The following is a 230,686-nucleotide window of genomic DNA, read 5'->3' as shown; positions in this document are numbered from 1 at the left end:
GGTTGTCGACGTACTTGAACATGTTTGCCAGCGGGACGTTTGCGTTGATGACAACAGCGATACCGCGGCTTTCCTGGCCCTGGATCTGGCCACGACGCGAGTTCAAGTCGCCGATGACGTCGCCGACGTAGTCTTCCGGCGTTACGACTTCGACCTTCATCATCGGCTCGAGGAGCTGAGCACCGGCTTCGCGAGCTGCTTCACGGAAGCAAGCGCGGGAAGCGATTTCGAAGGCCAGAACCGACGAGTCAACATCGTGGAAGGCACCGTCGATGAGCGTCGCCTTGACGCCGAGCATCGGGAAGCCAGCCAGCGGGCCCGAAGACAGAACGCTTTCGATACCCTTCTGAACGCCCGGAATGTATTCCTTCGGAACAGAACCGCCGACGATCTTGGACTCGAACTTGAAGTCGTCGCCGTCCGGGTTTGGTTCGAACACGATCTTGACGCGAGCGAACTGACCGGTACCGCCAGACTGCTTCTTGTGGGTGTAGTCCTTTTCCGTCTGACGCGTGATGGTTTCGCGGTAAGCAACCTGCGGCGCGCCGACGCTTGCTTCAACCTTGAATTCACGACGCATACGGTCGACGATGATGTCGAGGTGGAGTTCACCCATGCCTGCGATGATGGTCTGGCCCGATTCCTGGTCCGTCTTGACGCGGAAGGACGGGTCTTCTGCAGCCAGGCGGTTGAGCGCGAGGCCCATCTTTTCCTGGTCGCCCTTGGTCTTCGGCTCGATCGCGATCTGAATGACCGGCTCGGGGAATTCCATGCGCTCGAGGATAACCGGCTTCAGCGGATCGCAGAGCGTATCGCCAGTGGTGGTTTCCTTGAGGCCGGCCAAAGCAACGATGTCGCCAGCGAAGGCTTCTTCGATGTCTTCACGCGAGTTCGAGTGCATCTGCAGCATACGGCCGACGCGCTCGCGCTTGTCCTTGACCGTGTTGATGACCGATGCGCCCTTTTCGAGCTTGCCGGAATAGATGCGAGCGAAGGTGAGCGAACCGACGAAGGGATCGTTCATGATCTTGAATGCCAGCATGGACAACGGCTCGCTGTCGTCAGCGTGACGTTCGATCTCGGCGTCGGTCTTGAAATCGATGCCCTTGATCGCCGGGATGTCGAGCGGCGACGGCAGGTAATCGACAACGGCGTCGAGCAGCGGCTGAACACCCTTGTTCTTGAAGGCGGTGCCGCAGAACATCGGATGGAACTTGACGTCGATCGTGCCGCGACGGACGAGCGCACGGATCTGATCGTTGTCAGGCAGGTTGCCTTCGAGGTAGGCCTCAGTCGCGGCTTCGTCGATCTCGACAACGGTCTCGATCAGCTTTTCGCGGTATTCGGCAGCCTTTGCCTTCATGTCTTCCGGAATTTCGACGACGTCCCACTGAGCGCCGAGCGATTCGTCACGCCAGATGAGAGCGTTCATCTCGATCAGGTCGATAACGCCCTTGAAGTCGCTTTCAGCGCCGATCGGCAGCTGCATGACGACGGCGGTAGCGCCGAGGCGGGTCTTGATCATCTCAACCGAGCGATAGAAGTCAGCGCCGGTCTTGTCCATCTTGTTGCAGAAGATCATGCGCGGAACATGATACTTCTCAGCCTGACGCCAGACGGTTTCCGTCTGCGGCTCTACGCCGGCGTTGGCGTCGAGCAGAGCGATAGCACCGTCGAGAACGCGCAGCGAACGTTCCACTTCGATGGTGAAGTCAACGTGGCCGGGGGTGTCGATGATGTTGAAGCGGCGGGTCTTGCCGTCGCGGCCCTTCCAGAAGGTGGTCGTAGCAGCGGAGGTGATCGTGATGCCACGCTCCTGCTCCTGCTCCATCCAGTCCATCGTGGCTGCGCCGTCGTGCACTTCGCCGATCTTGTGCGACTTGCCGGTGTAGTAAAGAATACGCTCGGTGGTCGTGGTCTTGCCGGCGTCGATGTGCGCCATGATACCGAAATTGCGGTAGTCTTCGATTTTATATTCGCGAGCCATAATGGACTGCCTTTCCGAAACCGTTCGGGATTACCAGCGATAATGCGAGAACGCACGGTTGGCATCAGCCATCTTGTGCGTGTCTTCGCGCTTCTTAACGGCAGCGCCGCGGTTGTTGGAGGCATCGAGAAGTTCGCCGCTGAGGCGATCGACCATAGTCGTTTCGTTACGCTTACGGGCAGCAGTGATCAGCCAACGAATAGCGAGAGCCTGACGGCGCTCCGGACGAACATCAACTGGAACCTGGTACGTAGCACCACCAACGCGACGCGAACGAACTTCAACGTGCGGAGCGATGTTATCCAAAGCCTGATGGAACACGCCGAGCGGCTCCTGCTTTGCCTTGCCCTGCACGGCGTCGAATGCGCCGTATACGATGCTTTCAGCGACGGACTTCTTGCCGTCAAGCATGATAGCATTCATGAACTTGGTGACGACCAGATCGCCGAACTTCGGGTCCGGATTGATCTCGCGCTTTTCTGCCTTATGACGTCTGGACATGTACTTCTCGTCTCTCAACTGTTAGCGGCGCCTCACCACGCGGAGAACCTCGCGCAGCGCCGGATTATCTGAAACCGAATTACTTCGGACGCTTCGCACCGTACTTCGAACGGCGCTGCTTGCGGTTCTTGACACCCTGGGTATCGAGAACGCCGCGGATGATGTGATAACGGACACCCGGAAGGTCCTTTACGCGGCCGCCACGGATCATGACGACGGAGTGTTCCTGAAGGTTATGACCTTCGCCGGGAATGTAACCAATGACTTCGAAGCCGTTGGTCAGACGGATCTTTGCGACCTTACGCAGAGCCGAGTTCGGCTTCTTCGGCGTGGTCGTGTAGACGCGGGTGCAAACGCCGCGCTTCTGCGGGTTCTCCTGGAGAGCGGGAACCTTGTTACGCTTTACCTGCGCCTGGCGAGGCTTGCGGATCAGCTGGTTTACGGTAGGCATTCAACCATCCCTTGTAAATCTATCTCGACACCCTTGCGGGCATGATTATCGCCGTCACCGGCAACGACACACGATCGTCTCAATGCGCAAAACGTGGCCCGATCCGCTTTCGCAGATGGACCACAAAAAAGCAGAGGACACCTAGAGTGGCGTCTTGCGTGCAGCATTCGTGTCTTCAACGTGCGTTTTAGAACCTTGTTTGAGGTGAACTTCAGGGCGCGTCGCCCCGAACGACCATGCCTCACATGGGTTCCGATGGCGGCGGTACTACTGGTTTCACGCCGGTTCGTCAAGGCCGGTTAAGAAATTATCTTTGTCACAAAGGCCCGGAAGCCCGGGAAAACCAGCCATTTGGCGCTTTCAATAGGGAAATGCCGTCCCTTCGGCAAGATGGACTTTGGTATTTCGCCAAAATCCCTATAAGGAATCACCGAAAGGCATTTTCATCCGACGCCCTGCCCTAACAAAGGAATCGCCGGGTCGATTCGATACTCCCGAAGGAAGATTCATGATTACTGCGCCAGACAACGACAATAATTCCGATGGTCCCATGGTCTTCATCATCATCGGCAAAGGCTATGAGACCGATGGCGGCGAAGGCATCGACCTGCATGTGATGTTGAAGGCGCCGGATGACGACACTGCCGTGCGCGAAGCGCTCAATGCACTTGCAGAGGAAGGCTTCATAGAGGCAGACCTGGATCAGATCGGCCTGCTGACGGATATTCCGGACGAAGAGCCGCACGCCTCGGCCTACCAGGGCGCGCTCGAAGGCGAAGTCGCGATCATCCGCTTCCGCTGAGCGCAAGCGGCATCGCGGCAAGGCGACCACCAGACCGCCCTCACCTTTCACGTATGAGCTTTAGACAAAAAGAAACCGCCCGGATCGCTCCGGGCGGTTTTTGATTTTCTATGTCCAAAACCGCTTATTCAGCGACCGGAACAGTCTCACTGGCCATGTCCTGCAGCATCGGCGTTGCGACGGCTGCACCCGTGCCCTTGCGACGTTCCTCGAGGATGAGTTCGTCGCGAGCCGTAGCGATACGGCGGATCTGCGTCATGGTACCGCCGGTACCGGCCGGAATCAGACGGCCGACGATGACGTTTTCCTTCAGGCCCTGCAGACCATCGGTCTTGCCGGCGATCGCAGCTTCCGTGAGCACCTTGGTCGTTTCCTGGAAGGAAGCGGCCGAGATGAACGACGGCGTCTGCAGCGAGGCCTTGGTGATGCCGAGCAGCACCGGATCGCCGTAAGCTGGCTTCTTGCCTTCTTCAATCAGCGCGTCGTTGGCATCGTCCAGCTCGATACGGTCGACGTTGTCGCCGACGATATACTGGCTGTCGCCCGCATCGGTGATTTCCACCTTCTGCAGCATCTGACGGACAATCACTTCGATGTGCTTGTCGTTGATGACAACGCCCTGCAAGCGGTAGACTTCCTGGATTTCGTTGACCAGGTAGGAAGCCAGAGCCTCCACGCCCTTGATCGCCAAGATGTCGTGCGGAGCCGGGTTACCGTCGAGGATGTAATCACCCTTCTCGATATAGTCGCCTTCCTGAAGGTGGAAGGGCTTGCCCTTCGGGATCAGGTATTCGACCGGCTCTACACCGTCTTCCGCCGGCTCGATGATGACGCGGCGCTTGTTCTTGTAGTCGCGGCCGAGGCGGATCGTACCATCGATCTCTGCGATGATGGCGTGGTCCTTCGGACGACGAGCTTCGAACAGTTCGGCAACGCGCGGCAGACCACCGGTGATGTCCTTGGTCTTGGCGCTTTCCAGCGGCGAACGAGCGAGAACGTCACCCTGCGACACCTTCGTGCCCGGCTCGACCGACAGGATCGCGTCGACCGAGAGCAGGAAGCGGGCTTCGCCACCACGCGACAGCTTCGCGACATTGCCGCTGGCGTCCTTGATGACGATCGCCGGCTTCAGGTCGGAACCGCGCGGCGTCGAGCGCCAGTCGATAACCTGACGCTTGGTGATGCCGGTGGACTCGTCGGTCGCTTCGAGAACCGAAAGGCCGTCGACGACGTCTTCGAAGTGAACCGTACCGGCCACTTCCGTCATCATCGGACGGGTGTACGGATCCCACTCCGCCAGACGCTGACCGCGCTTCACCTTGTCGCCTTCGTCGACATACAGCTTCGAGCCGTAAGCAACGCGCTGCGAAGAGCGTTCGACGCCACGTTCGTCCAGGATCTGGACGGTCATGTTGCGGCCCATGGCAACCAGGTTGCCATCGGAGTTGCGCAGCATGTTGCGGTTCTTGATCTGAACCGTACCCTCGTAGGAGGCTTCCAGGAACGACTGGTCGACCACGGTCGCCGTGCCGCCCAAGTGGAAGGTACGCATGGTCAGCTGCGTGCCCGGCTCACCGATCGACTGCGCGGCGATAACGCCGACAGCTTCACCGAGGTTGACAGGCGTACCGCGAGCAAGGTCGCGACCGTAGCAGACGCCGCAGACGCCGGTCTGGATTTCGCAGGTCAGTGCCGAACGGATGCGGATCGACTGGATACCAGCCTTTTCGATCTCGATGACATCCGGCTCGAGGATCATCTTGCCGGCATCGACGATGCGCTCACCCGTGACCGGGTGGTCGATATCGTCAAGCGCCGTACGGCCGAGGATGCGGGCGCCGAGCGAAGCAACGACCTGACCGGCATCGACGATGGCGGTCATGGTGAGGCCCTTGTCGGTACCGCAATCGACGTGCGTGACGATGCAGTCCTGAGCGACGTCGACGAGACGGCGGGTCAGGTAACCGGAGTTTGCCGTCTTCAACGCGGTGTCTGCCAGACCCTTACGGGCACCGTGCGTCGAGTTGAAGTACTCGTTAACGGTCAGACCTTCCTTGAAGTTCGAGATGATCGGCGTCTCGATGATTTCGCCCGACGGCTTGGCCATGAGGCCGCGCATGCCGCCCAGCTGACGCATCTGGTTCGGAGAACCACGAGCACCAGAGTGGCTCATCATGTAGATCGAGTTCATCGGCTTCTGGCGACCGGTCTTCTCGTCGAATTCGACGGCCTTAATACGGGCCATCATTTCTTCGGCGACCTTTTCCGTAGCCTTGCCCCAGGCGTCGACAACCTTGTTGTACTTCTCGCCCTGAGTGATCAGACCGTCGTTGTACTGCTGTTCGTATTCCTTCACCAGGGCTTCGGTATCACCAACGATCTTAACCTTGGTGTCCGGAATGACCATGTCGTCCTTGCCGAACGAAATGCCGGCGCGGCAGGCATGGGCAAAGCCGAGCTGCATGATGCGGTCGCAGAAAATGACCGTGTCCTTCTGGCCGCAATGGCGGTAGACCGTGTCGATCATCTTGGAGATGTTCTTCTTGGTCATTTCCTGGTTGCAGATATCGAAGGTCACCTTGCCATGCTTCGGCAGCAATTCGCCGATGAGCAGACGGCCAGGCGTGGTTTCGTAGATCTTCGAATAGGACTTGCCCTCTTCGTCGACCGACTTGAAGCGGCCGCGGATCTTCGAATGCAGCGTGACGACCTTGTTTTCGAGCGCGTGATGCAGCTCTCCGAGGTCGGAGAAGGCCATGCCTTCGCCCGGCTCGTTCTGGTTCAGGATCGACAGGTAGTACAGGCCGAGAACCATGTCCTGCGAGGGAACGATGATCGGCGCTCCGTTTGCCGGGTGCAGGATGTTGTTGGTCGACATCATCAGCACGCGGGCTTCAAGCTGGGCTTCCAGCGAGAGCGGCACGTGAACGGCCATCTGGTCGCCGTCGAAGTCGGCGTTGAAGGCCGTGCAGACGAGCGGATGCAGCTGGATTGCCTTGCCTTCGACCAGCATGGGTTCGAAGGCTTGGATGCCCAGGCGGTGCAGCGTCGGTGCGCGGTTCAGCAGAACCGGATGCTCGCGGATGACCTCGTCGAGGATATCCCAGACTTCCGGCTTTTCCTTTTCGACCAGCTTCTTGGCCTGCTTGACGGTGGAGGAATAACCCTTCGCGTCGAGGCGGGCGTAGATGAACGGCTTGAACAGTTCGAGCGCCATCTTCTTCGGCAGGCCGCACTGGTGCAGCTTCAGTTCCGGACCGGTCACGATGACCGAACGGCCGGAATAGTCGACGCGCTTGCCGAGCAGGTTCTGACGGAAGCGGCCCTGCTTGCCCTTGAGCATGTCGGACAGCGACTTCAGCGGACGCTTGTTGGCGCCGGTGATGACGCGGCCACGGCGGCCGTTATCGAACAGCGCATCGACAGATTCCTGCAGCATGCGCTTTTCGTTGCGGATGATGATGCCCGGAGCGCGCAGTTCGATGAGGCGCTTCAGACGGTTGTTACGGTTGATGACGCGGCGGTACAGATCGTTCAGATCCGACGTCGCGAAACGGCCGCCATCGAGCGGAACCAGCGGACGCAGGTCCGGCGGGATGACCGGGACGACCTTCATGATCATCCATTCCGGGCGGTTGCCGGACTCCATGAAGTTCTCGACGATCTTCAGGCGCTTCATCAGCTTCTTCTGCTTGAGATCCGACGTGGTGTCGGCAAGCTCGGAGCGCAGGTCGCCGGCGATCTTTTCGAGGTTCATGCTGGCCAGCATCTCGTAGATCGCTTCAGCGCCGATCATTGCGGTGAACTGGTCTTCGCCATACTCGTCGACAGCAAGCATGTACTCTTCTTCAGAGAGCAGCTGATGCTCCTTCAGAGCAGTCAGACCCGGCTCGGTGACGATGTAGTTTTCGAAGTAGAGAACGCGCTCTACATCCTTCAGCGTCATGTCGAGCAGCGTCGAAATGCGCGATGGCAGCGACTTCAGGAACCAGATATGGGCAACGGGAGCAGCGAGCTCGATATGGCCCATGCGCTCACGGCGAACGCGCGACAGCGTGACTTCGACGCCGCACTTTTCGCAGATGATGCCCTTGTACTTCATGCGCTTGTACTTGCCGCACAGGCACTCGTAGTCCTTGATCGGTCCGAAGATGCGTGCGCAGAAAAGACCATCGCGTTCCGGCTTGAACGTACGATAGTTGATCGTTTCCGGCTTCTTGATCTCGCCATAAGACCAGGAAAGAATCTTCTCCGGCGATGCGATCGATATCCGGATGGAATCGAAATTCTGTGCAGGCACCTGCGGGTTGAAAAGATTCATGACCTCTTGGTTCATGCCTATCTCCTTTTGGGGCGAAGCGCCCTCGAACTGCAATCAGTGCCGGCAAATTCCCGGGAACCGGACTGACGCACTAAAACGACAATAACCGCAAAATGCGGCGAAACCGTCCCTGCCTGGCGCTACCCGAAACCGGGCGCCGGCTGGAACGGTGCGCGCTGCCTCGCAGCGCGCACCCTATCGATTGTTACTCAGCCGCGTCTGAAAGCTGGCTTGCCGTCTGCAGATCGTCGACCTTGGAATTTTCCAGTTCGACGCTGAGGCCCAGCGAGCGCATTTCCTTGACGAGAACGTTGAAGCTTTCCGGAATGCCCGCTTCGAAAGTATCGTCGCCACGAACGATGGCTTCGTAGACCTTCGTACGGCCGGCCACGTCGTCCGACTTGACCGTGAGCATTTCCTGCAGCGTGTAGGCTGCACCGTAAGCTTCAAGCGCCCAGACTTCCATTTCGCCGAAGCGCTGACCGCCGAACTGCGCCTTACCGCCCAGCGGCTGCTGGGTGACGAGCGAGTACGGACCGATCGAACGGGCGTGGATCTTGTCGTCGACAAGGTGGTTCAGCTTCAGCATGTAGATGTAGCCAACCGTGACCTGGCGGTCGAACTGCTCGCCGGTACGACCGTCGTACAGCGTCGACTGACCGGTCTGCTTGAGACCTGCCATTGCCAGCATCTCGTTGACATCCGCTTCGCCGGCACCGTCGAAGACCGGGGTCGCGATGGACACACCACGCTTCCACTGGTCGGCCAGACGCAGGACCGACGCATCGTCATACTCGTGCACGTCGTCGCTCTTCGGGCCGTCGCCGACGACCAGGTCGATCGTCTTGCGCAGCGGCTCGATGTTGCCGCTCGCCTTGTAGGCTTCGATCAGTTCGCCGATCTGACGACCCATGCCGGCGCAAGCCCAACCAAGGTGCGTTTCGAGAATCTGACCGACGTTCATGCGCGAGGGCACGCCGAGCGGGTTCAGCACGATATCGACATGCGTACCGTCTTCGAGGAACGGCATGTCCTCAACCGGAACGATGCGCGAGACCACGCCCTTGTTCCCGTGACGGCCTGCCATCTTGTCGCCCGGCTGGATCTTGCGCTTAACAGCGACGAAGACCTTGACCATCTTCATGACGCCCGGAGGCATTTCGTCGCCGCGCTGGACCTTTTCGACCTTGTCCATGAAGCGCTGTTCGAGGCGCGACTTGGATTCGTCGTACTGGCCGCGCAAAGCTTCCAGCTCGCCCTGGACCTTTTCGTCCTCTACGGCGAACATCCACCACTGCGAACGCGGATACTCCGAAACGACAGCGTTCGACAGTTCCGTGCCCTTCTTGAAGCCCTTCGGACCAGCAAGAGCAACCTGACCGCGCAGCATCTCGACCAGACGGCCGTAGACGTTGCGGTCGAGGATCGCCTGCTCGTCGTCGCGGTCCTTTGCGAGACGCTCGATCTCTTCGCGCTCGATCGCCATGGCGCGTTCGTCCTTCTCAACGCCGTGGCGGTTGAAGACGCGAACTTCGACGACCGTACCGTAGGTACCGGGCGGCATGCGCATGGAGGTATCGCGAACGTCCGATGCCTTTTCACCAAAGATGGCGCGCAGGAGCTTTTCTTCCGGCGTCATCGGGCTTTCGCCCTTCGGCGTGATCTTGCCGACGAGGATATCGCCCGGCTGAACTTCGGCGCCGATGTAAACGATGCCGGCTTCGTCCAGGTTCTTCAGCGCTTCTTCCGAAACGTTCGGAATGTCGCGGGTGATTTCTTCCGGACCGAGCTTGGTGTCACGCGCCATCACTTCGAATTCTTCGATGTGGATGGAGGTGAACACGTCGTCGGCAACGATACGCTCGGAGAGCAGGATCGAGTCTTCGTAGTTGTAGCCGTTCCACGGCATGAACGCGACGAGCACGTTCCGGCCGAGAGCCAGATCGCCGAGGTCGGTCGACGGACCGTCTGCCAGGATGTCGCCCTTGTTGACCACGTCACCGACGGTGACCAGCGGGCGCTGGTTGACGCAGGTGTTCTGGTTGGAACGCTGGAACTTCATCAGGCGGTAGATATCGACGCCGGACTTCGACGGATCGAGGTCTTCGGTGGCGCGGATAACGATACGCGTCGCGTCGACCTGGTCGACCACGCCGCCGCGGCGGGCGCCGATAGCAGCACCGGAGTCACGCGCGACGACCGGCTCCATACCGGTACCGACGAACGGAGCTTCGGCACGCAGAAGCGGCACGGCCTGACGCTGCATGTTCGAGCCCATGAGAGCGCGGTTGGCGTCGTCGTTTTCCAGGAACGGGATCAGAGCGGCAGCAACCGAAACCAGCTGCTTCGGCGAGACGTCCATCAGGTTGATGTTGTCGCGCGGAGCGAGCATGACTTCGCCGGCATGACGGCAAACGACGAATTCCTCGATGAAGGAGCCGTCGGCGTCGAGCTCGGCATTGGCCTGAGCAACGTAGTACTTCGCCTCTTCCATGGCGGAGAGGTAGAGCACGTCGTTGGTCACCTTACCGTCAATGATGCGGCGATAAGGGCTTTCGATGAAGCCGTACTTGTTGACGCGGGCAAAGGTCGCCAGCGAGTTGATGAGGCCGATGTTCGGACCTTCCGGCGTTTCGATCGGGCAAATACGGCCGTAGTGCGTCGGATGAACGTCGCGGACTTCGAAGCCGGCGCGCTCGCGGGTCAGACCGCCCGGGCCGAGAGCCGAAAGACGACGCTTGTGGGTGATTTCCGAAAGCGGGTTCACCTGGTCCATGAACTGCGACAGCTGCGAGGAGCCGAAGAATTCGCGGACAGCAGCAGCAGCCGGCTTTGCGTTGATCAGATCCTGCGGCATGACCGTGTCGATTTCGATCGAGGACATACGTTCCTTGATCGCACGCTCCATACGCAGCAGGCCCAGACGATACTGATTTTCCATCAGCTCGCCGACCGAACGGACGCGGCGGTTGCCGAGGTTGTCGATGTCGTCGATCTCGCCCTTGCCGTCACGCAGTTCGACAAGCATCTTGACCACGGCCAGGATGTCGTCCTTGCGCAGGATGCGGACAGTGTCCTCGACGTCGAGGTCGAGACGCATGTTCATCTTCACGCGGCCAACGGCAGAGAGGTCGTAACGCTCCGCATCGAAGAACAGCGAGTTGAACATGGCTTCGGCCGATTCCATGGTCGGCGGTTCACCCGGACGCATGACGCGGTAGATGTCGAACAGAGCGTCCTGACGGTTCTCGTTCTTGTCGGCCGACAGCGTGTTGCGGATGTAGGCGCCGACGTTGATGTGGTCGATGCCGAGAACCGGGATTTCGTCGAAGCCGGCCTTCAGGATAACAGGCAGAGTCTTCTCGTCGATTTCATCGCCGGCTTCGAGATAGATCTCACCGGTCTGGAAGTTGACGATGTCCTCCGCCAGGAAGAGGCCGTACAGTTCTTCGTCGGTAGCCTTGAGAGCCTTGAGGCCCTTGTCCTGCAACTGACGCAGCAGACGCGGGGTCAGCTTCTTGCCGCCTTCGACCACGACTTCGCCGGTGTCGGCGTCGATCATGTCAGAAACGGTCTTGGCACCCTTCAGCGTTTCGGCCTTGAACGGGATGCGCCAGCCGTCGCCGGAGCGCTCATAGAGCGACTTCGTGTAGAAGGTCGACAGAATTTCTTCGCCATCCATGCCGAGCGCCATCAGCAGCGACGTCACCGGAATCTTGCGGCGGCGGTCGATACGGGCGTAGACGATGTCCTTGGCGTCGAATTCGATATCGAGCCAGGAGCCACGATACGGGATGACGCGAGCAGCAAAGAGCAGCTTGCCGGAAGAATGGCTCTTGCCCTTGTCGTGATCGAAGAAGACGCCCGGCGAACGGTGCATCTGAGACACGATAACGCGCTCGGTGCCGTTCACGATGAACGTACCGTTGTTCGTCATGAGCGGCATGTCGCCCATGTAAACGCTCTGTTCCTTGATGTCCTTGATGGACTTCGCGCCGGTATCCTCGTCGATATCGAACACGATCAGACGGAGGGTCACCTTCAGCGGCGCGGCATAGGTCAGGTCGCGCTGGCGGCACTCGTCGACGTCGAACTTCGGCGGTTCGAATTCATAGGAAACAAATTCCAGCATGGAAGCGCCGGAAAAATCGGTGATCGGGAAAACCGACTTGAAGACGGTCTGAAGACCTTCGTCCGGGCGGCCGCCCTTGGGTTCTTCGACCATGAGAAACTGATCGTAGGATGCCTTCTGAACCTCGATGAGGTTCGGCATCTCCGCGACTTCGGGAATCTTACCAAAAAACTTGCGTACGCGCCTGCGACCGTTGAACGAAAGGGTCTGAGCCATCGTCGCTCCTTTAAAATCCTGCACCCGGGCCTGCAACGGATGGGAAACGCTGGCCAGGCGGCCCCATCAATCAATGAGTAGTTCAATCTCGTCTATCTAACCGAAAACCGCTCAGCCGGATTGCGTCGCGGTTCGGTTTGAGACCATCCTCTTGAAGAACCCATTACCCAAAAGCCGTTTTTCCCGCGGCTTTTGGGTAATTCGTTCAGAAAAACGGCAAATGGGAGATGGCAAGAAGCCACCTCCCAAAGCAGTTTCAAGCTTACTTAACGTCGACCTTAGCGCCGGCGTCTTCGAGCTTCTTCTTGATGTCAGCGGCTTCAGCCTTGGAAACGCCTTCCTTGACAGCCTTCGGTGCGGCTTCAACGAGGTCCTTGGCTTCCTTGAGGCCGAGGCCGGTGATGCCGCGGACTTCCTTGATGACGTTGATCTTGTTCGCGCCGGCATCAGCGAGGATGACGTCGAACTCGGTCTTTTCTTCTTCAACTGCAGCAGCAGCGCCAGCACCACCGGCAACGGCAGCAACAGCTACCGGAGCAGCGGCGGAAACGCCCCACTTTTCTTCGAGAAGCTTGGACAGTTCTGCGGCTTCGAGAACGGTCAGCGCGGAGAGGTCGTCTACGATCTTTGCGAGATCAGCCATTTTAGTAGTTCCTTTTGTTCGGTTCGAACTGGTTGATTATGAACAGCGAAAAACCGCCTTACGCGGCTTCGTCCTTCTTGGCGTAGGCCGAGAACACGCGAGCAAGCTGACTTGCCGGCGCTGCAACAACACCTGCGATGCGGGTAGCCGGAGTCTGGATCATGCCCAGCAGCTTCGCGCGCAGCTCGTCCAGCGAAGGCAGGGTCGCGAGCGACTTTACACCTTCGGCGTTGAGCGTTGTTGTTCCCATGGCACCGCCGAGTACAACGATCTTGTCGTTGCCCTTGGCGAATTCCACTACGACCTTCGGAGCGGTGATCGGGTCAGTGCTGTATGCAATCAGCGTCTGACCGGTGAAGAGATTGGAAATCCCTTCCGCGTCCGTGCCCTGAAGAGCAATTTTGGCCAGGCGGTTCTTCGCGACTTTGACGGTGCCGCCAGCAGCGCGCATCTTCGAACGGAAATCGTTCATCTGAGCGACTGTAGCACCAGCATAGTGGGCCACGACAACCGAACCCGAAGCCTTGAAGACTTCGTTCAGTTCCGTGACGAATTCGCGTTTTTCCGCTCTTTCCACTGCTTTTCTCCAGTTGACAGGACCGGGTTAACGGGCCTGCCGGGTTGCCTTTTGCCTCCTGGGATCAAAAGAGATCCCAAGCGACGCTTGAGGATCCTGTCCCCTCGCGCTCGAGCCTGACGGCTCCGAGGCACAAGGCATCCAAGGCTCGAACCGAGTTCATCGAAGCAAAGCTTCTTCAAAATTCGGGTCTTACCCGTCTCATGCAGGCTTGAGTGATTAAGGGATAACCACCTGCAATCTCGGACAGGAATTCCGGATTTCTCCGGAAATCCCGGCCCCGAAAGGCCGGGAATTCTTAAACGCCGGGCATAATGCCCGGCATGATCATTAGGCGCTTGGCGCCGTAACCGTCGACGGCTCGATCTTGACGCCCGGACCCATGGTCGAGGAGATCGCTACGCGCTTGACGTAGTTGCCCTTGGCGCCAGCCGGCTTTGCCTTGATGACGGCATCAGCGAAAGCGCGGATGTTTTCTTCCAGAGCCTTGGCGTCGAACGAAGCCTTGCCGATACCGGCATGGATGATACCAGCCTTCTCGACGCGGAACTCGACAGCGCCGCCCTTGGAAGCTTCAACAGCACCCTTGACGTCCATCGTAACGGTGCCAACCTTCGGGTTCGGCATCATGCCACGCGGGCCGAGAACCTTACCGAGGCGGCCGACGAGCGGCATCATGTCCGGCGTGGCGATGCAACGATCAAAGTCGATCTTGCCGCCCTGAACGATTTCGACGAGGTCTTCAGCACCGACGATATCGGCGCCGGCAGCCTTGGCTTCGTCAGCCTTGGCGCCACGAGCGAAGACGGCAACACGAACCGTACGGCCGGTGCCGTTCGGCAGGTTGACGACGCCGCGAACCATCTGGTCGGCGTGACGCGGGTCAACACCGAGGTTCATCGAGATTTCAACCGTTTCGTCGAACTTGGCGACGGCACGTTCCTTGACCATGTTGATGGCCAGATCCAGAGCATAAAGCTTGGTCGGATCGACGCCTTCACGAATCTTCTGAATACGCTTTGCTACCATGGTCTTAGCCCACCACTTCCAGGCCCATCGCGCGGGCAGAGCCCTCGATCATGGCCATTGCGCCTTCGATATCGGCGGCGTTCAGATCCTTCATCTTGGCTTCGGCGATAGACTTCACCTGAGCCTTGGTGAGGGTGCCAGCCTTGGCGCCCTTGCCCGGGGTCTTCGAGCCGGACTGAATCTTCGCTTCCTTCTTCAGGAAGTAGCTGACCGGCGGCTGCTTCATGATGAAGGTGAAGGACTTGTCCTGGTAGTAGGTGATGACGACCGGAATCGGCATACCCTTTTCCATTTCCTGCGTGGCGGCATTGAACGCCTTGCAGAATTCCATGATGTTAATGCCACGCTGACCAAGCGCAGGACCGATCGGCGGCGACGGATTCGCCGAGCCGGCCTTTACCTGCAGCTTGAGCTGGCCTGCAACTTTCTTAGCCATTTCTCTCTGCCTTTCTACATGGCCGGTTGCCCGACCTACTATGCCGGATCGCTCCGGCGGCTGCGGTTGCGTGGTGCGGATTAACAGGTCCGGCTAAGACCCTACCCTTCCACGCGAGCTGCGGCTACGCCGCGGAATATGAACAAAATTCGCTCATATCCAAATTCGAAAGAAAGGTCGGCAGCCGAGCCAACCCTTCATAAAGACGACAATCAGACCTTCTCGACCTGGCCGTATTCCAGCTCAACCGGCGTAGCGCGACCAAAGATCGACACCTCAACCTTCAGGCGCGAACGCTCTTCATCCACATCCTGAACCGTGCCGTTGAACGAAGCGAACGGACCATCGGAAACGCGAACCTGCTCGCCGATCTCGAAGGATACAGAAGCCTTCGGCCGCTCGACACCTTCCTGGACCTGACCAAGAATGCGCTCGGCTTCATAATCCGGAATCGGAACCGGCTTATTGTCCGAACCAAGAAAGCCGGTGACCTTCGGCGTATTCTTGATCAGATGGTAAGCCTCATCCGTCAGGTTGGCGCGAACCAGCACATAACCTGGGAAAAACTTACGCTCGCTATCGACCTTGCGGCCACGACGAACTTCGACAACCTTTTCAGTAGGAACCAGGATCTTTTCGAACAGATGCTCAAGGCCCTTTTGCCGAGCTTTCTCTTCGATGGATTCAGCCACCTTCTTTTCGAAATTTGAATAAGCGTGGACGATGTACCAACGCGCAGCCATGTTCATCTCCACCCGATATTAGTTGCCGGTATTCAGCACATAGCCGAGAACCCAGCCAATGAGCTGGTCAGCAGCAAAGAAAAACAGCGAGGCGAAAATAACCATAACAAGAACCATCACCGTCGAGATCATCGTCTCACGGCGTGAGGGCCAAGTAACTTTCGACGTCTCGGAGCGCACCTGCTGCAGAAACGCTAGTGGATTCGATTTGGATGCCATTGACTGCCCACGCAATTACGGCGCGTAAAGCTGAACATATCAGCCCCACGCACCGCGTGTCTGTTGAACCCTTACATAAACACCGATTCCCAATTTAACAAGAGGCAATCCAGCGTTTTCGAAAATTTGCCGGTAAACCGGCATTGTCCCAAACCCAAGAAGCAGCGATATTGACGCGCCAGTCAAGTCCAGAAAAATGGCAGGGGCAGCAGGGCTCGAACCTACGACCTGCGGTTTTGGAGACCGCCGCTCTACCAACTGAGCTATACCCCTTCTTTCTTCGAGTATTCGCTTCAAGCGGTGGACCGCCCGAGCAGTTCGAAGACATGGCGCTCCCTTTAAGGCGGGATGAAACGATTGGCAAGAGCGTTTTTTGTTTTTTCCCAATCGAACCCGCAACTTCACACAGCACGGAGCTGCACGGTCAATCCGCCGTGAGGCGCAATCAGCGCCGAACCAATGCGCGAGCAAGCGTTTCCGCCACTATGGCCCCCTCCCCGACCCGCCTGTCTGTCGGGCGCCGCTGGCAAGCGGCACCCGAGATATTTCCGCGGGCTTCGTGCCTCAGATCTCGACGTAGCGCCGCCAATCGTGCTCTTCCTTGAACCCCAGAACCTCGCGGATCCGACGGTTGGACAGGAGGCCCTCGTATTCACCGATCTCCCGCGTGAAAGGGACATTCGGATAATGCCTGGCGGCAAGCTCGCGTGACGGCGTGTTGGCCGAAACTGTGTCGTTTGCCGCGTTGAAGATCTGGAAGCCGAGACCGTTCTTTTCGATGCAGAGATGGACAATCTGGCCGAGGTCACGGGCGTCGATATAGCTCCAGGCGATGCGCTTGCGGATTTCGCTATCGGCGAAATATTCCGGGAAGCGCTCGTATTCATACGGCTCTATGACGTTGCCGATGCGCAGCGCGTAGATGTCGATGCCGAATCGCTCGGCAAAAGCGCGAGCAGTCTTCTCGTTGACGACCTTTGACAATCCGTAGGAATCCATCGGATTGACGTCGTAGTCTTCTTCCAGCGGGAACTGATGAAAATCGCGATGGCCTTCGGCGAAGCAGACCCCGTAAGTCGTCTCGCTCGAGGCGATGATGATCTTCTTCACGCCGAGCTTGGCCGCCGCCTCGATGACGTTGTAGGTGCTCATCGTGTTGATGCGGAAGGTCTCGTTGTCGGGTTTGATCAGAATGCGCGGAATTGCGGCGAAATGCACGACCGCATCGAAGGGCTGCACGCCCTTGCCTCGATCGAGATCGGGAAAATCGCGATGCATAGTCAGGGCATTGTAGACCTGTCCCGCATCGGTGACATCGGCCTGCAGATTGGTGACGCCAGGACTGTTCAGCGGCACGAGATCGACGTTGTGAACTTCATAGCCGGCTTCGACCAGCCACGGTACGGTATGGCGCCCCGCCTTGCCGCTGCCGCCGGTGAACAATATGCGCTTCTTCATGAAAATCTCCTCCAGATAAAATCGAGCGGTAGATAGGCCCTTGCACCCGTTTCACAAGACACGCCTTGGCGACCCGGCGCTTTGCCGGCAGAATCAGCCGATCGACTCGGAAGAGCATATGCGCGTGGCGGAAACGGCGAAAGGAAATGGAACGGATGCGGCCAATCATGCTCGTCGACTACGATCCGCAATGGCCGGCTCTATTCGAACAGCGGAGCGAGGCGATCGGCCCGCTGCTTGGCCATCCCGCCGAGTTCCATCACATCGGCAGCACCGCCGTCCCCGGCCTGTGTGCGAAACCCAAGCTCGATATCGACGGGGTTCTTGCCTCCAACAATGCAAGGCTCGATGCAACGGAATACCTGAAGGAAGCAGATTATCGCCTTCATGGCAATCTGCACGGCGCCGACCGATGGACGTTCACCAAGGATGAGAAGCCATACGGCACGCGGCTCTATCTCTGTCTGCCTGATAACGAAGCGCACGAGCAACGCCTCCTCTTCCGCGACTATCTCCGGGCTCACCCTGAATTTGCGGCAGGCTATGCGATATTGAAACGGCGCCTGGCAAAGGAGGCCAAAGGCAACTGGGATCACTATGCCGGAGGCAAGAGCGATTTCGTTGCCGATATCTTATGTCGGGCAAAGGCCGATCGCAGGCAGATCAATGAGGTCATTCAGTACTGATGCCTATAAATCGCGCCGGGCGCGGCAGAACGAGTGCGACACTCTGTTCGATCGAGAGCCGGCCGGTATCGAGGATCTGCCAGCCGTTTGTCCGGGCTTCATCGCGTAGATAGGCGGCCCAGTTCATCATCTTCGCATCTGCGAGCAAGGAATGGCCCTGCCCGTCTATACCTGGGGCGTAAGCTGCACCAGCCATTCAACAGTCTTGTCGCGCTGCCATGCTTCGGGCGAACCATGATCCCTGATCATGACATCAAGCGATGGCACGCCGATGCTGTCGAAATGATAGACCGCGAAAGTTGCCGCATGGTTCCTGGCAATCGCTGTCGCGATCGCCGTCTTCCCCGATCCCGAGGCACCAGTCAGCATGATCAAGCTCATAGATGCTCCCAATGCGAAAAGGCCCCGCTGTTTCCAGCGGGGCCTCTTTATAAAGGAATAATCCGAAGATTACTCGACGATGGATGCAACGATGCCAGCGCCGACGGTACGGCCGCCTTCGCGGATAGCGAAGCGAAGCTTTTCTTCCATCGCGATCGGAACGATCAGCTCAACAGCAACCGTGACGTTGTCGCCTGGCATAACCATTTCCGTGCCTTCCGGAAGCGTCACGATGCCCGTCACGTCCGTCGTGCGGAAGTAGAACTGCGGGCGGTAGTTCGTGAAGAACGGCGTATGACGGCCGCCTTCTTCCTTCGTCAGGATGTAGGCTTCGGCCATGAACTTCTTGTGCGGCTTGACAGAGCCCGGCTTGCACAGGATCTGACCACGCTCAACGCCGTCACGGTTAACACCGCGAACCAGGGCGCCGATGTTGTCGCCAGCCTGGCCCTGATCGAGCAGCTTGCGGAACATTTCAACGCCGGTAACCGTCGTCTTCGACGTCGGACGAATGCCGACGATTTCGACTTCTTCACCAACCTTGACGATACCACGCTCAACGCGGCCCGTCACAACCGTACCACGGCCCGAGATCGAGAACACGTCTTCGATCGGCATCAGGAACGGCTGGTCGATCGGACGCTCCGGCGTCGGGATGTAGGCGTCAACCTGAGCCATCAGCTCGCGGATCGCGTCTTCGCCGATCTTCTTGTCGCTGTCTTCAAGAGCAGCAAGTGCCGAACCCTTGACAACCGGGATGTCGTCGCCCGGGAAGTCGTAGGACGACAGAAGTTCGCGAACTTCAAGCTCGACCAGCTCGAGAAGTTCAGCGTCGTCAACCTGGTCGACCTTGTTCAGGAACACGACGATGGCCGGAACGCCAACCTGACGAGCAAGCAGGATGTGCTCGCGGGTCTGCGGCATCGGGCCGTCGGCTGCCGAGCAAACCAGGATCGCGCCGTCCATCTGTGCCGCACCCGTGATCATGTTCTTGACATAGTCAGCGTGGCCGGGGCAGTCGACGTGAGCGTAGTGACGGTTCGGCGTCTCATACTCAACGTGCGCCGTCGAGATCGTGATACCACGAGCCTTCTCTTCCGGAGCAGCGTCGATCTGGTCGTACGCCTTGAACTCGCCGAAGTACTTCGTGATCGCTGCCGTCAATGACGTCTTGCCGTGGTCAACGTGCCCAATCGTACCAATGTTGACGTGCGGCTTATTGCGCTCAAACTTACTCTTTGCCATTTGAATGCTTCCTATGAACGTAATGAGTGACCCCGGCGAACCGGTTTAGTGCCGCCGTTTAAGGCTTTCGTCGCGTTTGCGCAAGACTTAATTACAGGGGCAATTGCGGGCGAAGCTTTGTCGCCGGCCAAGGATCCCCAGCCCTAGACATTCCTTCGCCGCGTAACGTTCGCCGACCGATCCGGAAAGACGCAAAAGCACTTGCCGGTTCAAACGCTTAGATAGGAACCTGCACCGGGCAATTCCAATGGCCAAAACGGGAAAGCATCATTCCCCGGTTAGGAATATCCCGAAATGCAAAACGCCCTCTCCAGGTAGGAAAGGGCGCAGAACTGTCGAGAGACTACAAATCGTCTCCATCGCGATCGTATTGTTAGATGTCGCTCGCGAATGTGCTTCGTCAAAACCCAGCGCTTCTCAGTCGAGAAGATCGGCCGGCACCTTGCCGCCGTTGTCGGAGAGCTTCTTCAGAAGCGCCTTGTGGAGAAACATGTTCATCTTGGCGGAATCGCCAGCATCGCCGGTATAACCCAGCTCCTGCGCCAGTTCCTTGCGTTCGGAAAGGCTGGCGTCCATGCCGAGCGCCTTCATCAAATCGACAATCGAGTGCTTCCAATCCAGCTTCTGACCGTTGCTCTTGACGGCGGCGTCGAGGATCGCGGCAATATCCACCGGCGCGGATGGCGCGCTCGTCGCTGGTGAAGTTGCCGCTGTCGTTGCGGAAGGTGCGGGCGTTGCCGCAGGTTCCGGATTGGCGGTTGTAGCAGCGGTCGTCGGCGCCGGAGCGGCCTCCGCAGCCTTTGCTTGTCCCCAGATTGCACCCTTGATCTTGTCGAAGATACCCATTTGCGCTCTCCCGTTTCAGTTGCCTGAGCAATATCTATCGCTCGCAGGGATTTAAGCAACCCTTCGTGTCAATTATGCAAAGACGGGATGGAGCAAGACATTCGCGACGAGGGTAATCGCTAAATCCGCTGCGATCGCTTGAACATGAAGTAATTAGATATAGAAATTCGAGCGAAAAATACTGAAGACGCCAGCATCTACGTAGCCAGGCAAAAGCATGGAAATTAAAAGAAGCTTCTTTGAAATCTTGGAGCGGGTAGCGGGAATCGAACCCGCGTATTCAGCTTGGAAGGCTGCTGCTCTACCATTGAGCTATACCCGCGGGATGGTCAAGATCCGGCACGGAATGGTGGAGGGAGTTGGATTTGAACCAACGTAGGCTGAGCCAACGGATTTACAGTCCGTCCCCTTTAACCACTCGGGCATCCCTCCAGTATTCCGACTGGATCTTGCGACCAAGCTTGCTAGATGTTGGCGTCGCCGCCGTCGTCTGCGCCGCGTATATGACCGGACGATTTCCTTCTGTCAACACAAGGAATTCGCAAAAATGACGAAAAAATTTCAGCCTGTGGGAAAAGTCCGTTGCCGAAAGAGGACTATGCGCCCTGAAAGGCGCTGGTTATAAAGCCGCATGAGCAAAGATAAGACACCAGGCCGCTTCGGCCCCGACAACACCGCCGGCGACAAGTCCGCCAAGGACACGCACTACGCCACCCTGCGCCGCGCGCATCGCGACGCCAAACGCGAGCGTGGCGAAATTCCGACGCCGGCACCCCAGAAGCGCAAGCGGCCCGGCGCAGACGATTGGAAGCCGCCCGCACTCGCACCCGATCAAGTCTTCCTTTATGGCCTGCACACGGTTCGGGCCGCACTTAACAATCCCGAGCGCAAGAATATCAAGCTGTCGACGACGCAGAATGCGCTGGTGCGCCTGGAAGTTGGCCCCGTCGACGCACTCGGCATCCCGGTCGAGATCGTCTCGCCGCAGGATATCGACAAGATACTGGGACCTGAAGCCATCCATCAGGGCGTGATGCTGGAGACGCGTCCCCTGCCCGTTCGCCGCCTCGAAGCGCTGAAGGGCAGCCCGCTGCTACTCGTTCTCGATCAGGTAACGGATCCGCACAATGTCGGCGCGATCATGCGCTCGGCTGTGGCCTTCGATGCCGGAGCCGTCATCACCACGCAGCGGCATAGCCCGACCGAATCAGGCGTGCTGGCCAAGTCCGCATCCGGTGCGCTCGAACTGATACCATATATACAGATCACCAATCTTGCCGACGCGTTGAATGAGCTGCATCGGCTCGGCTTCACCACGATCGGACTTGATTCGGAGGGACCGGCGCCATTGGAAGGCACGTTCAGCGGCGACAAGGTCGCTCTCGTGCTCGGCTCCGAAGGCAAGGGCCTCCGCCAGAAGACGCGGGAAACCGTCAATGCGCTGGCGCGACTAGACATGCCAGGCGCCATCAAGTCACTCAATGTGTCGAACGCAGCTGCGATCGCGCTTTATGCGGCGCGATCCTATCTGAAAATCTAGCGGCGCCGAAGCTGCCGTTATCAGCTGGGGGAATTTCCTTTGATCCGTATTCCTGGTCTAGCGGCGGCTTCCGTCGCCTTCGCTCTTGCCGTGGGTCAACCGGCACACGCTGCCGATGACGAGCTTATAAAGGCTCAGGCCGGCGTATGGCTGCTGGCGCCGGAAAGCGGCGCCAAGGGATGCCGGTTGACCTTCAATACCACCCCCGCCACTGGCGGCTACGGCATTACCGGCGCGGACACCTGTACAACGCCCCTGCCCGCTCTCTCCAAGGCCAGCGCGTGGAACTTCGCCGACGATGGCTCGCTTGCGATCATGGATGGCGCGGGTCAGACGCTTGTTCGGTTTCAGCAGGAAGAGGGCTCGCCATGGGTCAGCGAGAGCGGCGATCCGACGTGGCTCCTGCCCGCCTTGGGGGACGTCGATCACGTGCCGACCGTCGCGAGCCTAGCCGGAGCTTGGCGTATCCAGCGCACCGACGGCAAGGCCGTCTGCGACGTCACTTTGACCACCGACAAGGATTCGGACGGCACGGCCAAAATGTCACTGGCCAGTGACTGCGCCAAAGAGATCGGCGATCTCAAGCTCTCGCTCTGGGCTGAGGAAGGTTTCGGGCTGGTCATGCTGGGCAGCGACGGCTCATCGCTCTCCTTCGATATGAAGCCAGACGGCAGCTTCCAGAAATCCGACGAGGAAGAAGGCGAGCCACTGTTGTTGGTTCGCAAATAGCAGATTGCTGATTTGCAGAGCCGCCGAAGATTTGCTCCCTGGGGCACGATTGGCGTCGGCTTCACCCATTTCAGGGGCAATGGTCTTCTTGGCAACCTTTCCAGTCCCGCGCCGCGGCTCTTCGGACGCGCCTGCCGTTACGGACCAGCCACCGTTAGTCATCTGACCGCGATCGGCGCCGAGCGCCAGACCGATTGGCGCAAAGCCGACCTCTCGGTGATCGGGCATCCGTCCTGCAGTTTCGACCATGAGGTGACGTTGAGGTTCATCTCGCATTGCGCGAGATAGCTCTTGCCGCCAACGGTCATGCAGACGACTTCGCCAACCGAGTGCTGTTTTCCATCCGCATTCTTGCAGTAACAATTTTCGCCGGCCAGGGCCGATGCGTTTGCAGCAAAGGCTGCAACCACAAGCGACAATCCCCAGACCAGATATCCGACCGTCTCGCGCATGAACCCACCCTCACCCGCTTTCGACGGGAGAAGTGTATGCCTATTTCACGCTGTGTAAATCGTCTTGGGTAAATGCGCCGATTTCGCACGAGGGCAGACAGACGTTCGACAGTGCAAGGAAGACGCAAGTCCGCCTCCCTGAAACTCATCGACACTGAGGAAACAGCGACCCGGGCTCAGTGAACCGCAGGATCCGCGTCATCGAAGAACGACCGGATGCCGTCGCGCGCAATCGTTGCCAGGAACTCGTCGAAAGCCTCGCGGTCCGTCGTGAAAGGCTCTTCCCATTCGATGAGGTCCTCTTCCGGCGTGATGACCTCCATCCGCCAATCGCCATTGGTGCCGGCGGGGCGAAAGATGTCGACCAGAACGGTCACATCGTCATCGGTGAACTCGCCCGAGAGTTCTGAGTGCTCGAGCTTAGGCTTCTTCGGCTTGCTGGTCATGTGTTTCCAAGGGCACGATAATGTTGAAGATCGTCACGAGCGCCCAAACGGGCGTCGGCAGCACATATTAGCCAGCCACCGCATGTTTTCCATAGCGGAGACGGCACGACGATCAAGTTCCTGGGAAAAAAGTGGTGCCCCCGGCAGGGTTCGAACCCGCGACCCCCTGATTACAAATCAGGTGCTCTACCAACTGAGCTACAAGGGCACACTGGCATGCCAAGTAGCAGATTTTGATTTCCTGTAAAGAGAAAATGCGTCGCCATCGTCGGTATCCCCGTTCAACAGTCGGGCGGGATTTACCAGTCTTTACAAAACGTCTTGTCGCATAGGGGGAATATCATTACCTAGTACGATCATTAAAAGGACATGGCATGTCGCGTCATTTTCACTCCGTCTGCTTTCTCGCCTCGCCTACCCCTGAAGCACAGGAGGCTCAGGAGGAGCTGATTCGCCTCTATGGCCAGACGGACCAGGAGGCAGCCGATATCGTGGTGGCCCTGGGTGGCGACGGCTTCATGCTCCAGACGCTGCATAAAACCATGAACACCGGCAAGCGCGTCTATGGCATGAACCGCGGCTCCATCGGCTTCCTGATGAACGACTATCGTACGGACGGCCTGGCGGAGCGCATCGAAGCCGCCGTCGAAAATGCGTTCCACCCGCTGCAGATGACCACGCGCAATGCTGATGGCAGCAGCTGCGTTGCGCTCGCCATCAACGAAGTGTCACTATTTCGCCAGTCCTACCAGACCGCGAAACTGAAAGTGGAGATCGACGGTCGCGTTCGCCTGCCGGAGCTCATCTGCGATGGGCTGATGGTGACGACCCCCGCGGGTTCCACAGCCTACAATCTTTCCGCCCATGGTCCGATCCTGCCGCTGGAAGCGCCGCTGCTTGCCATGACGCCTGTCAGTGCCTTCCGCCCTCGCCGCTGGCGCGGCGCTCTGCTGCCGAACAAGGTGACGGTCGATATCACCGTGCTCGAAGCGGAAAAGCGCCCCGTCAATGCGGCCGCCGACAATACGGAGGTCAAGTCGGTGCTCGGTGTCCAGATCATGCAGAGCGAAGACACGACGGCGCGCATCCTGTCCGATCCGGACGGGTCCTGGTCCGACAGAATTCTCGCAGAGCAGTTTTCGGATTGAAGACTGAGCCATGCCGCACTTGCGGCGCCAATAAAAAAGCCCCGTCTCCGGGGCTCTCTTATCTAATTTGCTTCGATCTTAATCAACGTCATCGACAACGGCATCGGCCGCGCCGCTGATGCGGTGCGCAAGAGCGGCTTCCATGAACTCGTTGAGATCGCCATCGAGCACATCGCCCGGAGCGGTGCTGGCAACGCCGGTCCGCAGATCCTTGACCAGCTGGTAAGGCTGCAGGACGTAGGAGCGGATCTGGTGCCCCCAGCCGATATCCGTCTTGGAAGCGGCTTCGGCATTGGCAGCCTCTTCGCGCTTCATCAGCTCAGCCTCGTACATGCGAGCGCGCAGCATATCCCACGCCTTGGCGCGGTTCTTGTGCTGCGAACGCTCCTGCTGGCACTGCACGACGATGCCGGTCGGGATATGCGTGATACGCACGGCCGAATCGGTCGTGTTGACGTGCTGGCCGCCGGCGCCCGACGAGCGATAAGTATCGATTCGGCAATCGCTTTCGTTGATCTCGATCTGGATCGAGTCGTCGACGACCGGATAGACCCAGATCGACGAGAAAGACGTGTGACGACGCGCATTGCTGTCATAGGGCGAAATACGCACCAGGCGATGCACACCCGATTCGGTTTTCAGCCAGCCATAGGCATTGTGTCCCTTGACGAGCAATGTCGCGGACTTGATGCCGGCTTCTTCGCCGTCATGCACTTCGAGGAGTTCCACCTTGAAGCGCTGGCGTTCGGCCCAGCGGGTGTACATGCGCAGAAGCATGTTCGCCCAATCCTGGCTCTCCGTGCCGCCGGCGCCGGAATGAACTTCGAGGTAGGTATCGTTGGAATCGGCTTCGCCCGAAAGCATCGCCTCCACCTGCCTGCGCGCTGCTTCCGCCTTCAAGCCCTTCAGGGCATCTTCGGCTTCACGCACGACATCGGCATCGCCTTCTTCCTCGCCAAGCTCGATCAGCTCGACATTATCGGCAAGCTGCTGCTCGAGAGCGCGCACACCGCTGATGCCATCGTCAAGCTGCTGGCGTTCGCGCATCAGTTTCTGCGCTTCGGAAGCATCGTTCCAGAGAGTCGGGTCCTCTGACTTGTTATTCAACCAGTCCAGTCGTCTTACGGCCTGATCCCAGTCAAAGATGCCTCCTCAGCAGGGTGATAGCCTGCTTGGTTTCATCAACTACTTTCTCGATTTCGGCTCTCATGATCCTGTTTCTTCTTCTCGCCGCCCGATGTGAGCAGCCATCCAATTCAAAGAGTGCTGGTGACATAGATATACATGCCGCTGGTGTAAAGCCCCGCGGCATGTCGTTCAGGTAAATAGGAAGAGGTCAGAAGAGACCGCCGCTTCCGGAAGAGACCGCCTGGTTCGCCTGCGGCGAGGTCCTCAGGATTTCCTCCGGCGCGACCTGGGGAGCTGCTTCACCGCCGCCAATGACCTGCAAGCTGGTGGCCGGTCCGGTACCGGGCTTGAAGGCTTCCATGATGGCGCCCTGATCACCCGGCTGCGCGGCCATGCCGGTGGCGCGATTGACGGCCACCATCGTCATACCGGCCGGAACCTGGAACTTCTCGGGCGGCTGATCCTTGGTGGCGGCCTGCATGAACTCATTGAAAACGGGCGCGGCGAGTCCGCTACCGGTGCCGCCGCGTCCAAGCGGGGTCGGCGAATCGTAACCGACATAGAGACCGGCAACGAGGCTCGGAGTGAAGCCGACGAACCAGGCGTCCTTCTCGTCATTGGTGGTGCCCGTCTTGCCGGCGATATCGGTGTTGAGCTTGATCTTGCCCGCGGCCGTGCCGCGGATGATGACGCCCTGCATCATCGACGTGACCTGATAGGCAGTCATCGGATCGAGAACCTGCTCGCGATTGTCGCCGATGACGGGTTCATCCTGATTTTGCCAGGAGCTGACGTTGCAGGTGTCGCAGACGCGCTCCTCATGCTTAAAGATGGTCTTGCCGTAACGGTCCTGAATACGGTCGATCAGCGTCGGCTTGATCTGCTTGCCGCCATTGGCGATGACCGAATAGGCCGAGACCATGCGCAGGACAGTCGTTTCACCGGCACCGAGCGACATGGCGAGAACCGGGTTCATATGATCGTAGATCCCGAAGCGCTCGGCATATTCGGCAACCAGCGGCATGCCCATATCGGAAGCGAGACGAACCGTCATCAGGTTGCGGGATTTTTCGATGGCGAAGCGCAGCGTATGGACGCCGCCGCCCTCGCCTTCATAGTTGGTCGGCTTCCAGACATCGCCATTGCTGAGGGTGATCTGCAGCGGATCGTCGAGAATGACCGAAGCCGGCGTATAGCCGTTGTCCATTGCTGCCGCGTAGACAAAGGGCTTGAAGGAAGAGCCCGGCTGACGCTTGGCCTGCGTAGCACGATTGAATTCGGACTGCGCATAAGAGAAGCCGCCAACCATGGCAAGCACACGGCCCGTATGTGGGTCCATGGCAACCAGGCCGCCCTGCACCTTCGGCGGTTGGCGCAGACGATAGGTGGTGGAGTCGGCGTTGCCGGTTCGTTGCACGAAAACCACGTCCCCGGCACTCAGCACGCCGCTCGGAGACTTTGCAACCTTGCCGCTGGCCGCACGGAAAGCCCAGCGCATGTCGGCAGCGGCTATCGTGCCGCGCTTGCGCTCTGTCTGAACCTTGCCGCCGGCGTCGACACGCGGCTGCAATCCAATATCGGCCTCCTGGTCGGAGACGGACAGGACGACGGCCACCTGCCACTCGGGAACGTCACTCAATCCAGGGATCTTGGCGAGTTCGATACCCCAGTCCTGCGAAGTCGCGATCTGCTTGATCGGGCCACGATAGCCGCGCCGCTGGTCGTAATCGACCAAAGCGTTCTGCAATGCCTTGCGGGCTTCGAGCTGCATCTGCGGATCAAGCGAAGTGCGCACGGAGAGACCGCCCTCATAGAGGGTCTTTTCACCATATTGATCGATCAGCTGGCGACGGACTTCTTCGGCGAAGTAGTCAGAAGCGAAAAGCGACGGGCCGCTCTTGGGCGGAACTACGCCGAGCGGCTGCTTCTTGGCTTCTTCGCCATCGCTCTGGCTCACATAGCCATTCTCGACCATGCGGTCGATCACCCAGTTGCGGCGCGTAAGCGCAGCCTCGGCACGGCGGAATGGGTTATAGTTCGCGGGGCCTTTCGGCAGCGATGCCAGATAGGCCGATTCGGCGATGGTCAGCTCGTTGACCGACTTGTCGAAATAGGTCAGCGCCGCGCCGGCGATACCGTAAGAATTGAGGCCGAAATAGATCTCGTTGAGATACAGTTCAAGGATCTTGTCCTTGCTATAGGCCTGCTCGATGCGGAAGGACAGAATCGCTTCCTTGATCTTGCGGTCGAAAGTCTGGTCGGCGGAAAGCAGGAAGTTTTTTGCAACCTGCTGCGTGATCGTCGACGCACCGACGAAGCGGCGACCGGAGCCGATATTCTGCAGGTTCACCGCTACTGCGCGGATGAGGCCGCCGACATCGACGCCGGGATGGTTGTAGAAATTCTTGTCTTCAGCCGACAGGAAAGCTGCCTTGACGCGATCGGGAATAGCCTGGATCGGCACGAAAAGCCGGTTCTCGCGCGAATATTCCTTCATCAGCGCGCCGTTGCCGGCGTGGATGCGCGTCGTCACGGGCGGCGCGTATTTCGCCAGCACTTCATAATCCGGAAGCTCCTTGGAGACGACGCTCAGATAGATCGCAGCGGCGGCAGCCACGCCCAGAAACAGGAGGCAGCCTAGCCCAAAGAAATATCCAATCAGTCTGATCATCTGATACTACCGGTGCTTGTTCTTCATGCGCCATATATGCGAGATATCCGCATAATGACGGGCGTTTTGCACGCTCACGGTGTTAATGCAAGACGGCAAAGAGAAGCCGTGCGTCACTCGTGAGCGAATGATACTTCGCTGTAAAGGCGGGAATGTGAGCAAAATAGGGCTTGGCCCCTCTATTCCCAACTTCATGCCATTCTAAAGTTCGCCGCTGTTACACGGAAGCCACGTCTAGTGCCGCTAGCCGCCATTGGCTATGATGGAGACGCGGTATTGCTTCACGGCCTCCGTCAGCCGGTCCGCCACCTTCTGCCGCCAATCGGCGTCGAGCAGAAGCTTTTCATCTTCCTTGTTGGAGAGAAAGCCGAGTTCAAGCAGGATCGAAGGCACATCCGGCGCCGTCAACACCTGGAAACCTGCGTGGCGATGCGGATTGTTGATCATCGAGATCTGGCCGTTGAACGAGGACAGCACGTCTTGCGCCAACGAAATGGAGAAGGCCTGCGTCTCGCGGCGGGTCAAATCCAGCAGAATGTCGGCGACGGCGGCTGGCTGCGCCTGAGCCTCGGTTCCCGCGATCCGGTCGGAGTCGTTTTCGCGGTCGGCCACCTCGCCGGCGAGACGGTCCGAGGCCTTATCCGAGATCGTATAGACGGTCGCGCCACGGATATCCTTTTGCTTCAGCGTATCGGCGTGCAGCGAGATGAAGAGCGAGGCGTGATTCTGCCGGGCGATCGTCACGCGTTCGGAAAGGGAGAGATACTGATCCTTGTCGCGGGTCAGAAACGCCTTGATCCCGGGCTGTGCATTCAGCTTGTCCGCGAAAATCTTCGCGAAGGCCAGCGTGATATCCTTTTCCTGGGTGGCACCATCAGTGCCGGTCGCACCAGCATCGATGCCACCATGACCAGCGTCAACCGCCACCAGGAACGTATTCGGGTCGGTCTTCTGCGTCGGATCGACGGGACCGACGTCCTTCGCGGTATCGGCAGCCGTCCAGCTCTGCTGCTTTACCAGCTCGGCAAACTGCTCCGGCGGCAGCATCTCGGCATCGAGCACGAGCCGATACCCCTTCCCGCCTTCATCGGCCTGGGCCTTCGCCGCGACCAGCTTCACGGGCTTCTTGGCCGTCAGCACGATGCGGGCGCTGTTAGCGTCCATCGTGCCGTAACGGATATCCTTGAAGAGGCCGCTTGGCTTGAGATCGGCAGCCGGAAAACCAAATGCAGTTGCCGGAAGGTCGACGACCACTCGCACGGGATTGTTGAGATAGTGCACGGTGAAGGTCGGTTCGCGATCCATGTCGACGACGATGCGCGTGCGGGCTTCATCACCCGCGATACGCGCCCCGTAGGCGAGCAAAGGATCGGCAGAAGCCATGGCGGAATTGAATGGCATGAATGCCACTAACATCGTCAGGGCGAAGGCCGCCATCGCAAATCGCAAAGCCCTCACGCCAATCTCCACCGCATGCAGCAATCCCTTTAACAAGTGTCCAACGCGCCCCATATTGGTTTCGACGTTGTTTTTGAAGTCCCAATAACGGGAACCAGGTCTGACGTGATGGGCGCCGGCTGACGATCCGCCTGGGAGAGAATCGCAACATATCCTCCCTCGTCCTCCTCATCCGAGGAATCCATCAATATTATGGCATACTTGGCTTTTCCCTTGCTATTGTGACAGATAAAACATACAACGCATATTAGGGTAGAAGTGTTGACGGGATAGAGTCGTCGCAACGGCAGCCGCCTCGAGTACCAGGCGCCATAAGCGGCATTCATCCGACGTCTGCAGTGCTTCTATTCGAAACAGTGGATATCTGAATTTCCGGTTTCCAACGGGAAGTTCATCGGTGGAGAGTCACCAAACGCTCTTTAGAGAGCACATTCATCGGGCCCGGTCTTATGGGTCTTAGGCATAGTCGATCTCGCTTGGTTACGGATGTCACCGCAGCAGCTTTTTCAAAAAGTGAACAGACCCCAGGGAACTGATGCCCCGGCTGCCGTCTGGATGCTGTCATCTCCGAATAAGCCATCGCGACTTTCATTATCCGGTGCAGCAACTGCGGAACACATCCGGCCTGTCCAAGCGACAGGCAGGCCCCCCTCCGCTTGCCGGCGCCGAGGAGCACAGCTTTCATGGCAGACAAAATGCTTATCGATGCGTCTCACGAGGAAGAGACGCGCGTCGTTGTCGTACGCGGGAACCGCATAGAAGAATTTGACTTCGAGTCCGAGCACAAGAAGCAGATACGCGGCAACATCTATCTTGCAAAAGTAACGAGGGTCGAGCCCTCGCTTCAGGCCGCTTTCGTTGACTACGGCGGCAACCGGCATGGCTTTCTGGCCTTTGCCGAAATCCATCCGGATTACTATCAGATCCCACTCGCCGACCGGCAGGCACTCCTGAAGGCGGAAGCTGAAGAGCATCGCCGCGACGACGATGTCGAGCATGTGGAGACCGCGCTCGATCTCTCCCAACAGGAACAGCCTGATATCGGCATCGTTGCCAAGGAGAGCGAAGAAGCCGAAGCGCCGGCTGCGATTGCTGAAGAGGCCCCTGCTGTTGAGGCAGTTGCCACGGCCGAAGAAGCAGCGCCAGCAAAGAAGGCCAAGCCGCGCCGCAGCCGCAAGAAGGTCGTGGCGGAAGCTCCTGCAGAGGAAGCTGCCCCTGAGGCGACCGCTACCGTCGATGCGCCGAGCGAAGACGAAGAAGGTTCTTCCGGCTCAATGGCTGCGATGGTGGAAACCGATTCGATCTCCGAAGATGTCTCGACCTCCAAGCGCCGTCATGACGACGACGATGATGACGATCACGACCATGAAGAAGAAGTGATCGAATCCGTCGGCGCCGAAGACGCGATGGAAGAAGTTCCGGATCGCACCCAGCGCAAGCCGCGCAAGCAGTATCGCATTCAGGAAGTCATCAAGCGTCGCCAGATCCTGCTGGTGCAGGTTGCCAAGGAAGAGCGCGGCAACAAGGGTGCAGCGCTCACCACCTATCTGTCGCTTGCAGGCCGCTACTCGGTCCTGATGCCGAACACTGCACGCGGCGGCGGCATTTCCCGCAAGATCACCAATCCGCAGGACCGCAAGCGCCTGAAGGAAATCGCCAAGATGCTCGAAGTACCGCAAGGCATGGGCGTTATCCTGCGCACCGCCGGTGCCAACCGCACCAAGGTCGAGGTCAAGCGCGATTTCGAATACCTGATGCGCCTGTGGGAAAACGTCCGTACCCTGACGCTCGCCTCGACCGCGCCTTGCCTGGTCTATGAAGAAGGCAGCCTGATCAAGCGCTCGATCCGCGACCTCTACAACAAGGATATCGGCGAAATCATCGTTGCCGGCGAAGAAGGCTATCGTGAAGCGAAGGACTTCATGAAGATGCTGATGCCGAGCCACGCCAAGGTGGTTCAGCCCTATCGCGACATTCACCCGATATTCTCGCGCTCGGGCATCGAGGCGCAGCTCGACCGCATGCTGCAGCCGCAGGTAACGCTGCGTTCCGGCGGCTACCTGATCATGAACCAGACGGAAGCGCTGGTTTCGATCGATGTCAACTCCGGCCGTTCGACCCGCGAACATTCGATCGAGGACACCGCGCTCCAGACAAACCTGGAAGCAGCCGAGGAAATCGCACGTCAGCTTCGTCTGCGCGACCTTGCCGGCCTGATCGTCATCGACTTCATCGACATGGAAGAGAAGCGCAACAACCGCGCTGTCGAGAAGAAGCTGAAGGAATGCCTGAAGAACGACCGAGCCCGCATCCAGGTCGGCCGCATCTCGCATTTCGGCCTTCTGGAAATGTCGCGCCAGCGTATCCGCGCATCGGTTCTCGAAAGCACCACGCAGATCTGCTCGCATTGCGGCGGCACCGGCCATGTGCGCTCGCAGTCTTCCGTTGCGTTGCACGTTCTGCGTGGGATCGAAGAATATCTGCTCAAGAACACGACGCACGACATCACCGTTCGCACGACGCCGGATATCGCGCTGTATCTGCTCAACCATAAGCGCCAGACGATCATCGACTACGAGAACCGCTTTGGCGTCGCTATCGTCATCGATGCCGACACGGCTGTCGGCACGCAGCATTTTGCGATCGATCGTGGCGAGCCGGTTGCCAATCCGGTGAAGATCGAAAGCCTGTTCAACTTCGCGGCCATCCCGGACGACGATGATGACGATATTGTCATCGAGGCGGACGAGGAAGAAGACGAAGAGCTGGAAGAAAAGGCTGCAAGCAGCGAGCAGCAGCCTGCCGCCCGCTCCGAAAACAATGAAGGTGGCCGCAAGCGCAAGCGCCGTCGTCGTCGCCGCGGCCGCGGCAATGAAGGTCAGGCCGGCGCCTCCTCCGATGACGCATCCACTGCCGACGCGTCCGAAGATGGCGACGAAGGTGACGATGATGCCGACACCGACACCAATGCATCCGGCAACGACGATGACGCGCAGCAGAAGCGTAAGCGCCGTCGTCGCGGCAAGCGGGGCGGTCGTCGCAATCGTGAAAACGAGGGCAGCGAACAGGATGCCGGCAGCGAAGACGAATCAGAAACCGGTGAAGCCGTCGAAGCTAGTGCAGAGGATGGAGATGACGTCGCCGTCACGGTAGCGGAAATCGCCGTTTCCGAAGGCGAAGCTGCCGTCGAGGCCCAGTCGGCCATGGCAGCAGTCGAGACCGCAGCCACCGTTACGGAAGATGTGAAGCCTGCCAAGGGCCGCAGCCGCCGGAAGCCGAAGGCTGCCGCTGTCGAAACCTCTCCGGTTGAGACGCCGGCTGCGGAAGTAGCAGCCGTGGCTGATGTCGAAACCGAGACTGTTGCCGAGATCGTGCAGGCGCTGGACACCACCAGCGAGTCGGCTGCTCCTGAAGCTGCCGAGGAGGCAGCCAAGCCGGCACGTGCTAACCGGGAGTCGAACGTTGCTTCCTCTGCGCCGGTCGTCACGTCCAATCGCACCAATGAGGGTGGCGACACCGACGGAGAACCCAACAAGCCCAAGAAGGCTGGCTGGTGGCAGCGCCGCGGCTTCTTCTGAGAGCAGCAGATAGAGACTGATTGATTGTAATCCGGCCGTGGCGACGCGGCCGGATTTTCGTTTCGGCAGATCGGTGAGAGCAATTCCGGGAGAAAGCGCCCAGCAGCCTCCCGTCCAGAAACGCGCAAAGCAGCGGCATGGAGCGCTAAGCGCGTCCACGAACGCCTGGCGGCTCCAGTCTAGAGATCACGCGGGAAACGATGTTCGCAGCCTGCGAAATCACTTTCGCAGGCAGGCGCAACCCATTGATCGGAGATTCTATTTCAGCCAGTTGGCCATACGCGCGGTGGCTTCTTCAATCTCGGCATTCGAGCCGGCATAGGAAATCCGCATCACCCGATGCCCTTCAACGGGATCGAAATCGAGGCCAGGCGTCGCGGCCACATTGATTTCCGCGAGCATCTTGCGCGCAAAGACCATGCTGTCATTGGTAAAGCGGCTGACGTCGACGTAGGCGTAGAAAGCGCCATCCATCGGCGATGCGATGTGAAAGCCGATTTCCGGCAGGCGACGCATGAGGAAATCGCGGTTGCGGCCATAGCTCTCACGATAGACATCGAGTTCGGCTTCGGCTCCGAGCGCGGCCTCGGCAGCGATCTGGGAAAGTTCCGGCGCGGAAATATAATGGCTCTGGGCAACGCGTTCGACGGGCCGCACCAGCCGCTCCGGCAACACCATCCAGCCGATACGCCAGCCGGTCATGCAGAAGTATTTCGAGAAGGAGTTGATGACGATGGCTTCATCCGTCAGCTCCAGCGCGCTCGTCTCTTCGCCGACAAAGGTGAGCCCGTGATAGATTTCATCGGAGATAAAGGCGATCGAGCGTTCATCGCAGTAATCCGCGAGAGCTTTGAGCGCCGCCCTGCCCGTCACGGTGCCCGTGGGGTTGGCCGGGCTTGCCAGCAGCACGCCCTTCAGCCGCTTGCCACTGGCGCTCTGCGCAGCCTCGAGGCTTTCCGGCGTCAGCGTGAACTGCGTCTCCTCCGTCACCGGCACTTCCACGACATCGAGGCCCAGTGCGCCAAGTATATTGCGATAGGCAGGATAGCCGGGGCGAGCGATGGCAACGCTGTCGCCGACGTCGAACAGGGTCAGGAACGCGAGATTGAAGCCGGCCGACGATCCGGTCGTGACCGCGATGCGTTTGGGATCGATCGATAGTCCGTGACGCGTCTTGTAGTGTGTGGAAAGCGCTTGACGCAGCGCCAATGTGCCAAGGGAATCCGTATAACCTATCCTGCCATGATCAAGGGCTGCACGCGCCGCCTCCAGGGCCGCCTGTGGCGCCGGATAGGAAGGCTGACCGACCGCCATCGAAATGACAGGATGTCCGGCCTGGCGCCGCCGGGTCGCCTCGGCAAGCACATCCATGGCGTGGAAGGGTTCGACATCACTGCGCTTGGATAGGGAAAACAAGATCAATTCTCTCTTCGGTCTGATCGTCATGCGACATTTGCCGCAATATTGGAGCGTTCACAATCCTGCGACTGCGGCTTTGCCGTGAAAATTCCTGTTTCTGGAAATAAGCATGCGCCGTAGATTGCGATCCATATTTGCCGATGTTAACCCGGCGATGGTATGCCGCATCCGAGAATGACCTCTCCGCATGAATCAAACGAGGACCCAATGACCTTTTCTTTCAAGAGCCTGCTGACGGTTTCGGCGATTGCCCTCACAGCATCCTTCGCCGCGATCCAGCCCGCCGCCGCGCTGGACGAGCAGCAGAAGAAGGAAATCGGCGAATTCATCAAGCAATACCTCGTCGAACATCCGGAAGTGCTGCTGGACGCGCAGGCCTCGCTCGAAAAGAAGCAGGATGAAGCCCGCCTCGCCCAATCGGCTCAGATCATCACCCAGAACAAGGACGCCATCTTCAACTCTAAGGACGATGTCGCGATCGGCAACCCACAGGGCAGCATCACGGTCGTCGAGTTCTTCGACTATAACTGCACCTACTGCCGTCATGCGCTCGGCGACATGGACAAGCTGCTGAAGCAGGACAAGGATGTGCGCTTCGTTCTGAAGGAGCTTCCGATCCTCGGTGCGGATTCGGTCGCCGCATCGCGGGTTTCCGATGCCTTCCGCAAGCTCGCTCCGGAAAAATATGCGCAGTTCCATCACAAACTGCTGAGCAGCGACGGCCGTGCGTCGGAAGACAGCGCCATCGAAGTAGGGACATCTCTCGGCGTCACCGAAGCGGCGCTCCGCGGGGAAATGGCGAAGAGCCCGAACAACGACATGATCAAGGCGACCTACCAGCTCGCCACGGATCTCAACGTAACCGGCACCCCGGCCTATGTCATTGGCAACGAAACCATTTCCGGCGCCATCGGGCTTGAGGCCATAAAGCAGAAGATCGCCAATGTCCGCAGCTGCGGCAAGACCTCCTGCTGACGCTCCTATCCCAGCGTCTGGCGCCGCATTCGAGGTACAGCAGCAGCTCCGCCTGTTTTGGCAGGGCTCAAAAATGCCAAAATCGCGGCGTTTCCACATCTAGAGACGCGCAACCTACGATCCGGGGCTTTCCTACAAGGCCTCGGGAGTCTATAGGTTGCGCTGTACTTTGACGGAACCACTGATGGCGCAAACTATTTTTGTCCTCAACGGACCCAATTTGAATGCTCTCGGCAAGCGCGAGCCGGGCATCTATGGCGGCAAGACGCTCAAGGATATCGAGGCAGATTGCAAAGCGGCGGGCGAAAGCCTGGGCTTCATCATCGATTTCCGCCAGAGCAATCACGAAGGTGTGCTGGTCGACTGGATGCACGAGGCGGGCGACAAGGCTGCCGGCGTTGCCATCAACCCGGGCGCTTATGGCCATACGTCGATCGCATTGCACGATGCTATTCGTGCCATTTCCATTCCCGTGGTAGAGGTGCACATCTCCAATATCCACGCACGCGAAGAGTTCCGGCATAAATCGATGATCGCGCCTGCTGCAAAGGGCATGATCTGCGGTTTCGGACCTCACAGTTACATCCTGGCGCTTCAAGCGCTGAAATCCATCACCCAATAACAAAAATACAGGGCAAGAAATCCAATGGCTGAAAAGAAATCGGGTATCGACCAGGCGCTGATTCGCGATCTCGCCAACATCCTCAACGATACGGATCTGACCGAGATCGAAGTCGAACAGGAAGATCTGCGCATTCGTGTGTCTCGCGCAGGCAACACGCAGTATGTTCAGGCGCCGATCGCAGCTCCCGTTGCATATGCGGCTCCAGCAGCTGCTGCCGCGGTGCCGGCTGCTGCGGCTCCGGCAGGCAAGACCCGCAATCCGGATAACGTCGTCAGCGCGCCGATGGTCGGCACGGCTTACCTCGCGCCGGCTCCCGGTGCAGCTTCGTTCGTTCAGGTCGGCGCAACCGTCAAGGAAGGCCAGACGCTTCTGATCATCGAAGCCATGAAGACGATGAACCAGATCCCTGCGCCGAAGTCCGGCACGGTAACCGAGATCGTCGTTCAGGACGGAAGCCCTGTCGAGTACGGCGAAGCCCTCGTAGTCATCGAGTAAGCCCATGCCAATGATTTCGAAGATTCTCATAGCCAATCGCGGAGAGATCGCTCTGCGCGTGCTGCGCGCCTGCAAGGAGCTCGGCATTGCGAGCGTCGCGGTGCACTCCACCGCCGATGCCGACGCGATGCATGTACGGCTTGCGGATGAGAGCGTTTGCATCGGCCCGCCGCCGTCGCGCGAAAGCTATCTCAACATCCACCAGATCGTTGCCGCCTGCGAGATCACCGGCGCCGATGCCGTGCATCCCGGCTATGGTTTCCTTTCGGAAAATGCAAAGTTCGCCGACATTCTCGAGGCGCACGGCATTACCTTCATCGGCCCGACGGCAGAACATATCCGCCTGATGGGTGACAAGATCACCGCCAAGACCACGGCGCAGCAGCTCGGCATTCCGGTCGTTCCGGGTTCCGACGGCGAAGTGAAGACGGAAGCGGAAGCGCTGAAGACGGCGCGCGAGATCGGCTATCCCGTTCTCATCAAGGCAACCGCCGGCGGCGGCGGCCGCGGCATGAAGGTCGCCCGCAAGGAAGAGGATCTGATCGAGGCCTGGTCGACGGCACGTACGGAGGCTGCTGCCGCCTTTGGCAACGAATCCGTCTACATGGAAAAATACCTCGGCAAGCCGCGCCACATCGAGATCCAAGTGTTCGGCGACGGCGAAGGCAATGCCGTCCATCTCGGCGAACGTGATTGCTCGCTGCAGCGCCGTCACCAGAAGGTATGGGAAGAAGCAAACTCCCCAGCTCTCAATGTCGAACAGCGCATGAAGATCGGCCAGATCTGCGCCAACGCCATGAAGAAGCTGAAGTATCGCGGCGCCGGTACCATCGAGTTCCTCTATGAGAATGGCGAGTTCTATTTCATCGAAATGAACACCCGACTGCAGGTCGAGCATCCGGTCACGGAGGCCATTACCGGTATCGACCTCGTGCACGAGCAGATCCGCGTCGCCTCCGGTGGCGGTCTTTCCGTGACGCAGGATGAAGTGCATTTCCAAGGCCACGCCATCGAATGCCGCATCAATGCCGAAGATGCCCGCACCTTCGTCCCCTCGCCCGGCACGATAACGCACTTCCATGCGCCTGGCGGCCTTGGCGTTCGTATCGATTCCGGCGCCTATCAGGGTTACCGGATCCCGCCCTACTACGACAGCTTGATCGGCAAGCTGATCGTGCATGGCCGGACCCGCGTTGAGTGCATGATGCGTCTGCGCCGTGCGCTTGATGAGTTCGTCGTCGACGGCATCAAGACGACCTTGCCGCTGTTCCAGGATCTGGTTTCCAACCAGGATATCGCCAATGGCGATTACGATATCCATTGGCTGGAAAACTACCTAGCCAAGACTTCGGCCTAGCCTGTGCCAGGAGCGCGCGGCAGACGTCCCGGCATTACCCCGGAGATTTTGCTGCGCGCCTATTCCATCGGGCTTTTCCCGATGGCGGAATCGGCGGACGATCCGGAGATCTTCTGGGTTGAGCCGGAGCTGCGGGGCATCATCCCGCTCGATACATTCCACATATCCAAAAGTCTGGCGAAGAAGATTCGTCAGAAGCCCTTTGACATCCGCTTCAATACGGATTTCGACGGTGTTATCGCGGCTTGCGCGGAACAGACGATCGGCCGGCCGAGCACATGGATCAACGACACGATCCGCTCGCTATACGGTATTCTACATCAGCTTGGCCATGCGCATTCCGTCGAGGCCTGGGAAGGCAATGAGCTGGTCGGAGGGCTTTACGGCGTCTCGCTGGGTTCTGCCTTCTTCGGCGAGAGCATGTTCTCGCGCCGCACGGACGCTTCCAAGATCTGCCTCGTCTATCTGGTGGAGCGGCTGCGGCAACGCGGCTTTACACTACTCGACACTCAGTTCACGACCGAACATCTGAAGACGTTCGGCGCTATCGACATGCCGAAGGACGACTACGCAAAAATCCTCGAAAGGGCGATGGAATCGCCCAATCTGAGCTTTTAAACGGTTGATATTTCTGCGAGCGAATTGATTCCGATCGAGATCGCTCTAAGTTCGCCTCGACAGCCGGAGGTAGAATATTGAAGAAACATCTTGCAATCTCCGTTCTCGCCGCGTGGGCGGCCACAACACAGGCCAATGCCAAGTCCTTTCACGACATGTTCGGCGCCGAGCCACCGGCCGGACCGCGGGGCACGGTGCTGAAGCAGTTGAATTTCCAGCAAGGCGCGATCAAGCTTTCCTCGGCAAATGCAACGCTGAACGTTTCGGATCAATTCTACTATCTTAATCCGGATGACGCGAGAAAGGTGCTCGTACAGCTCTGGGGCAATCCCGAGAGTGCCGCAAGCTCCATTCTTGGCATGATCTTTCCGGCAAAATACTCGCCTGTCGACCAGCAATCCTGGGGCGCTGATCGATTATGAATCCAGCGGCCACGTCTCCGACGACGATGCAGCTTCGACGGACTACAATGAGCTGCTGAAGCAGATCCAGGATGCCATCAAGGAGGAAAATCCGGAGCGCGAACAGCAGGGTTACGATCCGATCACGCTTGTCGGCTGGGCCGAGCCGCCACATTACGACAAAGCGAGCCATGCCCTGCATTGGGCTCGCGACCTGATCTTCGGCAAGGATCAGAACGGTGAGCATACGCTGAACTACTCGGTACGTATTCTCGGGCGTGAGGGTGTCACGGAGCTCGAATTCATTGCCGGGCTCAATCAGCTGCAGCAGATCAACACCGCCATTCCGAACGTCATAAACACCGTTCAATACGACAGCGGCAAACGCTATGCGGACTTCGTCAATGGCGACAAGATCGCAGCCTATAGCATGGCGGGGATGATCGCCGCCGGCGCTGGCGTGAAGGTGGCTGCCAAGCTTGGATTGCTTGCCGTCGTTCTCGGCTTTTTCAAGAGTTTTGGCGTCGCCCTCCTCGCGTTGAAGAAAGGCCTGATCGTCATCCTGATCGGCTTGGCAGCAGTCGGTCGCAAGATTCTCGGCCTGTTTCGCCGCAAGGACAAAACCGACATCGAAAACAATCCCTGACTGAAGCTTCAGGGGCTTCAAACTCAGGTTGTTATTTGCTATCGCTCTCCGCGAAGAGCGTTGGCACGTAGAGGTTCCACTTTGCCTTTGTAAATACCGGTCTCATCCAGTTTCACCCAGTGCGTCGAGGCGACGATTCGCCCGGCGTATGCTTATGTCCATCGGGTGGTGGCCTGAGACCGGTTTGGCATTGTCACAACGCGCCTTGCGCAGCCATTGCTGTCTCAGCTCTTCAGCCGTCCCGCAACATCGCCATACCGTGCCCTGATGGGCTTATCTCGCTGCCAGCTTGGTGGACTTCCAGACGGAAGACCAAGACGGTATGTGCAATATTCTTCGGGTCCGATGGACCATTTCTCCCCAGACGGCGCCGCAGCCGTGGATCGCCTGCAGCACCTGCGGCAGCTTCAAGCCCTTCAGATCGAGCGGCAAGGTCAGGCTCAACGCCAATGGCAGGAAGCTCGACGCCTGGCTCATCTACAAATGCATGGATTGCGGCAAGACCTGGAACCGAACACTCTTCGAGCGGCGAAACCTTCGCGACCTTGACCCCGACACGCTGGAGGCACTGCAGCACAGCCACCCCGAATGGGTGCGTGTTCAGGAATTCGATCTCGACGGGCTGAAGCGAAAGGCAAAACGCATCGACGAACCGCCGGATGCGATCATCTCGAAGGAAAGAATGAGCGAAACGAGCGGCTGGACAGTCCTGGAAATCGAGATGGTCACTGAACTCTCTGTGAATCTCCGGCTCGACCGGCTGCTTGCGGCAGAGTTGGCAATCTCCCGCTCCAGGCTCCAGACACTTCACGAAAGAGGCAGCCTGAGGGCCTATCCGGGTCACAACGGCTTCCTGCGCAACAGGGCCAAAGACGGCACAAGGATTATCCTCGATCTCTCCGATGCCAGCGATCGGCACGCGATCGGAAGCGCGGCGACCAATCCCGAGAGATCGTAAAAAATCGCCTGCAGGAGCAAGGCTTCTGCAGGCGATCATTTCTTACAGGGAAATCCTGAAACCGATCACTTGGCGCCGGCAGAATCCGGCGCCGGGACGTCAGACTTCTGCTTGCACTCTTTCAGCCAGACGTCATAGATCGGGTGCTCGACGGCGTTGAGGCCGGGGCTGTCGGCAAACATCCAGCCGGTGAAGATACGCCGGATGCGGCGATCAAGGGTAATTTCGTCGACTTCGACGAAGCCATCAACCTTCTGCTGCTCGGTATCGTCTCGCGAATAACAAGCGCGCGGTGTCACCTGAAGCGCTCCGAACTGCACGGTTTCATTGACATAAACATCGAAAGTTGTGATCCGGCCGGTGATCTTGTCGAGGCCTGAGAATACGGCGACGGGATTGGCGATGCGGGCCGCTTCGGCTGAGGGGGCAGACATGATGCCGGCAAGAAGGACTATGCCCGCTCCTGCCATCGCACGCAAAGAAGCGCTCCGCGTGAAAAACGTCATATCCGCCAATCTCCGCTTGGTCTCGGTCAAAGCGCCGAGCAAGAGCCGGCTATTGTCGCGCCTAAAGCCAAATTGTGGCCAAAGGACGAGCCGGCCCCCTCGTGCTTAGTTGCCCGGGGTCCAGGCGTCATAGTCGCCGGTAACGCGCGGACGCTCGCCAGCAACGGCCAAAGAGCCCGGCGGACGGTAAGCCTGCGGCGTGCCGGTCTGATTGGCGCGGTGCTGCTTCTGCCATTCCTTGGCAACGTAGTTGTCCTTGGTCGGCGGAACGTCGGTGCGGTGATGCATCCAGCCGTGCCAGCCCGGAGGAATGGCCGAAGCTTCGGCATAGCCCTTGTAGATTACCCAGCGCTTCGGAAGCCCATAGGAAGACATGCCGCCTTCGTAATAGACATTGCCGAATTCATCCTCGCCAACGCGCTTGCCAAAACGCCAGGTCGCAAAGCGCGTACCCATTGTCTGACCGTTCCACCAGGTGAAGGTTTGCAGGATGAAATTCCACATGTCTTTTCCTCGATACCCGCTGAGGGGCGAGCGATACCAGAATTCGATAGTTTGCTTATGCCGCCACCGGACCGGCTTGTCCAGTGATTCCAGCACGCAAACCGGTTCATTTCAATGTCATCTTGAAGCCGAGATGGGTCGGCTTGAAGCCCAGTCTCTCATAGAAGCGGTGTGCATCCTTGCGTACCGCATTCGAGGTCAATTGCACCATCTTCATGCCGCGGCCTTTTGCCTCGTCGATGCAGAAATTGATCATGGCGGCGCCAATCCCCTGCCCGCGCAGATCCGTGCGCGTCTGGACCGACTCGATAATCATCGCGGATGAACCGCGCCCATGCAGCGAGGTAACGATGATCGTCTGGAACGTACCGACGATCTCCCCGCCAAGCTCGGCGGCATAGAGCGTCTGATCCGACGATGCCGTGATGGCTCGGAAGGCACGCAGATAATCGTCATAGGCGGAAGGATCGGTCGTATCGCCATGGCCACCCATAGCGTCCGCAGCGAAAAGGCCGATCAGGGAGGTAAGATCGGATTCTTTCGCTTCGCGGATAAGTAGTCCTTGTGAGGGCAATGTATCGTACCTACGTCATTATTCCGTGGAGGAACTTAAAGGCAATCATGTCGACCAGCGAAACGTATAGGATCGAATACGACAATTCTGCGTTGGGGTCCGAGGCAGCAACGTATATCTTTTTCACGGTAGGGCTTGTCTTTATAGCCTTTCTTTCAAGAAGCCACATCGTCACAAGCATCGCGTGGATATCAGTTGCGCTGATGACCGCGTACGTCGCCGTCAAGGCATTGCTAAAGCTTATCTTTCAGGCGCGAAAGGCAATTTTGATCATATCGCCGAAAGGTATAAAGGATGCTCGATTGGGCTCAGATTTTGTCCCTTGGGACGACATCGAGAAAATTGACGTCCCCGCGCCACGCCGAAGCCTGGGCAAGATGTTGGGCATCATACTCCTGGGCTTTTTCTTGCTCGTCGTTGCGATAATCCTGTCCGAAGGTGGGGTTATCCCTGTCGAGGCGCTCGATTGGAGCCGACCAGACCACCATGTTTGGTTGTTATTGGCCCCAGGGCGTCGCGTTACGGGGCAACTGCGCAGCTCAAAGCACCTCGTCCGCCAAGTGACTGGGGATATGCAGCACGTTTGCATCGCGGATTCAGACCTGACCTACCAAAAGCCAGAGCTTCTCGAGCTGATGGTCAAATTCCATGCACGCTATAAAAAAGCAGAGAAAACTGAAGCGTTGGCCTAACCGATAAGAGCAGCGCCAATGAGCCAAAAGACCGGCAACGCGGGCCAAAGGCAGCCGGCTGTCACATAGCCAGCGGCTTCTCGAATATCAGCGCCGGAATGCCCGATTGCCCGTCGCCGCAATTTTCCGTTCTGCCGACCTCGACAAAGCCATGCGCCTTGTAGAAGGCGATGGCCGCCTCGTTCTGCGGTTCGACCTCCAGACGCATGATCTCGGCGTCCGGGAAGCAGGTTTCCAGCTCGGAGAAGATATCGCGGCCAATACCCTGCCGTTGATGGCGTGGGCTGACATAGAGCATATGGAGCATGACCGTCTTGGTCATCTCCTTGGACATGGCGGCATAGCCCATGCCGCCGATCGTCCGGCCGTCATCGGCAACCAGAAATTCGGAGTTCTTGTTCGCCAGCCGTGCTTTCAGCGAAGCCTGCGAGTGCCATGAGGCGTGCAGCTCGCTCACCTTGTCTGGACCGTAGATCCAGTCGTAGGTTGCATGCCAGGTCTCGCCCAGCAGAGCACGGACCTTTTCCAGGTCCTGCTCGCTGGCGGTGCGCACGAAGAACACCGACTATTCCTCTTCGATGCCGAGCTTGGCCTTGACCAGCGCCTGCACGGCCTGCGGGTTGGCCTTGCCGCCCGTCGACTTCATGACCTGGCCGACGAACCAGCCGGCAAGCGTCGGCTTGGCCTTGACCTTGGCGACCTGGTCCGGATTGGCGGCGATGATCTCATCGACGGCCTTTTCGATCGCGCCGGTGTCGGTGACCTGCTTCATGCCGCGGGCTTCGACGATTTCGGCGGGGTCGCCGCCCTCTGCGAGGATGATCTCAAACAGATCCTTGGCGATCTTGCCTGAGATGGTTTCGGCCTTGATGAGATCGATGATCGCGCCGAGCTGAGCGGGAGAAACCGGAGTCTCTTCAATATCTTTGCCCGATTTGTTCAAGGCGCCTAGCAGGTCGTTGATGACCCAGTTGGCAGCCATCTTGCCATCGCGCCCGGCGGCAACTGATTCGAAATAGTCGGCGATCGCCTTTTCCGACACCAGAACGGAAGCGTCGTAGATCGAGAGGCCAAGCTCGCGGACGAAACGCTCCTTCTTGTCGTCGGGCAATTCCGGCAGATGCTGGGCAAGTTCCGCAACGAAAGCATCATCGAACTCGAGCGGCAGCAGATCCGGATCGGGGAAATAGCGATAGTCATGCGCATCTTCCTTGGTGCGCAGCGAACGCGTCTCGCCCTTGTTCGGATCGAACAGGCGGGTTTCCTGGTCGATCGTGCCGCCGTCTTCCAGAATGCCGATCTGACGGCGCGCTTCATATTCGATCGCCTGACCGATGAAGCGGATGGAGTTGACGTTCTTGATTTCGCAGCGCGTGCCGAATTCGCCGCCCGGACGGCGGACCGAAACGTTGACGTCGGCACGCATCGAGCCTTCATCCATGTTGCCATCGCAGGTGCCCAAGTAGCGCACGATCGAGCGCAGCTTGGTCATGTAGGCCTTGGCCTCGTCAGCCGAGCGGATATCCGGCTTGGAAACGATTTCCATCAGCGCGACGCCGGAGCGGTTGAGGTCGACATAGGACATGGTGGTGTGCTGGTCGTGCAACGACTTGCCGGCATCCTGCTCCAGATGCAGGCGCTCGATGCCGATTTCGATGTCTTCAAACTGGCCCTGACGGTCCGGGCCAAGGGATATAACGATCTTGCCTTCGCCGATAATCGGATCCTTGAACTGCGAGATCTGGTAGCCCTGCGGCAGGTCGGGATAGAAATAGTTCTTGCGGTCGAAGATCGAACGATTGTTGATCTGCGCCTTCAGGCCGAGGCCGGTGCGCACAGCCTGCTTGACGCATTCCTCATTGATGACGGGCAGCATGCCGGGCATGGCGGCATCGATGAGCGAGACGTTGGAATTCTGCGGCTTGCCGAACTCGGTCGAGGCGCCGGAGAAGAGCTTGGAATTGCTCAGCACCTGGGCATGGACTTCCATGCCGATAACGATTTCCCAATCGCCGGTGGCACCGGGGATGAAGCGTTTCGGATCTGGCGTACGGACGTCGACAAGGGTCATTGGAAGCTCTTGAAATGCTGTTCTTCTGAACTTTGTGAGGTAGAGCAATTGGCGAGGCGGCGCAAGGCTTTCGGCGTCACCGGCGCGCTATATGCCCGGTCCGTAAGCGCCGTCGCCCTCCTCGACCAGCCATTTCGAAAGCCCGACCGTCGGGACATCGCTATCAAGCTTCGGGGAATAGACGATGGACAGCCAGTGGATGCCATAACCACGCGCCTTGAAGAAGGCGATGGCATCCGCATTTCCGGCATGGCTCTGCAGGGAAACTTTTTCCAGCCCCTGCTCGCGCACATCCTGCTCAATCCGCGCCAGAAGCGCAGAGCCAAGGCCGCGCCTTTCGAAATCCGGATCGATCCAGAAATCGGAAATTGCCTCGTCCAGTGCCTCGCGAGCGGCCCATCCTGCCGCCTCGCCATTTAGCTCGATGACAGTGATCGTCAGCCAGAGATTGCGGGTGAAATTCGAAAAGGCCTCGCTTGCGCTTTCCAGCAGTTCGCCCGTGCCGCCAATCGCGCCCATGGCCTTCTGCCAAGAGCGCAGGCCTATACTCGCCAACACATCGGTTTCACCCTCATGGGCATTGCGAATGTGGATCATCAACCCCTCGCCATTTCGAGTAGTAAAGCACCTGGACGCCGCTTTTTCCAGCGACGAGATTCCGGGGCCTGCGCCACGGCACCACCGATCGACATGGTTGAAGCTTGACTGTCAGGCGCAACCTGTTTTACACACGGCGCCTCAACGGAGTTTTTATGTCCACCTCTTGTCTGTCCCGGTAAAGGCCTCGCCCGCAAGTCTTCTTGCGTGCCGGGCCTGAAAAAACGAAGCCCCGACTTCCCTTAAGGGAAGCTTCGGATCGTTTTTATGCGTCCTTTCGGGCGCTTTACGGATTCAGACAACAATGGACATTTCCCGCGCTGAACAGCGCATCCTGCACTTGCTCGCTCAAGGCGGGCGCATCGAAATCGAACGTACCAAAAACAAGAAGATCGAAACCGTCTTTTGCTACACGCGGGACGGCTGGGTCTATCCCGGCTTCGACATCGAGCTCTTCCGCCGGCTGAAACGCCTCAAGGCAATTAGATCAACCGACGGCCACCCCTACCGCATCAGCGACAAGGGATTGCGGCTGGTGCGATCGCAGCTGGACAACAGGTAGCGAAAGCGTGAGAGCCGCCCGACCGGGCGGCTCTCATTTACTCCTACGGCTCTTGCAAAGGTGCGCTCGCGTCGATCAGAATGTCCGGATGATCTCTGTCACCCGATCGCCCCTGCGATCGCTTTCCTGTTGCACCGTATCGCGCCTTTCGTTCATCGAGGCGATCTGATCCTCGCTATCCGCCAGAGCTTTCAAATAGCGCTTCTGCAGATCGCTTTTGTCCGGTACGGCACCGAGATTGCGTCTTATCCGCTCCTGCTCGTTGACGGTTTTCTCGATTTCGCTGTCGAGGCTCGCCAGTTCGTTCTGGACAGTGACCTGCCTTTTGCGCGCGTCGGCTAGCTCCGTCAGCTTGTCCGTGAGCGCCTTGTCATTGGTCGAGGCCGACCATCCGAGCAGCATGTCCGGCTCGACATCGACCAGGGCGTAGCTGTTGCTCTGCAGCTGCTCGTCGACCGCCGTCAGCACTTTTTCCGCGCCGGCCGGCACGACCGCCTTGAGCCGCTGGTGCGTTGCCGTCTTGCCGAAGCTCTCAGCCGAGGAGAACGACCAGCCGTCTCTGATCGGGTGTTCGATGATGACGGTCCTTTCGCCGTCAAGCGCGCCTGACACGGTGTATGTCGTCGTCTGGCGATATTTGACGGTGGCATTCATCACGCCATCGGCAACTTTCAGGGAGGCGATCTCCTCCTTTGGCGTCTGCTGTTCGCTGATCGATACTTTGCGATCGGTCGCAAAACTGGCGAGGCGCGTATCGCCCGTCGGCAGCGCCGAGAGTTGGGAGTCGCCGATATAGCCGGCCTTGCTGTCGTATAGTGTCAGGATTCCCGCCGGCATGCTCACCCCGGTTGTGTTCTTCAACATGACTGCGGCGATGGGATTGCGCACGCTGCTGCCGGCTCGATACATGTCCACCATGTCCGCTTCCACATCCGCGTCCATGATCGGCACCGACAAGGTATCACCATTGGCGAGGTCGTATTTTCCCGGAAGTTCGAACGTCGCGGAGATATCGCTTTCCGTCGCGGCGGTTGGGGTTCCAGCGGCAACTTGCATTGGCTCTGCCGGCCGCGCCAATTCGTCGGCTGCGACGGTCGGCGCATCCGCAACTCTCTTCGCCGCATACATCGCTCCCGCGGCTGGCGCAGGCATTTCCATGCTCGAAGCCAGACGCCGCCTGTTGGACAGATCGCCACTATCGGGAGCGAGGACATTATTGGACGCCGTGTTGACGGGCACCTCCTGCCTCTCCCTCCAATAGAGCTGATGCAGCCCCTGCCTCAACGTCACCGGCTCGGCCGAGGTCAGCGTCAGCTTGATGCCCTTCCAATCCTCGCCGCTGGCATTTTCCAGCACCGTCCATGCCTGCAGGCGTGCCTTGTCTTTTCCGTCGATGACAACCTTATAGGCCGTTTTCCATATGGGGGACGGCACGACATAGGTGAGGCCTATGTCGCCGCTGTTCTTCGCTCCATTCACCCTGATATCGATGGCGCGGGTGCGGTCGTTCTTGCCGCGGGCAATGGCTGCCGTCGCCTTTGCGAGTTTTGCTCTTGTGTCCGGGTCGTCAAACCGGACTGATGCGTCCTCGCCGAGCAGCAGCGTCTCCACCGCGCCATTCTTGTCGATGACGGTCAGCAGGTAAGCCGTTGCCTTCTCGTCGACCTTCCTCGCCTCTATCCCGAGAACACTTCCTTCAACGGTCTTGCCATCGCTGGTGACCGATACTTTAGCACCCTGCATCGACGTCAGAAGCGACGGCACGGACGAGAGCGCTTCCAGACTGAACGGCAGGCCTTTGAAGGTTTCCTGCAAGGGCTGCGGACCCGCCAGCGCCATGCCGGCCACCGAGCCGACGGACCCGTTCACCACCAGGCTCTTCAGGATGTCATCGACTTGATCGAGCGGCACCTCGATCCGGATCACGCCGTCGCTGTTGACATCGGCCGATCGCGAAACCTGGGCCAGACCGCCCGAAGACAGGGTTATGGATCGAATAGCCCCATTGTCAGCCGCCAGCGAAATCGCTGGAAAAGACGCGCCAAGGAGCAGGATCGCCGTGACTTGCTTGAGCATGAAGAGACCTTCCGATTCGGTTGCAGGGGACGAGACCAAGCGGCTCGCTGCAATTTATGATCGTATTTCGGTCTAAAGTGTGATGGCGCCTGGGCGGAATATCGGCACTTGCAAAAAGGGCCGCCCGGATTTGCCCGAACGGCCCTTCTTAGAGTTGGTGTCAAACGTTGCGAAGCACTACGAGGTCGCTTGTCAAACCGCTCGTGCCGCCGTGGATCGTCAGCTTACCACCACTTCGCCGGCGTGAACTTGCCGGCGGCCTGTTCGATGACGTGGGCGGTCTTGAAGAGGGTTTCCTCTTCGAACGGCTTGCCGATGAGCTGCAGGCCGAGCGGCAGCCCCTTCGAGTCGAGGCCGGCGGGGACGGCGATGCCGGGCAAGCCGGCCATGTTGACCGTCACCGTGAAGATGTCGTTGAGGTACATCTTCACCGGATCGGAGGCGAGATCCTCGTCGGCAACGCCGAAGGCCGAAGACGGCGTGGCGGGTGTCAGGATCGCGTCGACGCCGGCATTGAAGGCAAGTTCGAAATCGCGCTTGATCAGCGTGCGAACCTTCTGGGCGCGCAGGTAGTAGGCATCGTAGTAGCCGGCCGACAGAACATAGGTGCCGATCATGATGCGGCGCTTTACTTCCTGGCCGAAGCCGGCAGCGCGCGTCTTCTCATACATGTCGACGATATTGTTGCCGTCGACGCGCAGGCCGTAACGAACGCCGTCATAGCGGGCAAGGTTCGAGGATGCTTCGGCGGGTGCGACGATATAATAGGCCGGCAGCGCATATTTCGTGTGCGGCAGCGAGATATTGATGATCTCGGCGCCGGCATCCTTCAACCAGGCGATGCCCTGCTGCCAGAGCGTTTCGATCTCTTCCGGCATGCCGTCGACGCGGTATTCGTTCGGAATGCCGATCTTCATGCCCTTCAGCGACTGGCCGAGCGAGGCTTCGTAATCCGGCACCGGCAGGTCGACCGAGGTCGTGTCCTTCACGTCGACGCTTGCCATCGACTTCAGCAGGATGGCGGCATCGCGAACGTCGCGAGCGATCGGGCCGGCCTGATCGAGCGACGAGGCGAAGGCGACGACACCCCAGCGCGAGCAGCGGCCATAGGTCGGCTTGATGCCGACAGTGCCGGTGAAGGCGGCCGGCTGGCGGATGGAGCCGCCGGTATCGGTGGCCGTCGCGCCGGCGCAGAGATGCGCGGCAACGGCAGCGGCCGAGCCGCCAGACGAACCGCCCGGAACGAGCTGCTGATTGGAGCCTTCGGCACGCCAGGGGTTGATCACAGGACCGTAATAGGAGGTCTCGTTGGAGGAGCCCATGGCGAACTCGTCCATGTTGAGCTTGCCCAGCATGACGGCGCCGTCGTTCCAGAGGTTCTGCGTGACGGTGGATTCATAACGCGGCTTGAAGCCATCGAGAATGTGGCTGCAGGCCTGGGTATGGATGCCTTCGGTGCCGAACAGGTCCTTGATCCCGAGCGGAATGCCTTCGAGCGCACCGGCATTGCCGGCGGCGAGGCGCGCATCCGAGGCCTTGGCCATCTCGCGCGCCTTGTCAGGCGTGACGGCGATATAGGCATTGATCTGACCGTTGGCCGTATCGATCGCCGAGATATAGGCTTCGGTCAGTTCGGTGGCAGTGATTTGCTTGGCGCGCAGCTTGTCGCGGGCTTCGGCAATGGTCAGGCTGGTCAGTTCGCTCATTTTGTTTCGCTTCAGATCTGGAATTGGGCAACGGGTCGGAAAGGCTCGAAGGAACCGTTATTCGACGACTTTGGGCACCAGGAAGAAATTCTGATCGGTAATCGGCGCGTTGGCGACGATGTCGACGGCCTTGTTGCCGTCGGTCACCTCGTCGGTGCGCTTCTTCATTGCCATCGGCGTGACCGAGGTCATGGCTTCGACGCCATCGACATTCACTTCGGAGAGTTGCTCGACGAAGCCCAGAATGCCGTTCAGCTCACCCATCATCCGCTGCGCTTCGTCTTCATTGACGGCGATGCGGGCAAGATGGGCGACGCGTTTGACAGTGGCGAGATCGACGGACATGGCATTCTCCGAGGTAGGTTTTACCTACATTGCGAGTAGGTATTTTTCACACTCGCTATAAAGGCCATGCCCGCCATACGCAACGGGTATCGTTAAGCAGAAACGCTCTCACCAGCCTTCGGCGCCGCAACCGCAGTTTTGGAGCCTTCCAGCCCGGCGATGAACTTTTCCGGCGTCGCATCGATGATCGGGAACGTGCCGTAGTGGCAGGGAATGGCGGTCTTGAAGTTGAAGAAGCGCTGGCAGGCGAGCGCAGCCACGGCGCCGCCCATGGTGAACCGGTCGCCGATCGGCACGATGCCGATATCGGGCTGATGCAGCTCGTTGATGAGAGCCATATCCAAGAAGATGTCGGTATCGCCCATATGGAACAGTGTCGGTTCATCGTCGAAATGCAGCATCAGGCCGTTCGCGTTGCCGAGCGCATGGGAAACGCCGTCCTCGGTGATCTGGGCTGAGGAATGCAGCGCATTGGTGAAGGTGGCCGAAAAGCTGCCAAGGCCGACGGTGCCGCCGGTATTGCCCATTTCCAACTTCTCGACACCCTTGGTGCTGAGCCAGGAAGCCAGATCGGCATTGGCGAGAACGACCGCGCCCGTATCCTTGGCGATCTGAACGGCGTCACCGACATGGTCGGCATGGCCGTGCGTCAGCAGAATATGAGTGATACCTTCGGTAACGTCCTTGTTGTTGAGACCAGCAGCCGCAAAGGAGGAATTGTAAGTCAGGAAAGGATCGATCAGTATTTTCGCCTTGGCGGTTTCGATGCGAAAAGCGGAATGGCCGAGCCAGGTGATCTTCATTGGATTTCTCCTTAGTACTTGATTTGAAATGGAATGCCGGTGTCCGGAGCATTTCCGGTGGAAACGCTCCTGATATTTGCTCTCCCGCATCTCCGGACGCAAAACCGCTGTGCGCTTTTGCTGGAAATGCTCTAGGAGATATCCCAAACCGCGACAAAGAAAAGCGGCTTTGACTTCAATTTGTTTTGACGAGAGCGAGACCCCCGATGACGACGCTGACCATCGAAGACCTAGCCGTGATGCTCCTGCCCGGTCAGCCGATAGCAGGCCTCGATCTCGGCACGAAGACGATCGGGCTTGCGATGTCCGATCTCGGGCGGCGTTTTGCAACACCTCGTCCGGTCATCAAGCGGGTAAAGTTCACGCAGGACGCCGAAACGCTGCTCGCCTTCGCCGAAAAGGAAAAGGTCGCGGCCTTCGTCATAGGGCTTCCGATGAACATGGATGGCTCCGCCGGACCGCGCGTGCAGGCAACGCGCGCCTTCGTGCGCAGCATGTCGGAAAAGACCGCCCTGCCCTTCGTCTTCTGGGACGAGCGGCTGTCGACCGTTGCGGCCGAGCGGGCGCTGCTGGAAATGGACGTTTCGCGGGCCAAGCGCGCCGAGCGCATCGACTCGGCGGCGGCGAGCTTCATTCTTCAAGGAGCGTTGGACAGGCTGTCGGCGCTCGGCAGAGCGACCTTGCTCGATCCCGACGCCTCCTGACGGCGCTTCCACCATGCGATGATGGCAGCGCGGCGGCGAAAACCGTAGATCGCGAAAACCAATACGCTGTCGAAAGCGATGGCGCGGGCAACGAGCGGCGGGATGGTCTCAGGTGGAATTCCGAGAATCTTGCCGTAGATGTCGAACACCAGATCGTGCCCCTGTCGCGTCAGCATGAAGATGCCGAAGCTCATGTCGTAATACGACAGGTAATACCATGCCCCGAGGAACGAGACCGGGGCGGCCCAGCAAATCAACAACCACTTCATGCGGTACCTCTTCGACGCTGAAATTGCGTCGTGCCAGTCGAAAGGACGAGCCAGTTCGACAGCGCCATAGCGCTCAACACCATTGCGGGCAGCGTTATATCTAGTGCGAGCACGGCGAAGAACATCATCGCCGTAACCAGAAACACTAATTTTGCGGGTTTCGACCCCATGGCTGCACGCTTGATGGTTAACTAATCGTCTCCTAACACTGACGAGTTAACCGCTAGGGCGCAACGTAAACCATTTGTTAAGGTTAACGGCGGAGCCGGCTTGTGGATATCCCTCCCCCAAGGGCGGCGTCAGCCGTAGACGCCGCGCACGATCCGCTTCAGGGCGATAGCCGCCTTTTCCCAGTCCTTGCTGTTTTTCAACGCCAGACCAGCGCATTGGTCGCTGACGGCCGAGGCGAGCACGATGTGCTGAATAGCTGCGAAAATCATGGCATTGACCGCCTGAGCATCGACGCCCTTGGGCGGCACCAGCGAGCCGCGCATGCGCTCGATCCAGCCGGCCAGCGCCTTGGAGCGCGCTTCCGACAGGCGACGCACCTGCTCGCTGCTTTCCGAGACCTCCCAGGCGACGATACGGCGCATCAGGGGATCGGCACGCAGGGCATCGAGAAACAGCATCGAAAGCCGCTCCATCAGGTCGCCGTAAGTCAGAAGGAACATGCCGCCGGTATCGTCGGGGATACGATCCGCCACCCAACTGCCAAGATCAGTGCCGATGGCCTCCACAAGACCGTTGAGGCCGCCGTAGTAGCGATAGATCAGCTGCTTGTCGCAGCCGGCGCCGCGGGCCACGGCATTGATGCCGAAATTCTGGAAGCCCTCCTCCGCCAGAAGCCGCTTGGCGGCATCGAGGATCGCCTGCTCGGTCGCGGCGCGGTTGCGCGCCCGCTTTTCCGGAGCAGGTGCCTCAAACGGGATTTTAACGGCTGCATTTGTAACGGCCATCGACTCGCCTCCAATCTGTCACCGATCGGTGATTAGCAAGTGGAGCCCGCCTGAACAACAAAGCGAAGGGTGGCGATATCGCCTAAACCGGCGAATCCACAGATTAGAGAAACTGACCAAACCATACGGTCGTTTCAGAAGCCACCCCTGGCGGCAGCTCGACGGGCACGAAACCACGCGACGACCAGAAGCGGATGCCGCCATGATTGCTGGTGTTGGCGCCAAGGTGAATGCCTTTTATGCCGTTGGCGCGGGCGTTTTCCATCCAGCGGTCCAGCAGCGCCGTTCCCACACCTTTGCCCTGGGCACGCGGCAGCAGATTCATATGTATATGGGCCGGATATCGCTCGACGAGGATCGCGGGCGTATGCTTCGGATGATGGATCGCCGATATCCGCTGTTGATCGGCATCCCAGAGCGCCGGATCGCCTGTCGCATCCTCATAGCGTCGGCGCAGAGCCGGCCACCATTCGCGCTCAAGCTGCTCATCGAACGCGATCGTGTCGAAAACGCCGGCGATATAGCCGAAAACACCCTGCTCATCCTCGGCAACGAAAACCAGCTCGGGAAGCAGCATGGCGTAAGGTGCGGAATAGATATGTCCGATCAGACGGCCGTCGCGATGGAGCGGCGTCGCATCCTTGCCGGCATCGCCGGTCGAAAGCGAGATGGCATAGAGCTGATCGATATCTTCGGGACGAACGTTTCGAATGGAAACCATGTTTATGTCGCCGGCGGATAAAGAAGATCGACGATGTAGCTGGCGTCGAAACGCGCATCGAGCATGCCGTAGGTCGCGCGCCAGCCACCGGCCAATCGGGTTTCTATAAACGCATCGGCGATCTTGCCGGCACCCAGGCGGTAAAGCTCGGCGGCACCGGCCGCGAGCGCCATCTGTTCGACCAGCAGGCGGGCAGCGCCCTCATCCTGTTCGCAAAGCGCCATAGCCGCGCGCAGGACTTCGATGGTCTTCTTGCCGGCCGGGCCGAGATCGCGGGCAAGACCGGCAAAGACGGTTTCGAAGAGATCCCGGCCCCGATTCAACACGCGCAGCACATCGAGCGCCATGACATTGCCGGAGCCCTCCCATATCGCGTTTACGGGAGCCTCGCGGTAATGACGGGCGATCGGACGCTCCTCGATATAGCCGCTGCCGCCGATGCATTCCATGGCTTCATAGATCAACGCTGGCGCGATCTTGCAGCACCAGTATTTGGCGACCGGCGTCATGACGCGGGCATAGGCGGCGTCTTCGCTGCTGCCGCTCGCCTTGTCGAATGCTTCGGCCAGGCGGAAGGCAAGCGCAGTTGCCGCCGCGACGTCGAGCGCCATATCGGCGAGCACGCGCGTCATGATCGGCTGGCTGACCAGCATCTTGCCGAAGACGCTGCGGCCGCGGGCATGATGAACGGCTTCGGCAAGCGAAGCGCGCATGATACCGGCAGAGGCCAGCGCGCAGTCGAGCCGCGTCAGCGTCACCATGTCGAGGATGGTGCGGATGCCGCCATCGGGCGCGCCGAGCAGGAAGCCGAACGTATCGGTGAACTCGACTTCCGAGGAAGCATTCGACCGGTTGCCGAGCTTGTCCTTCAGCCTCTGGAAATGCAGGCCGTTGGCGGAGCCATCCTCGAGCAGCCGCGGCACGAGGAAGCAGCCCATGCCGTCCTTGGTCTGGGCAAGCATGATGAAGGCATCGCTCATCGGCGCCGACATGAACCATTTATGGCCCGAAAGCCGGTAGATGCCGTCGCTGACCTTATCGGCGGTCGTCCGGTTGGCACGCACATCGGTGCCGCCCTGCTTTTCCGTCATGCCCATGCCGATGGTGACGGCAGTCTTCTGCATGGCCGGCTTGTTGGAGGAATCATATTTGCGCGAAAGAATTCTTGGCGCCCAATCCTTCTGCACAGCCGGCGACGCCATCATCGCCGCCACGGAGGCACTGGTCATTGTCAGCGGGCAAAGATGGCCGCATTCGAGCTGCGCCGTCAGATAGAAGCGTGCAGCGCGCACCTTGTGCGACTGTCCCTTCGCTTCGGGGTCCGCCTGCGCATCCCAGATCGAGGAATGCAGGCCGGACGCCATGGAGCGGCGCATCAGCGCATGCCAGGCCGGGTGAAACTCGACGACATCCAGACGCTCGCCGCGCGGGCCATGGGTGCGCAGTTGCGGGGCGCCCTGATTTGCCATGCGAGCCAGTTCCTGCGCCTCATGCGAGGTCACGAAACGCCCCATCTGCTCCAGGTCTTCCCGTATCGAACGCGGCAATGCGGAGGTCAGATCGACGATCAGCGGATCGGAACGATAGGCATTGATGCCGGACCAGAGGCTCGGCTGGTTCAGGTCGGCAAATGGGTCGTCAGTCCGGGTCTGTTGGGTCATGAATCGCTTGTAGAGCAAGTAGGTTGCAAAAGGAAACTGGAAGTTACGTCTCCTAACAGCATAGCTGCTGCCGCGGGATTCGGGCGAAATTGCATGGGGAACAAGCAAGCGCATCGCAAGCCCACGCTTGCTCCATGCGCACTCCCTCTTTATAGACCCCCTGACGACATCCAGAGGGCAGGTTCATGGTCTTCTTTCCCCACCGCCACCTCATCGGCATCAAGGGCCTCACCGAGCAGGATATCACCTATCTTCTCGACAAGGCCGACGAGGCCGTAAAGATCAGCCGCCAGCGCGAAAAAAAGACATCGACGCTTCGCGGGCTGACACAGATCAATCTTTTCTTCGAGGCTTCGACGCGCACGCAGTCTTCCTTCGAGCTGGCCGGCAAACGGCTTGGCGCCGATGTGATGAACATGTCGGTCGGCAACTCCTCGGTCAAAAAGGGCGAGACGCTGATCGATACGGCGATGACACTCAATGCCATGCGGCCTGACGTGCTTGTCATCCGCCATTCGAGTGCAGGCGCCGCCGCCCTGCTCGCACAGAAAGTCTCCTGCTCCGTGGTCAATGCCGGCGACGGGCAGCACGAGCATCCGACCCAAGCGCTCCTCGACGCGCTGACGATCCGCCGCGCCAAGGGCAAGCTTTCGCGCATCATCGTCGCGATCTGCGGTGACGTGCTGCACTCGCGCGTTGCCCGCTCCAACATCCTGCTTCTCAACGCCATGGGCGCACGCGTCCGCGTCGTCGCGCCCGCCACGCTGCTGCCGGCCGGCATCGCCGACATGGGCGTCGAAGTCTTCCATTCGATGCAGGAAGGGCTGAAGGATGCCGATGTCGTGATGATGCTGCGGCTGCAGCGCGAACGCATGTCCGGCGCCTTCGTGCCTTCGGTGCGGGAATACTATCACTTCTACGGACTCGACGCCGAGACCCTGAAGGCCGCCAAGGAGGATGCGCTCGTCATGCATCCCGGTCCGATGAACCGCGGCGTGGAAATCGCTTCCGAAGTGGCCGACGGCCCGCAAAGCGTTATCGCCGAACAGGTGGAAATGGGCGTCGCCGTCCGCATGGCTGTCATGGAGACCCTGCTCGTTTCACAGAACCAGGGACCGCGTACCGAGGTATCAGGCGTATGAGCAATTCGATCGTCTTCCAGAACGTCCGCATCATCGACCCTTCTCGCAATCTCGATGAGGTCGGCACGATCGTCGTCGAAGACGGCGTGATCGTCGCCTCTGGCAAGGATGCGAAAAACCACGGCGTTCCCAAGGGCGCGACCGTTCGCGATTGCAATGGCCTCTTCGCCATCCCGGGCCTGGTGGATGCCCGCGTGCATGTCGGCGAACCCGGCGGCGAGCATCGCGAAACCATCGCCTCCGCAAGCCGTGCGGCAGCGGCTGGTGGGGTCACCTCTTTCATCATGATGCCGGATACCGATCCGGTCATCGACGATATCGCCCTCGTCGAATTCGTCAAAAAGACGGCGCGCGACACGGCTATCGTCAATGTCTATCCGGCCGCAGCTCTGACGAAGGGTCTCGCCGGCGAAGAGATGACGGAGATCGGCCTGCTGCGCGAAGCCGGCGCCGTCTTGTTCACCGATGCGCATTCCAGCATCCACGATAGCCAGGTGCTGCGTCGTTTGATGACCTATGCGCGCGAATTCGGCGCCGTCATCTCCTGCGAGACGCGCGACAAATATCTCGGCGCCAACGGCGTCATGCATGAAGGCCTGCTCGCAAGCTGGCTCGGCCTTTCGGGTATTCCCAAGGAGGCCGAGCTGATCCCGCTGGAGCGAGACCTCCGCATCGCGACACTGACGCGCAGTCATTATCATGCGGCGATGATCTCGGTGCCGGAATCGGCCGAATCCATCCGCCTCGCCCGCTCGCGCGGTGCCAAAGTCACCTGCGGTATCTCGATCAACAATCTCGCGCTCAACGAGAACGACATCGGCGAGTACCGGACCTTCTTCAAGCTCTATCCACCGCTGCGCTCCGAGGATGATCGCACGGGCATGATCGAGGCGCTGGCCGACGGCACGATCGATATCATTGTCTCCTCGCATGATCCGCAGGACGTCGACACGAAACGCCTGCCGTTCAGCGAAGCGGAAGACGGTGCCGTCGGGCTCGAGACGCTGCTTCCGGCGGCGCTGCGCCTCTATCACAGCGGCGAGGTCAGCCTGATGCGGCTCATCGATGCGCTGTCGACTCGGCCGGCACAGATCTTCGGGCTCGACGCCGGCACGCTGAAGCCCGGCGCCAAGGCCGATGTTGCGCTCGTCGACATTGATGAGCCTTGGCTTGTCGCCAAAGACATGCTTCTGTCGCGCTCGAAGAATACACCCTTTGAAGATGCGAGAATGAGCGGCCGGGCGGTTGCAACCTATGTCGCCGGCAAGCTGGTTCATAGTCTCTAGGGCGGCCCCAAGGCTTTACGGAGAATAAGACGTGATGGCGGATTTCTGGACTTGGCAGCTTACACCGCAGACCGCGCTGGCCGCCCTCGTCATCGGCTACCTGCTCGGCTCGATCCCTTTCGGCCTGCTGCTGACGCGCATGGCCGGCCTCGGCGACGTGCGCAATATCGGCTCGGGAAATATCGGCGCGACCAATGTGCTGCGCACCGGCAACAAGGGCCTCGCTGCTGCCACGCTGCTGCTCGACGCCTTCAAGGGCACGGCTGCCGTTCTGATCGTCGGGCATTTCTTCGGTGAAGATGCTGCCGTTCTCGCCGGCTTTGCCGCCTTCATCGGCCACATCTTCCCGGTCTGGATCGGCTTCAAGGGCGGCAAGGGTGTGGCGACCTATCTCGGCATTCTGCTCGGCCTTGCACCGCTGATGGCTCTGATCTTCGCCATCATCTGGCTGGTCATTGCCTTTACCACCCGTTACTCCTCGCTTTCCGCACTGGTTGCAACCCTTGTCATCCCGGTTGTATTATGGATATTGGGCGTCGATAAGATCGCGGCCGCCATGGCGCTGATGACCATCATCTCCTGGTACAAGCACAGGGCCAACATCGCCCGGCTCACCACCGGGACAGAAAGCAAGATCGGAGCGAAGGGGTAATGGACACAGGCAGCGCAAAACGGAATGGAGTTGCGCTGACCGAAAAACAGAGGATCGCCTGGCTCAGGCTCATCCGCTCCGACAATGTCGGCCCGTCCACCTTTCGCGACCTCATCAATCACTACGGTTCCGCAGAGGCGGCACTTGCCATGCTGCCGGAGCTTTCGCAGCGCGGCGGTTCGACGCGCGCCGTCCGCATAGCCGACGAGCGGGATGCGTTGCGGGAGCTGGAAGCGGCACATCGCTTCGGCGCACGCTTCGTCGGCATCGGCGAACCGGACTATCCCCCTGCCCTTCGAGAGATAGACGGTGCGCCGCCGCTGCTTGCGGTCAAGGGCAGCATGTCAACCGCAACGAGACCGGCCATCGGTATAGTCGGCTCACGAAATGCCTCGATCAGCGGCGCGAAGTTCACCGCGATGATCGCACGCATCTGCGGCGAGGCCGGTTATGCCGTCGTCTCCGGTCTGGCGCGCGGCATCGATACGGCAGCGCATCGCGCCAGCCTTGCGACCGGCACGATCGCTGCCATGGCGGGCGGGCTCGATCAGCCCTACCCACCCGAAAATATCGGGCTGCTCAATGATATCTGGGATGGGAACGGGCTTGCCGTCAGCGAAATGCCATTCGGCTGGGAGCCGCGAGCTCGCGACTTTCCACGGCGTAATCGTCTTATCGCCGGCATCTCGCTCGGCGTCGTGGTCGTCGAGGCGGCAACGAGATCCGGTTCACTGATCACCGCGCGCCTTGCCGGCGAGTTCGGCAGGCTCGTCTTTGCCGTTCCCGGCTCGCCGCTCGATCCGCGCTGTGAAGGAACGAACGGGCTGCTCAAGGACGGAGCGATGATCGTGACGAGGCCTGACGACGTTGTCGAGGCGCTACGGCCGCTCGCCGAGCCGGACCTTTTTCGACCGCGCCCTGCCATACCGCCCGTTGAAAGGAGCAGGCCGCTTTCCGCGCCGCCCGACGATGCCGAACGTGACCACATTGTCCTGGCGCTCGGGCCGACACCGGTCGAGATCGACGACATCGTCCGCCATACCGGCCTGCCGATATCGGCCGTTCACTCAATCCTGCTCGAATTGGACATGGCCGGCCGGCTGCATCGTCATCCGGGCGGGCTGGTGTCGATCTCCATGCTGGATTGAAAATTGTGACACCCGTACCAATTCTAAGCATCGCATCGTCGCGCCAAGTGCAAAAATCGCCTTCGCCTCTTGACCGCGACGATTTCCCTGTCCATGTCGGAAGGCCGGGAAGACGGAAAACCCCGGTATCTCCCGCGCCTTATACCGGCGCGACCTCGTATTCAGAGACTTGATGATGAACGTTGTAGTGGTGGAATCGCCTGCCAAGGCCAAGACAATCAATAAATATCTGGGACCCGGATATAAGGTTCTTGCATCCTTCGGCCATGTGCGTGACCTGCCCGCCAAAGACGGTTCGGTGCTGCCGGACCAGGATTTCGAAATGCTTTGGGAAGTCGATGGTGCCTCCCAAAAGCGCATGAAGGACATCGCCGACGCGATGAAATCCTCCGACGCCCTGTTCCTCGCGACCGACCCGGATCGCGAAGGTGAAGCGATCTCCTGGCATGTGCTCGACCTCCTGAACAAGAAGCGCGTCATCAATGGCAAGCCGGTGAAGCGCGTCGTCTTCAACGCCATCACCAAGAAGGCCGTGCTCGACGCCATGGCCGATCCGCGCGATATCGATGTGCCGCTGGTCGATGCCTATCTCGCCCGCCGCGCGCTCGATTATCTCGTTGGCTTCAACCTGTCGCCGGTGCTGTGGCGCAAGCTGCCGGGCGCACGCTCGGCCGGCCGCGTGCAGTCCGTGGCACTGCGCCTCGTCTGCGACCGCGAATCCGAAATCGAACGCTTCATCTCGGAAGAATACTGGAACCTTTCGGCGATACTGAAGACGCCGCGCGGCGACGAATTCGAAGCACGCCTGGTATCCGCTGACGGCAAGCGCCTGCAGCCGCGCGCGATCGGCAACGGCGAAGAAGCCGGCCGCCTCAAGGCTCTGCTGGAAGGCGCCTCCTACGTCGTCGATACCGTCGAGGCAAAGCCGGTCAAGCGCAATCCGAGCCCACCCTTCACCACTTCGACGCTGCAGCAGGCCGCTTCCTCGAAGCTCGGCTTCTCGGCCTCGCGCACCATGCAAGTCGCGCAGAAGCTCTATGAAGGCGTCGACATCGGCGGCGAAACCGTCGGTCTCATCACCTATATGCGTACCGACGGCGTGCAGATGGCGCCGGAAGCGATCGATGCCGCACGCCGCGCCATCGCCAACCAGTTCGGCGATCGCTATCTGCCGGAAAAGGCCCGCTTCTATTCCACCAAGGCAAAGAATGCCCAGGAAGCGCACGAAGCGATCCGCCCCACCGATTTCGACCGCGTGCCGGACCGTATCCGCAAGTTCCTCGATGACGACCAGCTCAGGCTTTACGACCTGATCTGGAAGCGCGGCATCGCCAGCCAGATGGCGTCGGCCGAAATCGAGCGCACGACCGTTGAAATCCTCGCCGACAACGCCGGCAAGAAAGCTGGCCTGCGTGCCGTCGGCTCCGTTATCCGTTTCGACGGCTTCATCGCCGCCTATACCGACCAGAAGGAAGATGGCGAGCAGAGCGACGACAGCGAAGAAGGCGGCCGCCTGCCGGAGATCAATGTGCGCGAAAATCTCGCCAAGCAGAAGATCAACTCGACCCAGCATTTCACCGAGCCGCCGCCGCGCTATTCGGAAGCATCGCTGATCAAGAAGATGGAAGAGCTCGGCATCGGCCGCCCCTCCACCTATGCCGCGACGCTGGCCACGCTGCGCGACCGCGACTACGTGACCATCGACAAGCGCAAGCTGCTGCCGCAGGCCAAGGGCCGGCTGGTGACGGCCTTCCTCGAAAGCTTCTTCACCAAATACGTCGAATACGACTTCACTGCCGATCTGGAAGAGAAGCTCGACCGCATTTCGGCCGGCGAGCTGAACTGGAAGGACGTCCTGCGTGACTTCTGGCGCGATTTCTTCGCCCAGATCGAGGATACTAAAGAACTGCGCGTCACCAACGTGCTCGATGCGCTGAACGAGGCACTGGCGCCGCTCGTCTTCCCAAAGCGCGAAGACGGCAGCGATCCGCGCATCTGCCAGGTCTGCGGCACGGGCAACCTGTCGCTGAAACTCGGCAAATACGGCGCCTTCGTCGGTTGCTCGAACTATCCGGAATGCAACTACACCCGCCAGCTTTCCTCCGAAGGCGGCGCGGAAGCCGAATCCAACGGATTGAACGAGCCGAAGGCACTTGGCGCCGATCCGGTGACCGGCGAAGAGCTGACGCTGCGTTCCGGTCGCTTCGGGCCTTATATCCAGCGAGGTGACGGCAAGGATGCCAAACGCGCCTCGCTGCCAAAGGGATGGAAGCCCGAGGATATCGATTACGAGAAGGCGATGGCGCTGATCTCGCTGCCGCGAGACATCGGCAAGCATCCTGAAACCGGTAAGATGATCTCTTCCGGCATCGGCCGCTACGGACCTTTCCTGCTGCATGATGGCGGCTATGCCAACCTCGAAAGCGTCGAGGATGTCTTTACAGTCGGCCTGAACCGTGCCGTGACCCTGATCGCCGAGAAGCAAAACAAGGCAGCGGGCGGCAGAGCGCGCGGCACGCCGGCAGCGCTGAAGGATCTCGGTGAGCATCCGGATGGTGGCGGCTCCATCACCGTGCGCGACGGCAAGTATGGCCCCTATGTCAACTGGGGCAAGGTCAACGCGACCCTGCCGAAGGGCACGGACCCACAGGCGATCACGGTCGAAGAAGCCTTGGCTCTGATCGTCGCGAAGGCCGGCAAGAGCGGCGGCACCACTAAGAAGGCGCCCGCCAAGGCGAAGGCTGCGGCCGCCGGCGCAAAAGCGACGAAAACGACCGCCAGGCCGAAGGCTGCTGCGAAGAAGCCTGCGGCAAAGGCGGCAACAAAGAAGAAGAGTGCAGAGTGAGCAGAGAACCGCGCGGCAGGAATCCATCGTCGGAACGGCGTTCCGGCAAACCCGGCCGCGCCGGTAAGGCTGGCGGCGACGCCGAGCCGATGATGGCGATCATTCATGGCGAGTTGCCGCCGCGCGAAGTCATCCTACGCTTCATCGCCGATCATCCGCAGCAGGCGTCCAAACGCGAGCTGGCCAAGGCCTTCGGCTTGAAAGGCGAAAGCCGCGTCGCGCTGAAGGAACTGCTGCGCGAGCTGGAAGAAGAAGGCATGGTGCAGAAGAGCCGCAAGTCGCTCATCCGCCCCGGCGCACTGCCGCCGATCGCCGTTCTCGATATCACCACCCGCGACAAGGATGGCATGCTGATCGGCCGCCCAGCAGAATGGGCTGACGAAAACGGCGTCGCTCCGGCCGTGTTGATCAAGCAGTCCTCCTCGCCGGCTGGCCGTAACGGCAAGGGCAAGGCGCCTGTCGCCGGCATGGGCGACCGCATTCTCGCAAAAATCTTTTCAGCGGTGGATCGCGGCGGCCCGGCCTATACGGCCCGCATCATCAAGGTCATCGACAAGCGGCAGGGCGCCTCCATGGGCGTCTTCCGCGAAACGCCGGGCGGTGGCGGCCGTTTAATGCCGATCGAGCGACGCGGCGAGGAAATGGTGATCGACCCGGATTATACCGGCGGCGCCAAGGATGGCGATCTGGTCGAAGTGGAAGTGGCGCGTCTCGGCCGTTTCGGCCTGCAGCGCGCCAAGGTTCTGTCCGTCGTCGGTTCCGTCGCTTCGGAAAAAGCGATCTCGATGATCGCCATTCACGCGCACGGCATTCCGCATGTCTTCCCGGCCGCCGTCATTGCAGAAGCCGACGCGGCCAAGCCCGCGACCATGTCGCATCGCGAGGATTGGCGCAGCCTGCCGCTGATCACCATCGACCCGGCGGATGCCAAGGATCATGACGACGCCGTCTATGCGGAGATGGACCCCTCGCCCGAAAATCCGGACGGCGTCATCGTTACCGTCGCCATCGCCGACGTCTCCTGGTATGTGCGCCCGAATTCGCCGCTCGACCGCGAAGCCTTGAAGCGTGGCAACTCGGTCTATTTCCCCGACCGCGTCGTGCCGATGCTGCCCGAGCGTATCTCCAACGATCTCTGCTCGCTGAAGGAAGGCGTCGACCGCCCTGCCCTCGCCGTACGGATGATCTTCTCCAAGGAAGGACGCAAGGCAGGGCATACGTTCCATCGCATCATGATGAAGAGCGCGGCCAAGCTTTCCTACCAGCAGGCGCAGGCGGCAATCGACGGCCAGCCCGACGACAAGACGGGACCGATGCTGGAGCCGATCCTCAAGCCGCTCTGGCACGCCTATCACATCATGAAGAAGGGCCGCGACCGGCGACAGCCGCTCGAGCTCGACATGCCCGAGCGCAAGATCCTGCTGAAACCAGACGGCACGGTCGATCGCGTTTTCGTGCCGCCGCGCCTCGACGCGCACAAGCTCATCGAAGAGATGATGATCCAGGCGAATGTCGCCGCAGCCGAAACGCTGGAAAAGAAGAAGCAGGCGTTGATCTATCGTATCCACGATGGCCCGACGCTCGCCAAGCAGGAGATCCTGCGCGAATTCCTGGCAACCCTCGGCATATCGCTTGCCAAGGGCGGCAATGTCCGCGCCAACAGCTTCAACGGCATTCTCGCGAAAGCCGAGGGTACGGCGCATCAGACCATGGTCAATGAAATGGTGCTGCGCTCGCAGAGCCAGGCGATCTATAGCCCCGACAATATCGGCCATTTCGGCCTGAACCTGATGAAATACGCGCACTTCACCTCGCCGATTCGCCGCTATGCGGATCTGATCGTGCATCGTGCGCTCGTCGGCTCGCTCGGTCTTGGCGAAGGCGGCATTACGCCGGATGAAGAAGCTTCGCTCGACGATATCGCCGCCGAAATCTCGACCTTCGAGCGCCGGGCCATGGCGGCCGAGCGCGAGACGGTCGACCGGCTGATCGCCCATCACCTCGCCGGTCAGGTCGGTGCGGAATTCGAGGCACGCGTCGGCGGCGTCACCAAGTCGGGACTTTTTGTCACCCTGCCCGACTATGGCGCCGACGGTTTCATCCCTATATCTACGCTCGGCACCGACTACTTCATCTACGACGAGGCGCATCAGGCGCTGACCGGAGAGAAAACGGGGCTAGGTTTCCGTCTCGGCGACGATGTGACCGTAAAACTGGCAGAAGCCGTGCCGCTAGCGGGCGCGCTGCGCTTCGAAATGCTGAGCGACGGGCGGCCGATGCCGACGGCGGTGCGTTCCTTCCATAAGGCGACCCGTCGCAACAAAACACCCGCGCGCAAGGCGCCGGGAACCAGACCGCTGCGCGGCCGCCGCTAGAGGACGCCGCGGGCAAGAAGAAAGAGCATTCATGACGGGCAGCCCATCCGATTCTCCCACCCGCTATGGCGGTTCCGACGAAAGCGAGCGCCCGCTCGGTCGCTCCATTTCCCGCGGCATGCTCAATCGCTGTCCGCGCTGCGGAACGGGCAAGCTCTTCGGTTCCTTTCTGAAACCTGTCGATCATTGCGCGGTCTGCAACGAAGAGATCTTTCATCAGCGGGCGGACGACCTGCCGCCCTACCTGGTGATCTTCGTTCTCGGCCATCTTGTCGTGGGCGGCTACATGATGACGGACATGGCCTTCAGCCTGCCGATGTGGGCGCATCTCGCCATTTGGGCTCCCATCACAGTCATTGCGGCGCTCGCAATCATACAGCCCATCAAAGGCGGCGTGATCGGCCTGCAATGGGCGTTGCGCATGCATGGTTTCGGCGGCCATGACGACAGCCCGGACGAATGGGACCAGGGAAACGGCCGATCGTGAGCATGCCCATCAGCCTGCCCGCCCCGACCGCGCAAGAAATCGCGGCGACCGACTGCTGCTGCATGCTTTCGTCTCAAACCGCGATCGATTTGCCGCGGATTCGTGATTCGCAGGAATTGCTTTGCCCGCAACGACTTGACATCGGCAGCGTTTCTTGTCTGAACATGCCCGGCGTCGAAAGGATCATTCTGGGGGATATGTCCGATCTCATGAAAGCCGACCCGTCACCAGAATTTGGCCGAGCTGCGCCTTTCGATGTTTCAAATCTCGATCGACTCGCCTGCCATGCGCTCCAAGGATCCATTTATGCTTGAACCGACGAACGACAAGGCCGGCCATGTCGAAGAGATTCACTGGCCTTCGCTCGTCGCAGCCATTGCTTCCGTGTCTGCCGTGGGCATCGCCATCGGGCTAGGCCTGCCGCTTCTCAGCATCATCCTGGAAAAGCGCGGCATCCCCTCGACCCTGATCGGCCTCAACACGGCGATGATGGGTATTGCGGCCATGCTCGCCGCCGTCATCACCACGAAGCTCGCGCATCGTTTCGGCGTCGTGCAGACGATGATCTGGGCGGTCATACTCTCCGCGCTAAGCTCGCTGGGCTTTTATTATGCGGAGAATCTGCTTCTGTGGTTCCCGTTGCGCATCATCTTCCACGGGTCGACGACGACGCTGTTCATCCTGTCGGAATTCTGGATCAATGCAGCCTCGCCGCCATCCAAGCGCGGTTTCGTGCTCGGCCTTTATTCCACAGTCTTTTCGCTCGGCTTTGCCGCCGGCCCCCTGCTCTTCTCGCTTGTCGGCAGTGAAGGGCTCATGCCCTTTGTCATCGGCGCTTGCATCATTCTGGCCGCCGCCATCCCGATCTTCATCGCCCGCAACGAAAGCCCGCTTGTCGACGAGAAGCCTGAGCTGCATTTCGTCCGCTACATTTTCCTCGTGCCGACGGCCACGGCCGCGGTCTTCGTGTTCGGCGCCGTCACCGTCGGCGGCGGCTCGCTGTTCACCAGCTATGCGACCCGACTCGGCTTCAACGAATCACAGGCTGCGCTGCTGTTGACCGTCATGGGCGTCGGCAATTTCGTGTTTCAGATCCCTCTCGGCTTGCTCGCCGACAGAATGCGCGACAAGCGGCCCCTGCTCTCGATCATGGCCATCATCGGCTTTGTCGGCGCGCTGTTGTTGCCATCGCTCTCCTCGAACTGGATTATTCTTGCCACCATCCTGCTCTTCTGGGGCGGCTGCGTTTCGGGAATGTACACGGTTGGCCTCAGCCATCTCGGCACGCGGCTGACCGGCGTCGACCTCGTGGCAGCCAATGCCGCTTTCGTTTTCTGCTACGCCATCGGCATGGTTCTCGGGCCACCGACGATCGGTACGGCGATGGATCTGGCCAATCCGAGCGGCTTTGCCTGGGCTGTGGCGTTTTTCTTCGGCCTTTATGTCCTGCTTTCGGGGATACGACTGCTTTTCATGGGCAACAGAGGTTGACTTTTCAGGCGCGATTTGTATTTTCGCGCCAGAATTCGCCGTGGACCACCTCACTGGCCGTCCACGGCGTTCATTTTTATTAAAGGCAGGACGACTATGGCCAAGGCTACCACTATCAAGATCAAGCTGCTGTCGACGGCCGACACCGGTTTCTTCTACGTCACGACGAAGAACAGCCGTACGATGACGGACAAGATGACGAAGACGAAGTACGACCCGGTTGCTAAGAAGCACGTCGAGTTCAAGGAAACGAAGATCAAGTAAGTTTCCTAAACCTAGGGTTTCAAGAAGGCGCTGCCTGCGGGCCAGCGCCTTTTTTGTTTTGCGCTGGCGTCGCCCAGGCAAATAGGCTGCATCTCGCTATTCAAGGTGGATAGGAATGCCGGCGGCATGAACCACCCAAAGAAAAACGCCGCCTTCGAATGAACGAAGAGCGGCGTTTTAGATTTGGGGGCCGGCCAGCATGCAAAACGGCACGAGGAACCGTTATCTTTTGCCTGCCAGCCGACCGACCCCACGACCCAGGAGATGCGGCGGACCTGAGCATCATGGGGTATCTCTAAGCCCTGAGGGCTTGTCTCTGTACGGGACTAAATTCGCGCGAAATCGAAAGAAAATCAACTAATTCTTAATGATGAAAAATACCTGTCTGTTCGGATGGTTAAAATTCAAGCCCCAGACGGCAGGATGTTCTTACAGAATTGACAAATCAAACTTGAAACTCAATCGAGAATAAAAATCTTCATCCGGTATATTTTTTAAATCATAAATACTTATATTTAAGGAAGTACGCACAAACAAATAAAAATCCACTTATATATAGCCGTTATCTATGCCTAAATTTAAAAAACACCAAGTAAATCGGCTTTATATAGCAAAACAATCAGCCTGCACCGAAGCGGTTCGCTGAAGAACCGCAAGCTGCTCCGATAATCAACAAAACTACAAAGACTATCCTATTGGCAATGCCAAGGCACTTATAGCCAATGCGTGAAGTTCGGGATCACATCAAGGCTGTTCAAAACTTCGGGAATCCCCTCAATACTCATTGGGAAATTTACCTGCTTTGACCCATTATCGGTCAAGCGGCCGAAGCAACCACCCTGTTGCGCCCGGCCCTTTTCGCTTCATAAAGCGCAAGATCGGCCTGCTTCATCAGCTGCTCCGGCGTCTCCACAGTCGTCAAACGAGACGATATTCCGAAGGAAGCGGTGATGTTAAGCGCCACACCTGTATCTCGCAGCCGCACCGGCATGTTTTCTACCGCTGCGCGCAGGCGCTCTGCGACGACCGCGGCGATGTCTGCGGGTGTATCCGGCATGACAACAACGAATTCCTCGCCACCAAAGCGACAGGCCAGATCGGCGCCGCGCACGGTGGAACGGATGCGCGCGGCGAATTCCTTCAGCACTTCGTCGCCGGCATCGTGACCATAGGTGTCGTTGACCTGCTTGAAGCGATCGATATCGGCGATCAGGACTGAGAGCGGCCGCGCCCGCGCCAGCGAGCGATCGAAAAGAATCTTCAGATGATTGTCCAGATAGCGCCTGTTATTCAGGCCGGTAAGCGCGTCGGTAACGGCAAGCTCGATGGTGTGCTGTACGCTGGCGCGCAGACGATCATTGTAGCGCTTGCGCCTTATCTGGGTCAGGCAGCGCGCCACGAGCTCGTTCGGATCGATCGGCCGCACGATGTAATCATTGACGCCGAGATCGAGGGCGCGGACGATCATATCGTCGGCCCCCTGCTCGGTCACCAGCAGGACCGGAAGGAAGCGCGTGCGCTCCAGCGAGCGAAGCTGCGAGCAAAGCCGCAGCGGATCGTAGTCATCGAAGTTCGAATTGACGATGACGAGCTCGAAAGGCCGTTCGGCTGCCTCGAACAGGGCTGCCTGAGGGTCGGACATGGCCGTCACCTGGGCGATCGGCTTCAGTGCCCGAATGATGCGCTCCTGCGAATTGGCGCGGCCATCGACCAGGAGCACATGCCCGACGTCGTCAGCGCGGCCATCGCCGGCGCGAAGCAGATCGTCGATGCCGAAGTTGCGTGCGGTCTCGTTGCGCATGTGCAGTTCGTCGCTCAGCGTCTTCAGGCGAAGCAAGCTCTTGACGCGCGAGATCAGCTGAAGATCGTTGACCGGCTTAGTCAGGAAGTCGTCGGCGCCAGCTTTGAGACCACGGACGCGATCGGCCGGCTGATCGAGCGCCGTGACCATAACGACGGGGATGTGGGCAGTACGCGGATCGGATTTCAGACGTTCGCAAACCTCGAATCCGTCCATGCCCGGCATCATGATGTCGAGCAGGACAAGATCGACCTGGGTGCCGGCGCAGATGGCGAGCGCCTTCAAACCATCCTCGGCCGTCAGTACCTCGAAGTATTCGGCCAAAAGCCGCGCCTCCAGAAGCTTCACATTGGCGGGGATGTCATCAACTACCAGAATGCGTGCGGTCATCAGCTCTTTCCCATGCTCAGGCGTCGCCGAGATAGGTTTTGATCGTCTCGATAAATTTCGGCACCGAAATTGGCTTGGAAACATAGGCTTCGCATCCGCCCTGACGAATGCGCTCTTCGTCGCCCTTCATGGCAAAGGCCGTGACGGCAATCACGGGGATGACGTGAAGATCATCGTCTTCCTTGAGCCATTTCGTGACTTCCAGCCCGGAAACCTCCGGGAGCTGAATATCCATGAGGATAAGATCGGGGCGATGCTTGCGCGCCAGATCGAGCGCCTCCATACCGTTGCGGGTCTGGATCGTCGTATAGCCGGACGCCTCGATCAGATCGCGAAAGAGCTTCATATTCAGCTCATTGTCTTCTACAATCATTACCTGCTTAGGCATGGAAAGCTGTCCCTGCATCCGGTATTGCATCCATTCTCTCGAAATATAGGGTCGCGAGGAACCGATTCCACAAATACTTGAATCGCACATTACCGGGATTTGGTTGAAAAATAGGTAAATCACTCTTCAAAATGCAAAGTAACTTCAAGAACCCGAAGAAGAATGCAGCGGACCCGCAAGAGACGGCCATTGCCGTACTCGGATGGCTAGCCAACGAGCCGGACATGTTCGGCCGCTTTCTCGCGCTAACCGGCGTCGCACCGGCGCAAGTTCGCAATGCGATCAACGAGCCGGCGTTTCTCGCAGGCATGCTCGACTTCCTGATGAACCATGAGCCGACGCTGCTGGCCTTCTGCGAGGCAAGCGGCATCTCGCCGGAAGCCGTTGCTGCTGCGTCCGTGCATCTCTCGCCGCCGGGCCTCGCCTCCGGAGAATATTGATAATGGACGCTCCGCTCGAATTCGACGTATCCCATATCCGGCTGCAGGATCGCCCCCTGATTGTCTGCGATGTCGATGATGTCGTCTTGCATTTCTTTGCGCCTTTCCTGGCCTTCCTCGACGGCGAGGGCAGTGAATTCCTGCCGCGCTCCTTCCGGCTGACCGGGAACATCGTCTCCAAAACAAGTGGAACGGCACTTGAAGAGAAAGACGTGCATCGGCTCATCGATTCCTTCTTCGAAGCGCAGGAACAGTGGCAGACCCCTCTCGATCTCGCCGTCGACACGCTCGGCGAGGTTTCGAAGGAGGCCGATATCGTTTTCCTCACGGCCATGCCGCCGCAATTCTGGGAACAGCGACGCCGCCTGCTCGACCGGCTCGGGCTTGCCTATCCCCTGCTCGCGTCGCTGCAGCCGAAAGGACCGATCGTACGGTCGCTTCATGCGAGCCGCACCTTGCCGGTCGCCTTCATCGACGATATGGCGCACAATCTGCATTCGGTCAGCGAACATGTTCCGGATTGCCTCCTGATCAATCTCAAGCCGGATTCCATCGTTCATCGCATGGCACCAGCCGCGCCGGCGGGGATTCCCGAAGCAAACGAATGGAGCCAGGCCGCCGCCCTGCTTCGGGCTCATATCGTCAGCTGAAACGGACCCGTGTCAGAGCACCAGGCGCATCAGCGGACGTCCATCCTTTCGTTTAGCAACTTCCGAAAAGCCAGCTGCCTCGAATATGCGTAATGAGCCGACATAGAGGCCGACGGACTTCGACTGTTTGGTGCGCTCAATCGGACAGCCCTCCAGCAGGCGTGCGCCCGAAGCCTTGGCGAAATTCACGGCTTCCGACAGCATCCGGTGACTGTATCCTTTGCCGCGATCCCGGGAGTTCATGAAGAAGCAGCTCACGGCCCAGACAGCACTGTCCTCGGCATCGGCCGGATCGAGCGGACGCGACACCGTTTTCTCCGAATTCCATTGCGGCAGCTCCGAACGAGGGCCGACCTGCACCCAGGCAACCGGACGCTCGCCGATATAGCCAAGAAGACCGGGAGGCGGTCCGGCGGCAATGCGCTCCTGCATGAAGCGTTTCTTCGCATCTCCATCCATCGTCTTGCGCTCTGATGTCGGAATGCGGAAATGGGTGCACCAGCAGCCGTAACAGGCGCCAAGCGGCCCGAAGAGCGCCTCGAAATCGCTCCAGCGATCCAGCGTCAACTGGTGCACATCTAAATTCTCCACACCGTCCTCCTCCTCGTTTTCCAGCTTGAGACTCGCAAAATTAGAACATAAAGTGGCAATGTTCAATTTTTGTTCTCATTCAATGACCGATAGGCCCGACAAAATCTCCGGTTTTTGCCGCGATTGCTTGAGTGAGCAATCGGCTGTGAGGACTCGCTGCCGAGCCTGTGGCAGCCCCCGCCTCGTCTATCATCGCGAACTCTACGCATTAACACTGGCTCACATCGATTGTGACGCATTCTACGCCTCGATAGAAAAGCGGGACAATCCGGAACTGGCCGACAAGCCGGTCATCGTCGGTGGCGGCAAACGCGGTGTGGTCTCTACCGCCTGCTATATCGCCCGCATCCATGGCGTCCGATCGGCGATGCCGATGTTCAAGGCTTTGGAAGCATGTCCTCAAGCCGTGGTCGTCAGGCCGAACATGGAGAAATATGTTCGCGTCGGTCGGGAAATCCGGGGGATGATGCAGGATCTGACGCCGCTGGTGCAGCCGCTTTCGATTGACGAGGCCTTCCTGGAGCTCGACGGCACGCAACGGCTCCACCACGATCCCCCTGCTCGCATCCTCGCTAAATTCGCAAGGCGCGTGGAACAGGAGATCGGCATCACCATCTCCGTCGGCCTATCCTATTGCAAGTTCCTCGCCAAGGTCGCTTCCGACCTGCAGAAGCCACGCGGCTTTTCCGTCATCGGTCGCGAAGAGGCGCTCTCTTTCCTGGAGCCCCGATCGGTCACCACGATCTGGGGGGTTGGCAAGGCCTTTGCCGCGACGCTTGAGAGCGACGGCATCCGCACGATCGGCCAGCTGCAGGGCATGGAGGAAGGCGATCTCATGCGCCGCTATGGCGTCATTGGGCAGCGGCTTTTCCGCCTCTCGCGCGGCATAGACGACCGCACGGTTCACCCCAACGAGGCGGCCAAGAGCGTAACGTCCGAAACGACATTTTTCGAAGACATTTCAAAGTATGACGATCTCGTGCCCATCCTGCGCGATCTCGCAGAGAAGGTCTCGCGCCGGTTGAAGCGCAGCGGTATCGCGGGCCAGACCGTGGTGTTGAAGCTGAAGACGGCGGACTTCAAGATCCGAACGCGCAATCGGCGTCTCGAAGACCCGACGCAACTGGCGGACCGAATCTTCCGTACCGGCCTGCGGCTGCTCGAGCCGGAAACCGATGGAACGAAGTTCCGCCTGATCGGTATCGGCGTCTCCGATCTGGGCGACGCGGCGCGCGCCGACCCTCCGGATTTGATCGATGAACACGCCATGCGCCGCGCCGCGGCGGAAGCGGCCATGGATAAGTTGCGAGAAAAATTCGGAAACAAGACGGTCGAGACCGGCTACACATTCGGTGATAAACGCCATAAATAACAATATCTTAACTTTAAATCACCAATCGGAGACATATAGATTGAACCAAAAATCTCCGCGTGACGCGCGCGATTCTTTGGCTCGAAAAGCTCGGATTCAAACTTTCTTGGTAAATTTCTATTAGGACTCGAATTCTGTAACTTCCGAACGGCGCGGATTCGCCGTCGATTGTGTTTTGCGTACGGGTTCCTATGCGTCTATCGGCTGTATCGACCATTCTTCTCGCCTGCCTGACGATCTCAGGCTGTGCCGCTCGAGGTGAGCGCGAAGCCGCGCGAGCCACTCCTCCTTCGAATGAATTGACCAGCTCCATCGCAAAGACCGGCCGAGTGGTACCCTCGGTCGAGATCGGCGAAACGGTTTCACGCGTCGAGCGCCAACAGGCCCTCGCAGTGGCGATGCCGACCAATCTGCGTCCGGAAGGGCTCATGCCTTCACCTTCCGACCAGGGCGACAGCGATGCTCCCGTGCCGCTGCAGCGGCCCCTCGCCATGCTTGCGCCATCCAACCCAGTGCCGCGCTCCTTGCGGCAGCAACCGATGCAGATCTACAGCCATCGCTTCCGCGATGCCAAGCCGATCAACTTCGGCACCTCCACCTCGCCGCGGAAACTGGCGGTGCATGGCGTCGACGTTTCGCGCTGGCAGGGCGATATCGACTGGAACACGCTGCGCACCCAGGGCGCCAATTTCGTCTACATCAAAGCGACCGATGGCGGCGACCATCTCGACCCGATGTTCAAGAAAAACTGGCGAACCGCCCAGCAGGCCGGCCTGAAACACGGCGCCTATCATTTCTTCTACTGGTGCCGGACCGCGGGCGAGCAAGCCGACTGGTTCATTCGCAATGTACCGCGAGAAGCCGGTGCCCTGCCGCCCGTCATCGACGTTGAGTGGAATGGCGAGTCGAGCTGCAAGCGCCGCCCTTCGCGCGAACAAGTGCTCGCCAAGATGCAGGTGTTCATGGACAAGCTGGAAAAGCACTATGGCCAGCGTCCGATCGTCTACACCGCGCCGGATTTCTATCGCGACAATCTCAGCGGTGAGCTGCTCAACTACCCATTCTGGCTGCGCGCCGTCGCCCAGCATCCGTCCAAGGTCTATCCCGGCCGAAAGTGGCTGTTCTGGCAGTATTCCGGCTCGGGCGTTTCCCATGGCGTCGACGGCAAGATCGACCTCAACGCCTTCCATGGTAGCGAGCAGGACTGGCACAACTGGGTCGCATCCAGCGTGCGCTGATCACACGATATATTCACTGATAACCCCACGCCGAAGCAGGGAGCCCGCCTTGCTTCGGCGCTTCCGTATTCCGCCCGGCGAAACACGGCTCCAGGCTTTTTTCCGGAGCGACAAAGCACGTCCTTTGCGAAAGTCTTCCTTAAACTTCGAAGTCTAACGTTGGGCATTACGAGTATTGCGTTTGGTTGTGTCTATGAAGCCATTTTTCTTGCTTGGGCTTGCGCTGCTTTCAGCAACCGCCCTCTCGCAGCCCAGCTTTGCCGCTGCGTCGGATGCCCGCACCCTGCAAATCGTCGTCTCCAAGGACAGACAATCGCTTGCCGTTTATGACGGCGACCAGGTGGTGGCGACATCCAAGGTATCCACCGGCAAACGCGGTCACACGACACCGAGCGGGATCTTCTCCATTCTGGAAAAGAAGGTCTACCACGAGTCAAATCTCTATTCCGCCTCGCCCATGCCCTTCATGCAAAGGCTGACATGGTCCGGAATTGCTTTGCACGAATCCAACTCGGTTCCCAACTATCCGGCCTCGCATGGCTGCGTGCGCATGCCCAAGGCTTTCGCCAAGATGCTCTATCAGATGACCGAGCGTGGCGTGCACGTGGTCATCGCCAATCAGCCACTGGTACCGCAGCCTGTGGAAAACGCGATGCTGTTTCAGCCGCAGGCGGCGCCTCCGCCGGCGCTGTTTTCCGGTATAGAGCTGCGACCCTCGACAGCGAGCTTCCTGCCGCAGGCTCAGTCGCTGCAGGTGGCGACGAACGACGTCACCTCGATCAAGCTTCCACAGGCGACGGCAGTCGCCGCTCCACCCATCGATCTTGCACCACTTAGCATCCTGATCACCCGGCGCGGATTGCGCGAGAATGTTCGCGACCTTCAAGGCTTGCTGAACGATATCGGTTTCATAACCGGCACGCCGGACGGCATGCTCGGGCCGTCGACTGTTCAGGCAATCGAAGACTTCAGAAAGGCGCACAACATCAAGGCGACGGGCGGCCTGGTGAGCCCGGCTCTGATGAAAGCGGTCTATGCCGCCGCCGGCAAAGGCGAACCGCCGAACGGCGCGATCATGGTCCGCCAGAATTTCAAGCCGCTCTTCGAGGGGCCGGCCATCATTGCCGAGCCGCAAGAAGCTCTCGGCGTGCATTTCTTCACCGCCAATGCCATCGACCGCATCAGCGGCAAGGCCGACTGGTTCGGCATGACGCTGGAGGAAGATCTGAGCAGCAAGATGAAGAAGCGATACGGCATCACCAGCGAGGAACAATCGCAATCACTCGATGCCGCCGGACAAGCGCTTGGCCGCATCACCATTCCCGACGATATCAGGCATCGCATCGAGGACCTGCTGACATCCGGTTCGTCGCTGACAATCTCAGACACCGGCGTCGGGCCGGAAACCGGCAACGAGACCGATTTCATCACCATCACGAATAGCGGCGCGCTCGGTAAGAAGGGCTAAAGCCCTCCTCGCGGACCTGTGTCAGACAAGCTCGACATCGATCACGCCCGGTGCCGTGCGTAACGCGGCGGCGATTTCCGGCGTGATGCGATACTTCTCCGGCAATGCCACTTCCACCTCGCGCATACCTTCCTCCTTGATGACGATGAAGGAGACGAGGCCGTCGCCCTTGGCATTCAAATGTGCGGCGACTGCCTTCAGCGGCCCGGAATCGCGGATATAGACACGCAGCGCCTTCTGCATCTGCAGCGACTTTTCCTCCAGCGATTGCGCGGTCTGAAGGCGCAGGCTGATGCCTTCCGGCCGCTCATCCGCCTGGGCGGTGATGACGAAGGATTTGCCGACTTCCAGGACGTCACGATACTGGTTGAGCACTTCCGAGAAGAGCACGGCTTCGAACTGGCCGGAAGCGTCCGAGAAGACGAAGATGCCCATCTTGTTGCCGGTGCGCGTCTTGCGCTCCTGCTTCGAGATGACCGTGCCTGCCAGGCGGCCGTTACTGGCGCCCTGTTTCACCGCCGCGGAGAAATCGGCGAAGGGCTGTACACGCATCTTGTCGAGCACGCTCTTGTAGGTGTCGAGCGGATGGGCCGTCAGGTAGAAGCCGAGCACCTGGAATTCGCGCAGCAGGCGCTCAGAGGCCAGCCATGGCGTATAGGGCGGGAACGAGATTTTCTCCGGCCCGGAGGCGGCGCTGCCGAACATGTCGTGCTGGCCGCTGCGCTTGTTTTCCTGCGCGACCTGCGCGTAGCCCATGATGCGATCTAGGCCAGCGATCAGTTGGGCGCGGTCGATGTCGAAGCAATCGAAGGCGCCGGCGCAGATCAGGCTTTCGAGAACACGGCGGTTGATCTGCTTGGGATCGATGCGCAGGCAGAAATCCTCGATCCCGGCAAAGGGCTGGTCGCCGCGTACCTCGACGATATGCTCGACCGCAGATTCGCCGACGCCCTTAATGGCAGCCAGGGCATAATAAATGCGGTTCTCACCAGTCTGGAAATGACGGAAGGACGCCTGGACCGATGGCGCAATGACTTCAATTCCGAGGCGCTTGGCGTCCTGGCGGAAATCGTTGACCTTTTCAGTATTGGCCATATCGAGCGTCATCGACGCTGCCAGGAACTCAACCGGATAGTGGGCCTTCATATAGGCGGTCTGGTAGGAGACGATGGCGTAGGCGGCCGCGTGCGACTTGTTGAAGCCGTAGTTGGCGAATTTGGCGAGCAGATCGAAAATGACATCCGACTGCCCCTTCGACACACCATTCTTGATGGCGCCATCCACGAAGCGCTCGCGTTGCTGGTCCATCTCCGCCTTGATCTTCTTACCCATGGCGCGGCGCAGAAGGTCGGCTTCGCCGAGCGAATAGCCGGAGAGAACCTGGGCGACCTGCATCACCTGTTCCTGGTAGACGATGACGCCCTGCGTCTCTTTCAGCAGGTAATCGATCTTCGGGTGGATCGATTCGATCTCTTCCTCGCCATGCTTGCGGGCATTATAGACCGGAATGTTCTCCATCGGACCCGGACGGTAGAGCGCCACCAGGGCGATGATGTCCTCGATACAGTCCGGGCGCATGCCGATGAGTGCCTTGCGCATACCGGCACTTTCCACCTGGAACACGCCGACCGTTTCGCCGCGAGAGAGCATCTCATAGCTCGGCTTATCGTCGAGTGGAATGCTGGCGAGATCGATCGAGATGCCGCGCTTGGCGACGAAATCGACCGCCGTCTTCAGCACCGTCAGCGTTTTCAGGCCGAGGAAGTCGAACTTCACGAGGCCGGCCTGCTCCACCCATTTCATGTTGAACTGGGTGACGGGCATGTCGGAGCGCGGATCGCGATACATCGGCACCAGCTTCGACAGCGGACGATCGCCGATGACGATACCCGCGGCGTGCGTGGAAGCGTGACGATAAAGACCTTCGATCTTCTGGGCGATATCCAGAAGGCGGGCGACGACCGGCTCCTTGTCCGCCTCTTCCTGAAGACGCGGCTCCTCTTCGATGGCTTTACTGAGCGGGGTCGGATTGGCGGGGTTGTTCGGCACGAGTTTGCAGATCTTGTCGACCTGGCCATAGGGCATTTCCAGCACGCGGCCGACGTCGCGAAGCGCAGCGCGCGCCTGCAGCGAACCGAAGGTGATGATCTGCGCCACCTGCTCACGGCCGTACTTGGCCTGCACGTAGCGGATCACCTCTTCGCGGCGATCCTGGCAGAAGTCGATGTCGAAGTCCGGCATCGAGACACGTTCTGGATTGAGGAAGCGTTCGAATAGCAGCGAAAAGCGCAGTGGGTCGACGTCGGTGATTGTCAACGCATAGGCGACCAGCGAGCCCGCACCCGAGCCGCGGCCGGGGCCAACCGGAATATCATGGCGCTTGGCCCACTTGATAAAGTCGGCAACGATCAGGAAGTAGCCGGGGAATTTCATGCGCTCGATAACGCTGAGCTCGAACTCCAACCGGTCGCGATATTCCTTTTCTTCGTAACCTGGCGCCATGCCGAGCGAGGCTAGGCGCTGGTCGAGCCCTTCGACTGCCTGCGCACGCAATTCCGCCGACTCTGCGCGTTCCGCCTCTTCGGCATCGTCCGTCGCGCCAGTGAAACGCGGCAGGATCGGCTTGCGGGTCTTCAGGACAAAGGAGCAACGCCGGGCGATCTCGACAGTGTTTTCCAACGCTTCCGGCAGATTGGCGAAGAGCTTGGCCATGTCGGCCCGGCTCTTCAGATAATGATCCGGCGTCAGGCGGAAGCGCGTATCGTCCGAGACGATGGCGTTGTGCGCGACCGCCATCAGGGCGTCGTGGGCATCGTAATCGTCACGCGTCGGGAAAAAGGCCTCGTTGGTGGCAACCAGCGGAAGCTCATGCTCGTAGGCCAGCGAAAGCATCTTGTGCTCATGACGGCGATCATAGGTACCATGGCGCTGCAATTCTACATAGAGCCGATCGCCAAACAGCCTCTTCAGCGTAAGAAGCCGGGAGAGCGCCTGCGCTGCGTGCCCCTCCTTCAGGGCCATATCGACCGGCCCGTTCAAGGAGCCGGTAAGGGCGATCACGCCCTCCGTACCAATCTCTTCCAGCCAGGACGTCGTGACATGGACAGCGCCATTGCCCTCACCGCCAAGATAGGCACGGCTGACCAAATCGACGATGCGCTCGTAGCCCTGATCGGTTGCGGCCAGCAGAACGATCGAAGGAAGTTTGGCAAGGGCCTGCTGCGGCCCGCGCTTGTCGCCCTCGCCGCCATCCTCCATGTCGATGGACACCTGGCAGCCGATGATCGGCTGCAGCCCCTCGTCCATCGCCTTCTGCGAGAATTCCAGTGCGACGAAGAGATTGTTTGTATCGGTGATGGCAATGGCAGGCTGCTTGTCGCCCGCCGCCTTCGCCAAGATCTTCTTGAGCGGCAAAGCGCCTTCCAACAGCGAATAGGCTGAATGAACCCGAAGGTGCACGAACTCCGGCAAGCCATCGACCGGCGCAACCGCTGCGCCGCCGCCACTCATATCCGCCATTTCGTACCCTTCCGCATGCCTAGATGAATCGGCGGCATTTTCTGCATTACGGAGGATAAAGTCCAGAAGTTGCTCCCGTCAAATACGGAAGCAGCATGTGCATAGAGGGGAAAACTCACATCGCCATCATGATGAGGGAAAAGCTGGCGACGAACATCACGATTGAGGTGAATGCTGCAACGTCTCGAATGATATCGGTCATTTACGCGCTCCTTACTCGTTATGTTTCTTTTTTGTTCTATTTCTGTTCCAGAGTCAATAGATGCGTCAATAAATTTCATCGCTCAGCTTTTTGCCTGCCGATAGACGCAGTAGCGGCCGGACGCTATGCAGGGACAAACGGAGGGATCACCATGAAATCAGTTGCCCGCGCGCTCATTCTGCTTTCGGCTGCAAGTGCCGCTCGTGCGGAAGATACCATCCCGCCGGGCCGCATCGTCGACGCGGCGATCGGCGACTGGAACAAGGACGGCAAGCCGGATCTCGCCCTCCTCGTGGCACCCCCTGCGGGTGACGATGCAGACAACCCGATCGGCATCTATATCTATCTGCGCGACGACGAACATTCCCTCCTGAAGCTGGTCGCAAGCGCGCCGCACAAGATATGGGGTAGCGTCGAGCCTGGTGGTATCGTCGGTCAGGAACCGTCGATCTCAGCCTTGCCGAACGGTTCGATCGCCATCGTCTCGCAGAACGACAGCGTCGGGCGCGACCGCTGGCAGCAGACGCTGACGCTTGCCTATCGCAACAACAGCTTTGTGGTCGCCGGTTACACCTACGGATCCCGCGACACCCTCAATCCCGATGATAGCCATAGCTGCGACTACAACGTGCTGACCGGCAAGGTGACGAAGGACGGCAAAAATCAGAAGGCGGAAGCCAGGACCGTCACCATCCAGGACTGGCAGGACGACTTCGGCCAGAAGGCGTGCGATAGCGGCAAGTAGTCACCAATGTTCTCTTTTTGTTCTTTACAAATGCTGCAGCCGATGGCATTCTGGCCGCTCACCAAAATTGGAGAGGGTCATGCCGGATCTTGCCGAGCTGAACGATTTCATTGTCAACGCCAAGGCCGAAACCTATGTCGGCGATGGCGAAAGGATGCCATCCTGCCGAAGCGGCTCACATGACATCGGTTATGCGAGCAGCCGCTGGCGCTATCTCGACAGCTATTTCGGCGGTACGGATTTTTCCGGGCAAGAGGTGGTCTGGCATGACGATCAGCCAGTATGGGCGATGAATTATTTCGGCCACATCATCGAACACGATCTGATCGATGGACATCGGGCCGGCATGGTCATCAAGGCCGCCTTGCTACGGCTTTACCTCGATGAGAAGCGCTTCCTCGGCGAGTACGAGTTCGAACACGCCTTCGGTCGATACGTCGATCGAAGCACCGGCAATTGCGACCACTTCATCGGTCACGAGGCCATCATGGTGAATGGCCGCAAGGCTTACGAACTGGATTATCGCGGCGGTCTGATCGTTCCGTAACGAGCGATCAGACCTCGACCACCTTGCCTTCGCTCAAGGTGACACGGCGATCCATGCGGGCGGCAAGCTCATGATTGTGCGTGGCGATTAGCGCAGCGAGGCCCGATTGGCGCACCAGGGCTTCAAGAGCGTCGAAGACATAGTGTGCGGTCGCTGGGTCGAGATTGCCCGTCGGTTCGTCGGCCAGCAGCACCAAGGGTGCGTTGGCAACGGCGCGAGCAATCGCGACGCGCTGCTGCTCGCCGCCAGACAATTCGGCTGGGCGATGGTCGGCGCGGTGACCGATGCGCATATAGTCGAGAAGCTGCGCAGCCCGGACGCTGGCATCCTTGCGCGAGAGCCCGGAGATCAGCTGCGGCATCATGATGTTTTCGAGCGCCGAAAACTCCGGCAGCAGATGATGGAACTGATATACGAAGCCGATCTCGCTGCGGCGAACTGCAGTGCGCTTGTCATCGGACAGTTTTTCGCATGCCTGGCCGTTGACCAAGACCTCGCCACCATCCGGGTGCTCGAGGAGGCCGGCCACGTGCAGGAGCGTCGATTTGCCGGTGCCGGAGGGGGCGACCAGCGCCACCATCTCGCCACTGCGCAGAGCGAAATCGGCGCCCTTGAGGATCGACAGGCGCGTCTCACCCTGCCCGTAATGACGCTCCACGCCAGAGAGCTGAAGAACGACGTTGCGTTTCATCAAATGCGGGTTCCTTATTCGTAGCGCAACGCCTGCACCGGATCGAGCCGCGAAGCACGCCAGGCCGGAAAGATCGTGGCAAGGAAAGACAACGTCAGAGCCATCACGACGACGGAGATGGTCTCGCTCATATTCATGTCGGCCGGCAGCTTGCTGAGGAAGTAGACCTCCGGATTGAAGATCACGGTGCCCGAAATCCAGGAGAAGAACTGACGCACGGATTCGATGTTCAGGCAGACGAAGACACCGAGCAACACACCGGCGAAAGTGCCGACGACACCGATGGCCGCTCCCGCCATGAAGAAGATCCGCATGATCGAGCCGGAGGACGCGCCCATGGTACGCAGGATGGCGATATCGCTGCCCTTGTCCTTCACCAGCATGATCAGGCCGGAAATAATGTTCAGCGCCGCCACCAGAACGATCAGCGTCAGGATCATGAACATGGTGTTGCGCTCGACCTTCAGCGCGGTGAAGAAGGTCTCGTTGACCTGCCGCCAGTCAGTGAGGAATATTTGCCGGCCAGCGGCCGCCTCGACCTTCGGCCTGAGATCATCGACGTCATCGGGATTACTGACGAAAAGCTCTATTTTCTCGACGATCCCCTGCGCATTGAAAAATATCTGCGATTCCTCAAGCGGCATGAAGACGACGGAGGAGTCATATTCCGACATGCCGACCTCGAAAAGACCGGAAATGGTATAGGCTTTGACGCGTGGGTTGACGCCGAAGGGGGTGACGTCGCCATCCGGCGCCGTCAGCGTGATCTGGTCGCCTACGGTCAGCCCCAACTGCCGCGCAAGACGTGACCCGACAAGCACACCCTGCCCTGAGGCAAAGCCAACCATGTCGCCGGCGACGACGTGGTCCGAGACAGTCTTGAGCTTGGTCAGGTCCTCCGCACGGATACCTCGCACCAGCGCACCGGTACCTGAGCCTCCCCGACCCGACGCCAGGGTTTGCCCCTCAACCAGCGGCAGGGCCATGGTAATGCCGGGAATTGCGCTAAACTTCTTCGCTAGGTCAGCATAGTCGTTCAGCGGCGAATCGATCGGCTGCACGACAACGTGACCGTTGAAGCCGAGGATCTGTTTGATAAGCTCCGCGCGAAAGCCGTTCATGACAGCCATGACGATGATCAGCGCCGCAACACCGAGCATGATGCCGACCAACGAGAAGCCGGCAATCACCGAAATCGACGCCTCCTTGCGCCTGGAGCGGAGATAGCGCCAGGCGACAAGCCGTTCGAAGCCGGAAAATGGGCGAGACGATGGGCTGGCCTTGAACGAATTTTCCTGCTGTTCCACTGCCGCATTCACCGCCATTCGCCTTCCATCCTATCTAGAGGCTATCAGCCTGCCAGCCGCTTGATTGCCGCTTCGACCGTCATCGTTTCACGAGCGCCCGTCTTGCGGTCCTTTACTTCCACTTCGCCGTTCGCGATCGAACGCGGGCCGACGATGATCTGCACGGGCACACCGATCAGATCGGCCGTCGCGAACTTCGTTCCGGCGCGCTCATCGCGATCGTCGTACAGCGCGTCCTTGCCGGCCTTCGACAACGCGGCATAGATCGTCTCGCAAGCTTCATCGCAAGCCTGATCGCCGGCCTTCATGTTGATAACGACAACATCGAACGGCGCGACCGAATCCGGCCAGATGATTCCGTTCTCATCATGCGATGCTTCGATGATGGCGGGAACAAGGCGAGTCGGGCCAATACCGTAAGATCCCATGTGGACAGCATGTTCCTTGCCGTCGGGACCCTGCACCTTCGCGCCCATCGGCTCGGAATATTTCGTGCCGAAGTAGAAGATGTGACCGACCTCGATGCCGCGCGCCGACAGACGATCGCCTTCGGGAATGGCGTTGAAGGCGGCTTCGTCGTGCATTTCCGAGGTGGCGGCATAGACCGACGTCCACTTGTCGAAGATGCCCTTCAGGCCGGCGACATCGTCGAAATTCGTGTCTTCGCCCGGAATGTCGAAATTGACGAAATCCTTGTGACAGAACACTTCCGACTCGCCGGTATCGGCAAGAATGATGAATTCGTGGCTGAGATTGCCGCCGATCGGGCCGGTATCGGCGCGCATCGGGATAGCCCTCAGGCCTAGACGATTGAAGGTGCGCAGATAGGCCGCGAACATCTTATTGTAAGAATGGACGGCGTCTTCCTGCGTGAGATCGAAGGAATAGGCATCCTTCATCATGAACTCGCGGGAGCGCATGGTGCCGAAGCGCGGACGAATCTCATCACGGAACTTCAGCTGAATGTGATAGAGGTTCAGCGGCAAGTCCTTGTAGGATTTGACGTAGGACCGGAAGATGTCGGTGACCATCTCCTCGTTGGTCGGGCCATAGAGCATGGGCCGGTCCTGCCGGTCCTTAATGCGCAACATTTCCTTACCGTAGGCATCGTAGCGGCCGCTTTCCTGCCAAAGCTCGGCCGACTGCAGCGTCGGCATAAGCAACTCGATGGCGCCGGAGCGGTTCTGCTCCTCGCGGATGATCTTGTTGACCTTGTCGAGCACGCGCTTGCCCAGTGGCAGCCAAGAATAGATGCCTTGCGACTGCTGACGGATCATGCCTGTGCGAAGCATAAGCCGATGAGAAACGATTTCAGCCTCTTTAGGATTTTCCTTCAGAATAGGCATGAAGTAACGAGACAGACGCATGACGCTTGTTCCACATGGTTTGACGATCCGCTCTATGCGGAATCGTTAGCAATTTATGTACTTGACGCAGTTCATAACTGCTTCGGCGCAGGAAGGAAACCCGCATTCTCTATGACGGGATTTAGGCAAACGCCTGAGGACACAGGCAATGCGGCGTATTTTCCCAATTTCGAAAAAACGCGCGTTTATAAGGATTTAAGACGAAAATCTGTCAACAGAAAAATTCTGCGCCGCTGTAGCAAAAAAGCAAAAAAAAGGATGACAAAGCCCAATGATTGAGCTAATTTTAGCTTACAAAAGAGGCAGGAAGGTTAAATTCTTGCCGTTTCGCGGTCAAGTCTTGGGAGGATCAGATCTTAGGCGCGCTTGCTCGCTGCCCCGGTAACGGATAAGGATCACGCGATACTTTAAAACAAGGCTTATAGCCTTGTTTTTTTTTGGCTTTTACTCAGCCAGACCATGCCCCTGCCGCAGATTTGCAAAGTACTCGTGGTTTCGCCAGCGGCACGTCACAACCATGCCCGCCGCCTCTTTGCTTCACGCAGATGACAGGCGTGTGACGAATTGAAGGCGATTGCAGGGCAAGTAGAATTCGCGCGCCGCGTCAGCGGATTCGATGCCGTTATTTATCGAAGCTGGGAACGATTTTCGGGATGGAGTCGATACTCAGGCCGAAATAATGCGAAGCGATATACCAGGCACCATAGATAAGGGCCGATACCAGCGTCGTGAAGAAAATCACCTTTCCGGCGCGAAACTTCGTAGGCGCGCTTTCAACCGTCCCGAGGACCACGTTCTTGTCCTCCGCTTGCGTGCGCAAACCGAACGGCAGGACGGCAAAAAGCGTAATCCACCAGATGACGAAATAAACCGCGAAGCTCGCTGCAATCTGCTGGGCCATAGCACTCCCTCAGAACGGTCTAGCGCCCTTGCGGATGCTCCGAACCGTTCGACCTCATTGTTTCAAGCAATTCCGGGCAGAAAGCAGCTGCGTATTCTTTCTGGAATTGCTCCGGAGACGAGCCTGCTCGTCTTCTCCTCTTCCAAGCTGCTTATAGGGGCAAAGCCACCACCTTTCCAAGCATGCTTCGAGCGCTTTAATGTCACACTTGCTCAAGCTCGATCAGCGTACCGAAGAAATCCTTCGGGTGGAGGAAGAGCACCGGCTTGCCATGCGCGCCGATCTTTGGCTCGCCATTCCCCAACACTCGAGCGCCGGCGGCAAGCAGATGATCGCGCGCTGCAAGGATATCGGCGACCTCGTAGCAGATGTGATGCATGCCGCCATCCGGATTCTTGGCAAGGAAAGCAGCAATCGGCGAGGCCTCGCCGAGCGGCTCCAGCAGCTCCACTTTGCTATTCGGCAGCTCGACGAAAACGACCGTGACACCGTGCTCTGGCAGTGCCTGGGGAGCAGACACCACTGCGCCAAGCGTCTCGCCATACGCTTTTGAAGCCGTTGCAATATCCGGAACGGCCAGCGCAACATGATTGATGCGTCTAAGCATGGATCTCTTCTCCACCTCAGGCATCTCCGCTCCAAAAGGAGCAATGGACATGCCTCTCTCCCTGTTCATGCTCGACACGACGCTCCGTCGCGGCAAACTCTTGCCGGAATTGCTCCCGATGGCGAATGTTAGCCGCCGGTGCGCGTCACGAAAACAGTTACAAGGGGTTTCTTTCCCCAGCCCTGATTGGCCGCAGCGCGCACGGCGCGGCGAGCGGCTTCCTGCAACATGTCGAGATCCTTGCGGCGCGCGCGGGGAATGCTTTCGATGGCGCTGACGACAGCATCGAAAAGCGTATCTTCCATTTCGTCGCCCTCGTCGTCATAGGCCGGCAGACCGATCGGCACGACATCCGGATCGCCGACGATATCGTAGCGCGCATCGAGCACAACGTTCACAGCGACATGGCCGACATAGGAAAGCTTCTTGCGCTCGCCGATGCCCATCTCGTCGAAATCGCCGATCAGCGTGCCATCCTTGAAGATGCGCCCATGCGGCGCTTCACCGACGACCTCAGCCGGCCCCGGCGCGAGGCGCAATATATCGCCATTGCGCACACGCGGCACGACGGAGATACCGCTTTGCTCCGCCAGCTCCTTGTGCGCGGTCAGATGCGTTGCCTCGCCGTGAACGGGAACGACGATCTTCGGTCGCGTCCACTCATACATTTTCTGCAGCTCGTTGCGGCGGGGATGCCCCGACACGTGAACGAGCGCTTCGGCATCCGTGACGATATGTATGCCCTGCTCGATCAGGCCATTCTTGATATCCTGAATGGCCTTCTCATTGCCGGGGATGGCACGCGAGGAGAAGACGACAATATCGCCTGCAGCCAGTGCGACATTGCGCATTTCATCTCGCGCCAGCTTCGCAAGAGCCGCGCGCGGCTCTCCCTGGCTGCCGGTGAGAATGACTACGACCTTGTCGCGCGGAATATAACCATATTCATCCTCGGCGATGAATGGCTTGATGCCCTCCATGAGACCGACATCGCGGGCGACATCGACGACGCGCTTCAGCGAGCTACCTAGTAGCAGCACTTCGCGACCGGCGGCTTCCGCAGCCTCGGCGACGGTACGAATGCGGCCGACATTCGAGGAGAAGGTTGTGATCGCCACGCGTCCCTCGGCATCCTCGATGATCTTGCGCAGGCTTTCGGAAACGTCCTTCTCCGAAGGCGAAACACCGTCGCGGAGCGCATTGGTGGAATCGCACATCAGCGCCAGCACGCCTTCTTCACCAAGCTGACGGAAGCGCGTCTCGTCGGTCAGGGGGCCAAGCGACGGTTCGTGATCGATCTTCCAGTCGCCGGTATGGATGACATTGCCGACCGGCGTGCGGATCATCAGCGACATCGGTTCCGGGATCGAATGATTGACAGCGACGCCTTCGATCTCGAAGGGGCCGACATTGATGCGATCGCCAGCCTTGAAGGGCGTGATCGGAATCTCACCCATCGTCTTTTCATAGTCGCGCTTGGCCTCGAGAAGCCCGGCCGTGAAAGCGGACGCGTAGACGGGAACATTGAGACCGGGCCAAAGATCGTTCAGCGCGCCGTAGTGATCCTCGTGCGCATGGGTGATGATGATACCCTTGAGGTTCTTGCGCTCTTTGGCCAGGAAACGGATATCGGGCAGCACCAGGTCGACACCCGGCAAATCCGGCCCCGGGAACGTCACGCCGCAATCGACCATGATCCACTGACGATGCTCCGGCGGACCATAGCCGTACAGCGCGAGATTCATACCGATCTCGCCGACGCCGCCGAGTGGCAGGAACACCAATTCGTCTTGCTTCGCCATTTCGTTCCCAACCATTATCTAAGAAAAACATCGCCCGCCGCGATCGGCATGATCCTGCCGTCCTCGGTCTTGAGCATCAACAAGCCATTATCATCGATTCCGACGAATTGGCCCAAAATCGACCGGTCAGGCAAGTTCACCGTGATCTTTTCACCGATCCCGCAGGCGGCCTCGCGCCAGCGGGCTGTGACCTCGCGCACGCCTTCGCCCTTGTTCCAAACGGCCAGCATCTCGGCCATCGCGGCGTAGAGATGAGCAAACAGCTCCTCAGCCGAAACCATCGAGCCCTGTTGGCGCAGGCTCGTCACAGGATACATTGGATTGTCCGGCGTGGTCGTGACATTAATGCCGATGCCGATGACGAGTGCATAGCGTCCATCCGCCAACGCCTCTCCCTCGATCAGAATGCCGCAGGTCTTCTTGCGACCGATCAGGATATCGTTGGGCCATTTGATTTCGGCCGGCTCGGCGGCCAGCGGCAGCACGCTGCGCACGGACTGATGCACGGCAACAGCAACCGCCAGCGGCAAGGAGCCGAGACGATCCATCGGCGCGGGATCAATCAAAAGAAGGGATGCGTAGAGATTGCCTGGTTCCGAGACCCATGGACGCCCGCGACGGCCACGTCCGCCTGTCTGGCGCTCGGCGGTCACCCAAAGGTTTCCGATATCGCCAGAGCGTGCCCTTTCCAGGCACACGCTGTTTGTAGAGGAAGTCTCTGAAAGGGCATCATGCCGGAAGTCGGCGAGCGACTTCCGGCTATTCATGTCAGACGCCATCAAAACAGCGTCGCGGCTGCCAGATCGGCAGCACCGCCGATTACGCCACCGAAGAAGACGTAAGTGATGACGAACAGGCCGGAAAGGCCGAAGACCAAGCGCAGCGAACCAGCCGTGCGCGTGAATTCATCCTTGGCTTCGTCAAACCACATCACCTTGATGACGCGCAGATAGTAGTAAGCACCAACGACCGACGACAGAACGCCGATGATGGCGAGCGCATAGAGATGCGCCTGGATAGCAGCGACGAAGACGAAGTACTTCCCGAAGAAGCCCGCAAGCGGTGGAATGCCGGCCAGCGAAAACATCAGCGCCGTCAGCACGACCGCCATGAAGGGGTTGGTCGCGGAAAGACCGGCAAGATCTTCGATCGTTTCGACCTGACGGCCATCCTTGCGGCGCATCGCCAAAATGATGGCGAAGACGCCGAGGGTCATCACCATATAGATCACCATGTAGATCATGACGCCGGAGACGCCCGTCTTGGTGCCGGCGGCAAGGCCCACCAACGCATAGCCCATGTGACCGATCGACGAATAAGCCATCAGTCGCTTGAAGTTACGCTGACCGATCGCGGCGAAGGAGCCGAGCAGCATCGAAGCGATCGAGATGAACACGATGATCTGCTGCCAGTCGGCAAGCACTGGATGAAAAGCCGTGACCACGATGCGGGTCAGGATCGCCATGGCAGCAACCTTCGGCGCACCGGCAAAGAAGGCCGTGACCGGGGTCGGAGCGCCTTCGTAAACGTCCGGCGTCCACATGTGGAACGGAACGGCGGAGATCTTGAAGGCCAAGCCGGCGAGAACGAAGACCAAGCCGAAAACGAGGCCGAGCGAACGGGTCTCCGAGCTGAGGGCCGTGGCAATGGCGTCGAAGGTCGTGTGGCCGGTGAAGCCGTAGACCAGCGACATGCCGTAGAGCAGCATACCGGAGGAAAGCGCACCGAGAACGAAGTACTTCAAGCCGGCTTCGGTGGACTTCACGCTGTCACGATTGATGGCGGCCACGACGTAGAGTGCCAGCGACTGCAGCTCCAGCGAGAGGTAGAGGGAGATCAGGTCGTGCGCCGAGATCATCAGCAGGATGCCGAGGGTCGCTAGAACGAGCAGAACCGGGAACTCGAAACGATCGAGCTGTTGCTCGCGCGCATGCCCCATGCTGAGGAACATCGCAACGATCGAGCCGACCAGGGCGACGATCTTCATGAAACGCGAGAAGCCATCGGCCAGATAGGCGCCGCCATAGGCAAGCCCCTCACCCGGCACGAAGATGATCCAGAGACCTGCCGCCGCGAGAAGCGCGATGGCAAGACCGGTGACCGTCGGCCCCGACCGCTCGCCCGAGAAGACGCCGATCATGAGCAACGCAAGTGCACCGACCGCGAGGATGATCTCCGGAATGGAAAGATGCAGGCTTGCAAGAATTGTGTCAGCAGTCATGTCGAATAGGTCCCGTCATCAATTCATCGACAGCGCAATATTCTGCGCAGCGTGCAGGGCAGCGGTATAGTTGTTGACCAGCAGATCCACCGAAGCGGCTGTGGCATCGAAGATCGGAGCCGGATAGACGCCGAAGAGGATCGTGAGTGCGATCAGCGGATAGAGGATCAGCTGTTCACGCGGCGACAGATCCAGGAGCTTCTTCAGGTTCTCCTTGTCCAGCACGCCGAAAATGACGCGGCGGTAGAGCCACAGCGCATAGGCAGCCGACAGGATGACGCCGGTGGCGGCGAAGAGCGCAACCCAGGTATTGGCGCGGAAGACGCCGATCAGGGTCAGGAATTCGCCGATAAAGCCGGAGGTGCCGGGCAGACCGACATTGGCCATGGTGAAGACCATCATGGCGACGGCATATTTCGGCATGTTGTTGACCAAACCGCCATAAGCAGCGATTTCGCGGGTATGGGTGCGGTCATAGATCACGCCGACGCAAAGGAAGAGCGCGCCGGAGACGATGCCGTGCGACAACATCTGGAAGATCGCGCCCTGAACGCCCTGCTGGTTGGCCGCGAAGATGCCCATCGTCACGTAGCCCATGTGAGCAACCGACGAGTAGGCGATCAGCTTCTTGATGTCTTCCTGCATCAGCGCCACCAGCGAGGTGTAGATGATGGCGATGACGGACATCGCGAAGACGAGCGGCGCGAAATATTCCGAAGCGTTCGGGAACATGCCGAGCGAGAAGCGGATGAGACCGTAGCCGCCGAGCTTCAAGAGAACGCCTGCCAGGATGACCGAGCCTGCCGTCGGCGCCTGAACGTGCGCGTCGGGCAACCAGGTATGAACCGGCCACATCGGCATCTTCACCGCGAAGGAGGCGAAGAATGCCAGCCATAGCCACGTCTGCATCTGCGGCGGGAACTTGTACTGCAGCAGCGCCTGGATGTCGGTCGTGCCGGCCTGCCAGTACATCGCCATGATGGCGAGCAGCATCAGCACCGAGCCGAGCAGCGTGTAGAGGAAGAACTTGTAGCTGGCGTAAACGCGATCCTTGCCGCCCCAGACGCCGATGATCAGGAACATCGGGATGAGGCCGGCTTCGAAGAAGACGTAGAACAGCACGATGTCCAGCGACACGAACACGCCGATCATCATCGTCTCGAGGACGAGGAAGGCGATCATGTAGTCCTTCAGGCGCTTCTCGACCGAGAGCCAGCTTGCGAGCACGCAGAAGGGCATCAGGAAGGTCGACAGGATGACGAACAGCATAGAGATGCCGTCGACGCCCATGTGATAGCTGATGCCGCTGGTCAGCCACTGGTGCTTTTCGACCATCTGGAAGCCCGGATTGGCATTGTCGAACCAGATCCAGATGAACAGCGATACGATGAAGGTGAAGACCGTGGTCGCAAGCGAAATGTTCAGGATGTTGCGGCGGCCGTTAGGGCCTTCGTCCTGCGTGAACAGCAGGAGAAGGACGCCTACCAGCGGCAGGAACGTGACCGTTGAAAGAATGGGCCAATCGGTCATCAGAGGGAACTCCCGAGCATCATCCAGGTAACGAGGGCTGCAATACCGAGCAGCATCGCGAAGGCATAGTGATAGAGGTAGCCGGTCTGCAGACGCACGACGCGGTTGGTGACATCGACGACGCGGGCGGCGATGCCGTTCGGGCCGATGGTGTCGATGACCCCGACGTCACCCTTCTTCCACAGGAAGCGGCCAAGAGCCTTGGCGGAGCGGACGAAGAGGAAGTCATAGAGTTCGTCGAAGTACCACTTATTCAGCAGGAACTCGTAGAGCGGACGCTGCTGCTGCGCGAGCCTGCGCGGCGTTTCCGGCGACTTGATGTAGAAATACCAAGCGGTGACGAAGCCGACGATCATCGCGATGAACGGGCTGAGCTCGACCCAATGCGGAGCATGTTCCATCTCCTCAAGGATCTTGTTGTCCGGCAGCGTGAACAGCGCGTGCTTCCAGAATTCTTCATAATCGTGACCGACGAAGTAGTCATGAAAGTACCAGCCGGCGAAGACGGCGCCGATCGCCAGCAGATAGAGCGGGATCAGCATGACATTCGGCGATTCATGCACGTGATGCATGACTTCGTGCGAAGCGCGCGGCTTGCCGAAGAAGGTCATGAAGATCAGGCGCCAGGAGTAGAAGCTGGTGAAAAGCGCGGCGATGACCAACAGCGTGAAGGCAAAGCCCGAGGCCGGGTTATGCGACGTGTAGGAAGCCGCGATGATCGCATCCTTCGAGAAGAAGCCTGCAAAGCCGATCGGCGAGAACGGAATGCCGACACCGGTGATCGCCAGCGTGCCGATGATCATCATCCAGTAGGTCTTCTTGATGTGCGTGCGCAGTCCACCCATATGGCGCATGTCCTGCTCACCATCGACGGCGTGGATGACCGAGCCGGCGCAGAGGAACAGTAGAGCCTTGAAGAAGGCGTGCGTGAACAGATGGAAGATGGCAGCACCGTAAGCGCCGACGCCGAGGGCGACGAACATGTAGCCGAGCTGCGAACAGGTCGAGTAGGCGATGACGCGCTTGATGTCGTTCTGCACGAGGCCGACGGTCGCCGCGAAGAAGGCGGTGATCGCGCCGATGATGGTGACGAAGGTAAGCGCATCCTGCGACAGTTCGAAGATCGGCGACATGCGGGCGACGAGGAAGACGCCGGCGGTGACCATGGTTGCGGCATGAATGAGCGCCGAAACCGGGGTCGGGCCTTCCATGGCGTCCGGAAGCCAGGTGTGCAGCAGGAACTGCGCCGACTTACCCATCGCGCCCATGAAGAGCAGCAGGCAGACCGCTGTCAGCGCGTGGCCGCGGTCGAGATGCATGCCGAGGAAGTTGAGAACGACATCGGTCGACTGACCGCCCTGCCCTGCTGCAAAGCTCTGGGCGTTGCCGAAGATCACATCGAAATTGATCGAGCCGAAGAGGACGAAGACACCGGCAATGCCGAGAACGAAGCCGAAGTCGCCGACGCGATTGACGATGAAGGCCTTGATCGCCGCTGCGGAGGCGGACGGCTTCTTGAACCAGAAGCCGATCAGCAGATAGGAGGCCAGACCGACGCCTTCCCAGCCGAAGAACATCTGGGCGAGATTGTCGGAGGTCACCAGCATCAGCATGGCGAAGGTAAAGAGCGAGAGATAGGCGAAGAAGCGCGGACGATGCGGATCGTGATGCATGTATCCGATCGAGTAGACGTGAACCAGGGTCGAAACCGAATTCACGACGATCAGCATCACGGAGGTCAGTGTGTCGACGCGCAGCGACCAAGAAGCGTCGATGCCGCCGGACTGGATCCAGCGCAGGACTTCAATCTTGATCGCGCCGTCGGTATGGCCGAGCGCTACGGTAAAGAAAGCGACCCAGGACAGCACCGCAGCGATGATCATCAGACCCGTGGTGACGTATTCCGAAGCCTTGGCGCCTAGCGCACGGCCGAAAAGGCCGGCGATGATTGCGCCGATCAGGGGAAGAAAGACGATAGCCTTATATAAAAACATAGCTGTATCAGCCCTTCATCACGTTGACGTCTTCGACCGCGATGGAACCGCGGTTACGGTAGAAGACGACGAGAATTGCAAGACCGATCGCGGCTTCAGCCGCAGCGACGGTCAAAATGAACAGAGCAAAGACCTGGCCGACGATGTCGTTGAGGAACGACGAGAAAGCGACCATGTTGATGTTGACCGCGAGCAAAATGAGCTCGATGGACATCAGGATGATGATGACGTTCTTTCGGTTGAGAAAAATACCGAAGACGCCGAGCACGAAGAGAATGGCGCTAACCGTCAGGTAGTGGGAAAGTCCGATGACCATGTTCTTGTTCCTTTGATCCTCGTGCCTCGCCTCAGACGCCCTGCCCCGGCTTGACCTTGACCACCTCGACGGCGGTCGCGGGCGTGCGGGCGACCTGTTGGGAAATATTCTGGCGCTTGATGTGCGTGCGATGCTTCAGCGTCAGGACAATTGCGCCGATCATCGCGACCAGCAGAACAAGGCCGGCGATCTCGAAGAAGTAAACGTAGTTGGTATAAAGCACGTCGCCGAGGGCGGCGGTGTTGGTGCGGGTCGTCACGGCCGGGATCGGCATGGCGACCGTCTTGGCGATCGACGGCGAGATCACGCTGCCGCCGATGACGACGATCAGCTCGGCGGCGAGGATGACACCGATCAATGCGCCGATCGGTGCATATTCCAGAATGCCTGCCCTGAGCTCGGAGAAATCGATATCGAGCATCATGACGACGAAGAGGAAGAGAACCGCCACGGCGCCGACATAAACGACCAGCAGGATCATCGCCAGGAATTCAGCCCCCATCAGCAGGAAGAGGCCGGCCGCGTTAAAGAAAACCAGGATGAGGAACAGGACCGAATGGACCGGATTCCGCGCCGAGATAACCATGAACGCCGACGCCACAGCGACAAAGGCGAAGATGTAGAAAAAAAGAGCCTGCAGACCCATGTTGGTGCCTTTTTCGTCTTCCCCCGGGCAGCGAGGTGTTTCCCCTGCCCGATGGAGCTCGGTCGGACCCATGTCCGGCAAAGCCCCGGTCTAGATTCAACCGCGACGGCGACAATCTTGGCCGCCCGTCACGGCATATTCAAAACTCCGCTCAGCGGTACGGCGAATCCAGCGCGATGTTGTGCGCGATTTCGCGTTCCCAGCGGTCGCCATTCTCCAAAAGCCGCGCCTTGTCGAAGTAAAGTTCTTCGCGGGTCTCGGTGGCGAATTCGAAGTTCGGCCCTTCGACGATCGCATCGACCGGGCAGGCCTCCTGGCAGAAGCCGCAATAAATGCACTTCACCATGTCGATATCGTAACGCACCGTGCGGCGAGTGCCGTCATTGCGGCGCGGGCCGGCTTCGATGGTGATGGCCTGGGCAGGACAGATGGCTTCGCAAAGCTTGCAGGCGATGCAGCGCTCCTCGCCGTTGGGATAACGGCGCAGTGCATGCTCACCGCGGAAGCGCGGGCTGACTGGCCCCTTTTCGAAGGGGTAATTGATCGTTGCCTTCTGCTTGAAGAAGTAACGCATCGACAAAAAGAATGCGCCGACAAATTCCTTGAGGAACAGCGAGCTGACGGCGTTGGAAACTCCGGCCATCTTCAACCTCCAAATCTGCTTGAAGCGAGGATCGACATGATCATGCCCATCCCGTCAGCTTCAGCACGAATGCAACAATAACGACCATGGCGAGCGACAGCGGCAGGAAAACCTTCCAGCCAAGGCGCATGAGCTGGTCATAGCGGTAGCGCGGCACGAAAGCCTTGACCATCGCGAACATGAAGAACACCAGGCACGACTTCAGCAGGAACCAGATGATGCCGGGAACCCAGTTCAGGATCCAGATATCGACCGGGGGCAGCCAGCCGCCGAGGAAGAGGATCGTGGTGAGCGAGCACATCAGAACGACGGCCGCGTATTCGCCAAGCATGAACATCATGTAAGGCGAAGAACCGTATTCGACCATGAAGCCGGCAACCAGTTCCGATTCCGCTTCCGGAAGGTCGAAAGGCGGACGGTTGGTTTCAGCCAGAGCCGAAATGAAGAACACGATGAACATCGGGAACAGCGACAGCCAATGCCAGTCGAGGAACGACGCCGGCAGGCCGAGCTTGGTGCCGAGGCCCGTCTGCTGCGAAAGCACGATGTCGGTCAGGTTCAGCGAGCCGACACAAAGCAGGACGGTGACGATGACGAAGCCGATCGAGACTTCGTAGGACACCATCTGCGCGGCCGAACGCAACGCGCCGAGGAACGGGTACTTCGAGTTCGAAGCCCAGCCGCCCATGATGATGCCGTACACTTCAAGCGACGAGATCGCGAGGATGTAGAGAATACCGACGTTGATGTCGGCGACGACCCAGTTCTGAGCCACCGGCACGACGGCCCAGGTGGACAGCGCCAGCACCACGGAAACCAACGGTGCCAGCAGGAACACGGTCTTGTTGGCGCCGGCCGGGATGATCGGCTCCTTGAACATAAATTTCAGGAGGTCGGCGAACGACTGGAATAGGCCGAAGGGACCGACGACGTTCGGGCCGCGGCGCAGCTGAACCGCCGCCCAGATCTTGCGGTCGGCAAGAAGAATGTAGGCGATGAAGACCAGCAGGCAGACCAGAAGCAGCAAAGACTGGCCGATCATGATCAGCGCCGGCCAGAGATAGGTCGAAACGAATGAATCCATAGTCCTCTGCCCTTACTCTGCCGCAGCCTGGAAATTGTTGCGGGCCAATGCCGAGCACTCGGCCATGACAGCCGAGGCGCGCGCTATCGGGTTCGTCAAATAGAAGTCTTTGATCGGCGAAGCAAATGCCGATTTGCCCATCGCACCGGCTTTTTTCGCAAGTGCGGCAATTTGGGCGCTATCGGCTTCGGCAATCTCGTCGATGCCGGCGAAATGCGGGAAGGCAGTATAGAGCTTCGCACGCAATTCTCTCAGCGAATCAAAGGGAAGCTTCTTTCCGAGCACGTCGGAAAGGGCGCGGATGACGGCCCAGTCCTCACGGGCATCGCCGGGTGCGAAACCGGCGCGGTTGCTCATCTGGACGCGGCCTTCGGTGTTGACCCAGGTACCCGACTTTTCGGTGTAGGCAGCAGCCGGGAGAATGACGTCGGCGCTCTGGGCACCGCTGTCACCATGCGAGCCGATATAAACAGTGAACTTCGCGCCCTTGCGGCTGAAGTCGAGCTCATCGGCGCCCAGCAGGAAGAGGACATCCATCGACGACAGCATGGCAGCCGCATCGACGCCCTTTGCTCCGGGAACGAAGCCGAGGTCGAGACCGCCCACGCGGGATGCTGCCGTATGCAGCACGGCAAAGCCGTTCCAGCCGTCCTTGACGACGCCGACGGCCGCGGCAAGCTTGGCCGCATTAGCCAGCACCTGTGCGCCGTCTTCGCGGATCAACGCGCCCTGGCCAATGATGATCATCGGGTTCTGAGCATTCTTCAGAATGTCGGCAAACTTGTGCGAGCCACTGACGAGATCTGCCAGAGTGTCCGGGCCAGCGCCGAGATAATCATAGCTGTAGCGCAGGTCGGCATGTTCGCCGATGACGCCGATCGGGAACTTGCCGCGGCGCCAGCGCTTGCGGATGCGCGAATTCAGCACGGCTGCTTCGAAGCGCGGATTGGCGCCGACGATGAGCAGCGCGTCGGCAGCTTCGATGCCCTGAATGCTCGGGCTGAATATGTAGCTTGCGCGGCCGAGCGACGGATCAAGCGCCGTCCCGTCCTGGCGACAGTCGAGGTTCTCGGAGCCGAGCGATTTCAGAAGCTCGGACAGAGCGTACATTTCTTCGACCGAAGCGAGATCGCCGGCGATGGCACCGATCTTGTCGCCGCTGGTGGCAGCAACGGCCGACTTGATGGCAGCGAAAGCATCGCTCCAGCTTGCCGGCTGCAGGCGGCCGTCCTTGCGGACATAAGGCTTGTCGAGACGCTGGGTCTTCAGGCCGTCCCAGATGAAGCGGGTCTTGTCGGAGATCCACTCTTCGTTAATCTGCTCGTTGACGCGCGGCAGCACGCGCATGACTTCACGACCGCGCGTATCGACCCGGATGGCAGAGCCGAGGGCGTCCATGACGTCGATCGATTCGGTCTTGTTCAGCTCCCACGGGCGAGCCGTGAAGGCGAAGGGCTTCGAGGTCAGCGCGCCGACCGGGCAAAGATCAACAACGTTACCCTGCAGCTCGGAGGTCATCGCCCGCTCGAGATAGGTGGTGATTTCGGCGTCTTCGCCACGGCCGATCAGACCAAGTTCGGAAATGCCGGCGACCTCCGTTGTGAAGCGGACACAGCGCGTGCAGTGAATGCAGCGGTTCATCACGGTCTTGACGAGCGGGCCGATATACTTGTCTTCGACGGCGCGCTTGTCTTCCTGATAGCGCGAACTATCGATACCGAAGGCCATGGCCTGGTCCTGCAGGTCGCATTCGCCGCCCTGGTCGCAGATCGGGCAATCCAGCGGGTGGTTGATCAGCAGGAACTCCATCACGCCTTCGCGGGCCTTCTTGACCATCGGCGTGTTGGTGAAGACTTCCGGAAGCTCGCCATTCGGGCCGCCGCGAATATCGCGTACGCCCATGGCGCAGGATGCCTGCGGCTTCGGCGGGCCACCCTTCACCTCTACGAGGCACATGCGGCAATTGCCTGCCACCGACAGTCGTTCATGGAAGCAGAAGCGCGGGACTTCGGCGCCGGCTTCCTCGCACGCCTGGATAAGCGTGTAGTGATCCGGAACTTCGATCTCTTTACCGTCAATCTTCAGTTTAGCCATCGTCCACTCAGTCCTATGTCACGTCTCCAACCCAACCTGGCCGCAGACAATTTCATGATCGCATACCGGATTGCCATCGGGACGGCTCAAACGCCTGATGGCACCGGTTCGCTCACAATAAGCTTTGCCGAATCTTGTCCCCGCAAGACCAGCTTTGCGATGAAAATATACGGGGCGCTTGCCCACTGCATCTCCATCGCCTTCATTTACCCTCCCCGGCCGTTCGCTACAGCCAGGGAAAAATTCAACTCCGGCCCTTGGCCAGCAACGCCTTTGCCTGCCCCACCCAGTCGTCGCGCCGGATGCGGCCGTCGAAACCGAATTCAGCGTCGACGCGCTCGATATCCGCGTCGCTCCAGGCGGCGATATCGGCAAAGCGCTTGATGTCACGCCCGTTCAGCACCTGCTCCAGTTTCGGACCAATGCCCGAAATCTGCTTCAGGTCGTCCGCCCTTACCGCAGGCTTGCGACCACGAGCGGGAACCGGCTTTGCGGCCACTTCAACCGCCGCTTCGACCTTAGCCTTGCTCTTCGCGGGCGCCTTGCTCTTTGCAGGAGGCGCCGCGACAGCAACACCGGGCTTGGACTCAGCGGTCTTTGAAGCAGGATGCTTCAGCTTTGCAGCCACCGGCTTCGATACCGCAGGCTTGACAGCGGGCGAAGCCTTTGTCGGCTTCACATCCCCTGCCCCGCTCTTCTTCACCGCCGCTTTTTCTTCGGCGACATGGTTCTTTTCATCCGGATCGGCGGCTCGATTACTCGCCGTCTCGGCCGCGCCCTGAAGCGCGCCGAAAAATGCGCCGGCGATCTGGGATGCAACGCCGAAACCGACAGCCGCCGCCGCGGCAAACGCCGCTGCCGGATGCGCCATAAGCGGATGAATCGTCATGGCTGGCGAATTCCGCAGCATATCGGCAGCGATACGCGCGAGTTCGGCCGATGCATCATCGCCCGCCCCGCCGTCCTGCTTAATGTCTGAGGTCTTCGCCATGACGATATCCCTACCTGGCCTTACTCCGCCGCTTCCAGCACCGCGCCACGGCTCGTCGCGTTGGCGGTGTACTGGTCGATGCGCTTTTCGATCTCGGGACGGAAGTTGCGGATCAGGCCCTGTACCGGCCATGCAGCGGCGTCGCCGAGCGCACAGATGGTATGACCTTCGATCTGCTTCGTCACCTGGAACAGCATGTCGATTTCACGCTTCTGCGCGTTGCCGCGTGCCATACGCTCAAGAACGCGCCACATCCAGCCCGTGCCTTCGCGGCAAGGCGTGCACTGACCGCAGCTCTCATGCTTGAAGAAGGCCGAGATGCGGGCAATCGCCTTGATGATGTCGGTCGACTTGTCCATGACGATCGCCGCAGCCGTACCGAAGGACGACTTGACTTCGCGCAGGCCGTCGAAATCCATCGGGCAGTCGATGATATCGGCAGCCGGAACGACCGGGCACGACGCACCGCCGGGAATGACGGCTAGCAGATTGTCCCAGCCGCCGCGAATACCGCCGCCATGCTTTTCGACCAGCTCGCGGAAGGTGATGCCCATCGTCTCTTCGACCGTGCAAGGACGGTTGACGTGACCGGAGAGCATGAACAGCTTCGTGCCGACATTGTTCGGGCGGCCGAAGGAGGAGAACCAGCCAGCCCCTCGGCGCAGGATCGTCGGGGCAACGGCGATCGACTCGACGTTGTTGACGGTCGTCGGGCAGCCGTAGAGACCCATGTTGGCCGGGAACGGCGGCTTCAGACGCGGCTGGCCCTTCTTGCCTTCCAGGCTTTCGAGCAGCGCGGTTTCTTCGCCGCAGATGTAGGCGCCGGCGCCATGATGAACGTAAACATCAAAATCCCAGCCGAGCTTGTTGTTTTTACCGAGCAATCCGGCATCGTAGCATTCGTCGATCGCCGCCTGCAGAGCTTCGCGCTCGCGCATGTATTCGCCGCGAACATAGATGTAAGCGGCATTAGCGCCCATGGCGAAACCGGCAATGACGCAACCTTCGATCAGCGTGTGCGGATCGTGGCGCATGATGTCACGGTCCTTGCAGGTGCCCGGCTCGGACTCGTCGGCGTTGACGACGAGATAGTGCGGACGACCGTCGCTTTCCTTCGGCATGAAGGACCACTTGAGACCGGTCGGGAAGCCTGCGCCGCCGCGGCCACGAAGGCCGGAGGCCTTCATCTCGTTGATGATCCAGTCACGACCCTTTTCGAGGATTTGCTTCGTGCCATCCCAATGGCCGCGCGACATCGCGCCCTTGAGGGATTTATCCTTGAGGCCGTAGATATTGGTAAAGATGCGATCCTGATCCTGTAACATGCTTCACCTCTTACCGCGGCTTCTTGCCGAAGACCTTGATATATTCTGCTTCGCCACCCTTAGCGAGTGCCTCAGCCTGCTTGACCCATTCGTCGCGCTCGATCCGGCCCTTGAAATTCAGATAGCCGTCGACCCAATGGCGCTCGGCCTCATGCCAGCTGGCCACCTGTGCGAAGGTGAAGATGCCGAGCTCATGCAGGATAGACTCGATCTTCGGGCCGACGCCGGAAATCAGCTGCAGGTCATCCGGCTGCGCGGGTCTTTCGATGCCGGCGGGACGATCCTTATCGTCGAGAGACGGCTTCCTGGCTGCTTCGGCCTTCTCCGGCGCAGCGCCGGCGATGGGTTGCTCGGCAGCGGCCTTTGCCTTGGCGGCAACGTTCTTTGCCTGCGCCTCATCCGACAGCAGCGACGTAAGGCCGCCTTCCGGAGCGGAGAACACACGATCGATCTGCGGACCGGTCGGGACTTCAGCGCCCTTGCCTGCGGCGAACGCATCGATGATCTCTTCGAGACGTGCCGGCGTCAGATCCTCATAGGTATCCTTGCCGATCACCACCATCGGTGCGTTGACGCAGGCGCCCTGACACTCGACTTCTTCCCAGGAGAGCGTGCCGTCGGCGTTGCGTTCAAAAGCGTGATCGTGGATCCGGCTCTTACAGACCTTGATCAGCCCTTCGGCGCCGCGCAGCATGCAGGGCGTGGTGCCGCAAACCTGAACGTGGGCACGCGTGCCGACCGGGTTCAGCTGGAACTGCGTGTAGAAGGTCGCAACTTCGAGCGCACGGATATAGGCCATATCCAGCATGTCAGCGATCTTTTCGATCGCTGCCCTGGTAACCCAGCCCTCCTGCTCCTGCGCCCGCATCATCAACGGGATGATCGCGGACTGCTGACGGCCCTCGGGGTATTTCTTGATCGTCTTTTCAGCCCAGACCGTATTCTCCGCATTGAAAGCGAAGGCGGCAGGCTGGAATTGATCTTCGGCTAGTCGACGAACGGACATCTTTCACGCCTTATCTCAGTTTAAGGACCCACACCGCGTATTCGTCAGAGACGAGAATTCGCAGGCATAGGCCGACTGGTCTTTCTGCATAAACACAACAAACTTGCCGCCATTCGGCACGGCGGCCTTGATCTGATAACCGCGCGAGAGAAGATCCGCCATTGTCGAACCACTACTCTGCGTACCCTCATTTGCGCCCTTCGCGAGATTCGTGCTCTTCGCATTCGAACCCTGCAGATTGATGCTCGGCAGGCTCTGCGTCTTGCCGGTCTGCTGTGCGGAGACACCGCTTGCGACCAGAAGCGCCGGAATGATCACCTGCCAGGCTCGCATCAACGATCCACCTCACCGAAGACGATATCGAGCGAACCGAGGACCGCAGCGACGTCGGCGAGCTGATGGCCGCGGCACATGAAGTCCATGGCCTGCAGATGCGCATAGCCCGGCGCACGGATCTTGCAGCGGTAAGGCTTGTTGGAACCGTCGGAGACGAGATAGACGCCGAACTCGCCCTTCGGCGCTTCGACGGCCGCATAAACCTCGCCGGCCGGCACGTGATAACCTTCGGTGTAGAGCTTGAAGTGGTGGATCAGCGCTTCCATCGAGCGCTTCATCTCGCCGCGCTTCGGCGGGACAACCTTACCATCGAGCGAGGAAACCGGTCCGGTCTTGGCATCGCCGAGCAGGCGATTGACGCACTGCTTCATGATGCGGACGGACTCGCGCATCTCGATCATGCGGATGAGGTAGCGGTCGTAGCAGTCGCCGTTCTTGCCGATCGGAATGTCGAATTCGAGATCGGAATAGCATTCGTAGGGCTGTGCCTTGCGCAGATCCCAGGCAGCACCCGAGCCGCGAACCATGACGCCGGAGAAGCCCCAGGCCCAACAGTCTTCCAGCGAGACCACGCCGATATCGACGTTACGCTGCTTGAAGATGCGATTGCCGGTCAGAAGATCGTCGATATCATCGAGCGCCTTCAGGAAGGGATCGCACCAGTCGCCGATGTCCTGCACAAGCTTCTCAGGAAGATCCTGATGAACGCCGCCCGGACGGACATAAGCTGCGTGCATGCGCGAGCCGGAGGCGCGCTCATAGAACACCATCAGCTTTTCACGCTCTTCAAAGCCCCAGAGCGGCGGCGTCAGCGCACCGACGTCCATCGCCTGCGTCGTGACGTTCAGAAGATGCGACAGGATACGGCCGATTTCTGAGTAAAGCACGCGGATGAGCTGGCCGCGGATCGGGATATCGATGCCAAGCAGCTTCTCGACTGCCAGCGCATAGGCATGCTCCTGGTTCATCGGCGCGACATAGTCGAGGCGGTCGAAGTAAGGAACGGCCTGGAGATAGGTCTTCGTCTCGATCAGCTTTTCAGTGCCGCGATGCAGCAAGCCGATGTGGGGATCGACGCGTTCCACAATTTCGCCGTCCAATTCGAGGACAAGACGCAAAACGCCGTGCGCAGCCGGATGCTGCGGGCCGAAATTGATGTTGAAGTTGCGAACGTTATGTTCTGTCATTGCAATGCGCTCCGCTTATTGCAGGCATTAGCCACTAGGCAATAGGCAATAGTGTAACCGTTAGCTCTCATATCCATGTCGTTCGTCCCGCAGCCGGCGGATAAGGGAACGCAGCATTCTTCCGATTTCATCACTCATGGATATCGCCGACCCAACTTGATCCAGGGTGACGACGCCTACTCGCGTCGAAATTATCAGATGCGTCTCCAACTCCTTCAGCGAACCTTGTGCAATCTTCAGATGATGGACGTAAGCTCTTGTCGCTTCCCGCCCATAACCTTCCGCGATATTTGCCGCGATCGATACGGATGCACGCCTTATCTGCGAGACCAGGCCGTAAATCTCTTCCTTCGGAAATTCCTTAGTCAGAGCATAACATTCTACTGCAAGGTCCATGGCGCGCTGCCATACCGTAAGGTCCTGATAGGAATTAATCGCCGTTTGCCATTCTCCTATTGCCTATTGGCTACTGCCTATTGCCTCAGCTTACTGTTTCGCCTTCTCATCACCCGGGAGCACGTAATCGGTGCCCTCCCACGGCGACAGGAAGTCGAAGTTGCGGAATTCCTGCTTCAGTTCCACCGGCTCGTAGACAACGCGTTTGGCGGCGTCGTCATAGCGAACCTCGACGAAACCGGTCGTCGGGAAGTCCTTGCGCAGCGGATGGCCTTCGAAACCGTAGTCGGTCAGCAGGCGGCGCAGATCGGGATGGCCGGTGAAGAGAACACCGTACATGTCCCAGGTCTCGCGCTCGAACCAGTCGGCTCCCGGATAGATGCCGCAGGCGGAAGGAACAGGCTGATCTTCGCCGACCGGAACCTTGACGCGGATGCGAACATTCTTCTTGGGCGACAGCAGATGGTAGACAACGTCGAAACGCTCGGCGCGCTGCGGCCAGTCGACACCGCAAATGTCCGTCATGTTGACGAAGCCGCACTTGGCGTCGTCACGCAGGAAGGTCAGCAGTGCGATAACGTTTTCGGTCGTCGTCGTCACGGTCAGCTCGCCGTACTTGATCTCGCTCGACGAAATCAGGGCGCTGCGGACTTCCGTGAGATAGGTGGAGAGCTCGTTCAGGGCTTCACTCATGATACCTTGTCCCCTGCCTTACCGTTCGATCGTGCCGGTACGCCGGATCTTCTTCTGCAGCAAAAGCACTCCGTAGAGCAGCGCTTCGGCCGTGGGAGGACAGCCCGGGATATAAATGTCGATCGGCACGACGCGGTCGCATCCGCGCACGACAGAATAGGAATAGTGATAGTAGCCGCCGCCATTGGCGCAGGAGCCCATCGAGATGACGTAACGCGGCTCGGGCATCTGGTCATAGACCTTGCGGAGCGCAGGCGCCATCTTGTTGGTCAGCGTGCCGGCAACGATCATGACGTCGGACTGGCGCGGCGAAGCGCGTGGCGCAAAGCCAAAACGCTCGACGTCGTAGCGCGGCATGGAAACCTGCATCATCTCGACAGCGCAGCAGGCAAGACCGAAGGTCATCCACATCAGCGAGCCGGTACGAGCCCAGTTGATCAGCTCATCGGTGGAGGTGACCAGAAAACCCTTGTCGGCGAGCTCATTGTTGATCTCGCCGAAGAACGGATCGTTGCTGCCAACCGGACGGCCGGTCGCGGGATCGATGATCCCCTTCGGCTGCGGCGCAACAAGCGTCGTGTTGCTTGGGGCTACTCCCATTCCAGGGCTCCCTTCTTCCATTCATAAATAAAGCCGATGGTCAGCACCGCGAGGAACACCATCATGGACCAGAAGCCGAACCAGCCGATCGCGCCGAAGGATACGGCCCACGGAAAGAGGAAGGCGACTTCGAGATCGAAGATGATGAAGAGAATCGATACCAGGTAGAAGCGGATATCGAACTTCATGCGGGCGTCATCGAATGCGTTGAAACCGCATTCATAGGCCGACAGCTTTTCCGAGTCAGGCGCCTTGAAGGCGACGGCAAACGGCGTGATCAACAACGCCAGGCCAATCACCAAGGCAATACCAATGAAAATCGCTATCGGAATATAGGAACTGAGCAGTCCAGTCATCATGTCCATCCCTGCTTGCGATCAGCGCCGGGGCGGCGCATCTGAGCAAATGCCCAGCAAGCGAAAGAGCGTTGCAACAAAGCCGTGGTTAGCGCAGCCGGCGCGCGGGCGCAAGCCTTTTGAATCTGTCGTCCGGAGTACTGTCGAGCGGTAGATATCAATATGTTGCGACGGCATCGCGACAAATCGGCGCAACGGCCGAACCGCTCTTTCGCAATCGCAATAAATTGGCGTTTGATTGTAATGGCTTGGAAAGAATGGCGCGAGTGACGGGGCTCGAACCCGCGACCTCCGGCGTGACAGGCCGGCACTCTAACCGACTGAGCTACACCCGCGCATTGTTTGGTCTCTCAACCGAGTGCAGTATCCGGAAATTTGCTTGAAAATGGCGCGAGTGACGGGGCTCGAACCCGCGACCTCCGGCGTGACAGGCCGGCACTCTAACCGACTGAGCTACACCCGCACTTCATTTCAAGTATTCCGGCTGCTTTCGCACCCATCAAAGCGGCCCTCGCCGTTCGATGAGCGGCTAACTACGGGGTTCGTGTTTGGGTGTCAAGCAGGTTTGAATACAAATCGATGACAGAATGCGAATTGTTTTGGACAATCCCGTTTGCAGTTTTCCGTTCCGGCGAATTGGCATGGCAGCTTCCCGCAGGACGCATTTCACTCTCGCCTGATATGATCGGGTTTATTGCCCGACCTCCGGATCGTTCCATGTGGATGACGGAGACAGGAGATGTGCAAAAATCAAAAAAATCAAAAAAACTTCACAAACACTCTTGCGGTTTCTCCCCGTTCCGCATAGATCACGGCCACCGAACGCGGCGGGCCAATGACCCGCTTCGCAGAAGGGCGATTAGCTCAGTTGGTAGAGCGCCTCGTTTACACCGAGGATGTCGGGAGTTCGAGTCTCTCATCGCCCACCACTTCCCCTGATGACTGCGTAACATGATGATGCCGCGTTCGATCACGAGCTTCTCGGCTTGGATCTGTAGCTTTGAATTGCGATGACGCGGCTCAGTAATTGCCTGCGATGACGATTCCCAAAACTCCCATGGAAACCACGACAAGGGCCGCGATGATCATCAGCAGCTCCTTCAGCATGAATCTTTCCAGTTTACTGCCGTCCATGAGGTCTCCTCCCTCGCAAACAACTGGGCGCTTTCCGGCATTAGGCCGAATCGACGCCTTATATTACTACAAATTCAGATAATGATTTGCCGCAATATTGATTGCGCCGCCGTGATTCGACTTGAAATGATCGAGAAATCAGCGATTCGGGGATTGATCAGGCCACTTCGATCTTTGCAGGCTTTTGCCGTGGTGCCGGATCAACATAGGCGCCAGGCAAATTGACCGTCAGCGACAACAATCTCTCAGCGATCTGCCGTGCAGCCGCCCGCGCTCCCTCGCCAGAGCAGAAATTGCCGCGAACCTGCACGGCGGCGGCTAGTAATCTGAAGAACGCATCGCGAAGCTCTGCCGATGGCAGCGCCGGGTGACGCCAGAATCGGTCGAGAAGCGCCTGATCGCTCAACCCCTCGATATCGTAGACGGCCGTTCCCAGCGCCTTCACGGGCTTGCCGGCATTCAGCGCGGAAAGCGCGGCGGTGGAATTGACCGTCACCATGCCCTGGCTGGCGACGATCAGCCGATCAAGATTACCGCCATCCAGAAGATGGATGCGGGACGACAATCCGAATTCGGCGCTGACGCGACCTATATAGGTCTTCCAATCCACAAGCCCGTTATCAAGGGGATGCAATTTGACGACAAGTTCCGTGCCGGCGGCCGCATTTTGGGCGAAAGAGCGGAGAATCAGCCTAATGGCGTCCTGCTGTCGATGGAAAGGCGAGTGCGAACGCAGCTGAAAGTCGGTCTGAAGCTGCAGCGGATAAACGAAGAATCGCGCGCCGCCCGCAATCAGCTTCTCGATCAGGCTCTCAGCCTCCCGAACGCGTCTGCCGCTGGCCGGCAGTCTGCGCAGCCATCCGGCATATTCCATCAGGGGATGATACAGCCCATGCCGACGATAGCCGGGATAGAGAAACCATAGAAAGGCGATCGGAAGATAGTAAGCGAGATCGTAGAGCGCTTCGGCGCGAAAGGTCTGGCTGAAACGGCGCGTCCAATCCGGCTCCGGCAGGTTGGAGGCTGCCTCGATTATATAGGCCGGATCCGTTGGGAAATGCGAGTTGGAAGACAATCCGTCCCGCTCAAGCGTCACCCAATCCGGCCGCAAATAGCCCATTTCAACGACGTTGACGCGAACGCCCAAGCGCTTCGCCTCTTCGATTGCAACGCGATGATAGGGCCGCTCCTCGCCATGCAGAATCATATCGGTGACGCCGTCGGCTTCGATTCGGCGCCGGACATAGGCGCGCCAACCGGCAAAGTTGCCGCGATAATTCAGAGCACCGCCCGCGCGCCAGGAAATCCAGTCCCCAGCATTGAGATTGATGCGAATGCACTGCGCACCTGCCGCCTCAAGTGCCTTGGCCGTCTCGACGAAGAGGGGCGAGGATGGCCCTTGCAGGAAAAGAAACACCTTTGGGGCATCACCTGCCTCCCCCTGCCCGTCAGCCATTACTCCGGAACCTCGGTGTTTAGACCCGCATAGCGCAGCATGGTGCCGATGAAGTTCCAGGGAGCTTCCTCCTGCGGCGGCTTGGGCTTTTGCGAATGCGCCCTGGCCCGCCCCAGCGGAACGATGATATAATCCGTCCGCGGATCGGGGAACGGATCGGCAAACGCCTTCAGCAAAGGCGCATGATCGCCGTAAAACAAGAGCCAGACCGGGCGATCCAACCTGTCCAAGTGATGCGCGAGATTGCCCAGCGCGTGATCAGCGCGCATCAGCAGTTCGCCATAGATATCCACGGGATTATCCAGATCGCCGCAGCGGCCGGGCTCCCACGGCCCGTGATTCGCCATGGATGCGACAAAGATGAAGTTCTTGTCGGCGCCATCCTCATCGATGGCGCGAATCACGCTCTTCGTCAGCGAGAGATCGCTGACGTAGGGACCGTCACGCTCCGGATTGTGATCGAACTCGTCAAGCATCATCATCCGGTCGAAGCCGAGCTGCGGTAGCGCCTTGTGACGCAGGAAGAATGTCTTGTCGTAGGGATGGATGAACTGCGTCTTCCAGCCGACTTTCTTCAATCGTGCCGGCCAGACGACATCCTTGTAATGGCTGGCGCGAAGATAGGGGTAGCTGGCGTCGATATGGACGTTCTCCGGCAGGAGGCCACTCAGCACGGCAAATTCGGTACGCAGCGTATAGCCACCTTCGAAGACGCTCGTCATCCGGCCCCATTGGGCCGCCTGCTCCCGCAAACGGTCGAGATTCGGAAGCTTGATATTCTCGGCGTCGAAATGCCGGAGGTCGATGAAAGATTCCGACTGCCAGACGACGATCAGCGGTTCATCGTCACCATGCTCCCAAAGCTCGTGCAAGGCAGAGATGAGACGCCCCGACAGATCGGCAACGATCGCTTCGCGCCGCACGCCCACCCAGATGACGAAATGAAAGATCAGCGAGGCGAAGGTGCCGAATCGGACGGTATCCACTTTGACATCGACGCGACCGAGATATTTCTGCGTGAAGCGGCAGACGGGTTCGCTGATAACCCTGCTGAACAGGGCAAGCCATGGCGAAATGGCCACGACGATCATCAGAAGAACCCAGAAAAACCGGTTGTGAGGAGGCAGGATCGACGGTTCCCAATACATATAGAGGCCGCTCAGGCCGAATACGTAGGCGAAGGCGATGACCCAGAAGAAGATATTCAGCGAGGTCGCGTAGAAGATCTCTTTGTACTTGAAGACGTCGACGACGAGCGCGATGTCGGAAAAGACCAGCGGCTCGCGGATGAACTCGAACTTCGCGCGCGAAATTCCAGTGAAGATGACGAAGAAGCTGATCACGGCCTGGCTGCTGTAGATCGGGCGCCACGAAATCGCAAAGAAGGCGGCATAGATCAACGCGATCACAGGAAGTTTGACCGCCCAATCGCAAAGACGGCGCCGCCAGGTTCTTTCGGTGCGATTCTGCGCGTTGATAGCCGCCGGCATCGCGAAAATGTCGGTCATGAACACGACGACGCAGGAAAGCGCGAAACAGGCAAGCGTCAAAAGAATCGGAAATTCATGAAGTTTCAAGACTGCGCCACCCAATGCCTACGGCCAGTGACAGCGTTTCCGGGCCTGTGGGAGTCAGGGCACCGATTCACTGACTTGCCTGTGCCTGCCTATTACTTTGCCGGAAGCGCGCCATCGCCAACCGTGCACTTCGATAACTAATTTGTCTTACTTATCATGATAAAAGCCTTCGTCTGCCCCCTCCGCGGGTTTCGGCCGGCTTTTTCCTGCAATCTTTCGCGTTTTCCGCGAAAACCACCACATCAGCGGTGGCTTTATCAACGGGCCGAAGTAGGCGAGCACGGCGAGAGAGAAGCCGAAATGAGCCTTGGCCCTCCCCCGGTCTACACCGCGCACGATCCTCGCAGCCACCGTTTCGGCACTCCACGGCCTGACCGAGCCCATCAGGATTTCCGCCTCGGCCGGCCGCACGACAATCTCGCGTCGATATTGCGGTGTCAGCGTGTCCGGCGGGAAGCAGATGGACACCTGGATGCCGTGGATCCCGGCCTCTGCACGCAAGGCTTCGACAAAGCCACTTAGTGCGGATTTCGACGCGCAATAGGCAGTGTAGCCAAATATCCCGATCAAAGCCGCTCCGGACGAGATCACCATGATCTTGCCGCCACGGCGGCTCTTCATCCCTCGGTAGACCGCGCGCACGACATTCACGGTTCCGAGAAGGTTGGTCGAGACCTGCTCATCGAAGACGGATGGCGGCATGGTGTCGAACGTGCCGGGTTCAACGATGCCTGCAGAGGCAATAAGAATATCGCACGGACCAAACGAGACCTCACAGCTTTCGATCGATGCCGAGACCTGATCGGCGGAAGCCACATCGACGGATGCCGTTTGGACCCACGCGCTGTCACTGCCGGGAAGCGATGCGATTTCCGCCCGAGCCTCCGCCAGACGCCCGGGATGACGAGCAAGGAGCGATACCCTGTCGCCGCGGCTCGCATAGATCTTCGCTATCGCCAGACCAATTCCGCTCGAGCCTCCGGTGACGATAACGTGCATGAAATCCCCAACCTGATGCTACGGTTTGCCACCCAAAGCCTGCGCCATCGGCAACAACTGCATCATCTTTTCCATGTCAAGCGAGGCAAGACCGAAATTCCTGTCCTCCAAGCTCCGGAGTTTCGCAGCCGTCAACGCGACAGCTCTGCGTATCTGCTCTTCTGTGTGATCGCAGGTGATAAAGAATCGGAGACGCGCCATACCCTCCGGCACGGCCGGGTGGATGATCGGCAGCACATTGATGCCTTCGGCCAGCAGGTCATTCGAAAGCTGGGCGGCCCGAAGCGAATCCCCGACGATAACAGGCACGACAGAGCGGCCGATGCTGATGCCGGTATCCAGGCCGGCTGCCCTCGCCCTTTCGAGGAATAGCTGCCCGTTGCGGCTGAGGCGCTCGGTTCGCTCCGGTTCGGCTCGAAGGATATCCAGGCCGGCAATGGCTGCAGCGGCAAGGACTGGCGAAAGGCCGACGCTGTAGACGAAACCGCCTGCCTCCGCCTTCAGGATATCGGCAAGCGCGCTACTGCCGGCGATGTAGCCGCCGCAGCTGGATGTCGTCTTCGACAGTGTCCCCATCCAGATATCGACATCGCGCGGATCGAGCCCGAAATGCTCGAACGTGCCGCGACCCGTCTTGCCGAGTATCCCGAGCGCATGCGCTTCGTCCACCATCAGCCAGAAACCGTAGCGGGCTTTCAACTCAAGCAGAGCCGGCAGATCGGCGACATCGCCGTCCATCGAATAGATGCCTTCGACGATGACGAGGATACGGCGAAAATCCGATGACAGCGTCTTCAGAATGCTTTCGAGGTTTTCAACATCATTGTGCTTGAAAAGCCGGCGTACGGCGCCTGAGAGCTTGATACCCGCCAATGCGCTGTTGTGGATAAACTCATCGTGGATCACCAGATCCTGAGGTCCCATGAGGCAGCCGATCGCGGCGACATTGGTCAGGTAACCGCTGACGAAACAAACCGCAGCTTCAACGCCGTAAACCTCGGCAAGCTTCTTCTCCAACTCCACATGCCCTGGCCGCTCGCCTGCGACCAGGCGGCTGGCCGAGGCCGAAATGCCGAAGCGGTCGATCGCCTCCTTGGCACTTGTCGTCACCTGTGGGTCGGTGTTGGTAGCCAAATAATCATAGGAGGCAAAATTGACGAACTCGCGCCCGCCGATGCGTGTGGTCGCGCCGGCGGCGACGTCGTGTGAACGATAGAAGGGATTAGCGACGCCAAGCATTTCGCCCGCTATACGCTGGGTCGCGACGCGCTTGTACTCGGGTAGATCCTCGAAGCGGATCGCCTGACGCTGCTGCGGCAGAGATTGCCTGTTCAGTCGCTCGGCACGATTTCGCCCGGAGGATTGGCCAACGCGGCGCATTTCTTCGAGCAGGCTGCTCTTCTGCTCCGCCGTGCTACCGCCATTGGCATCTTGCGTGGTCACTGGGCGGCCCTTTTTTCCTGTTCGGCGGTATGGCTGCGGGCCAGGCGTTCGACCACCTGATCCCCTATTGCCGGAGACGTTTCCCCACCCTCGCCACCGCGATTCATGACGCGATCGCGCAGACGGCTAACCACGTCGCTCACGGTCGTGCCTTCGCCGACACCGCTCAAGGGGATATCAAAGCCGGTCTTCTGCTGGAAGCTCATGCCGAGCTCCATGGCCATCAGGCTGTCGAGACCGATATCCTTCAATACCTTGTCGGGTGTCACGGTATCCTCGGTCACCCGCAGGATCGCGGCGATCTCGGCGGCAACCAGCGCATGGAGCGCAGCTTGCGCGTCTTCTTCCGACTTGCCCTTGATCAATTCCGCAAGATCGAAGCTGTCACCCTCGTTCAGCGACTGATGGCTTCCGGAATGACGCATCAACGGTTCGAACAGGGATCGACCCGATATCGGCAGCAAGCGAGCGGCAGTCCAATCGATTTCACCGATCATGACGGCAGCCGCATCGATAGCTCCCTTGTCGGCCAGCATATAACGTTCGACCTGCTCCAAGGCATCACGAGCCTTCAGTGCCGCCCTGCCGATGCGCTTGGAAAGCAGTTCGTTGACTTCGCTGTTCCGGGCAAGGACCCCCTTATCCGCGATAGCGCCGAAACCAACGGCAAGCGCAGGCTTGCCCGCTGCGCGCCGCGCACGCGCCAAGCCTTCGAGATAGCCGTTCGCCACGACATAGTTGCCCTGCCCAGGATTGCCGAGCATGGTCGTAGCCGACGAGAACAGCAGGAAGAGTTCCAGTTGATCCTTCCGCGTCAAGCGGTCGAGGATCTCGGCGCCGCGTATCTTGACTTCAAGAACAGGCCGGTTGCGCTCGGCCGTCAGGTTGGCGAGCAGTGCGTCATCCAGGACCATGGCGGCATGGACAATGCCCTTAAGTCCGCCTTCGGCACGAAGCGAAGCAAGCAGCGCGTCGACGGCGGCCTCGTTGGTCACGTCGCAGGCGTGCAACGTCGCCACGACGCCCTTCTTGGCCCAATCGCTCATCGCCTTCTTGGTTTCGGCATCGGCCTCACCTCGGCGCGAGCTTAGCGCAAGACGCCGGGCGCCCTTGGAGACGAGCCAATCGGCTGCAGACAGCCCGAAACCGCCGATACCGCCGACGACGAGGAAAGCACCCTTGGAATCAAAGCGCAGAGATTTGGCCGGCGCAGGCAAAACGCTATCGATCTCCGGAACCGGGGGACGCACAACGATCTTGCCGATGTGGCCGGCATTCTGCATCAGACGGAAAGCATTACCGATCTCGTCATATGCGAAGGCGCGATACGGCAGCGGCGTCAGCTTTTCATCCGCAAAGAGCTGACCGATTTCGGCAAAGATTCGGCGCGTCAATTCGGGAACATTGACCAGCAATTGATCTGCGTCGATGCCGAAATAGCTGACATTGCGCCGGAATGGCCGCAGACCGATCTTGCGATCGGAATAATAGTCTCGTTTGCCGAGTTCCAGGAACCGTCCGAAGGGTTTGACCAGCTCGATACTGCGCTCCATCGCTTCGGAGAAAAGCGAATTGAGAACGAGATCGACGCCTTCGCCGCCCGTCAACCGGCGAACACCGCTGACGAAATCCAGAGAGCGGGAATCGAGCACATGTTCGGCCCCAAGCAACTTGAGGAAGCGCCGCTTCTCGACCGTCCCGGCCGTTGCGATAACCTTGGCGCCCTTGAGCTTGGCGATTTGAAGCGCGGCCAGGCCAACACCGCCGGCTGCGCCGTGAATGAGGATCGTTTCGCCGGGCTGAATGCGCCCGAGTTCCACCATCGCGTAATAGGCCGTCAGGAAGGCGACCGGCACCGTCGCCGCGGCAACGGCTTCCATCTTTTCCGGCAGCCTGGTTACACCGTCGCGGCGCACGCGGACATGGGTGGAGAAGGCCGCAGGGCCAATGCCCATGACCTTGTCGCCCATGTGCAGATCCTCGACGCCATCTCCGACGGCAAATACACGGCCGGCAAATTCCATGCCGATGGTTGCGCCGGCAAAGCCATCTTCAAGCGCCTCTTCCGGCAGGAGGCCCATCGCCCACATGACGTCACGGAAATTGAGGCCGGTTGCTTCAATGGCAATCACGACCTCTCCCTCTTCCGGTACCGGAAGCCTTGCCTCTTCCCAAGCCATGCTATCCAGGCGGCCACTCGCATATTGCCGGATGGTCGCGACGGTGAAGTCGTGGCGATTCGCGTCCGTGGCGATGAACGGACCGGCGGCGGCGCGGATTTCGCGAACCTCCCCCGTCGAACGATCCAGCATCCATTCCCGGTTTTCGGTTTCGACCCGCAAGATTGTTTCGACTGCCGCCAGGGTGCGCCTGTCATCCGCATCGGCATCCAGGAGGTGCACGTCGAAAGCGTCGTATTCGTTCTGAAGGACGCGCGCGAAAGCCCAAAGACCTGCATTGGCGATGTCAACCGGTCCATCAGCCAAGGGTGAGCCGCCGGGGGAGACGATGACCAAACGACGCCTTGTGACATCGCCGCCTCGCGACAGAACATTCGCCAGCTCGGTGAAGATCGAAAGCCGAGACAGGGAGAGTTCAGTCGGGTTGCGCTCGTCCTTCGAGCTCGCGACATAAACGATCTTATGCGGATGCCCACCAATCGCTTCCAGCGCCTCGACGAACTGGGCACCCGAGGAACCGACTTCGATGACGGCACTTCTCTTGTCCAAGCCAACCATGCCTTTCTTGCCTTGCTCGGACAAGACCAGCAACGGTTCCGAAATCTCAGCCGAGCCAATCGCTTCCGGCTGTGGCATTGCAACTGCCGATGCCGCGATCAACCCACCTTCCGGGAAGGTCAGTTCACGAACCTGCGTCCCGGTGAAGCCAAGTGCCGAGAGCAGATCCTCAATCTGCTCGACAGTACCGAGCCGACCGACCGGAAACTCCGGCGACTGGCTGTCCTCGAACCATCCTTCAGATAGACCGAAGACGAAATCATTGAATGCGCTCGGCGCGCGCTCGGCCAAGAGCAACTGCCCGCCTCGGGCCGCCACCTTCCGGACGATTGCCTTGACGCCATCGTCATGCCGCAGCAGATGCCGGCTCTGATCGCCGGATGCGACGAGGATATCTGCAACAGCAGTTTCCGCGAGCTTTGCCGGCTCCGTCACCATGACATTGGGGTCGCGTTCAAAAGCGATCTCAAGTGCACGACGCGCCTGTTCGCGCGGCTCGGCGATGATAAGGCAGGAGCCCGCTTGCGTCGCAATTGCCGCTAGCCGGCGGCTGAAGGCAGGCGATACCGAACCGATTTCGACGATGTGCCCAATAGCGCCCGGATTCGCCTTAATGGAGGCGGTCACGCCTTCGGTAAGCAGCGCAAGCCGTCTTTCGCTCAGCGGCGATTGAACAAGCACGTGCTCCAAGGTTGCGCCTGTCGGCATGCCCGGAGCCAAAGCCGCAGGTTCATGTCCGAGCAGGTGGGGCCGTGCGGCCGCCAAGCGTTCAAGCGTTTCACAATAGGCATTATTGACGAGAACGGCCTCGGCCACGCGACCGGAGTCCTCCCGATAAATTTCCTGCAGAAGCTCGGCAACCGGCGGCAGCGTCGGCTCCAGCGGTATCTTCCATTCGCTATCGGCGGCTGACGCGATCCCGGCATCTTCGAGAATATAGAGGCAATTGACGAGGAAGGACCGGAATTCCGCGTCTCCGGGGAGATCGGAAAGCGATACGGTGCCGTTGCGCCGGCCGATGGCCAAGGCGATATCATGAGCCGCCCGATAAATCGCAGCATCGAACAGAAGCGTCGCATTATCGGATGCATGACCGCTGCTGGAGATCGAAGCTTCCGGCAGCCGCATATCCGCATTCAATCGGCGAGCAAAAATGTTCGAGGGAACGGCCTCATAATGAAACGCGACCGAATCGAGCGTCGCACGCCGACGCAGCTGCGTACGGCGGAAACGGCAATCCTCCAGAACGGCAATGCGATCGCCGTTTGCATCGAGCAGCTCAAAGCGCGCCTTGACCGAATTGGCGCTGAACCGGTCGATCCGGATGACGGCCTTTACGACTGCCTCGTCCCTGCCGAAGACTCTGATCGTGCCGAAATGCACGGGAATGTAAGGCGCACCGGTTTCATCTCCGGATAACTGGTCAAACAGTGCCACAAGCCCATGAAACGCGGCATCGACCGACATGGGATTGAGATTGTATGAGCAGAACAGGTGCGAAGGTGGAGCCGGCGTCTTGAGGTCGACCTCGATGACGCTTCGACCGTAGGCGATAGCCTTCGATAGGAGCTGAAAGCTCGGACCATAGTGCAGACCGAAACGCTCCGCCGTTTCATAGGTCATTTCGGAGGTCAGGACAGATTTTCGTTCCTTGCTTCGAGGCTCGGAACCGTCGTGGCCCGCCTCGTCCTCGACCGGCTTGCGGCAACGGGCAACGGCATGCGTGGTCCAGTCGTCGTGACTCAGGCGCTCGCGCGACCGGATCTCGATATCTCCGGTTTCCGGCGACAGGATCGTCGACAATTCCGCCATGCGATCCTGACGCAGCTCCAGCGGGCGGAGGATTTCGAGATTGCCGATTTCGACCTCATCGGCGCCGTAATATTGCTGAGCGGCCGTAATAGCGATCTCGATGAAGCCGCTGCCCGGCATGATTGCCTTGCCGTCGACCACATGCTCGGCGAGATCCGCAAAGAGCTGGGCATCAAGGTGGTTCTTCCAGCTTGAACCATTCGGGTCGGTTCGCCAGCCGAGCAAGCTATAGGGGCTTTTGAGATCGCGGCCAAAAATATCGATCTCGTCGCTTGTCGAGGGCGCTCGCAATTCGACCAGCTCGAACGGCAGTGACGGCAATTTAACAAAAGCGTTGCGCGCCGTACTGCCCCGCCCTCGCAATGCGGGAGCGCCATTGGCAACGGCGCGCGCAAACGACTGCGAAACGGGATCATGACCAACGACCGGAGCCTCGCGCAGCAGAGTCGGGATGGCGACCACCTGTATCGAGGCCTGCTTTGCGATCTCCGTTATATAATTGGACAGGATCGGACGGGGAGAAATCTCGATGAAAAGGTTGCATCCCATCGCGATGGCTGCCTGGCAACCAGCCTTGAAGAGCACAGGATCGCGAACATTGCGCCACCAATATTGCGCATCCAGCAGGCGCCCATCGCGCAGCTCGCCCGTCACCGTCGAAATAAACGTCCCTGCCCCACCATCCGGTGCAACGTCAGGCAGATCCGCGAGGAAGGCATCCTTCGCCCGGTCAATGATCGGATGGTGGAACGGATAGTTGATATCGAGGATATGGGCAACGATATGGGATTTCCGCGCAGCATCCCTGAAGGCTTCAATTTCGTCGACAGGGCCGGAAATCGTCACGGAGTTTGGGGCATTGATCGCCGCAATACAGATATTGTCGAGTCCGTGCGATTTCGCAAAGGCGAGCGCCGCATCCTCGCTGAGCACCACCGCGGCCATCTTGCCTTCGCCGGCCAGAAGATCCTGATGCAACGAACGCTTGGCGACGATCGCAACGGCTTCGGCGGCCGTTAGCGCCTTGGCGGCATAGGCGGCGGCAATTTCGCCGACGGAGTGACCGAAAACGGCATCCGGCCTTACGCCCATGGCCCACAGACAGTCGGAGAGCGAAGCCTGGACCGCAAACAACAAGGGCTGGGCGATCTTCGTATCAGCCAGCCGCACAGAGAGATCCGAAGCGATCAGAATATCCGTGAGCTTCTCACCAAGATAGTATTCGAATAGGGCGCTGAAAGACTGGAAACACTGGCGGAAGTGGCGATTTTCCTGATAGGCGCCGACGCCCATGCCTGCCCATTGCGAGCCGTTGCCTGAAAAGACGAAGGCGATCTTCGCAGCCTGCATCGGGGCTTCGCCTGCCTCCCCGGCCGAGTTCCGACCTTCAAGGTGTGCATCGATCGCATCAAGCACGGCTGCACTGTCCTTGGCGCGGACTGCGAAGCGATGCCGCATCGGCTCGCGATTGGCAGCAGCCGACGCAACGACCTGGCGAGCCTCCTTGGGCTCCATATTTCCAAGGCAGGTCTTATAGTCCTCAAGCAGCTTCGACAGCGCCGACGCCGTATGGGCACTCACCGCAAAGACGACACCGTCGCCACGATTTTGCGGCTCAGGCGGCGCAACCGGATCGGGGTCGCTGATAACGACGTGCGCGTTCGTACCGCCGAAGCCGAAGGAATTGATGCCGGCAAACCTCGGCTGCCTTGCAGGAAGAAGTTCGATCGCAGACGTGTTGATCCGAACGTTCAGTCCTTCAAAGTCGATATTTTCATTTGGCTGATCGAAATGCAGCGACGCCGGCAGGAAATTGTTTTCCAGCGCAATCATTGCTTTCAATAGGCCGAAAAGACCGGATGCCGGCTCGGTATGTCCAATATTGGTCTTGATCGAGCCAACGGGAACCGGCGCGCGACGCTTCCGTCCGATAATTTCCCCGATTGCCCAGATCTCGGCGGGGTCCCCGACCTTCGTTCCTGTCCCGTGGCCCTCCACGAAGGCAACGCGATTGACGTCGATATTGTGGCCTTCATAGATCGAGCGTAGCAAGGCGGCTTGCGCATCGCGCGATGGCAAGGAGATGCCGTTGGTACGGCCGGAAGAATTCACGCCGACGGCATGGATTCTAGCGTAGCTGCGATCCCTTTCCCGCAGCGCGACGTCGGTCCGGCGAAGCAGGATCGCCGCACCGCCTTCGGCACGGACATAGCCGCGACCGTTATCGTCGTAGGCGCGGCAAAGCCCCTCTGGCGACAGCATGCGGGCTTGAGCGAAACCGACGAACGACATCGGGTGGAGCAGAACATTGATACCGCCGACGATCGCGGTATCGATCTCGCCGCATTCCAGCGCCCGAACAGCTTGATCCAGGGCAACCAGTGACGACGAGCAGGCCGTATCGATCGTCATGCTCGGACCACGTAGCCCGAAAATATGAGAGATGCGGTTGGAAACGATAGACAATGTGTTGCCCGTCATAAAGTAAGGGCTGCCGGAGGCTGGATCCTCGGTTGTCAGATTGCCGTATTCGAGCGACGACGCGCCGATATAGACGCCGACCTTCTGACCTTCAAAACCGTCGGCCGGGAGATTGGCATCTTCCAAGGCGCGCCACACGACATTGAGAAGGATGCGCTGCTGCGGATCCATCTGCATGGCTTCGCGCTGTGAAAGGCCGAAAACCGCCGGATCGAAGGCATATACATCGTCAATAACGCCGGCAGCGTAGCTATAGGTCTTTCCCGAAACGCCGATCGCCGGATGCCAGAAACGCGCCAGATCCCAACGGTCCTCAGGTATGAGGCCTACGGCGCTGCGCCCTTCCTTGAGCAGAAGCTGCAGCTCTTCGATCGAACCCGCCCCGGGGGCAACGCTTGCGCGTCCGATAATCTCAACTGTCATGATCTCTCGGCAAAATGTCTACAAAAAGCGCGATAAAAAGCTCAGCAATTCCACTACCAACCGTCCACAGCAAAGTCGTCCAGGACCATATAAGAGATCCATAAACTCAACCACTATGAGGCACCGCAACAACCAGTGCAACACATGATTTCCGCCGCCCGAACAAGTCGCAGCAAACACCATGCTGCAGGTTCCTAGTAAAATTGGCCGCTATGCGCAACAATTGATGGCGATTTCCATACCATCAGCAAGGCTCGATCCGCTCCGGTCGGACAAATACCGACGGCCAAAACCACTACCCAGGATAGCAACAACCTCGGCAGGCGCCGTGATTTCGGCATCCCGAACTACTGGTTCAGAACCGCAGCCGTCGCGGCTCCCTGCGCAGCGATCCCTAAAGGCGTACCAACGATCGTCAGGAACTTGCGAAGATCGACCGAGGGATGACGGGATACATAGATGACGTCGCGGCTCTTGATCGGGAACGTCTGTCCGACGATCAAGCTGTCCGGATGGGACATGTCGAAGCGGTAGACGATCGGATAACGCCCCTTCGCATCCGGAGCCATTCCCTTGCGCAGCAATCCCTGGAACCGGGCAGGACCAAGCAGGCTCTTCACGATATCGGGCTCTTCATATCGAAACAGGAAGAAGCCCTTGGCATTGCTGGAGTCGTCGATAGCACCGTGTCCGAGAGCAACCGCCTCAAGAAGATTGAGATCGTTGGCCCCGAATTCAATACGACCGTCGCCACGAACGGAGCCGAGCAAGGTGAAGGTTCTCGGATCACGCACGAGGAAAATCTGATCGCCCGGCTGAACATAAATGTCCTCGGAGGGATGTTCGATGATCGACTTGAGCAGAACGGTTCCGGTTCTGCTGCCGCGAACCAGCGTGACATAGGTTTCGTAGGGCTGTGTCGAAGGCCCGCCTGCCTTGGCGATGACTTCCGTGATCTTTTCCTTGGTCAGATCCAACGAAACCATGGACGGCTTGCCGACTGCGCCGGAAACCGTGACGGTTCGCGACGGCGTCCCCATGCTGGTTACGATGACGTCAGGCTCGACGGCCTTGCTGGCCAGAGCAGCAAGAATACCCTTGCGAGCTTCATCAAGCGTTTTGCCGGCAAAGCGGACAGAACCGGCATAGGGAATGGCGGCCTTTCCATCCGGTTGCACGACAATATCCAGCGATACTTGTTTCGATTGCGACGTCGAAAACAAGCCGTCAGAGCCAGCCTCGAAAATCGTCACCTTCAATGCATCGCCAACGCCGATTACGACCGGCCCGACACCACCACCGATGCCAAACCGGCGACTAAGCGTTGAAGAAACATAATCCGAAACCAAACGCGCGCTGCGGCTGTCGATGTCGATGATATCGAAGACTGCCGCATTCTGGCGGCCGAGTTCGGCACCGGATTGCCCCGCATCGCTATTGATTGCGCCAGCGAGTGGTCCTTCGCTCGAAACAGCATTGCATCCAGCCAAAGCCACACAGCAAAGTACAGCGCCAATACGAATCAACTGAACAACCTCAAATCTATTAGCTGCCGCCATTACCGTATGGCTCGGGCTGACATCGTATGCCTTTAAATTCAACGACGCTTTGAAAAGCATAACGGGCGCCCGCCAACAAGCCCATAGCACTGGGAATACAATCAAAAATACCAGGTGCGGTCATCCGAACACACTTTGTGCTCGAAAAAAACGCGCGATCATACCGGTGTATAGGGGCCAACTGCGCGCAAGGCAATTTGCATAGCTACCTTTTGATCAACTTAGATTAAGATTCTTGGAAACATGGTAAAGCCTCGTTAATCAATAGCATAGACAACGACCCTACCAGAGCAATGATATTGAATTTCATGAATTCGCTTTCGCCCCGCTTTTCATTCCCTTACCAATGCCTGTAGAAGGCTAAAATTCTCAACCGCTGTTCACATCGAAGCGTAACGTCATAAAAACTGGAATTGCCTGATCTAAGCCATCACCATGACAATTATCCGATGGCGACGAGAAAATCGGAACGGTGCCCTTTTCCGGTGGACTGAGATCACCTCGGTGCGAAGGCAACACCTAGAAACGGGAGTTTGATGGCGAAGGTTCATAAAATTCGCCATTTTGCTACGAAGTATATTTTGGAAGCTTGTTTCGGATGGATACGGTCGCACTTTCATCCGAGGTCAGTTTCGCAACTCCTCCGACTCGGTTCGATACTGATGGAAATGAAGGTCATTTGAATGCTCGGCTTTTCAAAACGCTCGCAAAAGAAATCGTCGAAAAATCCCTTAGAAATATTCGATCAGTACGAGCAGAGTACACCAAGCCACCAGAATGCCATCAACGCCCTTCCGGGATGGAACTGCGCCTTTCCGCCGGAACTCAATCTTGCGGCCGGATCGCTACCTCTTTACGCTGACGACCGAATAGATTGGGCGCTGCAGACCTTTGGCTCAATCGACGGCAAAACGGTCTTGGAAGTCGGGCCGCTCGAGGGGATGCACACCTACATGCTGCACCATCGGGGCGCCGCAGAAATCGACGCGATCGAGGCTAACCGGCTCTGTTTCCTGAGATGCCTAGTCACAAAGCAGATTTTGAGGATCGACAATGCCTCCTTCATGCTTGGCGACATTCAGTCATGGCTGACAGAACGAGAGAAAGTCTACGACTTAACCATCGCATCCGGCGTTCTCTATCATATGGCTGATCCAGGGGAATTCTTGCGACTTTTGGCAAAGCGATCTGACGCGGTTTTCATCTGGACGCATTTCGTCCTTGAGGAGGCGATGCCAAAAGAAGACCTGCGATGGCTGCCGTTCAGTGGTAAAATCGAAACAAAGATGATCGACGACGTTCCCGTGCGCTATTACGAGCGCAGCTATCATCACGCCAATACCAACGCGTCCTTTTGCGGCGGTATGAAGGATCGTCATTTTTGGATGCATAGGGACGACATATTGCTACTTTTGCGCACATTTGGTTTCAATCACATTGACATTCGCGATCAAGACTTGAACCACCCCGGCGGCCCGAGCTTTTCACTTCTCGCGCGCAAGGCCCCGGTGAATCCTGACGAAAAGTGAGCGCTGGCTTTCGATATCGAGACTTTGAGCTATGTGGCGGACAATTTGATGCGCTTCGATACCCAAACCGGATACGGCTCATACCAGACGGAGGCAGCGGAGATCATCCGTGCTTTTTAACCTCGAACACGACCATGGCGACCTGATTGAGGGCTACCTCATTCCCGATGGCTTTTCAGACAAACCACAAGTCAAGGTGTCTGACGCCAACGGAGAGTTGATGATACTGCCATGCGACCAAATCAAACAGGCTGTCATCGATTCGGGGCGGCACGAAGATGGTCGCGTCGGCTTCAGGCTCGACCCGACGATCATTCCTGACTTGGCGGAACGTACCTCGCTTAGGATTCATGACGCCAAGTCGGGATTGCTGATCTATCGGCGACCTCAGGTATTGCAGCCAATTCCCCTGAAAGTCGTTCGGCTGGAAACGCAGCTGCTGCCGATGGTCAAATTCGACCATCATTGCGGCCGGCATTTTCAATATGAGATTTCATCCGTCGAGCGTTTCGGCCATGAGACGACACTTCAGGCGTTTCATCTCAACGCCATACAGTCGATCTACATTAGCGGCCGCCTGCTGATGCGCAATTACGAGGAATTTCTGGACAAGGGGTTCAAGGCCATAGTCCTGCTCACCGACCCATATTATGAGCTGGCTCTCAGAATTTTTCTTCTGAAGCGCATGGCAAAAACCCAGATTTCCTTCTTCGGTGATCGTGACAAGATCATCCTGGCTCCCGCAGCCGAACATTTCGCGGAGGTCAGTCTTGACGACGAGACCTCTCTGAAGATGGCGCTGAAGAAGGCGCCACAGAATGTCCGCACGGTGCTGGTTTCGCCCGTGACCCGCCAATTGGCGACCACCGTACCGGAACAGACCGTTACGCGTAGCGATGTGGCGACGGCGATCGATCTTCTCTCGCGCTTTGCCATCGTTGGACGTGATACCGATAGCCTTCATTTCCAGCGGGCCGTCAGCGAGATGCTCGGCATTTCAGTTGACGACTTCCCGTTGCCCCCAAGGCACAGCACCCTTGAAGACGTTGCGACACGGCTTCGTTCATTGCATATTGCCGAACTCATGCTCGAAGAAGATCTGATTTTCGATCACTACGTGCGCGAAGCGATGAAACCAAGCGCATCTGCACTGCCGGAAACGATTGCAAGCTGACATGCCCAAACCAGTCATCGAAGACGCAATAGTCCAGGAAAAACTGCGGGTAAGACCCGGCCGGCATATTCTGCCGTCATTGTTCCGACGCAAGATGCCGAGCCAACGCAATCGCAACGATCTGGAAGAGATCGAATATGTGCCGATGCATGATGGCCAGGAGCCGGAAGCCCGAGCTGGCGGCAAGCCGCCGCTGAGGCTGATTGGCTTTCTTCTGCTCGTTATCCTCCCTTTCGCGGCAAGCTCGATTTATTATGCCTTCATCGCCTCGGATCAGTATGTGGCGGAAGCTCGTTTTGCCGTTCGAGCCGTATCGGGGGCAACGGACAGTAGCGAAAACAGCGATGCCGCTGGCAGCGGCGGGGGAGCCGCAAGCGCTCTTAACATGCGTTCAGCTTCGCAGGATGCCTATGTCGTTACGAGCTTCATCCATTCGACGGAAATCCTGAGGCGGATCGGCGCGAAACTCGACTATCGCGCGATGTTTACGAAGCAGGACGCGGATTTTCTGACGCGTTTCAACGCCTCCCAATCCGACGAAGAATTCCTGAAATACTGGAATGACCATGTCACTGCATACATAGACGTCACCTCCGGCATCATAACCCTGAAAGTCAGGGCCTTTGCCCCGGGTGATTCCGTAAAGCTGGCAGACGCGATCATCGAGGAAAGCGAAAAGCTGATCAACGAGCTTTCCGAGCGGGCACGTAACGATATCGTCCGGAGCATGAAGGCGGATGTCGAGAAGAGCGGCAAGGCCTATGGCGACACGTTGGTCGCGCTCAATCAATTTCAAAATGCATCGGGGCTGCTCAGCCCGCAGACGCAAGCCAAGAGCAGTGGAACGCTTCTGACCGGCCTGCTCGCGAAGAAGATGGAATTCGAAACCCGCCTATTCGTCATGCGGCAATCCAAAGCGGAGAGCTCTCCAACCTATCAGCAGCTGAACCTTGCCAAGGATAGCCTGGACGCGCAGATCGAGAAGATGAAATCCGAGCTGACAGGCCCGGAGAATGCGAGCCTTGCGAAAGCCTTGCTGGAATATTCCAGGCTCGACACAGATCGTCTGATCGCTCAGAAGCTCTATGAAAGCTCGCAAAAGAACTATGACGCCGTACTGGCCGAAGCGCTGCGCAAGACGCTTTATCTCGCTGTCTTCGTCAAGCCTGCGCTGCCGGAGGAGTCGATTTTTCCTCGTCGCGTCAGCACACCCTTGATCATATTGCTTGCGCTCATCGTGACATGGGCGACGCTTTCCCTCATCTGGGCATCCGTCGAGGACCATCGCATATGAGTGGATACGCACCATGATCCGCTTCAACAACGTCTCGAAATTCTTCAAGACGCAAGCTGGCAAGAAGGTCATTCTGGATCGCGTCAGCTGCGAATTCCAGTCGGGCTATTCCTATGGATTGCTGGGGGTGAACGGCGCGGGAAAATCGACGACCATACGCATGATCGCCGGAACCATGCTGCCCAATTCGGGCAGGATCGCCAAGGATGTGCGCGTATCCTGGCCGCTAGGCCTGAGCAGCGGCTTCAATCCTCTGATGACGGGACGAGCCAACGTTCATTTCGTCGCGCGCGCCTATGGCGAGGATGTCAGGCGCGTTTCACGTTTCGTCGAAGAATTTGCCGAACTGGGCGATTACCTTGATGCTCCTGTCCGTACCTACTCTTCGGGGATGGGTGCCCGCCTGGCTTTCGGGCTTTCGATGGCCATAGAATTCGAATGTTATCTGGTGGATGAGGTGCTTGCCGTCGGCGATGCCCGTTTCCAGGAACGCTGCCGCATCGCATTCGAAAATAGACGCAAGACTTCCGACATCATCATGGTCTCTCATAGCATGAGCATGATCAGTACCCATTGCGACAAGGGGATGTTGCTCGTCGACGGCAGGCTTATAGTTTTCAATGAGGTAGAACAGGCAATCGAAGCCTACTATAGACTGAACCGATAGGACACGAGGGATTGCCGGCAAGGCCCGATATGGCTCACGATACCGAAAACGCGCCCAAAACGATTGAACTCAGCGCAACAGAGCACAGCCGCAGCGTCGCTGCGAACCTGTCCGTGACTGCGCGGAAATTGCGCTTTTCGACGTCGAGGCGGAGCCAATTGTTCAAGGCGGTCGGCCTGCGCCCGCGTCCAATGCAACAGATCATCGGCCGCGCCATCCTCGCCTCGATCATTTTGCTGCTCGTCATCCCCAATGTCGCTTCGGTTTGCTACTTTACCTTCATGGCGTCCGATCAATACCAATCGGAAACGCGCTTTACGGTGCGGTCTTCGACGCCGGCGCTTGGTGGCGGCCAATTGGCCAAGGTCACAGGCCTGCCGGCGGCACAGATCGTTCAAGACACGCTGATCGTCACCAACTTCATCAAAAGCAAGGACATGGTGGCGACCCTTCAAGGCAAAGTCGACTTCCAGAAACTATACGGAAATTCATCCATCGATCCGGTCGCAAGGCTCAAGCAAGACGCCAGTTCGGAGAAGCTGCTGAAATACTGGGAGGACATGGTCGCAGTCAAAGTCGACCCGAACAGCGGTATTGTCACGGTGAAAGTTCGCGCGTTTTCGGCCGTCGATGCGCAGAAGGTCTTGCAGGAAGTCGTCAAGGCCTCCGAAGGTGTGGTCAACGATGTCAACAATCGCATCTGGCACGATGTCATAGCGACGGCTCAGACGAATCTGGACAACGCCAAAGACCAGTTGCAGAAGGCTCGAGATCGTCTTCTGGCGGCTCGCAATCAAACGGGTGTTCTCAGTGTCGAGGGATCGTCCACCGTTCTGACCAACCTGATTTCATCCGTGCGGAAGGAGCAAATCGATCTTCAGCAGAGATATGATGCACAGCTTGGAACCGTCTCGGCCAACGCCCCGCAGATGCGCGTTCTGAAACGCGAGATCGACAGCAGGCAGGCGCAGCTGGATCAGCTGAACAGCCAGATTGCCGGTCAAAGTAAATCAGCGCAAAACCTTGCCGACGTCTCCGTCGACATGTCTCAGCGTGAACTTGAACAGACCCTTGCAGAACAGCAGTTCGCCATAAGCATGAAGACGCTGGAACAGGTTCGATTCGTCAGCAAGCAGCAACTACTCTATCTCGATACGTTCCTCGCTCCTGATCTGCCGGATGAAGCGGAATATCCGCAACGGCTACTCTGGATGTCGGGCATATTCGGCGCGACGCTGGTGATTTGGGGAGCGGCCCTCGGCGTTCTGACCAATCTTCGAAATCGTTTCGCATAGAGTGGCGCGGTGAGAGCCATGCAAGCTGTGCGCGATCTTCTCTATCGATTGCTTCCCAGGCCGCAGCCTTCGGGAGCACTGGGAGGAGACCATCGAAGCGCGGCAAAGCGGCTGCTCATCCTCTCGCGATATCCGAATCCGACGGTCAGCTACTATCTCGACGAGCGGGTGAAGCTCGCCGAAATACCTGTCATCATGAAGAGCCTCGACGACTCTCTTGATACAATCGAAAGCGAGGGCCTTTTCGTCGTCATCTGTCGCTACATAAAGCCGTCGCAACTGCGCTGGCTCGAGAAAAGGCGTACAAACCTTGCCGGTGTGGCCTATTTCGTCGATGACGACATCAGGGCGGTCGTCACAGGCAGGGAAGCAAGCTGGCTCTACAAGTTCAGGCTGACGACGCTGGCCATTCGTCCCTTGCCACGGCTCAACCGCTTGTTGACCCATATATGGGTCTCTACCGAAGCGCTGTCTCGCACGCTTGCCACAGCCGGCCAGCAGATCGACATCCTGAACCCTTTGCCGGCTCATCCCGCCAATGCGCCGGGCAACGCCGTGAGCGAAGACGTGACGCCGCTGAAGATGGTGTATCATGCGACCGGCGTTCATCGTCACGAACATGAATTTCTCATGCCGATCGTCAAGATCGCGATGGAGCGGCATCCCAACGTGCATTTCGAAGTCTTCGCCAGCGGCGCCCTGGCACGTCGCTGGGGCCGTCAAGGCATCGATCCCGCGAGAATGACGATCGTCGCCCCGCTCTCGTGGCCGGCCTATCTCACCAGGACGACGCATCAAAATGCCGACATAGCTCTCGTTCCCCTGCTCCCCGGGATGACCAATGCGAGCCGTGCCGATACCAAGCGTGTCGATATCACCCGACTGCAAGCCGCGGCCATCTTCTCGCAATGCCCGACATTCGCGCGCTGCGCGGTCGCAGGAGAATTCCATATCAGCAATACTGTCGAAGATTGGTCAGCTGCTATCGATCAACTGGTGAATGATCGTCAGCGCCGTCTTGCCGCCCGCGACGCCACGCGATACTCGATTGAAAAGATGCGAGAGCAAGCAACGCCGACATTTCCCGGCGTCCGATTGAATCCGGCGGTGACTCGGCATGACGTCGCTATTCTTTAAACAACGCGCTACAAGCGTGTGAATAGAAACAAATTGATGACATTGAAGATCTTACCGAATGCCGATCTTGAGCCTGAAAACGCGACCGGCGCAGATCCCGAACTATGGAAGTCGCAGGGCGATGATCCGGCTTTCGAAATCAGGTTCTCGCCTGTCAGGAAGAAGCTGCTCGTCCTACACATGGCCGCGACCGATGAGCCGATAGATCCCAAATTCTATATCAATCGTGGCCGCGGCTTTCATGAAAGAGACGCCATCTCTCTGCCGGAAGCACACCGGTTCATCGTCACCGCGGATGTCGGCGCGGTAGGTACCATCTGTGCCCTGCGGGCCGATCCGGCCAGCTTCCCGACGACATTCAGATTCGGCATCAAGGCATTTTCCTCTGCCAAATCGGCCGAAGAATATGTAACCCAGCTCCTCAATACTGGTGAGAAAACAGAGCGCGTCGATCTCGGCAAGCTGCCACGACACTGGACCAAAGTACCGAAGCTTAGATTCGGAAAGCGGGCGGCCAACCTGACGATCCGGTATGCGGATGCTAATTATCGACTTGCGGCCGATCTTGCCCCCTTGCCCGTATCGGCAACGGCTGGAACCTGGCTCAGCGTCGTCGTTCCCGTCTACAATGCGCCGGTGCGGTATCTGGACGACCTCATCAGATCCTTCAACATGCAGGCGGAACAGGGCACAGAGCTCATTTTGAGCGATGACGGCTCGACATCGACGGAAACGCGCCAATGGTATAAGTCGCAACCCGCGGCCGACAATATTCGCTTGGTACTGAACGAACGCAATGGCGGCATCGCAGCAGCCACAAATTCCGGGCTATCCCAGGCCAGTGGCCGATGGATTGCCTTTCTCGATCATGACGATGTCGTTGCCCCGCATGCCTTCAAGCTCATCCGGCACACGCTGGAGCAGAACCCGGACGCCAATTTCCTCTACACCGACGAGCTCGTTGTCGACGATACATTGAAGCCGACCGGGGTCATGCTCAAGCCAGCCTATGATTCAGTCCTGCTGAGCGGCGTCAACTACATCAATCATTTCTCCATCTATCGCCACGACCGGCTTCGGGAGATCGGCTACCTTCGGACTGGCTATGATGGATCGCAGGATTACGATCTGCTGTTGCGTTATCTGGAAGGACTTCCGGAACAAAGCATCCTGCATCTACCCTATCCGGCCTACTGGTGGCGGCGAAATGGCAAGACCTACTCACGCAAGTTCATGGACGCCGCGACCACGAATGCGAGAAAGGCGCTGACCGAAAGATTCGAACGGCAACAGCAGCCAGTTCAAGTCGAAGGGGCGCTGACCAAGACGCTACATCGCGTCGTCTTCGAGCCGCCTCGCGAGTGGCCCAAAATCTCGATCGTCATTCCCAGCAAGGACAATTTCGATCTGATCTCGCGCATCCTCCACGATCTCTTTGAAAAGACGGATTATCCGAATTTCGAAGTTCTGGTGGTGGACAATGGTTCGACCGATCCTGCGGTGCTCAATCTCTATGAACGGTATCGCCGATCACACCAGAATTTTTCGGCCGCGGTAGTCCCCGAAGCCTTCAACTTCTCGCGCTCCGTCAATCGCGGCCTGAGCGCGGCGACGGGTGAGCACTCCCTCATCCTCAACAATGACGTCGAGGTGATCGATGCTGGCTGGCTGAAGGAGATGGTTTCCTGTCTTGCCTATGACAGGACGGGCATAGTCGGCGCCAAGCTGCTCTTTCCGAACGACAAGATGCAGCACGCCGGCGTGGTTATCGGCTTTGGCGGCTTGGCTGGCCACTGGTATCTGAACAAGCCAAAGGAGTTTGGCGGCCCGATGAACCGGCTGCATCTTCGCAATACGATGACATGCGTAACCGGTGCCGTCATGCTGATCTCCGGCGACTGCCTGCGAAAGATTGGCCTGTTCGATGAGGAAAATTTCGCGGTCGCCTATAATGATGTCGACTATTGTCTGCGCGCGCACAAGGCCGGATATCGCATCATCTGGACCCCCTTCGCCTGCCTTTATCACCATGAATCGCTGTCGCGAGGATCGGACAAGTCTGGCGAGCGGAAAAAGCGCTTCGATCAGGAAAAGCAGAACCTGCGTCGGCTGCACGCGACGCAGAATTTCGCCGATAAAGCACTCAATCCCGCCTATAGCCGGGACAAATCAGATCCGAGAATCGTCGTCCCGACGCGGTTGTTCATTCCGTCGATGTCATAGCGGGCCGGGAAACCGGATTCTCGGTTCACAGTCTGATCAGGTCCAGATCATCACCGATTTCGCGCTGAGCGATCTCCACGACGCTCATCTCGTGCGTGAAAAGGATCGTCTGGAAGCGTTCGGCCGTGGTTGCCAGCACCTTCAGGCCGGCGCTTGCCCGCTCGTCGTCAAATGTCTGGAAGATATCGTCGACGATTAGCGGAGCCGGCTCGTTGCGGGCGGAGTAATCTTCCAGGAAAGCCAGTCGCAGGGCCAGATAGAGCTGATCGCCTGTGCCTTCGCTCAAGCCGTGGAGCGGCACGCGCTCTCCACCCACGCGCTCCGCCAGCAGCTGCAACGTGTCGCTTTCGTCATGCGCCTCAACAAGACGCAGGAAGCGGTTTCCGGTGAGTTGCGAAAACAATTCGCCAGCGCGTTTGATGACCGGGTCTGCCTGCTTTTCCCGATAGAACTCCATCGAGCCTGCCAGCATTCGCGCTGCAAGCTTCAGGACCACCCATTGCCGCGCGAGGTCCTTGGCTTCCTGCTCAGCCGAGAGCTTTTCGAAAACCGCATATTCAGCACCGGCACCGGTTTCGAGCGCCTGTTGCTGCCGCCGATTTTCCGCCAATCGAGCCGAAAGCTCGCCATGCCGTGTGAATTGCCGCTGATCTTCTTCGGTCAATCGCTCGATTTCGAGATCGGCCGCAATGCGCTCGAAATCATGAAGCTGACGCCGAAGCTCATCCTCCGCCCGCCCCTCGGCCTGCTGACGAAAGCGGTCGCGGCTTTCCAGCAGACGTGCGTTCAGGCGGGTACGCTCCCGCAGACGTGACAGCAGCGCCGATAGATCCGTGGCGCCCGGCAAGCCGGCGGTTAGCTCATCGAGGTCGCTCGATATTGCTGTAAGCGCCTCCTCATGGCGGGCGACTAACCCCTCTGCCCGCTGCCGATCCTCCTCAAGGCCCTCGCGTTTCTTCAACTCGCCGCGCATGGCATTGGCGCGGCTGTGCAGCGCTTCGGCTGCGGCATCCGGCGGCAGGTGTTCCAGTTCGTAGCCGGAGCTGGCCACAAGCGTCGCGAGCCGCCGCTCGAAATCCGCCATATCACGTCGCATGCCGCTGACGCGACGCAACCTGTTGTCACGCTCCGCCAGAGCATCGGGCAGCTCTTCCCATGCCTTTAGGGCGACGGCCGCCATTTCCAGCGTCGCATCCCCATGCAGATCGAGAGGAACCAGAGCCTTGCCAAACAGCTCTCGCCAATCGGCGTGCTGCCGTTCCAGGATCTGATGCTGCTCTTCAAATCGTGCCAAACGGTCGCGCGCCGAACTGATTTCCCCTTCTCGCGTCCGGCTTTCGCTCCAGCGCTCCGCAGCAAGACGCAGATGCTTGCGCAAACCCTCGGCCATCGCAACGGGTGGAAGACGCCCGCTTCTGTAGCCGGTGGCTTCGACGATATCCTGCAGGGCGGGCAATACACGCTCTTCCGCCAGAGCATTCTCGTCGCGCTCGTCCAGCAGATCACGCAGAGCCTTGCGCTGGCGCAACAGTCCTTCGACACCGCGACGCCATTCAAGCATGGTCGATGGATCCAGCGCGGCAACGCCGCAAGGCTCGAACAGCGCCGCAAAAGATGCCTCGGCCTCCGCCAAGAGCCTCTCATGCTGTTGCAGTCGGCCGGATAGATCCTCACGCTCCCGCCGCAGTCGCGCTTCGCGCAGACGATAGTCTGCGTGGCGGGCAACGCGATCGGCATCGCTCAGAACGGTGTCGGCCAGCCGATCCGCGTCGCCGATGTCAACCGTTAGTGCGGCGATGACCTTGGCGTTGGGAGACCGGCCATCCGTCAGCATGTCCTGGATAGATGACCACCTGTTGTCGCGCTCTTCACGCGCTGTCGCGACTTGCTCGCGCGTGACGACCGGGCCTGTGCGTTCCGCATCCGCCAAAGCCTGCCCGATCTCCGTCAGCTGATCATCATAGGCGCGCAGCTTTTCAGCCGTCTCGCGCACCCTGGTTCGAGCAGCATCGATCGTCTCGCGGTGGGTGCCGATCTCCGATGGCTCCGGCAAGGGTGCTGTGAAGAGCGCAGAGATGTCACCGACCGGTGGCCGCAATCGCGAGGCCGCTTCCTCAAGGTCTGACTCGACGCGGCGTATCTGCGTCTGCAGAGCGTCGAGACGGGCTAGGCTCGCAAGATCTGCAGCCAATGAATCCAGCTGATCGCTATAGGGCCTCGGATCGAACGGACGTCCGGCAAAGCTGTCTCTTTCCAATTTGGCCAGCTGGGAGCGTTCGTTCTCCGACTGCTCGGCAAGCCCTTGCAGCTGGCGCGAAAGCTGCTTGCCCTGCTCCACCAGCTCGGACAGCCGGGCCAAATCGATATCGCTTGGCTGATACGCTTCGAGTTTTGCGACATCGGAGACACCCAGCCGACGGGCCAGTTGCGTAAGGGCAGCATCGTAGCCCGCCAGTTCCTGATCGACACGCGGCAGATCACGGCGCTGGCTGCGATAATTGCCGGTATCGGCAAAGAGCTGGGTAATATCGCCCGATATCTGCAGCAAGGCATCATCGACCTGGATGCGGGTCAAGTCCTCCTCGGTGCGAGCGACCGTCTGGCGCGCACGGCGCATGTCTTCCTCGGCCACCTGCTTGTCACGGAGCCTCTGTTCGAGCCTGTCGGCAAGACTTTCAGGAATGGTGGAAAGATCGGCCAGTTGGTCGAGCGCCATCCCCTCGGCATCAATTTCGGCAAGCAAGGGCTGCAAGGTCTTCAGCTTGTTGAGCTGGTCGAGGGCCTGGCGTGTCTCGTGACGCTCCGCCTGCAATCCCGTTAGCTCGGCCTCGATTTCGGCTGCTTCCGCCAGCAGCTTCTTCCAATCACCCGATTTGAGCTCGTGATCGCGTTCGGCCTTGCGGGCGTCTTCATAGCGATCCAGCGCCTGATAGAAAGCACGATCCTTCGAGCGGCGGGCGGCGTAGATGCCATCGGCCTCCGCTTCCAGCGACTGACGCAGCCGCGAAAGGCCGGTCAGGCCGGAGGCTGCGGAAAACAACAGGCTGCCGATCTCGCCACCGCTGCGCAGCATGGCCGTTGCGCCTTGCCGAAGCCTCTGTGAATCGAGGCCGAAGGCGCGCTCGAAGACATCGCGGCTCAAATTGCCGATGAATGGTGCAAGCGCATCCTCGGCAAGCGGCGTCTCCTTATCGTCAGGCGCAAGAAGCGTGCTCTTGCGGCCGCGACGGCGGCGAAAAGCCAGCTTGCTGCCGTCACGCGACCTGACATCCGCACCGATGCGCAAGGCGCCCGGTTCATGCAGAAAGCTTTGCTCGGCCGCCGTCGGAAATCCGAAGAGCAGATCGGAAATGGCGCTGAGGGCAGACGATTTGCCCGCCTCGTTCGGGCCGAAGATGACATGCAGTTTAGCGCCGGCCCGAAAATCGAGCGCGCGGTCGGTCAGCGCACCGTAGCGAAGAATGTCGAGACGATTAAAACGCATGTCAGGCTGCCCCCTGCCCGCGCGACAGCAGCAACTGCCGCGCCTCCCCGATCAGGGCCTCCACGCTGTCATCCAGCGGCATCGCCGTCGCACCCAATCCGCCCGGAAGGCGTACCGCGATCTCGTCGACCAAACGGTTTGCCTCCGCCGCGATATCGGCATCTCCAGCATTCTCGGCCAGCAATTGTTGGAGATCGAGCGCACCCTCGGCCACCACTTGGGAGGTCGGCGGCGGCTCCAGCCGCAGCTCCAGCTTTTCGAGCCAGATATCCTCGTGCACGCGATGACATGCGGCTTCGACCTCGTCGCGCCACTGCTGGCGGTTGGCGGCTATGGCGCCTTGCAGCGGCGTGATGCCGGAGAGCCGCACGCGTAGCGCCGTCATGCGTCCTTCCATGTCATCGGCTATCAGTTGCACCGCCTGCTCGACATGGCGCAGGATCGCCGCCTGATCGTCGTCGGGACCAACGTCGACATCGACCTGCGCAAAGCGCGCCTCATCGACGATCAGCCGCTCATGCTCGATGCTGCCGTCTTCGACCGTCACTAGCACTGCGCCCTTGGCGCCTCGCTCGCGGATGTTGCGGCCCTGCAGATTGCCGGGAAAGACCACCAGCGGATCTTTGGCCACGACTTCATAGTCATGCACATGGCCGAGCGCCCAATAGTCGTAGCCGCGCGAGCGCAGGTCATCGATAGAGCACGGGGCATAGGGCGCGTGCGGCTCGCGGCCGGTGAGCGAGGTGTGGAGAATGCCGATATTGAACCAGCCCGCAACAGGCGGCGGATAGGAGATCGCCAGATTGTCATTGGCCGAGCGCTCTGCGAAGCCCTGGCCATGCAGCGCCACCTGCAACGCATCCAGCTTGACGCTGCCGGGCTTGCCGGTCGGAAACTCGTGCACATTGGCCGGCAAGGTGATCGTCTTCGTGATCACGCTTGCCGCGTCATGATTGCCGCGCAGCAGATAGACCGGGATGCCGGCCCGCTCCAGCCGCGCCATTTCACGATTGAAGAACAGGCCGATCTTGTTGTCCTTCCAATCGCCGTCATAGACATCGCCGGCGATAACGAAGAAATCGACGTGCTTTTCGATGGCCAGCCCCACCAGTGTCGAGAATGCCTTGCGGCTGGCCTCGACAAAGACTGCAGCGACGGCGGCGTCCTTCAACGCCAGCCCCTGAAAGGGACTGCCAAGATGCAGATCGGCGGCATGGATGAAGCTGAAAGAGGACATGGGCTCCGATAGCAGTCAGAAATCCGATCTCCTCTTTTAAGGAAGCGGAGGCGCAAAGAACACTGCGCCACTTGCTTCATCCAACGGTTTCGTAAGCGGGAGGAAGCTGCCATATTCCAAAGTCACGCGATTGCGATGCGATATCGCCTTTCATCGGCTTGTCGCCGATCCGGGGGGCTGGTACTGCGCTGGCATTTCATCACCTATGACGAGGAGATTTCTCATGAGACATCATGCTTTCGGGCGGACACCCTTTACCGTGACGGATGTCGGCTTCGGCGCCTGGCAGATCGGCGGCGCATGGGGCGATGTCAGCGAGGCCGATGGCCGCGCGGCGCTGAACGCCGCCCTCGATGCCGGCATGACCTTCATCGATACCGCCGATGTCTATGGCGACGGCCGCTCTGAAAGGATCATCGCCGATGTGCTGAAGGCGCGCGGCGGCGAGCGCCCGATGGTGGCGACCAAAGCCGGTCGCCGGCTCAACCCGCATGTGGCGGACGGCTACACCAAGGCCAATCTCGAAGGCTTCATCGACCGCAGCCTGAAGAACCTCGGCGTCGAGAGCCTCGACCTGGTGCAGCTTCACTGCCCGCCCACCGAAGTTCTCTACCGACCAGACGTCTTCGCCGGGCTCGACGAGCTGCAGAAGGCCGGCAAGATCAAGGGATATGGCGTCAGCGTCGAGAAGGTCGAGGAAGCGCTGAAGGCGATCGAATATCCGGGCGTGCTCAGCATCCAGATCATCTACAACATCTTCCGCCAGCGTCCCGATCATCTCTTCTTCAAGGAAGCCAAGCGCAAGAACGTGGCTGTCATCGCCCGCGTGCCGCTGGCCTCTGGCCTGCTCTCCGGCAAGATCACCCGCGACACCCAATTTGCCAGCGACGATCATCGCAACTTCAACCGCCACGGCGAGGCCTTTGATGTTGGCGAAACCTTTGCCGGCGTTCCGTTCGAAGTCGGTCTGCAGGCGGTCGAGGAAGTGCGCAAGCTTGTTCCGGCCGGTGCCGGCATGGCAGCCTTTGCGCTGCGCTGGATCCTGATGAACGAAGCCGTCACGGTCGTCATTCCCGGCGCCCGCAATGCCGAGCAGGCCAAGGCCAATGCGGCGGCAGCCGATCTTGCGCCGCTTTCCGCCGACGTCATGGCGGCAACGCGCGAGATCTATGAGCGGCTGATCGCGCCGCATGTTCACCATCGCTGGTAAGCGGCGGCCTAAAGCATGTCGCGCCAAAGTGTGCAGCGGTTTTGCGGTTACGACATGCGTAAAATCAAAGAGCCAAAGCGCGTGAAGCAAATCTTAGAGATCGCGACGCGCTTTGGCGAACGAGAAAGGCCGAGGGCAAGCCCGGTCCCTACTCTCTCCAGAAGAGAATTTCCGGTCAAACCTGCCGGACGATAGTTCCGATCACGTTGGTAAGAATGCGCGCCGCAGTATTGGCCGACAACCCGTCAATGTCGGTCGGCGGATAGAATTCGACCAGATCGAAGCCCGCGATCTTCGCCCGCCTGCCGAGGCCTGCAATCAAGTCGATGATCTCGGTATAGGTCAGGCCGCCTGGCGTGCGCGCCGCGACCCCCGGCATGATCGATGGATCGATGCTGTCGCAATCAAGAGTAACGACGACCTGCGCGCCCTCAGGAATATGTTGCAGAGCCGCTCCAACACCCTGAGCATGTATTTCTCGCGCCGTCACGAAGCGGCTGCCATAGCGCCGCGCGTCTTCGATTTCGGTCACACGGGCGCTGCCGACGCTGCGAAGGCCGACCTGGACCATGCCGGCGACATGCGGCATCTCGCTCGCGCGGCGCATCGGGCTCGAATAGCCGTAGCGCTCGCCCTGCACCTCGTCGCGCCAATCGATATGCGCATCGATCTGCATGACCCAGATCGGTCCGTGATCGGCAAAGCCGGTCAGGAAGGGAATGGTTACGGAGCAATCGCCCCCGAACAGGATCGGCACGGCCTGCAGCGCAAGGACGTCACGCGTCTTGGCCTCGATCCGCTCCCGATTGCCGGCATTGTCGCGCATCATGGTGGAGACATCACCGGCATCGACACAGGAGATGGGCTTTCCATCAAACAGCGGTCCGCCAAGATCGAAATCCCAGTGTTCGACCAATGATGCTTCACTTTGGCTTGCCGCGCGTATGGCGCCGGTCGCTAGGGCATAGCCACTGCTATCCTTGTTCGGATAGGTGCTGCCGTGGCCGGCTCCGTAGAGGACTGCACGGGGCGTGCTGCCATCTACGAGGCGATCGGGAAAGCCGAGAAAGGAAGGCGATGCGGTCATGTCTTGCTGGTCCTGATAATCATCTGGCTGAAACGACTTCAGCCTCGATCCGAACATAGCCAAGGAAGCAGTCTCCGCAAGGGAAGGCGCGCGATGCAACCTCACATATGCAAGCCACCTTGCCGGTTAAGATCCATGAACAAGCAGGCCTGTTGTCCCGGAACGAAAAAAAGGGCCCGCAAAGCGGGCCCTCAATGTTCTCCAACCGCATGGCTAACACCTCGCGGCGGGTGAAAACGAAATCAGCTGTTGACCGCGTCCTTCAGGCCCTTGCCGGGCGTGAACTTCGGTACATTGCGAGCAGCGATGTCGACCTCAGCACCCGTGGACGGGTTGCGGCCCTTCGTGGCTGCGCGGTGAGAAACAGTGAAGCTGCCGAAACCAGCGAGGCGAATGTCGCCGCCCTTCTTCAGTTCAGCCTGGACGGTCTCGAAAACAGCGTCAACAGCGGAAGCAGCGTCAGCCTTCGTGATACCGGCCTTCTCGGCCACTGCGGACACGAGCTCATTCTTGTTCATGTTTCCACCCCTTTCTCTGGTATGAAACGACTTATCAGTAAGCGGGGTGCAAATAGGAATGCTCTTACCCGCCGCAACCCCAAAAACCCTGCGAACCAAGGAAAAGCAAGCGTTTCCGGACGCTTTTCACAAAAAAAGACCGGCAAAAATGCCGGTCTTTTCGCCATTTCTGGCAATTCGACAGAATTGAGGCGAAGAGCCTCAATGTGCGATCGACGCACCTAGGTCGTCGACACCTTCGACCGTTGCGATCACGGGCGTTTCGACGGTGCCATCCCATTCGATCGGCTCCGGCCGACGGACGAGCGCGTGCTTGATCACCTCGCCCATGCGCGAGACCGGAATGATCTCCATGCTGTTCTTCACGTTGTCCGGAATCTCCGCCAGATCCTTGGCGTTTTCTTCCGGGATCAGCACCTTCTTGATGCCGCCGCGCATTGCTGCGAGCAGCTTTTCCTTCAGGCCGCCGATCGGCAGCACGCGGCCGCGCAGCGTGATTTCACCCGTCATGGCGACATCCTTGGAAACCGGGATGCCGGTCATGATCGAAACGATCGCGGTTGCCATTGCGACACCGGCCGACGGACCATCCTTGGGCGTTGCGCCTTCCGGCAGATGCACGTGGATGTCGCTCTTGTCGAAGCGCGGCGGCTCGATGCCGAAATCGACGGCGCGCGAGCGGACGTAAGAAGCCGCTGCGGAGATCGATTCCTTCATGACTTCCTTCAGGTTGCCGGTAACCGTCATGCGGCCCTTGCCCGGCATCATCACGCCTTCGATCGTCAGCAGCACGCCGCCGACTTCAGTCCAGGCGAGACCGGTGACAACACCGACCTGATCTTCGCGTTCGGCTTCGCCATGGCGGTAGCGCGGCACGCCGAGATAGTCAGGAACGTTCTCGGCCGTCACGGTGACCGACTTGGTCTTGCCCTTGATGATCTCGGTGACCGCCTTGCGTGCGAGCTTCATCAATTCGCGCTCGAAGTTACGGACACCGGCTTCGCGGGTGTACTGCTCAATGACGACCATGAGAGCCTCGTCGCTGACCGAGAATTCGCTCGGCTGCAATGCATGCTCCTTGATGGCCTTCGGCAGCAGGTGCCGCTTGGCGATTTCGCGCTTTTCGTCTTCGGTATAGCCGGCGATACGGATGATCTCCATGCGGTCCATCAGCGGCGCAGGGATATTCAGCGTGTTCGCCGTCGTGATGAACATCACGTCCGACAGGTCGTATTCGACTTCCAGGTAGTGATCCATGAAGGTCGAGTTCTGGGCCGGATCCAGCACCTCAAGCAGAGCCGAAGACGGGTCGCCGCGATAGTCCATGCCGAGCTTGTCGATTTCGTCGAGCAGGAACAGCGGGTTGGACTTCTTGGCCTTCTTCATCGACTGGATGACCTTGCCGGGCATCGAGCCGATATAGGTGCGGCGGTGACCGCGGATTTCGGCTTCGTCGCGAACGCCGCCGAGCGCCATGCGGACATACTCACGGCCGGTCGCCTTGGCGATCGACTGGGCGAGCGAGGTCTTGCCGACACCCGGAGGGCCAACGAGGCACAGGATCGGACCCTTGATCTTGGTCGCACGGGCCTGGACGGCCAGATATTCGACGATGCGTTCCTTGACCTTATCAAGACCGAAATGATCGGCTTCAAGGATCTTCTCGGCATTGTTCAGGTCGGTCTTGATCTTCGACTTCTTCTGCCACGGGATACCCAGCAGCCAATCGAGATAGTTGCGAACGACCGTCGCTTCAGCCGACATCGGGCTCATCTGACGGAGCTTTTTCAGCTCGGCATCGGCCTTTTCCTTGGCTTCCTTCGACAGCTTGGTCTTGGAGATGCGCTCTTCCAGTTCGGCCATTTCGTCGCGGCCTTCGTCGCCGTCGCCGAGTTCCTTCTGGATCGCCTTCATCTGCTCATTCAGGTAGTATTCGCGCTGGGTCTTCTCCATCTGGCGCTTGACGCGCGAGCGGATGCGCTTTTCGACCTGCAAAACCGAAATCTCGCCTTCCATGAAGCCGAGCGCCTTTTCGAGGCGGCCCTTGACGCTGGTGGTTTCCAGCATTTCCTGCTTCTCGGTGATCTTGATCGACAGATGCGAAGCGACCGTGTCGGCGAGCTTGGAGTAATCGTCGATCTGGCTGGCGGCACCCACCACTTCCGGAGAGATCTTCTTGTTGAGCTTCACATAGCTCTCGAATTCGGAAACGACCGAGCGGCTCAACGCCTCCAGCTCGACCTGATCTTCTTCCGGCTCGTTCAAGGTATGACCGAGGGCCTCGTAGAAATCCTCGCGGGCGGTATATTCGTCGATCTCTGCGCGCGCACGGCCTTCGACCAGCACTTTGACGGTGCCGTCGGGCAGCTTCAGGAGCTGCAGGACATTGGCAACAGTGCCAACCTTGTGGATTGCATCCGGCGCGGGATCGTCATCGCTGGCATTGATCTGGGTGACGAGCATGATCTGCTTGTCGGAACCCATGACCTCTTCCAGCGCACGAATGGATTTCTCCCGTCCGACGAACAGCGGCACGATCATGTGGGGGAAGACCACGATGTCGCGCAACGGCAATACCGGATAGGCAATGCTCTCATGTGCCGCAGACGTTTTCTTAGTCATAGTATTTCCTTTCCGTCGTCCCGTTTCCGGGCTCTCTGCCGGCTGGGGAGGATTAGCCGGCTCTCTCACTTGGTAAACAAGTGGAGCTTCACATTACCTATTTCAAGTCATGCAAGACGCACTGTCTTTAGACAGCGGACCGCGGATTCACGAGGACGAACGCAACAACAAGAACACCAAAGCCCAGCAACTCGAACACGGCTGGCGGAGCTAAATCCGAAGATAAAACGCCGGGCTTGAGCCCTATCCGTCGGATACTCCAGAATCATGCCATCATGGCCGCAGCGGGAGATCTTAACAACCGGTTTCGACTGCGTTCCCATAAGCTTATCCAAGACTTTATCAGCAAACGGCGCGACTTTTCAAACGGAAAGGGGCCCGTCAGTGACGAGCCCCTCGATTCGTGATCGCTGATGCAGACATCAGGCCGTTGCGTTGGCCTTTTCTTCCTGCCGGTCGGCATAGATGTAGAGCGGACGGGCAGAGCCGCGAACCACTTCCTCGGAAATGACGACCTCGCGTACGCCTTCCAGCGCCGGCAGCTCGAACATGGTGTCGAGAAGGATCTTTTCCATGATCGAGCGCAGACCGCGGGCACCCGTCTTGCGGACGATCGCACGGCGGGCAATCTCGCGCAGTGCGTCCTCGTGGAAGGTCAGCTCGACGTCTTCCATCTCGAACAGGCGCTGATACTGCTTGACGAGCGCGTTCTTCGGCTCGGACAGGATCTGGATCAGCGCATCCGCATCCAGGTCTTCCAGCGTTGCCAGAACGGGCAGACGGCCGATGAATTCCGGGATGAGGCCGAACTTCACCAGATCTTCCGGCTCCAGCTCGCGCAGCACTTCGCCGACACGACGGTCGTCCGGTGCCTTGACCGTGGCGCCGAAGCCGATCGAGGTCTTTTCGCCGCGAGCCGAGATGATCTTGTCGAGGCCTGCGAAGGCGCCGCCGCAGATGAAGAGGATGTTGGTGGTATCCACCTGCAGGAATTCCTGCTGCGGATGCTTGCGGCCGCCCTGCGGGGGAACCGAAGCCACCGTGCCTTCCATGATCTTCAGAAGCGCCTGCTGCACGCCCTCGCCCGAGACGTCGCGCGTGATCGACGGATTGTCCGACTTGCGCGAAATCTTGTCGACTTCGTCGATGTAGACGATGCCGCGCTGCGCACGCTCGACATTGTAGTCAGCAGCCTGGAGCAGCTTCAGAATGATGTTTTCGACGTCTTCACCGACGTAACCGGCTTCGGTCAGCGTCGTGGCATCGGCCATCGTGAAGGGCACGTCGATGATGCGGGCGAGCGTCTGCGCGAGATAGGTCTTGCCGCAGCCGGTCGGGCCGACGAGCATGATGTTCGACTTCGCCAACTCGACATCGCCGTTCTTCGACGCGTGAGCGAGGCGCTTGTAATGGTTATGAACGGCAACGGACAGGATCTTCTTCGCCTGACGCTGGCCGATGACATATTCGTCAAGAACCTTGATGATATCCTGCGGTGTCGGAACTCCGTCACGCGACTTCACCATCGAGGATTTGTTTTCCTCGCGGATGATGTCCATGCATAGCTCAACGCACTCATCGCAGATGAAGACGGTCGGCCCGGCAATCAATTTGCGGACTTCATGCTGGCTCTTACCGCAGAACGAACAATAAAGCGTGTTCTTCGAGTCGCCGCCGTTGCTGCCGCTGACTTTGCTCATATCACTTTCCTTCCAGCACGCCGCCAATTCCAAAATTGGAATCGCGGTCCACTCAATGCGCCCGCCGGACCTGCCCCTCGTTTACTGGCAGATCGCGGCGCCCTTCGGGGTACTGAACGCAATTCCGGAAACCGGAATTGCGTGGCAACGATTCCCCTTCGAATGCCGAATGCCATGTCACAAAAACGCTACATGGCATTAATGCTTACTATTACCGCGTTCCGTTCCACATTAAACCCCTATTCGATCACAAATGGGATAGAACTGTGGCGTAGAAGTCACCGCCCCGTGGATAAGTTACGAGGCGCTTTCACCTTCTATTTCGGTACGCGAGGTCAGCACCTTGTCGATCAGACCCCATTCTTTGGCCTCGTCCGAGGACATGAAATGGTCACGATCGAGCGTCTGCTCGACCTCTTCATAGGTGCGACCGCAATGCTTGACGTAAACTTCGTTCAGGCGGCGCTTCATCTTGATGATATCGCGCGCATGACGTTCGATATCCGAAGCCTGGCCCTGGAAACCGCCCGAAGGCTGGTGAACCATGATACGCGAGTTCGGCGTAGCGAAACGCATGTCCTTGTCGCCGGCGGCGAGCAGCAGCGAGCCCATCGATGCGGCCTGGCCGATGCACAGCGTCGAAACGGCCGGCTTGATGAACTGCATCGTATCATAGATCGCCATGCCGGCGGTAACGACGCCGCCCGGCGAATTGATATAGAGCGCGATTTCCTTTTTCGGGTTTTCAGCCTCGAGGAAGAGAAGCTGGGCGCACACCAACGTCGCCATATGGTCCTCAACCGGTCCCGTGAGGAAAATGATGCGTTCCTTCAGCAGGCGGGAATAGATGTCGTAGGACCGTTCCCCACGGTTGGTCTGCTCAACAACCATCGGCACCAGAGCCATAGCTGTATCGACTGGATTTCTCATGTGCGTCCTTTACCAAGCTTGCCCCGGCGACGAAAACGCCGGGAATCGAGTAAAAATCCTTTACCCCTACATAGAGTGTCCCTGCCCTGCACTTCAAGACGCACGAAAGCATAACCTCAAAAAGCAGTAATGCCCCAAGAAGCGTTGACAAAGGATTTCTAAACGCGACTTTCGCAATGCCAATCGTGTAGGCGCGGCGTCTTGCACAACCCACCGGTTTTCCCGGCCGTAGAGTGAAGGAAACATAAAGGTCCGCTGCGATACGATGCCAACGTGAGACGCAGGTAAAATTTACCAAGTCATTTAAGGAACTTGCCACCTTATTCAGCAAGGATGGGCCCCGGCGGGAAAATAGCGCCTCCGGCGCCGCCGCTGCTGCCTTGGGGGAAAGGGAGAGAACACAGATCGTGCTGAACATGACTACAGGGCTAAGCATCTGGTGCTCGGAGGCCATCACCCTGGCAACCGTACTCCTCCTTGCCTGGCGTCACGATCGCCAGTCGCCCGCCTATCTGATGTGGGCGATGGGCTTTGCCGTCAGTGCCATCGGGTTTGCGATGGTGGCGGCTCGCGGCTTTGTTCCGGATATATTGTCCATCAAGATCGGCAATGCGATCGCCCTGATGGGTGAAAGCGCCTGGATCGCCGGGTTCCGGTGGATGGATAAGCGCAAACTCCAATGCTCGGCGCTGCTGCCGCCGGCGATTTGGCTGGTTGGCGTGAACCTGCCCTGGGTCACCGAAAACTTCGTCAATCGCGTCATCCTCTACGATCTTGCGGGCGCCGTCGGCGCCAGCCTGCTTGCCTTTGCCGTGCGTCCACGCGACGGAGGGCACGAGCCTGCGCGTGGCCAGCTTGGCGTTATCTTCATGACGCTGGCTTCCTTCTGCTTCATTTCGGCGCTTTGGATGTCGTTGCGGGCGCCTGCGCTGGAAGAGGCGCAAATCTATCGCGGCTACGCGGCACTCGGCTACGGGCTGCTCGTCATCGCCGCCATCGTTCTGAACGGAAAGCTGTTAATGGAACGCTCCGAGCGGCGCTGGCGGGCGATCTCCGTCACGGACGCGTTGACAGGCGTTCTCAACCGCCGCGGCCTCCAGGACAGCTACGAAATCCTGGCCGGAGACGAACAAAAGCCGCCGCAGAAACTTGCCGCCCTATTGTTCGATCTCGACCATTTCAAATCGATCAATGACCGCTACGGGCACCAGACCGGCGACGCCGTCCTCATCGAATTCGCCCGTATCGCTCGTCTATTCGTGCCGCGCAACGGCGCGTTCGGCCGCATGGGTGGCGAAGAGTTCGTCGCTTTCGTGCCGGTGGGCGATCAGGCGGAGGCCGAGGCGCTGGCCGAAACCATCCGTGCTGATTTCTGTCGCGCTCCACTACTCGTCGGTCGCTCCTTGGTGGCAGCAACCGTCAGCATCGGCGTGGCGATCATGCCGCGCGACAAGGTCAGCTGGGACCGGCTGGTGTCTTCGGCCGACCGTGCCCTTTACGCCGCAAAACATGCGGGGCGCAATTGCACCATCGTCTTCGGTGAGACGGAGACCGCCAAGGCTGAGGATGCGCCGCCGAAGACGGATATCGGCGAGTTGGTGCCGACGCTGGAAGACCAGATCCACGCTCTGCGACGTATGGGCACGCTCGCGAGAATGTGACCGGACGTTCTTAGGCACTTGGCCGGCTCACCCCTTGCGAGTGGTCGGAGCAAAGGCCCCGGCCCTCTTATGCCGCGGCCTGATCAAACGCCCCTTGTCGAGCCTATCGCCTTGCGAAGCCCCCTTTCGCTGGCTGCGGGGCAATGTGGCGGCGATTGGCAAGATCTGCCATGGTTGCTTCCGAACGCAAAATGGCGCGCCTGATCAGCGCGCCATCGCAAATGGTCGATTTTGGGAATACCCGAACCGTATCAGCCGTAACGACCGGTGATGTAATCTTCCGTGCGCTTCACCTTCGGCGCCTGGAAGATCTGTTCGGTCGCACCATACTCGATCAACTCGCCGAGATACATAAAGGCGGTGCTGTCGGAGATACGGCTGGCCTGCTGCATGTTGTGCGTCACGATGACGATCGTGAATTCGCCCTTCAGCTGCGACACCAGTTCCTCGACCTTGGCGGTCGAGATCGGATCGAGGGCCGACGTCGGCTCGTCGAGCAGCAGCACGGATGGCTTGACCGCGATGGCGCGGGCGATGCAGAGACGCTGTTGCTGACCACCGGAAAGGCCGAGACCGCTCTGGTGCAGCTTTTCCTTCACTTCGCTCCACAGCGCAGTTTCCGTCAGCGCCGCTTCGACGCGAACATCCATTTCCGCCTTCGAGATCTTCTCATAGAGACGGATGCCGAAAGCGACGTTCTCATAGATCGACATCGGGAACGGCGTCGGCTTCTGGAACACCATGCCGACCTTGGCGCGAAGATCGTTGAGATCGACGTCCTTGGTGAGAATGTTGCGGCCATCCAGCAGGATCTCGCCCGAAACCGTCTGGCCCGGATAAAGATCGTACATGCGGTTGAAGGTGCGCAGCAGCGTCGACTTACCGCAACCCGAAGGGCCGATGAAGGCGGTGACCGCATTCTTGCGGATGTTCATATTCACGCTCTTCAGAACGCGATGACCGTTCTGATAGGTGAAGTCGAGGTTCTTCACCTCAAGTTTCGCAAGGCCGAGATCCGACTGGGAAGCGGCGTCCTTCCCCGTCTGTGCGTTGACGCTCTGGAAATTGCTGTCGCTCATGTTCATGGTCTCATTCCTATCGTTCGACGGCTGCGTCACTGACGGCGCCCACTCAGGACACGGGCAAGGACATTGAGGGCAAGAATGGCAACGGTGATGATCAGCGCGCCGGCCCAAGCCAGTTGCTTCAGATCCTCGCCAGGATCGGCTGCAAGCGTGTTGATGGCAACCGGCAGCGTGGCGATTGGACCGGTCAGGCCCGCATTCATGAATTTGCTGTAGCCGGCGGTGAAGAGAAGCGGCGCGGTTTCGCCGCTGATACGGGCGACAGCCAGCAGAATGCCGGTGAGGATACCCGTCCAGGCAGAACGGTAGATCACCATCATCATGGACTTCCAGCGCGGCGCGCCAAGCGCGGCAGTCGCCTCACGAAGCGCATTTGGCACGAGCAACAGCATGTCCTGCGTCGTGCGGTTGACAACCGGAAGAGCGATCAGCGCCAGTGCCAGGATGCCGGCAATGGCGGAGTTGCCATGCATGGGCACGACGACGGCGCCGTAGACGAACACGCCGACGATGATCGAGGGTGCAGACAGCAAGATGTCGTTGAGGAACTTGGCTGCCTCGGCAATCTTGGAGCCGTTGGCATATTCCACCAGATAGGTTCCTGCGAGAATGCCGATCGGCGCGGCGATCAGGATGGCGCAGCCCGTGACCAGCACGGTGCCGTAGATTGCGTTGATCAAGCCACCGCGCGAGCCCTGAGCCGGGATCGACATGGTGAAGACGTCGAAGTTGAGCGCCGATACACCGCGGAAAACCAGGGTTACGAGGATGACGCTGAGAAAGAATATACCAAGGATGGCTGCGAGGAAGCATAGGGCCATCATCACCCGGTTCTTCCCATAGCGCCTCGACACCAGGTTCTGACGAATTGCATTTTCCATGGGTTTTTCCTCAGTGCGAGTCGCCGCGGCCGATCATCCACCTTGCCAGCGCAAGCACGCAGAAGGAAAGGACGAACAGGAGCAGGCCGAGCGCGATCAGGCTCGACAATTGCAGACCATCAGCATCGCCGAAATTGTTCGCGATCTGGGCGGAAATAGTGGTGGACGGCGAGATGATCGACGATTGCAGGCGGCTCACCGAGCCGACAACGAAGGTGACGGCCATGGTTTCGCCAAGCGCGCGGCCGAGGCCGAGCATGATGCCGCCGACGAGACCGCGACGTGTATAGGGGATCAGGATATGGCGAGCCACTTCCCACGTGGTCATGCCCATGCCGTAGGCGGATTCACGCAGCATCGGCGGCACGGTGCTGAACACGTCGCGGGAAATCGCGGTGATGAACGGCAGGATCATCACGGCCAGCACGAGACTTGCCGTCAACAGGCCGACACCTGGCGCCGGCGGCTGGAAGAGCAGGCCGATCACCGGCACTTGGCCGATCGTCATGATAAGGAAGGGCAGAATATAGTTCTGCATCAGCGGCACGAGAATGAACAGACCGACGATGCCGTAAATGATCGAGGGAACACCGGCCAGAAGTTCAATGGCCGTGCTGATCGGGCGGCGCAGGCTGCCAGGGCAAAGCTCAGTCAGGAATATGGCGATGCCGATACCCAGAGGAACGGCGATCAACATGGCGATGAGTGCACTTACCAGGGTACCGACCACGGCCGGCACGGCGCCATAGATTTCGGCGGGAGCACTCCACTTCGTCCCCCAGAGGAACGAAAAGCCGAAAGCCTGGAATGTCGGCACGGCATCGATGATGAGAACCACAAGGATTGCCAGCAGCAGAAGCACGACAAGGGCGGCCGAGCCGAGCGTCATGAAGTAGAAAATCCGATCTTGCATCCGGAATTTTCTGGTAGCGGCGGTGGTATCCAGTGCCTGGAAGCCAGCCGTCTGAGTCGCATCAGCCATCGATTTCCCCTTGTCCCGTCATGAAAGGCGGACAGGGCTATACCCTGTCCGCCGCAACTTTTTCATTCCGCACAAATTATTTCGTGCCGAAGTCCGTCTTCCACGACTTCTCGACGATCTCGGCAACATTCTCCGGGATAGCGAGGTAAGACAGCGCAGTCGCGTCCTTCTGGCCATGCTCATAGGACCACTTGAAGAACTTCAGAGCTTCTTCGTTCTTAGCAGCATCGGCCGGCTTCTTGTAGAGCAGAACCCAGGTCGAAGCAGCAATCGGCCAGCTCTTTTCGCCCGGCTGATTGGTGATGATCAGGTTGAAGTTCTTGGCCTTGGCCCAATCGGCGTTCGAGGCAGCAGCCTTGAAGGTGTCGAGGCTCGGCTCGATAACCTTGCCGGCAGCGTTCTTCATCTTCGCGAAACCGATGTGGTTGGCGACGACGTAGGAATACTCAACGTAGGAGATCGAACCAGCCGTCTGGTTGACGGTGGTGGAAACGCCTTCCGAACCCTTGGCGCCGAAGCCGACCGGCCATTCAACTGCCGTGTTCGAACCAACCTTTTCCTTCCACTCCGGCGAAACCTTCGCCAGGTAGTCGGTGAAGTTGAAGGTCGTGCCCGAGCTGTCAGCGCGATAAACGACGGAGATCGCCGTGGAAGGCAGCTTCACATCGGCGTTGAGAGCCTTGATGGCAGCATCGTCCCACTTGGTGATCTTGCCGAGAAAGATGTCGGACAGCGTCTTGCCGTCGAGAACGAGCTGGCCTGGCTTTACGCCTTCGATGTTGTAGGAAACAACGATGCCGCCGGAGATCATCGGGAACTGGGCAATGCCGTTCTTTTCGAGGTCAGCGTCGCTCATCGGCTTGTCCGAAGCGCCGAATACGATGGTCTTGTCGAGGAGCTGCTTGATGCCGGCGCCCGAGCCGACCGACTGGTAGTTGACGACATTGTTCGTCGCAGCCTTGTAGCCTTCGGCCCACTTGGACAGAACCGGTGCGATGAAGCTGGAGCCGGCGCCCGTGATGTCGGCAGCCGAGGCCGAAGCGGACATAGCCGCAATGAGGCCTGCAGTCAGGCAAAGCGAACGGAGTTTCAGGTTAAGCATAGTAGACTCACTTCCTCAAGTGAATGAAAGGATGGCGAGCAGAAGATCGGCGCGAGGCACACATAGTAGACGAGCCTCCTCACCTGAAATCTCCTGGCGACAGAGATGGCTCTAAAGACGCATTGTTTCAGTTTGATGACAATTTAATGAAGCCGCGGTGACACAACCTACGGCAATCATCACGACCAGCGCGAAACCGCGTGAAATGGGCTGCGTCAATCAGCGCACGGATCCGAACTTCATGTTTTGATTCAACGATCTCGTCACAGACGGATCACATAGTCCTTGCGAGTCGTTTCAATGACTTCCCAGGTTCCCTTGAAGCCCGGCTTCAGGATCAGACGATCGCTCGCCCGCAGGTGAAACACCTCACCGTCGTCGGCTGTCACAATTGAATAGCCGGAGAGGATGTGGAAGTACTCCCATTCGTCATAAACGATCCGCCATTTGCCTGGAGTTGCTTCCCAGATACCGGCATAGAGGCCACCATCGGCCTCGTCGAGGTTCCATGTTCGGAAGACCGGCGCTCCCGAAATGAGACGATCCGCTGCGGGCGCGCCCTCCTCGGGCTCAACGCCATCGACATTCAGCTGCACGTAGCTTGCCACTTTAGTCTCCCGCCGATCACGCTTGGCCAAGGCCAAAAAAAGTCCGCGATCGCCGTGTGGCGATCGCGGATCAAGACAAGCATGAAATGCGCTGCAGTCAAAGAGGTCGCCTGGCGTTTTCGACCTCGCGCCGCCGCAGTCCTCAGACTTTTGCCAGGGACTGTTGGAGATCAGCGATGATGTCCTTCACATCTTCAATACCGATCGACAGGCGCACGACATCGGGACCGGCACCGGCCGCGACCTTCTGCTCGTCGGTCAGCTGCTTGTGCGTGGTCGATGCGGGATGGATGACGAGCGAGCGGGTGTCGCCGATATTTGCCAGATGCGAAAAGAGCTCAAGCCCTTCGACCAGCCCCTTGCCGGCCTCATAGCCGCCCTTCAGCCCGAAGGTGAAGACGGAGCCGGCGCCCTTCGGCGAATAGCGCTGCTGCAATGCGTGGTTCGGGTCGTCCTCAAGCCCGGCATAATTGACCCAAGCCACCTTGTCCTGCGACTTCAGCCAGCGCGCGACGGCAATCGCATTGTCAGAATGGCGCTGCATGCGCAGCGGCAGCGTCTCGATGCCAGTCAGGATCATGAAAGCGTTGAACGGCGAGATCGCCGGACCGAGATCGCGCAGGCCGAGAACGCGGCAGGCGATCGCAAAGGCAAAATTGCCGAAGGTAGAATGCAGAACGACGCCGTTATATTCCGGCCGCGGTGCCGACAGCATCGGATAATTACCGGATGCGGACCAATCGAAGGTGCCGCCGTCGACGATGATGCCGCCCATGGAATTGCCGTGACCGCCGAGGAATTTCGTCAGCGAATGGACGACGATATCGGCGCCGTGCTCCAGAGGCCGAATGAGATAAGGGCTCGCCATCGTGTTGTCGACGATCAGCGGCAGGCCATGCTTGTGGGCAACGGCCGCGATCGCCGCGATGTCGACGAAGGTGCCGCCCGGATTGGCCAGGCTCTCGATGAATATGCCACGCGTACGCTCATCGATCTGCGCTTCAAAGCTGGCCGGATCCGCCGGATCGGCCCAGCGCACGCGCCAGTCGAAATTCTTGAAGGACTGGCCGAACTGATTGACAGTGCCGCCATAGAGCCGTCTGGCAGCAATGAAATTGTCGCCCGGGCGCATGATGGTGTGGAAGACGAGCAGCTGGGCGGCATGACCCGAAGCGACGGCAAGCGCCGCCGTGCCGCCTTCAAGGGCGGCCACGCGCTCCTCGAGCACGGCCTGTGTCGGGTTCATGATGCGCGTATATATATTGCCAAACTGCTGCAAGCCGAACAGCGCTGCGGCGTGATCCGCATCCTGGAAGACGAAAGACGTCGTCTGGTAGATCGGCGTCGCCCGTGCGCCTGTCGTGGGGTCGGGCTGCGCGCCCGCGTGAATTGCGAGCGTGTCGAAACCAGGATTGTTTGTTGGCATGATAATTCCTCCCGCCAGATTCTCTTTGCGATGGAAAGATCATAACGGGTGCGACACGAAAGTTAACCGCGAACTTTGCCGCGGGCTTCAACTCGCGGAAAAAACTTGCCATCTTTCAGCAAGATCGCGCGATAAACTGCCGTTTTGGATCAGGCGACAAGTCGCGGATATTCGATGGCCGGGCAGCGGTCCATCACGACCCTGACGCCTGCGGCTTCGGCTCTGGCCGCGGCGGCATCGTCCCGCACGCCGAGCTGTCCCCAGATCACCGGCGGCCGAGGATCGATCATGATGGTCTCTTCGACCACCGATCTCAGATATTCAGGCGCCCGGAAGACGTCGACCATATCGACCGGCTCGGGAATGTCTGCCAGGTGGGCATAGACCCATTGTCCGAGAATTTCCTTGCCGGCCTGCCCCGGGTTGACGGGGATGACACGATAGCCCTTATTCAGCAGGTAGGCCATCACGCCATTGCTCGGCCGTGCGGGGTTTGGCGATGCGCCAAGGAGCGCAATGGTTCTGACAGATAAAAGGATGTCGGCGATATAGGAATCGTCATAACTATCGTGGTTCATCACGAAGCCTCCCAAAGCGATCAAACTTGCGTTTTTACCGCAAATACCGAAACCGCAAGCGCGGCCTCAGCGTATATATTACATTATAACAATTTCAGGGAGGACTAACCCAATGAAAAAGATCGTTCTGCTGAGCCTGGCAATCATCTCGGCCTCCACCCCTGCCTTGGCGATTTCACGCTACAATTCCATGTCGATGACCTGCGCCGAAGCCAGGGCGACCATCAATCGCGAGCGGGCCGTTATCATGCGGTATCCGGCCAAACGGACTCCCAAGATGACGCTCTACGACCGCTATGTTGCCGACAGCCGCTCATGCGACGTTGGCTTCTACGCCGATCAGGACTATCTGCCGACGAAGGACCGCGCCTCCTGCCCCGTCTACATATGCCGGCCGGCAACCGATTTCGATGACGATACCCTGATCTTCCGGCGGTGATCGCGACGCGTAGGATCTGCGCTCATGAACAGGCACCCGGTCGACTACGACTGGTGATTGTTCCCGGCAAGGAGCGTGGCCATCCGAGCGACCATGCAAGCATTGTCATACACGTCGCTCAGACATGTTTTTCAAACGGCTTTCACCGCTTTTGCAGGTGATACCAGACATGTTCTTCTGAAATACGATCTTTGTTCTCCATTCATTCACTCAAATTTAGAGGAATCTAATTCAAAGATTATGCACAAAGAGAACAGCCGTAGGCTAAGAAGACACGCGGCAACACGATTTTTCCGATCGATTATTTTTGGTCATCTCGCAATTTTGCACTCAGCGAATCACCTCGAAATTCCGCTTTGTACTTGCGATCGGATTGCCCATTTGTTGGGCAGCCATGAATTCGACCAAAGAGGCGGCTTGTAATAGTTTACAGTATTTGAAATTTTTTCCACTATACTCAGGCGCCGCTCAATTTCAGCGGGAAGAAAATGCAGCGGGATCAACCAGAAAATTCTACATGATCGGATGACAACGTTGCAACAGCGCAGAGCGCAAATAACCTTGCGTTAAATAGTGCTAATTCTACCCAGGCGTTCACACGGCATGCGATGTTTGTTCGCGATTCATACCGCAATAATTTAGTCACTTATAATATATGCAACCAAAATCAAGAACATAAGAAGAACACCCTCATCGCCGGTCCGTAGCAAGGGCATAGGCGCAGGTACCGGGGCATAAACCGCCAATCCCGTTGCTTTTTGATGTATTGAGGGTCATATGTGAGCCTCACTCCCACAAAATACCAGGATTCTGCGTCTCTTCTCCTGATTTTCGAGGTTTTCGTGTCTCTCGACGTTATCGCCCTTGTCCTCTTTGGCGCGCTGTTGCACGCGACATGGAATGCGATCATCAAGGCCGGGACCGACAAGTCTCTGGACGCAGCATTGGTCTCTGCGGGAGGCGCTGTCGCCGCCTTGCCTCTATTATCGTTCCTCCCGCTACCTGCCTCAGCAGCCTGGCCATTCATCGGCGCTTCGGCAATTCTTCAATTTGCCTACTTCCAGCTTGTTGCGGCCGCCTACCGCGCCGGAGACATCGGCTTGGTCTATCCGCTGATGCGCGGCGTGGCGCCCCTGCTCATCGTCTCCACGAGCAGCTTCATCCTCAAGGAATCGCTTTCGGGAGCCGCCCTGATCGGCACCATGACGATCTGTGCCGGCATATTGACGCTGGCCTTCGAGGCACGGAAAGGCGGCCGGCGCGCGATCCTGCTCGCTCTTTCCAACGCCGTCGTCATCGCAACCTACACCTATGTCGACGGCATCGGCGCCCGGATTTCAGGCAATTCCATATCCTATACGCTATGGATGTCGCTGCTGCCGCCCGTCCTTCTGTTCGTATGGGCTGTCTCGCAGCGCGGCGCCAGTGCGGTCGCTGCCCATGTCCGCTACAACTGGTGGCGCGGACTGATCGGCGGCGGCGGCTCGATCGCCTCCTACGGTGTTGCCTTGTGGGCGATGACCAAGGCACCAGTCGCCATGGTCGCGGCTTTGCGGGAAACATCAATCCTCTTCGCGCTGGTCATTTCCGTCGTCGTTCTGAAGGAGCGCTCCAGCATCTGGCGCTACATTGCCGGCGCCATTATTGCCGCAGGGGTTCTCGTTTTAAGGCTGGGCTGACACTCAAAATGTGTGGTTTCAAAATACCACATATATAAGCCATTGTTTTATATAGATAATTTTTACGACCTCTCGGATCGACTATATTGACCCTGCGTCATATTCCCTCTATAAGCCGCCGCAGATCGCAGCCTTTCCGGGCTGCTTTCTTTTTGGCTCGCCTCGAGCGGACCAAACCAAGCAACAAGAAACGCCCTGAAGCCTTCGGGCCAAGGGTCTAAAAAGAGAGTATGCAACATGGCAACCTTCTCCCAGAAGCCTGCAGAGGTGGAGAAGAAGTGGGTTCTCATCGACGCCGAAGGGCTTGTCGTTGGCCGTCTCGCTTCTATCATCGCAATGCGTCTGCGTGGCAAGCATAAGGCTACCTTCACGCCGCACGTCGACGACGGCGACAACGTCATCGTCATCAATGCCGACAAGGTCGTCTTCACCGGCAAGAAGTACGAAGACAAGGTTTACTACTGGCACACCGGTTATGCCGGCGGCATCAAGGAGCGTACCGCTCGTCAGATCATCGAGGGCCGCTTCCCGGAGCGAGTCGTTGAGAAGGCTGTCGAACGCATGGTTCCGCGCGGCCCGCTCGGCCGTCGCCAGATGAAGAACCTGCGCGTCTACGCCGGCTCCAACCATCCCCATGAAGCCCAGCAGCCCGTCGTCCTCGACGTCGCCAAGCTGAACAAGAAGAACGTAAGGAGCGCCTGATAATGGCTGATCTCTCTTCCCTGAAGGATCTCGGCACGGTATCGGAAGCAGCTGCTGCTCCGGTTCACGTCCGCAAGGTCGATTCGCTCGGCCGCTCCTACGCGACCGGCAAGCGCAAGGACGCTGTCGCCCGCGTATGGGTCAAGGCCGGCTCCGGCAAGATCATCGTCAACGGCAAGGACTACACGGCTTATTTCGCCCGTCCGGTTCTGCAGATGATCCTGCGTCAGCCGATCGTCGCTGCTGCCCGTGACGGCCAGTTCGACATTGTTGCAACTGTTGCCGGCGGCGGTCTCTCCGGCCAGGCCGGTGCTGTTCGCCACGGTCTGTCCAAGGCCCTCACCTACTTCGAACCGGGCCTGCGCTCGGTCCTGAAGAAGGGTGGCTTCCTGACCCGCGACAGCCGCGTCGTCGAACGCAAGAAGTACGGCCGTGCAAAGGCACGTCGTTCGTTCCAGTTCTCCAAGCGTTAATCGCTTGCCCGAAATGGGATTTTGGAAAGGCCGGGGTTTCCCCGGCCTTTTTCTTTTGGCTATTACGATAAGATGTCGATCTGCCGGACAAGCCACACCATTTTGTGGCAGACTGGTGTTGCGCACATCGGGGATTGCAATGACCAAACTGGTGCTGACATTATTACTGACGCTTGCCAGCGTCTCGCCTGCTTTTTGCAACGATGCAACACAACCGCCACCTGCGGACAAGGCGGCGGATATGCAGAGCATGAAGGACTTTCTCCAGGCGAACCCCGATTGCCGCGAATTCACCGATAACTGCTCCGTCTGTCGTATGAAGGACGGTCAGGCCGTGTGTTCGACACCGCAGATCGCCTGTGTGAAAAAGCCGTATCAATGCACCGCCCGATCGGGCAAATAGGTGCCGGATTGGTTGGTTTGCGATTCCCCACCTGCTCCCGAAATTTGATGGCCTCCGGAGAAACACCATGGGCAAAAGTACTTCATCGCGTTTCGCGGCCACTCCCGAGCCGCCCTATTATATAGTCACATTCGCGTCGAGCCGCACCGAAGGCGACAACGGCTATGGTTCCATGGGCGACCGCATGGAAGAACTGGCAAGGGCGCAGGACGGCTTTCTTGGCATGGAAAGCGTAAGGGGTCCGGATGGTTTCGGTATCACCAACTCCTTTTGGCGAGATGAGCAGAGCATTCTTGCCTGGAAGAACGTCGTCTCGCATCTGGCGGCGCAGAGGCTCGGCCGCGAGCGCTGGTACGAGCAATATAAGGTTCGCATAGGTCGGGTAGAACGGGCCTATGATTTTCAGCTAAGCAAAGGAGATACCCTTGCCGAGCACGTCGATTGATCACGCGTTTACCGCCCCCGGACTGACTTCGTCCGCCAGCGATCCGACCTTTGCCGGCGCACTCTCCTTCATGCGCCGTCGCTTCACCAAGTCGCTTGATGGCGTCGATGCCGTCGTCTGGGGCATCCCCTTCGATGCCGCCACATCCAACCGGCCGGGAACGCGCTTCGGGCCGCAGGCGATCCGCCGTGCCTCGGCTATCTTCGACAACGATCCGCAATATCCCTTCAATCGCGACCTGTTCGCCGAGATGGCCGTCATCGACTATGGCGATTGCCTGCTGGACTACGGAAACCATCAGGATACACCCGCTGCGATCGAGCGGCAGGCAACGACGATCCTCGACAGCGGCGCATTCATGCTGACGCTCGGCGGCGATCATTTCATCACCTGGCCCCTGCTGAAAGCACATGCCGCCAAGCATGGCCCGCTGGCGCTCGTGCAGTTCGACGCCCATCAGGACACGTGGTTCGACGACGGCAAGCGCATCGACCACGGCTCCTTCGTCGCCCGCGCCGTCCGCGAAGGCCTGATCGACCCGGATCGCTCCATCCAGATCGGCATCCGCACGCATGCGCCAGACGATTTCGGCATCCATATTCTCTACGGCCATCAGGTTGGGGATATGAGCGCCGCCGACATCGCCTCGACGATCATCTCGCATACCAAGGGTGCGCCCGCCTATCTCACCTTCGACATCGACTGCCTGGATCCTGCCTATGCGCCAGGCACCGGAACCCCGGTTGCCGGCGGACCTTCCAGCGCGAAGATCCTCTCGGCGCTGCAGCGGCTGCATCAGCTCGACATCCGCGGCGCCGATGTCGTCGAAGTCTCCCCGGCCTATGACCACGCCGATATCACCGCCATTGCGGGGGCAACGGTGGCGATGTATATGCTCGGTCTGCATGCCGAAAGGCGTGCGGCCGGACGCTGAGTCCGGCTGTTATCTTATTGAATCAACTTCATGGCAAACTGATCCCGGAAACACTCTGAACCTATTGAAAGAGCAGGAATAACATGGCACCGAAGATCTTCATCGATGGCGAACACGGAACCACGGGCTTGCAGATCCGCACGCGCATGGCCGACCGCCGCGACGTCGAGCTTCTGTCCATTCCGGAAGCCGAGCGCCGCAATGCCGCCATGCGCGAGGATATGCTGAACAGCGCCGACATCGCCATTCTCTGCCTTCCTGACGATGCATCGAAGGAAGCGGTGAAAATGGTGGCGAGCAACAATAATGTTCGCGTCATCGACACCTCGACGGCTTTCCGCATCCATCCTGATTGGGCCTATGGCTTTGCCGAGATGGACGGCGATCAGGGCAGGAAGATCAAGACAGCGCGCTTCGTTGCCAATCCCGGCTGCTATCCGACCGGCGCTATCGGCCTCATCCGGCCGCTGCGTGCTGCCGGCATCCTTCCGGCTGGCCACCCCGTGACCGTCAATGCCGTGTCCGGTTATACGGGCGGCGGCAAGCAGATGATCGCCCAGATGGAGAATGCCGATCACCCGGACGCCATCAGCGCGCCGCATTTCCTCTACGGTCTGACGCTGACCCACAAGCATGTGCCCGAGATGACGACGCATGGCCTGCTCGATCGGGCGCCGATCTTCTCGCCGTCCGTCGGCCGGTTCCCACAGGGCATGATCGTGCAGGTGCCGCTACACCTCGGCGATCTGGCAGAAGGCGCGACGCTGGAGAGCATCCACGCAGCGCTCGCCGACCATTATGCCGGCCAGGATATCGTTCAGGTCGTGTCCCTTGAGGAGAGCCGCGCGCTATCTCGGATCGACGCTGTCGAGCTGGCGGGCAAGGACACGATGAAGCTTTTCGTCTTCGGTACGCCGGGCGCTGCCCAGGTCAATCTGGTCGCCCTGCTCGACAATCTCGGCAAAGGCGCCTCGGGTGCGGCCGTCCAGAATATGGATCTGATGCTGAGCGCCTGAGGCGCAAGACATACACTAACAGTTTGCGAGCCCGGTCGATCTTCCCCTGAAGGATTGGATTGGCCGGGCTTTTTGTCGAGCTAACGTCTGTCGCCAATTTAGGCACGTGTGCCTTTCCGGCCACAATTTTGCCTTCCAGCTAAATTAGCAGCCACTACACGAAGAATTGATCCCCCGTGATGCGGCGCGACCTATTGTCGGCCGGATTCGCCGTTTAACGGCTTCACGGGCCAGGGTGAATTGAGCGTCAAACGTATCTCTTTTTTCAATGAATATCCAAGAATGAGCCAGCGTAAAGGAATTGGTTACCATAATTCGGCATGCTTCCAGACAGTCGGCAATGTGGTGGTCAGACGCGAACTCCGCGTCGAGGCGCGTGTGTATCTGTGAGCCGGCATAGTGTCTGTGTAGTTTGGATAACGAGTATCATGGCGTTTGTCACCGAAGGCTTCGGTAACTTCAATTCGCGCACTGGCTACGCCCCGCGACTGAAAAAATCTCTCAGTATCCGTCCCGGCACATTGGCCACCGGCGTCGCCGTTGTGGCTTTCGCCTGGGTCGCCGCGACGCTGGTCACCACCCAATCGATGATGTTGTCGCTCCCTCGCGCGGCAACAACGACAAACGATTTCCTGACACCACGAGCGTCGGCGTTCATCGTATCCCAGAGCCCGATAGCCCGCCCTGCCCGTCTTTCCAGCCAGGTTGCCTCGCTGAACGGACAAGGCCGCTTCGCCGGTGTGCCCGCAACGGCTCCTGCAACCGGGTCGACCTCTGCCACCGCGGGGACTAATGTTCAGACGAATGCTGGCAGTAAGGACGCCATTCGTTCGCAACTGGCCTATGCTTTGACGCAGCAGGCATCCCAGATCAAGCTGGAGCAAAGTGCGGCCGCAAGCATCAAGAGCGGCCGCATCGAAATGGCAGCCGCATCGCCCGAAACGCTCGACCGGCTGCGTAAGGTGATTGCCGTCAACTTTGCCGCCGCGGTGCAGTCGCTGGCGCAGGTGAAATATGCAGCCGCCTCGATCCCCTCAGCAAGCCCCGCAAAGGAGGCCGTTCAGCCGATCGCCGTTGCTTCGGCAGCGCCTGCAGCCCTGCCGGCCATTGCGGAAGCGACGCCGCTACCGGCCAGGGATGCTGACATCGCCATGACGCAAACCGTGCTGACCGTTGTGCCGATGGCCCGCCCTGCCCGCGACGAGGATGTACGGCGGCCCAACACTCCAGCGACGGCCGCCATTGCTAAGGCAACAGTCAAGGATACCCCGGCCCAGCCGCCGGCGCGGCTTCTGGCCTATGCCGATCCGGACGACAGCTCTGTGCGCAAGGCAAAGCCCTTCATCAATCCCTTTGCCGCCATCAGCCCGGGAAGCGGTACCGCGATCTACGATATCGAAGCGAAGACGGTCTACCTTCCCAGCGGCGAACGCCTCGAGGCGCATTCCGGCCTTGGTCACATGCGCGACAATCCCCGCTATGTCGACCGCAAGAACACCGGTCCGACGCCGCCTGAGACTTATAAGCTGACCTACAGGGAAAGCCTGTTCCATGGCGTGCGGGCGCTGCGCCTGACGCCCACAGGCGGCGGTCGCGTCTATGGCCGCGATGGCTTGCTGGCTCACACCTACATGCTCAGGGGCGGCCGTGCAGAATCGAATGGCTGCGTGGTCTTCAAAGACTACAATCGCTTCCTCGCCGCCTTCAAGCGCGGTGAAATCAAGCACTTGAAGGTCGTGTCGCGGATGTCGTCGGCGGCAAGTGTCGCCTCGGCACGCTGACAAGGGTTGAATTGAGGCGCTGTGCGCCTCAATCTCCCACGACAATCGAGGTCTGGCGCGGCAGCTCGCCATAGAAGCCCCGCCAGTTGGCAATTGCAAAGCCGAAGACGATCAGGGCGCCCGCCTGATGCGCAAGCGCCAGGTGCAGCGGCACCTGCAGCAGCAGCGTGGTAATGCCGAGAATCGCCTGAATGAGAACCAGCACGAACAGCACGACCGAACGGCGGGCATGCGTCGTCTGCGGCGCAGCCCGCAACGACATGATCATGTTGACGACCACGACTGCGAAGAGCGCATAAGCGCCGAGGCGATGGACGAACTGCACCATTTTCGGATTCTCGAAGAAATTGATCCAGCCCGGCGACTGCACGAGCAAGCCATCCGGAACGATGGTGCCGTCCATCAGCGGCCAGGTATTGTAGCTCATGCCGGCATGGAGACCGGCGACGAGCGCGCCTAGATAGATCTGGAACAGAGACATGATGGCGATGAGGCCGGCCAGTTTTGCCGAATAACGGGTCGGCGCCGGCTCGTTCGAATGCGGAGACAGCGCCCGCATGAACCACATGCAGGCAGCAAAAATCAGACAAGCCATGACGAGATGAATCGCAAGGCGATACTGGCTGACATTGGTGCGTGCCTCCAGACCCGAGTAGACCATCCACCAACCGATTGCGCCCTGCAGCCCGCCAAGGAGAAAAATGCCGCCCAGCGGCAGCCACAGCCTGCGTTCGACGCGGCCGGTCAGCACGAAGAACAGCAGCGGCACGCCGAAGATGACGCCGATGCCGCGTGCAAGCACCCGATGCGCCCATTCCCACCAGAAGATTCCCTTGAATTCGTCGACCGTCATATCCTTGTTGAGGATCTGAAACTGCGGGATACGCTTGTAGAGATCGAACTCGTCCTGCCATTCCTGCGCGTTCAGCGGCGGGATGATGCCATGGATCGGCCGCCATTCCGTGATGGACAGGCCGGATTCAGTGAGCCGCGTCGCGCCCCCCACCAGCACGAGCCCGAAGAGAGCCAGCAGCACACAGGCAAGCCAGAGGCGGATGGCCCGGCGATTGCGGCCCTGGCGGACGACTTCCTTCATGATAGCCTGTTCCGAGGTGAAATTAGTGGCAGCCATGGCATCTCCCTTCCATCAGGCTGTTGATTTGCCCGATAGGGGCGTGCAAAACAAGTCCCGGGAGTTTGCGGCATGCCGTCGCGGCATATCGCCTTGAGAGGAGAAACCAACCCGTGCCCCTTCGCCTGCGCAAATTCATCGGCATGATCCTGCTTGTGTTGCTGGTTGCAATCTATGCGATCGTCGCCATGATCGTTGCAGTCCGCACGCTCGGAGATCAACCAGCCTGGGTTCATTTCCTCTACTTCCTCTTCAGCGGCACCATCTGGGTGCTGCCCGCTATGGGCATCATCAAATGGATGGCTGGACCGCGGCCGCAATGACGGATGCATACCCGCCGTTTACGCAATGCTAACCCTGATCCACGGGATGTGCGGGCAGATCGTGCCATCTTAAGCCAAAGATAAACCGCTATCCGCGAAACTGCGTTCGAATACCGCCAATGCGGAAAGGATCGAATGCAGACGCAGGAGCAAGATATCGCCGGCATCGCCGTTGCTCGGACAGCAACTGGGCAGGCTGCGGCTGTCCTTAGGCGGTCGGCGCTGCATGACGATCTCAAAATCGAAATCTTCGACAGCATGGCGCCGCTCGAGGCGGAATGGCGCGCGTTGGAGCGAGACAATCTTGCGTCTCTGCATCAGAGCTATGACTGGTGCCTGCCTTGGACTGAAACATTCCGCCGCCCTCTCGCGATCATTCGTGGCTCCATTGGCGGCCGGACCGCTTTCATCCTGCCGCTGGAGATCATTCGTAATCGTGGCGTTCGGCGGGCGGAATTCATCGGTGCACAGCACAGCAACATCAATACAGGGCTGTTCTCTACAGAGTTCCTGTCAAATGGCGATCTGACTCCGGCACAAACGGCAGCCACGGTCGCGGCTTTGCGCGGCAAGGCGGATCTTGCCATCCTGCGCAATGTCCCGCTCGAATGGCGCGGCCGCAAAAGCCCACTCGGCTCCCTGCCCGCAGTCGAAAACCAGAATCGCGCCTTCCAGTTGCCGTTCCTGGAGAGCTTCGAAACCAGCCTGAAGCAGGTCAACGCCAAGCGGCGGCGCAAGAAGTTCAAGCACCAGAGCCGGATCCTCGACGCTAAGGGCGGCTATGAACATGTGATTGCTACGCCGGATCAGCAGCATGCCCTGCTGGATCTGTTCTTTCGGCAGAAGGCCACTCGGTTCAAGGAAGCGGGCTTACCCGATGTTTTCGCCGATGCCCCGACCCAAGCGACGCTGCACAAGCTGTTGCGCCGACAGGAGAGCGCCAGTCTCGACGCCACGTTGCAGATGCATGCGCTGCGGCTCACAGGCGAGCATGAGGGGCATGTGCCGGCCATCGCGGCTCTTTCGCGCAAGGGCGATCACGTCATCTGCCAATTCGCCTCGATCGACGAAACGCTGGTGCCCGAAGCAAGCCCCGGTGAGCTGCTGTTCTGGCTGATGATAGAGCGGCTGCATAAGGAAGGCGTCGCGCTCTTCGACTTCGGTATCGGAGATCAGCTCTACAAACGGTCCTGGTGTCCCGTGGAAACTACGCAGCACGACCTGCTGCTGCCCATTTCCGCCGTCGGCCATGTCGCGGCAACGATACAGCGCGGCATCACGCACGCAAAGACGGCCGTCAAGAGCAACCGAGCGGTCTATGCCCTCATTCAGAGACTGCGATCGCGGCACGGCACCGCGACGGCAGGGGCAGACACGACTGAGAAAGATTGATCAGGCGGCGTCGCGGCGCGTATCCGGATCATGCTCCTCACGCCATCCCGACATCAGGATAATGTGTTCGTAGCCGGCCTTCTGGAATTCGGTCATCGCCGAAAGGAATTGCTTTTCGTCGGGCTGCGGCATGGAGAGAATGATTTCCGTATCCTTGCTCCGCGTCAGCCGCGCCACGCCGGAAACTTCGGCCGCGCCGCATTCCACCAGAACAATATCGTAGGCCGAACCGAGCGCATCGAGGATGAGCGACAGGCGATCCGCTCCGCGCATTGCGCGGCCGAGATCACTCATGCCTTGCGGTACGAGATGAGCGTCGGAAAGCCGATCCGGATGGATCGTGTCCGCAAAGGCTGCCTCCCCGCAAAGCAGGTCGGTGACACCGGGAAGTTCACCGTGCTCTGCCATGAGTTTGGAAGGGCAGCCGGTTCCCGTCATGTCGACCAGCACGATGCGGTGTCCCGCATCAGCAACCGTTCGTGCCAGCATAACCGAGGCGGTAGAACCATCGTCACCGGTCGGCGATATGGCAATTGCCAGCCTTGAGCCGCTATCGATCAAATAGTCGGCAACGGATTGGATGGAAAAATCCTCTTCGTCTTCTTTGGCCGACACCGTTTCCTTCGGCTTATGAGCCGCATCGGCGATGTCCTCTTCCGTCTTTCCGGCCAAGATATCGTCTGCGGGCACCGACAGCATGCTTGCCGGCGCCCCAGCACGCTTCATCGTAACAATCTCTGCAACATCATCAGCCTGAGGAGGCTGCGAGGCATTGGCCGCGGCTTTCCGCTCGCGGTTAACCGGTCCGACGGGACGCAATGCACGACCGCTGAACAGTTCAGCCAGCATGATGACGATACAGGTCAAAAGGAAGGTTGCGAGCGTGGATACGACAACGATCGGGACAACCTTCGGGAAAGCGGGGTCGACCGGCTCCACCGCCGACGAGACGACACGGGCATCGGCCGGGCTCGAATTCTTGTCAACGCGGGAAGCAGCCTCGCGGTAACGAGCGAGATAGGTCTCCAGCAATTGCCGCTGGGCTGCGGCTTCGCGCTCCAGCGCGTTGAGGCCAACCTCATCCTCCCCTGCCTTGGCGCTTGCGGCCTTGAGCGTATTCGACTGCGCCACCAATTGTTGCTCACGCAGTTGCGCAAGCTTGGCTTCATTGTCGATACTGGCGAGGATCCTCTGTGTTTCCCGGCTGATTTGCTGGCGGCTATCGGCGAGCTGCGCCCGCAGGCTCTTCAGGCGCGGATGGCCATCCATGAGCGTCGTGGAGAGATCCGATATCTGCGATTCCAGGGTGGACTCCGTCGCCTTCAACCGCTGAATGGCCTGGGATCCGGAAACGTCGGAAAGCGTATCAATGGAGCGACCGCTCGAGAGCGCATTGCGCACAGCCTGGGCGCGTGCTTCGGCATTGGCCTTGTCGGCCCTCACCTGCGCGAGCTGCGTGATAATATCGGAGAGCTGCTGGGTGGCGAAGTTGCTGTTCTGACTGGTCTGCAGAAGTCCGTTGGCAGATCGGTAATCCGCGACATTCTTTTCAGCTTCGCTGACCCTCTCGCGCAGCTTGGTGATCTCCGGTTCCAGCCAGCGGGTTGCCTCACTGTTGGAATCGAGCTTGGCGCCACTCTGCATCGACAGGTAAACCTGTGCGATCGCATTCGGAACGTTGGCTGCAAGAAGAGGATCGCGAGAGCTGAAGCTTATGCCGATCACCCGCGACGAGTTGATCTGGTAGACTTGCAACCGCCCGGTGAACGCATCCAACATCCGTTCTTCCGGCGCCTTATCGGCAGGCGGGCGCTTCAGGTGCAGCTTGATGAGAATATCGGAGAGCGCTGAACTTTTGCTGGCCGTATCGAATTCCGGGCTCTGGTAGAGCTTGAGATTGGCGATAACCTGCTTGATCAAGTCGGCCGACTGAAGGATCTGAACCTGGCTGGCAATATTCAGTTCGTCCAGAAGCGGTGCAGAGCCAGCGTCGTTGCTGGTCGTGGTTGCGAAGGCCGGCGCGCGCGCCTCGATCAGAATGCGAGTTTCGCTGCGATACTCCGGAGAAACGACCTTGGCAATGACGAGCGCCAGACAGGCACCCGCAAGGGTGATGGCAACCACCCGCAGCCGCCGTCGCCAGACGGCGCGAAAAAGCTGCGCAAGATCGATGTCTACATCCTGCTGGGTGTTGTTGACACCGGACATATACAAAAACTCCGTAATAGAAAGCCGGAGATAAACGTAAACGACTATGGTAACCCAAGCGTTAATAGTATTTCACCGGTGTTATTTTTGGCATCGCTAATTTTTTGCTGGTTTTTCTTTCGGTCTTTACCGGCCGTTAACCCTAACGGATTGATAACGGCGCTAGTGTCTTCTCCCATTCTAATGAGCGCGAAATGCCCTTCGCAAAGCCAAAGATTGCCCTTGCACTCGGCATGGTAGCCATGAGCGTCGCGCTCGCAGGCTGCAACACCTATCAGCCTGCGCCGAAGGCGTTCAGTGAGGCCACGATCCAGCCCTATACGTTGGACAGTGGTGACAGGCTGCGCGTAACGGTGTTCGATCAGCCGGGCCTCAGCAACACCTATACGGTCGATCAGGCCGGCTACATTGCGTTTCCGCTGATCGGTCAGGTCACGGCTCGTGGTCGGACCTTGCAGCAGCTCTCCGGGCAGATCGCCCAGAAGCTGCGGCAGGGTTATATTCGCGATCCCGACGTCTCAATCGATGTCGATCGCTATCGTTCGGTCTACATCATGGGTGAAGTCGGCCAGCCGGGGCAGTATTCCTATGTACCGGGCATGACCGTCCAAAATGCCATTGCGGTTGCCGGCGGCTTCAGCAGCCGCGCCAATCAATCCAACGCGGACGTCACGCGCAAGATCAACGGTCACGTCATGACGGGCCGTGTCGGTATCTCCGATCCGGTGCTCGCTGGCGATACGATCTATGTCAGAGAGCGGTTGTTCTGACCGCGCTCACTCATGGCAAAACCGCTCCGCATCCTTCACTGTTTCAGATCGCCCGTCGGCGGGGTCTTTCGCCATGTCCGGGATCTGGCGGAGGAACAAAGCAAGGCGGGACATGAGGTCGGCATCCTTTGCGACAGCCTGACCGGCGGAGAACACGAGGATCATCTGTTCGACGATATCGCGCCATTTCTCGCGCTCGGCGTCGTCCGGTTACCGATCCGGCGTCAGATCAGCCTCTCCGATGCGCCCACGCTTTGGAGCAGCTATCAGAAGATCAAGAGTTTGCGGCCGGATGTGCTGCACGGGCACGGCGCCAAGGGCGGCCTGCTTGCGCGCGTTCTCGGCTCATTGCTGCGGGTTAGTAGGTATCGCGTCGCCCGCCTCTATACTGCGCATGGCGGCAGCCTGCACTTTTCGCGCGGCTCGCTGCAGGGCATGCTGGTGCATAGCCTTGAACGAATGCTGGAATTTCTGACCGATGGTTTGATTTTCATCTGCGACTTCGAGCGGCGCACCTATGAAAGGAAAATCGGTAAGCCGCGGACACGATCGGTCCTGATCTACAACGGCATCAGCGAGCGAGATTTCCGCCCCATCCCGACACGATCGGACTCCGTGCATTTTGTCTATATCGGCATGCTGCGGGATCTCAAAGGTCCCGACCTGTTCATCGAGGCCTTCGCCAAGACCGAACGGCGGATCGGCAGGCCTCTCTCCGCGCTGATCATCGGCGACGGACCGGACAGGGACAAATACCACCGGATGATGATCGAACGCGGCCTTGGCCATCGCATCGGCATGCTGCCGGCCATGCGCGTGCAGGAGGCCTTCGCGGTCTCGCAAAATGTTGTCGTTCCCTCGCGCGCAGAAGCGATGCCCTATATTGTTCTCGAAGCGCTGGCGGCGGGAAAGACCGTGATTGCCTCACGCGTTGGCGGCATCCCTGAAGCCCTCGGAGAAAACAGCGCCGCACTCGCTCGCACCGAAGATGCCGACGACCTGTCCCGCATCATGGCCGAGTCCATCACCGAACAGGACTGGGGCGGCCGCCATATGCCCAATATCGAGACAATCCGGCTCAATTTTTCAGCCTCGGTCATGGCTCGCGACACATTGAAGCTGTATCAAAATATACTTGGTTCTGGTGACAAACACTAGAATACAAGCAGGTGTTGTAAGTGTTTCTTAGCTGATATCTGGTAGGCCTTTTCCGGTAACGACCGGATAAGTTGCCATGAACACTAGCGAAAAGTCCGAACAATTTAACTTAGACAATATTCGCAAGCAGGCTTCGGAGATCCGCACCCGCGGTGCCGAAGAGTCTCAGAGCGATCGCCCGAACGGTGAACTCAATCTCTATGCGCGGCAGATTGCCGAGCAGTTCCGTGAAACCAACCAAACGCCGGCGATTATCATCGGCCAGTATCGGCTGTTCGAATTTCTGTCACTGCTCGCAGTTGGACTGGCACTTCTGTTTTTCGGCACGACTCCCGACGATCACCCCTTCCTGTCGAGAGCTGCGGTGACGATCGCGGTCAGCGGCCTTGCCATCGCCTTCCTGCAGGTGGCGGATGCCTATCAGATACCGATCCTGCGCTCGCCCCATCGCTTCCTTCACCGGATTTTGGGACCTTGGATTGTCGCCTTCGCCATCATGGCTCTGGCCCTCGTTCCTATCGGCCTGGGCAACATCTATTCCCTGCCCCTCCTCGGCGCCTGGCTGGGTGCCGGAGCTGCGTTCCTCCTCGTGGCCCGGCTCCTTTTCGCCTATGGCATCCGCAACTGGGCGCGCAACGGTATCATGGAACGACGCGCCGTCATCGTCGGCGGTGGCGAGCCGGCCAAGGAACTCATCCGCGCGCTCGAACACCAACCCGACAACGACATCCGCATTTGCGGCATCTTCGACGATCGCGGCGAGAAGCGTTCGCCGGTCATGGTCGCCGGCTATCCGAAGCTCGGGACGGTCCCGGAGCTAGTCGAGTTCGCCCGGCTGGCGCGGGTAGACATGCTGATCATTTCTCTTCCGAGCAGCGCTGAAGATCGCATCCTGCAATTGCTGAAAATGCTCTGGGTCCTGCCGGTCGATATTCGCTTGGCTGCCCATGCCAACAAGCTGCGTTTTCGGCCGCGCGCCTACTCGCATGTCGGCGCGGTGCCGATGCTCGATATCTTCAACAAGCCGATCCGTGATTGGGACGGCGTCGGTAAGCGCATCTTCGACATCTTCTTCAGCCTGTTCGCCCTTGCCTTGCTCTGGCCGATCATGCTGGGTGCCGCAATTGCCGTGAAGGTGACTTCGAAGGGGCCGATCTTCTTCATGCAGAAGCGACACGGCTTCAACAACGAGATCATCAACGTCTTCAAGTTCCGCTCGATGTATACGCATATGAGCGATCCGACCGCACGCAACGCCGTCACCAAGAACGATCCGCGCGTTACGCCCGTCGGACGTTTCATCCGCAGGACGTCGATCGACGAATTACCGCAGCTCTTCAACGTGTTGCTCGGTAGCCTTTCGCTCGTCGGCCCGCGGCCGCATGCCGTGCTCGCCGCCAGCCACAACCGCACTTACGCCGATGTCGTCGAAGGCTACTTCGCACGCCATCGCGTCAAGCCAGGCGTCACCGGCTGGGCGCAGATCAACGGCTGGCGCGGCGAGATCGACAGCGACGACAAGATCAAGTTCCGCACGGCCTATGATCTCTACTACATCGAGAACTGGTCGCTGCTGTTCGATCTCAAGATCCTGTTCAAGACGCCGTTCAGCCTGCTCAATACGGAAAACGCGTATTGACCGCGATCGAGCTCCCACCTTCCGGCGTTGCGCAGCCGCAGCTTGCGGCATTACGACTGGTCGGTACGGCCTGCGTCGCCATAGGGGTGTTGATGTCGGGTTTCGTGATCGCGGAACCCGCGCCCTATGAGCTGTGGCTCGCCTTTCTTATCGGCACGTGGTTCATTCTCGGGCTGAAGATATCCCGCAGCGTCGCGCCGCTTCTGGTGCTGTTCCTGACGTTCAACATCGGCGGCATGCTGTCGATCACGCAGATGCGCAACCTTGCGGCAAGCAACCATCTCGACGGCCCGATCTATATTGCCGTCTCCACCTTTCTGGCTTTGAGCTCCGTCTTCTACGCCGCCATCGTTGAGGACAGCCAGAAGCGGCTGAAGCTGATCTTCAATACCTGGGTGGTGGCAGCATTGATTACCGCAAGCCTGGGCATTCTCGGCTATTTCCACGCCGTCCCAGGCTTCGATATTTTCACACGCTACGATCGCGCCATGGGCGCCTTCCAGGATCCGAACGTCTTTGGTCCCTATCTGGCGGCGCCCAGCCTCTATCTCATGCATGGGCTGCTGATCGGCGACCTGAAGAAGGCGCCGATCAGGATCGTATGCCTCCTCGTTCTCGCTTTTGCGGTCTTCCTTTCATTCTCGCGAGCGGCCTGGGGGCTGTTTGCCTTCACCTCGGTGATGCTGATCTTCTGCATGCTGTTGAAACATCGCAGCAACAAGTTTCGCCTGCGCATCCTGGTTATAGCGCTGGCGGCGATCATCCTCATGGTCGTGCTGCTTGTCATCGCGCTGCAGTTTCCGCAGGTCAGCGACCTGTTTTCCATCCGCGCGCAACTCGTTCAGAGCTATGACGGCAGGCACCTCGGCCGTTTTGAGCGTCATAGCGTCGGCTTTGCGATGTCGATGGAGCGGCCTTTCGGTATGGGACCGCTGGTCTTCGGTCATATGTTTGAGGAAGACGAGCACAATACCTGGCTGAAGACGCTGACCACCTATGGCTGGCTCGGGTTCTTCTGCTGGGTCAGCATGATCTGCTGGACCATCTATATCGGCTTCCGCAACCTTTTGAGGGAACGGCCCTGGCAGCCCTTCGCGATGATCGCCTGGATCGTCGTTCTCGGCCATGTCGGCATCGGCAACGTCATCGACACCGATCACTGGCGTCACTTCTACATGTTGATCGGCATCGTCTGGGGCTGCGGCGCCCTTGAGCAAAAGTATCAGCGTAGCTTGAGTGGAAGGGAGGCCGCGCCTTGAATATCCGCACCAGTGTCAAGCGTCTGTCGATGCTGCAGGTCCTCGAACCGAGCGGCGGCGGCTCGGGGCGGCACTTCCTCGATCTCTGCCGGGCAATGCAGCATCGCGGTCATTCGGTGACCGCCGTCTATTCGCCCGTGCGCGCCGAGGCGGCCTTCGTTGGGGAATTGGAAGGCATCGGTCTCGACCGGGTCATTCCCGTCGCCATGCGACGTGCGCCGGGACCATGGGATATCACCGCGTGGAGACATTTACGCAGAATCGCCACGGAGCAAGGGCCGTTCGATCTGATCCATGGCCACAGCTCCAAGGCCGGAGCGCTGACGCGGTTGCGCTTGCCTGGAAAGCACGTCCCCGTTCTTTATACCCCGCACGCATTTCGCACGATGGACCCAACGCTGGGCTCGAAGGGGCGGTTGATCTATGGCGGCATCGAGCGCTTGCTCGGCAACTGGCTGACGGATCAACTGATCTGCGTATCGCGAGACGAATATAACCATGCCTTGTCGCTTGGCATCTCCGAGGCACGGCTGCGCATCGTCGTCAACGGCGTCGGCTCGCCGCCGACCAGCCAGCGCGCCGCCATCCGTAGGCGGTATGGGGTCCCTCAGGACGCTCTGCTCTTCGGCTTCGTCGGCCGGATGACTCGCCAGAAGGCTCCGGAACGGCTTGTCGAGGCATTTACCCGCATCGCCAGCACGCTGCCACAAGCACATTTGCTTATGATCGGCGTTGGGGAGCTTGCGACCGCCGTCACCGATATGATCAGGACAGCCGGCCTGGAAAAGCGCGCCTACATCGACGGCGGCATACCCGGAGTGACCGCAATCGAAGCCTTCGATGTCGTCGTCATGCCGAGCCGTTACGAGGCGATGTCCTATGTGATGCTTGAAGCCGCAGCCGCAGGCAAACCACTGCTGCTGGCAGATGTCGGTGGCGCGCGAACCGTGCTCGAACATGGCAAGAACGGCTACATCGTGCCCAACAGCGATGACCCGAAGGAGCTCGCCAGCGCCATGACGCGCCTTGCCGATCCCAGACTGCTTGCAAACTTCTCCTCCGAGGCGCGTCGCCGCAAGGATGGCTACACTCTTGCCGGTATGGCCGACGCCACGGAACAGATCTACTACGATCTGCTTGGCTATCCCGTCCCTGCCCCGCTTGCTAGCCCCGAAGACATCAGGCCTCAGAACGTCGCAGCCTTTTAGAACACTCGCGCAAGATCAGGCACCTGAAGCGCGAGACGTCACTCCGAGAAAAGCGCAACGCGCTTTTGACGCGCGCGATTTTTGCGTGAAACCGGTTCCGCTTCTCGGGCCTATGGAGTAGAGTTGAGTCATGATCACATCTGCACAATTGCGCGGTGCGCGCGCCATGCTCGGGCTGACGACAGAAGCACTCGCTAATGAGAGCAAGCTTCCGATCTCATCCATCGAAGCGTTGGAGATGGACGTCGATTCCAAGGATATGAAGGCGGTTGCCGCCGTTCGTGCCGCCTTGGAGAGCCACGGCATAATTTTTCTCGCCGGCGGGAGTGACGGAACCGGCGGCGCCGGTATCCGTTTCAAGCATTGGGCCGAGAACGATGGCATTCGGCCCGAAAATCTGAATGCGACCAACGACGATTGATTGCAAGACTGGCGGCGCCTTATGAGTAGTCGCCCGAGCTTCCTCTCATACTACTCTTGGCGCGAGCGCGAGCCCGCTCTTCGAGGGCAATCTCAGGCGACCAGCCCCCAGCCTTTGATCAGTTGTTCCGGCGCGGAGATGGCCGCAGGCAGAATGAAACGCTCGGTGTCGTTTGCCGGCTCCCTGCCCTCGATGACCGAACCGACCGGGAAACCGTGCCCGAAATCCGTCAGGGTGACGAGTTCCAGGATCATATTGCCATAGTCATCACGCCATTCGCGGCGCTCGCCGCCTTCGAACAGACGCAGGCGGCCCTTGGTGCGCGGGCGCTCGCGCACGGCAAGCCATTGTGCTATGGCCGACTCTGCATTGACATAGGAAACAACTTCATCGGCATCGCCATGCCAGATGGAAACGACAGGAAAGCGGGTAGCATCGGGAGATGCTTCGCGAACGAGCTCGCCCCATTTATCGGCCGAGCGCGTCGAGCCGCGCTTCATGACATCCAGTGCCGACATGGCGTCGCGGGCGGCGCCGAAAGGCAGGCCGCCGATGATGGCGCCTGCTGCAAAGAGTTCCGGATAGGTGGCAAGCAGCGCTGCAGCCATCGCGCCACCGGCCGAGAGGCCCATGACGAAAATCCTGCTGTCGTCGATTTCGTGCACCTTGCGACTGAAATCGATCATCTCGCGGATCGAACCTAGCTCGCCGCGATCGCGCGTTACCATGCTCGGGCGGAACCAGTTGAAACAGAGATTGGGATTGTTGAATGCCTTCTGTTCGGCGTAGAGCACGGCGAATCCATGCTGGCGGGCAAGAGCCGTCCAGCCGCTGGATCGATCGAAATCCTCGGCATTCTGATGACAGCCATGCAGGACAACGACGAGTGGCATCGGGCCTTTGATACCAGGCGGTACGTATTCGAGCATGCGCAGGCTGCCTGGATTGCGACCGAACCAGAGAATTTCGGTCAACCGCTGGGGCGCCGTACGCGTGGAGACGCGACGACGCGCCGGCTGTGCTTGCGGCTGGGTTACCGGAAATTTGAACTGCGGCAACTCGACAGAGTCGGCAAGCAGGCGGCGGAGCCGGCTCGGAACTTTGAGATTCATTATGGACCTTTCTGCTTATTCGCGCCCGCCGCTTTTCGTTTTTCCTTTGTCGCGACGGCCGCGCACCGCTCCCAAAGGGAATCGGTAACATCGAGAGACGAACTCTCTTTGTGCAATGCAGCATATATAGGGTGGAATTGTCGCTTCGAACAGCGACAAAGCATCATTGCAGCTATGTGAAATCAGCTTAAATCGATTAGATTCAAGACCATAAAAAAACGCTGATGTGTCAGAAATAAGCCCTTGCAAGCGCAAGCAGCTTCGCATCGTCCTTCACGCCCTGACGATAAAGCTGGATGATCAACGCGCCCAGCCGCTCTGCCTGCACGCCACGCGAATCGATGCCGCGATCTCGGCAGACAGTATCCAGCACCTTCTCCAGACGATCGAGATCGTCCGAAAACAAAGGCAAATCCCTTGGATGGATAGGGGTTTCCAGCATTCGCGCGGTCTCGTCCTTTGAGTAAGAGAATGCGGCACCCCCTCGGCGCCGGCTTCATACTCTACAGCAGGACTGGACTATGCGCTTCGGCCCCAGAGTTGGCAAGGAAGCAATTACATGGTCGGGGGCTGCTGATTCGAATGCAATGCCGAGACTCAGCCCGGACGTACAATTTTAGGTTAGGTCATCACCCCGTCTTCATCCATATCTGCGATAAACCGACTGAACAGGAGAGACGACAATGACCAGATTTTTAATGCCCGCTACACTCGGCCTGCTGCTTGCCGCCACAACGCTGCCAGCCCTTGCACAGAACTTTCAGAACCTGCCCTTACGCAATCCTCGCCAGCTGCCGGACGGATATATTTCGGTGCAATCGGGAATATCGCTGTCCTACTCCGTGCCGGATGGCGACAACGAGGAGCAGCAGGAGAAGGCTTTGAAATCCTTCTACAAGATCGCCGCAAGCAGCTGCGGCACCCTGCTCGCTACCATAGCGGACGCTTGTGAAATCAGCGCCATGTCGAGCAATACGTCGGTCAATAATTTCGATGGTCGGGGACTGAAGCTTTCCGTCAACGGACAGGTGACGATGTCGGTGAAGCTGAAACCATCGACGGCTTCAACGAAATAGGAATCCTGTGGTCCCGTCATCGGAGAACGAAAAGCCAACGGATCGGTAAGAAATCGCAGCGATAATCTCCCCGCAATCGAGGGACGACACTATGGCTAAAGCGAAACGACGCGTTCGGCGCAAACCGCAACCCAAGGCGGGAGGTTCGATATGGCTGTGGGGCTTCGTTGGCCTGGCGATAGTGGGCGGCATGTATGCCTACCAACACCGTAAGGATATGCCTTCCATGCTCGCCCATGCCGGTGCGGTTGCCGGCATGCCGAAGATGACCCAGGACGCACCGACGCCGGCGGTAAAACCGAAGATCAAGACCGCAGCGGTTATCCCGGAGCCCCGCGCCACCCCTGCCCTTCCCGTGCCACCGGCAGCCATTCCGGCGGCAACGGCCGCGATCCCCGTGGCGCTGCCGATCAACAGACCGGCGATCGATCGCCCCGGCATGCGGGCGCAGACGGGCGGCCGCTTCGTGCTTTGCAGCGCCGGTTCGGGCACCAACTGCGTGGTGGACGGCAATACGTTCTGGCAGGACGGGATAAGGATCCAGCTCGCCGATATCGACGTACCGGGCGTTGAGGCTGCACGCTGCCCAGGCGAAAAACAAAAGGCCGTTGCCGCCAAGCTGCGCCTGCAGGCCATTCTGAATGACGGGACTTTCGTACTTTCCGGCAGCAACCGTCGCGACGACCTGAATGGCGGCAAGCTACGCATCGCCATGCGTGCCGGCCGCTCGATCGGCGATCAAATGGTTTCCGAAGGACTCGCGCGGCGCTGGACTGGCCAGTCATCCTCGTGGTGCGGCTAGCTATTGAAAATCTGATTGGGAGTTCAAGGAGATAAATGGTCGGGGCGACTGGACTCGAACCAGCGACCCCTTGACCCCCAGTCAAGTGCGCTACCGGGCTGCGCTACGCCCCGACCTGCCGAAACGGCTTGTTTCGTTTAGAGTCTAGCGTTAGCCGAAGCAAGCGAAAAGTAGCGGCTCACTCAGAAAAAGTTCACGCTCAGCGACATGCCTGCCGCGGCCCATGGCTCGGCTGGTAAGTATTGTCCGCAGGATTATAGGAACGATAGCGGCTTGCGCAGCTGCGGGCATGGCTATCGTAGTAGCCACGATCGCGCTGCCAGCTGAACAGGGTGCCGGTCACGAAGGATTTGAAGAGCACGCCGCTGTCTGAATCATCATCATAGTAGCTGTCAGAACCATGAAACCGATGCCCGCCACCCCATCGGTTGTGGTGATGCCAATGCCCATGGCCGTGATCATGAACCTGGATGACGTCGGACTGTTGGGGCACCGACAATGCCGGCATGGTGATGGCGCCGGCCGACACAGCGGCACCAGCCGCCAGCAGCAAACCGAAGCCTGCGGCAGTTATCGATCTTGCAATCGTAAACATAAGCGACTCCTTCGAAATCGGGCCGCAGCGCCAAGCAAATCTGCGTGAGAACCTTGCCACCGGACGCGCCGATATTACCTTTATATAGTAATTTGAAATCACACTCATAGATGCTGTCCCGTCTTTATTGCGCGATGATTTCGCAGGGACCGGACACGTGCAGAAAGCCAGGACAATGAGGCCCTTCATAGCCCTTTTAGTATGCGGACCCTTGCTTGCCGCATGCAACACAACCGCCCCCCTGCAACCCATTCCCGGCAGCATTACCTATGGCGGTCAGCCGCATACGAAGCTGACGCAATCGCCTCCCGGCACCCGGATCGCGCATCGCTTCACCAACCAATGGGGACAGGATATCTACGAAACCTACATCCTCCAACCCGACCGCAGCCTTAAGCTGGTCAGCCGCGAGGAAGTGACGCCGTTTTGACCGGCATGCAACAGAAATGAAAACTCCGCCGGGTTGAATCGGCGGAGTTTTCCATTGTCATACGAAGCTGCGAGCGACTTTTACCAGCAGCGATAGCAACGGCGGTAATAGGGCCGGTCGTAATCGCGGCGATGATGATGACGGCTGTCGCTGACGGCGGCGCCAATCAGGACGCCACCGATAATACCTGCTGCCGCAAGGCCGGCAGCCTGATTTTCAGCCTGCTGCGCCTGGGCGCGATTGGCTTGATAGGTGGACCCGACGCAACGATTGTAGCGCTGCGAGCCCGGGCGGAACCCTTGAGACTGGCAGGTCATTTCGGCATTCATCGCTGATTCCTGCGGCGTCTGACAGCTCGCTAGAATGGTTGAAACGGCGACAAGGCTAGCCGCCATGGTGGCGCGTATACGCATATTCCCTCCGGCACAAATAATACAACCCCGAAGGATCGAACTACAGCCAAAGGTAATATTTGGCAAGCCGAGCTCATCAAGCTATGCGCGTAGTTGGCATCATGATTAATAGCTCAAGGTTGCTTTCTGACTCGCAAACTCCTCTCACGCCTAGTGAAACCCTTGCCGGCCGGTTCCCGTCCGCCGGCATTGCCGCAGACGGAGACCATCACATCAGCCCAAATCAGAAATTCCGTTCGAAACGAAGAATACCGGCAACCGTATCATCCTTGATGAAGTCGTAGTGCATATAGGTCACCTCGGGTTCGACCAGCAGATCCTTGACCGGATTGAATTTGAGGTTCGTCGTCGCCTCGAAAATCTTCGATTCCGTATAGGCGAGCTGCAGGTTCCATTTCAGCTTTTCGTTGATCGGAACACCGACGCCGCCCCAAACAGCCCAGTCTCCCCAACCGCATTTGGCGGCATTGACGGCGCCGCCCGATGTCGTGCAGGCGGAAATATCCTGGTTCGTGCCGGCATATTTGTTCAGCTTGTCGCCGTCCGTATTCCAGCCACCCATCAGGAAGGCTTCCACGCCGCCGAACTTGGCATCGATGCGCGCCTTGATGGCGCCCTCCTCGACGATCGAGTCATAACCGCCGACGACCTTGAAGCCCCAATCGCCAGTCTTGTAGCCGAAGCCGGCGACGACGTCGGGGGTATAGTGATTGGACTTGTCGTCCGTCCACCAACCCGCGCCATAGGAGGCTTGACCGTCGGTCGTGGAGTTGCTGTCTTCCAGCGAAATCACGGCGGTAAAGCCGTTACCGGCATCATAATTGTAGGTCAGCTGGTTCAATTCGTAGGGGCCGTCATAGATCGCGTCGTCATTGATGACGTCGCCGGCATAGCCAGCATAGAGATTGAATTGCGAGTCGAGTTTGCCGACCGTGAAGCCTGCGAGGCTGATATTGGCAAAGAGCAGCTTGGAGGATGTCGCACCTCCATCGTGCCACTCCCAGCGGAAGACCGTGTTCGTCTTCAGCGCACCATATTCGGTGTCGGTGGCTGTATCGACATTGAGTTCGACACGCTCGTGCCAGAGTGTACCCACCTTGCTGCGCGGATTAAAGGCGTCGTACCACTCGCCTTCGGTGCGGACCTTGCCGCCGATCTTGAGGCAGGTTTCGGTGCCGGGAATGTAGAAATAGCTGGTGCCGTAGACATCGCAGATCCGGACATATTCCAGGGGCTCTGGTTCAGCGGAAACAATTGCATCTGCAGCATGGGCGGCGCTCGCTGCGGCAATAGCAGCGGCGGAGCCGAGAAGAAGGCTCTTGATGTTCATGATATCTCCATTCGACGATCCATCAGGGATGGAGTCTCCCGGCAGGCAACCTCTTGCCCCTCCATGGCCCGACTGGCTTTTTCCCTTCTTTGAAGGGCGAAGCAGCGAAGCTTCATGGTCAGACTGAACCTGTGGTTTGGGTCGGGCAAGTTGAGAAGGTTAGCAAACTAACTTCTTGGGCACAGAAGCACCGGTACGTGACAAATTTGTCACGTAGATTTGCGCAGGCGTATTATGACGAAACGGAACTCCGCCTCGCGACGGTAAGGTGGCCCACAGGAGGCACGGATTGCCTTAACATGGTCGCATCCCATGCACACATCCGGGCGGGTCGTCTACGCGGCAGCTCGTGGTACTACCGCACCTGATCCAGCAGACGCTTGCATTCCAGAAGGTCGTAAAGCGTTTCCTGCAGCAAGGCCCGGTCTTCCTTGCCGACACTGGATTTGCCGATGGAAACATCCGGCACGCCGTCGTCTCCGCTCACGAAATTGAAGAAGCGGCGGCTGATTGGCGCCTTGGCACGGCCGACGACCTGATCCTCTTCCGGATTGGCAGAGCTGACGCGTGGTTCGACGGGAGCGTGCTCCTGCGCTGCAGAAGCAAGCGCTTCGACACTTGCAAGGTCCCCGTGCCCCACCGCGATGACAAACTTGTTGCCATTGGTCTTCAAGAGCTTCTGAACGCCCTTGATCGTATAGCCGTGATCGTAGAGCAGATGGCGGATGCCGTTCAGCAGGTCGACGTCTTCAGGCCGATAATAACGCCTGCCGCCGCCGCGCTTCATCGGCTTGATTTGCGGGAAACGCGTCTCCCAGAACCGTAGGACATGCTGCGGCAGATCAAGGTCTTCCGCGACTTCGCTGATCGTGCGAAATGCATCCGGGCTCTTGTCCATCATCATACTCCCACAGCGCAATTGCGGCGCCGCCCGGGCCGCATCGCACAAAAACGGATATCGACGTCGCATCCTATCGAGATACGAATCATCATATTTCAACGGTTTGGCAGAGGAAATTCAAGTGGTCTCTGCAGCTGCTGCACAAGCAAGCCGCAAAACCTTAAGACAAAGGCCGCAGCGCAAGGCATACGGCCCAAGGAAAATCAGTTTTCCGGCAGATCAGGAAGCGGGATTCGCAGGCCTTACCTTCGCCTTGCGGCTGGCATGCGCCTTGAGGATCCTGCTCTTCAAGACATTCGATGCCTTGAATGTCATGACGCGCCGCGGAGAAATCGGCACTTCCTCGCCGGTCTTTGGATTTCGACCAATGCGTTCATTTTTGTCGCGCACCTGAAACGTCGCGAAGGACGAAAGTTTCACCGTTTCGCCGCGCACGATGGCGTTGCAAATTTCATCGATCACCGTCTCGACGAGCTCTGCCGACTCCGTGCGGGAGAGGCCGACTTTCCGGAATACTGACTCCGCCAAATCCGCGCGCGTCACTGTCTTGCCCGTCATAGCTCCCCGCCCATACTGATTGGTAATCTTATTCAAGCCTAGCGAGACTATTGCCCTTGCGCCAAACGGTCAAGCTCTTGTTCGGAATCGGCTTTTAGGGATACGGCGCTACCAGCGCAGCAGCACCGCTCCCCAGGTAAAGCCGCCGCCCATGGCCTCCAGCATCACCAGATCGCCCTTCTTGATTCGTCCGTCTCCGGCAGCTGTCGCGATCGCCAGAGGGATGGAGGCGGCGGAGGTATTACCATGAAGATCGACGGTGACCACAACCTTCTCGGGAGCAATTCCAAGTTTTTTGGCGGAGCCGTCAATGATGCGGCGATTGGCCTGATGCGGCACCAGCCAGTCCAGATCGTCCACCTTCGCGCCGGTTGCGTCGAAGGCAGCCTGAATGACGTCGGTGATCATGCCGACCGCGTGCTTGAAGACTTCCCGTCCCGCCATATGCAGAACGCCGACCGTGCCCGTCGAAGACGGCCCGCCGTCCACGTAAAGTTTGTCCTTGTGGGCGCCGTCGGAACGCAGGCTTGCCGCCAGCACGCCGCGATCGCTGTTGGCGCCACTTCCCTCGGCCACCTCGAGGATCAGCGCACCAGCGCCGTCACCGAAGAGAACGCAAGTCGTGCGGTCGGTCCAATCGAGGATGCGCGAGAATGTCTCCGCGCCTATCACGAGAACACGCTTGGCAAGGCCCCCGCGGATATAGGCATCGGCAGTGGTTACGGCATAGACAAAGCCTGTGCAGACGGCCTGAACGTCAAAGGCAAAGCCATGATGCATGCCGAGCCGGTTCTGGATATTGACGGCGGTTGCCGGAAAAGTGTTGTCGGGCGTCGACGTCGCGACGATGATCATGTCGAGATCATCAGGCGTCATACCGGCATTGGCGAGAGCGGCACGCGCTGCCTGCTCGCCCAGCGACGCCGTGGTTTCGCCTTCGCCGGCAACATAGCGCTGACGGATACCTGTGCGCTGGACAATCCAGTCGTCGCTGGTATCGACGACCTGTTCCATCTCGGCATTGGTCATGACGCGTTTGGGGAGCGCCGCCCCAAATCCGCGAACAACTGAACGGATCATTCTGCTTGTACCCCGTAGCTCATGCCGCTTCCGGCCCGATGGGGGGCAGCCGTTTGGCATGGTATTTCTTCAAATCGTTTTCGATCTTCTGCGTCAAACCGTTCTTGGCCATGTCATAGCCGACATCGACGGCGGCCGCAAAAGCTTCGACATTCGCGCCGCCATGGCTCTTGATGACGATGCCGTTAAGGCCGAGGAAGACGCCGCCGTTGACCTTGCTCGGATCGAGCTTCTCGCGCAGCAGATCGAAGGCACCCTTGGCAAGAACGTAACCGATGCGCGCCAGCAACGTGCGCGACATGGCCGCGCGCAGGTACGAGCCGATCTGCTTGGCAGTGCCTTCCGCCGCTTTCAGCGCGATATTGCCGGAAAAGCCTTCCGTGACCACGACGTCCACAGTGCCCTTTCCGATATCGTCGCCCTCGACGAAGCCGAAATATTCCAGTGACTCAAGATTGGCTTCGCGAATCAGGCGGCCGGCATCCTTGACGTCTTCCTGTCCCTTGATTTCCTCGACCCCGACATTCAGCAGGCCGATGGTCGGACGCTCGATCTCGAAGAGCGCACGCGCCATCGCTCCGCCCATCAGCGCAAAGTCGAGCAGCTGCTGCGCATCGGCGCCGATCGTGGCACCGACATCGAGTACGATGCTTTCGCCACGAAGCGTCGGCCAGATCGCCGCGATTGCCGGACGTTCGATATTGGCCATGGTGCGCAAACAGAATTTAGCCATCGCCATGAGCGCGCCTGTGTTGCCGGCGGAAACGACAACATCGGCATCACCCGCCTTCACGGCGTCGATCGAGCGCCACATGCTGGAAACATAGCGGCCGCGGCGGAGCGCCTGGCTCGGCTTCTCATCCATGCTGATGGCAACTTCGCATTCGTGAAAGACCGATTTTTCGCGAAGCTTGGGATATTTGGCGAGGACCGCTTCGCAGCGATCCTTCTGTCCGTACATAATGAATGTAATATCGGGATGCCTATCCAGCGCCTTGGCCGCGCCGGGAACAACAACCTCAGGGCCGAAGTCGCCACCCATTAGGTCAAGAGAAATTCTGATCACGCGTCCCTAGTCCTTTTTCTTCGCCGAGACCGACGAATTTGGCGTCAAAATACCGTTTTCTCCCCCGGTTACAACAGAATTGTGCTCGATCAGCACCCGAACCTAGTCCTTTTTCCAGTCTTTCAGAACTGCGAACGGCGAAGGCTTCCTGTCGTTTTCACCGGTATCTTCTATATGCCCTTCGAACTCGACACCGGGCTTGCGCGGATAAGGATCGATGGCAAGAGCGGCGAATTCCGTAACGACCGCACCGGCATCAATCGTATCGCCGGTGAATGTCTCCGGAAGGTCTGGACCATCCGGATCGAGCACCATTTCTCCCGCATCCGACGACGGCGCGCGCGCCAGCTTGGAATCCTCCGGCACGAAGATGTGCTCGAAATCCTCGTCAATGTCCGATTCGACCGGATCGAGCGTTACGACGCAGGCCTGGACGATCTTTGCCTTCACGTTTCCCTTGACCCGCACGCCATCGCGCTTCCAGCGCGAAATCTTGAGATCGGCCTCCAGCTTTTCCACGGACAGCACATCCCAAAGCTCTGCCAAACCGGCAAGCTCGCGCTTATCCGCTTCGACATGCACGTCGACGGGATTGGCCGAGATGTGGCCGACCTTCACGAGATAGGAAAAGGGTGTTTCGTCGGAACCGTGTGTTTTCATTCCAGTCTCCTGTTACTGCTCTTGGCCACGTCCGGCCGGCAGTGGCAGTACGGCGGAACCCGTGGCAAGTTCCGCCTCCGTCACGGCGGCCAGATGCGCCTCCGCCTGCATCATCCAATCGGCCAGCGTGACCATCGACGGTGCACCCTGGTCCGCTTTCGGATAGATGTTGCGTCGAAGCGCCGTGGCTAGAGCATCGCGATCGTCGCCGTCCATGGCGGTCGCATAGCTTTCGAGCCGACCATAAAACATGCCGGCCAGTTTCTTCATGCGTTTCGGCACGCTGTTATCACCGATTCCCAGTTCGCGGATCGAATAGTCGATATCCTCGAAAAACGCATCTACGATTTCCTGTGCAAGCTCCTGGCCGCTGGTCGCGGAAGACCGCGTGCGGCGAAAAAACAGGATCATGACGACGGAAAGCAACTCGAAGCGCCCCATCACCGTGTCGGGCACATCATAGTCGGTATAGAAAACCGGCTGACGCGCCGCCGATGTCAGAAGCTCATATTGCCTGACGACGATGATCTGATTGTGATTTCTTTTGCGAAAGAGCCCAAAAATCATGAGAATTCCCGGTATTGGCTCATTCAGAGCGCGCCGTTTTTGCTTGGCCTTGTTGCATCCACGCTAAAGCTGGTTTACCGAAGCAGGCGCGAATTGCAATGCCGTTTGTGCCCGCTTCGAGGCTCCTGCCCTTAACCGTCGTTACGTTGTGAATGATTGGTGATGAAGAGTGCCGAACAGCGTCTTGTGCCTTTTTCAATCGCGGAAAGGACACAATGATGTGCACAGCAAGGTCATATCGGCCGTCCGGCCATCGGATTGATTCATTAGGGGAGATGAGATGTCGTTGACCAGACGGTATTTCAAGTCTGACATATCTTTCAGCAGCACTGCCGCCATCGCCCTGGTGATTGCGACCATAGGCCTTTCGGGTTGCAAGACCAGCGAGGTCATGAACAACGGCTACATCTTCGATCCGCAATCGCTGGCGCTTGCGCCGGTCGGCTCGAGCCGCGAGCAGGTTCTGCTCTCGCTCGGCACACCTTCCACGACCGCAACCTTCGACGGCGAAGTCTTCTATTACATCTCGCAGAAGCGCACCCGCGCCGCAGCATTCATGAAGCCGAGGCTCGTCGACCAGAACATCCTGGCGATCTACTTCGACAAGGACGGCATCGTGAAGCAGGAAGCCAACTACACGCTGAAGGATGGCAAGCTCTTCGACATGATCAGCCGCACGACGCCGACCGGCGGCCGCGACATGACCTTCCTGCAACAGATCCTGCAGGGCGGCGGCAACGGCGTGAACGGCGCGAGGAACTTCCTCAACAACCTCAATCCCGGCCAATAAGTCGGGACGCTATTCTACGGAAAAACCCGCGAGGCACTGCCCCGCGGGTTTTTCTATGCTGTCTGTTTGCTTTCCTTATCCGGCAAGGATGGCCAGCAGCAGCAATGCGACGATATTGGTGATCTTGATCGCCGGGTTGACCGCAGGGCCAGCCGTATCCTTGTAGGGATCGCCGACGGTGTCGCCCGTCACCGATGCCTTGTGCGCTTCCGATCCTTTCATATGACGCGTGCCGTCCTTGTCGACGAAACCGTCTTCGAAGCTCTTCTTGGCATTGTCCCATGCACCGCCGCCCGAGGTCATGGAAATGGCGACGAACAGGCCGTTGATGATGACGCCAAGCAGCGAAGCGCCAAGGGCTGCGAAAGCCGAAGCCTTGGAGCCGGAAATAAGCAGAACGCCAAAATAGACGACAACAGGCGCAAGCACTGGCAGCAGCGACGGAATAATCATCTCGCGAATGGCGGCCTTGGTCAGCAGGTCGACGGCACGACCGTAGTCGGGACGCTCCGTACCCTGCATGATGCCCGGCTTCTCACGGAACTGCCGGCGCACTTCCTCCACGATCGAACCGGCAGCGCGGCCGACGGCCGTCATGGCGATGCCGCCGAAGAGATAGGGGATAAGACCGCCGAACAGCAACCCGGCAACGACGTAGGGGTTGGAAAGATCGAAGGAGATCGTGCCTACATTGGCGAAGTAAGGGAACTTGTCGCCGTGAGCTGCGAAATACTGCAGGTCGTTGGAATAGGCGGCGAACAATACCAGCGCACCGAGGCCGGCCGAGCCGATGGCATAGCCCTTGGTGACGGCCTTGGTGGTGTTGCCGACCGCGTCCAGGGCATCGGTGGATTTGCGTACTTCCGGCGGAAGATGCGACATTTCTGCGATACCGCCGGCATTGTCCGTCACCGGGCCGAAGGCATCGAGCGCTACGATCATGCCGGCAAGGCCGAGCATGGCGGTGACGGCAATGCCGGTGCCGAACAGGCCACCGAGCTGATAGGTGGCGATGATGCCGGCGACGATGACGATCGCCGGCAGTGCCGTCGATTCGAGCGAGACGGCAAGACCCTGGATGACGTTAGTGCCGTGGCCTGTGACGGAGGCCTGGGCGATCGAGTTGACCGGGCGCTTATTGGTGCCGGTGTAGTATTCGGTGATGACGACGATCAAGGCTGTCACGATGAGGCCGACGATACCGCAGGCAAAGAGCCTCGTGCCGGTGACTTCAAAGCCTGCGATGGTGCCTAGCGACCCCCAGCCGATGGTCAGCGAAGTGGCAGCCCCGAGACCGATGATCGAGAGGACACCGGTAGCGATCAAGCCTTTGTACAGAGCGCCCATGATGGAGCCATTAGCACCAAGCTTCACGAAGAAGGTGCCGATGATCGAGGTGATGATGCAGGTGCCGCAGATCGCCAGCGGATAAATCATTGCGGCGCCGAGCAGCGGCGAGCCGGCAAAGAAGATCGAGGCCAGAACCATGGTCGCGACAACCGAGACCGCGTAGGTCTCGAAAAGGTCAGCCGCCATACCGGCGCAATCGCCAACGTTGTCACCGACGTTATCGGCAATGGTGGCAGGGTTGCGCGGATCGTCCTCGGGAATGCCGGCTTCGACCTTGCCGACGAGGTCGCCGCCGACATCGGCACCTTTGGTGAAGATGCCGCCGCCGAGACGGGCGAAGATTGAAATCAGCGAAGCGCCGAAGCCGAGGGCGACCAGCGCGTCGATGACGTCGCGCGACCCGGCCTCATGACCGAGAACGCCGATCAGAAAGTAAAAGTAGATGGAAACGCCGAGCAGAGCCAGGCCTGCAACCAGCATGCCGGTGATGGCACCCGATTTGAAGGCGATATCGAGGCCGGCGGACAGGCTTTGCGACGAGGCCTGGGCCGTGCGGACATTGGCGCGCACGGAGACATGCATGCCGATGAACCCTGCGGCGCCTGAGAGGATTGCGCCGATCAGGAAACCAAAAGCGGCTTCGGACGACAAAAGGAGCCATGCAGCAATGAAAACAATGACCCCGACGATGGCAATAGTTCTATATTGACGCGCAAGATAAGCCTGCGCTCCTTCACGAATATAACCGGCAATCTCTTGCATGCGGGCGTTGCCCTGATCGGCAGCGAGCACCGACCGGGTTGCCCATACGGCATAGATGACCGAGAGCAGTCCGCATGCGATCACTCCTAAAAGAATCGACATTTCGCTTTTTCCCTCCAAAAAAGCCGGCGGTTCACTCCTCCCCCGGCCGCCTGCGACATCGACCAATCCCCTCCTCCAGGGTGATCGACCAATGTGCAATGCAAGATTGATGTCGGGAAAACGTCGCGTCAAGACCGCCCGCAGGTAAAACACCCGCAGGAGGTTCAAAAGAAGATTCGAAGATGAAATCAGACGCGAACGAAGGAAACGAAAGCGCAACCCGGCATGGGCCGCGCCTTCAGGCGGGCCTATTTCTTGGCGTCGCCGCGAACCTGCTTGGCGATTCGGTCGAGAACCGCATTCACAAGCTTCGGTTCGTCCTCTTCAAAGAAGGCATGTGCGATCTCGACATACTCGGTGACGATCACCGGAACCGGCACGTCCTTGCGGTCGAGCAGCTCGAAGGTGCCGGCGCGCAGGATGGCGCGGACGGTGCTGTCGAGGCGCGAGAGAGCCCAGTCGTCCTGAAGGGCAGAGCCGATCAGCGGATCGAGCCGGGTCTGCTCGCGCACGACGCCCGACACGATGGAACGGAACCAGGAGGCATCTGCCTTCAGATAGGTCTCGCCGTCCAGCTCCTGCCCGAGACGGTGCGCCTCGTATTCGGCCACCACCTCCAGAACACCTGTTCCGCCGATATCCATCTGATAGAGCGCCTGCACCGCCGCGAGGCGTGCTGCGCCCCGCTGATTGGCGGGCTTTGCGGGTCGCTCGTTATCCTGATTGCTCATGAATTATGCACCCAACTTCTCTTTCAGCGCGATCATGGTCAGCGCCGCACGGGCGGCGAAACCGCCCTTGTCCTTGTCCGAACGGCGCGCACGCGCCCAAGCCTGATCGTCGTTCTCGACGGTCAGAATGCCGTTGCCGATCGCGAGCGATTCGCTGACGGCCAGATCCATCAGCGCACGCGAGGATTCGTTTGCGACGATGTCAAAATGATAGGTCTCGCCGCGAATGACCATACCGAGGGCAACATAGCCATCATAGATCACACCGCCATTGTCGCCCCCATCGAGCGCCATGGCAATCGCTGCCGGGATTTCCAGCGCACCGGGAACGGTTACGATATCATAGGTCGCGCCGGCTTGATCAAGCGCGGTCTTTGCGCCGTCGAGCAGAGCGTCGGCCATATCATCGTAGAAGCGGGCTTCGATGATGAGAATGTGGGCATTCGAAGAGCTGGACATACATCACCTGAGGATTGAGAGGGCGCGGCACCTTATTAGGCCGGGTCAAACCACGGCGGGCCGCGCTTGGCAAGTGTTTTTCAATGGTCCATGCCGATTCCAGCCCTATTTGGAAATGATCGGAGCTCCGCAGAAATTGTGGCTTCCGCAGACGCAACCGCTTCGATAATAATTTCCGGCCTGTGAGAGGGAGGCTCATGACAAAAAAATCAATACCCGCCGTCAATGTCGGCGACCTTGAACTGGATCACTGGCAACAAGGCAGCTTCTTTGCCGGCAGCGATACGTCGTTCGGCGCGATGCTCGGACTGAAGAATCTAGGGGTCAGCTACAACGAAGTGCCGCCGGGCAAATCCGGCTGTCCGTTTCACAATCATCACGTCGAGGAGGAGATGTTCGTCATTCTCGACGGTGAAGGCGAATATCGCTTTGGCGATCACCGTGTCGCCGTCAGCAAGGGTGACGTGCTCGGCGCACCTGCAGGCGGCCCGGAGACAGCGCATCAGTTGATCAACACCGGCCCCGCCGTCCTAATCTATCTCGCCATTTCCACGAAGGCGAAAACCGAAATCGTCGAGTATCCGGATTCCGGCAAGTTCCTGGCCAAGACCTACACCGACGGTAAGACGACGTTCCGTGCCATCGCTCGTGCCGCTGACACCAATCTCGATTACTGGGACGGCGAGCCCGGCACGACGAATGCCCGCACGACGAATGATTGAGCATCGACAAAAACAATTTCAGCAAAGTTTTAAGCCCCATGACCATCATTCCGACATTGACGACCGACCGGCTCCTGCTGCGCGGTCACAGGCTGGACGAATTCGACGAATTCCTGGCCCTCTGGCAAAATAAGGATCTTGCACGCTTCATCGGTGGCGAAATGCTAACGCGCGAGCAGGTCTGGGCTCGCCTCCTGCGTCATGCCGGCCTATGGCATCATCTCGGCTTCGGCTTCTTCGCCGTCGAGGAGCGGCAAAGCGGCAAGCTTATCGGCGAAGTGGGCTTTCTCGATCTGCACCGAGACATGACGCCCACGACGGAAGGCACGCTGGAATCCGGCTGGGGCATTACGCCGCCGATGCAGGGCAAGGGCTATGCGACGGAAGCCATGAATGCGGCGATCGCCTGGGCCGGCAGGCAATTCGCCGGCCGACGCATGACCTGTATCATCGATCTCGAAAATGGATCATCGCTGCGCGTGGCCGAGAAAATTGGTTTTCGCCGGATCGGTGACGCCATCTATAAAGACAAACCAAACGCGATGTTCGAACGCTACGCCTGATATGAAGGGCATGACATGCCGGCTTCACAAGACAAATTCTCGGTCAAGGCTTACGATCCCGGTGATGCGCAGGCCACGATCGATATTTTTCTGCGGGCCATTCGCGAGGTCGCCTCGAGAGATTACAGCCCGGCGCAGATCACCGCATGGGCGAAAGTCGATGATGGCGAGGTATGGGCACAGTATAGGGCAAGCCGGCCGACCTGGCTTGCAATGGATGGTTCAACACCTGTCGGCTTTACCGATCTTAAAGCGGATGGTTGCCTCGACATGATGTTCGTCGATCCCGACTATCAGGGAAGAGGTGTCGCCAGCCTATTACTTGCGACGGTCGAGCAGGCCGCTCGCGAACGGAGCCTGTCGCGAATTTTCACCGAAGCCAGTCTGACCGCCCGTCCCTTCTTCGAGCGCAGGGGCTTTTTAGTCATGACCATGCAGCAGGTACAAAAGCGTGGCCAAACCTTCATCAATTTTCTTATGGAGAAACCGCTGCGGTAGGAAAACCGAAGCGGTCCAAAGAACGAGTCCGAAACACCTGGCGCGGGCGGCTCAAGCTTCTTCGCGTGCAGCCGGGAATTCCGCCAGACGGGCGGCGTAACGCGCCATGGTATCGACTTCGAAGTTGACGAAGTCGCCAGCCTTGCGCTCGCCCCAGGTCGTAACCTCAAGCGAATGGCGGATCAGCAAGACGTCGAATTCCGTGCCATCGACGGCGTTGACCGTGAGCGAGGTGCCGTCGAGCGCAACCGAACCCTTCGGCGCCACGAACCTGGCGAGATGTTCCGGCGCGCGCAGGCGGAAGCGTGTGGCCTCACCTTCCGGCGTCACCGAGAGAATTTCCGCTTTTCCGTCGATATGGCCGGACACGAGGTGACCGCCGAGCTCGTCGCCGATCTTGAGGGAGCGCTCGAGGTTGATCTTGCGGCCCGCTTCCCAGGTGCCGATCGTCGTCAGGCGCAGGGCCTCTTCCCAGGCCTCGACCTCGAACCAACGGCCGTTGCTGCCCTGCTCCGGCAAGCCGGTGACAGTCAGGCAAACGCCGGCGTGCGAGATCGAAGCCCCCATGTCGATCGTTGCCGGATCGTAATTGGTGGCAACGCGCAGCTTGATGCCTTCCTGCATGGGGGAAATGGATTCGACAGTCCCGACGTCGGTGACAATTCCGGTAAACATCAAAAACCTCTTTCATATTCGTCGCAGAGATCGTCGCCAAAGCGGCTCTCTCCTATATGTATGAAACTGGCAGGGATATTGGATTTCAGGACGGGGGATTCAATACCGCCCTTGCCAATAGTCGCCGGCCCCTGAAACAGCAGGATGCGGTCGACGAGATCCGCATCGAGGAAACGCCGCGCAGTCCTGGCACCACCTTCCAACAGCAGCGAGGAGATGCCGCGCGTGCCGAGTGCCTCAAGAAGCTCGCCCGGCTCATTCGAATTCGATTGCAGAACTTCGACGCCCGCCGCATCGAGGGCCGCCCGACGGCCCAGAAATGCGGCATCGGTGTTCTCATCAAAAGACGGTTGATGAGCGGCGACAGCGATGACCGGGTATCTGCGCGCCGTCTGCACCAGCTTGCTGCCAAGGGGCAGCTGCAGCTGTTCATCTATGACGATACGCAGGGGTGAGCGGTCTTCCAGACCGGGAATCCGGCAGGTCAATTCCGGATCGTCTGATATCGCCGTGCCGATGCCGACGAGGATGGCGTCGCTTTCGGCGCGCAACATCTGCACCTCTGCGCGGGCGGCATCGCCGGTGATACGAACCTGCCCCTCGCCTACCCTGCCGATCATGCCATCGGCGGAAACGGCAAGCTTGAGAGTCACATAGGGCCGGTTTCTCGTCTGACGCATGAGGTAACCGGCGAGCGATCGCCGGCCCTCCGTCTCCAGAACCCCGGTCTCGACTTCGATACCGGCGGCGCGCAGCATGTTGATACCGCGCCCGGAGACGCGCTGGTCGGGATCGGTGACGCTGATGACGACACGCGCGACGCCATAGGCGATCAATGCCTCGGCGCAGGGTGGCGTTTTGCCGTAGTGAGAGCAGGGTTCGAGCGTCACATAGGCTGTGGCGCCCCTCGCCGCTTCGCCGGCCTCGGCCAGTGCCTGGGGCTCGGCATGCGGACGGCCGCCAACGGCCGTCACTCCACGGCCGATGACAATGTCGTCCTTGACGATAAGGCAACCGACCGACGGATTGGTCGATGTCAGCCCCAGATGCTCACGCGACAGGCGGATAGCCTCCGCCATGAAACGTTCGTCTTCCGGCAGCTGCGTCATGGTCAAGGGTCCAGCGGATCGCGGGCGATCTTGGCGTTGATCTCGTTGATGACGTGCTCGAAATCCTCGGCATGCGAGAAATCGCGATAGACGGAGGCATAGCGTACGAAGGCCACGTCATCGAGACTCTTCAACGCCTCCAGCACTTGCAGGCCGATCTGTTCCGAACTGATTTCGGTCTCGCCCGAGCTTTCGAGACGGCGGACGATACCGGAAACGGCGCGCTCGATGCGGTCGCGATCGACCGGACGCTTGCGCAGTGCGATCTCGAAAGACCGCACCAGCTTGTCGCGATCGAAAAGCACCTTGCGGCCGGTCTTCTTGATGACCATCAGCTCGCGCAGCTGCACGCGCTCGAAGGTCGTGAAACGACCGCCGCAATCCGGGCAGATCCGCCGCCGGCGGATGGAGGTGTTATCCTCCGCCGGGCGCGAATCCTTAACCTGGGTATCTTCCGTACCGCAATAGGGGCAGCGCATGCGCCCTCCTTAGCCCATGTAGCCGTACATCGGGAAGCGGTCGGTGAGCTTGACCACCTTCTCGCGTACGGCAGCCTCGACGGCAGCGTTACCTTCGTCGGAATTGGCAACCTTCAGACCATCGAGCACTTCGATGATCAGATTGCCGATCTCGCGGAAGTCGGCTTCCTTGAAGCCGCGGGTCGTGCCAGCCGGCGTGCCGAGACGGACACCCGAGGTGACGAAGGGCTTTTCAGGGTCGAACGGGATGCCGTTCTTGTTGCAGGTGACGTAGGCGCGGCCGAGAGCCGCCTCGGCGCGCTTGCCGGTGGCGTTCTTCTTGCGCAAGTCCACAAGCATCAGGTGGTTGTCGGTGCCGCCGGAGACGACGTCGACGCCGCCGGAGATCAGCGTTTCTGCGAGCGCCTTGGCGTTCTTGACAATCTGCGCGGCATAATCCTTGAACTCCGGCTGCAGTGCTTCGCCGAGAGCAACGGCCTTGGCGGCGATGACATGCATCAGCGGACCGCCTTGGAGGCCGGGGAAGACGGCCGAATTGAACTTCTTCGCCAGATCCTCTTCATTGGTGAGGATCATGCCGCCGCGCGGGCCGCGGAGCGACTTGTGGGTCGTCGTCGTGGCAACATGGCAATGCGGGAACGGCGACGGATGCTGGCCACCGGCAACGAGACCGGCGATGTGGGCCATGTCGACCATCAGATAAGCGCCGACGCTGTCGGCGATCTCGCGGAAGCGCTTCCAGTCCCAGATACGGGAATAAGCGGTGCCGCCGGCGATGATCAGCTTCGGCTTGGTTTCTTCGGCCTTGCGCTGCACTTCATCCATGTCGAGCAGGTTGTCGCCTTCGCGCACGCCGTAGGAAACGACGTTGAACCACTTGCCGGACATGTTGACCGGCGAACCGTGCGTGAGGTGGCCGCCCGAATTCAGGTCGAGGCCCATGAAGGTGTCACCCGGCTGCAGCAGCGCCAGGAACACGGCCTGGTTCATCTGAGAACCGGAGTTCGGCTGAACGTTGGCGAAGTTAACGCCGAACAGCTTCTTGGCGCGCTCGATGGCGAGCTCTTCTGCGATATCGACGAACTGGCAGCCGCCATAATAGCGCTTGCCCGGATATCCTTCGGCATACTTGTTCGTCATGATCGAGCCCTGCGCTTCCAGCACGGCGCGCGAGACGATGTTTTCCGAGGCAATCAGCTCGATCTCGTGACGTTGGCGACCCAACTCCTTGCCGATCGCTCCAAAGATGTCCGGATCGGTGTCGGCAAGCGAGCGATTGAAGAAGGATTCGGTGGACGCATTTGTCATCGTGAAAGCTCCTGAACGGCCGGGACGGCAATGCAGACGGTATTAGCGTCAGGGTCGCCGGAGAGCAATACGATCAGCGACATTTGCGCGTATAATCCCGTAATCGACCAAGATTCTCGGGAAGGATTATGCGCCATTTCAAAGTCTTACTGCGTCCTTCGCGCGCCCCAAGGACGCGCGGCGCAGTAAGCATTCTACGCAGAGCGGCTCCGGCCAATGAAAAAGCCGCGCCCAGGGACGCGGCTTTGGCAACAATAGAGACGAAAGGGCGATTACTGAACCGGCTGCTCCATGCCCTGCGTCGTGTCGAGCGCCAGCTCGGCATTGCCGTCGAGCTGATAGATATCGTCGCGGAACTGCACGATGCCGTCGCGGGCACTCCAGGCGGAGATGTAGACGAAGTAGACCGGAACTTCCGTCGCCAGCGTGATCGGCGTGTTGACGCGGCTGGCGATCACCTGCTCGATGTGCTGGCGCGGCCAGCCGGGCGTGTCCATAAGCAGCCAGTTCGTCAGGTCGCGCACGTTCTGAACGCGGACGCAACCGGAGCTGTCGAAACGCATCAACTTGTTGAACAGGCCCTGCTCGGGCGTGTCGTGCATGTATTCATTGTTGGGGTTGTGGAAGTTGATCTTCGTGGACGCCATGGCGTTGGTCTTGCCCGGGTCCTGGCGGAACATCAGGTCCGGCGCCTTGTCCGAATTCCAGTCGATCGTCTCCGGCGCGACTTCCTGACCCTTGCCGTCGATGAGGCGGATGTTGCTCCGCTTCAGATAGGTCGGATCCTTGCGCATCAGCGGCACGATGTCCTTGACGACGATAGAGCGCGGCGCCGTCCAGTACGGGTTGAGGATGACCTCGTAGATCTTCGAATTGATGATGTGGGTCGGGCGCGACTGCCGGCCGACGATCGCTTCATGGCGCAGCGCCACCTGACCATCCTGAACGGCCTCGACGTAAGTGGCCGGGATGTTGACCATGACGTGACGACGGCCGAGATCGGACGGGAACGTCTGCAGGCGAACGAGGTTGGTGTTGAGCTGCTGCAGGCGGACATTGGCGGGAATGTTCATTGCCTTCAGCGTGAATTCGCCGATGACACCATCCGGCGGCAGACCATGGCGGGCCTGGAAACGCTTAACGGCGCCATCTACGTAGGAATCGAAAGACGAGGAGATACCCGCTTCGCGCGGCAGGTCGCCGCTGACCATCAGGTGCTGACGCAGCGACTGCACAGCAGGATCGGTCACACCGATCTGCAGCGCCTGCTGGCTGGTGGGGCTGATCTGCGGCCAGCCGCCATTGGCGACGATGCTCTGATACTGAGCGATCGCCTGCTGAATATTCGGAACGGAGTCAGGCCCAAGGATCGGTGTATTCGAGAGAACGGCTGCCGCCGTGCGCGCCGCAGCCTTGGCATCGAACTGATCATCCCAATTGCCACGAGAACGGTCATTGATCAGCGCTTCCAGCGGTGATGCATTTTGCGCGAGAGCCGGCGCAGCCAATGCAGCAGCGCCGAACGTTGCAGCCGACCGCAGGAACGAGCGGCGCGAGAATGATTCAATTCCGTTTTTCTTCGACATATCCCAACCGTTCAACGCTGCGATCCAGACATACGCAGCTTAGAGAGGAAGCAGTAAACAGCGCGGTGTGCGCCAAGTAACGCAACTCAGTACGATCCGTTCCCTTAAGGCACCATCAAGAACTTCACCGCGAACTATCATAATATTGCGAAGTGCAGATTTGAGGGTCGGAAAATCGGAACCTGAGAACGCCGCTTGCCGTTAGTTTCCGCTGTCATAGCAATATGGCCAATTCGTGTCGTTCGACATGAAACTTGCCCTGCCATACCGCCACGGAAAACGCGCCATGCTGCAATTGCTAAAATACCACAAGTGCGCGTGGTTCATAGCGTGTATTGCCCCGCCGTCAATGGCGCAAATGCCCGGCGCGTTACATGTGACGCAGGGTGAAGGAAGGACGTGGCAAAAAGCGCACAACTACAAGCCTTAACCGGGTTCAAGCCAGACACGCAGGGAACGTGTCCAGCTTGCTTTTACCGGAGAGTCTCACGGCATATCCGCCGCCGTTGCTTGAGGCGCGTCGCGAATTTTTAGATTCGCTATGAGCCTTAAGCCTTTGATGCTTCACATGTCGTTGTCGCAAACCCGCTAGGCGCTTCTGCACGGCATGTTCTTAGAGGCGATACAGGATCTGGTCGTTCCAGAAGCGGTCGAGGCGCTGCAGGAGCTTGTTCATCTGGGTGAACTCGTCGGTGCCGATGCCACCGACCTTGTCGATCGAGCCGATGTGCCGCTCATAGAGCTTGGCGACGGTTTCGGCGATTTCCTGACCGGTTTCCGTCAGGCTGATGCGGACCGAGCGACGGTCGATACGCGAGCGCTGATGGTTGATGAAGCCGAGGTCGACCAGCTTCTTGACGTTGTAGGAAACGTTGGAGCCGAGGTAGAAACCGCGCGACCGCAATTCGCCGGCCGTCAGCTCGGAATTGCCGATGTTGAAAAGGAGAAGTGCCTGGACGGCGTTGACGTCGTCGCGACCCTGACGGTCGAACTCGTCCTTGATTACATCAAGCAGGCGGCGGTGCAAACGCTCGACCAGGTGGAGGGATTCCATGTAGAGAGCCCGGATATCGTCAACCTGCTGGTCCCGAGCGTTCGCAACTGCCTGCGGCTTGATTTTCGTGTTCATCATGACTTGGCCTCACTCTGTTTTGTTTGGCGGTGTCGTTTTCTTCCCGCCTTGAGTGAGACCCTATCGAATACACATAAAATTCTACTTAAACTGCAGGCTTAACAGCACCTTACCAGGAAGTGTTGCTGTCTCAGGGTAAATCAACCATTACCTGCTGCCGACGGCGGCGGCGCTTTTCCTGCCACAGCAGGATACGGAACAGGCAATAAAGCACGGCAACGCAGGCATGCAAGATCATGATCAAAGGATTGGATCCGAAGACCTCCGGCCACATGCCATACATCAATGCCTGACCGCCTGCGGCCAGTACCCACATGACCGGTCCCCAGGATACGGTCAGCCACAAGCCGAGTGCCGCCACCGGGAAGACGACGGCCAGTCCGGCACCGGCGACCTTCCACGGAAGATTGAGGAGATCGAAGCGGGCATGGCCATCCAGCGAATAGCCGACGAGCATCGCCCAATATTGCAGGCCGAGCCAGAAGCACGCGATCGCGATCAGCCGCAGGAACAGCACGAACAGGATGTCCGTCAGCGTATTCTTGGGTACGGTCGAAGAATCAGGTTCCATGCGCGAACAATACGTAGGAGGCATCGGCCTCGCCAGCGAGATCTTGGCTGCGGCCTTTCGCCCGCTTTTGAATTCTGGGGACAGCGTGATAGGTACGCTCTCCATATAATAGGCCTTTCATAGACGAAAAAGGATGGCGGCATCATGGAAAACAAGACGCATCTCGTTGACGAGATCACCGGGCATCGCCGCATGCGACGCAACCGCAAGGCTGACTGGACGCGCCGCCTCGTGCAGGAAAACCGGCTGACTGTGGACGATCTGATCTGGCCGATCTTCATCATTCCCGGCACCGGCATTTTGGAGCCGATCCCCGCCATGCCCGGCGTCAATCGCATGACGGTGGATAAAGCCGTCGAAGCGGCGAAGGAAGCGGCCGATCTCGGCATCCCCGCGCTTGCCACCTTCCCGAACATCGAGATGGAGCTGCGCGACGAGACCGGTTCGAACAGCCTCGAGAAGAACAATCTCATCAATCTTGCCAGCGCCGCGATCAAGAAGGCCGTTCCGAATATCGGCGTCATCACCGACGTCGCCCTCGACCCCTTCACCAGCCATGGCCATGACGGCATTCTGCGCGGCAATGAAATCGTCAACGACGAAACGGTCGAACAGGTGGCGCGCGCCGCCGTCTACCAGGCGGACGCGGGTGCGGACATCATTGCGCCGTCCGAAATGATGGATGGGCGTATCGGCGCGATCCGCCAGGCGCTCGACGCCGCCGGACACCAGGGTGTAGGCATCATGAGCTACGCGACGAAGTTCAGCTCCGGCTTCTACGGCCCTTACCGCGAGGCGATCTCGACCGGAGGCCTGCTGAAGGGCGACAAGAAGACCTATTATATCGACCCCGCCAACGGCACCGAGGCCGTGCGCGACGCCGCACTCGATGTCGAGGAAGGCGCTGATATGCTGATGGTCAAGCCCGGCCTGCCCTATCTCGATATCTGTTGGCGGCTGAAGGAAGCCTTCGGCCTTCCGACCTTCGCCTACCAGGTCTCGGGCGAATATGCGATGATCAAGGCCGCCGCCGCCAATGGCTGGATCGACGGCGACAAGGTGATGCTCGAGACCCTGCTCGCCTTCAAGCGCGCCGGCTGCGACGGCATCCTCACCTATTTTGCCGTCGAAGTTGCTAGGCAGCTGGCGAAAAAATAGTTTCAGGCCGTGTCGGTGGCCTGCTTATTGTATTTGCGGGCCCTGATACCATATGTTCGGCAAATGTTTCCCCAAGGAGGAAAACGATGAGCCTGAACCCCAGCCCGCTCTACGCAGCACCGGACGACTGGCGCGCCTATAGTGGCGTGCTGAGCCGGCGCGTCTTCGCCTTCATTGTCGACTATATCATCGTCGCCCTCCTCTGCATTCCGGCGGCGGTGCTGCTGTTTTTCGTATCGATCCTGACATTCGGGCTGGGCTTCGTTCTCTATCCGGTGCTCTTCATCCTCGTCGCCGGGCTCTATTTCGGCTGGACGCTTGGCGGGCCGTACCAGGCATCGCTCGGCATGCGCGCCATGGGCATCACCATGGTAAGGGTCGACGGCCGCCGCATGGATTTCCTCACGGCGATCGTTCATCTCGCGCTGTTCTGGATCCTCAACTCCGTGCTGACACCGCTCATCCTGCTGGCAGGTCTGTTCACCGACCGCAGCCGGCTGATCCATGACATGCTGCTCGGCACGGTCATCGCTCGCACGGCCTAAAATCACGACGAAACCTTGTCGCAAAGGGCTACCCCGCAGAGCCGATCGGGGCGCGGGGTGGCTTTGCCATGTGCAGTCAATTAGGAAACTGTGATCTTTAACGAAGGACGTAGTTGACGTTTTCTAAACTTGGGCCATGCTTGTGAAAACACTAGTGCCGAAAGAAAGGCAATAAACGGCAGATGAATACGCAGTCGACGCCATCTCCGCAGTTTTATCTGACGGCACCGGCTACCTGCCCGTACTTGCCGCACGAGATGGAGCGCAAGGTCTTCACTCATCTTGTCGGCCCGCGTGCGGCGGAGATGAACGATATCCTGACCCAGGGCGGCTTCCGACGGTCGCAGAACATCGCCTATCGCCCCGCCTGTGAATCCTGTCGCGCCTGCATATCGGTGCGGATTCTCGCCCAGGAGTTCGAGACTAGCCGTTCGATGAAACGCGTGCTGGCGGCCAACAGCGATGTGATTGCCACCGAATTTCCGGCACAGCCCTCGAGCGAGCAATATTCTCTTTTCCGCCGATATCTCGACTATCGCCACCAGCAAGGCGGCATGTCCGATATGACCGTGCTCGACTATGCGATCATGGTCGAGGACACGCATGTCAACACGCGCATCATCGAATATCGCCGCCGCGAAGAAGGTTCCGGATTGGAGCAGCGTCCGAAAGGCGAGCTTCTGGCCGCAGCTCTGACGGACGTGATGAGCGATGGCCTGTCGATGGTCTATTCCTACTTCAACCCCGATCTCGACCAACGCTCGCTCGGCACCTTCATGATCCTCGATCATATCAAGCGGGCGAAAGCGCTCGGCCTGCCACATGTCTATCTTGGCTATTGGGTCAGGGGATCGCGCAAGATGGATTACAAGACACGCTTTCAGCCGCAGGAGCATCTGACCCCGCGCGGCTGGGAGCGCTTCGATCCCGCTGCGGACGACGGTAAAGACAGCGCACGCTGAATGTTCGCCAATCTCTCCGACCATAGAAAGGGCCTGTTGCTGACCACGTTCGGCGGCTTGGTCCTGTCGATGGACATACCATTGATCCGACTTGCGAGCGGCGAGGTGTGGTCGGTGCTCTCGGTGCGCAGCTTGGCCACGGTCGTTGCTGCGCTTAGTGCCCTTTTCGTCATCCGACGTGTCAGCGGTTCGGTGCGCGGCGCACTGCCGGGCTGGCTCGGCATCCCCGTCGGCTTCTTCTATGGCCTGACGACGATCTGCTTTCTTCTTGCCGTCTATTATACGACGGCGGCGAATGTGGTGTTCATCATCGCCCTCAATCCGATGTTCACTGCACTTCTTTCCTGGATCTTCCTCAAGGAACGCCCTGCCGTTTCGACGTTCATCACCATGGCGGTCATGATCATCGGGGTCGGGCTGATCGTTGGGGACGGCATGGAGGGTGGCCATCTGCTGGGTGACGCCCTGTCCGTGCTCGCATCGCTTTCCAGCGCCTGCGCCATAACGATCAGCCGCGCCTCCAGCCGGGGCATGGGCTTCGCTTCGCTGCTGGCAGCCGCCCTACCCGCAGCGGTGGGACTTTATCACGTCGTGCCGGTCGGCTTCTCCATCGATCATCCTGGCTGGATCCTGCTGGATGGCGGCGTGCTGATGCCCCTCTCCTTCTGGTGCCTCGCGACAGGCACCCGCTATCTTTCGGCACCGGAAGTCGCGATGTTCTATCTCTTGGAAACAATCCTGGCGCCGATCTGGGTCTGGCTGATCTTCACGGAGGCGCCAAGCAACATGACGCTCGCCGGGGGCGCGATACTGATCCTGGCGCTGGCCTCCCATTCGCTGTGGCAGGCCAGGGTCAAGGCGAGAGCGGCGATTGTCGCCCAAGGCGTTGCACATTGAGGTGACGACCCCCTTATGTTATAACTAGGTTATTACACGGGAGCTCAGAAATGAACGTCACCATTCGAAAGATCGGCAACTCCGAAGGCGTCATTATTCCGAAGGAAGTTCTCCAAAGACTGGGCCTGAAAAACGGCGATGCGCTGGAGATACGAGAAGTGAACGGGAACATCGAACTGGTTCCCGAGCGAGCCGACCTTGCGGAACAATTGCGTGCCGCGCGGCTTGGCATGCAGAAATATCGCAGCGCCCTGCGCGAACTCGCAAAATGAATGAATATAAATGGCTATCCCGCGAAGCCGTTGAGATCATGCATGAGGAGCAGATCGCTGAGCATGGCGGGTTGCCGGGTCTAAAGGACGAGAATGCGTTGGAAGCTGCAATGGCGCGCCCGTTGAATAAGGCCGCTTATGGCGAGAGTGATTTATTTGTCCTCGCCGCCGCTTACCTCTACGGGATCGTCCGAAATCATCCATTTTCCGATGGGAACAAGCGGGCCAGCTATCTAGCGACGTTCACGTTCCTATACATCAACGGCTATCTCATCGAGGCTGATGATGGGACTATTGTCGCTTTCGTACAAGGTGTCGCAGCCGGAGAAATTGACGAGATGGGCGCAACCCAATTCTTGAGAGATTTCAGCATTCGGCTTGCCGGGTGATAATCGCACCACCCGGCTCTTCGCTAGGGATCTGGCGTTCGTCGCAGTGATGGGCACCGGGTCGATTGACCGGGCTTCACCCGGTCATCCCCTACCCAGAAAACCTGCCGCTTCTTGGGAAGCCCTTCGGCACCCCGCGGCCTGCGCCGGCGCGATCGCCGAGCCATTCCGTCAGTTCGTCCTTGGTCTTGGTGAAAGTGCGGCCGGCGCTATCTTCCCAGGTCAGACCATCGGCGATGACGAAGCAGCGGATATCGGAAATGCCGCCGTCCTTGTATTTCTGCAGGCGCACGCCCTTGCCGCGGGACATCTCAGGTACCTGCGACAGCGGGAAGATGACCAACTTGCGGTTCTCGCCGACGACCGCGGCATGGTCGCCTGAGACCGGCACCAGCAGCTTCGTTTCGTCGGGATACGAGACGTTCATGATCTGCTTGCCCTTGCGGGTATTGGCGACCAGTTCCGCCTCAGCCACGATGAAGCCGTTGCCCGCCGTGGAAGCAATCAGCTGCTTGCGCTGCGGATCGTGCACGAACGCCGTCAGCACGTCCTGATCGTTTTCCATATCGACCATGATGCGCAGCGGTTCGCCGTGCCCACGGCCGCCGGGCAGTTTGTCGCCGCCGAGTGTATATGCCTTGCCGCCCGTTGTGATGATGAGGATCTTGTCCGTCGTCTGTGCGGGGAAGGCAACCTTCAGCCCATCGCCTTCCTTGAAGGTGAGCGATGCAGTGTCGGAAATATGCCCCTTCAGCGCACGGATCCATCCCTTTTCCGAGACGACGACCGTGATCGGTTCCTTCTCGATCATCGCCTGCAGGATTGCCGCGTCGTCGGCTTCGGGCGCTTCGGCAAACTGGGTGCGGCGGCGTCCGATCTCGGTTGCCTTGGCGAATTTCTTCTTCACTTCGCCGATTTCCCAGGCGACCGTCTGCCACTGCTTGTCTTCCGAAGCCAGCAGCGACTCGATCTCGGCCTTTTCCTTGGTGAGGCTATCGAACTCCTTGCGGATTTCGAACTCTTCCAGCTTGCGCAAGGAGCGCAGCCGCATGTTGAGGATCGCCTCGACCTGAATATCCGTAAGGCCGAATCGCTCCATCATTACGGGCTTCGGCTCATCCTCCTCACGGATGATGGCGATAACCTCGTCGATGTTGAGGTAGGCCGTCAGGAAGCCGCCGAGGATTTCCAGGCGCTTTTCGATAGCGGCAAGCCGGAAGCGCGAGCGGCGCAGCAGCACTTCGCGGCGGTGGTCAAGCCACTCCTTCAGCACCTCGTTCAGCGCCATGACCTTCGGAATGCGGCCCATGGACAGAACGTTCATGTTGAGCGGGAAGCGGCTTTCCAGCTCCGTCAACTTGAACATCGATTCCATCAGGATCGTCGCATCGACGGTACGGCTCTTCGGAATCAGGACGACGCGGATATCCTCTGCGGATTCATCGCGGATGTCTTCCAGCAGCGGCAGCTTGCGCGCAATGAGCAGCTCGGCGATCTTCTCGATCAGGCGCGACTTCTGCACCTGGAAGGGAATTTCGGTGATGACGATCTGGTAGCCGCCGCGGCCGAGATCCTCGATTTCCCATTTGGAGCGAACACGGAACCCGCCGCGGCCGGTCTTGTAGCTGTCGATGATGCTCTGACGATCATCGATGATAATGCCGCCGGTCGGGAAATCCGGGCCGGGAATATACAGTTCCACCAGCTTCTCGACGGTGGCATCGCGATCCTTGATCAGATGCAGCGCCGCGTCGCAAAGCTCGTGGGCATTGTGGGAGGGAATGGAGGTCGCCATGCCGACGGCGATACCGGAAGAGCCGTTGGCCAGCAGATTTGGGAAAGCACCCGGCAGAACGATCGGCTCGGAATTCGACTCGTCGTAGGTGTCGCGGAAATCCACCGCATCCTGATCGATGCCCTCCAGCAGCAGTTCGGACACCGCAGTCATCTTGGATTCGGTGTAACGCATCGCGGCCGGGCTATCGCCGTCGATATTGCCGAAATTGCCCTGGCCGTTGACTAGCGTGTAGCGCTGGGAGAAATCCTGCGCCAGGCGCGCCAGCGCATCATAGATCGACTGGTCACCATGGGGGTGATAGTTACCCATCACTTCGCCGACAATCTTGGCGCACTTGCGGAAGGCCGAATTCGGGCGAAGTCCCATCTCGCTCATCGCATAAACGATACGGCGATGCACCGGCTTCAGTCCGTCGCGGACGTCCGGAAGCGCGCGCTGCGTGATCGTCGACAGAGCATACGCCAGGTAACGCTCTTCGAGCGCGGCCTTCAGATCGACCGGAAGGATGTTGTCGTCGCCGTCACCGGGCGGCGGTGTCAGATTTTTTCCCATGGCCCTTGACTATCGGAGATGGCGATTCCCGGCAAGAAATCAGCGGAAAGCACCTGTGGATGAAGGCGGTTCCAGCGCCTTTCGATGCGGTTGCACACACATTTTTGCTGCGGTTGCACAGTATCCTCTTTGTCGTTGGATTTTTACGGAAAGATCAATATAAATCCCCCGCAGTACACCCTGAATATGTACGCCCCCGCCGAGACACCGGCTCAACGAGGAAACGCCAACTATGACTTTCTATCGGACCACGCGGATGATGCTCTGCAGCGCCGCCATTCTGTCTTTCGCCAGCTCGGCCTTCGCGCTTGACGGCAATGATCTCCTGAAGAAGATCAATGATGTCTACGGTCAGCAGGGTGGCACAGTCGCCGCCCAGGGTATCGATATCGACGGAAGCACCGTGACGCTGAAGGGTGCAAGCTTCAAGGCCGCCGGTATGGACGATAGCCTTCCGCTTGGCGACATCACCCTTGACGGCGTCGAAGAAAAAGACGGCGGCTACACGATCGAAGAGATCAACTTCGCCGACGTCGATTTCGACAAGGATGGCGCCTCCATTTCCGCCACCGATCTCAAACTCAATGGCGTCGAAATTCCGGCTGACACAAGCAAGGGCGACCTGACCTCGCTCCTCTATTATAAGAGCGCCCATGCCGGCGCGGTGTCCGTTACCAAGGACGATGCCGAAGTGTTCTCGATCGAGGGCGCCGACGCCACCATGAACAAGCGCGACGACAAGTCGGGCATCGATTTCGATGCCAAGATCAATGGCATCAAGGGCGACCTGAGCAAGGTTGACGATGCCAAGGCCAAAGAAGCCATCGAAGCGCTGAAACTGCAGCAGATCGACGGCACCATCGCCATGAAGGGCAGCTGGGAAATCGGCCCCGGCACCATCAACATCAGCGAATACTCCTTCGACTTCAAGGATATCGGCAAGCTGAACCTAGCCTTCAGCATTTCGGGCTACACGCCTGCATTTGCCAAGTCGCTGCAGGAAGCGCTGAAGACGGTTCGCTCGAACCCGAACCAGCAGGAAGCACAGCAGTCGGCTGGTCTCGCCATGCTCGGCCTGCTGCAGCAGCTCACCTTCAACAGCGCCAAGATCCGCTTCGACGATGCGTCGATCACCGGACGCGCGCTTGATTTCGCCGGCAAGCAGCAGGGCGTCTCGGGCAAGCAGCTGGCCGACACGCTGAAGGCGATGACGCCGATCATGATGGCACAGCTCAACGTTCCAGAACTGCAGAACGCCGTTTCTACCGCCGTCAACGCCTATCTCGACAATCCGAAGAGCCTGACGGTCACGGCTGCTCCCGGCAAGCCGGTTCCGGTTCCGATGATCATCGGCGCCGCCATGGGCGCTCCGCAGTCGATCCCGCAGGTCATCGGCCTGAAGGTTTCGTCGAACGACTAAGACGCAGTTCCCAAGCCATTTCCAGAAACCCGGCGATCTCGGTTGCCGGGTTTTTCTTTGCCTGGAGCCCTTTGTTGTTACGCAATTTCGGACAGAAAACCGCTTCGCACTTTTCCTGGAATTGCTCCGAACTCAGGTCGCAGGGTGCAGCTGATATTTCCTGAGTTCGTTCAGCGCATGGGACATCAGGGAAAGCAGCTCCTCCGTCGTCGCGCCATCTCGCGCCTGAACGGACATACCCTGCACGATCGCGCCCAGAAACCGGGCCAGGGAACGGGCATTGGTATCCGGCCGCATGTCTCCTTCGGCGATGCCCCGTTCAATGCGGGTGGTGAAGATATCCAGCGACTGAAGCCGCATCGATGCGACGTGATGGGCGATCGGCTCGTTTTCCTCTGCGCAGTTCAGTACCGCCGTCGAGATCATGCAGCCCTTCGGGTGCTCCGGAGCAGTGAAGATCTTGGCCGAATTCGTCAGAAAGCGTTCAAAGGTGGTGACCGTATCGACCTTGTCCTGAAACGGATTGCCGGGCTCCGGCCGGGGCATGCGCCGATACTGATCCAGCGTCTCTCGATAAAGCTCCGCTTTCGAGGTGAAGGCGGCATAGAGGCTCTGTGGCGTGATGCCCATCGCCGCCGTCAGATCGGCGATAGAGGAACCGTCGTAGCCATGCTGCCAGAATGTGTCCCGCGCCGCTGCCAAAACAGTCTCGCGATCGAAAGCCGGCGGGCGTCCGCGCCTGCGCGGTGAAGATTTTTCGGCCTCTTCTTTATTTTTCACAATGGTCACTCTAGAAATAGTCTCCGAATTGAGTTATTCAGGAATGGTCATTGTGATTATAGAAGGTTTTGCCCGATGAGTCTCCCCCTGGAAAATTCCACGCGTCCGACCCAAAGCAGCCTCGCCGAAGGTGTCGACACCGCAATCGATTCCGCTCTCGCTGACAAGAGGTTGGTTGGGGCCGTGGTCCTGGTCGCCCAGGACGGAGAGCTGGTCTATGCCCGCTCTGCCGGTCTGGCAGATCGGGAAAACAAAGTCGCGATGCGCGAGGATGCCATCTTCCGGCTGGCCTCCGTCACCAAGCCGATCGTCACCATCGCCGCCATGCGCCTCGTCGAACAGAACCGTATCGGGCTCGACGATCCGATCACCAAATGGCTGCCGGATTTCCGGCCGCGACTGGCCGATGGAACCGAGGCCGTCATCCGTATTCGCCATCTCCTGTCGCACACGTCCGGGCTGGGTTATACCTTCGCTGAAGAGCAGGATGGTCCATATCATCGGGCCGGCGTCTCCGATGGTCTGGACACGCCAGGCCGTTCCGTGGCTGACAACCTTCAGCGCCTCGCAAGCGCGCCTCTCATCTTTGCACCCGGCGAGGACTGGCGTTACTCGCTGGCGATGGATGTGCTCGGCGGCATCATCGAGAAGGAAACCGGCCGTGCGCTCGGTGAGGCGGTCGCAGAGCTCGTCATGCAGCCGCTCGGCCTTTCGGATACGGCATTCTCGGTCCGGGATCGCAGCCGCCTCACGGCCAACTACGTAAATGGTGATCCCCAGCCGCAACGAATGGAAGACGACACGCTTGTTCCGATACTCGACGGCGTGATCCGCTTTGCGCCCGACAGAATATTCGACCCCGCCTCCTATCACTCCGGCGGCGCGGGCATGGCGGGAACGGCAAGCGACGTGCTGGCCATTCTCGACACCATCCGCAAGGGCGGTGCGCCGCTGCTCTCACCCGATACGGTCAAAACGATGATGACCGATCAGGCAGGCGGCCATATGCAGGCGCTGCAGGCCGGTTTCGGCTTCGGCTATGGCTGGTCCGTCGTCACCGACCCTGTTGCGGGCCAGGTCCCCTTCTCCGCCGGCACGATCAAATGGGGCGGCGTCTACGGCCACAGCTGGTTCGTCGACGCCAAAAAGAGCCTGACAGTGGTCGCCCTGACCAACACGGCCCTCGAGGGCATGTGGGGGCAATTTACGATGGATCTGGCGAAAGCTGTTTATGCCGGGATCTAACTGACACACTGGCTCGAACAAAAACCCGGCGATTTCGGTCGCCGGGTTTTGCATTTCATATGGCCTGAAAGCCTCAGTCCTTCTTGACCGGCGGGATCGGGCGGATTGCCAGTTCGCGCAGTTGCGTCGGCGTTGCGGCCGAGGGAGCGCCCATCAGCAGATCCTGTGCCTGCTGGTTCATCGGGAACAGCGAGATCTCGCGCAGGTTCTTGGCACCGACCAGCAGCATGACGATACGGTCGATACCGAAGGCAGCGCCGCCGTGCGGAGGTGCACCATACTGGAAGGCGCGATAGAGCCCACCGAAGCGTTCCTCGACGTCGGTCTGGCTGAGGCCGACCTTTTCGAAGGCGGCAACCATGGTTTCCGGCGACTGGTTACGGATCGAGCCCGAGGCGATTTCGAAGCCGTTGCAGACGGCGTCGTACTGGAACGCCTTGATCGTGAGGGGATCCTGGTTCTGCAGTGCCTCAAGGCCACCCTGCGGCATCGAGAACGGGTTGTGGGCGAAATCGACCTTCTTTTCTTCCTCGCTCCATTCGAAGAACGGGAAGTCGACGATCCAGCACAGCTCGAAGCGGTCGCGATCGACCAGGTTCAGCTCTTCGCCGGCCCGGGTGCGGGCTTCACCGGCAAACTTGTAGAACTTGGAGGGATCGCCGGCGACGAAGAAGCAGGCGTCGCCGTCATCGAGGCCGAGCTGGGTGCGGATCGCATCCGTGCGCTCTTCGCCGATGTTCTTGGCAAGTGGGCCTGCACCCTCGAGCTTTTCGCCTTCCTTGCGCCAGAAGATGTAGCCGAGACCCGGCTGACCCTGGCTCTGCGCCCAGGCGTTCATGCGATCGCAGAATGCACGCGAACCGCCGGTCTTGGCCGGGATTGCCCAGACTTCAACCTTCGGGTTGGAGGCGATCATGTTGGCAAAAACCTTGAAGCCGGAGCCGGCAAAATGCTCGGTGACAGCTTCCATGACGATCGGGTTACGCAGGTCCGGCTTGTCGGAGCCATACTTGCGGATGGCGACATCATAGGGGATACGCGGCCATTCTTTGGTCACCGGCTTGCCTTCGGCAAACTCTTCGAACACCTGGGTCATCAGCGGGCCCATGGTGTTCCAGACGTCTTCCTGCGTCACAAAGCTCATTTCGAGGTCGAGCTGGTAGAATTCGCCCGGCAGACGGTCGGCGCGCGGATCTTCATCGCGGAAGCACGGTGCGATCTGGAAGTAGCGGTCGAAACCGGCAACCATCAGCAGCTGCTTGTACTGCTGCGGCGCCTGCGGCAGCGCGTAGAAAGTTCCGGGGTGGATACGGCTCGGCACGAGGAAGTCGCGCGCGCCTTCCGGCGAAGACGCCGTCAGGATCGGGGTCGTGTATTCGGTGAAGCCGACTTCGCCCATGTGGCGGCGCATGGAGGAGATGACCTGAGTGCGCTTGACGATGTTCCGGTGCAGCGTTTCGCGGCGCAGATCGAGGAAGCGATACTTCAGGCGCACGTCTTCAGGATAGTCCGGCTCGCCGAAAACCGGCAGCGGCAATTCCTTGGCGGCGGAGAGCACTTCGATCTCCTGAGCGTAAAGCTCTATCTCGCCGGTCGGCATGTTCTTGTTGACGGTATCGTCCGTACGGGCCTTCACCAGGCCGTCAATGCGGATGACCCATTCGCCGCGAACGGTTTCGGCAAGCTTGAAGGCCGGAGAATCGGGGTCAGCGACGACCTGGGTGATGCCGTAGTGATCGCGCAGGTCGATGAACAGCACGCCGCCATGATCTCGGACGCGATGAACCCAGCCGGAGATGCGGACGGTCGAACCGACGTCGGACTTGCGCAGGGCGGCGCATGTGTGGCTGCGATAGCGATGCATAGTATATATCCTGGACTTGGCGGGCCGCGGCGAAAGGACATGCAAGCCCCTCGCCTGCCGACGAGAAAATCGGGCGGAAAAGCGCATGGCGCGCCCGATTTGTCAAGGCTCGAACGCCGGAAGTCGACTTAAAGCTGTTGCATTCACCACCGCTGCCAGCATCCGCGATTAGCCGCTGCGGCAGTTTGGCTACTGCAATGCTATTGCTGAACGGCAAGGTCAACTTTAAACAGACACCACATATCTTCGCCCCAGGAGCCCGACATGCCGATCCTCACACGCCGCAACCTTCTGAAAGCCTCCGCGGTCGCCGGCGCCTATGGGGTAGGCCTCAGCATTGCCGGGAAGTTTGCCGGCAGCGCTGCAGCAGCCGAGCCGCGCGTGATGAAGACCGCCAAGATCGAGGCAAATCTTGCGGATGGCGGCGCAACCAGGGATGTCCTGACCTATGGTGAAGCCGGCATGCCGCCGGTGGTGCGCATGAAAAAGGGCGAAGCTTTCGCCGCGCGGCTGATCAACGGCATCGACGATCCCACGACCATCCATTGGCACGGCATCCGCCTTCCGAACAACATGGACGGCGTTCCCTTCCTGACGCAGCCCTATGTCTATACCGGCGATCACTTCGACTACGCCTTTACACCGCCCGATGCCGGAACCTTCTGGTATCATCCGCATTGCAACACGCTGGAGCAGATGGGTCACGGCATGACCGGCGTCATTGTGGTCGAAGACCCCAAGGACCCGGTGTTCGATTCGGAAGTCGTGCTCAATCTGCGTGACTGGCGACTGGGCAATGACGGGCAGTTCATCGCCCAGTTCCGTCCGCGCGATGCGGCCAAATCCGGCACCTACGGCACGATCCGCACCGCCAATTGGCAGCAGCAGCCGCAATATGACGCGCCTTCCGGCGGGCTTGTGCGGCTCCGCGTCGCCATTACCGACGTCACGCGCATCTTCTCATTCCGTGTGGACGGCGCCGAAGCGACCGTGATCGCGATCGACGGCAACCCCGTGCCGCAACGTTTTCCGCTCGATGTCCTGCAGCTTGGCCCCGGACAGCGGCTGGAACTCGCCGTGCGCATGCCCGATGCCGAAGGTGCGGTCGTCAAGCTGGAGGATATCAAGGGCACCAACCCGAAGGTGCTGGCGACATTGCGCGCGGTCGGCGCCACGCTGAAGCGCGACGTTCGGGATCTGGCCTCGCTGGAGGCCAATCCAGTCCAAAAGGCTGACCTCGGCTCTGCCACCCATATTCCGCTGATCCTCAGCGCAACGGCGGAAAACACGGCAGTCAACAGTATTTGCGGCTCGCTCGGTTACAGCTTCTGGGCCATCAATAAGGTGCCATGGCCGGGCGATACACCCGATCCGACCGCGCCGCTTGCCGAACTCAAACTCGGCAAGAGCTATGTCATCGACATGGAAAACGTCACGCCACACAGCCATCCCATCCACCTTCATGGCATGAGCTTCACGGTCCTCTCCTCCTCGACACGGGAGGTGCAACCGTTCGTATCCGATACCTATCTGATCCAGCCCGACGAAAAAGTGCAGCTTGCCTTCGTTGCCGACAATCCGGGTGACTGGCTGCTGCATTGCCATATCATCGAGCACCAGAAGACGGGCATGACCAGCTACGTCCGCGTGGCGTAACGAAGGGCCGCAGGCAGCTCTTGAAGCCCATTACCCCTTCGAAGAGGCATCAACCCTCTAGTAATTTCAGCCAAAAGCGGCAAGCCGCAACGCTTTGTCCGCGAAAGTATTGACATATCCGGCTGAAAGGAGAAGGAAGTTAAAGAACTATTTTATCGATGAATGTGTTGAGATGATCGAAACTACCGCCCAATTGGAGGCGGCCTGCCAAGAGCTGGCCAAGTCGGATTTTATTACCATCGATACCGAATTCCTGCGGGAGACCACCTTCTGGCCGGAACTGTGTTTGATACAGATGGCGAGCCCGACCACCGAGGTATTAGTCGACCCACTGGCCAAGGGGCTCGACCTCGCGCCCTTTTTCGAGCTCATGGCCAATCCGGCCGTGCTGAAGGTTTTCCACGCCGCGCGCCAGGATATCGAAATCATTTTCCATCGCGGCAATCTCATTCCGCATCCGATCTTCGATACGCAGGTCGCGGCGATGGTGTGCGGTTTCGGCGATTCGGTCTCCTACGACCAGCTCGTCAGCCGCATCAAGAACGTCCACATCGACAAGTCCTCGCGCTTTACCGACTGGAGCCGTCGGCCCCTCTCGGAAAAGCAGCTGGACTATGCCCTCGCTGACGTAACCCATCTGCGCGATGTCTACCTTTCGCTTGCTGAGCAGCTGAAGCGCGAGGGACGAGCCTCCTGGCTGCAGGAGGAAATGGCGATCCTCGAAGCGCGCGACACTTATGACCTGCATCCTGACGACGCCTGGCAGCGGCTCAAGATGCGGCTGCGCAAGCCCCCGGAGCTGGCAGTCCTGAAATATGTGGCCGCCTGGCGCGAACGCGAGGCACGCTCCCGCAACGTTCCGCGCGCCCGCGTGCTGAAGGACGATGCGATCTATGAGATCGCCCAGCAGCAACCGAAGGATACCGAAGCGCTGGCACGGCTGCGCACCATCCCGAAGGGCTGGGAGCGTTCGGCTGCCGGTGCGGCAGTTCTCGAAGCGATCAATGCGGCGCTCGCGCTGCCGAAATCCGAGATGCCGCATCCGCCGCGCCATCAGCAGGCGCCCGAGGGCACTGCAGCGGCGTCGGAACTGCTGAAAGTGCTGCTGAAGCTGATCGCCGAAAAGCATGGCGTCGCACCAAAGGTCATCGCCAACAGCGACGATCTCGACAAGATTGCCGCCGAAGGCGAGAAGGCCGATGTCGCAGCCCTCACCGGCTGGCGGCGCGATCTCTTCGGCGAAATTGCCCTGCAGCTGATCCAGGGCCATGTGGCATTGCGCTTCGTCGGAAAGCGGATCGAAACCGTCGCCCTATAATAGCGACATTCTCCTTCCACAGCGTCTCGTGATTGCGTATGATTCGCACATCGAGACGCTGGCCGCCATCATGATCGCGCCGCAAATCTCGTGGAATGAACGTCTTACGCAGTCGTTATGTTCGATGACGTTTCGGTTTCCCGGCGCAATCCCGCGTCGATGACAGGCGTCGCTTCTCGGCGGAATAGGTGAATGGGCATTCTCCATTCGATGCGTACCTGGCTTTTGTCATCACTGCTTGTCGCCTCGACCGGCGTGATCTACGGCGTGATGTTCTTCCCGCAGGCGCCGATGTATATCGGCGCAATCTTCGCGCTGTTCTGCGGCATGCCGCTGCTGGCCTTCGAGCGCCGAATGATCCTGCCGAGGCTGAACGTCTGGGTGCACCGGCTGCCGACACCTGCCTTCATCCTTTCGTCGCTGATCGTCGATTTTCTTCTGATGAGCGTCGGCTATGCGATGGCGGGCAGCCTGCTGAAGCTGCTCGGCCTGGTCGATGGCTCATGGGAAGACCTCACCCTGCTGAAGTTCGACGTCTATTTATACGCCGTCCTGGTGACTGCCGTGATCATCTTCGTCGGCCGCGTGCGGGAACTCCTCGGTCGCGATGTCTTCCTCAGCCTCTTGACCGGGCGGTATCGCAACCCGACGCAGGAAGAGCGCGTTTTCCTGTTCATCGATCTCGTCGGCTCCACCGCCTTTGCGGAGGAACATGGGGATCTGAAGACGCAGGCGTTTCTGGGTGCAGTGTTTGCCGCGATGGCCGAGCCGGTGCGTCGGCACAAGGGCGCTATCGACGACTATATCGGCGATGCCGCGCTGATCACCTGGCCACTTCGCCGCGGCCTGAAGAACGCCAACTGCGTCCGCTGCGTCTTCAATATCCTCAACGATATCGAGGCAAATTCCGAAACCTGGCTGAAGTCCTATGGCAGAGTGCCGCGTCTGCGCGCCGCGCTGCACGGCGGCAGCATCGTCACGGCAGAAATCGGCGTCGATCATCACAAGATCGCCTATTTCGGCGACACGGTGAACACCGCCGCCAGGCTTGAAACGCTCTGCAAGACACTGGAGCGTCAGGTGCTGATTTCGAGCGATCTGGCCGCAAGGCTCGACCTTCCCGAAGCAATCATCAAGGAAGAGCTGGGTGAGCACGCCGTGCGCGGTCGCGATCAGCATCTCGGTGTCATCGCGCTGCATACGCAAGACCGGCAAGCGCTGAAGGCCGCCAACGGTAGATCGTAAGTCATAGAGATCTTTGGCTGTATCATCGGGCCGATGCGCGCCCGAGCTTCACACCCTATGGGTTGTCCACAGTCACCAAAACTTCACCTAGGCGTTAATTCGCCGACACAGCTCACCTGCTAAGCGGAGGATGTTTTCGCCAATCCCACCAACCAGGTGACATAATGACCAAAATTCTTTCCGCCTCCACGGCACTCTTTATTCTGCTCACTGCATCGGCTCAGGCAGATGAGCAGCAGTTCAAGGCAAAGCTCGTTGGACAGGCGATCCTGCCGGCCAATACAGTCGCCGCCGCCCCTGCCGACGCAGCGGAATTCCTGAAAACCTCCGGTAAATTCACTACGCCGGACCGCAAGCGTACCGAAGCGCTCAGCTCCATCGCGGGCAAGGATGGTGCTCGCGTCACCGACATCAAGCTGCCTTTCGCCGGCCAGCCGATCCAGGGTTTCTCCGGGATCAAGACCATGCCCGACGGCACCTTCTGGACGCTCTCCGACAACGGCTTCGGCACCAAGCAGAACTCCAGCGACGCCATGCTCTTCCTGCACCAGCTCAAGTTCGATTGGGACAGCGGCAAGGTCGAAGTGGTCAAGAACCTGTTCCTGTCCGACCCGAATAAGAAGGCTCCCTTCCCGATCGTTATGGAAGGCGCGGACAAGCGCTATCTGACCGGCGCTGATTTCGACATCGAATCGATCCAGCCTGTTGCCGACGGATTCTGGATCGGTGAAGAATTCGGCCCCTATTTGCTGAAGTTCGACACCAATGGCCAGCTGACGGACGTCTTCGCAACGACGGTCGACGGCAAGTCGGTCATGTCTCCCGATAACCCGCTGCTGCAGCTGCCGGGCAACCCGACACAGAAGATGCCCGCCTTCAATCTGAAGCGCTCGGGCGGCTTCGAGGGCCTTGCCATGTCGAAGGATGGCTCCAAGCTCTACGGTATGCTCGAAGGCCCGATCTACAAGGAAGACGGCCAGGTTGAAAACGTCGAAGGCAAGACGGCCATTCGCGTCATCGAGTTCGACGTCGCCTCCAAGAGTTGGACCGGCCGCAGCTGGCTGTATCCTTTCGCCGACAAGGGCCTCGCCATCGGCGATTTCAACATGCTTGACGAAAAGACGGCTCTCGTTATCGAGCGCGATAATGGTGCCGGCACCAAGGACAAGGCTTGCGCCGATCCCAAGCAGCCGAAGCCCGATTGCTTCGAAGCTCCGGCCGAGCTCAAGCGCGTCTACAAGATCGAATTCAGCGACGCCAATGTCGGTAAGTCCGTTCGCAAGATCGGCTATATCGACCTGATGCGGATCGAGGATCCGGACCATAAGCGTCGTCAGGGCGGTGGCGAAGGCTTCTACGACATGCCTTTCATCACCATCGAGAATGTCGACCGCGTCGACGCCACCCATATTATCATCGGCAACGACAACAACCTGCCCTTCTCCGCAGGCCGCGCCGTCAACAAGGCCGACGATAACGAATTCAGCCTGCTCGAAGTTGGCGACTTCCTGAACGCGAAGTAAGCCGCAACGAAACCGCCTCTCCCTGCTGCGCGGGGAGAGGCTCTGAACCTGCGAAAGCAGGCAGATTTATTCGAAGCAGAAGGCCAGCCGGCGGTTCGTGAGCTTGCCGAGCTGCTGCAGCCGCCCGTCCAGCCTCTCACCGGCAAAATCGTGATATTCAGCCGGAACGACGAATTCGAGATCCAGATCCGGGTTAGCCGAGCGACGGAATGACAGGTTGCGCACTATGCCCGGCATCGACGCCGAAAACAGATAGACGACGCGCAGCAGACCGCCGAGAAGCTTGGCGCGCTCGATGTATAGCGACGTGGCGATGGTAGCCAGCGGCTCGGTCGCACCATCATCATGCAGGCCTTCGAAGCGATAATAGTTGGCGAGCGCCACAAATGCGCGGCCGGCATGGGTGATGCCGACGAAGGAGGTATGGGCGATGATGTTCAGCGCCTGCAGGCCGCGATAGTCGGGGTGGGCGCGCCAGCTGATGTCAGCGAGCAGACATGCTGCCTGGCGATAGCGGCTCTCCTCCTCCGTCTCGGTGATCCCGAAGAACGGCATCATGCGACCGGTCCAATCCGCAAGCTCGCGGGCATGCTCCGGCGAACGGGCACGCAGGATGGCGAGCTCTCCCGCTGCGACCAGCAGCGGATCGCTATGGCGCTCCGCCTCCGTCAGCAACGAATAGAGATAGCCTTCGCGCACGCCCTGTGCGGAAAAGGAAATGATTGATGGCTTCATGGCCGTCAGCACTTCGCGCATGGCGACGGCACCGAACGGCAGCAGCAAACGGCGATGCTTGGAAACGGCTTGGAAGGCCGGATCCTTCGAATCTTTCGATTCGACGATCTGATCCAGGAAGCGCAGCATCTCGTCGAGCTGCACTTCATAGCCCTGCATCATGTGCAGCGGATATTTGCGGATTTCCATGTGCAGCTTGGCGATATTTCGCCATGTGCCGCCAACGGCGTAGAAGGTACGGCCCTCGCCCTTGCTCAGAAGCTTGGCCGTCTTGACGTGCTTGCGCGCGAAGCCGCGTGCCTTCTCGATCGAGCCGCCGGCATATTCGGACAGGCGCAGGCCGCCGAGCGGCAGCGTGATGCCTTTGCCGAACTCGCGATCCTTGATGTCGATCAATTCCAGCGAGCCGCCGCCGAGATCGCCGGCGATACCATCCGGATGGAAGAAGCCGCTGATGATGCCGAGCGCGGAAAAGCGCGCCTCTTCCTCGCCCGAGAGTACCCGCACCTTACGTTGCAGGATCGTTTCGGCCTGATGGATAAATTCTGGGCCGTTGCTGGCCTCGCGAGCCGCTGCGGTCGCGAGCACATAGATGGTCGAGGCACGAGCCTGATCGGAGAGCGCCTTGAAGCGATGCAAGGCGGCAAGCGCCCGCGCCACGCTTTCCTCATCCATCTTTCCGGTCAGCGCTATGCCCTTGCCGAGGCCGCAAAGCACCTTCTCGTTGAAAAGAATGGTCGGAGACCGCGAATGGCCTTCATAGACGACGAGACGGACCGAATTCGATCCGATATCGACAACGGAGACAGGGGCAATACCGGGAAGGCGCCCCTGGGCTTCTGATTCAACCATGCAGGTCCAGTTTATTTGTTGCGGCCCGACAACAGCCCAGCGATCAGTTTCGGCGCACTGGATTTCAAGGCTTCACCACGGCCGGAAAGGCTGGGATTCGTCATGAAATACTGCTGCGCATTGAATGGCTCTTTTCCCTGGCGCACTTCCATGCGCCTTGAAGTACCGTCCGGCAATATCTCGTAGCTCTGTTGATTGTCAATGATATTGCCCAGCATGATCTGTGAAAGCACCTGCTCGTGCACCGTCTTGTTGGTGAGCGGCACCAAGGTTTCGACGCGACGATCGAGGTTTCTCGGCATCATGTCGGCCGAGCCGATATAGACCAGCGCCTTCTCCGACGGCAGGCCCTGACCGTTGCCGAAGCAGAAGATACGGCTATGCTCGAGGAAGCGGCCTATGATCGACTTGACGCGGATCTTTTCCGAAAGACCCAGCACCTGCGGACGCAGGCAGCAGATGCCGCGCACGACGAGGTCGATCTCGACGCCCGCATTGCTGGCACGATAGAGCGCGTCGATGATCTCGGGATCGACGAGCGAATTCATCTTCATCCAGATCGCCGCCGGCTGGCCGTTCTTGGCGTGCTCGATCTCGCCCTCGATATGCTGGAGGATGCGGGTACGGAGCGTGTAAGGCGAAACCGCGATCTTCATGTCCTGCTCCGGCTCGCCATAGCCGGTGATGAAGTTGAAGATATTTGCCATGTCATGGGCGATCTTCGGATCGCAGGTAAAGTAGGAGAGGTCGGTATAGATCTTGGCGGTGACCGGATGGTAGTTACCGGTGCCGAGATGGCAATAGGTCCGCAGCTTGCCGTCTTCGCGGCGCACGACCATGGACATCTTCGAATGCGTCTTGAGTTCGATGAAGCCGAAGACGACCTGAACGCCGGCGCGCTCCAGATCGCGCGCCCAGCGGATGTTCGCCTCTTCGTCGAAGCGGGCCTTCAATTCCACCAGTGCCGTAACCGATTTACCGAGATCGGCGGCATCGATCAGCGCGCGAACGATGGGGCTGTCGTTCGACGTGCGGTAAAGCGTCTGCTTTATCGCCAGAACATCAGGATCCCTAGCAGCCTGGAGAAGGAACTGGACCACCACGTCGAAGGACTCGTAGGGGTGGTGGACCACCATGTCCTTTTCGCGGATGGCGGCGAAGCAATCGCCCGCATGTTCGCGGACACGCTCAGGAAATCGCGCATTGTAGGGCTCGAAGCGCAGATCGTCGCGCGGCGCCTTGCAGATTTCAGACAGCGTATTGAGCGCCAGCAAGCCGGGCAGAACCGCAATGCGGTTTTCCGGCACGTTCAGCGATTCCACCACGAACTGGCGAAGCTCGAGCGGCATTTCGGAATCGGTCTCGATGCGGATCACCGAGCCGCGGCGGCGCCGCTTCAATGCGGTCTCGAAGAAACGCACCAGGTCTTCGGCCTCTTCCTCGACTTCAATATCGCTGTCGCGGATGATGCGGAACGTACCAGAGCCCTGCACTTCATAGCCGGGATAGAGCCGGTGGATGAATATGTTCACCACATCTTCGAGCGTAATGTAGCGGATGACATTGCTCGCATCCGGCAGGCGGACGAAGCGGTCAAGAGCCGGCGGCAGGCGAAGCAGTGCCGTCATCGGCTCGCGGCCGTTCATGCTCTTCAGCTGCAGCGCGATCGAGAAGCCGAGGTTCGGAATGAAGGGGAACGGATGCGCCGGGTCGATGGAGAGCGGCGTCAGAACCGGGAAGATCGCCTGTTCGAACTCGGTATGGAGCCACTGCCGATCCGTGTCGGAAAGAGCGGCCGGGCGGACGATCAGAATATCTTCCTTGGCGAGATATTGCTGCAGGACGGCGAGCGAAGCCTGCTGCTCCATCTGCAGGTTGTCGATCTCGCGCAGGATATCGTCTAGCTGCTCGGCCGGCGTCTTGCCGTCCGGCGTGCGCACCAAAATCTTCTGGCGGACTTGGCCTTCGAGGCCGGCAACACGCACCATGAAGAATTCGTCGAGGTTGGCAGCAGAGATCGAGAGGAAGCGCACACGCTCCAGCAGGGGATGCGCCGTGTTCAGCGTTTCCTCAAGGACGCGGCGATTGAACTGCAGCCAGGAAAATTCGCGGTTGATGAAGCGTTCGGGGCTGGTCAGCAACGGATTGATCGCGGCCTCCTCCGAAGCTCCCTGGCTGGCGTCCTGATGTTCCGTGAGTGCCGAGTCCATGTTCCACCTACCCTCTATCTAATCCTGTGCCACGTATATCAGTTTGACGACGGAACTGTGACAGTTCGGTATCAACTCAATCTGGCCGAGAAGCACTCCCTAGCTCGTCCAGCACTTCTGCAGCCAATACGCGTGTGATCCTTGTCCCCCGCCCCAGCGCCAGCCTGTCCAGACGGTCGACGATCAGCTGCGCTGCATTCATGGAGCGCTCCATCCGGTTGACGATATAAAGGACAAGTTTGTCATCGATATAAAGCTGGCGGTCGGCGAAGAGCTTTACGATGATCTGCGACAGCAATTCTTCGTCCGGCTCGCCGATCTCGACCACGGTCGCCGCTTTCAGACGCGAACGCAGGTCGGGCAGCGTCACCGGCCAGGACATCGGCCAAAGCCGGCTCGTCATCAAAAGGCTGGTGCCGTTTTCCCGGACGCTGTTGATGACGTGGAAAAGTTCAGTATCGTCAAACCCCAGCCGATCCACATCCTCGAAGACGACCGGGCCGTTCGCAGCCGCGACTGCGGCATCGGACCCCACCACCGGATGAATCGGAGTCGCGTCGCATCGCTCGCTCCAGATGCTGGCAAGGTGCGATTTTCCCGAACCGACCGGACCGGCCAGTATGACGACAGGCGACGGCCAGTTAGGCCAGGAATCGACGATCCTCACCGCGGCAGTCAAAGGGTCAGCAACCAGCAGGTCGTCGCGGCCGCTAGCCGGATCGTGTGTAAAGGCCAAGGGCAGCTGTTCGGCGGCCCTGCGCCTCAAATCAGCATTCTTTGCGTCGGTCATGTCTAGTTATTCTCGGGTTTGCCGGCCTTGGCTCTGCGCGCCCTGCCCGCCTCCGAGCGTCCGTGGTAAAGTTCGCTCTGAAGGTACCGCGAAAGGGCAAAGCGGACAAGGACACCACAGGCCGCGGCAGCCGGAACTGCGATGAGCAGCCCAACGAAACCGAAGAGCGCGCCGAAGGCGAAAAGGGCGAACATCAGCCAGACCGGATGCAGGCCGACGCTTTCGCCGACGAGCTTCGGCTGCAGCACGTTGCCCTCCAGGAACTGGCCGGTGAAGAAGACGACCAGCGTCAGGCCGACCCAGAGATAGTCGGGCCAGAACTGAACGAGCGCAACGCCGACGGCCAGAACGAGGCCGACCATCGAACCGACATAGGGAATGAAGCTGATCATGCCGGCGAACAGGCCGATCAGAAGACCGAAGTTCAAGCCGACGAGCGAGAGGCCGACGCCGTAATACACGCCAAGAATGATGCAGAGCGAGCCCTGTCCCCGGATGAAGCCGGCAATGGCCTGGTCGATCTCGCGGGCGATCTGGCGGACGGTCGCGACGTGATCGCGTGGGATCCAGTCATCCACCTTCGCAATCATCCTGTCCCAGTCGAGCAACATATAGAAGGCGACGACCGGCGTGACGACCAGCAGCGAGATCACATTGACCAGCGCCTTGCCGGAGCTCCAGAGCTGCGCAAACAACCCTCCGACGAAGCTCAACCCTTCGGACATGATGCTGGAGAAATTATCCTTGATCGCGCCGAGCTGATTGCGGATCCAGTCGGGCAGCACCATCGTCTGCGCCTTGGCGATCAGCTGCTGTATCTGCTGCACATAAGACGGAATATGCTGGATGAAATCGTTGAACTGGTTGATGATGATCGGAATGAAGATCGTCAGCGCCAGCGCGAAGATCAGCAGGAAAGAAAAGAGGATCACCACCGTCGCCATGAGGCGGCTGAGGCCGAACCGCTCCAGCCGGTCTGCAACGGGATCGAGAAAATAGGCGACGGCCATGCCGGCAATAAACGGCAGCAGAATAGTGCTGAAGACATAAAGAAAGCTGACAAAAGCGACGAATACGATCACCCAGAACGTAACTTGGCGCTTGAGGCTGGCCCCGCTGACCTTTTGCTCCATCGACTTCCCCGTTGTTTCCGGCCCACCTGCTGTTGTGCTTAGGACATAGGATGATGCCGCAATTATGGTCAAGCCTGAGGCCGGAAATCTGCGCCAGACGATGGGAAGCGGGGAAAATCGCGGTGTTTGCGGCGCTTGCGCCTTGCATAACGGCCCCTATCATGCAATGGCGACCCGATGAAAGCCCTGTCATAATGGACAGGCGGCCATCGGAGGCGGAAGCATGAGCCAGTCTGGAAAAAACGGTCTGACCTATAGCGACGCGGGCGTCGATATCGATGCCGGCAACCTGCTCGTCGAAAAGATCAAGCCTGCCGTCCGTTCGACGCGCCGGCCGGGTGCGGACGGCGAAATCGGCGGCTTCGGCGGCCTCTTCGACCTCAAGGCCGCAGGCTTTACCGATCCCGTTCTGGTCGCTGCCAATGACGGCGTCGGCACCAAGCTCAAGATCGCGATCGACGCGAACTATCACGACACGGTCGGCATCGACCTAGTCGCCATGTGCGTCAACGATCTGGTCGTCCAGGGCGCAGAGCCGCTGTTCTTCCTCGATTACTTCGCCACCGGCAAGCTCGATCCTGATCAGGGTGCAGCGATCGTCGGCGGTATTGCTGCCGGCTGCCGCGATGCGGGTTGTGCGCTGATCGGCGGCGAGACGGCGGAAATGCCGGGCATGTATTCGCATGGTGATTACGATCTGGCGGGCTTTGCCGTCGGCGCAGCCGAACGCGGCCAGCTGCTGCCGTCAGGCGATATTGCCGAAGGCGACATCATTCTCGGCCTCGCCTCGTCAGGCGTTCATTCCAACGGCTTCTCGCTGGTGCGCAAGATCGTCGAGCTTTCCGGCCTCGGCTGGGATGCACCGGCTCCCTTCGCCGAAGGCAAGGCGCTGGGCGAAGCGCTGCTCACACCGACACGCATCTATGTGAAGCCGCTGCTCAAGGCCATCCGCGAAACCCATGCACTGAAGGCGCTCGCCCACATCACCGGCGGCGGCTTCCCGGAGAACATTCCGCGCGTGCTGCCGAAGCATCTGGCTGCTGAAATCGATCTGACGGCCGTCAAGGTGCCGCCGGTCTTCTCATGGCTTGCCAAGGTCGGCGGTGTCGAAGCCAAGGAAATGTTGCGCACCTTTAATTGCGGCATCGGCATGATCGTCGTCGTCGCTCCGGAAAACGTCACGACCGTGAAGGCCGCGCTTGAGGCCGAAGGCGAAGCGGTCGTTACGCTCGGCCGTATGATCGCTCGCGAAGAAGGCGCGCACGGCACCGTCTATAAGGGCACGCTGGCTCTATGACCACGCCGCGCAAACGCGTCGTCGTCTTCATCTCGGGCGGCGGCTCCAACATGCTGGCGCTTTTGAAGGCAACGGCGGAGGCCGACTACCCGGCCGAGATCGTCGGCGTCATCTCCGACAAGGCGGATGCCGGCGGACTTGCGAAAGCAGCCGCGGAAGGCATTGCCACCTTCGCGTTCGTGCGCAAGGAGTTTGCCAGCAAGGAAGCCCATGAAGAGGCGATCCTTGCACAGCTGGAAGCCCTCTCCCCCGACATAATCTGCCTCGCCGGCTATATGCGGCTGCTCTCCGGCCGCTTCATCCAGGCCTACGAAGGGCGGATCATCAATATTCATCCGTCGTTGCTGCCGCTTTTCCCCGGCCTGCACACGCATCAGCGCGCCATCGACGCCGGGATGCGCGTCGCCGGTTGCACTGTGCACTTCGTCACCGAGGGCATGGATGAAGGCCCCGTCGTCGGCCAGGCCGTGGTGCCAGTGCTGAACAATGACACCGCCGACAGCCTCGCCGCCCGGGTCCTCACGGTCGAGCACCAGATCTATCCGCAGTCGTTGCGGCTGGTGGCGGAAGGCAAAGTCAGGATGGAAGACGGCAAGGCCGTGAGCCTCGCCGAGACATCTGCCGCCCAGGGGCGGCAGATCGTGTCACTGCTTGGTGACGCGAGCTAGCTTTCAAGCCGCCATTGCCATCAGCGGATGCAGCGTGCCGTCGCTATAGACAATGCGGCCGCCACGGAAGGTTGCGCGGATGCGATGAACCGAACCGGGTTCGACGGTGACCAGATCGGCGAGCTGACCGACAGCAATTTCACCGCGATCCATCAGACCGGCCGAGCGGGCAGCATTCGAGCTTGCCATCGCGACTGCCGCCGGCAGGCCACCGCTTGCGACATCCGCAACCTTGAAGATCGCCGGCACGAAGGCGGCGGGGTGATAGTCGGCTGCGATAACGCCAAGCAAGCCGGCGCGGGCCGCATCCAGTGCGCTGAGATTGCCGGACATCGACTGGCCGCGTAGCGCGTTCGGCGCACCCATGAGCGTCCAGAGACCACGGCGGCATGCTTCTTCGGCAGCCGGGCCAGTGACGGGAAACTCGCTGATCGTCACGCCGAGATCGTGCATCGCCGCCACCTTCTCGGCGCTGTCGTCGTCATGCGACGCCAGCGAAAGCTTATGCCTCAGCGATAGTGCTACGACGTCGTGCAGCTTGCGTTCGATCTCCGGATCCTGACGCTGCGCGATGCGTGTCGCCACGATGTCTTCGGCCGCCTCACGAGACATGGAGCGACGCTCGGACATGCTGCGGATGTAGCTTTCGATGTCGTTATACTGGCCCTGCCCCGGCGTATGGTCGGTCAGGGAGACCATGTCGACGGAGCCCTCCTCCAGCAACCGCTCCAGGGTCGGAGCTGCGCCGAGATTGGTGATTTCGTAGCGGGCATGGACGCGATGATCGATCAGGAGTTCATCGCGCAGACTGCCGATACCGCGGATAACAGCGGAGGTGGTTTCGAGCGAACGGACATGACCGTAGACGCTTTCGGTCGCAAAGGAGAGTGCCGCGAAGGCGGTGGTGACGCCGGCTGCCGCCAACTTCTTGTCCAGCTCGTGAATGCCGAAATCGATCGGCATCATTGCATTCGGCCGCGGTGCGATTTCGCGCTCGATCATATCGCAGTGCAGATCGACGAAGCCGGGCATCAGCAGGCGACCCCCACCATCGAAGGTCGGCCCCTCCACCGGCTCGGAGCGGATTTCGGCAATCACGCCGTCCTCGACGCGCACCGCGCCATTTTCGACGACTTCATTGGGAAGAACGAGCGTGAAATTGCTGAGCCACATCGGCTTTCTCCTGAAACAACGTCCATGATCGAAGGAGGCGCAGAAACATTCGAATGTTTCCGGCCAGCACGCCCCGGTAAGCTCGATTCGTGACATTGTGATGAATGAGGAGCTGAGTTTTCACCAAAGCTCCCGATCACTCAGCCTCTATCGCAAAGTCGCGACGTTCAACGTTGCCCATTGCAGCAGCATGATCGTCTTGGCGTCATAGATATCGCCGCTCTCGATCATTGCCATCGCGTCAGACAGGCGCACCTCCAGAACCTCGATATCCTCGTGCTCCTCGGCAAGCCCACCGCCTTCGGCGATACGGTCGGATGTATCGATCACGGCGGCGAAGAAGTGGAGAATCTCGGTGATCGCGCCTGGAGACGTCAGCGCCTTGAAAAGGAAGCGGACGTCGCGCACGCGAAAGCCGGTCTCTTCCATGGCCTCGCGGCGGATGGCTGCCTCCGGATCGTCGCCGTCAAGCAGGCCGGCGGGCACTTCCAGCATCCAGGCAGGTTCGCCTGTAAGCTGGGCCGGCAGACGGAACTGCCGAACGAGCACCACCGTTTCCCGCTTGGGATCATAAAGCAGAATGCAGGCGGCCGGTGTGCGATGATAGACTTCGCGTTTCAGGCGGTGCTTTTCGCCCTGCGAATCCGTGTAGTCGAGATCGAAGCTGCTCAGCCGCGTCCATTGATCCGCCAGTGTCTTTTCGCCGGCGATTTCGGCTTTCGCCTTTTCGAATTTAGTCATGCCATATCCTTACGGAGCCATACCTTGTTGTCATGGACAGCCGCGCCGCCATAGGGTGCGACCGGATCGGCGCCGGTGAGCACGTTGATGCCCTCGCCATCGACATGGGCCTTATTCGGCCACAAGCCTTCGGCGATCAGGACGCCCGGCTTCACTTCCGTCGTCACGCGGGCATGGATGCGAATATCGCCTCTTCCATTGCCGACGCGAACCAGTTCGCCAGGGGCAATATCAAGCGCTTCGGCATCGGCCGGATTGATCATTACTTCGGGACGACCTTCCTTCTGCCGCGAGGTCTTGGTTTCCGAAAAGCTCGAATTCAGGAAGTTGCGCGATGGCGAAGTCGCAAGCCGGAACGGATGCTCGGGATCAGCCACCTCGATGACATCGACCTGATCCGGAAACTCCGGCAACTCGACGTGCGGCCCAAGTAGGCCGACAGAGGCAGGTGGGCGATTCGGCGCCGGCTGGTTGGTCCAATCCGGACGAAAGCGGAACTTGCCGTCAGGATGGGCGAACCCATTGATGAAATGGGCATCATCGAAATCGGGCTGGCGGTCGAACCATTTGTTCTCGAGAAAATAATCGTAATCCGGCAAGCCGCTTCTCGATAGAACCCTGTCGATCATCTCGCGGGCAGAGAAGCCGAAGCCCGGACGATCTGCGATGCCAAGGCGTTTGGCCAGTTCCTCGATGACGAAAAGATTGCTGCGCACGGTTGGCGGCGGCTCGACAAGCTTCGGGCCGAGAAGGATGTGGTTCTGGCCGCCGGCGCGGTAGATGTCGTCATGCTCGACGAACATGGTGGCGGGGATGACGATATCCGCCATCTCGGCTGTATCGGTCATGAACTGCTCGTGTACGGCAACGAAGAGATCGGAACGGGCGAAACCGCGCTTCACCAGCCGCTGTTCCGGCGCGATGTTCACCGGATTGGTGTTCTGGATCAGCATGGCCGTGACAGGACCGCGATGGCGCAACGCCACGGCATCGCCGGTCAAGGCGCGGCCGATCTGCGACTGGTCGATCATGCGGATATCCATATCCTTCATGGCTCGGCCGGTCAGTTCGCTCGCGTCCATGCGGAAGATATCGCTGTTCGAATGAAAGGCGCCACCGCCTTCATATTGCCACGAGCCGAGAACGGTGGCGATCGACGCTGCCGCATGCATGGCGATCGCGCCGTTGCGCTGGCGGGTGAAGCCGTAGCCGAGGCGGAAGTAGGTCTTCTTCGTCGTTCCCACGAGCTTGGCGAAGGTTTCGATCTCGTCGACCGAAAGGCCGGTGATATCTGCCGCCCATGCCGGCGTCTTCGCCTTCAGATGTTCTTCGAGGCCTGTGGGATCATCGGCATATTTGGCCATATAGGCGCGGTCGGCATAGCCATCGCGGAAGGCAATATGCATGACGGCGCAGGCAAGCGCCGCATCCGTGCCCGGCTTGACGATCAGCGCCATATCGGCCTGCTTCATCGTCGGGTTGTCGTAGATGTCGACAACAACGATCTTGGCGCCGCGCTCCTTGCGGGACTTCACCGCATGGGTCATGACGTTGACCTGGGTTGCCACAGCATTCGTACCCCAGATGACGACGCAATCGGTACGGCCCATCTCGCGCGGATCGGGACCGCGCAGGACGCCCGTCGCCATGGTGAAGCCGGTCCAGGCCGGATTGGTGCAGATCGACGAGAAGAAGCCGGAATAGCGCTTGGCATGGCGCAGCCGCTCGATGGAATCGCGCTGCACCCAGCCCATCGTGCCGGCGTAGAAATAAGGCCAGATCGCCTCGCTGCCATCCTTGGCTTCCGCCCTCACAAAGGCTTCGGCGATTTCGTTAAGCGCGTCGTCCCAGGAAAGTTCCTGCCAGCGCCCCTCGCCCTTGGCGCCGGCGCGGCGCAACGGCTTCATCAGCCGATCGGGGTGATAGAGGCGCTCGGCGTAGCGCGCGACCTTGGCGCAGATGACGCCTGACGTGTAAGAGTGGTCGTTGGCACCGCGCACCCGGCCGATCCTGCCGTCTTCAGTCAGATCGACCTCCAGCGCGCAGGTCGAGGGACAGTCGTGCGGACAGGCGGTGTGGCCGATGCGCGATTTGGCTTGGATGGGGGTCGCAATGTTCATGAGGTTTGTATATTTCAAGCAGGGACCGGCCACTAGAGACAATCCGGCCCATCTCAACAATTCATGCGGACTTCAACGACGATGAACTATCGGCACATCTACCACGCGGGCAATTTTGCCGATGTCTTGAAACACGCCGTTCTCGCGCGCCTCGTCCGCTACATGCAGAATAAGGACAAGGCCTTTCGCGTTCTCGACACGCATGCAGGCATCGGGCTTTACGATCTCTCATCGGAAGAGGCGCAGAAGACGGGCGAATGGCGCGACGGCATCGGCAGGGTGCTGGAGGCGGAACTCGTGCCGCAGGTCGCCGAACTGCTGGAGCCCTATCTCACCGCCATTCGCGAGCTGAACCCAGAAGGCGGCGTCCGGCTCTATCCCGGCTCGCCGAAACTCGCCCGCATGCTGTTTCGGCCTCAGGACCGGCTTTCGGCCATGGAACTGCATCCGGACGATTTTCAGCGGCTTCACCGGCTGTTCGAAGGTGATCATCACGCCCGCATCACCGAGCTGGACGGCTGGCTGGCGCTTGGCGCGCATCTGCCGCCGAAGGAAAAGCGCGGTATCGTGCTCGTCGACCCGCCTTTCGAAGAGGAAGGCGAATATGAACGACTGGTCGACGGCCTGGCGAAAGCCTGGCGCCGTTTTCCTGGCGGCACCTATTGCCTCTGGTATCCGATCAAGAAGGATGCGCCGATCAAGCAGTTTCATGAAGCATTGCAGGCGCTCGAAATTCCGAAGATGCTCTGTGCCGAGTTGACCATCAAAAGCGATCGCGGTTTCACCGGGCTTACCGGCTCAGGCCTCATTATCGTCAATCCGCCTTTCACGTTGAAAGATGAGCTACATGCGCTGCTGCCCGCGTTGAAGGATATGCTGGCGCAGGACCGCTTCGCCTCGCAGCGCGCCTTCTGGCTGCGCGGCGAACATTGAATTCGCTCTAGAATCAAATAGGCGGAGCGGGACGTCGTCCGAAAACCGCTTACACTTTTTTCATCAGGCTCCAGCACATCCACAGGTGATCCATGAGACTTCTCTGCGCGCCCGCCTCCCCTTTCTCCAGCAAGGTGCGCATGGCGGCGCGCCATTTCGGCATCAAGCTTGAAGAAATCCATGTCGATACGAATGCCGGGCCATCGCTCCTCATCGACAACAATCCGCTCGGCAAGATCCCGACGCTGCTGACCGACGAGGGCGACGCCATTTTCGACAGCCGCGCGATCATGCATTACTTCCACCGGCGCAAGGGCAAGTTCTATCCGACCAAGAAAAGCAAACGCACGGAAGTCGAGGTTCTGGAAGCGCTATGCGACGGTACCAACGAGTGCCTTTTGTCGATCGTCTACGAACGGCGCGTTCGCGAGCCTGAAAAGCAGCACCAGCCCTGGATCGACCGGCAGTGGACGAAGGTAGCGCGCGCGCTCACCCATCTCGACGCCGAGCCGCCGAAGATCGGCAAGAAACTGCATGCTGGGCATTTCGCATTCGCCGCCCTCATCGGCTATTTGCACCTGCGCTTCGAGGGCCAGTGGGAAGCGGACTTTACCGGGCTGATCGAGTGGGAGCGTGAGTTCGAGAAGCATTTCCCGGATTATCAAGCGATGAAGCCACGCGCTCAGTAAAATCTCATCGAGTGCATCGGTACGGCGGCACGACGAGATCGGACGCCGTTATCGCCTTTGGCATAGTGCTCAAACAGAAAGAGCCGGGAGTTTCCTCTCGGCTCTTTCTTCATTCCATATCGGCAAGTAATTAGAACTTGACGCCGATACCGACCTTGACGCTCTGCTCGTCGTAACCGCGCGAGAAGCTGCCGGAGTCGAGGTTGAAGGTCTTCTTGCCGTAGTCCGTGTAACGGTACTCGAGGCGAGCCGTGATGTTGTTGGTGATGAAGGTTTCAGCACCAGCACCGACGGTGTAGCCAACTGCCGTTCTGCTTTCAGACGAGGTAGCGTCGGAGAGCTTGTTCTGGCCGAGTGCCAGACCGGCCGTGCCGTACAGCATGAAGGGGTTGAAGTCGTAGCCGAGACGGGCGCGGACAGAGCCGTTGACGCCGTTCTTGGCGGTCAGGCCGTTGCGGGTAGCGTCAGCGCCGGAGTAGCCGAGGTCAGCTTCAACACCGTATACGATCTGGCCCTGCTGCCAGTTGTAGCCGGTGAAAGCCTGGCCGCCGAAGCCGTAAGCGTTACCGTTGCGGGTAAAGTGGCCCTTGTTCCAGTCGCCTGCACCACCGATGTAGAAGCCAGACCAGTTGTTGACCGGCGGAGCTACGTCCTGTGCGACGGGCGGCTGCGGAATCTGCTCAACGGCGTCGGCAGCGTGAGCCGCAGTGAAACCGCCGAGGGCGAGAGCGGAGACCATGAGGGTCGTTACGAGAGTACGCATACTTTTCTCCTTATCAGTCCCGTGTGCCTCATCTACTGTCTTTGACTTCGAAGCGTCACGAGCAATTAAAACAAATCCCTCCCGGATCGAGGTCGAAATTGGAGTGCAAATGAGGAATTGGAAGAGCCAAAATATGATATCATTGTGGCACAGACATGGCTGAATTTCGATGTTGCTTCACCGCAACAGATGAATTGTTAACCATAACCAATGGTTAAAGCGTGTATACTTATTTTAATCTAAATACATCTCAAGCTTTACATAAATCACTTCAAGAACGTTATCTGCCTGGGCACCTTTTCATATGGTGTATCGAAGCCCTATATGATCACCGGTCAGGTAACTACGAGCTAAAGGCGATCTCTTGGGCCAGGAAAAACTACGCACGGCATTGATAACCGGCGCCTCAAAAAGAATAGGCCGGGCCATCGCAGAGGATTTGTCGGCTCATGGCTTTGCCGTGGCGCTGCATGCCAATCAATCCTTCGCCGAGGCAGCGGAAATTGTGGCGAAATTGCAGCAAAAGGGCCGAAAGGCAATTGCGATCAAGGCTGATCTGCAAAATTTGGACGAGACGTCAAGCCTTGTCAAAAGGGCTACAGATGCACTCGGTCCGCTCGATCTGCTGGTCAATAATGCCTCAGCCTTTCTCGGTGATTCCGCCGGCCATTTCGATGCAGAAGCCTTCGAGGCGCATTTCGCGGTGCATGTACGCGCCCCGTCTATCCTTGCCGCCGATTTCGTCCGGCAATTGCCTGAACCCTATCAGGGCCTCATCGTAAACGTGGTCGACCAGCGTGTCTGGGCCCTCACACCGCGCTTCTACTCTTATACTCTGTCGAAAGCGGCGCTTTGGACCGCGACGCAGACGATGGCACAGAGTTTTGCGCCCCGCATCCGCGTCAATGCGATCGGCCCCGGCCCGACCGTGCGCAGCGTGCGGCAGACCGAGGAGGACTTTCAGGCGCAGATCGACGGCCTCATATTGAAGGCGGCGCCGGGGCTCGAAGAATTCGGCCGCACGGTCCGCTTTCTTTTTGACACGCCATCGATCACGGGCCAAATGATAGCGCTCGATGGCGGCCAGCATCTTGCCTGGGAAACGCCTGACGTGGCGGAGAGTGCGGAATGAACGGACGAAAGCTGCCTGACGGCGGCATTCTCTACGACGAATCGGATGATATCGAAGACGACATCGAGGTTGAGGGCGATGCCGCCGCCTCCCCCGTTGCGCCCGTCGACTGGAACGAGGGCGGCAAGAACGAGACCGGACTTCGCGGCGCGGAACTGATCGCCGAATTCGTCAAGCGGCTGCCAAACAATCCCGGCGTCTACCGCATGTTCAACGAGGCCGGCGACGTACTCTATGTCGGCAAGGCGCGGAACCTGAAGAAGCGCGTCGCCAACTATGCCATGGGCCGGGTGCATTCCAACCGCATCGCCCGCATGGTACGCGAAACCGCGAACATGGAGTTCGTAACCACCCGCACGGAAACCGAAGCGCTGTTGCTGGAAGCGAATCTGATCAAGCGCTTGCGACCACGTTTCAATGTGCTGCTGCGAGACGACAAGTCGTTTCCTTATATTCTCATCACAGGCGATCAGCGCGCGCCGGCCATCTTCAAACATCGCGGCGCCCGCGCCCGCAAGGGCGACTATTTCGGCCCTTTCGCGTCAGCTGGCGCCGTCGGCCGCACCATCAATTCGCTGCAGCGCGCCTTCCTGATCCGCACCTGCGCCGACAGCGTTTTCGAAACGCGCACGCGGCCCTGTCTGCTCTACCAGATCAAGCGCTGTTCCGGGCCCTGCACGCATGAGATCAGCGATGCAGGCTATGCGGAACTGGTGCAGGAGGCGAAGGACTTCCTCTCCGGCAAGAGCCAGAACGTCAAAGCGCATATGGCCGAGGAGATGAACGCCGCGGCCGAGGATCTGGATTTCGAACGCGCCGCCGTCTTCCGAGACAGGCTGGCTGCGCTTTCGCATGTGCAGAGCCACCAGGGCATCAATCCGGCCGGCGTCGAGGAAGCCGATGTGTTCGCCATCCACCACGAGGGCGGCATTTCCTGTATCCAGGTCTTCTTCTTCCGCACCGGGCAGAACTGGGGCAACCGTGCCTATTTCCCGAAGGCCGACCCGTCGCTTTCGGGCGCCGAAGTGTTGAATGCCTTCCTGGCGCAGTTCTACGACGACAAGCCGGTGCCGCGGCAGATCCTGCTTTCGGAAACGGTTGAGGAAATCGATCTGCTTGCGGCGGCTTTTGGCGAGAAGGCCGGGCACAAGGTGGCGATCCTGGTGCCGCAGCGCGGTGAGAAGCGCGATCTGGTCGATCATGTCGTCGCCAATGCCCGCGAGGCGCATGGCCGCAAGCTGGCGGAAACGGCATCGCAATCGCGGCTGCTCGAAGGCTTCAAGGAAACGTTCCGGCTTCCCTACGTGCCGCAGCGCATCGAGATCTACGACAACTCCCATATTATGGGGACGAATGCGGTCGGCGGCATGGTGGTGGCTGGGCCGGAAGGCTTCGTCAAAGGCCAGTATCGCAAGTTCAACATCAAATCGACCGACATCACGCCGGGCGACGACTTCGGCATGATGCGCGAGGTCATGACCCGGCGCTTCTCCCGCCTGTTGAAGGAAGAAGGCAAGCCCGACCGCAACGCCGCGGCGGAAGCCTCCGGCGCGGACGCCGCCGACCAGCCCTTCCCCGCCTGGCCCGATGTCATCCTCATCGACGGTGGCCAGGGGCAGATGACGGCCGTGCGCGCCATCCTGGGGGAACTCGGGATTACCGACAGCGTCATTGCCATCGGCGTCGCCAAAGGCGTCGACCGCGATGCCGGGCGCGAGCGTTTCTTTGCTGCCTCGCGCGAAAGCTTCACGCTACCGCCGCGCGACCCGGTGCTCTATTTCATTCAGCGCATGCGCGACGAGGCCCACCGCTTTGCCATCGGCTCGCACCGCGCCCGGCGCAAGAAGGAAATGGTGAAGAACCCGCTGGACGAGATCGGCGGCATCGGCCCTTCGCGCAAGCGGGCGCTGCTGCAGCATTTCGGCACCGCCAAGGCCGTTTCACGCGCCGCCCTCTCCGATCTGATGGCCGTCGAAGGCATATCGGAGGGTGTAGCGCGGCAAGTCTATAACCATTTCCACGAGGACGCCGCGAAATAGAAAATCGCGGTCGCAAATTCCACGCAATAGCGGTGAAAAAACAGAAACAATGTTGACGATAAGCTAGTCAAACCATCATCTAAGCATGACCCCAAAAAGTGCGAGACGGTTTTTGGATCAGATCATGCCCAATCAAATGGCTGTGACGAGATGAGGCTTGAATAAAGGCTCACCGAAACCGCCGAGACAAACGAGACGAAACGATTCCATGGCTTCGCGCGCTTACAGCATCCCCAACCTGCTCACCTATGGCCGCATCATTTGCGTGCCGCTGATCGTTCTGTGCTTCTTCATCGAAGGCAAGCTGGAAGGATCTGACTTCGCGCGCTGGGTTGCTCTGTGGATCTTCATCATCGCCTCGATCACCGACTTCCTTGATGGCTACCTCGCGCGCATCTGGAACCAGACCTCGAATATCGGCCGCATGCTCGATCCGATCGCCGACAAGCTGCTGGTCTCCGCGATCCTGCTTTTGGTCGCGGCCGATGGCACGATCGCCGGCTGGTCGCTCTGGGCCGCCATCATCATCCTCTGCCGCGAAATTCTGGTTTCGGGCCTGCGCGAGTATCTGGCGGCGCTGAAGGTCAGCGTTCCCGTGACGCGCATTGCGAAATGGAAGACGACTGCCCAGCTCGTGGCCATCGCCTTCCTGCTGGCTGGGCCGGCAGGCGACAAGGTGCTACCCTATACGACGGAAATTGGCATCGCGCTGCTCTGGGTTGCAGCGCTGCTGACCATCTACACCGGCTATGATTATTTCCGTGCCGGCCTGAAGCATGTCGTGGATGAGGAATAATGACGAAGCTCGTCTATTTCGCCTGGGTGCGTGAACGGATCGGCAAAGCGGAAGAAGAAATTTCCCTTCCCGCCGAAGTCGTGACCGTCGGCGATCTTCTGGGTCATTTGAAGAGCTTGGGCGAAGAATACGAGGCGGCACTTCAATTCCCCGAAGCTATCCGCGTTGCCATCAACATGGAGCATGCCGATCATGACGAACCTATCGCCGGTGCACGGGAGATAGGCCTTTTCCCGCCGATGACGGGAGGATGAGGAGCGGTCAGGCGGCGCCCGAGCAATCGATCCAGTGAAGCGATTGCAGCGACGAACGCCCTTCGACTGGCTCAGGGTGCCAAAGCGAAGGAGCGGGAGACTCCTCAATCTGTTTGGAGCGGGCAATCAAGGAAATGCGATGATTTCACCATTCGTCAAAGTTCAGCGCGAAGATTTCGACCTCCAGTCGGAGATCGACCGGCTGACGAATGGCCGGCACGATATCGGCGCGGTCGTAACCTTCTCCGGCCTTTGCCGTGACGAAGGCGGCACGCTCGGCGCGCTCGAACTCGAACATTATCCCGGCATGGCGGAGGCTGAGATTACCCGTATCTCCAATCTTGCCATCGAACGCTTCGAACTTCTCGGTCTGACGGCCATCCACCGCTACGGCAAGATTGAGCCGGGCGAAAACATCGTGCTGGTCATCGCCGCAGCATCCCACCGGCAAGCCGCATTCGACGGCGCCAATTTCGTTATGGACTTCCTGAAGACCTCCGCACCCTTCTGGAAGAAAGAGCATGGCAACGACGGCACGGAAGGTGGCTGGGTTTCAGCCAAGGATGCCGATGATGCGGCTCGCGCCAAGTGGACGGGCGACAAATAGGCTCAGGGGGCGACCCTTTCCCGTCGGCTCAGCACCAGCAAAAGCACAAGCAGCGAGAACATGACGAAGTC

205 protein-coding genes, 8 tRNA genes and 1 pseudogene (2 of these 214 cut by a window edge) are annotated in these 230,686 nt (G+C 59.3%); 88 read left to right on the top strand and 126 right to left on the bottom strand.

The window, feature by feature from the left end; genetic code table 11:
• From fusA to rpsL, 3 genes are all read right to left on the bottom strand, one after another.
• Positions 1-1,987, bottom strand: partial view of an elongation factor G gene (fusA, locus tag GGD46_RS03805; RefSeq protein WP_184701934.1) — the 5' portion only. Its footprint begins 113 nt before the window's first position; the window shows 1,987 of its 2,100 coding nt (coding positions 1-1,987); its start codon is at positions 1,985-1,987; its stop codon lies beyond the left edge, outside the window.
• Between the two features lie 30 nt (positions 1,988-2,017).
• Positions 2,018-2,488, bottom strand: coding sequence for a 30S ribosomal protein S7 (rpsG, locus tag GGD46_RS03800; RefSeq protein WP_037153812.1), 471 nt, complete (start codon positions 2,486-2,488; stop codon positions 2,018-2,020).
• Positions 2,489-2,567: 79 nt separating this feature from the next.
• On the bottom strand, positions 2,568-2,939 hold the full coding sequence (gene rpsL / locus GGD46_RS03795) for a 30S ribosomal protein S12 (protein WP_003507760.1): 372 nt from the start codon (positions 2,937-2,939) through the stop codon (positions 2,568-2,570).
• Between the two features lie 508 nt (positions 2,940-3,447).
• Here rpsL and GGD46_RS03790 point away from each other — a divergent pair.
• A complete protein-coding gene (locus GGD46_RS03790) occupies positions 3,448-3,741 on the top strand; it encodes a hypothetical protein (protein ID WP_004123433.1) in 294 nt (97 codons plus the stop codon).
• Positions 3,742-3,865: 124 nt separating this feature from the next.
• On the opposite strand, the gene rpoC is transcribed toward GGD46_RS03790, so the two are convergent.
• The 10 genes from rpoC to GGD46_RS03740 form a co-directional block, all read right to left on the bottom strand.
• On the bottom strand, positions 3,866-8,077 hold the full coding sequence (rpoC, locus tag GGD46_RS03785; protein ID WP_184701932.1) for a DNA-directed RNA polymerase subunit beta': 4,212 nt from the start codon (positions 8,075-8,077) through the stop codon (positions 3,866-3,868).
• A gap of 190 nt (positions 8,078-8,267) precedes the next feature.
• Positions 8,268-12,410 (bottom strand): DNA-directed RNA polymerase subunit beta, encoded by a 4,143-nt coding sequence (rpoB, locus tag GGD46_RS03780; protein ID WP_184701930.1) that lies wholly within the window; start codon positions 12,408-12,410, stop codon positions 8,268-8,270.
• A gap of 262 nt (positions 12,411-12,672) precedes the next feature.
• On the bottom strand, positions 12,673-13,053 hold the full coding sequence (rplL, locus tag GGD46_RS03775; RefSeq protein ID WP_184701928.1) for a 50S ribosomal protein L7/L12: 381 nt from the start codon (positions 13,051-13,053) through the stop codon (positions 12,673-12,675).
• A 58-nt stretch (positions 13,054-13,111) separates the two neighbouring features.
• Positions 13,112-13,630, bottom strand: a complete 519-nt coding sequence (gene rplJ / locus GGD46_RS03770; protein WP_184701926.1) for a 50S ribosomal protein L10 — start codon at positions 13,628-13,630, stop codon at positions 13,112-13,114.
• Positions 13,631-13,960: 330 nt separating this feature from the next.
• The gene (gene rplA, locus GGD46_RS03765; protein ID WP_184701924.1) at positions 13,961-14,659 is read right to left on the bottom strand and encodes a 50S ribosomal protein L1; all 699 of its coding nucleotides are present in this window, start codon (positions 14,657-14,659) and stop codon (positions 13,961-13,963) included.
• 4 nt (positions 14,660-14,663) lie between these two features.
• Positions 14,664-15,095, bottom strand: coding sequence for a 50S ribosomal protein L11 (gene rplK / locus GGD46_RS03760; RefSeq protein ID WP_037201287.1), 432 nt, complete (start codon positions 15,093-15,095; stop codon positions 14,664-14,666).
• A gap of 212 nt (positions 15,096-15,307) precedes the next feature.
• Positions 15,308-15,838 (bottom strand): transcription termination/antitermination protein NusG, encoded by a 531-nt coding sequence (gene nusG / locus GGD46_RS03755; RefSeq protein WP_184701922.1) that lies wholly within the window; start codon positions 15,836-15,838, stop codon positions 15,308-15,310.
• 18 nt (positions 15,839-15,856) lie between these two features.
• On the bottom strand, positions 15,857-16,057 hold the full coding sequence (gene secE, locus GGD46_RS03750) for a preprotein translocase subunit SecE (protein ID WP_037153823.1): 201 nt from the start codon (positions 16,055-16,057) through the stop codon (positions 15,857-15,859).
• A 197-nt stretch (positions 16,058-16,254) separates the two neighbouring features.
• A tRNA-Trp gene (locus GGD46_RS03745) sits at positions 16,255-16,330 on the bottom strand.
• 291 nt (positions 16,331-16,621) lie between these two features.
• Positions 16,622-17,515, bottom strand: coding sequence for an NAD(P)-dependent oxidoreductase (locus GGD46_RS03740; protein WP_184701920.1), 894 nt, complete (start codon positions 17,513-17,515; stop codon positions 16,622-16,624).
• Between the two features lie 155 nt (positions 17,516-17,670).
• Between GGD46_RS03740 and GGD46_RS03735 the strand changes: the two genes are divergently transcribed.
• Positions 17,671-18,201, top strand: a complete 531-nt coding sequence (locus tag GGD46_RS03735) for a GrpB family protein (RefSeq protein ID WP_184701918.1) — start codon at positions 17,671-17,673, stop codon at positions 18,199-18,201.
• Here GGD46_RS03735 and GGD46_RS33720 read toward each other — a convergent pair.
• The 6 genes from GGD46_RS33720 to GGD46_RS03710 form a co-directional block, all read right to left on the bottom strand.
• Positions 18,188-18,331, bottom strand: coding sequence for a hypothetical protein (locus tag GGD46_RS33720; protein ID WP_246806190.1), 144 nt, complete (start codon positions 18,329-18,331; stop codon positions 18,188-18,190). The genes GGD46_RS03735 and GGD46_RS33720 overlap by 14 nt on opposite strands.
• Before the next feature lie 35 nt (positions 18,332-18,366).
• Positions 18,367-18,582 carry an AAA family ATPase gene (locus GGD46_RS33715; RefSeq protein ID WP_246806189.1) on the bottom strand — a complete coding sequence of 72 codons (216 nt, stop codon included), beginning with the start codon at positions 18,580-18,582 and terminating at the stop codon, positions 18,367-18,369.
• 69 nt (positions 18,583-18,651) lie between these two features.
• Positions 18,652-19,827 carry an elongation factor Tu gene (gene tuf, locus GGD46_RS03725; RefSeq protein ID WP_015339584.1) on the bottom strand — a complete coding sequence of 392 codons (1,176 nt, stop codon included), beginning with the start codon at positions 19,825-19,827 and terminating at the stop codon, positions 18,652-18,654.
• Between the two features lie 417 nt (positions 19,828-20,244).
• Positions 20,245-20,673, bottom strand: coding sequence for a DUF3597 domain-containing protein (locus GGD46_RS03720; RefSeq protein ID WP_184701916.1), 429 nt, complete (start codon positions 20,671-20,673; stop codon positions 20,245-20,247).
• Positions 20,674-20,921: 248 nt separating this feature from the next.
• Positions 20,922-20,995, bottom strand: a tRNA-Gly gene (locus tag GGD46_RS03715).
• Positions 20,996-21,020: 25 nt separating this feature from the next.
• Positions 21,021-21,105, bottom strand: a tRNA-Tyr gene (locus GGD46_RS03710).
• A 199-nt stretch (positions 21,106-21,304) separates the two neighbouring features.
• Here GGD46_RS03710 and rlmB point away from each other — a divergent pair.
• Together rlmB and GGD46_RS03700 are read left to right on the top strand one after the other, a co-directional pair.
• Entirely contained in the window at positions 21,305-22,213 is a 909-nt protein-coding gene (gene rlmB / locus GGD46_RS03705) for a 23S rRNA (guanosine(2251)-2'-O)-methyltransferase RlmB (RefSeq protein WP_184701914.1), read from the top strand.
• Positions 22,214-22,252: 39 nt separating this feature from the next.
• Entirely contained in the window at positions 22,253-22,942 is a 690-nt protein-coding gene (locus tag GGD46_RS03700) for a protease inhibitor Inh/omp19 family protein (RefSeq protein ID WP_184701912.1), read from the top strand.
• Positions 22,943-23,100: 158 nt separating this feature from the next.
• On the opposite strand, the gene GGD46_RS03695 is transcribed toward GGD46_RS03700, so the two are convergent.
• From GGD46_RS03695 to GGD46_RS03685, 3 genes are all read right to left on the bottom strand, one after another.
• On the bottom strand, positions 23,101-23,394 hold the full coding sequence (locus GGD46_RS03695; RefSeq protein ID WP_184701910.1) for a hypothetical protein: 294 nt from the start codon (positions 23,392-23,394) through the stop codon (positions 23,101-23,103).
• A gap of 176 nt (positions 23,395-23,570) precedes the next feature.
• Positions 23,571-23,840, bottom strand: a complete 270-nt coding sequence (locus tag GGD46_RS03690; protein WP_184701908.1) for a hypothetical protein — start codon at positions 23,838-23,840, stop codon at positions 23,571-23,573.
• A gap of 132 nt (positions 23,841-23,972) precedes the next feature.
• Positions 23,973-24,048, bottom strand: a tRNA-Thr gene (locus GGD46_RS03685).
• Between the two features lie 166 nt (positions 24,049-24,214).
• Here GGD46_RS03685 and GGD46_RS03680 point away from each other — a divergent pair.
• Positions 24,215-24,988 (top strand): NAD kinase, encoded by a 774-nt coding sequence (locus tag GGD46_RS03680; RefSeq protein ID WP_184701907.1) that lies wholly within the window; start codon positions 24,215-24,217, stop codon positions 24,986-24,988.
• Positions 24,989-25,066: 78 nt separating this feature from the next.
• Here the strand turns inward: GGD46_RS03680 and prfB are convergent.
• The 3 genes from prfB to GGD46_RS03665 form a co-directional block, all read right to left on the bottom strand.
• A protein-coding gene (gene prfB / locus GGD46_RS03675) for a peptide chain release factor 2 (protein WP_184701905.1) occupies positions 25,067-26,198 on the bottom strand; the annotation gives its coding sequence in 2 pieces (ribosomal slippage) (positions 25,067-26,128 and positions 26,130-26,198; 1,131 coding nt in all).
• Positions 26,199-26,324: 126 nt separating this feature from the next.
• The gene (locus tag GGD46_RS03670) at positions 26,325-28,787 is read right to left on the bottom strand and encodes a penicillin-binding protein 1A (RefSeq protein WP_184701903.1); all 2,463 of its coding nucleotides are present in this window, start codon (positions 28,785-28,787) and stop codon (positions 26,325-26,327) included.
• 243 nt (positions 28,788-29,030) lie between these two features.
• On the bottom strand, positions 29,031-30,203 hold the full coding sequence (locus tag GGD46_RS03665) for an N-acetylmuramoyl-L-alanine amidase (RefSeq protein ID WP_246806211.1): 1,173 nt from the start codon (positions 30,201-30,203) through the stop codon (positions 29,031-29,033).
• Positions 30,204-30,928: 725 nt separating this feature from the next.
• On the opposite strand from GGD46_RS03665, the gene GGD46_RS03660 reads away from it, so the two are divergent.
• Positions 30,929-33,823 (top strand): ribonuclease E/G, encoded by a 2,895-nt coding sequence (locus GGD46_RS03660; RefSeq protein WP_184701901.1) that lies wholly within the window; start codon positions 30,929-30,931, stop codon positions 33,821-33,823.
• 258 nt (positions 33,824-34,081) lie between these two features.
• Here GGD46_RS03660 and GGD46_RS03655 read toward each other — a convergent pair whose 3' ends face one another.
• Positions 34,082-35,239 (bottom strand): pyridoxal phosphate-dependent aminotransferase, encoded by a 1,158-nt coding sequence (locus GGD46_RS03655; protein WP_184702237.1) that lies wholly within the window; start codon positions 35,237-35,239, stop codon positions 34,082-34,084.
• A 210-nt stretch (positions 35,240-35,449) separates the two neighbouring features.
• On the opposite strand from GGD46_RS03655, the gene GGD46_RS03650 reads away from it, so the two are divergent.
• From GGD46_RS03650 to GGD46_RS03620, 7 genes and pseudogenes are all read left to right on the top strand, one after another.
• Positions 35,450-36,217 carry a DsbA family protein gene (locus GGD46_RS03650; protein WP_184701898.1) on the top strand — a complete coding sequence of 256 codons (768 nt, stop codon included), beginning with the start codon at positions 35,450-35,452 and terminating at the stop codon, positions 36,215-36,217.
• 184 nt (positions 36,218-36,401) lie between these two features.
• A complete protein-coding gene (aroQ, locus tag GGD46_RS03645) occupies positions 36,402-36,839 on the top strand; it encodes a type II 3-dehydroquinate dehydratase (RefSeq protein WP_184701896.1) in 438 nt (145 codons plus the stop codon).
• A gap of 24 nt (positions 36,840-36,863) precedes the next feature.
• The gene (accB, locus tag GGD46_RS03640) at positions 36,864-37,337 is read left to right on the top strand and encodes an acetyl-CoA carboxylase biotin carboxyl carrier protein (RefSeq protein ID WP_184701894.1); all 474 of its coding nucleotides are present in this window, start codon (positions 36,864-36,866) and stop codon (positions 37,335-37,337) included.
• 4 nt (positions 37,338-37,341) lie between these two features.
• Positions 37,342-38,694, top strand: a complete 1,353-nt coding sequence (gene accC, locus GGD46_RS03635; protein WP_184701892.1) for an acetyl-CoA carboxylase biotin carboxylase subunit — start codon at positions 37,342-37,344, stop codon at positions 38,692-38,694.
• Between the two features lie 3 nt (positions 38,695-38,697).
• On the top strand, positions 38,698-39,312 hold the full coding sequence (aat, locus tag GGD46_RS03630) for a leucyl/phenylalanyl-tRNA--protein transferase (RefSeq protein ID WP_184701890.1): 615 nt from the start codon (positions 38,698-38,700) through the stop codon (positions 39,310-39,312).
• A gap of 77 nt (positions 39,313-39,389) precedes the next feature.
• Positions 39,390-40,359 (top strand): annotated as a pseudogene (locus GGD46_RS03625) (DUF2167 domain-containing protein).
• A 322-nt stretch (positions 40,360-40,681) separates the two neighbouring features.
• Positions 40,682-41,317: a DUF1062 domain-containing protein gene (locus GGD46_RS03620; protein WP_184701888.1), complete on the top strand. Its 636-nt coding sequence runs from the start codon at positions 40,682-40,684 to the stop codon at positions 41,315-41,317.
• Between the two features lie 65 nt (positions 41,318-41,382).
• On the opposite strand, the gene GGD46_RS03615 is transcribed toward GGD46_RS03620, so the two are convergent.
• The 3 genes from GGD46_RS03615 to GGD46_RS03605 all read right to left on the bottom strand — a co-directional run bounded on the left by GGD46_RS03615 (position 41,383) and on the right by GGD46_RS03605 (position 42,901).
• Positions 41,383-41,823: a DUF2155 domain-containing protein gene (locus GGD46_RS03615; RefSeq protein ID WP_184701886.1), complete on the bottom strand. Its 441-nt coding sequence runs from the start codon at positions 41,821-41,823 to the stop codon at positions 41,383-41,385.
• A 105-nt stretch (positions 41,824-41,928) separates the two neighbouring features.
• The gene (locus GGD46_RS03610; RefSeq protein ID WP_184701885.1) at positions 41,929-42,327 is read right to left on the bottom strand and encodes an NADH:ubiquinone oxidoreductase subunit NDUFA12; all 399 of its coding nucleotides are present in this window, start codon (positions 42,325-42,327) and stop codon (positions 41,929-41,931) included.
• A 106-nt stretch (positions 42,328-42,433) separates the two neighbouring features.
• Entirely contained in the window at positions 42,434-42,901 is a 468-nt protein-coding gene (locus GGD46_RS03605; protein WP_184701883.1) for a GNAT family N-acetyltransferase, read from the bottom strand.
• Between the two features lie 47 nt (positions 42,902-42,948).
• Between GGD46_RS03605 and GGD46_RS03600 the strand changes: the two genes are divergently transcribed.
• The gene (locus tag GGD46_RS03600; protein ID WP_184701881.1) at positions 42,949-43,593 is read left to right on the top strand and encodes a hypothetical protein; all 645 of its coding nucleotides are present in this window, start codon (positions 42,949-42,951) and stop codon (positions 43,591-43,593) included.
• Between the two features lie 61 nt (positions 43,594-43,654).
• Here GGD46_RS03600 and GGD46_RS03595 read toward each other — a convergent pair whose 3' ends face one another.
• The 3 genes from GGD46_RS03595 to GGD46_RS03585 form a co-directional block, all read right to left on the bottom strand.
• Positions 43,655-44,155, bottom strand: a complete 501-nt coding sequence (locus tag GGD46_RS03595) for a GNAT family N-acetyltransferase (protein ID WP_184701880.1) — start codon at positions 44,153-44,155, stop codon at positions 43,655-43,657.
• A 3-nt stretch (positions 44,156-44,158) separates the two neighbouring features.
• Positions 44,159-45,664, bottom strand: a complete 1,506-nt coding sequence (gene gatB / locus GGD46_RS03590) for an Asp-tRNA(Asn)/Glu-tRNA(Gln) amidotransferase subunit GatB (protein WP_184701878.1) — start codon at positions 45,662-45,664, stop codon at positions 44,159-44,161.
• 87 nt (positions 45,665-45,751) lie between these two features.
• The gene (locus GGD46_RS03585) at positions 45,752-46,261 is read right to left on the bottom strand and encodes a GNAT family N-acetyltransferase (protein ID WP_184701876.1); all 510 of its coding nucleotides are present in this window, start codon (positions 46,259-46,261) and stop codon (positions 45,752-45,754) included.
• Between the two features lie 304 nt (positions 46,262-46,565).
• Between GGD46_RS03585 and GGD46_RS03580 the strand changes: the two genes are divergently transcribed.
• Complete coding sequence (locus GGD46_RS03580) at positions 46,566-46,823, top strand: YjhX family toxin (RefSeq protein WP_184701873.1); 258 nt, start codon at positions 46,566-46,568, stop codon at positions 46,821-46,823.
• 75 nt (positions 46,824-46,898) lie between these two features.
• Here GGD46_RS03580 and GGD46_RS03575 read toward each other — a convergent pair whose 3' ends face one another.
• The 4 genes from GGD46_RS03575 to GGD46_RS03560 form a co-directional block, all read right to left on the bottom strand.
• On the bottom strand, positions 46,899-48,899 hold the full coding sequence (locus GGD46_RS03575) for a DUF4139 domain-containing protein (RefSeq protein ID WP_184701872.1): 2,001 nt from the start codon (positions 48,897-48,899) through the stop codon (positions 46,899-46,901).
• Between the two features lie 224 nt (positions 48,900-49,123).
• Positions 49,124-50,605, bottom strand: coding sequence for an Asp-tRNA(Asn)/Glu-tRNA(Gln) amidotransferase subunit GatA (gene gatA / locus GGD46_RS03570; protein WP_184701870.1), 1,482 nt, complete (start codon positions 50,603-50,605; stop codon positions 49,124-49,126).
• A gap of 57 nt (positions 50,606-50,662) precedes the next feature.
• A complete protein-coding gene (gatC, locus tag GGD46_RS03565) occupies positions 50,663-50,950 on the bottom strand; it encodes an Asp-tRNA(Asn)/Glu-tRNA(Gln) amidotransferase subunit GatC (protein WP_184701868.1) in 288 nt (95 codons plus the stop codon).
• Positions 50,951-51,042: 92 nt separating this feature from the next.
• Positions 51,043-51,753: a metal-dependent hydrolase gene (locus GGD46_RS03560; protein WP_184701866.1), complete on the bottom strand. Its 711-nt coding sequence runs from the start codon at positions 51,751-51,753 to the stop codon at positions 51,043-51,045.
• A gap of 206 nt (positions 51,754-51,959) precedes the next feature.
• Here GGD46_RS03560 and ruvX point away from each other — a divergent pair, with 206 nt between their 5' ends.
• Entirely contained in the window at positions 51,960-52,457 is a 498-nt protein-coding gene (gene ruvX, locus GGD46_RS03555) for a Holliday junction resolvase RuvX (protein WP_184701864.1), read from the top strand.
• Here ruvX and GGD46_RS03550 read toward each other — a convergent pair.
• The 4 genes from GGD46_RS03550 to GGD46_RS03535 all read right to left on the bottom strand — a co-directional run bounded on the left by GGD46_RS03550 (position 52,391) and on the right by GGD46_RS03535 (position 56,064).
• Complete coding sequence (locus GGD46_RS03550; RefSeq protein WP_184701862.1) at positions 52,391-52,726, bottom strand: DUF6105 family protein; 336 nt, start codon at positions 52,724-52,726, stop codon at positions 52,391-52,393. The genes ruvX and GGD46_RS03550 overlap by 67 nt on opposite strands.
• A 299-nt stretch (positions 52,727-53,025) precedes the next feature.
• Positions 53,026-53,682, bottom strand: a complete 657-nt coding sequence (locus GGD46_RS03545) for a TetR/AcrR family transcriptional regulator (RefSeq protein ID WP_184701860.1) — start codon at positions 53,680-53,682, stop codon at positions 53,026-53,028.
• A gap of 103 nt (positions 53,683-53,785) precedes the next feature.
• Entirely contained in the window at positions 53,786-54,403 is a 618-nt protein-coding gene (locus GGD46_RS03540; protein WP_184701858.1) for a GNAT family N-acetyltransferase, read from the bottom strand.
• Positions 54,404-54,405: 2 nt separating this feature from the next.
• Complete coding sequence (locus tag GGD46_RS03535; protein ID WP_184701855.1) at positions 54,406-56,064, bottom strand: acyl-CoA dehydrogenase family protein; 1,659 nt, start codon at positions 56,062-56,064, stop codon at positions 54,406-54,408.
• A 185-nt stretch (positions 56,065-56,249) separates the two neighbouring features.
• On the opposite strand from GGD46_RS03535, the gene GGD46_RS03530 reads away from it, so the two are divergent.
• From GGD46_RS03530 to rpmG, 10 genes are all read left to right on the top strand, one after another.
• A complete protein-coding gene (locus GGD46_RS03530) occupies positions 56,250-57,206 on the top strand; it encodes an aspartate carbamoyltransferase catalytic subunit (RefSeq protein ID WP_184701853.1) in 957 nt (318 codons plus the stop codon).
• Positions 57,203-58,492, top strand: a complete 1,290-nt coding sequence (locus GGD46_RS03525) for a dihydroorotase (RefSeq protein WP_184701851.1) — start codon at positions 57,203-57,205, stop codon at positions 58,490-58,492. The genes GGD46_RS03530 and GGD46_RS03525 overlap by 4 nt, the downstream gene beginning before the upstream one ends.
• Positions 58,493-58,526: 34 nt before the next feature.
• Entirely contained in the window at positions 58,527-59,144 is a 618-nt protein-coding gene (gene plsY, locus GGD46_RS03520) for a glycerol-3-phosphate 1-O-acyltransferase PlsY (protein WP_210325433.1), read from the top strand.
• Entirely contained in the window at positions 59,144-60,292 is a 1,149-nt protein-coding gene (gene dprA / locus GGD46_RS03515) for a DNA-processing protein DprA (protein WP_184701847.1), read from the top strand. Before plsY ends, dprA begins: the two co-directional genes overlap by 1 nt.
• 175 nt (positions 60,293-60,467) lie before the next feature.
• Positions 60,468-63,137 carry a type I DNA topoisomerase gene (gene topA, locus GGD46_RS03510; protein WP_184702235.1) on the top strand — a complete coding sequence of 890 codons (2,670 nt, stop codon included), beginning with the start codon at positions 60,468-60,470 and terminating at the stop codon, positions 63,135-63,137.
• Positions 63,134-65,512, top strand: coding sequence for a ribonuclease R (rnr, locus tag GGD46_RS03505; RefSeq protein ID WP_184701845.1), 2,379 nt, complete (start codon positions 63,134-63,136; stop codon positions 65,510-65,512). The genes topA and rnr overlap by 4 nt, the downstream gene beginning before the upstream one ends.
• 31 nt (positions 65,513-65,543) lie before the next feature.
• Positions 65,544-65,999, top strand: coding sequence for a DUF983 domain-containing protein (locus GGD46_RS03500; RefSeq protein ID WP_184701843.1), 456 nt, complete (start codon positions 65,544-65,546; stop codon positions 65,997-65,999).
• Positions 65,996-66,313 (top strand): hypothetical protein, encoded by a 318-nt coding sequence (locus tag GGD46_RS03495; protein ID WP_184701842.1) that lies wholly within the window; start codon positions 65,996-65,998, stop codon positions 66,311-66,313. The genes GGD46_RS03500 and GGD46_RS03495 overlap by 4 nt, the downstream gene beginning before the upstream one ends.
• Complete coding sequence (locus tag GGD46_RS03490) at positions 66,306-67,490, top strand: MFS transporter (RefSeq protein ID WP_184701840.1); 1,185 nt, start codon at positions 66,306-66,308, stop codon at positions 67,488-67,490. Before GGD46_RS03495 ends, GGD46_RS03490 begins: the two co-directional genes overlap by 8 nt.
• Positions 67,491-67,586: 96 nt before the next feature.
• The gene (gene rpmG, locus GGD46_RS03485; protein WP_003547442.1) at positions 67,587-67,754 is read left to right on the top strand and encodes a 50S ribosomal protein L33; all 168 of its coding nucleotides are present in this window, start codon (positions 67,587-67,589) and stop codon (positions 67,752-67,754) included.
• An 817-nt stretch (positions 67,755-68,571) separates the two neighbouring features.
• Here the strand turns inward: rpmG and GGD46_RS03480 are convergent.
• Together GGD46_RS03480 and GGD46_RS03475 are read right to left on the bottom strand one after the other, a co-directional pair.
• The gene (locus GGD46_RS03480; protein WP_184701838.1) at positions 68,572-69,945 is read right to left on the bottom strand and encodes a PleD family two-component system response regulator; all 1,374 of its coding nucleotides are present in this window, start codon (positions 69,943-69,945) and stop codon (positions 68,572-68,574) included.
• A gap of 16 nt (positions 69,946-69,961) precedes the next feature.
• The gene (locus GGD46_RS03475) at positions 69,962-70,333 is read right to left on the bottom strand and encodes a response regulator (protein ID WP_028754034.1); all 372 of its coding nucleotides are present in this window, start codon (positions 70,331-70,333) and stop codon (positions 69,962-69,964) included.
• A 131-nt stretch (positions 70,334-70,464) separates the two neighbouring features.
• On the opposite strand from GGD46_RS03475, the gene GGD46_RS03470 reads away from it, so the two are divergent.
• Positions 70,465-70,773, top strand: a complete 309-nt coding sequence (locus tag GGD46_RS03470) for a DUF3572 domain-containing protein (RefSeq protein ID WP_184701836.1) — start codon at positions 70,465-70,467, stop codon at positions 70,771-70,773.
• Positions 70,774-70,775: 2 nt separating this feature from the next.
• The gene (locus GGD46_RS03465; protein WP_184701834.1) at positions 70,776-71,423 is read left to right on the top strand and encodes a hypothetical protein; all 648 of its coding nucleotides are present in this window, start codon (positions 70,776-70,778) and stop codon (positions 71,421-71,423) included.
• Positions 71,424-71,435: 12 nt separating this feature from the next.
• On the opposite strand, the gene GGD46_RS03460 is transcribed toward GGD46_RS03465, so the two are convergent.
• Positions 71,436-72,014 (bottom strand): GNAT family N-acetyltransferase, encoded by a 579-nt coding sequence (locus tag GGD46_RS03460; RefSeq protein WP_184701832.1) that lies wholly within the window; start codon positions 72,012-72,014, stop codon positions 71,436-71,438.
• 82 nt (positions 72,015-72,096) lie between these two features.
• Between GGD46_RS03460 and GGD46_RS03455 the strand changes: the two genes are divergently transcribed.
• The 3 genes from GGD46_RS03455 (at position 72,097) to GGD46_RS03445 (ending at position 76,092) form a co-directional block, all read left to right on the top strand.
• Positions 72,097-73,386 (top strand): DNA polymerase IV, encoded by a 1,290-nt coding sequence (locus GGD46_RS03455; protein ID WP_184701829.1) that lies wholly within the window; start codon positions 72,097-72,099, stop codon positions 73,384-73,386.
• Between the two features lie 191 nt (positions 73,387-73,577).
• On the top strand, positions 73,578-74,624 hold the full coding sequence (locus tag GGD46_RS03450; RefSeq protein ID WP_184701827.1) for a GH25 family lysozyme: 1,047 nt from the start codon (positions 73,578-73,580) through the stop codon (positions 74,622-74,624).
• Between the two features lie 193 nt (positions 74,625-74,817).
• A complete protein-coding gene (locus GGD46_RS03445; protein ID WP_184701825.1) occupies positions 74,818-76,092 on the top strand; it encodes a L,D-transpeptidase family protein in 1,275 nt (424 codons plus the stop codon).
• Positions 76,093-76,113: 21 nt separating this feature from the next.
• Here the strand turns inward: GGD46_RS03445 and dnaE are convergent, their stop codons facing one another.
• Complete coding sequence (gene dnaE / locus GGD46_RS03440; RefSeq protein ID WP_409527658.1) at positions 76,114-79,611, bottom strand: DNA polymerase III subunit alpha; 3,498 nt, start codon at positions 79,609-79,611, stop codon at positions 76,114-76,116.
• A 353-nt stretch (positions 79,612-79,964) separates the two neighbouring features.
• Here dnaE and GGD46_RS03435 point away from each other — a divergent pair, with 353 nt between their 5' ends.
• Positions 79,965-80,558 (top strand): hypothetical protein, encoded by a 594-nt coding sequence (locus GGD46_RS03435; protein WP_184701823.1) that lies wholly within the window; start codon positions 79,965-79,967, stop codon positions 80,556-80,558.
• A 79-nt stretch (positions 80,559-80,637) separates the two neighbouring features.
• A complete protein-coding gene (locus GGD46_RS03430; protein ID WP_184701821.1) occupies positions 80,638-81,105 on the top strand; it encodes a DUF5680 domain-containing protein in 468 nt (155 codons plus the stop codon).
• 7 nt (positions 81,106-81,112) lie between these two features.
• Here GGD46_RS03430 and GGD46_RS03425 read toward each other — a convergent pair whose 3' ends face one another.
• The 26 genes from GGD46_RS03425 to GGD46_RS03300 form a co-directional block, all read right to left on the bottom strand.
• Positions 81,113-81,796, bottom strand: coding sequence for an ABC transporter ATP-binding protein (locus GGD46_RS03425; protein ID WP_184701819.1), 684 nt, complete (start codon positions 81,794-81,796; stop codon positions 81,113-81,115).
• Between the two features lie 14 nt (positions 81,797-81,810).
• Complete coding sequence (locus GGD46_RS03420; RefSeq protein WP_184701818.1) at positions 81,811-83,121, bottom strand: lipoprotein-releasing ABC transporter permease subunit; 1,311 nt, start codon at positions 83,119-83,121, stop codon at positions 81,811-81,813.
• 26 nt (positions 83,122-83,147) lie between these two features.
• A complete protein-coding gene (gene proS / locus GGD46_RS03415) occupies positions 83,148-84,470 on the bottom strand; it encodes a proline--tRNA ligase (protein WP_184701816.1) in 1,323 nt (440 codons plus the stop codon).
• Positions 84,471-85,092: 622 nt separating this feature from the next.
• Positions 85,093-85,371: a DUF1467 family protein gene (locus tag GGD46_RS03410; protein ID WP_184701814.1), complete on the bottom strand. Its 279-nt coding sequence runs from the start codon at positions 85,369-85,371 to the stop codon at positions 85,093-85,095.
• Between the two features lie 202 nt (positions 85,372-85,573).
• Positions 85,574-85,978 carry a methylmalonyl-CoA epimerase gene (gene mce, locus GGD46_RS03405; RefSeq protein WP_184701811.1) on the bottom strand — a complete coding sequence of 135 codons (405 nt, stop codon included), beginning with the start codon at positions 85,976-85,978 and terminating at the stop codon, positions 85,574-85,576.
• 128 nt (positions 85,979-86,106) lie between these two features.
• Positions 86,107-87,780, bottom strand: a complete 1,674-nt coding sequence (locus GGD46_RS03400; RefSeq protein ID WP_184701810.1) for a ribonuclease J — start codon at positions 87,778-87,780, stop codon at positions 86,107-86,109.
• Between the two features lie 14 nt (positions 87,781-87,794).
• On the bottom strand, positions 87,795-88,559 hold the full coding sequence (locus tag GGD46_RS03395; protein WP_184701808.1) for a biotin--[acetyl-CoA-carboxylase] ligase: 765 nt from the start codon (positions 88,557-88,559) through the stop codon (positions 87,795-87,797).
• Positions 88,559-90,001 (bottom strand): NADH-quinone oxidoreductase subunit NuoN, encoded by a 1,443-nt coding sequence (gene nuoN / locus GGD46_RS03390; protein ID WP_184701806.1) that lies wholly within the window; start codon positions 89,999-90,001, stop codon positions 88,559-88,561. Before nuoN ends, GGD46_RS03395 begins: the two co-directional genes overlap by 1 nt.
• An 18-nt stretch (positions 90,002-90,019) precedes the next feature.
• Positions 90,020-91,531 carry an NADH-quinone oxidoreductase subunit M gene (locus GGD46_RS03385; RefSeq protein WP_184701804.1) on the bottom strand — a complete coding sequence of 504 codons (1,512 nt, stop codon included), beginning with the start codon at positions 91,529-91,531 and terminating at the stop codon, positions 90,020-90,022.
• Positions 91,531-93,525, bottom strand: a complete 1,995-nt coding sequence (gene nuoL / locus GGD46_RS03380) for an NADH-quinone oxidoreductase subunit L (protein WP_184701802.1) — start codon at positions 93,523-93,525, stop codon at positions 91,531-91,533. The genes GGD46_RS03385 and nuoL overlap by 1 nt, the downstream gene beginning before the upstream one ends.
• A 7-nt stretch (positions 93,526-93,532) precedes the next feature.
• Positions 93,533-93,841: an NADH-quinone oxidoreductase subunit NuoK gene (gene nuoK, locus GGD46_RS03375; protein WP_004122490.1), complete on the bottom strand. Its 309-nt coding sequence runs from the start codon at positions 93,839-93,841 to the stop codon at positions 93,533-93,535.
• A 31-nt stretch (positions 93,842-93,872) separates the two neighbouring features.
• Positions 93,873-94,487 carry an NADH-quinone oxidoreductase subunit J gene (locus GGD46_RS03370; protein WP_184701800.1) on the bottom strand — a complete coding sequence of 205 codons (615 nt, stop codon included), beginning with the start codon at positions 94,485-94,487 and terminating at the stop codon, positions 93,873-93,875.
• A 151-nt stretch (positions 94,488-94,638) separates the two neighbouring features.
• Positions 94,639-95,130 (bottom strand): NADH-quinone oxidoreductase subunit NuoI, encoded by a 492-nt coding sequence (gene nuoI, locus GGD46_RS03365; RefSeq protein ID WP_184701798.1) that lies wholly within the window; start codon positions 95,128-95,130, stop codon positions 94,639-94,641.
• 40 nt (positions 95,131-95,170) lie between these two features.
• Positions 95,171-96,214: an NADH-quinone oxidoreductase subunit NuoH gene (nuoH, locus tag GGD46_RS03360; RefSeq protein WP_120663607.1), complete on the bottom strand. Its 1,044-nt coding sequence runs from the start codon at positions 96,212-96,214 to the stop codon at positions 95,171-95,173.
• A gap of 12 nt (positions 96,215-96,226) precedes the next feature.
• Complete coding sequence (gene nuoG, locus GGD46_RS03355) at positions 96,227-98,308, bottom strand: NADH-quinone oxidoreductase subunit NuoG (protein ID WP_184701796.1); 2,082 nt, start codon at positions 98,306-98,308, stop codon at positions 96,227-96,229.
• 244 nt (positions 98,309-98,552) lie between these two features.
• Positions 98,553-99,299, bottom strand: a complete 747-nt coding sequence (locus GGD46_RS03350) for a 5' DNA nuclease (protein WP_184701794.1) — start codon at positions 99,297-99,299, stop codon at positions 98,553-98,555.
• Positions 99,300-99,319: 20 nt separating this feature from the next.
• Positions 99,320-100,624 carry an NADH-quinone oxidoreductase subunit NuoF gene (nuoF, locus tag GGD46_RS03345; RefSeq protein ID WP_184701792.1) on the bottom strand — a complete coding sequence of 435 codons (1,305 nt, stop codon included), beginning with the start codon at positions 100,622-100,624 and terminating at the stop codon, positions 99,320-99,322.
• Between the two features lie 10 nt (positions 100,625-100,634).
• Entirely contained in the window at positions 100,635-101,630 is a 996-nt protein-coding gene (gene nuoE, locus GGD46_RS03340; RefSeq protein ID WP_184701790.1) for an NADH-quinone oxidoreductase subunit NuoE, read from the bottom strand.
• Positions 101,631-101,645: 15 nt separating this feature from the next.
• Positions 101,646-101,963, bottom strand: a complete 318-nt coding sequence (locus GGD46_RS03335) for a hypothetical protein (protein WP_184701788.1) — start codon at positions 101,961-101,963, stop codon at positions 101,646-101,648.
• The gene (locus tag GGD46_RS03330; protein WP_047627059.1) at positions 101,963-103,153 is read right to left on the bottom strand and encodes an NADH-quinone oxidoreductase subunit D; all 1,191 of its coding nucleotides are present in this window, start codon (positions 103,151-103,153) and stop codon (positions 101,963-101,965) included. The genes GGD46_RS03335 and GGD46_RS03330 overlap by 1 nt, the downstream gene beginning before the upstream one ends.
• Before the next feature lie 60 nt (positions 103,154-103,213).
• Complete coding sequence (locus tag GGD46_RS03325; RefSeq protein WP_184701786.1) at positions 103,214-103,549, bottom strand: four helix bundle protein; 336 nt, start codon at positions 103,547-103,549, stop codon at positions 103,214-103,216.
• A 90-nt stretch (positions 103,550-103,639) separates the two neighbouring features.
• A complete protein-coding gene (locus GGD46_RS03320; protein WP_184701784.1) occupies positions 103,640-104,242 on the bottom strand; it encodes an NADH-quinone oxidoreductase subunit C in 603 nt (200 codons plus the stop codon).
• Between the two features lie 18 nt (positions 104,243-104,260).
• Positions 104,261-104,842, bottom strand: coding sequence for a NuoB/complex I 20 kDa subunit family protein (locus GGD46_RS03315; protein WP_015339504.1), 582 nt, complete (start codon positions 104,840-104,842; stop codon positions 104,261-104,263).
• On the bottom strand, positions 104,833-105,198 hold the full coding sequence (locus GGD46_RS03310) for an NADH-quinone oxidoreductase subunit A (protein WP_034489570.1): 366 nt from the start codon (positions 105,196-105,198) through the stop codon (positions 104,833-104,835). Before GGD46_RS03310 ends, GGD46_RS03315 begins: the two co-directional genes overlap by 10 nt.
• A gap of 258 nt (positions 105,199-105,456) precedes the next feature.
• Positions 105,457-105,533: transfer RNA gene (locus GGD46_RS03305), tRNA-Asp, on the bottom strand.
• 51 nt (positions 105,534-105,584) lie between these two features.
• Positions 105,585-105,661 (bottom strand) — tRNA-Asp (locus GGD46_RS03300).
• A 390-nt stretch (positions 105,662-106,051) separates the two neighbouring features.
• Between GGD46_RS03300 and GGD46_RS03295 the strand changes: the two genes are divergently transcribed.
• Positions 106,052-106,127: transfer RNA gene (locus GGD46_RS03295), tRNA-Val, on the top strand.
• A 362-nt stretch (positions 106,128-106,489) separates the two neighbouring features.
• Here GGD46_RS03295 and GGD46_RS03290 read toward each other — a convergent pair.
• From GGD46_RS03290 to GGD46_RS03265, 6 genes are all read right to left on the bottom strand, one after another.
• Positions 106,490-107,788 (bottom strand): capsule biosynthesis protein, encoded by a 1,299-nt coding sequence (locus tag GGD46_RS03290; RefSeq protein WP_184701782.1) that lies wholly within the window; start codon positions 107,786-107,788, stop codon positions 106,490-106,492.
• Positions 107,788-109,365, bottom strand: a complete 1,578-nt coding sequence (locus GGD46_RS03285) for an LTA synthase family protein (protein WP_246806188.1) — start codon at positions 109,363-109,365, stop codon at positions 107,788-107,790. The genes GGD46_RS03290 and GGD46_RS03285 overlap by 1 nt, the downstream gene beginning before the upstream one ends.
• 147 nt (positions 109,366-109,512) lie before the next feature.
• The gene (locus GGD46_RS03280; protein ID WP_184701778.1) at positions 109,513-110,364 is read right to left on the bottom strand and encodes an SDR family oxidoreductase; all 852 of its coding nucleotides are present in this window, start codon (positions 110,362-110,364) and stop codon (positions 109,513-109,515) included.
• An 18-nt stretch (positions 110,365-110,382) separates the two neighbouring features.
• Positions 110,383-111,744: an aminotransferase class I/II-fold pyridoxal phosphate-dependent enzyme gene (locus GGD46_RS03275; protein WP_246806210.1), complete on the bottom strand. Its 1,362-nt coding sequence runs from the start codon at positions 111,742-111,744 to the stop codon at positions 110,383-110,385.
• Between the two features lie 59 nt (positions 111,745-111,803).
• On the bottom strand, positions 111,804-119,261 hold the full coding sequence (locus tag GGD46_RS03270; protein WP_184701774.1) for a type I polyketide synthase: 7,458 nt from the start codon (positions 119,259-119,261) through the stop codon (positions 111,804-111,806).
• Between the two features lie 347 nt (positions 119,262-119,608).
• Positions 119,609-120,787 (bottom strand): polysaccharide biosynthesis/export family protein, encoded by a 1,179-nt coding sequence (locus GGD46_RS03265; RefSeq protein ID WP_184701772.1) that lies wholly within the window; start codon positions 120,785-120,787, stop codon positions 119,609-119,611.
• A gap of 716 nt (positions 120,788-121,503) precedes the next feature.
• Here GGD46_RS03265 and GGD46_RS03260 point away from each other — a divergent pair.
• From GGD46_RS03260 to GGD46_RS03230, 7 genes are all read left to right on the top strand, one after another.
• On the top strand, positions 121,504-122,349 hold the full coding sequence (locus tag GGD46_RS03260; RefSeq protein WP_184701770.1) for a class I SAM-dependent methyltransferase: 846 nt from the start codon (positions 121,504-121,506) through the stop codon (positions 122,347-122,349).
• Positions 122,350-122,458: 109 nt separating this feature from the next.
• Positions 122,459-123,523, top strand: coding sequence for a hypothetical protein (locus GGD46_RS03255; RefSeq protein ID WP_184701768.1), 1,065 nt, complete (start codon positions 122,459-122,461; stop codon positions 123,521-123,523).
• Between the two features lies 1 nt (position 123,524).
• Entirely contained in the window at positions 123,525-124,817 is a 1,293-nt protein-coding gene (locus GGD46_RS03250) for a capsule biosynthesis protein (protein WP_184701766.1), read from the top strand.
• A 13-nt stretch (positions 124,818-124,830) separates the two neighbouring features.
• Entirely contained in the window at positions 124,831-125,484 is a 654-nt protein-coding gene (locus GGD46_RS03245; protein ID WP_184701764.1) for an ABC transporter ATP-binding protein, read from the top strand.
• 158 nt (positions 125,485-125,642) lie between these two features.
• On the top strand, positions 125,643-126,779 hold the full coding sequence (locus GGD46_RS03240) for a capsule biosynthesis protein (RefSeq protein ID WP_246806187.1): 1,137 nt from the start codon (positions 125,643-125,645) through the stop codon (positions 126,777-126,779).
• 18 nt (positions 126,780-126,797) lie between these two features.
• Positions 126,798-127,916, top strand: coding sequence for a hypothetical protein (locus GGD46_RS03235; RefSeq protein ID WP_184701761.1), 1,119 nt, complete (start codon positions 126,798-126,800; stop codon positions 127,914-127,916).
• Positions 127,917-127,952: 36 nt separating this feature from the next.
• Complete coding sequence (locus tag GGD46_RS03230; RefSeq protein WP_184701759.1) at positions 127,953-130,139, top strand: glycosyltransferase family 2 protein; 2,187 nt, start codon at positions 127,953-127,955, stop codon at positions 130,137-130,139.
• Between the two features lie 25 nt (positions 130,140-130,164).
• Here the strand turns inward: GGD46_RS03230 and GGD46_RS03225 are convergent, their stop codons facing one another.
• Complete coding sequence (locus GGD46_RS03225; RefSeq protein ID WP_184701756.1) at positions 130,165-133,623, bottom strand: YhaN family protein; 3,459 nt, start codon at positions 133,621-133,623, stop codon at positions 130,165-130,167.
• A gap of 1 nt (position 133,624) precedes the next feature.
• Entirely contained in the window at positions 133,625-134,860 is a 1,236-nt protein-coding gene (locus GGD46_RS03220) for a DNA repair exonuclease (protein ID WP_184701754.1), read from the bottom strand.
• 223 nt (positions 134,861-135,083) lie between these two features.
• Between GGD46_RS03220 and GGD46_RS03215 the strand changes: the two genes are divergently transcribed.
• Positions 135,084-136,070, top strand: a complete 987-nt coding sequence (locus GGD46_RS03215) for an aldo/keto reductase (RefSeq protein ID WP_184701752.1) — start codon at positions 135,084-135,086, stop codon at positions 136,068-136,070.
• Positions 136,071-136,245: 175 nt separating this feature from the next.
• On the opposite strand, the gene GGD46_RS03210 is transcribed toward GGD46_RS03215, so the two are convergent.
• The 5 genes from GGD46_RS03210 to clpP form a co-directional block, all read right to left on the bottom strand.
• Positions 136,246-137,157, bottom strand: a complete 912-nt coding sequence (locus GGD46_RS03210) for an agmatinase (RefSeq protein ID WP_184701750.1) — start codon at positions 137,155-137,157, stop codon at positions 136,246-136,248.
• A gap of 242 nt (positions 137,158-137,399) precedes the next feature.
• Positions 137,400-137,675: a DNA-binding protein HupB gene (gene hupB, locus GGD46_RS03205; RefSeq protein WP_037153530.1), complete on the bottom strand. Its 276-nt coding sequence runs from the start codon at positions 137,673-137,675 to the stop codon at positions 137,400-137,402.
• A gap of 201 nt (positions 137,676-137,876) precedes the next feature.
• A complete protein-coding gene (gene lon / locus GGD46_RS03200) occupies positions 137,877-140,297 on the bottom strand; it encodes an endopeptidase La (RefSeq protein ID WP_184701748.1) in 2,421 nt (806 codons plus the stop codon).
• A gap of 422 nt (positions 140,298-140,719) precedes the next feature.
• Positions 140,720-141,997 (bottom strand): ATP-dependent Clp protease ATP-binding subunit ClpX, encoded by a 1,278-nt coding sequence (gene clpX, locus GGD46_RS03195; RefSeq protein ID WP_015339478.1) that lies wholly within the window; start codon positions 141,995-141,997, stop codon positions 140,720-140,722.
• Between the two features lie 297 nt (positions 141,998-142,294).
• Complete coding sequence (clpP, locus tag GGD46_RS03190; RefSeq protein ID WP_004122396.1) at positions 142,295-142,927, bottom strand: ATP-dependent Clp endopeptidase proteolytic subunit ClpP; 633 nt, start codon at positions 142,925-142,927, stop codon at positions 142,295-142,297.
• Positions 142,928-143,334: 407 nt separating this feature from the next.
• Between clpP and GGD46_RS03185 the strand changes: the two genes are divergently transcribed.
• Positions 143,335-144,588, top strand: coding sequence for a GGDEF domain-containing protein (locus GGD46_RS03185; RefSeq protein WP_184701746.1), 1,254 nt, complete (start codon positions 143,335-143,337; stop codon positions 144,586-144,588).
• A 251-nt stretch (positions 144,589-144,839) separates the two neighbouring features.
• Here the strand turns inward: GGD46_RS03185 and pstB are convergent, their stop codons facing one another.
• The 7 genes from pstB to GGD46_RS03150 form a co-directional block, all read right to left on the bottom strand.
• Complete coding sequence (gene pstB, locus GGD46_RS03180; RefSeq protein WP_184701744.1) at positions 144,840-145,673, bottom strand: phosphate ABC transporter ATP-binding protein PstB; 834 nt, start codon at positions 145,671-145,673, stop codon at positions 144,840-144,842.
• Positions 145,674-145,702: 29 nt separating this feature from the next.
• Positions 145,703-146,554: a phosphate ABC transporter permease PstA gene (pstA, locus tag GGD46_RS03175; RefSeq protein WP_184701742.1), complete on the bottom strand. Its 852-nt coding sequence runs from the start codon at positions 146,552-146,554 to the stop codon at positions 145,703-145,705.
• A 10-nt stretch (positions 146,555-146,564) separates the two neighbouring features.
• Positions 146,565-147,536, bottom strand: a complete 972-nt coding sequence (gene pstC / locus GGD46_RS03170; protein WP_184701740.1) for a phosphate ABC transporter permease subunit PstC — start codon at positions 147,534-147,536, stop codon at positions 146,565-146,567.
• Positions 147,537-147,612: 76 nt separating this feature from the next.
• Positions 147,613-148,638, bottom strand: coding sequence for a phosphate ABC transporter substrate-binding protein PstS (gene pstS, locus GGD46_RS03165; RefSeq protein WP_184701737.1), 1,026 nt, complete (start codon positions 148,636-148,638; stop codon positions 147,613-147,615).
• A 263-nt stretch (positions 148,639-148,901) separates the two neighbouring features.
• Complete coding sequence (locus tag GGD46_RS03160) at positions 148,902-149,246, bottom strand: cupin domain-containing protein (protein ID WP_184701735.1); 345 nt, start codon at positions 149,244-149,246, stop codon at positions 148,902-148,904.
• Positions 149,247-149,388: 142 nt separating this feature from the next.
• Positions 149,389-150,672, bottom strand: coding sequence for an O-acetylhomoserine aminocarboxypropyltransferase (locus tag GGD46_RS03155; protein ID WP_184701733.1), 1,284 nt, complete (start codon positions 150,670-150,672; stop codon positions 149,389-149,391).
• Positions 150,673-150,821: 149 nt separating this feature from the next.
• Positions 150,822-151,250 carry a CoA-binding protein gene (locus GGD46_RS03150; RefSeq protein ID WP_184701731.1) on the bottom strand — a complete coding sequence of 143 codons (429 nt, stop codon included), beginning with the start codon at positions 151,248-151,250 and terminating at the stop codon, positions 150,822-150,824.
• 112 nt (positions 151,251-151,362) lie between these two features.
• Here GGD46_RS03150 and GGD46_RS03145 point away from each other — a divergent pair, with 112 nt between their 5' ends.
• From GGD46_RS03145 to GGD46_RS03105, 9 genes are all read left to right on the top strand, one after another.
• Positions 151,363-151,689 (top strand): hypothetical protein, encoded by a 327-nt coding sequence (locus GGD46_RS03145; RefSeq protein WP_184701729.1) that lies wholly within the window; start codon positions 151,363-151,365, stop codon positions 151,687-151,689.
• An 842-nt stretch (positions 151,690-152,531) separates the two neighbouring features.
• Positions 152,532-153,368 (top strand): EamA family transporter, encoded by an 837-nt coding sequence (locus tag GGD46_RS03140; RefSeq protein WP_184701727.1) that lies wholly within the window; start codon positions 152,532-152,534, stop codon positions 153,366-153,368.
• A 237-nt stretch (positions 153,369-153,605) separates the two neighbouring features.
• Entirely contained in the window at positions 153,606-154,070 is a 465-nt protein-coding gene (gene rplM, locus GGD46_RS03135) for a 50S ribosomal protein L13 (protein WP_004122374.1), read from the top strand.
• A gap of 2 nt (positions 154,071-154,072) precedes the next feature.
• On the top strand, positions 154,073-154,543 hold the full coding sequence (gene rpsI, locus GGD46_RS03130; protein WP_184701725.1) for a 30S ribosomal protein S9: 471 nt from the start codon (positions 154,073-154,075) through the stop codon (positions 154,541-154,543).
• A 139-nt stretch (positions 154,544-154,682) separates the two neighbouring features.
• Entirely contained in the window at positions 154,683-154,946 is a 264-nt protein-coding gene (locus GGD46_RS03125; RefSeq protein WP_184701723.1) for a hypothetical protein, read from the top strand.
• Positions 154,947-155,013: 67 nt separating this feature from the next.
• Complete coding sequence (locus tag GGD46_RS03120) at positions 155,014-155,391, top strand: antibiotic biosynthesis monooxygenase family protein (RefSeq protein ID WP_184701721.1); 378 nt, start codon at positions 155,014-155,016, stop codon at positions 155,389-155,391.
• A complete protein-coding gene (gene speB, locus GGD46_RS03115) occupies positions 155,372-156,325 on the top strand; it encodes an agmatinase (RefSeq protein ID WP_184701718.1) in 954 nt (317 codons plus the stop codon). Before GGD46_RS03120 ends, speB begins: the two co-directional genes overlap by 20 nt.
• An 83-nt stretch (positions 156,326-156,408) precedes the next feature.
• A complete protein-coding gene (argC, locus tag GGD46_RS03110) occupies positions 156,409-157,341 on the top strand; it encodes an N-acetyl-gamma-glutamyl-phosphate reductase (RefSeq protein WP_184701716.1) in 933 nt (310 codons plus the stop codon).
• 428 nt (positions 157,342-157,769) lie between these two features.
• Positions 157,770-159,122: a tlde1 domain-containing protein gene (locus tag GGD46_RS03105; RefSeq protein ID WP_246806186.1), complete on the top strand. Its 1,353-nt coding sequence runs from the start codon at positions 157,770-157,772 to the stop codon at positions 159,120-159,122.
• A 28-nt stretch (positions 159,123-159,150) separates the two neighbouring features.
• Here GGD46_RS03105 and GGD46_RS03100 read toward each other — a convergent pair whose 3' ends face one another.
• On the bottom strand, positions 159,151-160,254 hold the full coding sequence (locus GGD46_RS03100; protein WP_184701712.1) for a COX15/CtaA family protein: 1,104 nt from the start codon (positions 160,252-160,254) through the stop codon (positions 159,151-159,153).
• Between the two features lie 113 nt (positions 160,255-160,367).
• Between GGD46_RS03100 and GGD46_RS03095 the strand changes: the two genes are divergently transcribed.
• Complete coding sequence (locus GGD46_RS03095; protein WP_184701710.1) at positions 160,368-160,577, top strand: DUF2842 domain-containing protein; 210 nt, start codon at positions 160,368-160,370, stop codon at positions 160,575-160,577.
• 135 nt (positions 160,578-160,712) lie between these two features.
• Positions 160,713-161,969, top strand: a complete 1,257-nt coding sequence (locus tag GGD46_RS03090; RefSeq protein WP_184701708.1) for a GNAT family N-acetyltransferase — start codon at positions 160,713-160,715, stop codon at positions 161,967-161,969.
• Here the strand turns inward: GGD46_RS03090 and GGD46_RS03085 are convergent, their stop codons facing one another.
• Positions 161,970-164,177 carry a GumC family protein gene (locus GGD46_RS03085; protein WP_184701706.1) on the bottom strand — a complete coding sequence of 736 codons (2,208 nt, stop codon included), beginning with the start codon at positions 164,175-164,177 and terminating at the stop codon, positions 161,970-161,972.
• Positions 164,178-164,371: 194 nt separating this feature from the next.
• Here GGD46_RS03085 and GGD46_RS03080 point away from each other — a divergent pair, with 194 nt between their 5' ends.
• From GGD46_RS03080 to GGD46_RS03055, 6 genes are all read left to right on the top strand, one after another.
• Complete coding sequence (locus GGD46_RS03080) at positions 164,372-164,947, top strand: polysaccharide biosynthesis/export family protein (protein WP_184701704.1); 576 nt, start codon at positions 164,372-164,374, stop codon at positions 164,945-164,947.
• A gap of 12 nt (positions 164,948-164,959) precedes the next feature.
• The gene (locus GGD46_RS03075; protein ID WP_184701702.1) at positions 164,960-166,105 is read left to right on the top strand and encodes a glycosyltransferase family 4 protein; all 1,146 of its coding nucleotides are present in this window, start codon (positions 164,960-164,962) and stop codon (positions 166,103-166,105) included.
• A gap of 76 nt (positions 166,106-166,181) precedes the next feature.
• On the top strand, positions 166,182-167,744 hold the full coding sequence (locus GGD46_RS03070) for an undecaprenyl-phosphate glucose phosphotransferase (protein WP_184701700.1): 1,563 nt from the start codon (positions 166,182-166,184) through the stop codon (positions 167,742-167,744).
• Positions 167,741-169,003, top strand: coding sequence for an O-antigen ligase (locus GGD46_RS03065; RefSeq protein ID WP_184701693.1), 1,263 nt, complete (start codon positions 167,741-167,743; stop codon positions 169,001-169,003). Before GGD46_RS03070 ends, GGD46_RS03065 begins: the two co-directional genes overlap by 4 nt.
• Positions 169,000-170,211, top strand: a complete 1,212-nt coding sequence (locus tag GGD46_RS03060; RefSeq protein ID WP_246806185.1) for a glycosyltransferase family 4 protein — start codon at positions 169,000-169,002, stop codon at positions 170,209-170,211. Before GGD46_RS03065 ends, GGD46_RS03060 begins: the two co-directional genes overlap by 4 nt.
• A 130-nt stretch (positions 170,212-170,341) precedes the next feature.
• Entirely contained in the window at positions 170,342-170,632 is a 291-nt protein-coding gene (locus tag GGD46_RS03055) for a helix-turn-helix domain-containing protein (RefSeq protein ID WP_184701691.1), read from the top strand.
• 92 nt (positions 170,633-170,724) lie between these two features.
• Here the strand turns inward: GGD46_RS03055 and GGD46_RS03050 are convergent, their stop codons facing one another.
• Positions 170,725-171,744, bottom strand: a complete 1,020-nt coding sequence (locus tag GGD46_RS03050; protein WP_184701689.1) for an alpha/beta hydrolase family esterase — start codon at positions 171,742-171,744, stop codon at positions 170,725-170,727.
• Between the two features lie 229 nt (positions 171,745-171,973).
• Positions 171,974-172,186, bottom strand: coding sequence for a hypothetical protein (locus GGD46_RS03045; RefSeq protein ID WP_184701687.1), 213 nt, complete (start codon positions 172,184-172,186; stop codon positions 171,974-171,976).
• 241 nt (positions 172,187-172,427) lie between these two features.
• Between GGD46_RS03045 and GGD46_RS03040 the strand changes: the two genes are divergently transcribed.
• Complete coding sequence (locus GGD46_RS03040) at positions 172,428-172,820, top strand: hypothetical protein (RefSeq protein WP_184701685.1); 393 nt, start codon at positions 172,428-172,430, stop codon at positions 172,818-172,820.
• Between the two features lie 91 nt (positions 172,821-172,911).
• Entirely contained in the window at positions 172,912-173,622 is a 711-nt protein-coding gene (locus GGD46_RS03035) for a thermonuclease family protein (RefSeq protein ID WP_184701682.1), read from the top strand.
• Positions 173,623-173,658: 36 nt separating this feature from the next.
• Here the strand turns inward: GGD46_RS03035 and GGD46_RS03030 are convergent.
• Together GGD46_RS03030 and GGD46_RS03025 are read right to left on the bottom strand one after the other, a co-directional pair.
• Positions 173,659-173,735 (bottom strand) — tRNA-Pro (locus GGD46_RS03030).
• A gap of 86 nt (positions 173,736-173,821) precedes the next feature.
• Positions 173,822-174,217, bottom strand: a complete 396-nt coding sequence (locus tag GGD46_RS03025; protein ID WP_184701680.1) for a BA14K family protein — start codon at positions 174,215-174,217, stop codon at positions 173,822-173,824.
• Positions 174,218-174,392: 175 nt separating this feature from the next.
• Between GGD46_RS03025 and GGD46_RS03020 the strand changes: the two genes are divergently transcribed.
• Positions 174,393-174,647, top strand: a complete 255-nt coding sequence (locus GGD46_RS03020; RefSeq protein WP_184701678.1) for a hypothetical protein — start codon at positions 174,393-174,395, stop codon at positions 174,645-174,647.
• An 80-nt stretch (positions 174,648-174,727) separates the two neighbouring features.
• Here GGD46_RS03020 and GGD46_RS03015 read toward each other — a convergent pair whose 3' ends face one another.
• The 8 genes from GGD46_RS03015 to GGD46_RS02980 all read right to left on the bottom strand — a co-directional run bounded on the left by GGD46_RS03015 (position 174,728) and on the right by GGD46_RS02980 (position 181,222).
• Entirely contained in the window at positions 174,728-175,060 is a 333-nt protein-coding gene (locus GGD46_RS03015; RefSeq protein WP_184701676.1) for a hypothetical protein, read from the bottom strand.
• Positions 175,061-175,283: 223 nt separating this feature from the next.
• The gene (locus GGD46_RS03010; RefSeq protein ID WP_184701674.1) at positions 175,284-176,390 is read right to left on the bottom strand and encodes a porin; all 1,107 of its coding nucleotides are present in this window, start codon (positions 176,388-176,390) and stop codon (positions 175,284-175,286) included.
• Between the two features lie 355 nt (positions 176,391-176,745).
• The gene (locus tag GGD46_RS03005) at positions 176,746-177,294 is read right to left on the bottom strand and encodes a MerR family transcriptional regulator (RefSeq protein WP_184701672.1); all 549 of its coding nucleotides are present in this window, start codon (positions 177,292-177,294) and stop codon (positions 176,746-176,748) included.
• Positions 177,295-177,510: 216 nt separating this feature from the next.
• Positions 177,511-177,849 carry an integration host factor subunit alpha gene (locus GGD46_RS03000; protein ID WP_184701670.1) on the bottom strand — a complete coding sequence of 113 codons (339 nt, stop codon included), beginning with the start codon at positions 177,847-177,849 and terminating at the stop codon, positions 177,511-177,513.
• Positions 177,850-177,957: 108 nt separating this feature from the next.
• Positions 177,958-178,929, bottom strand: a complete 972-nt coding sequence (locus GGD46_RS02995) for a beta-ketoacyl-ACP synthase III (RefSeq protein ID WP_184701668.1) — start codon at positions 178,927-178,929, stop codon at positions 177,958-177,960.
• Between the two features lie 19 nt (positions 178,930-178,948).
• Positions 178,949-179,995, bottom strand: coding sequence for a phosphate acyltransferase PlsX (gene plsX / locus GGD46_RS02990; protein ID WP_184701666.1), 1,047 nt, complete (start codon positions 179,993-179,995; stop codon positions 178,949-178,951).
• A gap of 102 nt (positions 179,996-180,097) precedes the next feature.
• Positions 180,098-180,655, bottom strand: a complete 558-nt coding sequence (locus tag GGD46_RS02985) for a DUF177 domain-containing protein (protein ID WP_184701664.1) — start codon at positions 180,653-180,655, stop codon at positions 180,098-180,100.
• A gap of 12 nt (positions 180,656-180,667) precedes the next feature.
• Positions 180,668-181,222 carry a ubiquinol-cytochrome C chaperone family protein gene (locus GGD46_RS02980; protein ID WP_184701662.1) on the bottom strand — a complete coding sequence of 185 codons (555 nt, stop codon included), beginning with the start codon at positions 181,220-181,222 and terminating at the stop codon, positions 180,668-180,670.
• 280 nt (positions 181,223-181,502) lie between these two features.
• Here GGD46_RS02980 and GGD46_RS02975 point away from each other — a divergent pair, with 280 nt between their 5' ends.
• On the top strand, positions 181,503-182,012 hold the full coding sequence (locus tag GGD46_RS02975) for an outer membrane protein assembly factor BamE (RefSeq protein ID WP_184701660.1): 510 nt from the start codon (positions 181,503-181,505) through the stop codon (positions 182,010-182,012).
• Between the two features lie 75 nt (positions 182,013-182,087).
• Here the strand turns inward: GGD46_RS02975 and GGD46_RS02970 are convergent, their stop codons facing one another.
• From GGD46_RS02970 to ribH, 3 genes are all read right to left on the bottom strand, one after another.
• A complete protein-coding gene (locus tag GGD46_RS02970) occupies positions 182,088-184,226 on the bottom strand; it encodes a sodium-translocating pyrophosphatase (protein ID WP_184701658.1) in 2,139 nt (712 codons plus the stop codon).
• Between the two features lie 248 nt (positions 184,227-184,474).
• Complete coding sequence (gene nusB / locus GGD46_RS02965; protein ID WP_184701656.1) at positions 184,475-184,957, bottom strand: transcription antitermination factor NusB; 483 nt, start codon at positions 184,955-184,957, stop codon at positions 184,475-184,477.
• A 3-nt stretch (positions 184,958-184,960) separates the two neighbouring features.
• Positions 184,961-185,416 carry a 6,7-dimethyl-8-ribityllumazine synthase gene (gene ribH / locus GGD46_RS02960; RefSeq protein WP_184701654.1) on the bottom strand — a complete coding sequence of 152 codons (456 nt, stop codon included), beginning with the start codon at positions 185,414-185,416 and terminating at the stop codon, positions 184,961-184,963.
• A 197-nt stretch (positions 185,417-185,613) separates the two neighbouring features.
• Between ribH and GGD46_RS02955 the strand changes: the two genes are divergently transcribed.
• Genes GGD46_RS02955 through GGD46_RS02945 form a run of 3 tightly spaced genes read left to right on the top strand, consistent with a single transcriptional unit; the run spans position 185,614 to position 187,199 of the window.
• A complete protein-coding gene (locus tag GGD46_RS02955; RefSeq protein ID WP_184701652.1) occupies positions 185,614-186,138 on the top strand; it encodes a cupin domain-containing protein in 525 nt (174 codons plus the stop codon).
• A 38-nt stretch (positions 186,139-186,176) separates the two neighbouring features.
• Positions 186,177-186,701 (top strand): GNAT family N-acetyltransferase, encoded by a 525-nt coding sequence (locus GGD46_RS02950; protein ID WP_184701650.1) that lies wholly within the window; start codon positions 186,177-186,179, stop codon positions 186,699-186,701.
• 15 nt (positions 186,702-186,716) lie between these two features.
• Complete coding sequence (locus tag GGD46_RS02945; protein WP_184701649.1) at positions 186,717-187,199, top strand: GNAT family N-acetyltransferase; 483 nt, start codon at positions 186,717-186,719, stop codon at positions 187,197-187,199.
• Between the two features lie 51 nt (positions 187,200-187,250).
• Here the strand turns inward: GGD46_RS02945 and GGD46_RS02940 are convergent, their stop codons facing one another.
• The 7 genes from GGD46_RS02940 to GGD46_RS02910 form a co-directional block, all read right to left on the bottom strand.
• Positions 187,251-187,874 carry a riboflavin synthase gene (locus GGD46_RS02940; RefSeq protein ID WP_184701647.1) on the bottom strand — a complete coding sequence of 208 codons (624 nt, stop codon included), beginning with the start codon at positions 187,872-187,874 and terminating at the stop codon, positions 187,251-187,253.
• Positions 187,874-188,983, bottom strand: a complete 1,110-nt coding sequence (gene ribD / locus GGD46_RS02935) for a bifunctional diaminohydroxyphosphoribosylaminopyrimidine deaminase/5-amino-6-(5-phosphoribosylamino)uracil reductase RibD (RefSeq protein WP_184701645.1) — start codon at positions 188,981-188,983, stop codon at positions 187,874-187,876. Before ribD ends, GGD46_RS02940 begins: the two co-directional genes overlap by 1 nt.
• Before the next feature lie 2 nt (positions 188,984-188,985).
• Entirely contained in the window at positions 188,986-189,462 is a 477-nt protein-coding gene (gene nrdR, locus GGD46_RS02930; RefSeq protein WP_068385764.1) for a transcriptional regulator NrdR, read from the bottom strand.
• Between the two features lie 9 nt (positions 189,463-189,471).
• Positions 189,472-190,770, bottom strand: a complete 1,299-nt coding sequence (gene glyA, locus GGD46_RS02925; RefSeq protein ID WP_184701643.1) for a serine hydroxymethyltransferase — start codon at positions 190,768-190,770, stop codon at positions 189,472-189,474.
• 272 nt (positions 190,771-191,042) lie between these two features.
• On the bottom strand, positions 191,043-192,356 hold the full coding sequence (locus tag GGD46_RS02920) for a murein L,D-transpeptidase (RefSeq protein ID WP_184701641.1): 1,314 nt from the start codon (positions 192,354-192,356) through the stop codon (positions 191,043-191,045).
• A gap of 613 nt (positions 192,357-192,969) precedes the next feature.
• On the bottom strand, positions 192,970-193,485 hold the full coding sequence (gene ldtR / locus GGD46_RS02915) for a transcriptional regulator LdtR (protein ID WP_106997707.1): 516 nt from the start codon (positions 193,483-193,485) through the stop codon (positions 192,970-192,972).
• Between the two features lie 133 nt (positions 193,486-193,618).
• Positions 193,619-194,059 carry a DUF6163 family protein gene (locus GGD46_RS02910; protein ID WP_184701639.1) on the bottom strand — a complete coding sequence of 147 codons (441 nt, stop codon included), beginning with the start codon at positions 194,057-194,059 and terminating at the stop codon, positions 193,619-193,621.
• Between the two features lie 144 nt (positions 194,060-194,203).
• Between GGD46_RS02910 and hemB the strand changes: the two genes are divergently transcribed.
• From hemB to GGD46_RS02880, 6 genes are all read left to right on the top strand, one after another.
• The gene (gene hemB / locus GGD46_RS02905) at positions 194,204-195,217 is read left to right on the top strand and encodes a porphobilinogen synthase (protein WP_184701637.1); all 1,014 of its coding nucleotides are present in this window, start codon (positions 194,204-194,206) and stop codon (positions 195,215-195,217) included.
• Between the two features lie 86 nt (positions 195,218-195,303).
• Positions 195,304-195,762 (top strand): RDD family protein, encoded by a 459-nt coding sequence (locus tag GGD46_RS02900; protein WP_184701634.1) that lies wholly within the window; start codon positions 195,304-195,306, stop codon positions 195,760-195,762.
• A 182-nt stretch (positions 195,763-195,944) separates the two neighbouring features.
• Complete coding sequence (locus tag GGD46_RS02895) at positions 195,945-196,724, top strand: arginyltransferase (protein WP_184701632.1); 780 nt, start codon at positions 195,945-195,947, stop codon at positions 196,722-196,724.
• Positions 196,725-197,621, top strand: a complete 897-nt coding sequence (locus GGD46_RS02890; RefSeq protein ID WP_184701630.1) for a DMT family transporter — start codon at positions 196,725-196,727, stop codon at positions 197,619-197,621.
• Between the two features lie 50 nt (positions 197,622-197,671).
• Positions 197,672-197,893 carry an AbrB/MazE/SpoVT family DNA-binding domain-containing protein gene (locus GGD46_RS02885; protein WP_174174233.1) on the top strand — a complete coding sequence of 74 codons (222 nt, stop codon included), beginning with the start codon at positions 197,672-197,674 and terminating at the stop codon, positions 197,891-197,893.
• Positions 197,890-198,282 (top strand): type II toxin-antitoxin system death-on-curing family toxin, encoded by a 393-nt coding sequence (locus GGD46_RS02880; protein ID WP_184701628.1) that lies wholly within the window; start codon positions 197,890-197,892, stop codon positions 198,280-198,282. The genes GGD46_RS02885 and GGD46_RS02880 overlap by 4 nt, the downstream gene beginning before the upstream one ends.
• Positions 198,283-198,373: 91 nt before the next feature.
• On the opposite strand, the gene parC is transcribed toward GGD46_RS02880, so the two are convergent.
• Positions 198,374-200,632, bottom strand: a complete 2,259-nt coding sequence (gene parC / locus GGD46_RS02875) for a DNA topoisomerase IV subunit A (protein ID WP_184701626.1) — start codon at positions 200,630-200,632, stop codon at positions 198,374-198,376.
• Positions 200,633-200,864: 232 nt separating this feature from the next.
• Between parC and GGD46_RS02870 the strand changes: the two genes are divergently transcribed.
• Positions 200,865-202,052, top strand: a complete 1,188-nt coding sequence (locus GGD46_RS02870; RefSeq protein WP_184701624.1) for a hypothetical protein — start codon at positions 200,865-200,867, stop codon at positions 202,050-202,052.
• A gap of 132 nt (positions 202,053-202,184) precedes the next feature.
• Here GGD46_RS02870 and GGD46_RS02865 read toward each other — a convergent pair whose 3' ends face one another.
• Positions 202,185-202,841 carry a TetR/AcrR family transcriptional regulator gene (locus GGD46_RS02865; RefSeq protein ID WP_184701622.1) on the bottom strand — a complete coding sequence of 219 codons (657 nt, stop codon included), beginning with the start codon at positions 202,839-202,841 and terminating at the stop codon, positions 202,185-202,187.
• Between the two features lie 66 nt (positions 202,842-202,907).
• On the opposite strand from GGD46_RS02865, the gene GGD46_RS02860 reads away from it, so the two are divergent.
• Positions 202,908-204,077 carry a serine hydrolase gene (locus GGD46_RS02860; RefSeq protein WP_184701620.1) on the top strand — a complete coding sequence of 390 codons (1,170 nt, stop codon included), beginning with the start codon at positions 202,908-202,910 and terminating at the stop codon, positions 204,075-204,077.
• Positions 204,078-204,150: 73 nt separating this feature from the next.
• Here the strand turns inward: GGD46_RS02860 and aspS are convergent, their stop codons facing one another.
• Positions 204,151-205,941 carry an aspartate--tRNA ligase gene (gene aspS, locus GGD46_RS02855; protein WP_184701618.1) on the bottom strand — a complete coding sequence of 597 codons (1,791 nt, stop codon included), beginning with the start codon at positions 205,939-205,941 and terminating at the stop codon, positions 204,151-204,153.
• A gap of 264 nt (positions 205,942-206,205) precedes the next feature.
• Here aspS and GGD46_RS02850 point away from each other — a divergent pair, with 264 nt between their 5' ends.
• The 4 genes from GGD46_RS02850 to GGD46_RS02835 all read left to right on the top strand — a co-directional run bounded on the left by GGD46_RS02850 (position 206,206) and on the right by GGD46_RS02835 (position 211,683).
• Positions 206,206-207,597, top strand: a complete 1,392-nt coding sequence (locus GGD46_RS02850; protein WP_184701616.1) for a multicopper oxidase family protein — start codon at positions 206,206-206,208, stop codon at positions 207,595-207,597.
• 172 nt (positions 207,598-207,769) lie between these two features.
• Positions 207,770-208,915 carry a ribonuclease D gene (rnd, locus tag GGD46_RS02845; RefSeq protein WP_184701614.1) on the top strand — a complete coding sequence of 382 codons (1,146 nt, stop codon included), beginning with the start codon at positions 207,770-207,772 and terminating at the stop codon, positions 208,913-208,915.
• Between the two features lie 192 nt (positions 208,916-209,107).
• Complete coding sequence (locus tag GGD46_RS02840) at positions 209,108-210,160, top strand: adenylate/guanylate cyclase domain-containing protein (protein WP_184701612.1); 1,053 nt, start codon at positions 209,108-209,110, stop codon at positions 210,158-210,160.
• 164 nt (positions 210,161-210,324) lie between these two features.
• Positions 210,325-211,683, top strand: a complete 1,359-nt coding sequence (locus tag GGD46_RS02835; RefSeq protein WP_184701610.1) for an esterase-like activity of phytase family protein — start codon at positions 210,325-210,327, stop codon at positions 211,681-211,683.
• A gap of 66 nt (positions 211,684-211,749) precedes the next feature.
• On the opposite strand, the gene ppx is transcribed toward GGD46_RS02835, so the two are convergent.
• From ppx to GGD46_RS02815, 4 genes are all read right to left on the bottom strand, one after another.
• Positions 211,750-213,270 (bottom strand): exopolyphosphatase, encoded by a 1,521-nt coding sequence (gene ppx, locus GGD46_RS02830; RefSeq protein ID WP_184701608.1) that lies wholly within the window; start codon positions 213,268-213,270, stop codon positions 211,750-211,752.
• Positions 213,271-213,281: 11 nt separating this feature from the next.
• Entirely contained in the window at positions 213,282-215,480 is a 2,199-nt protein-coding gene (locus tag GGD46_RS02825) for an RNA degradosome polyphosphate kinase (RefSeq protein ID WP_184701606.1), read from the bottom strand.
• Between the two features lie 76 nt (positions 215,481-215,556).
• Entirely contained in the window at positions 215,557-216,270 is a 714-nt protein-coding gene (gene hdaA / locus GGD46_RS02820; RefSeq protein ID WP_184701604.1) for a DnaA regulatory inactivator HdaA, read from the bottom strand.
• Positions 216,271-216,272: 2 nt separating this feature from the next.
• Entirely contained in the window at positions 216,273-217,403 is a 1,131-nt protein-coding gene (locus GGD46_RS02815) for an AI-2E family transporter (RefSeq protein WP_184701602.1), read from the bottom strand.
• Between the two features lie 223 nt (positions 217,404-217,626).
• Between GGD46_RS02815 and purM the strand changes: the two genes are divergently transcribed.
• Together purM and purN are read left to right on the top strand one after the other, a co-directional pair.
• Positions 217,627-218,700: a phosphoribosylformylglycinamidine cyclo-ligase gene (gene purM / locus GGD46_RS02810; RefSeq protein WP_184701600.1), complete on the top strand. Its 1,074-nt coding sequence runs from the start codon at positions 217,627-217,629 to the stop codon at positions 218,698-218,700.
• The gene (purN, locus tag GGD46_RS02805; RefSeq protein WP_184701598.1) at positions 218,697-219,368 is read left to right on the top strand and encodes a phosphoribosylglycinamide formyltransferase; all 672 of its coding nucleotides are present in this window, start codon (positions 218,697-218,699) and stop codon (positions 219,366-219,368) included. The genes purM and purN overlap by 4 nt, the downstream gene beginning before the upstream one ends.
• 3 nt (positions 219,369-219,371) lie before the next feature.
• On the opposite strand, the gene GGD46_RS02800 is transcribed toward purN, so the two are convergent.
• The 3 genes from GGD46_RS02800 to GGD46_RS02790 form a co-directional block, all read right to left on the bottom strand.
• Complete coding sequence (locus GGD46_RS02800) at positions 219,372-220,541, bottom strand: alpha-D-ribose 1-methylphosphonate 5-triphosphate diphosphatase (RefSeq protein WP_184701596.1); 1,170 nt, start codon at positions 220,539-220,541, stop codon at positions 219,372-219,374.
• A 147-nt stretch (positions 220,542-220,688) separates the two neighbouring features.
• Positions 220,689-221,282, bottom strand: a complete 594-nt coding sequence (locus tag GGD46_RS02795) for an NUDIX domain-containing protein (protein WP_184701594.1) — start codon at positions 221,280-221,282, stop codon at positions 220,689-220,691.
• Positions 221,279-223,402 (bottom strand): molybdopterin-dependent oxidoreductase, encoded by a 2,124-nt coding sequence (locus GGD46_RS02790; RefSeq protein WP_210325431.1) that lies wholly within the window; start codon positions 223,400-223,402, stop codon positions 221,279-221,281. Before GGD46_RS02790 ends, GGD46_RS02795 begins: the two co-directional genes overlap by 4 nt.
• Before the next feature lie 81 nt (positions 223,403-223,483).
• On the opposite strand from GGD46_RS02790, the gene GGD46_RS02785 reads away from it, so the two are divergent.
• Positions 223,484-224,335 carry a 23S rRNA (adenine(2030)-N(6))-methyltransferase RlmJ gene (locus tag GGD46_RS02785; protein ID WP_184701590.1) on the top strand — a complete coding sequence of 284 codons (852 nt, stop codon included), beginning with the start codon at positions 223,484-223,486 and terminating at the stop codon, positions 224,333-224,335.
• 92 nt (positions 224,336-224,427) lie between these two features.
• Positions 224,428-225,024 carry a glutathione S-transferase gene (locus tag GGD46_RS02780; RefSeq protein WP_184701588.1) on the top strand — a complete coding sequence of 199 codons (597 nt, stop codon included), beginning with the start codon at positions 224,428-224,430 and terminating at the stop codon, positions 225,022-225,024.
• Positions 225,025-225,154: 130 nt separating this feature from the next.
• Here GGD46_RS02780 and GGD46_RS02775 read toward each other — a convergent pair whose 3' ends face one another.
• Positions 225,155-225,787 (bottom strand): outer membrane protein, encoded by a 633-nt coding sequence (locus GGD46_RS02775; RefSeq protein WP_184701586.1) that lies wholly within the window; start codon positions 225,785-225,787, stop codon positions 225,155-225,157.
• Positions 225,788-226,151: 364 nt separating this feature from the next.
• On the opposite strand from GGD46_RS02775, the gene GGD46_RS02770 reads away from it, so the two are divergent.
• From GGD46_RS02770 to GGD46_RS02750, 5 genes are all read left to right on the top strand, one after another.
• Entirely contained in the window at positions 226,152-226,919 is a 768-nt protein-coding gene (locus GGD46_RS02770) for an SDR family oxidoreductase (protein ID WP_184701584.1), read from the top strand.
• Entirely contained in the window at positions 226,916-228,958 is a 2,043-nt protein-coding gene (gene uvrC, locus GGD46_RS02765; protein ID WP_184701582.1) for an excinuclease ABC subunit UvrC, read from the top strand. Before GGD46_RS02770 ends, uvrC begins: the two co-directional genes overlap by 4 nt.
• A 208-nt stretch (positions 228,959-229,166) precedes the next feature.
• A complete protein-coding gene (gene pgsA, locus GGD46_RS02760; RefSeq protein ID WP_184701580.1) occupies positions 229,167-229,754 on the top strand; it encodes a CDP-diacylglycerol--glycerol-3-phosphate 3-phosphatidyltransferase in 588 nt (195 codons plus the stop codon).
• Positions 229,754-230,008: a molybdopterin converting factor subunit 1 gene (gene moaD / locus GGD46_RS02755; RefSeq protein ID WP_184701578.1), complete on the top strand. Its 255-nt coding sequence runs from the start codon at positions 229,754-229,756 to the stop codon at positions 230,006-230,008. The genes pgsA and moaD overlap by 1 nt, the downstream gene beginning before the upstream one ends.
• 139 nt (positions 230,009-230,147) lie before the next feature.
• Positions 230,148-230,615 carry a molybdenum cofactor biosynthesis protein MoaE gene (locus GGD46_RS02750; RefSeq protein ID WP_184701576.1) on the top strand — a complete coding sequence of 156 codons (468 nt, stop codon included), beginning with the start codon at positions 230,148-230,150 and terminating at the stop codon, positions 230,613-230,615.
• A gap of 2 nt (positions 230,616-230,617) precedes the next feature.
• Here GGD46_RS02750 and GGD46_RS02745 read toward each other — a convergent pair whose 3' ends face one another.
• Positions 230,618-230,686, bottom strand: partial view of a branched-chain amino acid ABC transporter permease gene (locus tag GGD46_RS02745; RefSeq protein ID WP_184701574.1) — the final stretch only. The gene runs 828 nt beyond the window's last position; 69 of the gene's 897 nt are visible here — the last part of the coding sequence; the start codon falls outside the window, past its right edge — the gene reads right to left on this strand; its stop codon occupies positions 230,618-230,620.

It is taken from the genome of Martinezella lusitana (assembly GCF_014207095.1).
In the GTDB taxonomy this organism is placed as follows: domain Bacteria; phylum Pseudomonadota; class Alphaproteobacteria; order Rhizobiales; family Rhizobiaceae; genus Rhizobium; species Rhizobium lusitanum_B.
This window is presented reverse-complemented; position numbering and strand designations above follow the sequence as displayed.

What these genes read in the sequence shown, in the direction of transcription:
- ldtR (WP_106997707.1), bottom strand. Translation starts at nt 193,485, where the DNA reads ATGAACACGAAAATCAAGCCGCAGGCAGTTGCGAACGCTCGGGACCAG.
- GGD46_RS03455 (WP_184701829.1), top strand. Translation starts at nt 72,097, where the DNA reads ATGACCGATAGGCCCGACAAAATCTCCGGTTTTTGCCGCGATTGCTTG.
- GGD46_RS03610 (WP_184701885.1), bottom strand. Translation starts at nt 42,327, where the DNA reads ATGTGGAATTTCATCCTGCAAACCTTCACCTGGTGGAACGGTCAGACA.
- GGD46_RS02985 (WP_184701664.1), bottom strand. Translation starts at nt 180,655, where the DNA reads ATGAAAACACACGGTTCCGACGAAACACCCTTTTCCTATCTCGTGAAG.
- GGD46_RS03045 (WP_184701687.1), bottom strand. Translation starts at nt 172,186, where the DNA reads ATGCTGGAAACCCCTATCCATCCAAGGGATTTGCCTTTGTTTTCGGAC.
- nuoL (WP_184701802.1), bottom strand. Translation starts at nt 93,525, where the DNA reads ATGTTTTTATATAAGGCTATCGTCTTTCTTCCCCTGATCGGCGCAATC.
- gatC (WP_184701868.1), bottom strand. Translation starts at nt 50,950, where the DNA reads ATGTCCGTCGATCTCGCCACTGTCAAACGCGTCGCCCATCTTGCCCGC.
- GGD46_RS03020 (WP_184701678.1), top strand. Translation starts at nt 174,393, where the DNA reads ATGAGGCCCTTCATAGCCCTTTTAGTATGCGGACCCTTGCTTGCCGCA.
- rplA (WP_184701924.1), bottom strand. Translation starts at nt 14,659, where the DNA reads ATGGTAGCAAAGCGTATTCAGAAGATTCGTGAAGGCGTCGATCCGACC.
- rnd (WP_184701614.1), top strand. Translation starts at nt 207,770, where the DNA reads ATGATCGAAACTACCGCCCAATTGGAGGCGGCCTGCCAAGAGCTGGCC.
- GGD46_RS03350 (WP_184701794.1), bottom strand. Translation starts at nt 99,299, where the DNA reads ATGGCGAAGACCTCAGACATTAAGCAGGACGGCGGGGCGGGCGATGAT.
- GGD46_RS03665 (WP_246806211.1), bottom strand. Translation starts at nt 30,203, where the DNA reads ATGTTAGTGGCATTCATGCCATTCAATTCCGCCATGGCTTCTGCCGAT.
- GGD46_RS02995 (WP_184701668.1), bottom strand. Translation starts at nt 178,929, where the DNA reads ATGATCCGTTCAGTTGTTCGCGGATTTGGGGCGGCGCTCCCCAAACGC.
- rplK (WP_037201287.1), bottom strand. Translation starts at nt 15,095, where the DNA reads ATGGCTAAGAAAGTTGCAGGCCAGCTCAAGCTGCAGGTAAAGGCCGGC.
- GGD46_RS03220 (WP_184701754.1), bottom strand. Translation starts at nt 134,860, where the DNA reads ATGTCCTCTTTCAGCTTCATCCATGCCGCCGATCTGCATCTTGGCAGT.
- gatB (WP_184701878.1), bottom strand. Translation starts at nt 45,664, where the DNA reads ATGACCCTTGTCGACGTCCGTACGCCAGATCCGAAACGCTTCATCCCC.
- GGD46_RS03790 (WP_004123433.1), top strand. Translation starts at nt 3,448, where the DNA reads ATGATTACTGCGCCAGACAACGACAATAATTCCGATGGTCCCATGGTC.
- glyA (WP_184701643.1), bottom strand. Translation starts at nt 190,770, where the DNA reads ATGACAAATGCGTCCACCGAATCCTTCTTCAATCGCTCGCTTGCCGAC.
- nrdR (WP_068385764.1), bottom strand. Translation starts at nt 189,462, where the DNA reads ATGCGCTGCCCCTATTGCGGTACGGAAGATACCCAGGTTAAGGATTCG.
- GGD46_RS02920 (WP_184701641.1), bottom strand. Translation starts at nt 192,356, where the DNA reads ATGTCGAAGAAAAACGGAATTGAATCATTCTCGCGCCGCTCGTTCCTG.
- GGD46_RS03680 (WP_184701907.1), top strand. Translation starts at nt 24,215, where the DNA reads ATGTCGCGTCATTTTCACTCCGTCTGCTTTCTCGCCTCGCCTACCCCT.
- hemB (WP_184701637.1), top strand. Translation starts at nt 194,204, where the DNA reads ATGGAAAACAAGACGCATCTCGTTGACGAGATCACCGGGCATCGCCGC.
- nuoG (WP_184701796.1), bottom strand. Translation starts at nt 98,308, where the DNA reads ATGGCTAAACTGAAGATTGACGGTAAAGAGATCGAAGTTCCGGATCAC.
- GGD46_RS03210 (WP_184701750.1), bottom strand. Translation starts at nt 137,157, where the DNA reads ATGACCGCATCGCCTTCCTTTCTCGGCTTTCCCGATCGCCTCGTAGAT.
- GGD46_RS03575 (WP_184701872.1), bottom strand. Translation starts at nt 48,899, where the DNA reads ATGCTCAAGCAAGTCACGGCGATCCTGCTCCTTGGCGCGTCTTTTCCA.
- GGD46_RS03225 (WP_184701756.1), bottom strand. Translation starts at nt 133,623, where the DNA reads ATGCGTTTTAATCGTCTCGACATTCTTCGCTACGGTGCGCTGACCGAC.
- GGD46_RS03450 (WP_184701827.1), top strand. Translation starts at nt 73,578, where the DNA reads ATGCGTCTATCGGCTGTATCGACCATTCTTCTCGCCTGCCTGACGATC.
- GGD46_RS02870 (WP_184701624.1), top strand. Translation starts at nt 200,865, where the DNA reads ATGACTTTCTATCGGACCACGCGGATGATGCTCTGCAGCGCCGCCATT.
- GGD46_RS03025 (WP_184701680.1), bottom strand. Translation starts at nt 174,217, where the DNA reads ATGTTTACGATTGCAAGATCGATAACTGCCGCAGGCTTCGGTTTGCTG.
- ppx (WP_184701608.1), bottom strand. Translation starts at nt 213,270, where the DNA reads ATGGTTGAATCAGAAGCCCAGGGGCGCCTTCCCGGTATTGCCCCTGTC.
- GGD46_RS03370 (WP_184701800.1), bottom strand. Translation starts at nt 94,487, where the DNA reads ATGGGTCTGCAGGCTCTTTTTTTCTACATCTTCGCCTTTGTCGCTGTG.
- GGD46_RS03695 (WP_184701910.1), bottom strand. Translation starts at nt 23,394, where the DNA reads ATGCGCGAGACGGTCGGATATCTGGTCTGGGGATTGTCGCTTGTGGTT.
- plsY (WP_210325433.1), top strand. Translation starts at nt 58,527, where the DNA reads ATGGCGGATTTCTGGACTTGGCAGCTTACACCGCAGACCGCGCTGGCC.
- GGD46_RS03250 (WP_184701766.1), top strand. Translation starts at nt 123,525, where the DNA reads ATGCCCAAACCAGTCATCGAAGACGCAATAGTCCAGGAAAAACTGCGG.
- GGD46_RS02890 (WP_184701630.1), top strand. Translation starts at nt 196,725, where the DNA reads ATGTTCGCCAATCTCTCCGACCATAGAAAGGGCCTGTTGCTGACCACG.
- GGD46_RS03040 (WP_184701685.1), top strand. Translation starts at nt 172,428, where the DNA reads ATGACCAGATTTTTAATGCCCGCTACACTCGGCCTGCTGCTTGCCGCC.
- GGD46_RS02775 (WP_184701586.1), bottom strand. Translation starts at nt 225,787, where the DNA reads ATGCGTACTCTCGTAACGACCCTCATGGTCTCCGCTCTCGCCCTCGGC.
- GGD46_RS02850 (WP_184701616.1), top strand. Translation starts at nt 206,206, where the DNA reads ATGCCGATCCTCACACGCCGCAACCTTCTGAAAGCCTCCGCGGTCGCC.
- GGD46_RS02785 (WP_184701590.1), top strand. Translation starts at nt 223,484, where the DNA reads ATGAACTATCGGCACATCTACCACGCGGGCAATTTTGCCGATGTCTTG.
- GGD46_RS02940 (WP_184701647.1), bottom strand. Translation starts at nt 187,874, where the DNA reads ATGTTTACCGGAATTGTCACCGACGTCGGGACTGTCGAATCCATTTCC.
- GGD46_RS03540 (WP_184701858.1), bottom strand. Translation starts at nt 54,403, where the DNA reads ATGGTTTCCATTCGAAACGTTCGTCCCGAAGATATCGATCAGCTCTAT.
- GGD46_RS03270 (WP_184701774.1), bottom strand. Translation starts at nt 119,261, where the DNA reads ATGACAGTTGAGATTATCGGACGCGCAAGCGTTGCCCCCGGGGCGGGT.
- rlmB (WP_184701914.1), top strand. Translation starts at nt 21,305, where the DNA reads ATGAGCAAAGATAAGACACCAGGCCGCTTCGGCCCCGACAACACCGCC.
- GGD46_RS03145 (WP_184701729.1), top strand. Translation starts at nt 151,363, where the DNA reads ATGAAAAAGATCGTTCTGCTGAGCCTGGCAATCATCTCGGCCTCCACC.
- GGD46_RS03215 (WP_184701752.1), top strand. Translation starts at nt 135,084, where the DNA reads ATGAGACATCATGCTTTCGGGCGGACACCCTTTACCGTGACGGATGTC.
- GGD46_RS03670 (WP_184701903.1), bottom strand. Translation starts at nt 28,787, where the DNA reads ATGATCAGACTGATTGGATATTTCTTTGGGCTAGGCTGCCTCCTGTTT.
- GGD46_RS02970 (WP_184701658.1), bottom strand. Translation starts at nt 184,226, where the DNA reads ATGTCGATTCTTTTAGGAGTGATCGCATGCGGACTGCTCTCGGTCATC.
- proS (WP_184701816.1), bottom strand. Translation starts at nt 84,470, where the DNA reads ATGCGTCTGTCTCGTTACTTCATGCCTATTCTGAAGGAAAATCCTAAA.
- pgsA (WP_184701580.1), top strand. Translation starts at nt 229,167, where the DNA reads ATGGCTTCGCGCGCTTACAGCATCCCCAACCTGCTCACCTATGGCCGC.
- GGD46_RS03580 (WP_184701873.1), top strand. Translation starts at nt 46,566, where the DNA reads ATGGACATTTCCCGCGCTGAACAGCGCATCCTGCACTTGCTCGCTCAA.
- GGD46_RS02885 (WP_174174233.1), top strand. Translation starts at nt 197,672, where the DNA reads ATGAACGTCACCATTCGAAAGATCGGCAACTCCGAAGGCGTCATTATT.
- nuoF (WP_184701792.1), bottom strand. Translation starts at nt 100,624, where the DNA reads ATGTTACAGGATCAGGATCGCATCTTTACCAATATCTACGGCCTCAAG.
- nusG (WP_184701922.1), bottom strand. Translation starts at nt 15,838, where the DNA reads ATGGCTGCGCGTTGGTACATCGTCCACGCTTATTCAAATTTCGAAAAG.
- topA (WP_184702235.1), top strand. Translation starts at nt 60,468, where the DNA reads ATGAACGTTGTAGTGGTGGAATCGCCTGCCAAGGCCAAGACAATCAAT.
- GGD46_RS03070 (WP_184701700.1), top strand. Translation starts at nt 166,182, where the DNA reads ATGAACACTAGCGAAAAGTCCGAACAATTTAACTTAGACAATATTCGC.
- rplL (WP_184701928.1), bottom strand. Translation starts at nt 13,053, where the DNA reads ATGGCTGATCTCGCAAAGATCGTAGACGACCTCTCCGCGCTGACCGTT.
- GGD46_RS03410 (WP_184701814.1), bottom strand. Translation starts at nt 85,371, where the DNA reads ATGGCCCAGCAGATTGCAGCGAGCTTCGCGGTTTATTTCGTCATCTGG.
- clpX (WP_015339478.1), bottom strand. Translation starts at nt 141,997, where the DNA reads ATGAGCAAAGTCAGCGGCAGCAACGGCGGCGACTCGAAGAACACGCTT.
- lon (WP_184701748.1), bottom strand. Translation starts at nt 140,297, where the DNA reads ATGACTAAGAAAACGTCTGCGGCACATGAGAGCATTGCCTATCCGGTA.
- mce (WP_184701811.1), bottom strand. Translation starts at nt 85,978, where the DNA reads ATGCTTAGACGCATCAATCATGTTGCGCTGGCCGTTCCGGATATTGCA.
- GGD46_RS03470 (WP_184701836.1), top strand. Translation starts at nt 70,465, where the DNA reads ATGCAAAGTAACTTCAAGAACCCGAAGAAGAATGCAGCGGACCCGCAA.
- GGD46_RS03690 (WP_184701908.1), bottom strand. Translation starts at nt 23,840, where the DNA reads ATGACCAGCAAGCCGAAGAAGCCTAAGCTCGAGCACTCAGAACTCTCG.
- GGD46_RS02840 (WP_184701612.1), top strand. Translation starts at nt 209,108, where the DNA reads ATGGGCATTCTCCATTCGATGCGTACCTGGCTTTTGTCATCACTGCTT.
- GGD46_RS03075 (WP_184701702.1), top strand. Translation starts at nt 164,960, where the DNA reads ATGGCAAAACCGCTCCGCATCCTTCACTGTTTCAGATCGCCCGTCGGC.
- GGD46_RS03320 (WP_184701784.1), bottom strand. Translation starts at nt 104,242, where the DNA reads ATGAGTGAAGCCCTGAACGAGCTCTCCACCTATCTCACGGAAGTCCGC.
- GGD46_RS33715 (WP_246806189.1), bottom strand. Translation starts at nt 18,582, where the DNA reads ATGAGCTTGATCATGCTGACTGGTGCCTCGGGATCGGGGAAGACGGCG.
- GGD46_RS03005 (WP_184701672.1), bottom strand. Translation starts at nt 177,294, where the DNA reads ATGATGATGGACAAGAGCCCGGATGCATTTCGCACGATCAGCGAAGTC.
- GGD46_RS03235 (WP_184701761.1), top strand. Translation starts at nt 126,798, where the DNA reads ATGCAAGCTGTGCGCGATCTTCTCTATCGATTGCTTCCCAGGCCGCAG.
- secE (WP_037153823.1), bottom strand. Translation starts at nt 16,057, where the DNA reads ATGGCATCCAAATCGAATCCACTAGCGTTTCTGCAGCAGGTGCGCTCC.
- rplM (WP_004122374.1), top strand. Translation starts at nt 153,606, where the DNA reads ATGGCAACCTTCTCCCAGAAGCCTGCAGAGGTGGAGAAGAAGTGGGTT.
- GGD46_RS02910 (WP_184701639.1), bottom strand. Translation starts at nt 194,059, where the DNA reads ATGGAACCTGATTCTTCGACCGTACCCAAGAATACGCTGACGGACATC.
- GGD46_RS03430 (WP_184701821.1), top strand. Translation starts at nt 80,638, where the DNA reads ATGCCGGATCTTGCCGAGCTGAACGATTTCATTGTCAACGCCAAGGCC.
- GGD46_RS03315 (WP_015339504.1), bottom strand. Translation starts at nt 104,842, where the DNA reads ATGGGAGTAGCCCCAAGCAACACGACGCTTGTTGCGCCGCAGCCGAAG.
- GGD46_RS03735 (WP_184701918.1), top strand. Translation starts at nt 17,671, where the DNA reads ATGCGGCCAATCATGCTCGTCGACTACGATCCGCAATGGCCGGCTCTA.
- GGD46_RS03080 (WP_184701704.1), top strand. Translation starts at nt 164,372, where the DNA reads ATGCCCTTCGCAAAGCCAAAGATTGCCCTTGCACTCGGCATGGTAGCC.
- GGD46_RS02975 (WP_184701660.1), top strand. Translation starts at nt 181,503, where the DNA reads ATGTCGTTGACCAGACGGTATTTCAAGTCTGACATATCTTTCAGCAGC.
- GGD46_RS03280 (WP_184701778.1), bottom strand. Translation starts at nt 110,364, where the DNA reads ATGCACGTTATCGTCACCGGAGGCTCGAGCGGAATTGGTCTGGCGATA.
- nuoN (WP_184701806.1), bottom strand. Translation starts at nt 90,001, where the DNA reads ATGACTGCTGACACAATTCTTGCAAGCCTGCATCTTTCCATTCCGGAG.
- GGD46_RS03395 (WP_184701808.1), bottom strand. Translation starts at nt 88,559, where the DNA reads ATGGCGTCTGACATGAATAGCCGGAAGTCGCTCGCCGACTTCCGGCAT.
- GGD46_RS03720 (WP_184701916.1), bottom strand. Translation starts at nt 20,673, where the DNA reads ATGGGTATCTTCGACAAGATCAAGGGTGCAATCTGGGGACAAGCAAAG.
- GGD46_RS02955 (WP_184701652.1), top strand. Translation starts at nt 185,614, where the DNA reads ATGACAAAAAAATCAATACCCGCCGTCAATGTCGGCGACCTTGAACTG.
- GGD46_RS03500 (WP_184701843.1), top strand. Translation starts at nt 65,544, where the DNA reads ATGACGGGCAGCCCATCCGATTCTCCCACCCGCTATGGCGGTTCCGAC.
- GGD46_RS03050 (WP_184701689.1), bottom strand. Translation starts at nt 171,744, where the DNA reads ATGAATCTCAAAGTTCCGAGCCGGCTCCGCCGCCTGCTTGCCGACTCT.
- rpoC (WP_184701932.1), bottom strand. Translation starts at nt 8,077, where the DNA reads ATGAACCAAGAGGTCATGAATCTTTTCAACCCGCAGGTGCCTGCACAG.
- parC (WP_184701626.1), bottom strand. Translation starts at nt 200,632, where the DNA reads ATGGGAAAAAATCTGACACCGCCGCCCGGTGACGGCGACGACAACATC.
- GGD46_RS03435 (WP_184701823.1), top strand. Translation starts at nt 79,965, where the DNA reads ATGAAATCAGTTGCCCGCGCGCTCATTCTGCTTTCGGCTGCAAGTGCC.
- GGD46_RS03275 (WP_246806210.1), bottom strand. Translation starts at nt 111,744, where the DNA reads ATGCGCCGCGTTGGCCAATCCTCCGGGCGAAATCGTGCCGAGCGACTG.
- GGD46_RS03525 (WP_184701851.1), top strand. Translation starts at nt 57,203, where the DNA reads ATGAGCAATTCGATCGTCTTCCAGAACGTCCGCATCATCGACCCTTCT.
- GGD46_RS02800 (WP_184701596.1), bottom strand. Translation starts at nt 220,541, where the DNA reads ATGTGGCTCAGCAATTTCACGCTCGTTCTTCCCAATGAAGTCGTCGAA.
- ruvX (WP_184701864.1), top strand. Translation starts at nt 51,960, where the DNA reads ATGACGACGCTGACCATCGAAGACCTAGCCGTGATGCTCCTGCCCGGT.
- GGD46_RS02750 (WP_184701576.1), top strand. Translation starts at nt 230,148, where the DNA reads ATGATTTCACCATTCGTCAAAGTTCAGCGCGAAGATTTCGACCTCCAG.
- aspS (WP_184701618.1), bottom strand. Translation starts at nt 205,941, where the DNA reads ATGCATCGCTATCGCAGCCACACATGCGCCGCCCTGCGCAAGTCCGAC.
- GGD46_RS03535 (WP_184701855.1), bottom strand. Translation starts at nt 56,064, where the DNA reads ATGACCCAACAGACCCGGACTGACGACCCATTTGCCGACCTGAACCAG.
- GGD46_RS03085 (WP_184701706.1), bottom strand. Translation starts at nt 164,177, where the DNA reads ATGTCCGGTGTCAACAACACCCAGCAGGATGTAGACATCGATCTTGCG.
- nuoK (WP_004122490.1), bottom strand. Translation starts at nt 93,841, where the DNA reads ATGGTCATCGGACTTTCCCACTACCTGACGGTTAGCGCCATTCTCTTC.
- GGD46_RS03425 (WP_184701819.1), bottom strand. Translation starts at nt 81,796, where the DNA reads ATGAAACGCAACGTCGTTCTTCAGCTCTCTGGCGTGGAGCGTCATTAC.
- GGD46_RS03155 (WP_184701733.1), bottom strand. Translation starts at nt 150,672, where the DNA reads ATGCCAACAAACAATCCTGGTTTCGACACGCTCGCAATTCACGCGGGC.
- GGD46_RS02825 (WP_184701606.1), bottom strand. Translation starts at nt 215,480, where the DNA reads ATGGACTCGGCACTCACGGAACATCAGGACGCCAGCCAGGGAGCTTCG.
- tuf (WP_015339584.1), bottom strand. Translation starts at nt 19,827, where the DNA reads ATGGCAAAGAGTAAGTTTGAGCGCAATAAGCCGCACGTCAACATTGGT.
- nusB (WP_184701656.1), bottom strand. Translation starts at nt 184,957, where the DNA reads ATGAGCAATCAGGATAACGAGCGACCCGCAAAGCCCGCCAATCAGCGG.
- argC (WP_184701716.1), top strand. Translation starts at nt 156,409, where the DNA reads ATGGCACCGAAGATCTTCATCGATGGCGAACACGGAACCACGGGCTTG.
- GGD46_RS03015 (WP_184701676.1), bottom strand. Translation starts at nt 175,060, where the DNA reads ATGCGTATACGCGCCACCATGGCGGCTAGCCTTGTCGCCGTTTCAACC.
- GGD46_RS03530 (WP_184701853.1), top strand. Translation starts at nt 56,250, where the DNA reads ATGGTCTTCTTTCCCCACCGCCACCTCATCGGCATCAAGGGCCTCACC.
- GGD46_RS02880 (WP_184701628.1), top strand. Translation starts at nt 197,890, where the DNA reads ATGAATGAATATAAATGGCTATCCCGCGAAGCCGTTGAGATCATGCAT.
- GGD46_RS03335 (WP_184701788.1), bottom strand. Translation starts at nt 101,963, where the DNA reads ATGCGAGCCTGGCAGGTGATCATTCCGGCGCTTCTGGTCGCAAGCGGT.
- GGD46_RS33720 (WP_246806190.1), bottom strand. Translation starts at nt 18,331, where the DNA reads ATGATGAACTGGGCCGCCTATCTACGCGATGAAGCCCGGACAAACGGC.
- GGD46_RS03465 (WP_184701834.1), top strand. Translation starts at nt 70,776, where the DNA reads ATGGACGCTCCGCTCGAATTCGACGTATCCCATATCCGGCTGCAGGAT.
- GGD46_RS03105 (WP_246806186.1), top strand. Translation starts at nt 157,770, where the DNA reads ATGGCGTTTGTCACCGAAGGCTTCGGTAACTTCAATTCGCGCACTGGC.
- GGD46_RS02860 (WP_184701620.1), top strand. Translation starts at nt 202,908, where the DNA reads ATGAGTCTCCCCCTGGAAAATTCCACGCGTCCGACCCAAAGCAGCCTC.
- GGD46_RS03490 (WP_184701840.1), top strand. Translation starts at nt 66,306, where the DNA reads ATGCTTGAACCGACGAACGACAAGGCCGGCCATGTCGAAGAGATTCAC.
- pstC (WP_184701740.1), bottom strand. Translation starts at nt 147,536, where the DNA reads ATGGCTGATGCGACTCAGACGGCTGGCTTCCAGGCACTGGATACCACC.
- dprA (WP_184701847.1), top strand. Translation starts at nt 59,144, where the DNA reads ATGGACACAGGCAGCGCAAAACGGAATGGAGTTGCGCTGACCGAAAAA.
- GGD46_RS03650 (WP_184701898.1), top strand. Translation starts at nt 35,450, where the DNA reads ATGACCTTTTCTTTCAAGAGCCTGCTGACGGTTTCGGCGATTGCCCTC.
- ribD (WP_184701645.1), bottom strand. Translation starts at nt 188,983, where the DNA reads ATGACGCAGCTGCCGGAAGACGAACGTTTCATGGCGGAGGCTATCCGC.
- GGD46_RS03560 (WP_184701866.1), bottom strand. Translation starts at nt 51,753, where the DNA reads ATGAAGATCACCTGGCTCGGCCATTCCGCTTTTCGCATCGAAACCGCC.
- GGD46_RS03620 (WP_184701888.1), top strand. Translation starts at nt 40,682, where the DNA reads ATGTGCAATATTCTTCGGGTCCGATGGACCATTTCTCCCCAGACGGCG.
- hdaA (WP_184701604.1), bottom strand. Translation starts at nt 216,270, where the DNA reads ATGACCGACGCAAAGAATGCTGATTTGAGGCGCAGGGCCGCCGAACAG.
- ribH (WP_184701654.1), bottom strand. Translation starts at nt 185,416, where the DNA reads ATGTCCAGCTCTTCGAATGCCCACATTCTCATCATCGAAGCCCGCTTC.
- pstS (WP_184701737.1), bottom strand. Translation starts at nt 148,638, where the DNA reads ATGCTTAACCTGAAACTCCGTTCGCTTTGCCTGACTGCAGGCCTCATT.
- GGD46_RS02780 (WP_184701588.1), top strand. Translation starts at nt 224,428, where the DNA reads ATGAGACTTCTCTGCGCGCCCGCCTCCCCTTTCTCCAGCAAGGTGCGC.
- moaD (WP_184701578.1), top strand. Translation starts at nt 229,754, where the DNA reads ATGACGAAGCTCGTCTATTTCGCCTGGGTGCGTGAACGGATCGGCAAA.
- GGD46_RS02895 (WP_184701632.1), top strand. Translation starts at nt 195,945, where the DNA reads ATGAATACGCAGTCGACGCCATCTCCGCAGTTTTATCTGACGGCACCG.
- GGD46_RS02790 (WP_210325431.1), bottom strand. Translation starts at nt 223,402, where the DNA reads ATGAACATTGCGACCCCCATCCAAGCCAAATCGCGCATCGGCCACACC.
- rpsG (WP_037153812.1), bottom strand. Translation starts at nt 2,488, where the DNA reads ATGTCCAGACGTCATAAGGCAGAAAAGCGCGAGATCAATCCGGACCCG.
- GGD46_RS03000 (WP_184701670.1), bottom strand. Translation starts at nt 177,849, where the DNA reads ATGACGGGCAAGACAGTGACGCGCGCGGATTTGGCGGAGTCAGTATTC.
- GGD46_RS03090 (WP_184701708.1), top strand. Translation starts at nt 160,713, where the DNA reads ATGCAGACGCAGGAGCAAGATATCGCCGGCATCGCCGTTGCTCGGACA.
- GGD46_RS02900 (WP_184701634.1), top strand. Translation starts at nt 195,304, where the DNA reads ATGAGCCTGAACCCCAGCCCGCTCTACGCAGCACCGGACGACTGGCGC.
- nuoH (WP_120663607.1), bottom strand. Translation starts at nt 96,214, where the DNA reads ATGGATTCATTCGTTTCGACCTATCTCTGGCCGGCGCTGATCATGATC.
- GGD46_RS03035 (WP_184701682.1), top strand. Translation starts at nt 172,912, where the DNA reads ATGGCTAAAGCGAAACGACGCGTTCGGCGCAAACCGCAACCCAAGGCG.
- GGD46_RS03330 (WP_047627059.1), bottom strand. Translation starts at nt 103,153, where the DNA reads ATGACAGAACATAACGTTCGCAACTTCAACATCAATTTCGGCCCGCAG.
- GGD46_RS02835 (WP_184701610.1), top strand. Translation starts at nt 210,325, where the DNA reads ATGACCAAAATTCTTTCCGCCTCCACGGCACTCTTTATTCTGCTCACT.
- GGD46_RS03445 (WP_184701825.1), top strand. Translation starts at nt 74,818, where the DNA reads ATGAAGCCATTTTTCTTGCTTGGGCTTGCGCTGCTTTCAGCAACCGCC.
- rpsL (WP_003507760.1), bottom strand. Translation starts at nt 2,939, where the DNA reads ATGCCTACCGTAAACCAGCTGATCCGCAAGCCTCGCCAGGCGCAGGTA.
- GGD46_RS03055 (WP_184701691.1), top strand. Translation starts at nt 170,342, where the DNA reads ATGATCACATCTGCACAATTGCGCGGTGCGCGCGCCATGCTCGGGCTG.
- GGD46_RS03325 (WP_184701786.1), bottom strand. Translation starts at nt 103,549, where the DNA reads ATGGACCTTGCAGTAGAATGTTATGCTCTGACTAAGGAATTTCCGAAG.
- GGD46_RS03420 (WP_184701818.1), bottom strand. Translation starts at nt 83,121, where the DNA reads ATGGCGGTGAATGCGGCAGTGGAACAGCAGGAAAATTCGTTCAAGGCC.
- GGD46_RS03310 (WP_034489570.1), bottom strand. Translation starts at nt 105,198, where the DNA reads ATGACTGGACTGCTCAGTTCCTATATTCCGATAGCGATTTTCATTGGT.
- GGD46_RS02795 (WP_184701594.1), bottom strand. Translation starts at nt 221,282, where the DNA reads ATGACTAAATTCGAAAAGGCGAAAGCCGAAATCGCCGGCGAAAAGACA.
- GGD46_RS03100 (WP_184701712.1), bottom strand. Translation starts at nt 160,254, where the DNA reads ATGGCTGCCACTAATTTCACCTCGGAACAGGCTATCATGAAGGAAGTC.
- GGD46_RS03245 (WP_184701764.1), top strand. Translation starts at nt 124,831, where the DNA reads ATGATCCGCTTCAACAACGTCTCGAAATTCTTCAAGACGCAAGCTGGC.
- GGD46_RS03010 (WP_184701674.1), bottom strand. Translation starts at nt 176,390, where the DNA reads ATGAACATCAAGAGCCTTCTTCTCGGCTCCGCCGCTGCTATTGCCGCA.
- GGD46_RS03150 (WP_184701731.1), bottom strand. Translation starts at nt 151,250, where the DNA reads ATGAACCACGATAGTTATGACGATTCCTATATCGCCGACATCCTTTTA.
- nuoI (WP_184701798.1), bottom strand. Translation starts at nt 95,130, where the DNA reads ATGGCCGGAGTTTCCAACGCCGTCAGCTCGCTGTTCCTCAAGGAATTT.
- GGD46_RS03545 (WP_184701860.1), bottom strand. Translation starts at nt 53,682, where the DNA reads ATGGCCGTTACAAATGCAGCCGTTAAAATCCCGTTTGAGGCACCTGCT.
- accB (WP_184701894.1), top strand. Translation starts at nt 36,864, where the DNA reads ATGGCTGAAAAGAAATCGGGTATCGACCAGGCGCTGATTCGCGATCTC.
- clpP (WP_004122396.1), bottom strand. Translation starts at nt 142,927, where the DNA reads ATGAGAAATCCAGTCGATACAGCTATGGCTCTGGTGCCGATGGTTGTT.
- GGD46_RS03660 (WP_184701901.1), top strand. Translation starts at nt 30,929, where the DNA reads ATGGCAGACAAAATGCTTATCGATGCGTCTCACGAGGAAGAGACGCGC.
- GGD46_RS03400 (WP_184701810.1), bottom strand. Translation starts at nt 87,780, where the DNA reads ATGGCGAAGCAAGACGAATTGGTGTTCCTGCCACTCGGCGGCGTCGGC.
- GGD46_RS02945 (WP_184701649.1), top strand. Translation starts at nt 186,717, where the DNA reads ATGCCGGCTTCACAAGACAAATTCTCGGTCAAGGCTTACGATCCCGGT.
- accC (WP_184701892.1), top strand. Translation starts at nt 37,342, where the DNA reads ATGCCAATGATTTCGAAGATTCTCATAGCCAATCGCGGAGAGATCGCT.
- GGD46_RS03290 (WP_184701782.1), bottom strand. Translation starts at nt 107,788, where the DNA reads ATGGCTGACGGGCAGGGGGAGGCAGGTGATGCCCCAAAGGTGTTTCTT.
- GGD46_RS03260 (WP_184701770.1), top strand. Translation starts at nt 121,504, where the DNA reads ATGCTCGGCTTTTCAAAACGCTCGCAAAAGAAATCGTCGAAAAATCCC.
- GGD46_RS03120 (WP_184701721.1), top strand. Translation starts at nt 155,014, where the DNA reads ATGGGCAAAAGTACTTCATCGCGTTTCGCGGCCACTCCCGAGCCGCCC.
- GGD46_RS03615 (WP_184701886.1), bottom strand. Translation starts at nt 41,823, where the DNA reads ATGACGTTTTTCACGCGGAGCGCTTCTTTGCGTGCGATGGCAGGAGCG.
- pstB (WP_184701744.1), bottom strand. Translation starts at nt 145,673, where the DNA reads ATGAACATGAGCGACAGCAATTTCCAGAGCGTCAACGCACAGACGGGG.
- GGD46_RS03550 (WP_184701862.1), bottom strand. Translation starts at nt 52,726, where the DNA reads ATGAAGTGGTTGTTGATTTGCTGGGCCGCCCCGGTCTCGTTCCTCGGG.
- GGD46_RS03125 (WP_184701723.1), top strand. Translation starts at nt 154,683, where the DNA reads ATGACCAAACTGGTGCTGACATTATTACTGACGCTTGCCAGCGTCTCG.
- GGD46_RS03585 (WP_184701876.1), bottom strand. Translation starts at nt 46,261, where the DNA reads ATGATCCACATTCGCAATGCCCATGAGGGTGAAACCGATGTGTTGGCG.
- GGD46_RS03230 (WP_184701759.1), top strand. Translation starts at nt 127,953, where the DNA reads ATGACATTGAAGATCTTACCGAATGCCGATCTTGAGCCTGAAAACGCG.
- purN (WP_184701598.1), top strand. Translation starts at nt 218,697, where the DNA reads ATGACCACGCCGCGCAAACGCGTCGTCGTCTTCATCTCGGGCGGCGGC.
- rpsI (WP_184701725.1), top strand. Translation starts at nt 154,073, where the DNA reads ATGGCTGATCTCTCTTCCCTGAAGGATCTCGGCACGGTATCGGAAGCA.
- nuoE (WP_184701790.1), bottom strand. Translation starts at nt 101,630, where the DNA reads ATGTCCGTTCGTCGACTAGCCGAAGATCAATTCCAGCCTGCCGCCTTC.
- GGD46_RS03740 (WP_184701920.1), bottom strand. Translation starts at nt 17,515, where the DNA reads ATGAAGAAGCGCATATTGTTCACCGGCGGCAGCGGCAAGGCGGGGCGC.
- GGD46_RS02950 (WP_184701650.1), top strand. Translation starts at nt 186,177, where the DNA reads ATGACCATCATTCCGACATTGACGACCGACCGGCTCCTGCTGCGCGGT.
- purM (WP_184701600.1), top strand. Translation starts at nt 217,627, where the DNA reads ATGAGCCAGTCTGGAAAAAACGGTCTGACCTATAGCGACGCGGGCGTC.
- GGD46_RS02980 (WP_184701662.1), bottom strand. Translation starts at nt 181,222, where the DNA reads ATGATTTTTGGGCTCTTTCGCAAAAGAAATCACAATCAGATCATCGTC.
- GGD46_RS03600 (WP_184701881.1), top strand. Translation starts at nt 42,949, where the DNA reads ATGTCGACCAGCGAAACGTATAGGATCGAATACGACAATTCTGCGTTG.
- GGD46_RS03385 (WP_184701804.1), bottom strand. Translation starts at nt 91,531, where the DNA reads ATGACCGATTGGCCCATTCTTTCAACGGTCACGTTCCTGCCGCTGGTA.
- rpoB (WP_184701930.1), bottom strand. Translation starts at nt 12,410, where the DNA reads ATGGCTCAGACCCTTTCGTTCAACGGTCGCAGGCGCGTACGCAAGTTT.
- pstA (WP_184701742.1), bottom strand. Translation starts at nt 146,554, where the DNA reads ATGGAAAATGCAATTCGTCAGAACCTGGTGTCGAGGCGCTATGGGAAG.
- GGD46_RS02815 (WP_184701602.1), bottom strand. Translation starts at nt 217,403, where the DNA reads ATGGAGCAAAAGGTCAGCGGGGCCAGCCTCAAGCGCCAAGTTACGTTC.
- GGD46_RS03480 (WP_184701838.1), bottom strand. Translation starts at nt 69,945, where the DNA reads ATGACCGCACGCATTCTGGTAGTTGATGACATCCCCGCCAATGTGAAG.
- dnaE (WP_409527658.1), bottom strand. Translation starts at nt 79,611, where the DNA reads ATGGCGGATATGAGTGGCGGCGGCGCAGCGGTTGCGCCGGTCGATGGC.
- uvrC (WP_184701582.1), top strand. Translation starts at nt 226,916, where the DNA reads ATGAACGGACGAAAGCTGCCTGACGGCGGCATTCTCTACGACGAATCG.
- aroQ (WP_184701896.1), top strand. Translation starts at nt 36,402, where the DNA reads ATGGCGCAAACTATTTTTGTCCTCAACGGACCCAATTTGAATGCTCTC.
- gatA (WP_184701870.1), bottom strand. Translation starts at nt 50,605, where the DNA reads ATGAGCGAACTGACCAGCCTGACCATTGCCGAAGCCCGCGACAAGCTG.
- rpmG (WP_003547442.1), top strand. Translation starts at nt 67,587, where the DNA reads ATGGCCAAGGCTACCACTATCAAGATCAAGCTGCTGTCGACGGCCGAC.
- hupB (WP_037153530.1), bottom strand. Translation starts at nt 137,675, where the DNA reads ATGAACAAGAATGAGCTCGTGTCCGCAGTGGCCGAGAAGGCCGGTATC.
- GGD46_RS03475 (WP_028754034.1), bottom strand. Translation starts at nt 70,333, where the DNA reads ATGCCTAAGCAGGTAATGATTGTAGAAGACAATGAGCTGAATATGAAG.